A 230,686-nucleotide genomic window follows, 5' to 3' on the forward strand; every position below is an offset into this window, starting at 1 on the left:
TACTTAGTAATCGGCTCACCAAGGTTCTACCCCACAAAACGCAGGTTCACGCCATATAGCAGGTCTGTAGGTAGCCCTCACGATACGCTCGTATCACTGCCGGTTCTCGCCCATCAATGATGCTTGAGAAAGGTGAAGTCCATGGCAAAGAAGCCCTTCACACCCCTCGCCCTTATCGGTATTGCCTGTTGCCTGGGCGTATCGAGTTGCTCCACCACCGTTGAAGTTAAGCAAGACATTCGTAATGTCCTGGCAAGCTACGAGAATCCCTCCCCGGATATTAACGTGGCCCTCGTCAACGAGGTCAAAAAGTGCATGAGCGAGAAGTCCTTCACCTACTCCGGTAACCAGAATATTATTTACGGCGCCTCCGTTCATGAACTTGCGATGAGTGGCGCCCACTTCGCCAACGAAGAAGCGGCCACCCAGGGATACTGGTCCACCCGGCAGGGCAACGCTAGCTCCAGCAATGCACCCGCGATGGAAAACCCGGCATATCAGAAGGCGTTCCTGGGCGACCCTCAAGCCCCAGACAGTAAAACTATCACCATCACCATGAGCAGCGGTGCCCAGGTCGGCATGGCAACAGATTCATGCATCGGACGTGCGGCAGAAGCTGTCTTCGGCTCAGCAGAAAACTACCTCAAATACACCAACTTCGTTAACGAACTCATCACGGGCGGATCCAAAAACAACGCAGTAGAAGAAATGGGGAAATACTACCGTAATGACACCACCTACGGTGCCTGCATGAAAGAAAGCGGATACGCAGATATCCAGCACTTCGGAGATGCTCCCAGCTACGCAGAGAAAACCTGGGGTAAGTACAAGGCAACCAATGCAGCAGCCAACGCGGAAGAGCAGGCCCTAGCTCACGCCGACTACAACTGCCAGAAATCCACTGGGATTCTGACTAAGGCACAGAATATTTACTACGAAAAGGCCGCGACCTGGCTCAATGAGCATGAGCCGCTCATCCTTGAAGTACGCGATATTGAACGTCAGGCACAGGAGCGTGCCGCATCTCTAGTCAACGGCAACTAGCCAAGGGCAACTAGCCAACGGCAAATAGTAAACGCTGATTCCTCGTTGGACATTTTCTAGCGAGATTTTTCTACCGATCCTCTGCTCTCAACCGCTTTCACCCGCGGATGAGAGCAGAGGATACACCCCTTTATTCCGCCCCGTATTTCACCGTAGAAAGGTGAACCCATGAACACGCAGCAGAGTTCAGAAAACCCCCGCCGCACCGCCATGACGGCAACCGTACGCGCCTACCTGGTTCCAGTGCTCGTCATTCTGCTCGTCATCACCGGTGGGTTCTCCATCTACGCACTCAATACGGGGCTACGCACCAATGTTGAATCCAACGCGCAGCCGTCCCGCGCCGCGCAACTAACAACCCGCATCAGCACGCAGACTGTTACCCGCACCTACTCGGGAGAAGTTAGCGTGTCAGCCGCCCGAAGCTACACCGTGGGAACCCCTCAGGGAGTGGTGACCAGGGACGGTGCTAAAGCGAGTACTCGGCTGAGTAACGGCTCAATTATCACTACCGTTAACGAGCGTCCCATCATTGCGTTCAAAGGTAGCATCCCCGCCTACCGCGACCTTGCCGTAGGTGCCCGCGGCGATGACGTTAAACAGCTCCAAGAAGCTCTTGAATCACTCGGCTACAGCATCTGGGATGAGGAAGGAAACTACGGCGAAGCAACCGCCAACGCTGTCTACCGTTTCTACCTGGATCGTGGCTACTACCCTCCCGGGGATACTGACCGAACCGAAGAAGGACGCTACAGCACCGCCCTGCCGCTCTCTGAATACCTCTTCGCCGACGGCAATGAATACACAGTAGACAACAGCTGCGGCACCAAAGGCCAAACCTCAACTCCGGCGCTGTGCACCCTATCCGCGGGTGGATACCGTCTGGTACTCTCCGCGGACGGTAGCGCTCTCAGCAATGAACTCGCTGAGGGTCAGAAAGTCCAGATTCTTACCGACAACGGAAGCCCGCTCGAAGGCACCCTAGGCGCAGCCCTCACACCCGAAGGCTCAACGAATGCTGACGGCGGCGCTAACGCAGGTGCCTCCAACGGCGTGCAGAACAGCGCGCGACCTAACAGTGACACCTCCGCATCGGGAGCTACCGCCCGGAAGCGCTACCCCATCACAGTCGACTTGCCGGAAAACACCACGGCGTCAACGCGTTTTCAGGCAACCGTAACACTCAACCGAGGCGCTGAAAACGCCCTCGCGGTGCTCGAAGCAGCCGTCAAAACCGAAGAAAACGGAACGCACTCCATCACCCTGGATAACGGTCAGAGCGTTCCCGTCACCCTCGGTGTGTGCTCCGCCGGAATCTGCGAGCTCGTCAACCCCGCCGCAGAACTCAAGGCAGGTACCGTCGTGAAGCTGAAGGAGCGCTAAAATGCCTCATCACGAGACAGAACGTGCCCTCCCCGCGAGCGCTACCGCAACAAAACCTAATATCGAGTGCCGCAATATTGCGCGTTTCTTTCCGCCCTCCACCTGGGCGCTAAAAAACGCAACCCTCAGCATTCATGAAGGTGAATCGGTGGCTATTACCGGCGCCTCCGGAAGTGGAAAATCTACGCTCCTCTCCATCATCGGGCTGCTCGATCAGCCCTCTGAAGGTGAGCTGAAAATACTAGGTCAGAACATGGGCACCGCCAGCGACGCCGAGCGAACTGTGGCACGCCGTGAGCATATTGCTTTCGTCTTTCAGGCGTACCACCTTATCGCTCATCTGAACGCTACCGAGAACATTGCTCATACCCTCCGGATGCGCGGCGTACCGGGCCGTCAGGCACATCAGCGTGCGTTGCAGGCACTCGAACAGGTGGGTCTGGGGCACCGCCTGGAGGTTCTTCCACGCAACATGTCCGGTGGTGAACAGCAACGAGTCGCGGTTGCGCGTGCGTTAGCCTGCGCCCCGCGCATCCTGCTGTGCGATGAGCCTACAGGAAACCTCGACACTGAAAACTCTCACAAGGTGTTGGATCTGCTCCTCGCCGGTCGTGAAGAGAAGCAAAGCCTGGTCATTATCACCCATGAGCCCGATATTGCGGCTCGTTGCGACCGACAGCTACACATGGTCGATGGGATGCTCGTGAGCCCCGAACTCGCTAGTCCCGAAGACTCGGCCCACCAAGCGCTCAAAGAACCAGTAGTCAGGGGAGGATAGATGCTAAGGAACAACCTTCACTACGCTCTCCTCGCCGTTGTCCGCCGTTGGCGCCGCAACCTGCTCACGGTACTGGCAATGCTCGCGGGAACAACCACCATCATCATGCTGGTGGGTGTCAGCGAGTCGTCAGCGCTCAATACAAGCTCGCAGCTAGCCAGCTACGATTCCACCCGGCTCGGTGTGCGCCTCCAGCCGCAGACCTGGGATATACCGGAGGAAGAACTGCTCTGGCGCGTAAACCAAGTGCCAGAGGTCAAAGCTGCCGGTACAGTCACCATCGATACGCAAACAACGCGTCCGCAGGTCAACAGACCGGGACATGAGGGCCAACAGACGCCCCTCGCAGTTGTCTCGGAAGCAGGTTTGAAAGCACGAGGCGCGCACATTGTCGAAGGGCAATTTTCGGAGCCTGCCCGCGAACGCCCCGGTGAGCCTACCGTCTATCTGGGGGTTGCCCTCGCGAAAGAGCTGGGGGTCAGTACTGAGCCCGGGCGGAACATGATTGAGGTCAACGGAATGCGAGCCTACGTGCTCGGCATTATCCGGGACGGCGGTAAGAACGCGGCTCTCAGTAGCGCTCTTATCTTGCCGACCACCTCCACTTTCTTGCCGCAAGCCCACACCCTGCAACGCGGTATGGACGTCATCGTGAACCCTGGAAGCGCAGATACGGTTGCGGAACAGCTCAAGCAGGTACTTGATCCGCAACGCTCCCCCGTTGACACAAACATTGAGATTCCACCCTCACCGGTGACTCTTCGTGCTTCCCTGACAAAGGACAGTCGAGCTCTTACGACCATCATCCTGGCGGTTCTTATCGTTTCGACAAGCTTCGGCATTGTGATGACCATGCAGATTTCGGTCTGGGAACGCCGCCGGGAAATCGGCATCAACCGTGCCCTGGGATTGGGACGGCGAGATGTGGCGGTGAGCTTCCTGGCGGAGGCAGCTCTCCTCGGGGCCCTGGGCGCTCTTGGAGGCTTCATCCTCGGTATTCTCGGTTCCTGGGTTGTGTGCCTTCTCAACGGATGGGCGCTATCTCTGCCACCCCTTATCCTGGGGATTCCTTTCCTCGGCTTGGCTGTGGGTATCGTGGCGGGTGCATTGCCCGCCTACGCGGCGACGAAGGTTCAGCCGCTTGAGCTCCTGCAATAAGTGCCTAGCGATTAAAGGGCGGTGCCCCGGAAGACTGATCTTCCGGGGCACCGCCCTTTAGCTATTCAAAGACTTATTGAGCCTCAAAAATTGAGTTTAGAACTTCGTGCCGGTCAGACGCTCATACGCCTCAACGTAACGGGCACGAGTCTTCTCCACAACCTCCTCAGGCAGGTGCGGTACGTTATCCGAACCGTCCCAACCCGACTCCGGAGAACGCAGCCAGTCACGCACATACTGCTTATCGAAGCTCGGCTGCGGACGACCCGGCTCGTACTGCTGAGCATCCCAGAAACGCGACGAATCCGGGGTCAGCACCTCATCACCCAGGGTAATCTCGCCGCGGTACGAATCGGTACCGAACTCCATCTTGGTATCCGCCAGAATAATGCCCTGCTCACGAGCAATCTTCTCCGCAGTGGTGTACAGGCTCAGGCTCAGCTCCTCCAGGCGCTCACCCACCGGCTGACCCACCTCAGCGTACAGCTCCTCACGGGTCACCAACTCATCATGTTCACCCACCTCAGCCTTACCGGTCGGAGTGAAAATCGGGGTGTCCAGGCGGGAACCATCCACCAGGCCCGCAGGCAGCTTCACACCAGCAATCTCACCGGTCTCGTTGTACACAGTCAGACCCGAACCGGTCAGGTAACCGCGCACAATGCACTCCACCGGGAACATGTTCAGCGAACGACAAATCATTGCGCGGCCAGCCACAACATCCGGAACGTCAGTGGACAGCACGTGGTTCGGAACCTGCTTAAGCTGCTCAAACCACCACAGGGACATCTGAGTCAGAATCTTGCCCTTATCCGGGATCTCGGTGGGCAGAATACGGTCAAACGCGCTAATACGGTCCGAGGCAACAACCATGACCGAACCGGCACGCAGCTCAGCGTCATCATTGACGGTCAGGCCGGTAGCGTCAAAACGTTCCTCATTCGGAACGTACAGGTCGCGGACCTTGCCGGAATAAATGTGAGTCCAGCCCGGAATCTCCACGGGGTTAGAACGAGAAGTCATGAGAATTTCTCCTGATGAGGTGGTGTGATGTGGATGCAAAAAGTCTGTGTAATTACAATACCGCGACAGGCACGGCTCCCGATAGTGCCAATTGGGCATCAATACGGCACAATCTTGAGAACCCACCCTGCCCCGGCCGCCGTCAGCACTCCCGAGCCGAGGAAATGAACCAGGGAAAAGCTGAGACGGCGAGGAATAAAGAAGCGAGTGGCAAAGAAGCGACCGGCTCCCCCACCCTCAAGCGGGGAAGCCGGTCACCTTAGGTTTTAGCCGCGCGGGGCGGGAATCTGGATGCGGTTCTCCACGGCCTTCAGCGCGATATCGGTGCGGTACTGCGCTCCAGCCCAAGAGATAGCGCGAACGCCCTCGTAGGCGGCGTTACGGGCGGCAGCCAAATCATCGCCGAGAGCAACAACAGCCAGCACACGACCGCCAGCGGTCAGCACACCCTCCTCGGATGCGACAGTACCCGCGTGAATTACGTGCACACCCTCCAGGGCGTTCGCCTCATCCAGACCGGAGATGACGTCACCCTTGCGGGGAGTGTCCGGGTAGTTCTCGGCAGCCATAACCACGTCCACTGCGGTGCGGGGATCCCAATCCAGCTCGGTACCCTCAGAAATTTCACCGCGAGCAGCCGCGCGCAGCAGCTGACCCAGCGGGGTGCGCAGACGCGCCAGAACCGCCTGGGTTTCCGGGTCGCCAAAGCGGGCGTTGAACTCGATAACGCGCACGCCGCGGCTGGTCACAGCCAGACCGCAGAAGAGCACGCCCACGAACGGGGTGCCGCGCTCAGCCATACGTGCCACGGTCGGGCGGGCAACCTTCTCCACGACCTCCTGTACGAAGCCCTCGGGCAGCCAGGGAAGCGGGGTGTAGGCGCCCATACCGCCGGTGTTCGGGCCCTCGTCGTTGTCGAAAATGCGCTTGAAGTCCTGAGCCGGGGACAGCGGCAGAACGTTCTTACCGTCAGAGATGACGAAGAGGGACACCTCGGGGCCGTCCAGGAACTCTTCGATGACCACGGTGCCGCCAGCGTTGAAGCAAGCCTGAGCGTGCTCCAGCGCCGCAGCACGGTCCTCGGTCACCACAACGCCCTTACCTGCAGCCAGGCCGTCGTCCTTGACCACGTAGGGTGCGCCGAATTCGTCCAGTGCCGCCTGCGCCTCAGCGGCGTTCGTTGCCACGTAGGCGCGGGCAGTCGGCACGGAAGCCTCTTCCATGACCTGCTTAGCGAAAGCCTTAGAACCCTCCAGCTGAGCGGCAGCTGCAGAGGGGCCGAAAACATCAAAACCCGCCTCACGCAGTGCGTCAGAAACACCGGCGACCAGCGGCGCCTCCGGGCCAATAACGACCAGGTCAGCGTTCAGTTCGCGTGCCAGGGCGGTTGCCTGGGCGGGATCATTCGCATCAATTGCGTGGACGGGAACATCCTGAGCAATACCGGCGTTGCCGGGGGCGCTGTGCACCTCGGTTACCTCAGGGTCGCGCAGAAGCGCACGGATAATAGCGTGTTCACGGCCGCCGGGGCCCAGTACCAAAACCTTCATAGTATTTAGGGTACCCGGTACCCTCTCAAAAATGTGAGCTGAGCACACTAAAAATGCGGCTCTTCTCATGTAGCGGCACATTCATACGAATGCGCGCTGGGAGAAGAGCCGCACAGCTTAGCAGCCGAAGCTACCGAATCAAGCTAAAGCCTTAGATGAGGGCGGTAATAGCAGCCAGGCCACCGAAGACAATACCGGGAGCGTTCGCGATGATAATCGGAACGTCCTTCTTGGGGCGCCACAGACCGTACAGAACCCACAGGGTGCAGTTGATAGCCGCGACCAGAGGCTGAATCCAGTCGCCCTTGTGACCGCTCAGGTTACCGATAATCTGCGGGAAGTAGAAGACGTACATGAGCACTGCAGTCACAGAAGCAACACGGGCCAGGATGGGGAAGAACTTAGCGTGGAATTCAGATTCTGCGCTCAAACCGCCCTTGGGGGAAGAGTTCTGTGCGGAGGTAGAGGTGTTGTTCTGCTCTGCCATGGATGTACTCCTTTACGTAATTGTGTGCGCCGTATGAGCCACCTAGAAAAGTGGAGGGAAGTAACGGTGCAAAATCCCTGTAAGCCCCGAGTTCTAAACACTATGGCTTCGTACCGACATATTCACCTTAAGGGTGAGGTTTAGGGTGGGGGTGGCAAGCGAGCGCGTGAGGGCTCAGCGTACCGTTTAGGGGTGGGTAAGTGGAGAAAAAGCTCATATGCCGCTGCCTTGGTCTTCGCCATATATGTTGGGCGGTGACGTCTATACGTCGATCGGTCCTATGCGGTGCGCAGGGTTGATGCGGAGGCTACCTGTAGTGAGGGAATCGTGCGGGCTGTGCCTCGCTCACGATGCTTGCCTCAGAGCCACCTTTGAAGGTGTTCTGCGCGATGAGCACCCTACCATTATAAAAATGAGTGACTCATAAAATCAACCTTTTGAGGACTATACGCTTCCTCACATTGCTTATCAGGTACATATAAAACCCCGTTTTCAGCTACCTTTCACCGCACAAATAGGGCGATGCAATACGCCCCGTTTAAACTAGAAGAATGACCAACAGCACCACCTCACAGGCCACCACTCACACCACTAATCAGGGCAGCGCCTTCGACGTAGAACTGGCACAGCTCACCCGCAACAACTTTGTCGAGGCACGCCACCGCGGCCGCCTCATTCTGCTCGGCCCCGATGGCGAAATTCAGCTTGCCCTCGGCGATATTCACGAACCCTTCTACCTGCGCTCCGCCGCCAAACCCCTGCAGGCAATCGGCTCCATGAAGGCGGGCGCGCCCCTGCGCGGTTCCCAGGTCGCTATCGCCTGTGGCTCGCACTGCGGCACCTTCGAGCAGATGCGCGCCGTACAGGACGTACTCACCCAGGGCAGCACCGAAACCAACCCGCTCACCCCGGCGAACCTGGCGCTCAAGCCCGCGCTCCCCTCCGATAAGCAGGCACACCATGCCATGATTCAGGCGAACCTTGCCGCTACTGCCCTAGCGCACCCCTGCTCCGGCAAGCACGCCGCCTTCCTGTGGGCGTGCACCGCCAAGCTTGAGCGCGGCGACCTGGAAGAAGGCTCGCAGAACTGGACCCTGCACAACTACCTCGACCCCAAACACCCGCTGCAGCGGGTCATTACCGAAGAAATTGAGGCGTTCACCGGCGAACCGGTAGCCGCCATCGGCGTAGACGGTTGCGGCGCACCCGTGCACGCGGTTTCCCTGCTGGGTGCCGCACGCGCCTACTCGGCCCTGGGTTCGGCAATCCGTAATCTCGGGGCGGATGCGCGCGCCTCCACGGTCGCAACCGCCATGGTGGACTACCCCGAACTGATTCAGGCACCCGGCTACCCCGATACCGCGCTCAGCGAAGAACTGGACGCAATCGTCAAGAGCGGCGCGGAGGGCGTGCTCTGCATCGGCCTGCGTTCGGGCGCCTCCGTGGTAGTGAAGATGAGCGACGGCACCCACCGCGCCATGTACGCCGTAGCGCTACGTGCACTGGTTGCTGGCGGCTACCTGAGCGCCGAAGAATGCGAGCGCCTGCTCGCGCTGGTGGTTCGCCCCGTGACCGGCGGATACGTGGACGGTCAGCCGGTCGAGGTTGGCGAGCTGCGCGTACATGAGGAGCTCTTCACCACTGGGGAGCTCAATACCGGCGCCCCGGAAGGAAAGTAGTCGTGGCGATTCGACGCAAAACCAGCGAGGAGGCGGGCATGGCGGCGGTGCGTGAGGTGCGTGCACTCTTCGCTTCCTATGATTCTGAGCCTTCCGAAGCCGTTCCCGTACCCGCTGAACTAGAACGGGCGTTCGCGGCTCTCCCCCGCTCCGTGCGCGCAACCTTTGTGCGTTTCACCCTCGAAGAGCTGGCGACCCTCGCCCCCGGCAATAGCGTGGAGGTGCGTGTGCCCCCGCTGGGCGTGACCCAGTGCGTGGCGGGCCCCCGCCACACGCGAGGCACCCCGCCCTCGGTTGTGGAAACCTCACCGGTTGTTTGGGCGGCACTGGTGCTGGGCGAATGCTCGTGGGAGCAGGCGGTCGCCGCTGGGGTGCTCGACGCCTCCGGCGAGCGTAGCGACCTCTCTACCCTGCTGCCACTTTTTTAGGTGCTGCCGCTCTTCTAGGTACTGCTCCTATAAGTACACAGCAGGCCCCAAGTTTTCGCGGCTTCTGTAGCCTTCTGCGGCCAGAAGCCGCTAATAGCCGTCCATACTGAGGTATTTAGCGTATCCTTCACCACGTCTAGACTGAAACCCGGTACACTTTTAAGGGTCTGGTGTATGCTACCGCACACACAGGCAGGTGCGAGTACAGAAACACACATCCGTCTTGCGCCCGCGCAGACGCATCCGCAGTCCCAACGTCGAAAAGAAGTGAATTGATTCGCCCCGACGGAAAACTCACTCACGACCTCGATCCGATTGACCACGGCCCCAAGGACGCCTGCGGCGTCTTCGGTGTCTGGGCACCCGGCGAGGACGTGGCAAAGCTAACCTACTACGGCCTGTACGCACTCCAGCACCGCGGCCAGGAATCAGCAGGTATCGCAACCAGTAACGGCAAACGTATCCACGTGTACAAAGATATGGGACTCGTCTCCCAGGTCTTTGACGAAGCCACCCTCAGCTCCATGCCCGGCGACCACGCTATCGGCCACGCCCGATACTCCACCACCGGCGCATCCCACTGGGCTAACGCACAGCCCACCCTCGGTACCACCCCGCACGGCACGCTCTGCCTGGCGCACAACGGTAACCTCACCAACTCGGCAGACCTCTACGAGCGTCTGATCGAAAAGAACGGCGGCAAGCCCCCCAAGCACGGCGAGCTCGCCCAGGGCAACACCACCGACACCGCGCTCGTCACCGCCCTGCTGGCGGAGCACGACTTCGATTCCCTCGAAGAGGCAGCACTCGACCTGCTGCCCACCCTGCGCGGTGCTTTCTGCCTCACCTTCATGGATGAGCACACCCTCTACGCCGCACGCGACCCCCAGGGCGTGCGCCCGCTCGTGCTCGGTCGCCTGGAGCGCGGCTGGGTTGTCGCCTCCGAAACCGCGGCACTGGACATTGTCGGCGCGTCCTTCGTACGTGAAGTTGAGCCCGGCGAATTCATCACCATCGACGAGAACGGCCTGCGTTCCCAGCGCTTCGCTGAGGCAAAGCCCGCCGGCTGCGTCTTTGAGTACGTTTACCTCGCTCGCCCGGACACCACCATCTCCGGCCGTAGCGTCTACGAATCCCGCGTAGAAATGGGCCGTCAGCTCGCACGCGAGCACGCCGTCGATGCTGACCTGGTCATGCCTACCCCCGAATCCGGTGTTCCCGCCGCGATTGGTTACGCCGAAGAGTCCGGTATTCCCTACGGTAACGGCCTGGTCAAGAACGCGTACGTGGGTCGAACCTTCATTCAGCCCTCGCAGACCATCCGCCAGCTGGGTATTCGACTCAAGTTGAACCCGCTGAAGTCCGTGGTGGCGGGTAAGCGCCTCGTTGTGATTGACGACTCCATCGTTCGCGGTAACACCCAGCGCGCCCTCGTGCGTATGCTCCGTGAAGCCGGAGCGAAGGAAGTACACGTGCGCATCTCCTCCCCGCCCGTGAAGTGGCCCTGCTTCTACGGTATTGACTTCGCCTCCCGCGCGGAACTGATCGCTAACGGCCTGTCCGTGGATGAGATTGCTTCCTCCCTGGGTGCCGATTCCCTCGGCTTCATCTCCCAGGACGGCATGATGGCAGCCACCGAGCAGCCCACCGAAAACATGTGTACCGCATGCTTCACCGGCGAATACCCGATTGAGCTGCCCAGCGAGGAACGACGCGGCAAGTCCCTCTTCGACTCCGAAGAGAAGGGCAAGGGCGGCCCCCTCGCCGGTAAGGCGGCAGAGGTGACCGTGGAACGCCCCGTCCCCTCCAAGCCCGAGCACGCCGAGGCTGTCTCCATTGAGACCCGCGAAGGCACCGAAACTCTCGAGACGAAGTTCGACGCCTCCGCAGTACAGGTTGCCGCAGACGATGCCGGCATGGGCATGTGCAACCCCGGCCCCGACGCCGACCTCGAAGCACTGCTCACCGAGCAGGACCGCACCCCCGCAAACTCCTCCGCTACCACTACCCCGAAGGAATCCTAAATGAGCGAGAACACCACCACCGTAACCTACGCGAGCGCAGGCGTTGACGTAGAGGCTGGCGATCGCGCCGTTGAGCTGATGAAGGGCGCTATCAAGGCGACCCACAACTCCTCCGTCGTTGGTGGCGTGGGCGGCTTCGCGGGCCTGTACGACGTCTCCGAGCTGGTCAAGTACCGCAAGCCCTACCTGGCTACCTCCACCGACGGTGTGGGCACCAAGGTCGCTATCGCGCAGGCTCTGGATATTCACGACACCATCGGCTACGACCTGGTCGGCATGGTCGTGGACGACATCGTCGTGTGCGGCGCTAAGCCCCTGTTCATGACCGACTACATTGCCACCGGCAAGGTCGTTCCCGAGCGTATCGCTGATATTGTGCGCGGTATTGCTGGCGCATGTGCACAGGCTGGCACCGCCCTGGTTGGCGGTGAGACCGCTGAGCACCCCGGCCTGCTCGCTGAAGACGAGTACGACGTTGCGGGCGCAGCAACCGGCCTGGTTGAGGCTGACGAGTTGCTCGGCCCCGACCGCGTGCGCGAAGGCGACGTGCTGATCGCTATGGCGTCCTCCGGTATTCACTCCAACGGCTACTCCCTGGTCCGCAAGGTCCTGAACGTTGCCGGTTGGGGCCTGGAGCGCCAGGTGGACGAGCTGGGCCGCACCATCGGTGAGGAACTGCTCGAACCCACCCGCGTGTACGCTGCGGACTGCCTGGACCTGGCGGCGGCGTTCCCCGTCAACGGCGAAGACGGCACCACCGGTAGCGGTGTGCGCGGTTTCTCGCACGTGACCGGTGGCGGTCTGGCTGCCAACCTGGCTCGCGTTCTGCCTCAGGGCCTGGAGGGCCGCGTGGACCGCTCCACCTGGCAGATTCCCGCCATCTTCTCCCTGATTGGTTCGCTGGGCAACGTGCCCCTGGCTGACCTGGAGCGCACCCTGAACCTGGGCGTGGGCATGATTGCTATCGTTGACCCCTCCGTGGCTGAGGCTGCTACCAAGCGCCTGAACGACCGCGGTATCCCCTCCTGGATCATGGGCGATGTTGTTGCTGCTGGCGAGCCCGAGGCAAACAGCGCCGACTACATTCAGGGTGCTAAGGGCGTGGACGGCGGCGCGGTTCGCCTGCTGGGCTCCTACGCATCCTAAGGACGCTTCTTCACGCAGTGAGCGAGCGCCAGCCTGACTGGTGCTGATAATTGCTGATGCCGGGGCGGTCACCTATGCGGTGGCCGCCCCGGTTTTTGTGTGCCTACCGGAGGCACGCATTGCCTGAGGCGCACGCTGCCGGGGGTGCGCGCTGCCCGGCGTTTTTGCCACCGGGTTTTTATTTAATTTCGCGCGTATTTCAGGCTATTTTTATTTTTTGCTATCAACTGCATTTTTAATGCATTCCAGTGCTTACACCATAGTGTTAAAACATTTATCTTTCTCCCCGGCTCGCAAGAGGCGCCACGCAGCCCGCATCACACACCCTAACCCTCAAGCTTTACCTACATAAACTCTCAACTATTGGGCACTATTCAGCCTCCACGGGTTGATTTTCTGCACATTAACCCGTGAAAAGTACCTCAAAAATCCCTCAAGCTCACCTTGAAGTGATACCTTAGAAACGTACGTTGCACACCGTCCAAAAAAGAGTTCTTCCGGTACGAAAAAGAGTCCAAGAAACACTATTCCCTCACCCCATTCATTACTTCAGCGCGCCCAAAAACAGGCCTTTTTACCGCCCCGTAAAAACCCTATACGCACCCCGTGCACCTACAGACGGAAACACCAGTACGCATCGCACAGTCCGCATACCACCTACATCAGGAGAACCAGATGAGGCTTCCATACATCGGCGCACGCCGCACCGAAACACCTCCTCACCCCTGCACCCGCCGCAAGCGCCCCGCACGCGCGGCACTGAGCCTGCTCGCCGCCGGCGCCATCCTCTTCGGAGGCGACCTGCCCACCGTCCTCGCGCAGGCACCCAGCGACGAAGCCATCCTGGCAGCAGCTCAGGCAGCGCCCCAGATTGAAGGCCCCGTCAGCCCCCTCACCCTCACACGCAACGGCGTAGCACGCCCCACCACCCCCACCGCGGCAGCCCCCGGCACGCTCCCCCAGCAGAACTTCGACCGATTCATCGTCACCTACACCGACGAAGCCAAGCAGCGTAAGCAGCAGAACGAAGGCAATCGGGATGCAATCCAAGACATTGCTAATGATGTTAAAGACACCGTTGATGTTGCCAGTGAATCTCTGAACGTTGACACTCAAATCCTGCGCAGTACCTCCACCGATGACGCCGTCATCCAGACCTCCAAAACCCTCAACAAAAACGAGGCGAAGGAGTTCATGGCGAAGGTCGCCTCCGACCCGGACGTAGCCTCCGTCGAGCCCGACTACATCAACTACCCCGCCGCAGAGGGCGACATCACTTTCCAGTTCAACGACCCGCAGTACAGCAAGCAGTGGAACCTCACCAACCCCACCACCGGCGTTCAGAACACCGGTAACGCGCGCCTGCGCCGCGGCGCATACGTGAAGGTCGCCGTACTCGACACCGGCTATGTGCCGCACCCCGACCTGGTCACCGGCATGGCGAACGGCTACGACTTCGTCAGCGACCCGCTCAGTGCCCGCGACGGCAACGGCCGCGACCCCAACCCCCTGGATGAAGGCGACTACGCACCCTACAACCTCTGTAAGGACCAGGCGAACGCCCACACCTCCACCTGGCACGGCACCCACGTGGCGGGCATTATCGGCGCACGCGGTAACAACGGCATGGGCATTGTCGGCGTCGCCGACCTCGCCCGCGTGCAGCCCGTGCGCGTGCTGGGCCGCTGCGGTGGCCGCACCTCCGACATTGCCGACGCGATCATCTGGGCTGCAGGCGGACACGTTGACGGCGTGCCGGACAACACCTACCCCGCTAAGATCATCAACATGTCCATCGGCACCGTAACCCAGTGCCCCGCCGCCTACCAGCGCGCCATCAACATCGCCCGTTCCAAGGGCGCACTCGTGGTTGCCGCGGCAGGTAACGGCAATACGGACGCCTCCAAGTACGCGCCCGCCAACTGCATGGGCGTCATCACGGTTGGCGCAACCACCAAGGCCGGTACACGAGCATCGTTCTCCAACTACGGTACGAGGGTCAACATCTCCGCACCGGGTGAGAACATCCTCTCCCTGTCCGTGAACAGCCTCGACCGCCCGGATAATACCAAGTTCACCTACGTCTACGAGAGCGGCACCTCCATGGCGGCACCGCACGTCTCCGCACTCCTGGCGCAGCAGCTGGTCAACGGCACCTCCATGACCACTAAGCAGGTCGAGGAGGCGTTCACCCTCATGAGGCCTATCCGCATCAAGTGCGATAAGTACTTCTGTGGACGAGGTCTTATCAACAGCTTCAACCTGGCGAAAAAGGCTGGAAACCTGGACGCGAACGGCAGGGTGACCTACCTGCGACCGCGCAAGGTCATTTCTAAGGGTCTGAGCGCCGGAGCGTCTAACACCAAGATTGCAGACAGCGCCGCCACCGACGAGGCAGCCGAGGCGACAGCAGAAGCTCTCACGGCAGGAGCCAATGGCGAGAGCCTCACCGGTGACTACGACCGGATTCCCGGCGCGCCCGCCATGGAAATCCCCGAAGATGCCCAGGTCCAAGACCTGAACGGTGACGCCGAGCCCATCACTCAGGACGAACCGCTAGTCACCAACCCCGCCCAGAAGCCCCGCGAGGCAGACGAGCAGCACTAAGCTACCTGTAGCGTAGACAGCCCCGGTTCACGGGCAGGTTTACGGGCATAGAAAAGCCCCCGATGAAAGAACTCATCGGGGGCTTTTCGCATCTAAAAAGAGTTTCGACTAGTAACAGTGGCTAGCGGTGGTTACCGGTCGCGAAGCCCAGGTAACCATTGTTCGGGTAGCCGCTGCTCGGGTAGGTGTTCGCAGAAGAACCGTACCAGGAACGGTAACGCGGAGTGTGACCGTGACGCGGACGCGACGGGTACGAGGGGCGAGTCACCGGGCGGGACGGGCGGGTCACCGGACGGTTAGTCTTCGGAGCCGGCGCCGGGGTCACCTTCGGTGCAGGGGTCTGGTGACGCTTAGCGTCCTCTTCAGCCTTCTTGCGTGCCGCCTCTTCAGCCGCCTTCTTACGTGCGGCCTCCTCCTCAGCCTTCTTGCGTGCCGCCTCAGCCGCGGCGGCATCGGCAGCCTCACGGTCGGAGCGGACCTGCTGAACCGCGCGCGCCGCATTCACAATGCCGGAACCGCACGCGGACTGGTCGCACTCAACACCCTGAGAGGTGGATTGCAGAGCCTTCTTCGCCTGAGCATACGTCAGCTTCGGGTCGACCGACTTCATGAGCGCCACAATACCGGCAACATGCGGTGCCGCCATGGAAGTGCCCTGGTACTCGGCGTAGTCGGCCTTACCGGGAGCAGTCTTACCGGCGTTCAGGGTGGAGAGAATACCGCCACCCCAGTAGCGGCGGTCGCCACCGGGTGCGCTCACGTCCACGCGGGAGCCGTAGTTAGAGAAGTAGGAGCGCTTGCCATTCTTATCGGTTGCGCCCACATTGATGACGTCCTCGCAGTTGCCGGGGCTGGACTTCGAGGCATCAAAGTTGTTGTTACCCGCCGCGACAACCACGATGGAGCCGCGCTTATTCGCCTGAGCAATCGCCTGGCGGTACGGGGTGGTGCAGGTGCCCTCGCTACCGATGGACATGTTAATGACCTGGGCGGGGTTCTGGTTTGCCGGAACGCCGCGCACGCTACCGCCAGCAGCCCAGATAATACCGTCGGTGATGTCCGAGTCGAAGCCGCCGCAGGCGCCCAGAACGCGCACGGGCACAATCTTCGCCTCGGGTGCCACACCGGCAATGCCTTCGTTATTGTTCGCGATAGCGGCAATAGTGCCCGCCACGTGGGTGCCGTGCCAGTCGGAGGCGGTCGCCTTCGAACCGGTGAAGCACTGGTTATCTACGGTCCAGTTGCCAGCATCGGTCGGGTCGGAGTCGCGGCCGTTACCGTCGTTGGAGAACGCCGACTCGGCGATGAAGTCGTAGCCGGGTAGCACGTTAGCGTCCAGGTCCGGGTGGGCGGTAATGCCGGAGTCCAGCACCGCCACGGTCACGCCCTTGCCGCGGGTGGTGCCCCACGCCTCCAGCGCAGAGACGCCCTTCTCGCCGGTGAGGGACCACATGCGGTTCATCTTCGGGTCGTTAATCTTGACGGGCTCCGAGGTGTTATCCACGGTGGCGTAGCGGCGCATATCGGGCGACACGGAGGCAACCTTGGAGTTCGCGCTCAGAGCGTTCATGTACTGCTGCGCCTGGGCGGGGGTGAGCTCTGCGGAGGTGGTGACCACGCTGGCGTCCAGCGCGGTGGAGCGGACGTAGCTGGTCTTAATGTTCAGCAGCTCGTCGATGCTCTGCACGTCGGAGGTGATGCCCGCATAGAGTGCGTCGCTCCAGGTTGCCTGCTGGGTACCGGCGGCTGCGGACCAGTCAATCTGGTCTGCGGTGGCGTCGGTGGAGGCGGCGTTCTTCGCCTCATCGGTGTAGGTGATGATGAAGCGGTTGTACGCTACGGGCGCGGACTGAGTGGCCTGTGCGGTGTTGGAGACCTGCGCGGCGGTAGAAGCCTGCGCGGACTGGGTCGCCTTGGGCTGGTTTGCCTGCGCGGTGGGTACCGCGACGGCGGGAATGACGCTTGCCGAGAGCAGGCAGGTTGCGGTGACGAAGCTCAGCAGGGAACGCTGTGAGGAGCGCACCTGCGAGGGGCGAGCAATGCGAAGCATGGACGTCCTTGAGGTGAGTGGTACCGGGTGCGCACGGTGCGGCGCAGCGTTGCCGACTCGCATTGAGGGCGCGGGTGTGCATTCGGTACGAGTGAATACGGAAGAGTGAGGTGTTGGTGCATAGTGCGGGTTACGTTGTGGCTTCACAATGTGCATGCACGGGTACGCACCGTGAGATACTCTAGCACCATTTTTCGGTTACTTTATGAATAAAATATATGATGTGATGCACCTCATTTTATATAAAGATGAGCAAAACTTAAATCACTGCTTTAAGGCGCGAGAATATCTCGACTAGGCATTTCTTTATCTGCATTTACATGAAAGAAAAATCTCATTATCTACGCCACACTGTCGAGTTTTAGGCGCTAGATACATAGGAAAAGATGCTAGGATAGCGATATCTCACCACATAAACTACTTCCGAAGAACTCCCACGCGGGAGTTTAGAGAAAAATACACATCAATGCAGTGATGTGCATTTTCTTTTTCTATTCGCTCCTCACAAGCAAATATGCAAAAGAATGCAAATATTTTCTCAAAAGTGCATTTATGTGAGTGGATGACCAACCCACTTGCCGCTTCCGGCACTCACATACGCAAAGGACCCCGATGTCTTTTACCACTCACCCCTCAGCGCGCCGCATCGCACGCACCGCGCTGAGCCTGGGCACCGCCGCAGCACTCGTCGCGACCCTGGGCACCCCCGCATCCTTCGCGGCACCCGCCAAGGCTAACGGCGCCGAACGTGCCAAGGCGCACACCACTATCTCCTCCCTCAGCTCCGGTCAGCAGAAGGCAGGCTTCAACCGCTTCGTCATCACCTACACCGACAGCGCACTGAATGCCGGTGGCATCAACTGGGCAAGCCCCGCAGGCACCCAGGTCGCCACCTGGAGCGATGCCCTCTACCAGGGCATCAGCTCCGATGTGAAGAGCGTTGACGAGCTGTTGAAGGTCAAGACCAGCTACGTACGCACCACCGCTCAGAAGGCGACCGTGGTGACCCTCTCCTCCAAGCTCACCGCGGAGCAGGCTGAGAAGTACATGGCGGCGCTGAGCTCCAACCCCTCCGTCGCATCCGTTGAGCCCGACCTGCTGCGCCGCTCGAACGCGCGTGCTCGCGGCGCCGCGACCTCCAAGGTGGCTCAGGTCGCCAAGGCTGCGCAGGCATCGGACCAGGTTGTGGCACCGAACGACACCCTGTACCCGCAGCAGTGGAACCTGCACGGCACCAAGGGCCTGGCAGCCCCCGAGGCGTGGAAGACCACCCAGGGCGCTGGTGTGACCGTTGCCGTGATTGACTCCGGCATCGTCAAGCACCCCGACCTGGACGCTAACGTTCTGCCCGGCTACGACTTCATCACTGAGCCCTCCATCGCACGCGACGGCAACGGCCGCGACTCCGACCCGACCGACCAGGGCAACTGGGAAGAAGCGGGCGTCTGCGACGCGGACTCTGAGGCAAGCGAGTCGAACTGGCACGGCACCCACGTTGCAGGCTCCATCGCCGCAATTATGAACAATAAGCGCGGCATCGTCGGCGTGGCACCGAACTCCAAGATCCTGCCCGTGCGTGCCCTGGGCATGTGCGGCGGCTACGACTCCGACATTGCGGATGCAATGGTCTGGGCAGCCGGCGGCACCGTTGAGGGCGTTCCCGCGAACTCCAACCCCGCCAAGATCATTAACCTCTCCCTCGGCGGCGAGGGCACCTGCCCCGCAACCTACTCCAAGGCTATTGCCGAGGTGAACAAGCGCGGCGCGATCCTCGTGGTCGCAGCTGGTAACGATGGTCAGGACACCTCCAAGGTCGCTCCGGCTAACTGCGGCGGTTCGATCGTGGTGGGCGCTACCGACCAGGAGGGTAAGCGTAGCGACTTCTCGAACTACGGCAAGCTTGTTGATGTGAGCGCCCCCGGCAGCAGCATCATGTCCACCGTGGATCTGGGTACCACCGTTTCCAAGGGTGCGGGCTACACCGAGTACGACGGCACCTCCATGGCAGCACCCCAGGTTGCTGGCGTGATTGCCCTGATGAAGTCCGTTGACCCCTCCCTGACCGCTGAGCGTGCAAAGCAGATTCTGAAGCAGAGCTCCAAGCCGCTCACCTGCGATGTGAACGCTTGCGGTTCCGGCATTGTGAACGCTGCGAGCGCGCTGGCTATGGTGCAGGGCAAGAAGGACCCGAACCCGCAGGTGAAGCCCTGGCCGAAGCGTGCTCCTAAGCACCCGACCCGTGCGGCTCGTGTTGGTTACGTGACTAACCCGGCTGTTAACCACAACCCGCCGTTCCTGATTACTCCCGGCGGTCTGATTCCCGGTCAGTAATCGGTATGTTGCCAGCTCGGAAGCCGGTGAGCCAATAGGCTTCTGAAAGGCCAAATATATACAAAAAGCCCCCGTTGAGTTTTCTCAGCGGGGGCTTTTCGTGAACAGAACGCTGCCGCATCTGATGCGGCAGCTTGCTTCTCCCACCCACCCTCACGACTGACGGGTGGGAGAAATCTTGGGGTACGCCCCTAGCGAGCTGGACGCTAGGTAGAAAGCGCTAGGGACGTACCTGGGAGGCGCGCACACCGGTACGGATACCGGCTGCCTCCATGCGAGCGGACTCGTAGCTGCTCACCGCACGCAGACCCGAAGGCGCGTTGGTTGCCACCGCCTTTTCTCGCGGCTTTTCCTGACTCTGGGCGGGTAGAAAAACCCAGCGGCGCTGGACCGCGAAGCTGACCGGAATGAGGATCAGCTCGGTCAGGATCTTGGCAACCAGCAGGGATACTCCCAGGCCGGTCAGGGTTTCCATCAGAGCCGCATTGGCTGCGAGGATACCCACCGCCAGCACGGCGTACCGCACCAGCGAGGAGGATGCCGAGGGGCGTGCGCCTCCGTCGTGCATGAGCATTCGGTTGACGGTGAAGTTCGTCAGCGCCGAGATGATACGTGCACCGACTACGGCTGCCAGGAGCGGAGCACCCAAGCCCACCAGGATGAAGAGGGCGATAGCATCCACGAGGAAGCCGGTCAGGAAAGACGAGGCCAGGAAGGCGAGCAGCGGTGCGTAGATGAGCGCCGAGTCCTGCAGGGGCCTAAAGTGGCTGGTCGGGTTGCCCGGCTCGTAGACCTTCACGATGGGTACCTGTACCAGGTCCACGTCTGCGCGGGTTGCGCGCAGCAGCATGGAGAACTCGTACTCGTACTTATCGCCAGGGATCTGCAGTAGCCAGTCCAGGATCTGCGGGGTGAAGCCGCGCAGGCCGGTCTGGGTGTCTGCCACGCGGGCGCCGGTCGCCAGGGCGAAGAAGCCTACGGTTGCGCTGTTGCCAATCTTGGAGCGTAGCGGCACCTTGGTGCCTTCTTCGCCGGCGTTGGGGTCGGGCTTGGTACGCACACCGAGCACGATGCTCTTCTGGCCTGCCGACGCCGCGGTTTCGGTGCGCACACCCACGCGGAAGATGTCCTGGGGTAGGTGCTGGCCGTCCGCATCGGCGGTGACGATGACCTCGCCGGGGCGGTTTGCTTTCGCCCAGGCGATGCCGGTGCGCAGTGCCGCACCCTTGCCCTTGTTGGAGGGGTGGGTCTGCACGGTCACGCCGTCGATACGCAGTTCGGTAAAGATCGGTGCGTAGGTGCTGCCGGATCCGTCGTCAATGACGAGGATTTCGGCTCCCGGGTCCTGTTCGCGCAGGGCCCAGGCAAGGCGGACCAATGACTGGTCCGGCTTATAGGCGGGTATCAGGATAATCACGATGCGCTCCCTGCAATGTAGAGGATGTCACTGGTGCCACGCTCCTTGGTGCCACCCTGGGGGCGGTTGACCAGCTCGTTGTTGAAGACCATGGCGGAGGAGCCGCCACCATCCAGGTTGTAGGCGCTGACGCAGCCGAGGTCCTTGAACATCTGCGCGAACTCGGGCATGGTCACGCCGCGCGAATAGTTGGTGGAGCGGCCGTCAACCACGATGAAGACCAGGTGGTTGGTGCCAAGCACACCCACGCCAGTTCGCGGCTGGTTGCCCTGGATGGAGTGGTTACCAAAGTTGGTGTCCACCTCGACGCTGTCGATACCGTCGACAACCGCGGAGTCCTTGACCAGTGCCGGGCCGAAGGAGAGGGTGTTCCACACGCCTTCGTTGACGAGGGTCTGGGCGTTGGTTGCGGTTTCGTCGTAGAGCTTGACGGAGCCGTCGCGGTAGAAGGCCAAACCCTCGCGAGCGCCGGCGTCACGGTAGACAACACCGTTTCGGATCACGATGCCGGTGGTACGGAAGCCGTAGTAGTCACCGTTGATCGCCCAGATGCCGTTGTGTTCGGAGGCGATATTCGAGGGGGTGTCGATAATGTTCTGGCCGAACTTGTTGTTGGCGAAGGCGCTACGCAGCAGGGTTGCGTTGTCGAGCTTGATGTCTGCCACGAAGGAGACAACCGCGTCGGAGCCGCTGCCGGTGGTGTTGGAGGTGATGGTGATCGAGCCTTCGTTAGCGGTGAGGCTCTGACCGTTGACCTTCACGCCGGTCAGTTCGGTGGGGTCTGCCGTGGCGGAGCCGGAGGCACTTGCGTTTGCCTGGGCGGCTGCCGCCTCGTAGGCGGTGGTGTCCTCGATTTCGGTGTGCTCTGCCAGGTAGCGGTTGTACGCCCAGCCTGCGCCGCCGCCGACTACGGCGAGTGCGCCGAGGCCGCCTCCGATAAAGATACGGCGGGTGAGCTTCTTCTTGGCTAGCTTCTGCTCTGCTGCGGTTTGTGCGGCGGTTGCTTGTTCTGCCGCGGTCTGGATGGTCTGGTCAATGTTCTGAGTCATGTTCTGTTCGTTGTTCATGTCTCTAGAATGCCGGGCTATTCTCTGTGCCAGGCATGACTAAGCTGTGCAGAAGCTATGTATGCTTATTCATTTCAAGCTTTTTTATTACCAACTACGCTCTATTACCAGATGGCTCTATGCATATCTATGTATAAACATGTGCATTGGCTTTGTGCTCCACATAGTTAAGACCCCCGCCGGCAGCCCACCCTTGCGCTCACATCCGGGTGCATCCGCACAAACTGCAGGCATGAACAAATTGGGGGGGCACGAAACAAACTGCGGGCACGAAAAAACCGGCTGAGCACCCCGTGCGGGGCCTCAAGCCGGTTCATCATCTATCGAATACACTCGGTCGATATGCACCGAATCAATCCGCGTATTCTTTATGCCTCATCCTCGTAGGACGCGTACTTTTCTGCGTATGCCGAGTAGTCGTCCTCGTCGTCATAGCGACGGCGGGACGAATCGGAGGACTTCGTTTTCTTCGCGCTGCTCAGCTCGCGCTCGAGTGCGCTGTAGTCGGTCTCGGGGCTGAAGTACTTCATCTCCCGAGCCTGCCTTGTTGCTTTAGCCTTCTGACGGCCGCGCCCCATGGCGTGACCCCCTCTTTCATCCTGTCCGAGGCGAACAGCGCGCGCGGCGCATCGCTCTCGGATCGTTCAACAGTCTTTACTACACTATAGAGTACCCTGTTTCAGCCCTGAATGTCTCGCTCAGCGGCACCTATTTTGCGTATCAAAGCACTTCTTCGCACCGGAACAACCGTTTTATTTTGCACCGGTAGCCTTTTATACCCCAGACGCCACATTCCCTAGATAACAACTCCCTAGATAACACGTAGCCCCGCATCGGACGTATCGCTACATCCGATGCGGGGCGAGTGTCTCTCCCACCGGCTCACTCACAAGACCGGGTTCGGAGAGGATACCGTGCGGGTCATGACATCCCGCACGGAGCTTAGGGAGGGCAGCTCCTACCGCTTAGCTTGCGGTGAAGGAGCTGTTAGCTGGCGGTGAAAGAACCAAGCGAGGTGGCGTTCGACGCCAGGGTGGTGCTGGAGGCGTCCACGCTATCGGTGGTGGTGTACACGGTGTAGCTCTCGCCCTTGGTGATCTTGGAGCTGGAGACCAGGATCAGTGCGGTGTTGGAGTTGGTCACCTTGTAGTTCGCCACTACGGTACCGGAGGAGTCGGTCACCTGCACGGTGGTGCCGGCGCTCAGGTTCGATACGTTGCTGATCTTCACGTAGCCGCTAGTGGAGGAGGTTGCGGGCGCCTCGAACATGTCACCGGAGTTCGCCGCCGCCACGGTCGTGCCGTTGAGCAGCAGGTCGCCGTTGGTGTCCAGGGAGGTGTTACCGCCGGTGAAGGGACCGTTCACGACCAGGGTGCCGCCCGAGAGGGTTGCCGTACCGTTGGAGTCGATGCCGTCGCCGTTCGCGTTCACGGTGACGGTACCACCGGTGATGTTGATGGTTGCGTCGACTACCTCGAAGGTGCCGCCGCCACCGCCCATGCCGCCGCCTGCGCCACCGCCTGCCGGGGGCTGACCCATGGTACCGGAGGGTGCCTGGCCGCCTGCCGGAGCCTGACCACCCTGCGGTGCCTGACCGCCCTGTGCAGCGTTACCCTGTGCAGTCTGGGTGGTCTGCGTATTCTGTGCAGTCTGGGTGGTCTGCGTGGTGGAGGTCGAAGTCGACTCGGTGCTGGTAGTGCTGGTCGAGCTAGTGCTGGTGGAGCTGTACGAGGCGTTGATGCCGTCATCCGAGCTGGTCACGTTCACGGTGCCGTCCAGGATGTTGATGTACTGCGCCTCAATACCCTCATTCGACTGGGTAATGTTCAGGGTACCGCCGGAGATTTCAAGCACGCGCTCAGCCTTGAAACCGTCATCACCTGCAGAGATGTTCACGGTACCGCCGCTCAGGCGCACCCAGCCGCGGTTGCCGTCGGTGTCGTTAGTTGCCTTGATGCCGTCCTTGGTTGCGGTCACGGTGATGGTGCCGTCCAGGATATCGACGTAGTCCTTACCCTTGATGCCGGTGTTTGCCGCGTTCACTTCCAGGGTGCCGGAGGCAATGACCAGGCCATCAGAGGTGTGGATACCCTCTTCGTACTTACCTTCAACCTTCAGGGTGCCTTCGCCCGCCAGGGTCAGGTCACTCTTGGAGTAGATAGCTGCGTCGGGGCTACCGCTGGCGGTATCCGAGTAGGAGGAGCCGTCAGAGACGGTGTTGGTGGTACCCGAGGCGGTGTAGATGACGACCTCGTCCGCCTCAACAACGTTGATAGCTGCACCGGTGGAGTTGGTAATGGTCGCGTTGTTCAGGATCAGGCGGACCATGTCGCTGTCGGCTGCCTCAACCTTGATCTGGCCCTCGTAGGTGCCGGTGAGCTTGTAGTTGCCCGCCTTGGTGATGGTGATGACGCCGTCGCTGACGGTCACGCCGTCAGTCGCGGTCGGGTTAGAAAGATCGATAGTAACTTCGCTGGAGGAATCCCAGGTCAGATCCTTTGCGGAGTAGTGGGTGTCCTCGGCGAGCTTCGCGCCGCTCTTCACGTCGGTGGAGAAGGAGTCTGCCACCTTCGACGTGGTGCCCGAAGTGCTCGAAGCGGAGGTGCTGGTTGCGCTCGAAGCGCTAGCGTTCGAGGTCGAGGTTGCCGAGCAGCCGGTCAACGCCAGGGCTGCCAGGAGGGTAATGGAGGTTGCGCTCTTGATCATATTGCTCTTTTTCACGGGTTTTCCTTTGTGTTTTGGTGACTACTCGCGGAGAGCTTTGCGCCACAGGTTTAGGGAGTACAGGTTGTATGTGAAATGTGAATATGTGTGAGAGCGGTTATTGCCTGTGTGGGGCGAATAAAGCCGATGTTGTGCTTGGTTCGGGGGTATAGATGAGGGGCTGGGGGTGCGGGTAAGGTAGGTGCTCTACCCTACCCGCGCATCCCAGATTGCCGTTTTAGGCGGCTGCGAAATGCTCGGTCAGCAGCTTCTGGTAATCCTCTTCGGTCATGTCGTCCACGTTCAGGCGGGTGCCGTCGACCGGTTCCAGGTGCATCCAGTTCTTCAGGGTTTCTTCCCACTTGTTGCTTGCCAGCTGCGGGTTCAACGCCGCCATACCGGTTGCAAACTTGGAAATCTTCGCGGGGGTGATGCCCGCATCCCAGAGGTGCTGGTCTGCCACGGAGGGCTCCACGCCGGACTTGGTTTCGATGATGACCACGTTCGGCAGGCCGTAGGTGGTGCCGACCAGGTTGCCGTGGAAGTTGCGGTAGTTCACGCCCGCCATGAGGATATTCTCGGACAGAGGGGTCCAAGTCAGGTCGGTGTCTACCGTCATACGGGAGGCGACCGGGTTCTTCTCGCTCTGCGGCAGGAAGACCGTGGTACGGCGGTAGCCGGTGGTCAGAACCGCCTCCAGCTTGTGCACGGGGCCAGCGAGGATATCGCCGAGTGCTGCGGTGATGTACTCATGGCCTTCCGCGGTGAGCTGATCGCGGTTCTCGAAGGTGTACGGGATACGCTTCTTGACGGTCATGTCCTGCTCACCGTCGGTCTTGACCTCCAGGAAGGTCAGCTTCGAGTCCAGGTAGCTACGGGTACGGATCTTGAAGGTGTCGTCGCGGCTGTAGGCTGCCGAGTGGTAGCTCTGCATCTGCGGGGTGTCGAAGTAGACCGAGTCGTAGGCGAAGTCGCGCTGGCCCTTGATGTCCATGACTGAGGCGTCTGCGTCGAGCGTAGACAGTACCTTCGCGGCGGTGTCTGCGTCGACGATGTACTTGCGGTCCACGCGGGTCTGCATGGCTGCCTTCTCGTTCATGGCTTCGAGGCTGATGCTCTTCCACTCTGCGGGGATGATGTTTGCGGCTGCGTTAGTCATGGGTCTTGTCCTTCTGGGGTGCCGCCCCTATGCGCTGGGTTGTGCGTTGGGCTGTGCGCCGGGGCGGCGTGTCGTGGGTATCGGGGTTGTTGTGCGGTCGGAGTGAATCGGAGGCTTTTGTACCGGCGTTCTTACTTACCTACAGGGGTGCGCTGGAGGGGAACCAACCGGGTATCCAGCGTGGTGTGCGCCTCGGCGGTGGGTGCTACCGGCTGAGTTGCCGCGGGCTGGCGGGTCATCTGCGGTGCCACCTGCTGAGTTGCTACAGGCTGGCGGGTTGCGGTCATCTGCGGTGCTACCGCCTCCACCGCTGCGGGGGTGCCGCCTTCGGTGGTTTCCTTGGGCTGGTAGGTGACGGTGGCGCGGGTCAGGTTGTTCACCATGTCCAGCTCGGTTACCTTGACCGAGGTGACGGTGTAACCCAGGCGAGCGGTCAGGTAGGCTTTGAGCTCTTCCTCATCGCTGATTGCGCGATCGGCGGTAACGGTCTGAGTCTGCTCGGTAGAAATCGGGGCGCTGCGCGAGTCAAGAATCGCGATTAGGGCGACCAGGGTAGCCATGAGGCCGAAGGCGATGTACGCCGGGCTGATGTTCACACCGGCGATCATGCCGACCGAGAGGGCTACGAAGTAGTAGCCGACCTCGCGCTGGCTCAGGGCGGTGGAACGCAGTCGGATAATCGACAGGACACCGAAGAGGCCCATACCCATAGCGGATGCGTTCGATCCGGCGGATACCAGCGCCACCGAGACGGTGAAGATGCCGGCGTTGATGACCGCGTAGGAGATCATCAGTTCGCGGTTGCGGTGCCGCACCATGTAGAGGGTGCAGAGCGCTGCGATGGCTATAGCATCGGCGAGTGCCATGGTCAGAATGTTCATTGGGTGCTCCAGATGTCGTGTCGTGAGATTCGCTGTGCTCGTCGCTGTCTGTTCTTCAGTTCCGGGCTGTGCGTTCTTGGTAGTATCTAGATTCCCGTGCGAGTCTGTGTTTACCCTGTGTTCGCCTTAACTTAGACATAAGTGTTGTGCGTCTCCGATAAACATCCTTGTCGGTAGCGCTATTTGTCCATAATTTTTTGCTTCTTTCGCGCCGTTCCCAGCACCCCTAACAGCCTCAAAAGGCACAAAAAATGGGCTCCCTCCGATACGGAGGGAGCCCATAAAAGTAGCTAAAAGCTTAGCGACTAGGCGTTATTAAGCCTTCTTGCGCATGCGGGTCGCCACGATGGTTGCACCACCTGCACCCAGAGCAATCAGGCCCAGACCAGCAGCGGTCATCGCGTCGGATGCACCGGTCTTAGCCAGGGAAGAAGAGCTCTTGGAGGATGCGTTGGAGGAACCGGAGCCCAGGTTGTCGCCGGAACCCAGGTTGTCATTCGAGCCGGAGCTCAGCGAAACGCTGTCAGACTTCTTGGAGTTCTCGTAGTCAACGGCCTGCTCGCAACCATAGTCGTCGCCGTCAGCGTTGAACTTCTCGCGGTAATCCGGGTGGCTCTTGTGAATCGGTGCCAGGCCTGCAGCCTCAACGTCAGCGCAGTTCTGGAAACGGAAGTGCTGCTCGCTGTCAGACTTCTGCTCATCGGACTTCTGGTCCTCAGACTTCTGCTCTTCGGCAGGCTTCTGATCCTCAGCGGGCTTGGTTTCCTTAGCGTCCTCAACTGCGGGAGCGGAGGTCTCTTCTGCGGGCTTGGGAGCCTCGGTGGTCGGCTCAGCGGTTGCGTCCTTGGACGGCTCGGGAGTGGGATCCTGGGTGGGTTCCGGAGTCGGGTCCTGAGAAGGAGCGGGGGTCGAGTCCTCGGTGGGAGCCGGTGCAGGCTGCTCTGCGACCTTAATGGTCACGGTAGCTGCCTTACCGCCGCGGGGAACGTCACCATCCTTGAGGGAGCCGGACAGCAGGTAAATATCAACGGAAACGCTACCGTGCAGTTCTGCCTGCCAGGGAATGGTGGCAGAGAAGTTACCGGCCTCGTCAGCGTGGATTTCCAGGTAATCCTGGCCGTTAATCTTAACGGCGCCCTTGTTCAGCTTCAGTGCCAGAACGGAACCGGAGGTGCCGTCAGCGGTCTTGAAGCCCTCACCAGCAATGTTCAGTTCCTGACCCTCAACCCATACGTCGGGGGCGAGGAACTGTGCCGAGTCTGCGTAGGTGTGAACGGTCTGAGGCGCGCCTTCAACAGCGAAGGTCGCGGGGACGGAAGTAGCAACGAGGCCACAGCCAATGAGGGCGGTGGCACCGATGCGTGCAATGTTGTTTCGAATGTTCATGCCCCCCATTCTAACGAGCGAAGCTTGGGATACCGGCTCCCAAGACGCCAATTTGCCATGACCTGACTCACAAACCGGGGTTTTCTTGAAGGTTTATTGAAGGCATGGTTGAACTATAGAGACCTTTTACACCGCAGTGCACCCCTAAAGTCTCAATTGAGACTTGAAGAAACCAGCAAGTACATGCGCCACCCTACCGACACAACACGCCCACAAAAACCGCCCCGTTAAACGCAAGAATCCCCTCCCCCGAACGTTCAAAAGCATTCAGAAGGAGGGGATTCCCAGTACACGCCTGGTGGCGGCAATAGTTTTAGGAGTTCTTGCGGTTACGCACGGCGGTCACGCCAGCAACACCCAGGCCCAGAGCCACCAGGCCCAGACCTGCTACGGTGAACGCGTTGGAAGCACCGGTGTTTGCCAGGGAGGAACGCTGCGCACGGCTCGAGGTGGAGTTGCTCGAAGAGGAGGAGCCGCTACCCAGGTTGTCCAGGCCGCCGGAGTTGCGGGAGGAAGAACCCGAAGAGCTGTTGGAGGAGCCACCGTCGGTGACCTCGCTGTTAATAACCTCGCAGCCCCAGTCGTTCTTGTCGTTGTCGAACTTCTGGCGGAAATCCGGGTGGCTCTTATGAATGGGTGCCAGGCCAGCAGCCGCAACCTCTGCACAGTTCGCAAAGCGAGTGCTCTCAGCCGAAGCGCTCACCTGCTCGGTAGCGGAGGTGGAATCACCCAGCTGATCCTTCGCATCGTTCGCAACGGATGCGCTCTGATCAGCAGCAGCCGAGGCAGAAGCCGACGCGCTCGCAGACTCAGTAGCGGACGCAGAAGCCGCCGGGGTTGCAACGGTCGATGCGGAAGCAGATGCGGTAGCCGAGGGGCTTACCGAAGCGGTAGCAGAAGCCTTCTCATCGGCGCGGTTCTTAATCTCAGCATCCACGGAGGCGACAACCTCGTCAGCGGCGGTAGCCGAAGCCGAGGGAGTGGCGGAGGGCGCAACAGAAGCGGAGGGGGTAGCCACCACGGTAGATGCCGAAGCGCTCGCGGTCGCCGAAGGGCTCACCGAAGCGGAAGCGCTCGCAGACGCGGAGGGGGTTGCTTCCTGGACGGAACGAGCCTCAATCTTCACGGTGGCAGCCTTGCCACCGCGAGCGGTGTCGTTGTCTTTCAGGGAACCGGAGAGCAGGTAGACGTCCACGGAGATGCGCTCATCCAGGTCGTCCTGCCAGGGAATAGAAACGGAGAAGTTGCCCTTCTCGTCAGCCTTAACTTCCAGGTAGTCCTTGCCGTCAATCTTGACGGTGCCCTTGTTCAGCTTAATGGCGATAACGGAGCCGGAGGTGCCGTCCTGAGTCAGGAAGCCCTCGCCGGTAACCTTCAGGGTTTCACCTTTGTACCAGACCTCAGAAATGTGGGAAGTAGCCTTGTCGGAGTAGACGTGAGTGACGGACTCTTCGCCGTTCTGAGCGAACGTTGCGGGGATTGCGGTGACCACCAGACCGCAGCCAATCAGGGCGGTGGCACCGAAGCGAGTGATAGTGTGTCGAATGTCCATCCCATCATTTTATCCTCGCGTAATGGGTGTATCCGCCTGTCCAGGGGCTATTTGCAATGACTTGCAACACAAAATAGCACTTTCGTGCACTTAATGATGGGTCAACTACAGGTCAGTGCACGCGCGGCAAAATTCGCCGGGTGCCAGCGTTACCCAGTCGTGCCGGCGCCACCTAGTTGTGCCAGTGCTACCTAGTCGTCAATCTCGTCAAGCATGAGTTCCAGCGCCTCACCCACGCCGCTGCGCCACAGGTAGGTTGTCTTCGCATCGGCGCGACCCGGGCCACCGTTGATTATGGCGACCGGTTTGCCGGAGCGCAGGGCCTCCAGCACAATCTTGTAGCTGCTCATGACCGCCACCGAGGAGCCGACCACCAGCAGCGCCGAGCACTCGGCGAGCATGGCGTCCTTGCGTGCCTTACGTTCGGCGGGCACGGATTCGCCGAAGTACACCACGTCCGGCTTGAGACGGGTCGAGCCGCAGGCGAGGCAGGGCACCATCTGAAAATCGCGGATGTAGCGCTCGTCCAGTTCCACGTCGCCGTCGGGGTTCACGCGCAAATCTTCGTCTTCAAGGCGCGCCAGGTAGCCGGGGTTCGCCGCGTCCAGGCGCGTATCGAGACTTTCGCGCCCCTCGTCTTGACCGCAGTCCAGGCACACAATACGGGACAAATCGCCGTGTAGCGCCAGCAGATTAGAGCTTCCGGCACGGGCGTGCAGACCGTCCACATTCTGCGTAATCACACCACTCACGGCACCCAGCTGCTCCAGCTCGGCGAGCGCGTAGTGGGCGCGGTTCGGCTGGGCGCGGCGCATGCGGCGCCAGCCCACGTAGGAGCGCGCCCAGTAGCGCTGACGGGCGGCGTCATCGTAGCGGAATTCCTGGTAGGTCATGGGACGGTGATCGTGCAGGGAACCACCCGGGCCGCGGTAGTCGGGGATGCCGGATTCGGTGCTCACGCCCGCGCCGGTGAGCACGAGAACCTTACCCGCCTTAAGCAGCTCGGCAATACCTGCGGCAGCGTACCCCTCGTCGTGCGGGGTGGCGTTTTCGGAGACGACTCGCTGAATGGAGCGGATCGCGGCACGGTGCACGGAGGCGATTTCTTCGCGCTGCTCACCGGCTGCGGCGAAGTTCTGGTGGTCAGTCCAGCGGTCCATTCTTCTCCTATGCTCTGTGCTCAATACGTTAAACGGCTGTGGGGCACCCCCATTTCGAGGGTACCCCACAGCCTATTTCTTATGGTTTCGAACTGGCAAACTCAGCCACGGGCTAAGCCCGCCGAGCCAATCGGCTCCGTCCGGCTAACCGGTTGGGTTTAGTCCTCAGCCTTCTGCTCGCGCTCGGAGGTCACCGACAGGCCGTCGCTGGCAACGTCCGGGTTCACGTCCACGGTCACGGTATCGCCATCGTGGATAGCGCCGGAGAGGATGCCGCGAGCCAAACGGTCGCCGATTTCGCGCTGAACCAGGCGGCGCAACGGGCGGGCACCGAATGCCGGGTCGTAGCCGGTCTTACCCAGCCACTCCAGGGCCGCGTCGGTCACGTTCAGAGTGAGGCGGCGGTCCTCCAGGCGCTTAGCCATGCTCTTGACCTGCAGGCCCACAATCTGGCCCAGGTTCTCAGCCGACAGGGGCTGGAACATAATGATGTCGTCCAGTCGGTTGAGGAACTCGGGGCGGAATGCCTGGTGCACAACCTCCATAGCCTTCTCGGAACGCTCCTCGAAGGGCAGGTCCTGGTTGACCAGGTACTGCGAACCGAGGTTCGAGGTCAGGATCAGGATGACGTTGCGGAAGTCCACGGTGCGGCCCTGGCCGTCGGTCAGGCGGCCGTCATCGAGCACCTGCAGCAGGATGTCGAAGACCTCGGGGTGTGCCTTCTCGACCTCGTCGAGCAGGACCACCGAGTAGGGGCGACGACGTACAGCCTCGGTCAGCTGACCACCCTCTTCGTGGCCGACGTATCCGGGAGGGGCACCGACCAGGCGAGAAACGGTGTGCTTCTCGGAGTACTCGCTCATGTCGATACGCACCAGGGCGCGCTCGTCATCAAACTGGAACTCAGCCAGTGCCTTAGCCAGCTCGGTCTTACCAACACCGGTCGGGCCCAGGAACAGGAAGGAACCAATCGGGCGGTTCGGGTCGGAAATACCGGCGCGGGCACGGCGCACAGCGTCAGCGACAGCCACCACAGCGTCTTCCTGACCGATGAGGCGGGCACCGATACGCTTCTCCATTTCGAGCAGCTTCTCGGACTCACCCTGCATCATGCGGCCTGCGGGAATACCGGTCCAGGAGGAAATCACCTCGGCAATATCGTCAGCGGTGACCTCTTCGGAGACCATGGACTCGCTCTTAGCGGTGTCCTCGGCGCGCTGTGCTTCTTCCAGCTCAGCCTGCTTTGCGGGAATCTCACCGTACAGCAGGCGGGATGCCTCGGCGAGGTTACCCTCGCGCTGTGCAACCTCTGCGCGGGAACGCAGCTCGTCAATCTGGGTCTTGATGTCACCCACGCGGTTCAGGCTAGCCTTCTCAGCTTCCCAACGGGCGTTGAGGGCATCAAGCTCTTCCTTCTTGTCCGCCATATCCTTGCGCAGGGCCTCCAGACGCTCAACCGATGCGGGATCGGTCTCGTCGGCAAGAGCCAGCTCCTCCATGGTGAGGCGGTCCACGGCGCGGCGCAGCTGGTCAATTTCCTCCGGTGCGGAGTCAATTTCCATGCGCAGGCGGGATGCTGCCTCATCAATCAGGTCAATTGCCTTGTCCGGCAGCTGACGGGAGGGGATGTAGCGGTTGGACAGGGTTGCTGCGGCAACCAGTGCGGAGTCAGCAATCTGTACCTTGTGGTGTGCCTCGTAACGCTCCTTCAGGCCACGCAGAATACCGATGGTGTCCTCGACGCTGGGCTCGCCCACGTACACCTGCTGGAAGCGGCGCTCCAGGGCGGGGTCCTTCTCGATGTTCTCGCGGTACTCGTCCAGGGTGGTGGCACCAATCAGGCGCAACTCACCACGGGCAAGCATGGGCTTGAGCATGTTGCCCGCGTCCATGGAACCCTCGGATGCGCCCGCACCGACGACGGTGTGAATCTCGTCGATGAAGGTCACGATCTGACCCTCGGACTTCTTGATTTCCTCGAGGACTGCCTTCAGGCGCTCCTCAAATTCACCGCGGTACTTTGCACCAGCGACCATAGAGCCCAGGTCCAGGCTAATCAGGGTCTTGCCGCGCAGGGATTCGGGCACATCGCCAGAAACCATGCGCTGCGCCAGGCCCTCAACCACGGCGGTCTTACCGACGCCGGGCTCACCAATCAGAACGGGGTTGTTCTTGGTGCGGCGGGAGAGCACCTGCACGACGCGGCGAATCTCAGAGTCACGGCCGATGACCGGGTCGAGCTTGCCGGCGCGAGCAATGGCGGTCAGGTCGGTGCCGTACTTCTCGAGGGCCTGGAAGGTGCCTTCGGGGTCGGGGGTGTCCACGGTGCGGTCTCCTCGGACGTTGGGGATGGTCTGTGCAATGAGTTCTGCGGTAGCACCATGCTTGTGCATTGCTTCAGCGGTGCTATCGGTTCCGCTGGCGATGCCCAGCAGAATCATTTCGGTGGAGACGTAAGTGTCCCCGAAGCCCTGGGCGCGGGTCTGTGCGGCCTGCAGGGCGGAGAGTGCGGAACGGCTAAAGGAGGCGTTCTGCACGGAGGTGCCGGATGCCTTGGGCAGCTTCTTGATTTCTGCGGAAGCCGCCTCGGAGATGGCGTCTACATCCAGGCCTGCGGCCTTGAGCACGGAGACTGCGATGCCTTCGCGCTGGTCCATCAGGGCCTTGAGGATGTGGGAGGTTTCAATAGTGGGGTTACCCGCCGTTTGCGCATTGGTATTAGCGGCGGAGATAACTTCTTGACTCTTGGTCGTGAACTTAATATCCATGGTGTCCTTTCGTATCGTGCATTCAGGGGCCTATCCTACGTCCCCTCGCATTACATAACTTGAGTCTACTCCACTCAACTATGTTTCGCAAGGGGTTTTCAAAAAATTTTGTCCACTTTTTTCGTTTTTCACCCCGCACTGCTCTGAGTCCTAGCCAAAACCCTGCTTGAAAGAGCCTCAGCCGAACGCCCCCAGCCGAAGCCGCATTGCTATACTGACCGGATTGGGCGCTTGCGGGCTCCCACAACAATCACAGTCACGAATGGGGACCCACATGAAAATACTGGTTCTAGGTGCAACCGGCCGCACCGGTCGCCTCTTCACCCGCAAAGCCCTAGAGGGGGGACACGCGGTCACCGCCTACGTGCGCAACCCCGATAAGGCACGCACACTACTGGGGTCCCACCCGAACCTCGCGATTACTCCCGGCGACCTCAACGATGCCGAACGGCTCGCCGCAGCGTCCGCCGGGCAGGACGTCATGGTGAGCACCCTGGGACAGAAGGCCACGGTGCGAGAGTTCCTTCACAGCACGTTCCTGCAGGAGCGCCTGCCGTTCGTCATGCAGACGGTCACGGGCGCAGGCGTGAAGCACTGCGTTCTGCTGAGCGCCTACGGTGTGGGTGATACGGTACGGACAGCGTCCCTGCCCATGCGTCTGGTATGCAAGGTCATCATGCGCGGCATTTTTACCGACAAGGTTAGGGCGGACGCCCTGGTCACCGAATATCAGCCGTATATTTCGCGGGCGCACCCGGGCAGGCTGACCGATAAGCCCGGTAGGGGCGGGGTGAGGGTATTTGACATGGCGAGTGTCAAACGCGTTCCGGGCATTCCGACGATTGCCCGTGAAGACGTCGCCGATGCCCTGCTCACTATTGCCGAGAACCCCCAGAACACGGGCACAGATTTTTTGGTAACAATTGGGGACGCCATCCTGCGGTCACCCCAGAAATAAACCGGTAGGCTTAATGGCATGACGACTACGAACACCTTCCCCGCCGCCATCCTCTTCGACCACGACGGAACCCTGGTCGACACCGAACCCGTATGGGCTGCCGCCAAGGTTGCTCTCACTGCAGATTTCGGTGGCACCTGGAGCGAGCAGGACACCCTCGATTGCCTGGGCCTGTCCATGCAGTTCACCCTGGATCGCCTGCGCGAGCGCGGCGTGGACCTGCCGGACGAAGAGATTAATGAACGTCTTGTGGCGAAGGTGCATGATGCTCTGGCGCACCAGCCGGTAGAGTTCTTGCCCGGTATTGAGCGTTTCCTTGCGGAGGTTCGCGAGGCGCAGATTCCGGCGGCTGTCGTCACCAATGCGACCACTTCCGTGGCTCGCCGCACCGCCGATGCGGCTCCCGAGGGCACGTTCTCGGTCATTATCGGTAATGATGAGACCACTCGCCCCAAGCCGGACCCGCAGCCGTACCTTTTGGCGGCGGAGCGTCTGGGTGTTAACCCGACCCAGTGTGTGGCGATTGAGGATTCCCCTTCGGGTGTGCGTAGCGCGACCGCGGCGGGTATGCGCGTGATTGTTGTGCCGGGCGAGTTGGAGGTTCCGGCGGAGCTGGGCACCGCACGCTTCAAGCATGAGGAACTGACCCTGGAGGCGGTTCGCGCGCTGGCGTAGCCGCGTAGTTCGCGGGCTGAAAGCTCTATAGAAAACTGAATACGCTTCACCAATAAAGGGTGGGATGCACGAGATGAGATACCGCGCATCCCACCCTTTGTGCATGCCTGGATAGGGAGCTATGCGGGCGCTTGGGTATGGCTTTTAGGCAGGGGCTTTGGGTGTTGGCTTTTGGACGCAGCGCGACACTCAGATGACAATTTATTACGAATTACTCAAAATAACCTTGACAGCGGCTCCTTAAAATGATTTACTCATAATAACGATTCGGCGGGGCGCACAAATCCCACCGAACCAAAAACATCACAGCATCAAGAAGGAGACCATCATGGCATTCGCAAACTACACCGCACCCGGCCTGACCCTCGAAGAAGGCAAGGGCATTTCTGAGGTTCTCCAGGCACGTCTGCACGACCTGAACGACCTGCACCTGCTGCTGAAGCACGCACACTGGAACGTGACCGGCCCCGGCTTCATCGCCGTTCACGAAATGATTGACCCCCAGGTCGAAACCGTCCGCGAGTTCGTCGACGCCATCGCAGAGCGTATGGCAACCCTGGGCGCAACCCCCAACGGCCTGGCTGGCGCACTGGTCGCACAGCGCTCCGTCGAGGACTACCCCGTTGGCCGCGCACGCGTTGCCGACCACCTGCGCGCCCTGAACGACGTCTACACCCGCGTGATTGAGGCTCACCGCAAGGCGATTGCTTTCGCAGGCGAGTCCGACCCCGTCACCGAGGACCTGCTGATTGGCCAGACCGCTGAGCTGGAGAAGTTCCAGTGGTTCATCCGCGCGTTCCTGGAGAACGGCGAAGGCAACATCTAAGCCGCAACTCCTCAACGACAGCCTACTCATGGCGGCAAGCCATGTAGACGCTAGTTTTTAGAGTCACGAGACCGGGCGGGTGCGCTCTCCTTTACGGAGGGTGCACCCGCCCGGCTTTTTATGCGCGAATCTGCGCCGCACCTCGCGCTCCATTCCTGCGCGGCTCAACCCTTTGTTCCTCGTCCGCTCGGCATCACAAAGTACGTTGAGGCGAACTTCAACACCGGGTTAGGCCGTCCTAGATTTTCTGTCCGGAGTGCTCTACAGTGGTTCACTGGTCAACACAGAACACACAGATCGAACGCATGATTGAGCGCCCGGGAGCTGCCCGGTGCGCCCCGCACCGGCGGAAAGAGAGATATGAGCACGCACGCACCCTACGAGCACGGCGAAGAGACCGAGATGCTCCAAGGCGAGCACCAGCCGACCCGCCACAGCGCGGTCACCGACCCTACGCCCACGCAGATTAAGCGTTGGCGCCGCTACCTGGCTGATGAAGAGTCGGAGGCGCGCATCTACCGGTACCTGGCTCGCCGTGCCGAGGGCACCGACCGCGAAATCTTGCTGCAGGTGGCAGAGGCTGAGAAGCGTCACCAGCAGCATTGGCGTGACATGCTCGGCGAGCACGCGAATGTGCACGTGCGCCCGTCCCTACAGTCTCTGGTGTTGCAGTTCTTGGCGAAGAACTTCGGTTCGGTGTTTATTCTGGCGATGGCTCAGCGCGCCGAGTCCCGCTCCCCCTACGCTGAGGATCCGGACGCTACCGAGGAAATGGCGGCTGACGAGGCAATTCACGAGGAGATTATTCGCGCCCTGGCAACCAGCGGCCGTGAGAAACTCTCGGGTAATTTCCGTGCAGCGGTCTTCGGCGCTAACGACGGTCTGGTCTCGAACCTGGCGCTGATTATGGGCATTACCGCCTCGGGTGCGTCCAGCTCGATGGTTCTGCTCTCGGGTATTGCGGGCCTGCTGGCGGGCGCGCTGTCGATGGCGGCGGGCGAGTTCGTGTCGGTGCGCTCTCAGCGTGAGCTGCTAGATGCGTCCCAGCCGACCCAGGTGACTCTGCGTGTTGCGCACGATTTGGATTTGGATTCGAACGAGCTGGAGCTCATTTACCGTGCCCGCGGCATGGAGCCGGAGGCGGCGCATCACCGCGCGATGGAGCGTTTCGGCTACCTGGATTGCGATTGTGACCCGTCGCTGTCGCACCGTGATGATGAGGAGCGCGAGGAGAACGTGGCGCTGGGCACCGATATTGGTGCCGCGGCGGCTTCCTTCTCGTTCTTCGCTTCGGGTGCGCTGATTCCGATTCTGCCTTATATCTTCGGCCTGTCGGGTGTGGGTGCGATGATCCTGTCCCTGCTGTTCGTGGGTGCGGCTTTGGGCTTCACCGGCGGTGTGGTGGGTCTGCTCTCGGGTGCGTCCCCGCTCAAGCGCGGTATCCGTCAGATTCTGATTGGCTACGGTGCGGCGTTCGTGACCTACCTGCTGGGTCTGGCGTTCGGCACGACGGTTGGCTAATTCCACTTCATGAATAAGCTTTAGACAAGTCTATATAGCCGCTTAGGTATGCCCCGCACTCCCCCGTGAGTGCCGCAACCTGAGCATAGAAAACCCCCGGCGGGTGAGTTGAACTCATCCGCCGGGGGTTTTCCGTATGCCTTTACCCGAAGCTCTTACGGGTTAGCCCGATTACGGGTTGATCTGCGCGGTGGTTGCCTGACCGGAAACGCTCTCCGAACCGCTTGCGCCGTTGCCGGAGTAGGTCAGGTTAGCGACCTGCACGGTCGAGGTCTGCTTGTACGAGACCCAGCCGTCATTTGCCGGGAAGCGCAGCTGCGCCGGCATGAAGTTAGTCTGGCTGTAGTACTTGGTGCCGGACTGCTTCATGGTGTACGCCTTGCTAGTGGTGTAGACGATACGACCCTTGAAGGTGTAGGTGCCATCAGAGTTCTGAGTGATGGTCGGGACCTCTGCGGTCCAGGTGCCGGCGGTCTGTGCGACGGACAGGTACTTTGCCTGGCCTGCAGATGCGACCAGCTCGGTGGTCTTACCGGTCAGCTGGCGGCTAGAGGGGCTCCAGGACTGGCCGTTGATCTTGCCGAGCTTCAGGAGCGACTGAGCCTTAGCGGAGACGGTGTACTCGACCTCGGTCACGAAGGTTGCGCCGGCCGCGAGGGTAACGCTGCTACCGGGGATGTAGCCGGTACCGGTTGCGGTGTCCTTGGTGGGCACGGACCACCAGAAGCCGCTGGAGGACATGTACGCGCCGTTTGCGCCGGTCTGGGAGTTGGTGACGGGGGTGAACTTACCTTCGCCGTTGACGTAGGTTGCGCTCTTGGGCTTGGAGGTTGCGTCGTCCCAGTTGATGTCGGAGTCGGGGGTGGTGGAGGCGGTGAAGTGCGCCTCGGGGGTTGCCGGGTTGATGGTGCCGGTGTTGTTGGAGGATGCGTAGCCGACGTAGCCGCCGTTGTTCTGCACGCTGACGTACACGCCGTACTGTACGCCGGGGGTTTCCTTGGATGCGGCGTATGCGGGAACGGCTGCGGAGGCTGCGACGACGGGTGCGGACCAGACGCCTGCCTTGGCGATGGCGCGGCGAGAGATGGGCTGGGTCATGAGTGTGGTGATCTCCTGTGAGTGTTTGGTGTTTCTTGGAGCCACTCAGAATGGTTCTGACTAGGCTCAATGCACTCCAGTATACAAAGGTTATGGTCGGACTTACATATTTTTGTGGCACTATGTGCACAATCTTATTTTCTAGTGCAATATTTGCGGGCGGTAGCGGGGCGTTAAAAGCACAGATGCCGGTAGCCTCATGGACTACCGGCATCTGCCGCAATACTATGCTGTTTACTTCGCTGCGAAGATTTCGCGCATCAGGTTTGCAGCCTCGGAGGGGGTCTTACCGACCTTCACGCCTGCTGCTTCCAGAGCTTCCTTCTTCGCCTGAGCGGTACCGGAGGAACCGGAGACGATAGCGCCCGCGTGGCCCATGGTCTTACCCTCGGGAGCGGTGAAGCCCGCAATGTAACCGACGACGGGCTTGGTCACGTTTGCCTTGATGTACTCAGCGGCGCGCTCCTCAGCGTCACCACCAATCTCACCAATCATGACGATTGCTTCGGTCTCGGGGTCAGCCTCGAAAGCTTCCAGAGCGTCGATGTGGGTGGTGCCGATGATGGGGTCGCCACCAATACCGATAGCGGTGGTGAAACCAATGTCGGAGAGCTCGTACATCAGCTGGTAGGTCAGGGTACCGGACTTGGAAACCAGACCGATCTTGCCCTTGCCGGTGATGTTCGCCGGGATAATGCCGACCAGGCACTCCTCGGGGGAGATGATGCCGGGGCAGTTGGGGCCGATGATGCGGGTGATCTGCTTGCCGTTCTCGTCCACGGATGCCTTAGCGGCTGCCCAGAACTCTGCGGAGTCCTGAACCGGAACGCCCTCGGTGATGACAACGACGAGGCCAATCTTAGCCTCGATAGCCTCGAGAACTGCTGCCTTGGTGAAGGCCGGGGGAACGAAGACGATGGAGACGTTCGCGCCGGTCTTCTCCATAGCCTCAGCTACGGAACCGTACACGTTCAGCTCGATGTCCGAGCCGTCCTTCGCCTTGTGGGTGACGGTGGTGCCAGCCTTGCGAGCGTTCACGCCGCCCACAATGTTGGTGCCTGCTGCGAGCATGCGTGCGGTGTGCTTGGTACCCTCGCCACCGGTGATGCCCTGAACGATGACCTTGGAGTCCTTGTTCACAAAGATAGACATATTACTTCCTTGAAATCCTTTGCTGGCGATTACGCCTTGTGAGCGAGCTCTGCTGCCTTGTCAGCGCCGGAGTCCATGGTCTCAGCCAGAACAACCAGCGGGTGGTTCGCCTCGGAGAGGATACGGCGACCCTCAGCAACATTGTTGCCGTCCAGGCGCACAACCAGGGGCTTGGTTGCTGCGTCGCCCAGAATCTCCAGAGCCTTCACAATGCCGTCTGCCACTGCGTCACATGCGGTGATGCCGCCGAAGACGTTCACGAAAACGCTCTTGACCTGCTCGTCGCCCAGAATGATTTCCAGGCCAGCAGCCATAACCTCAGCGGATGCGCCGCCACCAATATCAAGGAAGTTAGCGGGCTTGACGTTGCCGTGGTTCTCACCAGCGTATGCAACGACGTCCAGGGTGGACATAACCAGACCTGCACCGTTACCAACGATGCCGACCTCGCCGTCCAGCTTCACGTAGTTCAGGTCGAACTGCTTTGCCTTAGCTTCCAGCGGGTTCTCAGCGGACTTGTCCACGAGAGCCTCGTGCTCGGGCTGGCGGAATTCTGCGTTGTCGTCCAGGGAGACCTTGCCGTCCAGGGCGAGGATGGTGCCCTCGGGGGTCAGAACGAGGGGGTTAACCTCAACCAGGGTTGCGTCTTCCTTGGTGTAGACTTCGCCCAGCTTGACGAGAACGGGAACAACCTTCTCCTGCAGTTCTGCGGAGAAACCTGCTGCCTTAGCAATTTCCTCAGCCTTAGCCTGGTCCAGGCCAACCAGCGGGTCAACCTCAATCTTTGCCAGTGCCTCGGGACGCTCAGCAGCGAGCTGCTCAATTTCCATACCGCCTTCTACCGAGCACATTGCCAGGTAGGAGCGGTTTGCACGGTCCAGCAGGAGGGAGAAGTAGTACTCTTCGGCGATGTCTGCGCCGTCAGCGACCAGCACGCGGTGAACGGTGTGGCCCTTGATGTCCATGCCGAGAATTGCCTTAGCGTGCTCGTAAGCTTCTTCGGGGGACTTTGCGAGCTTAACGCCGCCAGCCTTACCGCGGCCGCCGGTCTTAACCTGAGCCTTAATGACGGTCAGGCCGCCAATTTCCTCAGCTGCTGCCTTTGCTTCTTCAGGGGTGGTCGCAACAATGCCCTTGAGCACGGGTACGCCGTGCTTTGCGAAGAGATCGCGCGCCTGGTATTCGAAAAGGTCCACAGGTGTCCTTCTTCTTCGAAGTGGTGCCGAGTACTGGTGCACTCGGCCTGGTCATTAGAGGAGGTTCCCCCATGCGGCCGGTACGGTGCGATAGGGGTCTCTCGCACCCGGCGCACACGCATCATTGACGCGGGGAATTTCTCTCGTCTCTACTCTATCGGATTCGGCGTGAGCTCGCACTCACAGAGCCCCAAATCTGAGATTTTAGCGACTCAGCTCACACATATTTTGGGTACGTTTTACCCAAAGGTTGCGTACCGGGTAACTAACCCGAGCACGCGGCGCCCCATCCGCCGCGAAATACCGGCGAAAACGCGACATTACCGCCGCGCGCAGAAGAGCATCCGGGCCTTTCTCACCAGGCGGACAACACGCCCGGTACAGCGCACACAAGAGGGGCGGGCACCCTCAGGTACCCGCCCCTCCATCGGCGTTGCCAGGTTCTCACTCCCGGCGCGCTAGTTCACCTTCTCCAGCGGCGCGTAACGCAACAGCAGACGCTTCTCCTCCGAGCCGAAGCGAACCTTCGCCACGGTCTTATCGCCGCTACCCTCAACGGCGAGCACACGACCCTCACCGAACTTGGTGTGGCGCACGGTATCGCCGACCGCCAGAGTCGGAATTTCCTTGCTCTGGTGCACGCGGGAACGGTTCGTCACCTTCGAGGAGGCGGCAGCCGCCGCCAACCCGTAGCTTGCCGAGCCGTTAATATCCGCGGTGGACGGCTCAGAACGGCGTGCGGGGCGAGACTCGTAGGGGCCGTAAGAGCCGCGCGAGCCACCGGAGCTGTAACCACCCGAGCCATAGGCGCCCGAATAGCCACCGGAACCGTATCCAGAACGAGAACCACCCGAATAGCCGCCACCATACGAGCTACCGTAGGAGCTGCCGCCATAGGAACCGCCGCCGCGAGCGCCATACGCGCCCATACCGGAGGCACCAAAGCCCGAGAAACCGGCGGTACGCTTCCACTCGATGAGCTCCTCCGGAATCTCTTCCAGGAAGGGCGAAGGCGGGTTGAACTGGCTCTTACCCCACATGGTGCGGGTCTCAGAGCGGGTCAGGTACAGGCGCTCCATGGCGCGGGTCAGACCCACGTACGCCAGGCGGCGCTCCTCGCTCATTTCCTTCTCGTCGGTCAGGGCACGCTGATGCGGGAACAGGCCGTGCTCCATGCCGGTCAGGAACACCACGGGGAACTCCAGGCCCTTGGCGGTGTGCAGGGTCATGAGGGTGACCATGCCCTGTGCCTTCGCCTCAGCTGCCTCGGCGGCAATCTGCGCGGCGGAGGCGTTCTCACCCTCCGCGCTGGCGGGACGGTTCGGGATCGAGTCGGCGTCGGCGACCAGAGCCACATGTTCGAGGAACTGCTCCAGGTCGGCACCGGGGTTCTCGGTCTCGAACTCGACCATGGCGTCGAGCAGCTCGGAGAGGTTCTCCACGCGCGATTCGTCCTGAATATCCTTGGAGGCGCGCAAAGCCGCAAGGTACCCGGTCTGCTCCAGGACCGCTTCCAGGCAGGTTGCGGCCGGTTCCGTGCGAGCAATCTGCGCCAGGTCATCCATGAGGCGCACGAACTCGGCGTACTTCTTCACGGCGGCAGCGCCCAGGCCGGGGATATCGGCGGCCTGGCGTGCGGCAGCGTAGAAGGAGATGCGGTTCGCACTCGCGTACTCCGCCACCACGGACTCAGACTTGGCACCGATACCGCGCTTGGGCTCATTGAGGATGCGGCGCACGTTCACGTCGTCGTCGGGGTTGCTCAGGGCGCGCAGGTAGGCGAGCGCGTCCTTGATTTCCTTACGCTCGTAGAAGCGGGTACCACCGACCACCCGGTAGGGCAGGCCGGCACGCATGAGCATGTCCTCAAGGGTTCGGGACTGCGCGTTGGTGCGGTAGAAGATGGCGACGTCACCGGGCTGCACGCCGTGCTCATCGGCAAGGCGATCAATTTCGCGGGTGATGTAGCGTGCCTCGGCGTGCTCGGATTCGGCGACGTAACCGATAATCTTCGCACCCGCACCGGAGGCGGTCCACAGCTTCTTGGGTCGACGGTCGGGGTTGCGTTCAATGACCGCATTCGCCGCCGAGAGGATGTTCTGCGTGGAGCGGTAGTTCTGCTCGAGCAGAATGGTGTGGGCGTTCGGGTAGTCCTTCTCGAAGTCCGTAATATTGCGGATATCCGCGCCGCGGAAGGCGTAGATGGACTGGTCGGAGTCACCCACGACGGTCAGTTCAGCAGGGGGCACGGCGTCCGGGTAGGGGCCGCGGTCAGCCGGCGCCTTCACGTGGGCGCCGACCAGTTCACGCACCAGCTGGTACTGGGCGTGGTTGGTGTCCTGGTACTCATCCACGAGGATGTGGCGGAACTTGCGGCGGTAGTAGTTCGCGATTTCGGGGAACTTCTTCAGCAGGAAGACGGTGCGGCCAATCAGGTCGTCAAAGTCGAGGGAGTTGGCGGCGCGCAGACGCTGCGTGTAGACGGTGTAAATCTGCGCGATGGTCTTCTCGTACGGATTATCGCTTGCCACGCGGGATGCGTACGCCTCAGCGCTGACCAGCTCGTTCTTCAGCGCGGAAATGCGGTTGCCCACTGCCTTGGCGGTGAACTTCTTGGTGTCCAGGTTGAGCTCTTTGATGATCAGGCTCAGCAGACGCTGCGAGTCGGTCGAATCGTAGATGGTGAAGGTGGACTTCAGACCCAGGGCGGCGGCCTCACGGCGCAGCACACGCACGCAGAAGCTGTGGAAGGTCGAAATCCACATGTGCTTGGCGCGCGGGCCGACCAGCGCCTCAATACGTTCACGCATTTCGGCGGCAGCCTTGTTGGTGAAGGTAATGGCGAGAATCTGGCCGGGGGTCGCCCGGTGGGTTGCGAGCAGGTAGGCGATGCGGTGGGTCAGCACGCGGGTCTTGCCCGAGCCCGCACCCGCGACGATGAGCAGGGGCGAACCGGAGTGCAGTACGGCCTCTTCCTGGCGGTCGTTGAGCCCCGCGGTGAGGGAGGTGGGGTCCACAGCGTTGAGGCTGTGGGTACGTTCGTTGTAAGGGTCGGCGGGGTCGAAGTCCTCGCCGTATCCGCCGACGCGGTAGGCGGGCGGCATGAAGTCACCAAGCGGGTCTGCGGCGGTGAAGACTGCGGGCACGCCGGGTTCAGAAACGGGTGCGGGCGCGCTGGTAGCAGGGGCGCTGTAGGCGGGCATGCCGGTGGGCAGGGCGACGGGTACGTCCTGTGCGGGCGCTTCCATCACCGGAGCATCCATCACTGCGGCATCCATGGGAGGCGCGTAGTAGTCGTCCTCGGCTGGGGGTACATCATAGTACGGGTCAAAGGGCGGTTCGTCCACCAGCACAGGGTCAGCCGGCGCTGCGGGGGTGACGAGTTCGGCGGCGAAGAGGCCGTCTTGTTCGGTGAAGGGCTGCTTCTGCTGTTCGGGCTTGTCGCTCATCGTCTACCTCGCTGCCTAGAATACACGTTCGATATTCCATGCTACCGCATTTACTCCCCCGCTCCCACCCGTTCGGTTACCCACCGCTTATCTCCCGCCGGCAGCTACACGCCTGTATCCAAGGTTCCCCGTGCTAGGATGACCGCATGACTCAGACCGCAACCCCCACCCTGTCATGCGCCCTGTGGTGCAACGGCACCGCTGATGAAGCCGCGCAATTCTACACCGAGGTTTTCCGCAACGCCTCCATTACCGAGCAGGTTCCCGGGCTTACGGCGACTATCAGCATTCACGGTTTCAAGCTCACGCTCATCAACGGTGACGACCGGTACACCCCGAACCAGTCCATCAGCTGCATTCTGAACTTTGACCCGCTCCTATTCGGCGGTGAAGAGCAGGCGCGCGCCTACCTTGATGAGCTCTACGAAAAGCTGAGCAGTGGCGGCGTACTCATGGAGTTGGGCGAGTACCCTTTCTCTCCTCGCTACGCCTGGGTCCGCGACCGTTTCGGTATGACCTGGCAGCTGATGCTCACCAACCCCGAGGGCGACCCGCGCCCCTTCATCATCCCCTCATTCATGTTTGGCGGTACGAATCACGGCAATGCAGAAGAAGCCACCAACAGTTGGCTTTCTATCTTTGACGATGCCCGCCGCGGAACCCTGTATCACTATCCAGAGGGCACCCCCTTCGGATCGGATGCGGTCATGTTCACCGACATTAACCTGCAGGGCACATGGCTGGCAGCTGCCGATTCTGGTGCTTTCCACGATTTCACGTTCACGCCAGGGGTTTCGGTCGTTGTTTCCTGCCGCGACCAGGAGGAAATTGACCGCTACTGGGAGTTGCTCTCCGCGGTGCCTGAGGCGGAGCGTTGCGGCTGGTGTGTAGATCGTTGGGGTATTTCTTGGCAGGTTGTCCCGAGCAATATTGCTGAGCTGATGGCGGACGAAGCCACTCGTCGGACAATCCTGCAGATGGGCAAGATTGACCTGTCTCAGCTATAACGTGTTTTCTTGAGTACTCGTTACGTGCAGAAACAGAGAAACCGCCCGCGCCTGCTAACGCAAGCAACGGGCGGTTTTCTCGTACCGGCGTGACTACCGGTTCTGTGTGCCCCCGAGACGATTCGAACGTCCGACACCTTCTTTAGGAGAGAAGTGCTCTATCCCCTGAGCTACGAGGGCGTACCTATCCAGTATAAAGCACCCCGCACGACTGTTCGCCACGGGACCCTAGAAGCCACCAGCAGCCATGCCTATGTTCCCGCCCGCGCCCTGCCCGCCCGGCGTCCCAACCCGTGTTCACCGTCTGTGTTCACCGCTCGAAGACACCCGCACCCGGCGGCAGAACCGCTCCTACAATGTACGAATGAGCATCTACATTGACCCGCCCACCTGGCCCGCACACAGCACCGTCTTCTCGCACCTCATCTCCGATGTGTCCCTGACGGAACTGCACGAGTTCGCCGCGGCGGCGGGCATTAGCGAGCGCGCCTTCGACCGCGACCATTACGATGTGCCGGCACACCTCTACGATGAGCTGGTGCGGGCGGGCGCGGTTGAGCTCAGCGGCGCGGAGCTGACTCGCACGCTCATTGCGAGCGGTCTGCGCATCCCGCTCAAGGAACGCCCCGAGAAGATTCGCCCGCGCCTGCTGCGCGCCTGGAAGGCGGCGTTCGCGCCCCGTCTTGCGCGTCTGGAGGTATCCTCCGAGCTGCGTGCTCAGGTAGCTGATCTGGGTGAGAGCCTGCTGCAGGCGTGGGAGCAGCCGCGCCGCGCCTACCACCACAGCGGGCACCTTTCGCAGATGCTCGCCGACCTGGACTGCCTGTACGCGCACCGCACGCAGGGTGCTACTCCCCTGGCGCCGGTTCTGGCGGCGTGGTTCCACGACGCAGTCTACGAGGGCGCGCCGGGTGAGGATGAGCGCCGCAGCGAGCAGCTCGCAAGTGCCTCCCTGGAGCCACTGGTGACCGCGGGCCTGCTGAGCGGGCACGAGCTGCAGATGGTGCGCCTTCTGGTGCGTGCCACGGCAACCCACGAGCTGCCCAAGTCTGCCGAACTACCGGCAGGCTACGCGGTAACGGATATTGAGTTCTTCCTTGACGCCGACATGGCAATTCTTGCGGCAGAACCGGCGCGCTACCGCCGCTACCTGCGCGGGGTGCGTACCGAGTACTCCCATTTTGACGATGAGGCGTTCCGTACCGGCCGCACGACCTTCCTGCGCTCCATCCTGGAGCGCGAGCGTATCTTCCTCTCCGAGCAGGCGTATAAGCTCTGGGAGGAGCCGGCACGGACTAACCTGCGGCCTGAGCTTACCGAGTGGGAGCAGGACCCTCAGAAGCTTCTGCAGGCTCTCGCGCCGTAGTCTCACACCGTAGAGAAGCACCCCCAACGAATACCGCCGAGAACGCACCCGTCCTAAGGTGCACGCTCGGCGGTATTTTTGCGGGACTTCTTGGGTACGCAAAAAGCGCCTACCCCGTGCGGGGTGGGCGCCTTTTGAGAAGTATGTTGGGCTAGACCCAGCTTCTATGCGCTAAGGCTTAGAGAGCGGTGTAGTAGCCGTCAACGGACATCCAGGAGGTGGGGTGCACCAGGGTACCGTTGGTGGGGTTCAGAGCGGAAATCATCTTGCCGTCGCCCAGGTAGATACCAACGTGGCTGTAGCCGTTCTGGAAGACGATGTCGCCGGGCTGGGGGTTAGAGGTCGGGCGCAGCTCGTTCTTCATTGCGTAGGTGAAAGCGGTCAGCTTGATGCCGTGCTGAGCGAAAACCCAAGAGGTGAAGCCGGAGCAGTCCCATGCACCGAAGGTCTTGCCGCCCCAAACGTATGCGCCACCCAGGCCGCTCATTGCGGTTGCAACGATTGCGTCGCGGGATGCGTTACCGGTGGAAGCGGAGGAAGCTGCGGGAGCAGCGGGTGCAGGAGCTGCAACGGGTGCAACGTAAGCCTGCTGGGTCTCAGCCTGGGGTGCTACGTAGGAGGTCTCAACTGCGGGAGCAGCGGGTGCCTCGGTTGCTGCGGGAGCAACGTAGGCCTGCTGTGCCTGAGCCTGGGGTGCAACGTAGGTGGTTGCGGGGGTGTTGTAGCTGGTGTAGTCGAACTCGTAGTTGGTGTAGTCGTAGGACAGATCAGCAGCAGCGGGGATCTGTGCAAATGCGTTCGCGGGAACGGTCGAGCCGAGCAGGATTGCGCCTGCTGCGAGGGTTGCACCTGCGGTACGTACGATCTTGTTAGCCATTGGTAATTCCTCCATTGCCTGACGAGGTGAGCTGTCGGGCTCGAGCATGGATTCGCTCGGCCACCGAAGTGACTTAGCCCCGAGGCCTCTCGATTGAGAAGCCGTATCCCAGCTTGGGGATTGGGTCCCCCGCTTCTGCCATATTGGGTAGACGTTCATCGAAGCGTTGGCAGAACTCAGCGGAACCGCTTCGACGGTGCCCTCTTACGATTAGGATTTGGGCACAGAAAAGAGAATACACAGAAAACTCCCAGTTGTCACCTCTTTCGGTCTTAAATTCCGGGCTTTCACCCCCGGCGGAACAGAGTGGATTGGACCGACTAGACCCCCGTTTATTTGTGGGAGCTTAAGCGACTTAAGGCGCTTGACTAGGCATTTCACAAGGATGCACATTCGCTTTTAAGGCACCACCACCCCTTAAGGACAGGGTTCAAAACTCTTAAAAATGAGCCTCGTCTCTTAAATGTCCATTCTCAGAGATGGCTCAGATACCGGCGTTTCCCTCAGTTTCAACCTCAGATTTAAGCGAAAAACACGAAAAATGCACTCGAGCGCAGTTGCTAAAACTTTGAGAGAGGAGTATATGCGCCCGCGCACGCGACCAAACTCTGAAACACCCCGCCCGCTAGGCGCCTCAACCCGAATCCCACCGTAAGACCATATAAACCGCCGCAGACACAAAAACGGTGGCACCGCCTCCACCAAGGGAGGCGATACCACCGTTTAAAGCGTGAGCTGGGTTAGCGGACTCTCAGAACTAGAGCTTAGAGGTTGCCGCCGCGCTTGACCACAATCGCGTTTGCCACGTCCATGTCCAGGGAGAGGGTGTCTTCTTCACCGTCGGCGTGAACAATCACGTCATCGTTCTGGCCGGCAACCACGGACACCGAAGCGCCGTAGACAATACCTGCGTCAGCCAGCAGCTTCAGCAGCTCAACATCAGTCTGAATGGACTCGGGGAAGCGAGAAATGGTGAAGCGGTCCTCAGGACCGGAGTCGCGCGCAGCCAGAGACATGGGCACGGTGCGCTCGTCGTTCTTCTCGCTCACGTGGCCCAGATCCTCCAGGCCGGGGATTGCGTTGCCGTAGGGGGAGAACTTGGGGTCCTTGAGCATCTCCAGGATGCGCTTCTCCACCTTGTCGCTCATGACGTGCTCCCAGCGGCATGCCTCTTCGTGCACGTACTCGAGTTCCAGGCCAATAATGTCGGAGAGCAGGCGCTCAGCCAGGCGGTGCTTACGCATCACCTCGACCGCCTTGTGGCGGCCTTCCTCGGTCAGTTCGAGGTGGCGGTCCGGCTCAACGGTGAGCAGGCCGTGCTTCTCCATGCGCGCCACGGTCTGGGAGACGGTCGGGCCGGAGTGCTCGAGTCGTTCAGCGATGCGCGCACGCATGGGGACGATGCCCTCTTCCTCCAGTTCGAGGATGGTGCGCAAATACATCTCTGTGGTATCGATGAGGTCTGTCATGTATCTCTCCCAGCTTTCACCGCAACAGTACTTAGATAGCACTGCCTAAGTCGTTACTTAATTCAATAATCTATTATGTACTTTTTTAGCGGCTTTTGCCACGGCTTAAGTCATTGAGTCGCCCACCGAAAATCGGTGGACGACTCACAACACTTTATATATACGCTTTTGCTAGCCCGCCCCTTATTAAGAGGAGTAGGCGGCAGGCTTACTCTGCAGACTCAGCCTCGGCAGTTTCTTCTGCAGCAGATTCGTTCTCTGCAGATTCGTTCTCAGCGGACTCAACAGACTCAGCAGAGTCTGCGTTTTCCTCCACGGCGTTCTCCTGCAGGTCCTCGGGGCGAACGCGGTCAGCCCACGGCACCCAATCCGGCGCAATCAGCGCGTCGTCGCCGGGCAGCAGACCAACCTCGCAGATCGTTGCCACTCGGGAGCGAGGCGCACGCGAGAGGGTCGCAAACCAGAACCAGCCGCGGTAACCGGGCAGGGTGCACTCGAAGAGGTGAGTGCTCAGGCGTTCCTCCTCGGCGCGCACGTGGTGCACTAGGCCGATAGCGTGTGCCGGGGCGATCTCCTGAACGCCCTGCAGCGCCACGTCCTTGGCGGCGGCAAGAATCTCATCCACCTTGGAGGTGCGGCGCAACTTGTGCGGAACACCCAGGGAGGGGGCACCCACCTCTTCATCCAGCGGGGTGAAGGGGTCGGGGGTGGAGTCTTCGGTCTTCTCCGCGTTCTCTGCCGGCGCTTCTTCAGCGGCTGCTTCTTCAGCGGCCGCAGGTTCTTCGGCGTTCACGGAGGGCTGAGTCTCAGCAGGTACAGCGCTACCCTCGTCGATGCTCTCAGGCGCGGCAGAAGGCGCAACGGACTCTGCGGGCGCGTCAGTAGCGGGCGTAGTTTCGGGGAGCAGTTCAATAACCTGTTCAGACATACCCCTATTAAAGCATCTCGCGTGCACAAACAGTGCGGTCGCTCCCCTAAGCTTCACATACGCTGTGAATTTGGGTCTCAAACCGCTAAATCTGGGGCTTCGCCCACGAACAGCTGTGTGTGAGCTGATACCGTTAAATTCATGAGTAATGAACCCGTACAGGACACGCGCAGCACCGCAGACCAGGCGCCCGCGCCCCTTCCCTACGCCGGAGCCATCCGCTGGCTCGGCGCGGCAGGTGCGCTTCTCGCCCTGATTTGCCTGCTCACCGGAGTCGCCATGCTCGTGATGAAGTGGGTTGGGGCAGCGCCGCCCGCCCTCATGAGCCAGATTCCGCTGGTCCTCCTCCCCGTCGCCTTTATTGCCCTCATGACCGCACTCATTCTGTCGGTTATGCGCCGTAACAAGGCATAGATTTGAGCCGCAAGCTCACACACACATCATTCACTTATCAAGTACAGCCTGCCATTCAGAGAGAAAGATAGAGTATGTCTGCTGAAGCAAAACTCCTAGTCGTCGATGACGAGTTCAACATTCTTGAATTGCTCGCCACCTCCCTGCGTTTCGCCGGTTTTGAAGTAGTCACCGCCGGCAACGGCCGCGAAGCCCTCGAAAAGGCACACGCCGAAAACCCCGACCTCATCGTCCTGGACGTCATGATGCCCGGCATGGACGGCTTCGAGGTGACCCGCCGCCTGCGCGAAAACGGCGCCACCACCCCCGTGCTCTTCCTAACCGCGAAGGACGCCACCGAAGACAAGGTCACCGGTCTGGGTGCTGGCGGCGACGACTACGTCACCAAGCCCTTCTCCCTCGACGAGGTTATTGCCCGTATCCGCGCTATTCTGCGCCGTAGCCGCAGCATCCAGGAAGAGGACGACGCCGTACTGCGCGTCGACGCTCTCACCCTGAACGTGGACACCCACGAAGTGTTCCTCGGTGACGAAGAGATTGACCTCTCCCCCACCGAGTTCAACCTGCTGCACTACCTGATGCTCAACGCGAACCGCGTGCTGTCCAAGGCGCAGATTCTCGACCACGTGTGGGAGTACGACTTCAACGGCGACTCCTCCATCGTCGAGTCCTACATTTCGTACCTGCGCCGCAAGATCGACAACAACCGCGAAAACCACGAGCCGCTCATCCACACCAAGCGCGGTGTGGGCTACATGATTCGCGGTTCTCGAGGCTAACGTGGCGCTCAAACCCCTCGACCGGATCCCCCAGTCTCTCTCCCTTCGCACCCAGCTGGTGCTCATCACCTCCATGCTCATTGCCCTCTCCATTGCGGTGACGAGCCTGGTGGCGATTTCCGCTCTGCGCGCCCAGATGGTGCACCAGCTGGACGAAGAGATGAAGAACAGCGCCCCCTCGCTCGTGCAGCTGGCGACCGTGCGCCCCTCCGGCAATCAGGAACAATCCCTGAGCACCTACCGCCTGTACCTGCTCGATAAGGACGGCAACGTACTGTACTCGCTCAAGTCCGAGGACAGCGAACAGTTCAGCGAGCCGGCGCTACAGGGCTGGACCGAAGAGAAGGTTCGCAAGCAAAACGAGGAGGCGGTCACCGTCAACTCGGTGGGCAGCTCCTCCGATTGGCGTGTGCTCGCCGTGCCCATTGAAGCCAACGACTCTTCAGGTTTGCCGGAGGCGGCCTCCCTCATCATTGCCATGCCGCTGAAACAAACGAACCAGGTGGTCGCCCTCGTGGGCGTGCTGACCTTCGCGTTTGGTTTGGCTACTCTCGCCTCCGCGATTGCGATGACCTGGGTGATCGTGACCCGCACTTTCGAGCCGCTCGCGCGTGTGGAGCAGACCGCCGCTAAGATTGCTGCCGGCGACCTCTCGCAGCGTATTGAGGACTACAACCCCAGCAACGAGATTGGTAACCTTGCGGTTTCGCTGAACACGATGCTCGCCCAAATTGAGGTGCTCTTCAAAGCCCGCGAGAAGAGCGAAGCGAAAATGCGCCGCTTTGTGGGTGACGCTTCGCATGAGCTGCGCACCCCGCTGGTCAGTATTCGAGGCTACTCGGAACTGTACCGTCAGGGCGCTCTACCCACCGATGAGGCGGTCGCAACCGCGATGAGCCGCATCGAGTCAGAGTCCAAGCGTATGGGCCAGCTCGTGGAAGACCTGCTGACCCTGGCACGTATTGATGAGCGCCGCGAATCCAAGCTGGCGCCCTTCGACCTGTTCAACCTCGCGGTGGACGCTAGTAACGACGCCTACGCCACGGCACCCGATCGTGCAGTGTCCCTCGTGGGTCTGAACGAAGAGGTGGCACCAACCTCCGCAACCGTGCTCGGCGACGAATCGCGCCTGCGTCAGGTCGTGGCGAACCTGCTGACCAACGCCATGCGCTACACCCCCGACGGTTCTCCCCTAGAGATTGCGGTGGGCGTGCGCGAAGAGGTTCCCGGCTTCCCGCTCTCCGTGCTGGAGGTGCGCGACCACGGCCCCGGTATTCACGGTGAGGACCGCGAGCGCGTGTTCGAGCGTTTCTACCGCACCGATACTTCACGTTCGCGTGAGACCGGCGGTACGGGTCTGGGCCTGTCCATTGTGGCTGCGATTATTGAGCAGCACGAGGGCAGGATCCACATTGAAGAGACCGACGGTGGCGGCGCTACCTTCGTGATTTCTTTGCCGTTCTACCCGCCGCCCGTCTCGGACGATCAGCTGATGAAGTAACGCTACAACGCTGGATAACGCACAAGCCCCCGGACTGTAGAACTTGAACGTTCTGCGGCTCGGGGGCTTTGCTGTGCGCGTCATGGGCACGTCATTTTCGGGTGGGTTTTCGATTTTTTCGAGATGCCGGAGCGAATCTGGCGGGTTTATCCACAGATTTATCAATTCATCATTTTTTGACTCATTTGATGTATTTTGAAAGATATAGTGATAACAAGCTTCCGGTCAGGAACTCAACCCTTCCAGAGATCCACACCCCAAGCGCCACCACGGGGCAACCGCCCCACCTATCTCACATATCTCAAAGGAGAAAAACCATGGCACAGTTCAATGTCGATTCCGAAGTCATCGCAGCCAAGAGCGCACAGGCACGATCCTACGTCGCATCCATCACCGCAGACGTCAACGGTATGACCGCATCCCTGCACGACCTGCAGAGCTCCTGGACCGGCTCCGCATCCGCCAACTTCCAGGGCGTACTGGACCAGTGGCACGCAACCCAGCGCCAGGTCGAAGCATCCATCACCCAGATCAACGAGGCACTCACCCGCGCAGGCGTGAACTACGCAGACACCGAGCAGGCTAACGCCTCCATGTTCGTCGGCTAAGGGGTCAGGGCGGCAAGCCCAAAACCCCACCCGCAGCCAGGCAGCAGGCCGGGTGGTTTAAAGGTCCCGGACGCACGGCACACCGCCCGCCAGATTTGCCAGAAGGCGGCGAACATCTATTGAGAAAACCCCGCCGCATCCTCGAGAATGAGGATGCGGCGGGGTTTTATTGCACGGAAATCTTTGCGCCCAAGAGCCCATTCCTTAGGAGCTGAGCTTTAGGAGCTGAGCTTTAGGAAGCAGGGGTCTCCTGGCGGAAACGCAGACGCCACAGGCCGCGCTCAGCATCGTAATGCCAAATGCTCGAACGGCTCACGCGACCACGCGCGGTCGCAACCGCCGCCATAACCAGCACGCTGGAAGAATCCAGCACCTGCATACCCTGCTTGAGTGGGGCACCCTGCTGGGTGAAGGCGCGTTCGCGGTACTGCAGCACCGAGGAGCGGGACACCGACTTGCCGGTGGCGGTCACCCACACCAGACGCTCGTGCAGCATGGACTCCAGCTGCGGTGCCTCCATGACGGAGCCGCGGCTTTCGAGTAGCTGTTCTGCGGCGGCGGCTTCCTCGGGGTTCAGAGCGGGTGCCGCGGGTGCCGCAGGGGCAGAAGCGGGTGCGTCCTTCACGGGTGCCTCAACCTGAGCGGGCTCTACGGTCTGTGCGGGCGCCGCGGCGGGCTCTACCGCCTGCTCTTCTGCGTGCGCTTCCGTCTCGCCCAGCAGTTCCGCCGGGTCAACATCGTTCGGGTCCAGACCTGCGAACTCTTCCAGACCGGTCAGGTCATCCTCTTCTTCCGCCTGCGCGGCACTCGATGCCTGCTGAGCGGTCTCCTCCTGCTGGCGTGCCAGTGCCTTTGCGTCACGCTCAGCGGCACGCTCTGCCGCGAGCGCCAGCTGTTCCTTGCGGGTGCGGACCGCCTCCGGGTCGGGGGCGTTCACCGCGGAGGCGGGGCGCAACAGACCGGACAGGCGCAGGCTCTCCACGCCGCGCTGGGCGTTCTCGATCTCGGCTGCGGTGAATTCCTGCATGGGCAGGTGGGCGTCCGCGGAAGACTCGGAGGGCGCCGAATCAGAGAGCGCAACGTCAGAGAGGGCAGGTTCTGCAACCGGAGCGTTCACAATCGGCACTTCAACAGCCGGAGCCTCCACAGGCTCAGCCGCAGTAGTGGGTTCAGCAGCCGCACCGAAGCCGGGGCCGTGCGCGGGTTCACGGCCCTCCTGGTAGGCGCGCGCGGCACCGTTCGCCAGGGAATCCGCCTTCTCATTGAGCGCGTGACCCGCGTGGCCCTTCACCCAAATAAACTCGTAGTCGCGGCCGGTCAGCGCCTGATCCAGCGCCTCCAGAAGGTCGCGGTTGAGCACGGGCTTGCCGTCGGATTTCTTCCAGCCCTTCTTCTTCCAGCCGGGCATCCACTTGGTCAGCGAGTTAATGACGTACTGGCTATCGCAGTACACGCGCAGCTTCGCCTCCGGGCGGGATGCGGTCGCCTCGAACAGGTCCAGGACAGCCTTGAGCTCACCCATATTGTTGGTGCCGTGCGCCCAGCCGCCGCTCGCCCAGTGGTCGTCGTCGATATACCATGCCCAGCCCGCCGGTCCGGGGTTGCCCAGCGCCGAGCCGTCTGCGGCGGCAATGATCTCTTGCGTGCTGTTCACGGTACCTTCTTTCTGCGCCGCCGCTCTATCGTGCGGGCGGCTGTCCGTAATGATGTCTGTGATGACTTTACCGCACCGGCGGCGAGGGTGCGTAGCGCGCGGTCACGGCTGTGGACAACCTATAGGAGCCCACCATAGCCGGGCGGGTACACTAAACCTATGAGCTATTCTGCCACCGAAACACCCAGCGCACAGCACCCGGAGCACCCTACCGCCCGTCCGAGCGAGCGCGTGCAGATTTTCGCTCTTCCCACCCGCACCATGTACGGTTCCCTGCGTTTTAGCTGGTTGAGCTACCTGGGTCTTGCCGAGCAGCAGCATGCGGCGCAGTTGCCGACCTCCACGGCGGCGGTCAGCTACCTGAGCACTCAGGCGCTCATGCGCGCCATGGCGGCGGCTCGTCTGGATGTGCCGTCCAGTGCCGCTTCTGAGATTGAGGTGGATCGTTCCTGCACCCTGTGCACCAGCGACAAGAAGCACGGTAAGCCGCGTATTGCGGGCGTGAATTTCAATATGTCGCAGGTAAACCCGCTGGTGGTGGGTGCGTTTAGTCGTAATTCTTCGGCGGTGCTCGGCGTGGATGTTGAGACCCTGGATGCGCGCCTGTTCTCTGGTTTTGCGCGCCTAGCGCTCTCCAATGAAGAACGCTCGTTCTATGAGCGGGCGGCGCAGGAACGCCCCGCGCCCGTACTGCACCTGCTCTCGGTGGCACTGTGGACCGCTAAGGAGGCGGTGCTCAAGGCGACCGGCCACGGTCTGAGCGTGGTGCCGTCCCTGGTTCGGGTGCAGCTCACCGATGAGCTGCTGGATGCGCTCGAACTTGCCATGAACGACGAGCCGCTCGGCGAGAGTGCAGGCGATGAAACTCTGGGAGGCAATGCTTCCGAGCCGACCGCCCTGCGCGTACTGACTCAGGACAGCTTGACCGCCCAAGCGACCTTTAGCGCGCCCGCGGCTCAGGGCGGCGAGGCTATCGAGCGGAGCTTTAGCCTGCAGTGGGTACCCGTGGCACTGCCCGATGCGGAGAACCCCGAGCACGCCCAGAAGATGCTCATCGCCCTGGCACTGGAGAACCCTGCCGAGGGTGAGCCCGCGCAGGTTGAGGCTCAGCTTCTGCCGGTGGCTACTCCCCTGGAGCTCAAGCGCCTGCTCACCGATTAGTCGCGCTCAATCCCCTAACACCTGATACAACGACGGAACGCGCCCGCCATGCCAGCGAGCGCGTTCCGTCGTTTTATTCAGTCGTTGTATTCTGCCTCGTCAAGGCGTTCGTGGCAGAGCCTAAGGGGTATCCTCACCCAGGGTATCCACGCCCAGGGCGCGGCCAAAGCTACCGAGCTTCGTACCGGTCTCCGTGTGCTCCAGCTCCGGGTCGGACTCAGCCACAATACCCGCACCCGCGTACAGCACCGCCTCATCCGGGCTGACCTGGGCGCAGCGCAGCACCAACGCCCACTCGCCGTTACCCTCGGCGTCCATGTAGCCGACCAGACCGCCAAAGTAGCGGCGCTCGAAAGACTCCAGCTGGCGAATCAGCTCCAGCGCCTTCTCAGTGGGGGCACCGCAAATCGCGGGAGTCGGGTGGATCGCGCGGGCACCGTCCAGGCAAGTCAGCCCCTCCTTCAACACGCCGTCGATGGGGGTCGCCAGGTGCCACAGCTGCGGGGTCTGCAGCAACGAGGGCACCTGCGGCACGTTCAGCTCCTCGGCGATGGGTGCCAGGCGCTCCGCAATATCGTTGATGACGTAGGCGTGCTCGTGGCGGTCCTTCGGCGAGGCGAACAGACGGTCACGAATCGCTTCGTCCTCGGCGCTACCGGGCTCGGCAATGCGCGGGGCGCTACCGGCAAGCGGGTGGGTCTTGAAGGCGCGGCCCTCGGTGCGGAACACCAGCTCCGGGGAGGCACCCATCAGGTAGCTTCCGCTCATGCCGCGCTCGCCCTCGGGCAGGCGCACCGCAAAGTTGAATGCGGAACGCTGCTGGGCGCGCAGGTTGTTGTACAGTGCCTCCAGGTTGAGAGCGCCGGGTGCGTAGCGGGCGGTGAGCACACGCGAAAGCACAATCTTGCTCAGCTCACCCGCCTTCATGCGCTCCACGGCGGTCGCCACGGCGGCACGGAACCGGTCGTTCTGGCGGCCGGTCACCGATACCGGTTCGGCAAGCGCCACGGTCTGCTCGGGGACCGGCACCTGCTGCTCCTCCATGCGTTCAGGCACGAAGAGGTAGGCGGGCATATCCGGGCCAAAAGGAATCAGACCCACGACGGCGCTACCGGCGCGTTTTGCCTCGTCCAGGGCGTTATCAAAGGTGACAGGGGTCATCGCACCGGATGCGCGCAGGACGCGGGTGCCGGTGGCAAAAATAAAATCAGGAAGGTTCGTCATTGTACTTCTATCAGTGGTGTGTGGGTTCGCGCCGGAAGTACATAGAGTACAGTGCGGGCGCGGGTATATTGCGGTCACATCAGCGCCGTTAGAGGGTCGCGCCGCCGTCGGCGACAATCTCCTGCATGGTGATGTGGCGTGCCGCCTCAGAAATGAGGAAAACATTCACCGAGGCAATATCTGCCGGGTCGGCAATACGGCGCAGCGGAATGCCCAGGCGGAACGTTTCCGGGTTACCGGCAACCGGCAGGGCGGAACGGTCCTCACCCTCCCAGGCGGCGGTCACCATGGGGGTTCGGGTGGTGCCGGGGCAGACCGAGTTCACGCGAATACCGTGCGCGGCAAGCTGCAGACCGAAACTGGAGCTCACACGTGCCGCCGAAGCCTTGGACGCACCGTAGGCACCGAACTCCGCGCGGGGCACACGCGCCGCGTTGGAGGCGACCGTCACCAGGGAGCGACTGTTGGTCGGGTCGGTTTCCTGCTGGTCAATCATGATGCGCGCGAATTCACGCAGGCACAGGAACACGCCGTCGGAGTTGACCGCGTGCAGGCGCTTCCAGGTGTCGAAGCTGGTTTCCAGCAGCGGCTGGCTGTGGGCGATGCCCGCGGCGAGCACCGCGCCGGTGATGGGTTCGTCGAGTGCCGCCACGGCGTTAGCGAGGGCGGTGACGGACTCTTCGCTGGTCACGTCCACGGAACGGTAGCGGAAGAGCGCATCGCCGTAGGTGGCGAAGGAGGCAATGGACTGCTCCGCAAGATCCGCCGCAAATACCGAATAACCGTTCTTGATGAGCTGGTGGACGGTTGCCTCACCAATACCGCCGTTCGCGCCGGTCACAATGACCCAGCTCATGCGCGCGCCTCCTCAGCAGTCTCACCCTTCTCAGCACCTTCTGCAGTATGCAGGTCGGCGAGTACATCGGCGGTGTTCAGCACGCGGGCGCAACGACCCGAAGCGTACTCGCACGCCATGCGGTGCTCACCTTCCGAGAAGTCGGCGAGCGCATCGGCAACCATAAACGGCTGAATGTCACGCATGAACGCCTCCAAGGCGGTGGTTAGGCAGCCAATGTGCGCGTACACGCCGCCGATAATGAGCTGGTCGCGACCGGACTCCTTGAGCAGGTCCTCGAAGGGGCTGCGCACGAACGCGGAGTAACGCCACTTGGTCAGCACGGTGTCGCGGTCGGTGGGTGCGAGTTCGTCGAGCACGCGGGCGGACTCGTCATTCTGCAGGCCGTCGCCCCAGAAGTCGATGAGCAGGCGGCGATCCTCGGGGTTCTGGCGCGGCGGCTGCGCGGTGTAGTAGACCGGGATTCCTGCGGCGTGGGCGGCGTCAATGAGGCGGCGCAGGTTCCGAATAGCGACGTTAATCTGGGCGTCCGGGTTGGCGTTGCCCTCACCCAGATCAGCTCCTTCGAAAGCCTGGACGAAGTGTACCTGCATGTCGTGTACAAGCAGTACAGCGCGGCTGGGGTCTACGGGCCAGCTCACGCGGTTGCTGTGTTCACGGTCAATGTAGGTGTAGGGCTTGATTTTGGGCAGTGCCATGATTCTCCCGGTTCGTGCCTATGGGTTGTATGTGTGGCGCAGGTGGCACACTGTGGTGGGCGCAGTGGTGAGTGAGGCTCTCCTCCGAGGCCCTCGCACTAGCCACTCGGTCAGTGAGCTTGCGCTTATCTCATAACCATCTTAGGGCATGCTTAGCTATAGGGTATATCTGCGCCTTAACAAAAATGCTTCCCCACCCGCACCCCCGTTGACAGCACAACGGGTGGAATGGGCAGGGAAGCACTCGGACAAGCAGAAACGCTACACGAACCGCGAATTCAGGCGCGATTCTAGTCCAACTAGTTCACGGGCACCGCGACGGCAAGAACCTCATTCAGACCCTCAGTAATCGAGGGGTGAGTGTAGATTTCATCGCGCAGCTGCGAAGCAGTAATGCCGTGGCGCATCGCCAGAGCCACCAGGTTAATAACCTCCATGGACTCGATTACCAGCAGCTGGGCACCCAGAATCTGGTCGCTCTGCGCGTCAAGCACGAACTTCATGATGCCGCGCGGGTTCTCCTGGGTCTTCGCGCGCGGCATCGCGGCAACCGCGGCAACCGGCTTCGAAGCGACCTTCACCTTGTGGCCAGCCTCAATCGCCTCACGCTCAGTCAGACCCACGGAAGACAGCGGCGGGTTCATGTAGATGGTCGAAGCCACTGCCTTGCGGTCCTTAGTGGAACGGGAACCGTCACCGACCAGCTGAGAGAGCACCACGCGGTAGTCGTCCATGGAGATGTAGGTGAACTGCGGGCCGCCGTTGACGTCACCGAGCGCGAAGATGTTCGGCACGGTGCTGCGCAGGTGCTCATCCACGACAATTGCGCCACGGTCGTTGGTTTCGATGCTGGTGTTCTCCAGGCCCAGACCCTCGGTGGCGGGCTTGCGGCCGGTCGCAACCATCACATAGTCCACCTCCAGCTGCTGAGTAGCGCCCTCGGAGTCGAGGTAGGTCACGGTTACAGAGTCAGCGCCGTCCTTGAAGGACTGCACGCGCACGCCGGTATGAGCGGTAATGTCCTGGTCGGCGATAATCTCGCGGGCGACCTGGGCAACGTCCTCGTCGTAGCGGCCGAAGAGGGCGGGTGCGCCGTCCAGAATGGTAACCTCGGTACCGTAGGAGGAGAAAATACCGGCGAACTCAACGCCGATGGGGCCGCCACCGATAATGCCCAGGCGCTTGGGGCGCGGGGTGAGCTTCTGCAGCTCGGTGGAGGTGAGCACACGCTCGGATTCACGGACGCCCTCAATCGGCGGGATGACCGACACGGCGCCGGTGTTGATGATGAAGTAGTCGGCGGTAACGCGCAGGGTGTCCTCGCCCGCGGTGACCTCAACCTCGGTGTCGGAGATGAAGCGTGCGTGACCGTCAATGAGCTTAGCGGTCTCGTTGGACAGCAGGATCTCGCGGTTCTTGGCGCGCATCATACCGGTCAGCTTGTCACGGAAAACCACGGCGGACTCGTAGGCGGCGTTTGCTTCTTCAAGGCTGCGCTCGCCGCTGGCGCGGAACTCGTCGGCGCGGTGCACCAGCGCCTTGGTGGGCACGCAACCGATGTTGATGCAGGTGCCGCCGTACATGCCGGTGGACTGTTCGATGAGGGCAACGTTCTTGCCGGTCTTGGCGTATGCGCCGGCGAGGGTCTTGCCGCCCTTACCGAAGCCGATGACGACCATGTCAAAGTGCAGCTGAGCGGGGGTGGGCATAGTGTTCTCCTGTGGGATTTAGATGATGATGTCTTCGCAGAGTTCAACGGGAAGAAATGATAATTATTCCCGCGCGCCGCATTTTTCTTGCCCCCCAATTCATGCCCCAACCACCGCCAGGACATGAGCAAAGCCCCTATCCCCTCCTCTGCAGCCACCCCTCAACCCGTGCGGGCGTAGACTGAAACTACCCGGCTCCCAATGAGAAGCCAGCCTACGAGAAGCCAACATTTTCAGGAGGATTCCATGAAAACTCACGACATTCTGCGTGACGCCGCCAGCCGCCCCGGCATCGAGGCCGCCGTAGCCGTCAAAGGGCTATCAGCGGAGGCGCTCAACGCCCACCCGTGCGGGCACCCGAACTCTATCGCCTGGCTGCTCTGGCACGCCGGACGACAGATGGACATGCAGCTTTCTGCTCTGAACGGTCAGCCGCAGGTCTGGGAGGCTCAGGGCTTCAGGGAACGTTTCAACCTGGGCGAGCTTGGCGACACCATAGGTTACGGCCACACCCCCGAGCAGGCACGCTCCATCGTGGTTGCAGATTCTGCCCTGCTGGTGGAGTACCTTGTGGCAACCGGCGAGGCGCTCGCGGCCTACGCGCAGACGCTGAGCGAGGCTGATTTGAGCGAGGTTATTGACCGTTCGTGGACTCCGGCGGTGACTCGCGGTGTGCGCCTGGTCAGCCTGATTGACGACGCAGCCCAGCACGTAGGCCAGGCGGCGTACGCGGCGGGTATTCTCGCGGCACAGGATTTCGCGGCGCAGGGATAGAATTTCACGCCCGCTAGAGGGGAACGAAAAAGCGGTGGCGCCTCGGACACAACCAGCCCGAGACGCCACCGCCCGGTTGCGGGCAACCCCGATAACACCGCGAGCAGATAATATTTCGGCGAGAAGATAACGGACTGTTATCTGCTCGCGCATCTTGTGTCTTGTTTCGCCTCGGTTACAGCGTTCTTACCCGTGATAGAATCCACAGTATTATGAGACGCACCACAGACCCTTCGCCTGAGCACCCTGAATCACCTGCGTCGCGCATTCCAACAAACACACCAGACGCGACCGCAAAACCCACATCAGCAACGCCGCTGAACGCACGCGGGCAGCTCACGCTCCTGACCGCGCAGGTTTCTGATGCTCTTGCGTCCAGTATCCAAGCTATCGCCATGCCCCTGCTGACCTACGGCGCCACCGGCGACCTCGCCCACTCCGCTATCGTCATGGTCGTCGAGGCAGTCCCCGTCATCCTCTTCGCACCATTCGCAGGCGCTATCGCCGACAAATTCAACCGCAAAACCCTCACCGTCAGCTTCAGGCTCGCCAGCGCCGCCCTACTCATCGCATCCCCAGCCCTCTACGCCGCCGCAGGACTACCCGCCTTCCTCACCATCGCATTCCTCGTCTCAACCTTCGGCACCTTCTCATCCCCCGCAGCCTCCGCCGCCATGCCCTCCCTGCTCGGCGACGACTACCAAAAATACATGGCACGCCGCGGCAGCCTCATCTTCCTCGCCCAAACCCTCGGCCCCACCATCGCAGCCGCCGTCGCATCCTTCACCACCCCAGCCCTCGCCGTCGGATTCGCAGGCACCCTCAACCTGCTCGCTGCCCTCACCGTCGCCACCATACGCAACTACGACCTCACCCACGCCGAACGCACCGCCACCGTGCAGGAACACCACACCGGCAGACTCCTGCGCGAAGGCGCCGCCTACACCGCACACAACCCCATCGTGCGCGGTATGCTCACCTTCTGGTTCCTCTCCATCGCCGCCGTACCCATCACCACCCTGCCCATGCTCGAATACCTCACCCGCGGCCTCGGGCACGACTACACCGCCTTCGGAATCGCAACTTCCGTCTACGCCGCCGGATGCGTGATCAGCTCCTGGCTTTCAGCCAAACTCGGCGTCGGTACAGGCGCCGGGCGGGTGCGTATGACCAAACGCGGGTGGATGTGCATCTCCGGACTCGGCTACGGCGCCGTTTGTCTGAGTATGGGACTACACCCGGCGCTGTGGGCGGTACTCGTGCTCTGGTTCATCTGGGGCATGTTCTACGGACCCGAAGAAGTGCTCGGGCAAGTCCTCTTCGCAGACGCTATCGACGAACACATGCGCGGGCGCGTCTACAGCTTCATGGGTGTGGTTTTCTCCCTAGCGGGTATGGTCGGGTACCTCATCACCGGATGGGCGGTACCAGCGTTCGGCGCGATCAACACCATTGTTACCGGAGGGGCACTCTTCATCATCGCCACCGTATTCACGTTCATTCTCGGCCCGACTGCGCGAGCGATACGGGCGCAGGAATCGCGGAATGAGGCAAAGAGCCGTGCGGGTGCATGACTGTGCTCTGTATATCGCCTCGGGGCATCATCGCCTCACCTCCGCCACGTTGCGGGCAACCCTGATAACACCGCGAGCAGGTGATTTTTGGCCGAGCATGCAGGAAAAATACTACCTGCTCGGCCAAAAATCACCTGCTCGCGCCCTAGTGTTATGTATCTGCTCGCGGACTTGGGATAGGAATGAGCGCTTGACCCGAGAAACCTACCCGCGCTTCAGCAACGTCATAACCTCGTAGTGGTCCGTATGCGGGAACATGTCCAGCACACGGCCCTGCACCGGCGCATACGACGGCATACGCTCCAGGTCCTTCGCCAGGGTCACCGCGTTACAGCTCGAATACACCACGCGGTCAATACCCGAACCCTCAATCCACGCGCACAGGCTCTCACCAATACCGCGGCGCGGCGGGTTCACCACCAGCATCTGCGGCACCGTGCCCGAAGATACCGCGAACTCCGGCGCGTCCTGCGCCGAAAAGTCCACGCCCTCCAGCCCGTACTCAGCCACAGTGCGCTGCGCCGAGGCGACCGCCTCCGCGCTAATCTCAATGCCGGTTACCGAGCCGCCCTCCATCACCGAGGCGGCGTGCAGGGCAAAACCGCCCACGCCACAGTACAGGTCCCACAGCGAGCGCGGAGCCACCTCACGCACCCACTCACGGCCCTGCGCGTACATCGCCTCAGCGACTTTCGTGTTCGTCTGGAAGAAGCTCTGCGGACGCAGATGCAGTGTCAGGTCGTTCACCTGCATCGGCAGGGTCTGACGCTCCGAGAGGATAATCTCCTCATCACCCTCAACACGCGCCACCGGCTCACGCAGCAGGTTCACCGAGAGCACCGCCAGATTCGGCAGCTGCTCCTGCAGCCAGTCCATTTGGCGGCGAATCGGCACCAGAAGTTTCTTCGAACGCAGCACGAAACGCACCATCAGCTCACCCGCCGCCGAAGCGGTCACCAGAATATTCTTCAGCTCACCGCGACGATTCGGAATATCATAGGGGGTCAGGTCCGCGCGCTGAATCAGCTCACGCAGCACCGGAATAGCAGCCTGAATCGGCTCCATATAGAGCGGGCATTCGCCAAGATCAGTGGAGGCACCCGTGCGGTAATCCACGATGCCGAGGGTCGGGTTCTTCGCCGAACCGCCCACCACGAGCTTCGCCTTATTGCGGAAACCCGCCTCTGCGCTGGTTACCGGGTCCAGCCACTGCAGCTGCGGGTACGCGGCAAGCAGGGCGCGGGCGTGCTCCTGCTTCGCCTGCACCTGCGCGGTGTAGGCGGTCTCAATGCTGGGGCAGGAGGAGCAGAGGTCTTCACGAAAATAGGCACATTCCATAGGGGCACCATTTTACCGCCTCCACCGGCAGGCACACCGCCGACCCATCAAAGACGCAGGACGCTCAGCTACAAATAAGCACACAAAAGCGGGGGCGGCCACCCATCGTGGGTAGCTGCCCCCGCCTCATACGGATGCGGTGGGATTATGCCGGGTTAGCTTCCAGCGGCATCTCACCACCGAAGGTCACTTCGTGCCCTTTGGATTCCATAACTTTTTGCCCCATCAGGGACAAAAAGTTATGGTTTGAGTACCAGCGTCAGGTCACCACCGTGTCACGCTTCGCGTGCCACGGATTCCGTAGAAATTTACCCCATCAGGGATAAATTTCTACTACATCATGCCGCCCATTGCGTCCGCACCGGGAGCAGCCGCGCCAGCGGGCTCCGGCTTGTTCGCAACAACAGCCTCAGTGGTCAGGAACAGACCAGCAATCGACGCAGCGTTCTGCAGAGCCGAACGGGTCACCTTCACCGGGTCAGCAATACCGGCAGCCATCAGGTCCTCGTACTCGCCGGTTGCGGCGTTCAGGCCGGTACCTGCGGGCAGGGAGCGAACGCGGTCAACCACAACGCCCGGCTCCAGGCCAGCGTTAGAAGCAATCTGCTTCAGCGGTGCGTCAATAGCCACGCGCACAATGTTCGCGCCGGTAGCCTCGTCACCGGTCAGTTCCAGCTTGTCGAAGACCTTCACGCCGGCCTGAATCAGAGCAACGCCACCACCGGGGACGATACCCTCCTCAACAGCAGCCTTAGCGTTACGCACAGCATCCTCAATGCGGTGCTTGCGTTCCTTCAGCTCAACCTCAGTTGCGGCACCAGCCTTCAGCACAGCCACACCACCGGCGAGCTTAGCCAGGCGCTCCTGCAGCTTCTCACGGTCGTAGTCGGAGTCAGAGTTAGCGATCTCTGCGCGGATCTGAGCCACGCGGCCCTCGATAGCTGCTGCGTCGCCTGCACCCTCGATGATGGTGGTCTCGTCCTTGGTCACAACGACCTTGCGAGCGGAACCGAGCATGTCCAGGGTTGCTGCGTCCAGGGACAGGCCAACCTCTTCGGTAATGACCTGGCCACCGGTCAGGATAGCGATATCAGCCATCTGAGCCTTACGGCGGTCACCGAAGCCCGGAGCCTTCACAGCAACAGACTTGATGGAGCCGCGCATCTTGTTCAGCACCAGCAGAGCCAGAGCCTCACCCTCAACGTCCTCAGCAACAATCAGCAGCGGCTTGCCGGACTGCATGACCTTCTCCAGGACGGGAACGAGGTCCTTAACGTTCGAAATCTTCTGGTTCACAACCAGGATGTAGGGGTCCTCCAGGACTGCTTCCTGACGCTCCGGGTCGGTCACAAAGTAACCGGACAGGAAGCCCTTGTCGAAGCGCATACCCTCGGTCAGCTCCAGGTGCAGACCGAAAGTGTTGGAGTCCTCAACGGTGATGACGCCTTCCTTGCCGACCTTCTCCATTGCCTCAGCAATGAGCTTGCCGATCTCAGCGTCGCCAGCGGAAATAGAAGCGGTTGCAGCAATCTCTTCCTCAGTCTCAACTTCCTTCGCGGAGGAGAGCAGAGCCTCGGTCACAGCCTCAACAGCCTTCTCAATGCCGCGCTTGAGGCTCAGCGGGTCAGCGCCAGCAGCCACGTTGCGCAGGCCCTCGCGGACCAGTGCCTGAGCCAGAACGGTAGCGGTGGTGGTACCGTCACCTGCGATGTCGTCAGTCTTCTTAGCAACTTCCTTGACGAGCTCCGCACCAATCTTCTCGTACGGATCCTCCAGCTCGATTTCCTTCGCGATCGAGACACCGTCGTTGGTGATGGTGGGGGCGCCCCACGCCTTCTCCAGCACAACGTTGCGGCCGCGGGGGCCGAGGGTCACCTTCACTGCATCGGCGAGGGTGTTCAAACCGCGCTCAAGGCCGCGGCGTGCCTCTTCGTCAAAAGCAATGAGCTTTGCCATAAGTGTCCTCCTGAACGATAGGATATTCTCCTGCATCCCGCTGGGTTGCAGTACGTCTAAAATCGGGTCGCTACCCCTCCCCCGCGCACCCGTAACGACAACCGTGACAGGGGTGCGGGCAGAGTAGGGCGCAGAACGCCCGAATGCTACATCAATTGTGGCACCCGCACCGGCGTGGAGCAAACGTTTAAGCCCAAGGTTGAAGGGTTAATCGCCCAGTGCTTAATCTGCGCTCATCAAGCCCACCAAAAGGGGCGTTAAAAGCATCAACCCCACCCGGTGCACGATTGGAATTGTACGGGTGGGGTTGAAAGAAAACTTGTAATTACAGAAGCGACGCTGGCTGGGTTTTAGCCGGTGTAATCCGACGCCAGAACCACAATCACCTCGTGGTTACCCATCTCAACGCTAGCGGTCGCCTGGCGTACCTGCGAAATATCCAGCTTCGAGGCGATGCTCTGTGCCTGCGACTGGTAGCCTTCAGCATAGTAGACCACGCTGGTTGCCGGTGCCGCACCGGTGTAGTTCGCGGTCTCGCTGATGGTGTAGCCAGTCAGCAGAGCCGCCGCACTGGAGGCGCTACCCGCCGGAGCAGACGCGTTGTAGACCGCCACAGAGATAGACTCAGCCAGGCCCGTCTTCGTGGGGCTCGCCGAAGCGGAGGCGGTAGCCGGCGCAGAAGACGCCGACGCGCTTGCGGGAGCAGAGCTGCTCTTCGCGGTGGACGCCGAGTACTGCGGGGAGGCGGTTCGCGGCGCGTACACGTACATTGCGCCGCCAATCAGCAAGCCAACCACGCCGGCGGCGACCAGGGGGATAGCACCCTTGGGGCTCTTTGCCGGGTCGACGTCAACCGCGCGGTAGGTTCCGCGGCGGGCGGTGTTCTCGTCTACCTCGTCAAATTCGTCGCGGGGGTAGCTCATTTATCCTCATTTCACGGGTCTCTGTTTACCGGCTGGTACCGCGCCGTCCTGCATGGTGCGCGGGCGCGGCAGATGAAGGTGCGGTCTTGGTGTTCTAGTACCTAGAGTACCGTCTCAATTAGCGGGAACCAACGCGAACGCCCCGCAATCGGCTGTGAAAGAGACGGACGCCGCACAGTGTTCAATCTCTACCTGAACCTGAGATGTGCGGTGCGATAGGAAAGCAACAGGGAGGCTCCAGGGCGGCGTTCAGCACGACCCTCACTCTTGCGCTAGTCAGCGTCTCGTCGGGCGCGCAGAACGTCGATAATCTGCGGTGCGGCGGCGCGTACCCGCTCATCATCCAGCATCACATTCAGGCGCTGGTAGTAGGCAATCGGGGTGAACCCTGCGGCAATAATTGCCTTCTCTTTGGAACCCTGGTGCTTGAAGCGGCGGCGTTCCACCTCAAGGATGCGCCGTTCGACCGGGGTCAGGCCGCCGGGCTGGGGCTCTGCTTCCGGCTGGGTCTCTACCTGAGCCTCCGCCTCCGCTTGGGTTTCAGTGGTTTCAGCGCGTTCTTGTTCTAGCACGTTGCCTCCTGTCTATGGTTCGCCTGCCGCGGTTGGCATCTCCTAGCGTGCGTATTCGTCATCCCCTAGTCTAGAAGAGAACCTCAGTCTAGAAGAGAAGTAACCGTAGCGCGCCCGGCACCGTGACCGCCGGAGCCGCATCAGCCCGAGGAGATTCATGAACCAGCCCCTCAGCAGCATTATGAGCGAGGATTGGGCGGCAGCCCTCGCCCCGGTCGAAGAACAGATTCACGCCATGGGTGATTTCCTGCGTGAGGAGCACGCGGCGGGTTACCGTACGTTCCCGCCTGCCGCCGATATTTTCAATGCGTTCCGCCGCCCCATGAGCCAGGTGAAGGTACTCATTATTGGTCAGGACCCCTACCCCACCCCCGGCAATGCGATGGGCCTGTCGTTCTCGGTGCATCGCGGTATGCCACTGCCTCGTTCGCTGAACAATATTTACAAGGAACTTGAGGACGATTTGGGTATCGCTCCGGCTGATCACGGCGACCTGTCCTGCTGGGCGGATGAGGGCGTTATGCTGCTCAACAGGGTGTTGACCGTGCGCGAGTCGGATGCGGGTTCGCACCGCGGCAAGGGCTGGGAGGAGATTACCGAGTGCGCTATTCGCGCCCTGGTGGCGCGTAACCAGCCGCTGGTTGGTCTGCTGTGGGGTGCGGATGCGCGCAAGTGCGCACCCATGCTGCAACCGTACCCGAGCGTGGAGTCGGCGCATCCTTCGCCGCTGTCTGCTCGTCGTGGTTTCTTTGGTTCCCGCCCGTTCTCGACCGTGAATTCTTTGCTGGTGCAGCAGGGTGCTGAGCCGGTGGATTGGACGGTCCGCTAGGCACAATACGAGAGCCTGCGCAAGACCCAGTACAAGGGCATAGTGAAGGGGCGGTAGCCGCGAGTTGAACTCGTAAGCTACCGCCCCTTTCACACACCCAATATATGCAATATTGGCTATATTCCCTTGAAAATAGGGTTAAGACTCTACAGTCTCTGCCGGTTCCACATTCCGCGGAGTCGTAAAATGCTGCAGCGCATACTGCATCGTGTAATTACCCAACGCAACACCCGAAGCCATCGCCACCACAATCGAAACTGCCGTAATCATGTTCTGCATACCCAGAATCACGTCCGTCTCAACCGTCAGCAGATACATGCCGCGGAAGAACGACAGACCCGGTAGCAAGAACGTAATCGCAGGAATCGAGAAAATCGCCTGAGGCACATGCAGACGGTACGCAAAATACGTGCTCAACGCACCAATCACAACCGCCGCACACGCCGTCGGGCCGCGACCGGTACTCGGGCCAGCCAGCAGCTCATAGCTGTAATACGCCGCCAGGCCGCAGCCCGTAATGACCATCAGCCAGCCGACCTTCACCAGCTTCGTCTGCAGGGTAATCGCAAAGGTCGCAATCGCCACCAGGAAGAAGAACGACGCCACCAGCGGGGTCGTCGGCTCAAAACGCAACTGCTCAATATCCAGGGTCGGGCCGTTGAAAATATTAATCGCGCTCACCGCGGTCGCAATACCAACCACCAGGCCCAAGAAGCTCATACCCGTGGACACGAAACGACCCGCAGCCGTCACCGGGAAGCCGTTAATCGCATCCTGCACAGCACCCACCAGACGCGGAGTCGGCAAGAACATAATCATGCCCGCCGCCACCACCAGGGGCGCAGAAATCGGCTCACCCTGGCGCTGAAGCACCGAAAGAATCGACCCTTCACCACCCAGCCAAATCGCCAAGAAGGTCATCAGACCCGCACTGGCCGCCATGCGGAAGAACGCCGGAATACCAATCGAACTCAACCACTGAATCAGCAGGTACACGGGAATAAAGATAATCGCCGCACTCAACGCCGTCGCAAAGCTCGCACCCAGCGCCGCCGTCAGGGTTCCGGCACACACCAGGTTCGCCAGCCACACCACCAAAGGCGGGAACGGCTTGGGGCGGTGGGTAATCTGGTTCAGCTTCAGGTCAGCCATTTCCAGGGTCATACCGCCGCGAGTGATCTTATAAATTAGGCCGTACACCTCAGAAAGCGCCTCATAGTTCTCCGTGGAGGAACGCACCACACGCACCAGGGTGTGGGTAAAACGCTCGTCTGCGTTCGCATTGCGCTTGGCGATGCGGGACTCCATGTAAATATCGGGGTCCGAGGTGTAGTTGATGGTCACCGACTGGTTCGTGATGTCGACTTCAACCGAGTCCAGCCCGTACGCCGAAGACACCGCAATAATCGCCGAGTCCACGTCCATAGCGTCCGCGCCGTAGTGGAACATCGCCTCCGCCAGACGCAGGGTGAAGTTCAGCGTATCGCGGGCGTACTCCTTCTCACGGCGGAACGCCTCACGTCGCTCATGCTCCTCAGAGCGAATAGTCGGCACGAACTGGCGCTGAGCAATGCGCTGGGCACCGCGCGGGGCGGCGGGTGCCGCCTCCTCAGTGCGCACAAAAGAGCGGAGGCGACGCGAACCCCAGCGGCCGCCGCTACCGCGCCCCGAGAGGCCACGAGAGCCTCCATCGACCAGCGGCACGGAGGTGGTGGGCATCGAGACGGGCCCGGTCTTCGGCATTGCGGCAGGATCCGCACCGAAGCGTCGGGCTGCGTGAGAGTTCGGCACCTGCGGAATCATACCGGTCATGGGCACCGGCTGGGAGGGTCGGGTCAGCGCCTCCTCGGTCACCATATTGCTGGAGGTGGTAGGGTGCGGGTCCTCGCGGTAAGCGTCCAAGCCGTCATCTTCAGGTACGAGGGAGGGGTCAATGACGGTTCGCGTACCGTGGCCGTTAGAGCTCAGCTCGGGGTCGCCGGCGGGGTCTACCTCCTGCGCAGGGATGCCCATGTCCGCGGCTGCTACTTGGAGTACTTCGCTGACAGCTTCCGCTGCGACGGTACCCTCCTGAGCCTTCGCGGCAGGGGCCTGCTGAGCCAACACGCGGCGCAATTTCTCGTCGGTAACCTGGTCTAGTGAAACCAGGGGAAAACCGCGCTTACCGGCAATATAGCCCGCGGTAGTGTTCTGCTCGCTTCCTTCCGTTGCGGCAGTGTTTGCTTCGCCTGCATGCGGAGCTTCCCGCGAGGTGAAGGTCGCGGGGGTGTTCCTCGATTCTGCCAATGTCCCTCCCAGATAGACAGTGCCTTTTTAGTCTAACAAGGGCGCGATTCTGCGGTAGCACCGGGGAGCAAAAATACTGTTTTTCTAGGTGTTGTTTTCTGCACTAAAGGCACCATGAGTGACCTGCGTTGGATAGCTTCATTGATATGAAGAAAAAGCGGGGTCACTACTGTACAGAAGATATTTTGGGAGATATTTTTAGAGCTATTTCCGAGGGAAAATAAAGGTTATATATACATTAAGATTTAGCGGGGAAATATTCCCCCGGGCCACACTTACAACTCAATAAAAAATGAATTATTCATAATAAAAAAATATCCCGCCACCGAAGTGACGGGATATTCACGCTTTAAGGCTGTAGCCTTCACAGCATCTGAAGCGCACCGCTCGCGGTCACCTCAGAGGCGAAAGTCAATTACTCAGCGTCGTGGTCGGTCTCGAGGATCTTAACCAGCGAGTCCAGAGCCTCTTCAGCACCTTCGCCCTCAGCGCGCAGGACAACAACGTCGCCGTGCTTTGCACCCAGGGACATCAGGGACAGAATCGATGCAGCGTCCATAGCCTCATCTGCGGGCTCGCCCTTAGCTGCGATGGTGACCTCGACGGGGAGGTCGCCAGCTGCCTCAGCGAAGATAGCTGCCGGACGTGCGTGCAGGCCAACACGGCTTGCAATAGTGGCTTCGCGCTCTGCCATTATGTTTCTCCTTTGATCAAGGAACCGAAAATATATCAGTACCTATTCTAAATGAACGGGGCGCTTCAGGACCCGCCCTTACTCTATAAATTGTACCGTTCAGCCATACGCTAACAAGTACAAAAAATGCCGGATGCAGAAATAAAACTCTGCACCCGGCATTTTTATGGACCCGGGCACCGCCTAGCACACCCCGCCAAGGGACGGCAGGCAGAACCCGGAATCGTTTTAAGGCTTAGAGGCCCAGCTCGTCCAGAATCGGCAGAGCCTTGCGTGCGCTCTCCTTCGCCTCAGCAGAAGAAATCTGCTGCAGAGCGATAGCCGCAATCTGCTGTGCCTTCTCCTTGGTCACGGACTTCAGAACCGCAGCCACAGCGGGGATAGCGCCAGCGTTCATGGACAGGGTGTCAACGCCCAGACCAATCAGAACAACAGCCAGAGCCGGGTCAGCCGCAGCCTCACCACAGACGCTCACGTACTTCTTCTTACCCGCGGTGACCGATGCACGCTGAGCACCCTCAACGGTCATCTTGATCATCTTCAGCACTGCAGGCTGCCAGGGGTTGTTCAGGTGCGCCAGGTCGCCCAGCAGACGGTCAGCCGCCATGGTGTACTGGGTCAGGTCGTTGGTGCCGATGGACACGAAGTCGACCTCGCCCAGGATAGCCTCAGCGTTCATCACAGCTGCGGGGGTCTCAACCATCACACCGTGAACGGGCAGGCCAATCTCCTTGAGCATGTTCGCGAAGTTGCGAGCCTCGGAGGTGGTCGAAATCATCGGAGCCATAACCCAGATGTCAGCGTCGGAATCCTCAGACGCAAGCTTAATAGCCTCCAGCTGGCGGGTCAGAACGCCCGGAACGGTCCAGTCGGTACGGAAACCACGAACACCCAGTGCGGGGTTCTCTTCGGGGTTCACGTTCAGGAACGGCAGGGGCTTATCAGCGCCAGCGTCCAGGGTACGAACCACGATGTGCTTGCCGGGGAATGCGTCAAACACGGACTTGTAGGTCTTAGCCTGAGTCTCGATGGAGGGCTCAGCGTCGTGGCCCAGGAAGCCGAACTCGGTGCGGAGCAGGCCAACACCCTCAGCCTTCAGGCTTGCAGCCTTCTCAGCGGACTTACCGTCACCAACGTTTGCGTACAGCTCAACGCGGGTGCCATCAGCCAGCACGCCCTTGCCGTCGAAGTCAGCGACGGGCTTGCGGTTTGCGTACTTGATAGCTGCCTCGCGGTCAGCGTCGGTGGGCTCAGTGTCAACGATGCCCTCGTTGGAGTCAATGTACACGATGGTGCCGTCAGCAATATCGGTCACGCCCTTAGCCGCCACAATAGCGGGCAGGCCCAGGCCGCGAGCCAGAATAGCGGTGTGCGCCTGGGGACCACCGTCAGAGGTAATCAGGGCGATAACCTTCTCGGGGTCCAGGGTCGCGGTATCAGCCGGTGCCAGGTCAATAGCAGCCAGGATGAACGGCTCGTCAGAGACGGGGATGCCGGGAGCCTGCTGGCCGGTCAGCTCAGCAACAATGCGGGCACGCACGTCGTGAATGTCGGTCACGCGCTCAGCCATGTAGCCGCCCAGAGCAGCCATCTGGTCAGCGAAGGAGGTTGCAGCCTCCCAGATTGCGCGCTCGGGAGCCATCTCCTGGGTCTCAACCAGCTTGATAGCGCTCTTGATGAGTGCACGGTCGGTAGCCATCTGAGAGGTGGACTTCAGAACAGCCTTGCCGTCGCGGCCTGCGTTCTCTGCGCGAGCGAGCAGGTCTTCCTTCACGCGGACCGAAGCGTCCTTGATGCGCTGTGCGGCTGCCTCGGCGGTCTCGCCGCTCAGACGCAGACCGTCCTTGGGTTCCTCGATGGGCTTAGGCATCTGAAGAACGGGGCCAATAACGCGGCCGGCGTATACGCCGACGCCCTTGTAGGTAGTCATAAATTCATGTCCTATCTGTGGTTTGTCTACAGTGTAACGTGTTTTTTCACGCTCACGCCTGCAAACAGACGATCAAATGAAGGTGAGGTTATACGGCCTTTATGCGGATGCCTTAGAACGGGCACCCACAGACTTCAGCACCACATATACCAGTGCCGAAACAACGGTACCGGCAACAACAGCCACCAGGAACATCAGGGGGTTCTGTGCCAGACCGATAATCCAAATACCACCGTGCGGAGCCGGGGAAGCAACATGAGCGCTCATCGAAATAGCGCCAGCAAGAGCACCACCAACAATGGTCGAAGGAATCACGCGAGCCGGATCAGCCGAAGCGAAGGGAATAGCACCCTCAGAGATGAAGGATGCACCCAGCAGCCACGCAGCCTTACCGTTCTCACGCTCGTTCTCGTTGAACAGCTTGGGGCGCAGGGTGGTCGCCAGAGCCATAGCCAGCGGCGGAACCATACCGGAGATGATGACGGCAGCCATGATTTCCTGGTTCACGGTCGCGCCCGAGGACAGGCCGGCGGTTGCGAAGAGGTAAGCAGCCTTGTTGATGGGGCCACCCAGGTCAGAAGCCATCATTGCGCCCAGGATCAGACCCAGCACCAGGGCAGAACCACCAGACATGGAGGTCAGCCAATCCTGCAGGGTGGTCATCACCCAAGCCAGGGGCGCACCGAGCAGCAGGTACATCGCCAGACCGGCAACCAGCGAAGTCACCAGCGGGGTAACGACCACGGGCATCATCGAGCCGAGCCAGCGGGGCAGCTTCAAGGTGCCCAGAGCGTACGCAATCAGACCGGCGAGAATACCGCCAACGATACCGCCGAGGAAGCCCGCGTTCACCGCAAGAGCCACCGAACCGGCAATGAAGCCCGGAGCGATACCGGGACGCTGAGCCAAACCGTACGCAATGTACGCGGCAAGAGCCGGAACCATCAGGCTCAGACCGAAACCACCAATGGTCTGCAGAACAGCACCCAGGTACAGGGTCCAGTGCACATCACCGAGGTTGAACAGGGTTGCCGATTCGAGAATCGCCTTGGTGTTCACATCGCCGAGGTTCGGCATGGTGATTGCCTCGAACACGAAGCCCAGGGCGACCAGAATACCGCCGGCAGCAACGAACGGAATCATGTAAGAGATACCGGTCATCACGGCCTTGTAGATGCGGGAGCCCCAAGCGCCTTCGGTGGCGCCTGCACTGTCCTCACCGCTGGATGCGGCAGCGGCAACTCGCGCACCGTTGGGGTTCTCAGCCTCAGCCAGAGCCTCCGCAATCATTTCCTTAGGCTCGTCAATACCGCGCTTGACGGGAGACTCAATAAAGGGCTTACCTGCGAAGCGGTTACGCTCACGCACGTTCACGGACACCGCGAAAATCACGGCGTCTGCGGCGTCAATATCAGCCTGAGTCAGCTTCTCATTACCCGAGGAGCCCTGAGTCTCAACCTTCAGGTCGTAGCCGAGCTCTTCAGCAGCGTACTTGAGGGCGTCCGCAGCCATGTAGGTGTGAGCGATACCGGTGGGGCATGCGGTCACAGCAACAATCTTCTTCACCGGAGCCGAAGCAGCGGGGGTTTCCTGAGCGGAGGCGGCAGGTGCGGCGGGTGCAGCCTCGGAGGGCTTGGCCTCTGCCTTCTTCTCGCCCACGCCGAGCGCACCGTTGACCAGCTCAACAATCTCTTCAGCCGAGGAGGCTTCGCGCAGGGACGCAGTGAAGCTCTTCTTCATCAGGGAGCGTGCCAGGGTGGAGAGCAGCTTCAGGTGAGCCTGGTCAGCGCCATCGGGTGCAGCAATGAAGAAAATCAGGTCGGCGGGGCCGTCCTTTGCACCGAAGGAAACTGCCGGGTTGGGGCGTGCCATTGCCAGAGTCGGCTCGGTGACGGCGGCGCTACGGCAGTGCGGAATCGCAATACCGCCGGGGATACCGGTGTCGGTCTTGGATTCGCGTGCCTCGGCAGCCGCGTAGAGCTGATCGAAGTCGGTAGCGCGTCCGGCATTTACGACTGCCTGGGCGAGCTTGGCAATTACGTCGAATCGGGTCTCGCCGAGGTTCTCGTCCAGCAGGACGAGATCTGCGGTGATCAGATCAGACATATTCCCTCCTCGGGTATGTGTTGGGGCGGGGATTCGCTCAGCGGTACCGGGCTTCTCCCCTATATGAGTTCAAAGTGTGCGCAGTGTGTGTTGAGTGTGCAGCGTGCGGATATGTGTGTACATATGCGCACAGCACCCCAGCTTATATTCTCTTCTGAGAATAAAAGCTGGAGGTGCGAAAACAGCCCGAATTAGAGCTGCAGCTGACGAACAGTGACCTTCTCAGGAGTGGTCTGCTCCAGCGAAGGCATACGGGTACCGGGCAGAGCAGCAGCAGCCGAACCGTGAGCTACCGCCTGAACCAGGCAACCGGGGGCATCCTCACCACGAGTATGAGCAATCAAGAAACCGGACAGCGACGAGTCACCGGCACCCACAGTGCTACGAACCTGAATCGGCTCGTGCACAGCATGCCAGATACCCTGCTCAGTGACCAGCACTGCACCGCCGCCGCCGAGGGTGGCAAGCACGTACTCGATGCCGTCGCCGAGCAGCTTCTGGGCGGTGCGGGCGGTCAGCTCGGGGCTAGCCTCCAGCTCCTCCCAGTTATCGCTACCGGTCAGCTGAGCCAGCTCCTCCGAGTTGGGCTTAATCAGGGTGGGCTTGTGCTCACCGGCGACGGTCGCAATCAGCGGTGCCTCAGAGGTATCAATAGCAATCTTGCCCTCGTAGCCGGAGGCGCGCAGTGCCGCAACCAGCTCGGAGTAGTAGGTCGGTTCCAGACCCGGAGGCAGCGAACCAGCCAAAACCACCCAGTCGGCACCCTTGGAACGCTCAACCACCAGCTCGTCCAGCTTCTGACGCAGTTCAGCATCAAAAACGGTGCCGGGGGCGTTCAGCTTGGTGGTGGTGCCATCCGGGTCAACCACGGTGATGTTCGAGCGAATTGGCTCACCGGTGGGCAGGTTAGCGAACTCGACGTCCACAGCCTGCAGTGCGGTCAGCACCGGGTCGGTGGCTTCACCGGGCACAATGGCGAGGGTCGGCACGCCGGAAACCTGCAGGGCGCGGGAAATATTCACGCCCTTGCCACCGGGATCCTGTACGGCACCGACAGCACGCTGCACGGCACCGTGGGCCAGGGGCGCACCGAGTTCAATGGTGCGGTCCAGGCTGGGGTTTGCGGTCAGAGTAATAATCATTAGGCAATCACAATCTCAACGTTTGCGGCCTCAAGTGCCTGACGGAGGGCACCTTCGGGCTCGCGATCGGTAATGAGGGTGTCAATATCCTCAAATCCAGCGAAGCGGACCAGGGATTCCTGACCGAACTTCGCGGAGTCACAGAGCAAGACCACGCGGCGGGCTGCCTTGCAAATTGCGGTCTTGACGATGGCTTCGTTCATGCCGGGGGTGGAGATGCCGAAGTGGGCTTCAATACCGTTGGCACCAATGAAAGCAATATCGGGGCGCATGGTGCCGAAGTGCTCTGCGGCGCGTGCACCAACAGCAGCCCAGGTCATCTTGCGCAGCTGGCCGCCAACCAGCTCAAGGGTCACGCCTTCGGCTTCGGCGAGCTTAACTGCAATGTGCAGTGCGTGGGTGATGACGATGCGGTCATTGCCGGTCTTGAGGCTGAAGTTTTCGGCGCCGATGTGGTCGGCGAGAATTTCGATGGTGGAGCCTGCGTCCAGGACGATGGAGCCCGCCTCGGAGTCGCGCAGCATCTGGTATGCCTTGGTGGCAATACGGCGCTTTTCAGGAGTGTTCATGCCCTGTCGGGAGGAGATGGAGGACTCCAGGGAGGTGGACTGCTCAATGGTGACAGCACCACCGTGGACACGGCGGAGCTTACCTGCTTCTTCCAGTGCGGCGAGGTCACGACGCACGGTCTCCATGGTCACATCGTAACGGCGCGCAAGGTCAGCGCCGTTGACACGACGTGCGGAGGCAACAAGCTTTGCAATTTCGGCACGGCGTTCTTCTGCGAACATAAATCTGGTGTTCCTTTGGGCTAGTGGGAGGAAATCTGTGCGTTCTTTTCTGCGTTCTGCTCGGCTTTCAGGACCGTGAGAGACATGGTTTCAGCGAACCGACAGAACGCTTTAGGGTAATACTTGATTTTATGTGGGTTTTTGTGGGCAAGTCAATATAAAACGCTGTATTTACTGGAATATTACCCGATTGTTCCCTACCGAAACCACACCTATTTGCGAGCTGTTGCCTGTTTATGTCTGTTTGACCTAATGAACTGTTGGGTTTTACCTCTCCCCCACCACCCACGGTGTTGATAGGCCCCGCCAGCACACCCACAGCAGGACAAAAAGTGGAGGCGCCAGCTCCGAAAACCCTCGGAACCGGCGCCTCCACCAGCAGAACATATGCAATTAATGCGCGCTTATTTGGGTACTCGTTTACTTGCCCTTGCGTTCGCGACGCACGCGACGCCAACGATGCACGCCCAAAGCACCCGCCGCACCCAGCAGGGCACCCGAACCGTTCATCAGCACATCCACCGGGTCGCCGGTGCGATCAGGCATGAAACTCTGAATCGTCTCAATGCAGGCGCTGACCAAAAATCCCGAGTACAGCACGTGCGGGCGAGCCTTCGGTTTGAGCAGCAGGGCGAAAAGAAAACCGCCCGGAATGAACATGATGACGTTCGAGAGCTGCTCGATGCTCGAATAGGTGATGAACGCAGGCAACCAACCTTCGGCGTGACCGGTATCCAGCAGCTGCGCCAGGCGGCCGCCCATCTCGTTATCGTCCACGTGCACGGGGGCGAACACGATACTCGCCACCACCGCGCAGTACAGCGCCGTGACGGGCCAGAGAATCAGCCGCCACACGCGAGCGCCAGACCAACCCTTACCAAACAAGGCGACCCACCTCGTCAAACTGCTTGGTCGAATCCCACGCGAACAGGCCGGGTACGTCAATCGTGAGCGGTTCGGCGTTCGGCACGGTCACGGTCCATTCTTCACCGGCTGCTGCGGAGAGGGCGCGGCGAATGAAGCTGCCGTGGCTGACGGCGATAATCTTCTGGTCGCCCGAGGCTTCAGAGAGTTCACGCACGATATTGCGCAGGGTACGCACCGCACGAATGTACACGTCACGCTCGGATTCCACGTTCGGGTAGTAGCGTTCGGGGGCGCGGCGTTCGGGGGAGGGAATGTCCAGGCCCTCGCCGGCACCGTAGGCGCGTTCCACCAGCTCGGGGTAGGTCTTGTGCACCTGCAGGTCGAAGTGCTCACCGACCAGCTGCGCGGTCTCGTGGGCGCGGGAGAGCGGCGAGGACACCAGCACGGTGAACTCCAGGCCCATGTCGGCGAGCTTCTTGCCGGTGGTGCGTGCCTGATCGCGGCCGGTGTCGTTGAGCGGAATGTCGGTGATGCCCTGCATCAGGTTCGCCTTGTTCCAGTCGGTCTGGCCGTGACGGATCAGGGTGAGGGTCGTGTTCTCGGCGCCCGCCGGTACTTCCTCGGGGCTCAGCTCGGGCTCTAGGTGCTGCACAACCAGGCGGTCGATCGCGTCGTCCAGGTACTGCAGGGGCACCTCGGTCAGGGAGGCGTTCACCGGGATCGGGTAGATGCCGTCCTCGTTAAGCAGTTCGGGGTGGCGTTCAGCGACCAGGGCGGTCATGGTCATGGCAATCAGCATGCCGTGCGCGGCGACCACAACGGTCTGACCCTCGTATTCGCGGCGGACGCGGTTCAGTGCCGCGAGGGAGCGGGCGAGGAAGTCCTTCTTCGGTTCCACATTGAAAGCATTGTTGGACTGGCGGGAGGCGAGAATCAGCTCGCGGGTCGCAATCTGACCCTCCAGGTCGCCGAAGGAACGTTCCTGGAAGCCGTCAATGGCACCGCGGTAGGGTACGCCCAGGCCTTCGGCTACGATTTCGGCGCTTTCTACGGCGCGGGAAAGGGGCGAGGAGACGATAGCGTCCACGGTGGTGCCCTCAGCTGCTGCCTGTTGCAGGGCGCCGATAGCGGTGCGGACCTGCTCCCTGCCGGTGTCGTTGAGGGGGATGTCGGTGCCGCCCTGGAAGCGGTGGTCAATGTTCCAGTCGGTCTGACCGTGGCGTAGGAAGATGATGCGGGTTCCTGCTTCGGGGTCGGCTACCGGAGTGATGATGGGGGTGTTCTGTGCGTCGGTCATCCTTCTAGTATGGCATTGCCCCCGCGCAGTTCAAGGGGGCAAGAGGCGTATTCTCTCATGAAGCGCACTCATACCGCGGTATGACCTGCGGAGCGGTTGAGCGCCCGGTGGGGCGAATTTTTTCAGGGTATTCCCATATTTTTCAGCCCTCAGACGGAGGGGTGAGCCGTCGAGAAGCTGAGATGATAGAAGGGTACTTCCGTTAGTTCATACCCAATGAAGGTTGTCATGACGCAGAATCCTCAATCTCAGAACCCGCAGTTCCAGGCTCAGAACCCGTACTCAATGACCCCTCCGCAGGCGGCGCAGCCTGCCGGTCAGTATTCCGCTCAGCCCGGTCAGCCTAACCAGCAGAGCCAGGCAGGTTATTACCAGTCTCAGCCGGGCTACCCCGCTCAGGCGCCCCAGGCTCCTCAGCAGGTGCAGCAGGCGCCCTTCGCACGCGGCGCGATTATTTCTGCCCGTAATCTGCACAAGTCGTATGGCAATAACCCGGTGCTACGTAACGTGAGCCTCGATATTTTCCCCGGCGAGTCCGTGGCGATTATGGGTCCTTCCGGTTCCGGTAAGACCACCCTGTTGCACGCGCTCTCGGGCATTATCAAGCTCGATGCCGGTTCCGTACTCTTCAATGGCCCCACCGGTCAGGTGGCGGTGGAGTCCCTCAGCGAGCGTGAGCGCACCTCTCTGCGCGCTAACTCGTTTGGTTTCGTGTTCCAGCAGGGTCTGCTGGTTCCCGAGCTGACCGCGGAGGAGAATGTTTCCCTCGCCGCGATGATTGCCGGTGTTCCCCGCCAGCAGGCGCGTTCCATTTCGGCTGATTTGCTGAACCGTCTGGGTCTGGGTCAGATGCTGGATCGCCGTATGGGTGAGATGTCCGGTGGTCAGGCTCAGCGTGTGGCGATTGCCCGCTCCCAGGTGAACGGTGCCCCCGTGACCTTTGCGGATGAGCCGACCGGTGCGCTGGATTCGAAGACCGCGCGTGAGGTGATGGCGCTACTGCTGACTATGATTCCGCAGCAGGGTAAGACTCTGCTGGTGGTTACTCACGACCCGAACGTGGCGGCGGCGTGCTCCCGCGTGGTGTACCTGCAGGACGGTCAGATTGTGAGCGATCAGCGCAATAACCAGGGCGGCGTGCCCGCACAGAACCCCGGTGCTCAGAACCTCGGCGTTCAGAATCCGGGCGCTCAGTCTCAGGCAGGTGCATAATGCAAATCTATGCTCTACTCGCCAAGCGAACCCTATGGAGTTCGCAGGCGATCCTTCCCGTGCTGGCTTTTGCCGCCTCCTCGGCACTGTTTTTGACGGTTGCCGGTGGTGTTCAGGCGCTGAGCACCTGGCTTGACCACGCCGCCAACGTTGACCACGAGCTGGTGAACCTGATGGGCATTCAGAAGCTCTACATGGGTTTGGCGTGGGTTGCCGCTCTGGTGCTGGTTGTTCCGCTCTTTACCCTGGGTGCTTCGGCTGCTCGTTTGAGTGCCCGCCGCCGTGACGAGCGCCTTGCGTCCCTGCGTCTAATTGGTGCCTCCACGACCCTGATTGTGGGTCTGTCGGTGGCGGATGCGCTGGTGTACTCCCTCGTGGGCTTCATCATCGGTCTGTTGCTTTACCTGGTGCTGATTTTCCCGTTCGGTGCCATGCACTTCATGAATGTTCCGCTGGGTGCTGAGAATATGCTCCTGCCGGTGAGCATGATTTTCTACTGCTTCCTGGGCTGTATGGTCCTGGCGGCTCTAAGCTCGCTCTTCGGTCTGGCGAAGGTCAGCATCAGCCCGCTGGGTGTGCGTACCCGCGCGAAGGCTGGCTCCGCAGGTTACATTGCCCTCGGTATCGGTGTTGTTCTGGTGATTGCCGTGATGATTCTGGCGTCGACCTCCACGGGCTTCAAGATGTTCTCGCCCTTCCAGGACGGCGGTGCCGATAGCGCCATGAAGAACCTGGCGATTTTCATTGCTCTGCCTGGTTTGTTGATGATGGTTGCTATCGACCTGATTGGCACCTTCCTGGTGTGGGCGTACGCAAAGATTCGTGTGCGCATGACCCAGAAGGCGTCGGTTCTGCTGGGTTACCGTGCGGTGCTGGAATCCCCGCGTGGGGCGTGGCGTCAGGTTTCGGGTGTGGCGCTGTCGACCTTCTTGGTGACCTTCTTCGGCCCCATCCTGATTCTCGCGGGTGAGATGAGCAAAGACGCGAAGCAAGCCGGTCCCGCCGCCGGCCCCTTCATGACCATCATGCAGGACATGTTCCAGGGCATGCTGCTGATGCTGTTCTTCTCGTACCTGCTGGTCACCCTCTCCGCAGTGCTAAACCAGAGCGCCGCCATTTACGAGCGCGGTTCGCTGTATTCTTCGCTGAATATGATGGGTACCCCCACGAGGCTGCTGCAGGCTTCGCGCCTGACCGTGGTCTTCGGCCCGCTGGTGCTCATCAGCGTGATTTCTGCGCTACTGGGTCTGCCGCTGACGGCGTTGATTGCGGCTCAGGGCCTTCCCGGTGAGGTTCTGGCAAAGATGTTCGGTCTGACCTTCGGCGCTATTGCGCTGGGTCTGGTGCTGGTCTACGCGGGCCTGTTGGCGACCATTCCGTTTATGCGTCAGGTGACTCATAAGCCGGTGTCCGCTCTCTAAGCTGTTTTAGCTGCTACCCTCCCGTTGCGTCCGTTCTGGATGCGGCGGGAGGGTTTCTTTATGCCTACTTATGTGCCGCGTGCTTTTGTGCCCTCACCCGGCGTGTGCCCTGCATGTTTTCTCACGCATCGTGCCACCGCTTCCATAGCCTCAAGCCCTGTGAGAGACTGACATTATGTTTGAACACACAGTACCCTCCGATTGGTTCCCTCGCTGCGCAATCTTCGACTGCGACGGCATCCTCCTCGACTCCGAAACCGTCTGGAACGATGTGCAGCGTGAGCTTTTCGCCCGCTGGTCTGTCCGCTTCACCGAGGAGGTGGAGCACCGCCTCACCGGCCTGGCGGCAGCCGACGTCGCCGAGGAGCTTGCCCTGCTCTCCTACGAGGCGCAGAACGGTCAGAAGCCGGACACCGCCTCCGCAGAGTACGCCGAGCACCATGAACGCGTGATGAAGGACCTGCTCACCACCGAGCACGAGGTCATCAGCTCCGGCGTGGACCTGATTGAGGGCGCGCAGGAGTTCCTGAGCTTCCTGAGCGAGCACATGCCCGTTGCGGTGGCGTCGAACTCCACCGCAAAGATTCTGACCCTGAAAATGGAAAGCTACGGTTACGCCCCGCTGGTGCGCACCTGGGTCAGTAGCAACGACGTTCCCAACGGTAAGCCCGCCCCGGACATGTACCTGGAGGCGGCACGCCGCCTCGGCTTCGAAGGCCATGAGGCGCTGGCGTTCGAAGACTCCCCCGCCGGCGCGCAGGCGGCACGTGACGCCGGCACGAAGGTCATGATTTACACTCCCGCCGATACCGACCCGGCAAAGGCACCTGCCGGCTTTGGCCGCTTCGACTCGTTCAAGGACCCGCAGCTCTGGGAGGCGGCACGCACCTGGGTCGCCAAGCTTGAGGCGGCACAGCAGTCCGAAGCAGCGCAGGGCTAAGCGACTAGCGCCCCCTCCCCTGGCGCAAAGGAACCAGGCACAAAGAAACCCGACACAAAGAAAGACCCCCGGCCCGCTCCTGAAGAGCAGACCGGGGTCTTCTATGCCTTATCGGCTTATACCTAAGCGGTACGAGCCTATCGGCGCATAACCTTCTTCGCCAGTGCGTTACCGATGAACTGAACCAGCTGAACCAGGACGATAATAATCGCCACAACAGCCCAGGTGATCTCATCATTGAAGCGCTGGTAGCCGTCCACAATCGCGATCTTACCCAGACCACCGGCACCCACGTAACCGGCCATAGCGGACATATCCACCACGCCAATAACGAGGAAGGTGTAACCCAGAATCAGCGGGCCAAGCGCCTCGGGAATCATCACGGTGAACAGGATGGTCAGCTTCGAAGCGCCCATAGCGCGCGCCGCCTCAATCACGCCCGGATCAATGGAAACCATGTTCTGCTCCACGATACGGGCAATAGCGAACGCAGCACCGAAGCTCATCGCGAAGACCGCCGCGTTCACGCCCAGGCGGGTACCCACCACGGCGCTCGTCAGCGGGCCCAGCGCCGCAATCAGGATAATGAACGGAATCGGGCGAATCACGTTCACCAGAATGTTCAGGACCGTGTACACGAAGCGGTTCTGGAAGATATTACCGGCGCGGGTGGTGTACAGCAGGGCACCCACAATCAGGCCGACCAGACCGGCACACAGCATGGTGATAGACACCATGTAGAACGTATCGCCGATAGCCGGGAGCAGCTTCTCGGGCAGGAACTCAGACCAGTCAGTCTTAGACGCAGCCAGCGGAAGAGTAGTAGCAAACATTTAGCGCACCTCCTGCACGCGGGCAACGGTCTTCAGTTCAGCAACAGCGGCATCAATGCTGGTGATTTCGCCGAGAAGTTCCAGGGTGAGGGTACCGTACGCCTTGCCCTGCAGGGTCTCGATACCGCCGCCCACAATGTTGAAGCGGACGTTACGGGCACCCAGGTAGGACAGCACCTTACCGAGCTCCTGGTTACCCTCCACGATTTCAACGTTGATGAGGTAACCCTTGTGGTTCGCGCGCAGCTCAGCCGCCTCCTTGCCGGTGGGGGCAAGCTTGACGGTGGTTGCCACGAACAGCTTCGCCACGTCGGTCTGCGGGTTGGAGAAGACATCGTACACGTTACCCTGCTCCACCACACGACCGGACTCCATGACTGCCACACGGTCAGCGATGCTGGAAACCACATCCATCTCGTGGGTAATGACCACGACGGTCACACCCAGTTCTCGGTTCACACGCTTAAGGAGCGCAAGCACTTCATGAGTGGTTTCCGGATCCAGCGCGCTAGTGGACTCGTCCGCCAGCAGCAGTGCGGGGTTGGTCGCGAGCGCACGGGCAATACCCACACGCTGCTTCTGACCGCCCGAAAGCTGGTTCGGGTAGTGGCCTGCACGGTCGGCAAGACCCACGAACTCGAGCATTTCCAGGGCGCGGGCGCGGCGGTCCTTCTTAGACCAGCCGGCAATCTTCAGCGGGAACTCAACGTTACCGAGCACGGTGCGGGAGTTCATCAGGTTGAACTGCTGGAAGATCATGCCGATGTTGGTGCGTGCTTCGCGCAGTTCGGAGTCGCGCTTGCCGGAAATTTCGAAGCCGCCAACGGTCAGGGTGCCACTGGTGGTGGTTTCCAGACCGTTAATGAGGCGGACCAGGGTGGACTTACCGGCGCCGGAGTAGCCGATAATTGCAAAGATTTCACCGCGGTTGATGGTGAGGGAGACGTTGTCGACAGCAACTACAGCCTTGGGGCCGTTGCCGAAGACCTTGGAGACTCCGTCCAGAACCACCATGGGCGAGGTGCTGTCGCCGAAGCTCTGTGCCAGTTCACTCATAAATATGTATCCGTAAATGTCGTGGTTGGGGCGCTAAAGGGCCTTAACGCCGTTACGCAAAGGACGGTAAGCCTGTCGTGACCCGCATCGGGTTCTTAGACTTACCGCCTTTGCGTATGCCTAGAGGAGGCGTGTATTTAGAAGATTACTTCTTGGCGCGCAGCTTGGCTTCTTCGTTAGCCAGGGACTGACGCAGCTCGTCGGTGCTTACGTTGACCTCAACGGCGGTGCCGCGGGTCTCTTCCTGAACGACGTCCATGACGGCCTTGGAGTGGAAGAGTTCAACAATCTTCTTGTAGGTCTCGTCGTCAGCCTTGTCCTTCTGAGCAACGAAGAGGTTCACGTACTTAATTGCCGAGGGGTCGGTCTTGGGGTCGTCCTGAGCCAGTGCGTCTGCGGGCTTCAGGCCTGCATCCTTGAGGAAGTCGTTGTTGACGACTGCGCCGTCAGCGGACTCCATGCCAACCACGGTCTGGGTTGCGTCAACGGGGGTGACCTTCACCTTGGAGTTAGCGGTGTCCACGTCGTCGATGGTGGGTGCGTCAACGTCAGCGTTCTTGAAGGTAACCAGACCGTTGGTCTTCAGCAGCTTCAGCGCGCGTGCCTCGTTCACGGTGTCGTTCGGGATAACGATCTCGCCGCCCTGGGGGATGTCAGCCAGCTTGGAGTGCTTCTTGGAGAACAGAGCCATCGGGTAGATGACGGTCGGGCCGACAATCTGCAGGTCCTTTTTAGCGCTCACGTTGTAGTTAGACAGGTACGCGATGTGCTGGAAGCGGTTCATGTCGATGTCACCGGCGTCCAGTGCGGGGTTCGGCTCGGTGTAAGCGCTGAACTCCTTGTACTCAATGTCGATACCCTGCTTCTTAGCTTCTTCCTTCAGGGTCTTGTTGAACTTCTCAGAGCCAACCACACCGATGGTGACCTTCTTGGATGCGGAAGAGGAGGAAGAGGAGGAGTTGGTGGAACCGCAGGCTGCCAGGCCAATGACCATGGGGACAACTGCGAGTGCAGCAGCAAACTTCTTCACGGCTATGAATCTTTCTGTTGAATGATGATGCGTTCCACCGGGTGCTGACGTTGGTATTAGCACGTCCGATGGGAATGATGATGGGACAATTACAGCACGCGCGGGGGCGGGTGTGGAAGTTAAGAGCTATTCATGAGACACAGAACGTCAAGGTCGTCATATTTTGTCATATTTCGTCATGCGGTGATTATTTCCAGGTCACAAAGCGTCATTGACGGTGTATTCAGGCGCACACAAAACGCCGGCAAGGGTACAAAAACCCAAGCCGGCGTTCATAAAACGGGCAATCAGCGAGCCGCTAGCGCCTACTGGTCAAACTCGCCCGAAGCAATCAGCTGCTCACGCACCTTACGGCGCAGAACCTTACCCAGCATCGAACGAGGCAAATCATCCACCACCACGATGCGGCGCGGAACCTTATAGCGGGTCACCTTCGAGTAGCAGTGCTCACGCAGGGTATGCTCCTGCACCACACGTCCCGGGGCGGGCACCACGGCGGCAACGACCATCTCGCCACCGGCGGGCAGCGGAATACCGACGACTGCCGCATCCGCGACCATGTCGTGCTGTTTGAGGGCGACCTCAACCTCCGTCGGGGAGACGTTGAAACCACCGGTAATAATGACCTCCTTGATGCGGTCAACGATCTGGATGAAGTAGTCCTCGTCCAGGCGCACAATATCGCCGGTACGCAGCCACCCCTCGGGGGTGATGGTCTTCGCGGTCTCGTCCTCACGCTTCCAGTAGCCGGCAAAACGCTGAGGACCCTTTACCCACAGTTCGCCCTCTTCGCCCTCGGGCACGTCCTCGCCAGTTTCCGGGTCCACCACACGAATATCGGTGGAGGGGAACGGAACACCAATAAAACCGGCACGACGAGTGTCATTCAGAGGGTTGCAGGACACCAGCGGCGCGCACTCGGTCAGGCCGTAGCCCTCCACCATGAAACCGCCGGAGGCTTCCTCCCACTCGGCGACCAGCTCGGGCGGCAGGTTCATCGCGCCAGACACCGCGTAACGGATACCCTCCAGGGACACGCCGCGCTTCTTCGCCTCATCCATGAGGCGGCGATACACCGGCGGAACCGCAGGCAGAATGGTCGGGCGGGTCTTCTTCATCGCCTTCAAAATCAGGTCCATATCCACGGTCGGGAACAGCACCAGGCGGGCACGGCACAGCGACGCAATCGTCACACCCAGAGTCATACCGTACGCGTGGAACAGCGGCAGAACCGAGTAAATCACCTCGTCATCACCCGGGTTAATCCACGCCTCACCCATGCGGCCATTAGACTCCAGGTTGCGGTGCGTGAGCATCACGCCCTTCGGCAGACCGGTCGTGCCGGAGGTGTACTGTAGCAACGCAATATCGTGCGCGGTCGGGCGGCGATGCGCGGGATCAATACGCTCACTCTTCAGCAGGTGCGACCACGGCACCGTACCCGGAGCGGGACCAGCCAGCTTCTCACGCGAAGCACGCGCACTCTTCAACGGCAGCTTCAGCGCGGTACGCATCAGCGCAGGCATCGCCGAAATCATGTTCACCGAATAAATATGGCTCGGGCGAATATCATCCGGAAGACCCGTAATATGCGAAGCGATCTTATCCCACACAATCGCGACCTTCGCACCGTGGTCCTCAAACATGTGGCGCAACTCCGCACCCGTATACAGCGGGTTATGCTCCACCACAATCGCGCCCAGACGCAGAATCGCGTAAAACGCCGCAATATGCTGAGGGCAGTTCGGCAAAATCAGCGCCACACGGTCACCCGCCTGCACACCCGCCACGCGCAGACCCTCCGCCGCACGCTCAATCTGGTCGCCCAGCTCAGCATAAGTGGTCGTCGCGCCAAAAAACTCCAGCGCAACCTTGTGCGGTACGGTGCGAACCGCCTCGTCAATGAGGTGGCTCAGCGAGGTTTCAGGCAGCTCAATATCGCGAGCAGTCCACGGCGTATAGTTCTTCAACCAGGGGCGATGCGCCAACGGATACGCACCAGCAGCTACACCAGCGGATGCGCCAGCGGGGGATGCAGGAGCCGCCGCATCCTGCAGGTTCGTGTTCTTCTGAGCCTCAGTCATGCAATGATTGTGCCTTCCCGCACCCGCAGGCTTCAACTCAGCACCGTTTCTTTCCACGCTGAAAATCACACGGTACACCCGCCCCAGATACCGCAATAAACACCGAAACACTAAGGCAGAACCCAGCAACTCTGGGATACTTAAAGCATGAGTAAACGACAGCAAGACATCACTGACGAACAGTTCAAGAAGCTCCTCCGCGAAATTTCCAAGCGATTCGCCATCGCCGGAGGAGTCGTCATCCTGTTCGGAATGGCCATCATCGCACTTGCTTACCTTCTGGGAGGAGCCCACTAATGCACACCCCGCAGCGCCCCAACGGCGACATCTTCCACCGCATGGTCTCCGGCGCCGCCTACATGCCCGACGCCGAATGCGGCGCGCAGTACAAGCGCATCCACGCTGCAACCGTCCTCGCCGAAGAACACTACGCACGCGGCGAGCAGGCGCAGGCAATGCACGTCTACCGTGAACACCTCGGCCACCTGGGCGAGCACTCCCACATCCGCCCCGGCGCACGCTTCGACTACGGCGTGAACACCTACATTGGCGACGGCTCCTTCTTCAACTTCGACTGCGTATTCCTGGACGTCTGCCCGATTCGTATCGGCTCCACCGTGCTCGTCGGCAACAACGTACAGTTCCTCACCCCCACCCACCCGCTCAACCCGGTCGACCGCGCCGCATACTGGGAAGGCGGCGAGCCCATCACCGTTGAAGACAACGTCTGGATTGGCGGCGGCGCTATCATCCTGGGCGGCGTGACCATCGGCAAGAACTCCGTGATTGGTGCAGGCACCGTCGTCACCGAGGATGTACCCGAAAACTCCGTCGTGGTAGGCAACCCCGGCCGCGTCATCCGCACTCTGGACGAGAACGAACGCCCGGCATACCCGCACACCTACTCCGCAGAAGCCCTGGAAGAAGCACGCGCCTTCTACGCTGACCGCAACCGCTAAATCAGCACCCAGGACTAGAATCCAAAGGATTTAATGAACGCACAGAACAACACCCCGCAGCAGCGTCCGGCCGCCGCGGCGTCCACCCCCACCGAAAGTGACCTGTGGGAAGCGGCATTCTCCTCCGACGACCCCACCGTGGTCCTGACCGACGAGGACCTAAACGCGGCACGCCGCGCGCACGAAAAGGCGCGCGAGTCGAGCGCCTCGGCGCAGTCCTCTGCGCAGTCCTCGCAGGATGCGACCCAGCCTCTCTCCGTCACTGACGCGGCTACCGCAACCCAGCCGGTCGTCTCTGCAAACGGTGCCGCTCACAGTGCAGAATCCGGTGCTGACTTGGGCGAACCCGCTACCGATAACCTCAGTTGGCTCGACAAGCCCGCAGCCCCCAGCCCGGACAACGTACGCGGTAATGCTTCTGCGGCCCCCGCTACCGCACCGACCGCAGCGGCAAGCTACGAGGTGCCCGCACCCGGTAACGCCCATGCGGCACCCGGCGCCCCGCAGGCTAATCCGGCGGATGATGACCACTTCGTCATCCCCACCCCCGCCGGTACCGCAGGCGCGGCGGGCGCAGAGCCCGTCCTCACCGCAGCAACCGCACTGTCCATGCAGAAGAGCCGATACTCCCGCATGCAGCTGTTGCCCGGTCTGCTCGGTTGGCTGATTACCATCTCCCTCATGGACGGTGGTCTGTGGGCTATCCAGTCGTGGCTGACCCTGACCGGTCAGAGCGAGTCCATCGAGTACGCCTCGGTGGTCTCCCGACTCTTCAGCGGCGCATCAAACGCCGTACCGGTAGCGGTCGCGCTGAGCGTGCTCATCTTCTTTGCCTACCTGGTGGGCGGCTACGCAGCGGGTCGTATGGCACGATTCGCCGGCGCAAAGCAGGGCATTGCCGTGTGGCTCTGGCAGATTATGGCGCTCATCCTCGGATCCCTGGCGACCTTCCTGGCGCCTCAGCTGTTCCAGAACGGTGTTGCGTCCCTGTCCCTGCAGAAGCTCATTGCGGGCGACTTCGCGAACGGTCTGCTGGCGGTTCTGCTGGTTCTGGCGTTGAGCTTCCTCGGCGCTATCCTCGGCGGCCTGTGCGGACGCCTGTACCACCGCCGCGTGGACAAGTACCCGAACGACCAGGTGGCACGCGACGACGCCTAGGCTTCTCAGCGCCCGCGCCTCGTTGCGATAGGCCTAAAACATAGAGAAAACCTCCGGTACATTGAGACAAGGTACCGGAGGTTTTCTGTATCTAAATATCTATATCCTAAACAGCTTCAGCTACCCAGCGGTAAAACGTCGACTAGCCAAAACATGCCGCCTAGTGGTCCAGCAGCAGTGCAGGCTCCTCAAGAATCGCAGCCACATCAGCCATGAAACGAGCAGACAGGTCGCCATCCACCACGCGGTGATCGAAGGAGCCGCCCAGGGTCGTCACCCAGCGAGGAATAACCTCACCATCAACCACCCACGGCTTCTGCTTGATCGTACCGAAGGCAACAATCGCAACCTCACCCGGGTTGATGATCGGGGTACCGGTATCAATACCCAGCGAACCAATGTTCGTAATGGTCAGGGTGCCGTTCGCCATCTCAGCGGGCTGAGTCTTACCCTCACGGGCGCGGGTGGTCAGGTTATTCAGCGCAACAGCCAGCTCGCGCAGGGACAGCTCCTGAGCGTCCTTAATGTTCGGAACCATCAGGCCGCGCGGGGTCGCCGCTGCAATACCCAGGTTCATGAAGTGCTTAATCTGAATCTCGCTATCGGTCCAGGTCGCGTTGACCTGCGGGTTACGCTCAGCAGCCCAAATGACCGCGGCGGCAAGCACCAGCAGCGGGGTGACCTTCACACCCTCAAAGTGGCGGGACTTCTTCAGACGCTTGACGAACTCCATGGTGCGGGAGGCGTCAACATCCACGAAGATGGACACGTGCGGGGCACTAAACGCCGACGAAACCATTGCCTTCGCGGTTGCCTTACGCACACCACGCACCGGGATGCGCTCGATACGGTCACCCGGAGTGGTTGCGGGCTGCCAGAACGGCTGGCGAGCGCCGCTATGCTGCACATCGCTCAGGTGCGCCACATAGTTCATGAGGTCCTGCTTGGTCACCTGGCCGCGCGCACCGGTAGCGGTCACGTTCGCCAGGTCAACGCCGAGTTCCTTGGCGGCAAGACGCACCGGAGGCGGCGCGAGGGTCGGGCGGTGCGGAACCTGCTCGGGAGGCAGGGTCGGAGCCGCAGCCGGTGCCGCAGCTGCAGGTTCGTGCGACAGGCGCTGCACCACCGAGTTCAGCGGGCTGTTCTCCACAAAGCGGGAGGCGCGCTCAGCCAACTCGCTCAGCAGGCCCTGGTTGCGGTTCACCGGGTCGGCAGGAGTATGCGCCACAGGCGCCTGAACGGCAGGCGCTGCCGGTGCCGCGGGAGCCTGCGCGGGCTGAGTTGCGGAGGCGGGGCGCTTGCGGGCGCGACGCTTCACCGCATCCGCCTTGGGGCCGGAGCCGACCAGCGCGGTGCCGGATTCAGTCTCTGCCGCGGCGGGTGCAGCCGGGGCTGCGGGGGCGCTGTCACCGCCGGAGATGCTGATAATCGGGGTGCCCACCTCAACGGTTTCGCCTTCGGCAACGAGCAGCGCCTCGACGGTGCCGGCGAAGGGCGAGGGTAGTTCCACGACGCTCTTCGCGGTTTCAATTTCGACGAGGACGTCGTTGATGGCGACCTCGGTGCCGACTGCCACCTTCCAGCTGAGGATTTCTGCTTCGGTCAGGCCTTCGCCCACGTCAGGGAGCGGGAAAATCTGGGACATTTTTACCTCTCACTAGGGCATATACCCTATATGGAATATTCTGTGCGGGTTTGCAACCCGCCATAGCGCAACACGCTGATACGTCAGATCAGGGAATGCCTAGTAGTCAAAAGCGCGGTCAACCGCCTCAAGAATACGGTCAATATCGGGCACGTACTCTTCCTCAACGCGGGACACCGGGTACGGCATGTAGTAGCCGCCAACGCGAATCACCGGCGCCTGCAGGCTGTAGAAGCAACGCTCCGTAATCGCCGCAGCCAGCTCACCACCCATACCGCCGAAGGTCGGCGCCTCGTGCGCGACAATCAGGCGGCCAGTCTTCGCCACCGAAGCGGCAACGGTTGGCACGTCCAGCGGCGAAATCGAGCGCAGGTCGATGACCTCAATCGAGCGGCCATCTTCCACGGCAGCCTCTGCCGCAGCCAGAGCAACCGGCACCAGCGGACCGTACGCAACGATGGTCGCGTCCGTACCCTCACGCACCACCTGGGCGCTAAACGGATCAAAGGAAGTGTCGCCAAAGTCCACTTCACCCTTGAGCCAGTAGCGGCGCTTCGGCTCAAAAATAATGACCGGGTCGGGGCACTCAATCGCCTTGCGGGTCATCCAGTACGCCTCGTGCGGGGTCGAGGGGGTCACAATACGCAGACCTGCGGTGTGGGCGAACAGCGCCTCCGGGGACTCGGAGTGGTGCTCCACCGAACCAATCACGCCACCGTACGGAATGCGGATAGTCACCGGCACCGTGTACTGCTTATCGGTGCGGTTGTGGATCTTCGCCAGCTGGCTCGTAATTTGGTTGTAGGCGGGGAACACGAAGCCGTCGAACTGAATCTCCGGCACGGGGCGGTAGCCACGCAGGGCCATACCGATGGAGGTGCCGATAATGCCGGACTCACCCAGGGGCGCATCCATGACGCGGCGGTTGCCGAAGCGCGCCTGCAGGCCCTCGGTCACACGGTACACGCCGCCGAGCTTGCCGATATCCTCACCGAGCATGACGACGGTTCGGTCGGCTTCCATGGCGTCTTCCAGGCCGCGGGTAATCGCCTTGGCGAGGGTCAAACGTTCAATTTTCTCGCTCATGCTTACTCCTCTTCAAAGCCTGCAACGTAGTTACGGTAGAACTCGCGGTCGTCTTCCACCTGCTGGTGTTCCTGCACGTAGACGCGGTCGAAGAAATACTCAAAGTCGGCAACCTCAGAGTTCAGCACTGCCTCACGCACGCCGTTCGCGACCTGCTGCGCAGATTCTGCAACCTCTTCAAAGAAGGCATCATCGGCGTAGTCCTGCTCGCGCAGGTACTTCTCGAGGCGCAACATGGGGTCGCGGCGCAGGGGACCTTCCAGGTCGGCATCGGTGCGGTACTTGGTGGGGTCATCAGCGGTGGTGTGCGGGCCGAGGCGGTAGGTCTCAGCTTCAATCAGCACGGGGCCTTCACCAGCGCGGATCTTCTCCATGGCGTAGCGGGTTACGGCGAGCACGGCGAGAACGTCGTTGCCGTCCACGCGAATACCCTCGAAGCCGTAGCCTGCGGCGCGGGTGGACACCGGAACGCGGGACTGCACCTCGAAGGGCACGGAGATAGCCCAGCGGTTGTTCTGCACGAAGAAGAGCACCGGCGCGTTATAGGAGGCGGCGAAGACCATAGATTCGTGTGCGTCACCCTCGGTGGATGAGCCGTCGCCGAAGTAGACCGCCACGGCGGGCTTCTGGGTGTCCTCGGCGGGGTCGGTTGCCTGGCCCTGACCGGTGCGGCGGGTGCCGGTTTCAGCCTCGATGTCGGCGTCGAAGTTCAGACCCATGGCGTAGCCGACGGCGTGCAGGGTCTGGGCGGCAAGCACCTTGGTGTAGGTGTGGAAGTTATGTGCCTTCATGTCCCAGCCGTGGGTGGTGGAGCCGCGGAAGATGGTGATCAGGTCGCGGAAGTCCACGCCACGCGTCAGGGCGACGGCGTGCTCACGGTAGGAGGGGAAGATATAGTCGTTGGGCGCGTAGGCGAGTGCGGAACCGACCTGTGCGGCTTCCTGGCCTCGGCTGGGCACCCAGAGGGCGAGCTGACCCTGGCGCTGCAGGGCGGTTGCCTCGTCGTCGAATCGGCGGGTGGTGTACATGAGGCGGTATGCCTCGCGCAGGGTGTCTGCGTTGACGTCTTCGATGTACCGACTGTAGGTGGGGTGTTCGTGTACGGTGCCGTTTTCATCCATGAGCTGGATGCGTTCGGGCGCTCCGGGGTACTTGTCGTTCTCGTGCATCTAACCTCCACACGTGACGAGGGCTTGGCCCTCAGCGGCTTGGGTTTTAGTCTCAACTTTCACCTGATGGTGCAGGGTTTGAGGTGTTCCGGTAAGCCTGTGAGGGTCTGGGCATATATAGTTACCAGTCTACTCTTTTCGGCTTTATCTCGCGGCAGTTACGCTGATAACGCAGTGTATTATGCCCTGTCATTCACTATTTGAACATCATTAAATTAAACCTCCTATATATTCTTTTTTGGGAATATATGGGAGGTTTAATTTAGCCATTGAAACCATTTTAAGGGCCAGACTTTTCTCTCCGGGGCACAAATATTGAACTCTAAATAATCCTCGACAAGGGAAAATAGTACATTGTTCAATTAGGGTCGAGTGGGTGCCCCACCCCTTCACAAGACGCTCTAGAGCCCCTTCGCGAAGACCTCACAGAGCGAGAGGAAACGGTCATTCGCCTCCACCTCGCCAATGCTCACGCGAACACCCTCGGTGCCGAACGCACGCACCGACAGCGCATGCTCAGACATCAGCTGCACAAACTCACCCGTGCGCTCCCCCAGGGGCAGCCACACAAAGTTCGCGTAAGTGCTCGGGAAATCGTAGCCCAGCTCGCGCAGTCGAGCGGTCACGCGCTCACGCTCAGCGACCAGGTGGCTCACACGCTCCATCACCGCATCCTCATGCTCGATGGAGGCGATAGCCGCCGCCTCAGCCAGCGCCGTCACGGCGAACGGGGTTGCCGCCACCCGCAGGTGCTGCGTAATCTGCGGATGCGAAATTGAGTAGCCCACGCGCAGACCCGCCAGGCCCTGTGCCTTGGAGAAGGTGCGCAGAATGATGACGTTCTCGTAGTCGCGGTAGATGTCCATGCCGTTCAGCGGGGCTTCTTCACTTTCCGGCACGGTGGAGGCGGCGCAGAACTCGAAGTACGCCTCATCAATCACCACGGGGATGTGGGCGGGCACCTTCTCCAGGAACGCACGGATTTGGCTTTCGGTGACGGCGGGGCCGGTCGGGTTGTTGGGGGTGCAGACCAGGATCAGGCGGGTGCGGTCGGTGATGGCTGCCGCCATGGCGTCCAGGTCGTGTGAGCCGTCGGGCAGGTTCGGCACCTGCACGCTGCGAGCGCCCATAATGCCGACGAGGATCGGGTATGCCTCGAAGGAGCGCCAGGCGTAGATGACTTCATCCTGCACGCCGTCGGCGTTTACGCCGGCGAAGGTTTTGAGGATTTGGTTGAGCGCACCGAGGCTTCCGGCACCGGTGACGATGTCGTCAGCGTCCACGCCGAGCCGTGCGGAGAGCTTCTGACGCAGGGCGGTGGAGAGCGGGTCGGGGTAGCGGTGCGCTGTCGCAAATTCTGCGAGGACGCGCGCAACCTCGGGTACGGGGCCCAGCGGGTTCTCGTTCGAGGAGAGCTTGTACTGAGTGAGGCCTTCAACGGGTGTGGGCGGCTTGCCTGCCGCGTAGCTGGGCAGGGTGTTGAAGACGGGGCGGACCGGGATGTTGGCGTGTTCAGCTGACTGGCTCATGGTTCCAGTATGTGCCTGCGGGCGGCTCGGAGGCTAACGCTTCTCACCTGGAGAGCAGGTCGCGAGCAAGCTGTAACTGTGCAGGCAGCAGATACTGGCCGCGAGTGCTGTACGCAAAGATGGAGGGGCGCCGCCGGGGTTGTTCCCGGTGGCGCCCCTCCTTTTCTCTTCTCTACTCTACTCGTCCCCTCCACCCTCCACCGAGTCTTTGAGATACAGAGTCCTTGAGATTGATGCTTTTAGACTCGGTGTTTAGACCATCAGGGGTTCACGCTCCTCGAGGGGAGTCAGATCCTCGGGAGGGCCTGGGGCGCGAAACCCGGGGTCGATGTTCTCGGGCGGAGTTGGTGCGAGGAAGCCGGGGTCAATGCTCTTGGGCGGGAGCATGGGTGCCGGCTTCTGGCCTGGCAGGATGGGAATGAGCGACTCAACGCCGTCGTAGTCTCCGCCTTGCCTGGCTCCGAAGATTGGAGGATTCTTGAGCGCGGAACCCGCGTTAGGGAGCTGCAGCTGATCGATGATTGGCTGAGTAACAGCCTTTTCGATGTGCGTATGCAGATCTGCAGGTTTGGGCAGAATGTCCGGCGGGATTAGACCTGCAGGGGGTAGCTGCCCCTCTGCCTCGATTCGAGTGGGCATCTTGATGGGCGCAGGCTCCGGACGGCTCAGGTCGCTCGGCATCTTGATGTGGGCAGGCTCGGGGCGGCTCAGGTCGCTCGGCATCTTGATGGCGGGCGGCAGATGCTGCGGGTTGTATCCCTGCAGGAGGGGCACCTTGGGCATCTGCGGCACAGGCATTTCGGGCCATGCAGGCTGCGGGTTCTGAGATTCCTGCGGAGTCGGCTCGGGGTGAGGGATGGTCTTTTTGATGCCCTCGATGACGGCGGGGATTTGCTTAGCAGCCGCCTGTACGGTTTCTCCAGCTTCTCGCTGGAGACCCTCGGCCCTCTGCTTGGCAATCTCCATGCCCTGTTGGACATCTGAGACGGTATCTTCGATACCACGCTTTGCTTGCCCCAGGCGCCCGCCTGTCAGCTGATCAATCCCCTCAACTATACCCAAGCCACCAGGGATAGTTCCTGATGCAAGGGCTGCAACAGCGTAGCCCTCGGTACGTTTGATAGTTATACCCACTCGTAGAGCGGGAGGCAGACCGTCCGGCAGGTTTGAGGCGGAGGTAACCTTCTGTTCCCCCAGCACATACTCTTTACCATCCATTGCGGCGCGCATGCCGCCAGGCACCTTGCCGCTATGCCCTTCACGGTGTAGGGCTTCGTGGTAATTTACGGCATGATGCTCATGGTTATTGACGGTGATTACCGTATCGCGTTCATCAGGATGCCACGGTTCTCCAAAAATCTGTGGCAAGGGAATCTTCTTTGCTATATCAGGAACCCCATCGCCGTCACCCTCCACGTAATCCACGGCAAAGTCACGTTGTTTGGCTGACATACCTCGCATCGGGGCAGCTTGGGCATAGACACCCACAATATTGATTTCTTTGGCGACTTCAGCACTATTCGCCATGTTGTGGGCGATCATTGCTCCCTGGCTGAAGCCCTCCATGTATACACGAGCACCCTTGGGAGCACCAGCATCACGCAGAGCCTGCAAAATCATCATGTACGCAGAGTTCATCTGGTCTGGGCCCGCTGCTTCACGGAGAGTCCCCTCGCCATCTATGATGGATCCACCCCAAGATCCAAAGATAGTACCCGGAATGCTCACCACATACAGCGCATGGGCAGGGTCGCCTTCATGTCCTGCTTCGTACATAACGGTGACGAGTACGGCACTACGTTCAGCGGTCAAAGGGTCCTGCCGGGAACGTTCAAGTTCAAGGTCCTGCGCCTGCGCCGCCGCCAGAAGACGTTCCGAGCTGGCGCCCACAGAGAGCTGGTTTTTCTCGCCGCGATGCGTAGCAATACCGTATTCCTCCGCAGAGGCTGTACGGACGTTGTAAACCGCGTTTCCACCGATAGCTGCCTTGATGAGGTTAGATAGACCACCGCCCAGTGCCTTTCGAGCAAGTCCTCGCGGAATGCCAAACATGCTTGCAAGGCGGTCAAATGCTCGCTGACGGGCAATTTCAGGATTCCATTTGGCATCCATGTAGGCGGTGAAGCCGAAAAGAATACCCGCCACGAGAGGCGAATACGGCAGCGTCCGAGATGCCGAGAAGTACCCAAGCTCGGGAATGGTGAGCTTCAAGAGGTAGGTAGCTTCGCCGGGTTCTCCAGCGATGAGGCCGCGGAAGTGACCTCGGGTGCTGCGTCCGTCGGGTAGCTTGCCGTCCTTTGCGATGCCCATGGATTCGAACCAGCCTGCGACGGTGTTTTCAACCTGCAGGTAGGAGCTGTGGGCGGCTCGGACGGTGGCTGCGGTGACGCCGAACTTTGCGGCACTCATACCGAGGTCTGCAGCAAGGACGGCGCAAATAGCGGCAGCCTGCTGGGCACGTCCGTTAATGCCGAGGAAGAGCCGAGTCTCGGTGGCGATGCCAAGAATCGGCATGGTGCGGTCGGCGCAGGTGCGGCTGACGGCGTCGAGGCCGTCGGCAATGGCGGGCATTTCTTCAAGCTCAACGCTGATGGTGCCTGCGGTGGGCCCTGCGGAGTTGCTGAGGTCACCGATGGGCGCAACGGTGGGTCCGGTAATCATGGTGTCTCCTAGGGTGAGGTTAGTGGGTTCGGATGAGCGAGCTCAGCCCGTCGGGCAGGTTCACGTGCATGAGTGAATCCAGCGTTGACTGGGCTTTTTGCACGCCTGAGCGGGCGATGATTTCGCCGGGGTTGAGTTTTTCGAGTGCGTCGGCTGCGCCGTCGGCGAGTTTGCCGAGTAGCCCGTCTACAACGGAGGCGGCAGCTTGGATTGCCTGCGCTTTGGCGGTGAGGTCGTTGGCGAGTTCTTCACCGGCGGCGGCGATCATGGCTGCGGCGCTTTCGGCTTGTTCGGCCTGGTTGCGGATTTTTTCGCGGTGTTCTTCGAGTTGTCGCCGGTAGGCGCGTCCGGCTTCGGATGCCCAGTGGTCGCCGTTGAGTTCGTTGGCGCGTTGGTGTGCGGTGCGGATTTCTTGGGCTTCGGTGCGCATCCGGTGGGAGAGTTCTGCGCCTTTGGCGCGGGCGAGCGCGGCGGCTGCCATGAGTTGCTCGGCGAGGGCGTGGCCGGCGGCGGTGCCGATGCCCATGTGTCCTGCTGCGCGGAGGATATCGGTCGGTTCGATTCGGGGCAGCTGGGGTACGGGTGGTGGTGCGGTGTCAACAATCGTGGTCATGGTGTGTCCTTTCACGGCGGGTTTGTTTTAGGCTAAATCTGTTGCGGTGACCGTGCAGGTGGAGTGCGCCAACCTGTGGATAACTCAGGCTTGTTTCGAAAAATTCGCACGTTTTGCGTCCTCAAAACCCAAAAAATGCCCCCTCCGCATCCCCTCGTTTTGTCATATTTCTGTAACTAACCAAGCCGCCCGTCACGTCCATATGCTCTTCCCGCCTCTTTTTTTCAGCGAATTCATGCAAAAATAGAGCTATGTCTCACACCAATAACACCTTCTTGCCTTCTGGCCGTATTGACCTGGGCACCGGCGAACTTGCGCTGGGCCCCCTCGACGGACGCTACGCTTCCGTGACCGCACCCCTGACCAACTACCTCTCTGAGGCGGCGCTGAACCGCGACCGCATCCACGTTGAGGTTGAGTGGTTCATTTACCTGTGCGAGCACGAGGTGCTGCCGGGTCTGTCCCCGCTGAGCGAGGAGCAGAAGAAGGGCCTGCGCGCCATTGTGACCGATTTCAACGCTGATTCTGTCGCTGAGCTGGCAGAGATTGAGGCAGTCACCGTTCACGATGTGAAGGCGGTCGAGTACTACATTGGCCGCCGTCTGGAGGGTCTGGGCCTGGGTCACCTGGTGCCGCTGGTTCACTTCGGTTGCACCTCCGAGGACATTAACAACCTCGCCTACGCGCTGGGCATCAAGGACGCCGTTGAGAACGTGTGGATTCCTGCCGCTGAGAACCTGATTGAGGTTCTGCTGAAGCTGGCTGAGGAAGGCCGCGACGTGCCGATGCTGTGCCGTACTCACGGTCAGCCTGCAACTCCCTCCACCCTGGGTAAGGAGCTGGGCGTGCTCGCGTACCGCCTGAAGCGCCAGGTGAAGCACGTTGCTGCTGCTGAGTTCTTGGGCAAGATTAATGGTGCAACCGGCACCTACGCTGCTCACTATGCGTCGGTTCCTGACGCTGATTGGCAGGATGTTTCTCGCGGTTTTGTGGAGCACCTGGGCCTGACCTGGAACCCGCTGACCACTCAGATCGAGTCGCACGACTGGCAGGCTGAGCTGTACTCGGATATCGCTCATTTCAACCGCGTGCTGCACAACCTCTGCACCGATGTGTGGAGCTACATTTCGATTGGTTTCTTCCGTCAGATTCCGGTGGCTGGTGCGACCGGTTCGTCCACTATGCCGCACAAGGTGAACCCGATTCGCTTTGAGAATGCGGAGGCTAACCTGGAGCTCTCTAACGCTCTGCTGGATTCGCTGGGTTCGACTCTGGTGACTTCTCGTTGGCAGCGTGACCTGACTGACTCCTCGGCGCAGCGCAATATTGGTGTGGCGTTTGGTCACTCGGTGCTGGCTATCTCCAATGTGGTGAAGGGTCTTGAGCGTCTGGATATTGCGACCGAGGTTATTTCCGCTGACCTGGATGCGAACTGGGAGGTTCTGGCTGAGGCGATCCAGATGGTGATGCGTGCTGAGGCTATTGCGGGTGTTCCCGGCATGGAGAACCCGTACGAGCGTCTGAAGGAGCTGACTCGCGGTCACCGCGTGGATGCAGCTCGTCTGAAGGAGTTTGTGGCTACTCTGGGTCTCTCCCCCGAGGCTGAAGCGCGCCTGTCGGCTCTGACTCCGCACACTTACAACGGTATTGCGGCTCAGCTGCTGGATCACGCGAAGAACGCTTAGTCCGTAGCAAAGGATTAAAAACTAAAGACCCCGGTTCCCTGTGTTTAGGGAGCCGGGGTCTTTAGTGTGTTGGGTCTTTGCTATGTTCTGTTAGCTGGCGAGGATTTTAGCGGCCGAGCATGCGGCGGTGGCCGGTTTCGGTGTCGTTGCCCTTGTCGCGGGTGAAGACCTTGCCTACAGCCTTACCTGCGTCCTTGACGCCCTTGAGCAGGGAGCCAGCCACGCCGGAGGAGCCGTCCGAACCTTCGCCGCCCTGTACGCGCGGTGCACGCGGGGTAATCATGAGCTCTGCGGGGAAGTAGGCGGGCGCGTCGCCGAAGGCTCGGCGGGTGTTGCGCACGACGTCCTTGCCGAGGGTCAGGTTCGCGCCACCGCCAACGACTGCGCCCACGCCGAAGGGCAGGGCACGGCCGAGCAGTGCACCGGTCTGGCGGGTGAGGAAGCGGCGGATGAACATGTTTCGGATGGTACGTTCGACGCTGAACATCTTGCCGCTGGAGGAGTTGCCGAGCAGCATGCCCCACTTGTTGGAGACACCGCCTGCCTTGCCGGTCTGCAGCAGCACGGTGTTCATGAGCTGGGAGCCTTCTTCGCCGAGCATGATTGCCATGACCATGGAGCGGGCGGTTTCGGGGTCGTGTACGTGCACGCCGTGCAGTTCTGCGACTGCCTGGGCGTAGAGTGCGGTGCGTTCGAGGTAGCCGCCGACTGCGAGCGCGGACAGGCTCATGGAGGTGACGGTGCCGACGCCGGGCACGAATGCGGATGCGCCGGTGACGCCGCCGATGGCGGTGATGTCACGCAGGTAGGTGCGGTCGAGGCGCTTGTGGATTTGTTCGGGGGTTTCGTCGGGGTGTGCTTCACGCAGTTTTTTGACGATGGACAGCGCGAGCGGTCGTTGCATGCGCAGTACGTTGTCGAGGGTGGTGGTCAGTGCGGGACGGGGGTTGCCGTCTTCATCGAATAGAGACTTCTTCGGGTCAAGCATGCTCTCAGTAAATCACGGCTTGGTGAATTTTTCCTGAATATGGGGCCTGTGGTGGGGTTTGGGGGGTGAAATTTCACCGAGGGCGTGGAGGTTTTTGATCGCTTGTTAGGGTGTTTTGGTCTTTATTTGCGCCCAATTTTAAAGCGCGTAAAATTGTCGTAGATTACACACTATTCATTGTTTGCATAGTGCGTGACCTGCTTCACGGAGATTCGGGTTGCGCCTGATGACAGATAGCGGCTAATACCTCTTCTGAATCCTAAGGAATACTATGACTTCTTCCACCCATACGCCCAATGCTGCGCGTTCTCCCCTGGCGACTCAGGGGCTGGGTGTTGCGTACGCGACCGGCGCGATTATTTCGGCGCAGTTCGGTGCGGCTCTTGCCAAGCAGCTCATGGGCGATTTGGGCCCCTGGGGCGTGGTCGCTCTGCGCCTGCTGACATCTTCTATCCTGCTGTGGGTGTTCTTCCGCCCGCAGATTCGTTCGTGGACCCGTCAGCAGTGGATGGCGGTCATTGTCCTCGGTGTCGCCCTGACCGGTGCGAATGCCTTCTTCTATGTGGCTATTGAGCAGGTTCCGCTAGCAATTGCGGTGGCTATTGAGTTTATGGGTCCGCTGGTGCTGGCGACGGTTATGTCGCGCCGTAAGCTGGACCTGGTGTGGATTGCTCTGTCATTTACGGGCATGGCGATTCTGACTGCTGAGTCCCAGGCGAAGCCTGAAGATTTCGCGTTGATGGGTGTGGTTTTCGCAATCCTGACCGCTATTTCTCGTGCCGCCTATATTCTGGCGACTGAGAAGGTTGGCGCTCTGATTCCGGGTATGGGCGGCATGGTCGTGGGTAACGTTGTCTCTACCCTGCTGGTTCTGCCGTTCCCGTTCCTGATAAGCGGCAATAACCTGTTGAAGGTCACCCAGGATGTGCACCTGCTGGCTATTGGCTGCCTGATGGGTCTGCTGGCTTCTGCCCTGCCGGCGCTGGGTGAGGTTTCTTCGCTGCGTCTGCTGCCCGCGCACATTTATAGCGTGGTGCTGTCCCTGGAGCCTGCGATTGCGGCGGCTGTGGGTATTGTGATGCTTGGTGAGGCTACCGGCCTGGTTCGTTGGGTTGCTATTGCTCTGCTGGTGGCGGCGAGTATCGGTATTTCGATTTCTCACGCTCGTGCGCAGAAGAAGGCGCAGGAGGACGGCACGCTGGAGGATGCGGACCATTACCTGCCGGGTGCGGTGGATGCGCACGCGGTGGATATTGCGCAGATGGCGACTAACTCTATTACGATTCCGTCGGCTGAACAGATTAAGGCTGACCGTGAGGCGAAGGGCCTCTAATCTACTGAACTGTAGCCGTGTCAACGGCTTCTAGCCCCCCCCGGGTAACGAGTAGGATAGTATCTCGTGTTGCCCGGGGGGGCGCGCTCTTTAAACGGCGCTATTGGAGCGTTCGTTCTGCCCCGTAGCGGCACAGCATGCACACGTGGAGAAGTACCGCCTTGTGAGGCGCAGGAAGGAGAATCATGCCGCATACTTCATCTCAACGCCCCGCACTGGGCATTATGTTTGTGCTGATGTCCTGCTCATCGCTGCAGTTCGGTGCCGCGTTCGCGATTACTCTTTTCCCGCTGTTTGGCGCTCTAGCTATTAGCGTCAGCCGCCTGGCGATTGCTTCCATAGTGGTGGGTAGCGCCGTGTGGTTGGCGGCGCGTTGGCGTACCCGCCGCGGCGGCGAAATGCCGCCGGGTGCGCTGTCTTGGTCGAAGGAGCAGTGGCGTGCCGTCATCATTTTCGGTATGACTTTCGGTCTGATGAACGGCTTCTTCTATTGCGCGATTGACCACATCCCGATTGGTTTGGCGGTTGCGGTGGAGTTCTTGGGCCCGCTGGCGTTGGCGTCCATGCTGACGCGCAGGCTCCGCGACGCGGTGTGGGTGCTCTGCGCCCTGGCGGGCATGCTGGTGCTCGGCTACGAGGCGGCGGTCGGTAAGGATACCGACTACCTGGGTCTGACGTTCGCGCTGATTGCTGGCGTGTTCTGGGCGCTGTATATTCGCTCTAGCGCGAAGGTGGGTGCCCTGGTTCCGGGTGCGAGCGGCCTGGCGGTGGCGATGCTTGTTGGTGCTGCGTTTATTGCCCCGGTGGCGGCGGTTGTTCCGGCGCCTCAGCCGATTTGGAATGCGGCGCAGGATCCGATGCTGCTCCTCATGATTTTTGGTACCGCCATGTTCGCTTCGGTGATTCCCTATAGCGCGGAGCTGATGGCTCTGCGTAACCTGCCGCAGCAGGTGTTTAGTGTGCTGATGAGCATGGAACCGGCGATTGCGGCGATTGCCGGTTGGGCGTTGCTGGATCAGGAGACCGGCCCGATTCGTTGGGTGGCAATCTGTCTGCTGATGACGGCGAGTGTGGGTATTACGCTCACCACCACGAAGGGCGATTCCCCCAAACAGAAGGATGACGGTGAGGACCCCGTTCCCGTGCCGCTACCCGAATAAAACCAAGATTCTGCCGGCGCGCGGCATAGAGAAAACCCATATACAAAACCGTTGAGGCGGGTACCGGCTAGGTACCCTCCTCAACGGTTTTGTATGTCAGGTTTAGCTCTCAGCCAGCTCGTCCAGCAGGTCGCGCAGCTCATCGGTGGTGAGCACCTCCGCCGGATGCGGGCCCAGGGCGTACAGCCAGTCCTGGGTGTCCTCGTCCAGCTCACGGGCGGTACCAACCAGCACGAGGTTGCCCTCATTCTGCCCGCTAAGCATGGAACTTTCGCACAGGCACCACACGTGGTCGAAGACTTCCAGCATGGCGGCTGCCTGCAGCTGGAAGAAGGGCAGACCCGCGTCGTCACCCACGTTGATGGCGACCATACCGCGCTCGTTCAGGGCGTCCTTGAGTCCGCGGTAGAAGTCGCGGTTCGCCAGGTGGGCGGGTGCGTCCATGCCGGTGAAGATGTCGAGAATGATCGCGTCGAAGCCGGGCACGCCCAGCAGTTCGGGCAGGTTCGCCAGCTGCTCGCGGGCGTCACCGACCACCAGCTGGCAGTCGGTTCCGGCGGGGAGCGGCAGGCGGTCCGTTACGAAGCCCATGAGCTCGGGTTCAATATCCACGGCAACCTGGCGGGAGCCGGGGCGGGTCGCCTGAATATAGCGCACGAGCGTGAGCGCACCGGCGCCCAGGTGTGCGGCGGTAATGGGTTCGCCGGCGGGTGCGAGCGCATCCACCGCGTTTGCGATGCGGCGCAGGTACTCGTAGAACACGTAGTCGGGGTTCTGTACGTCCACGTGGGACTGCTCGGCGCCACCGATTTCGAGGACGTGGCCGTGGTCGCTGAACCCGTCGGGGTGAATTTCGGCGCGCTGCCCGCCGGAGAGTTGAATGTGCGCCACTACTTCACGCCAGCTTCACGCTTGAAGGTGCTGACCAGGTCATCCACCGAGGAGGAAGAATCCAGACCCTCAATGACCTTGTCGTTCACGGCGAAGGTGGGGGTGCCCTTCACGCCAATCTTCACGGCGTGCTCGTAGTCGCGCTGGATGGGCTTGACGGTGTCGGAGGCGAGTAGGACCTTGTCGAATTCTTCGACGTTCAGGCCCAGTTCCTTGGCGTAGTCGTTGAAGAGGGTGCGCAGCTTATCGCGTTCTTTGATGTTCTTCCAGTCGTTCTGGGTGGCGAAGAGCTTGTTCGCCATTTCAACGTGCTTACCCTGAGCTGCTGCGGCTTCTACGGCGAGCGCGGCGGGTACGGCGTTGGCGTGCATGTTCAGCGGCATGTGACGCACGGTCACGTTCATGATGCCGTCAAGCTTCTTGGCGGCTTCTTCAAACTTAGGTTCTGCCTTAGCGCAGTAGGGGCACTCGTAGTCGGTGTACAGGGTTGCGGTGCCTGCACCGGGTACTTCGCGGTTGAGGCGGTAACCGACGTAGCCGTCATCGGCGGTTGCCGAAGCAGTACCCGAAGGGTCAGCGGATGCCGAAGCGCTAGCGGATGCACTTGCCGAGGTAGCGGCGGTGCTTGCAGATGCGCTCGCCGAACCGCTCGCAGACGCCGATGCGGAAGGCTGGGAGGAGCTGGAACCGCATGCGCTCAGCCCCAGGGCGGCGGCGGGCACTACGCCCAGTAGCAGGGTGCGGCGGTTGAGGGGTGAAGTCATGGTGGTTCCTCTCTCTACGGGTGGCGGGCTGGCCTGTTTGCTACATCTGTGGTTGATTAATCTGTGGTTGATGTGCACTCTGAGGTGCTGTCAGCCGCCGTGGGTATAGGGTTTATTGTATGCCTCTGCCCTGAACTTTCCCTATCTTCGGGCGGGTTTGCGGGGTGAATGCAGTGCACACCATAGCCGCCCTGTCGCCTGCTCCCAGCTGCGGGGCCGGTGTTGAAAGTAATTAGCCTCTCCCCCGCCTTTTTGGTACTATTGCGGGGTATGCACTGTTCACCGGTTGCTTTCGGGCAGTTGAGAACGGCAGCATATGCGCCTCTATAGCTCAGGGGTAGAGCATTTCCCTCGTAAAGAAAAGGTCGTGGGTTCGAATCCCACTGGGGGCTCCACATCCGCCGTAACGCGTGCCGGTTTCCGGTGTGTTGCGGCGGTTTTTAGCATCTGAGAGTTGTCGTTTTCTCGAAGATGTCACCGTCGAACTTTAGGAGATTCTCATGTCTTCTCGATCCGCATCCGCTAAGCGCCAGAGTGGCCGTGCGCAGGCAGGTCGCGCCGCTGCGGGCTCTGCACGCCCGATGAGCCCCACGATGCGTTTTGCTCTGGTGTACGTGCTGGCGCTGGTGGTTTCCCTGGCGGTGTGGTTCTTCTACCGTTCCGTGTATGAGGATGACACCTCGTTCCTGGTGCCGATTGTGATTTCCTTGGTGACTTCGTACGTGTGCGCTCATGCGCTGACGGGCGGCAAATCGCCCCGCAACTAGACCGCCGACCAGCAGCCCGCCAGGCTGTAGCCTCGTGAGGTTTCAGGCAGACAAAAGCCGCGCATCCGATTCCCCGTTCAGGGGCCGGATGCGCGGCTTTTTACACGTGTACTTTACGCCAGCACCTTACTTGGAGGCACGCTGGAAGTCGCTGTCGGTCTTGCCCCACAGGCCGTAAACCTTGGCGAGTTCCTTGACCTTCTTTGCACGCAGGTAACGCGGCAGGTAGGAGCCGTCGCGGGGGCCGTCGAGGGGCACGTCGAGCATCTGGTGTGCTTCTTCGATTTCGAGCTCGCTCGGGGAGAATGCTGCGTTGATGGTCTCAGCCTGGCGGATGTCCAGGGTGATCTTACCGGTCATGCCGTGGTCGTTTGCGAAGCCGCATGCCTTGGAGAGGTCAGCACCGTATGCGCCGAGGGTCGGGCCGTCGATGGGGCCGGGCAGACCACCCAGGGTGGAGGCGATGACCAGCTGCGAACGCACGTAGGCGAGCGCCATGGGGGTTGCGGAGGAGCCGGTGTCGCGGCGGTAGTCGCCTGCACCGAATGCGAGGCGGAAAGTGCCGATTGCGCGCGCAATTTCGACGGAGTGGTGCACACCGAGTGCAGACTCGATCAGCGCGATGATGGGGGTTCCGGGGGGCAGCTCGGCTGCGGTACGGTCAATGTCGGTAGCGTGCTCTGCGGTGGCGAGCATGACGCCTCGCAGACCCTTCACGTTCTTGAGGGCCTTGACGTCCTTCCACCAGTGTTCGGTGGTGATGGCGTTGATTCGCACCCATGCGACGACGCCGGAGTTGAGCATACGGACGACCTGTTCGCGGGCTGCGTCCTTCTCTTCAGCGGGGCAGCCGTCTTCGAGGTCGATGATGATGGAGTCAGCCTCGGATTCGAAGGCCTCTTCAAAAACTTCTTCGGTGGAGTTGGCGCGCACGAGGAGCCAGGAACGAGAGAGGCTGGGGCGCAGCTGACGTGCGCGCTCGTTGCGGTGGAATTCAAACATGGTGTGTGACTTCTTCCGTGAATTATTGTGCATTGGGTTGTGCCGTAGAGGGGCAGGAAAAAGCCTGCGGTTCTTCCGCGCGTACCATCGCATTGTGTCGTCACCTCCATTGTGACGGAACCGCATAAGAAGTGTCCTACACCCCTTCTTTAAGCGTATCGCCTGTTGAGGTGCACATCAAACTAGCTCGCCTGTTAGTCACCGTTCAGATTGGCCGTGTTCATCTGGCGGACGCGGCACGGTGGGCGGTTTAAATGAGCCTGCCCGCAGCGTCCGGTGTGGGTGCTGCGGGCGGGTCACGCGATTGGTGTTAGGCTTCGACGAGTTCGGTGCGGCCTACGGGGATTCCATCGTCGAAGGTCAGCTCGCCGGTTGCTTCCTTCTGGGCGCGCTGGATGAGGCGTTCGGCTTCCTCAATGTGCTGAAGGACGGTTTCCACGCGGCGGTGCACGCTCACCTGGCGGTCGCATCCGGTGGCACAGTTGCCGAAGCAACGTGCCATGGCGAGCGCTTCGGCGCAGAGTGCCACGGCGTTGCCCGCCTTGGAGAGGGCGCGGTTCAGGTCGGAGTAGGTGCCGAACGGAGAGGCGGGAATATCGCCGTCGCTGGGGGCGAGGCGGTGCGCTTCCATGGCGACTGCACGCACGCGCGGGATGAGGTCGGCGAGCGCGTTTGCGTCCGGCACGATGAGCTCGATCATGGAGTCGGATGAGTCGGTTGCCGCTAGGCGTTCGAGGACCTGGTGGAAGCGGTCGATACCGCGAATGAACCGGTCGTGGGATCGGCGCCAGATGCCTTTGCCGAGCTCGGCGTCGTCGCGGCGCGATTGCAGGTAGCTTTTAAGTCCCATGTGCCCTCCTCTGCGTGGTGTGTGTGCCGTGCTTGTTGATCGGTGGAGGCTGCCGGTGATGGGCTCTGCGGCGACCCGCAAACCTCCCTATACTTAGGTTACCCTAAATCTCTTTTAGTGACGAGATGTCAGCAGTCAACTGTTTATTTCAAACCCAGATTTTCTTCACGCCGCTCACGCGACGATCCCCGCGGTGCCAGCCTAAAATGGCACCGGCCTAAAATAGCACCGCGGGGGCGTAGCGATTTCTAGACCATGCGCAGCACAATCTTGCCTCGATGCTGACCCGAGTCGAAGTATTCGTGGGCGGCAGCCGCCTCCTCCATGTCGAAGATACGATCCAGACCCACGCCAATCCTGCCGGATTCAATGAGAGGCAGCACGTGTTCGCGTACACCGCGCAGAATCTCAGCCTTCTGCCGGTCCGAACGGGTGCGCAGGCTCGTGGCGTGCACTGACAGGCGGCGGGAGAGCATATACCCCAGGTTCACTTCTGCTTTGGCGCCGCCCATCAGACCGATAATGCACAGGTGACCGCCGTCGGCGAGGGTGTGCAGGTTGTCGTCCAGGTACTTTCCGCCCACGACGTCGAGGATGTAGTCAGCGCCGCGTCCGCCAGTTTCAGCCAGCAGAACTTCACGGAACGAATGTTCGGTATAAACAATCGGTTCAGCACCTAGTGAGCGCACATATTCTGCTTTTTCCTCAGTTCTCACGGTTGCAAACACGCGGGTACCTACGGCGAGCGCCAGCTGGATGGCGTGTACACCGATACCGCCGGTACCGCCGTGCACGAGCACTACCGCGGGTTCGCCGTCTTCCTTGAGGTTTTCGGCGGGGTTCATGCTCATACCGCAGGTGAGCACCAGGTTCGAGTAGACGGTTGCCGCGACTTCGGGAATACCGGCGGCTTCGGCGAAGCTCAGCTGTTCGGGTACGGGCAGCACGTGGTCGACCGGTACGGTCACGTAGTCGGCGTAGCCGCCTCCAGCGAGGAGCGCCATGACGGGGGTGCCGCAGTTCTCCACGGAGGCGCCTTCACCGACCGCTTCAATGACGCCGGCTACTTCGAGGCCGTAGATGGCGCTCGCGCCGGCGGGCGGCGGGTAGAATCCGCGGCGCTGCAGGGCGTCGGCGCGGTTGATTCCGGCGGCGTGAACACGGACGAGAACTTCGTGGGATCGGGGTACGGGGGCGGGGACTTCGCTGATTGTCAGAGCCTCAGGTCCGCCGTGACTGTTCTCAATAATTGCTCTCATGAGTCCTCCTCATTGCCGGAAGCACCATCGTTGGTGCGCGATTTACAGAAAGCTTATCGCATGAGATAATCTCGTAGTGCCCTGCGGCACGGTATTGCCATAAAATGCCGGTCTCTGGTGCGTATGGATGGTTGTCCGAGCGGCCGAAGGAGCTGGTCTTGAAAACCAGTAGGCGGTGACCCCGTCTCAAGGGTTCAAATCCCTTACCATCCGCGTTTTAGCTTCTGCTCCACGTGTGGAGCGCAAAGAGCCCCGTTCCTCGTATTGAGGAACGGGGCTCTTTGCATACGCCGTTTTGAGTTACCGGAGGGCGTCGTCAGTTGATTTGTGACAAGGCATTCGCAATATACATGAAGAGGGCGGCGATACCGATGAAAAAGCATAGCCCCAGCCAGTTGAGAATACGACCCGCTAGGGCAGGTACACCGTGCCTCTGCGCTACCCACCCCTGCCAGATACCCAGGATGTTCAGCACCGGCGCGGCGAGAGCTACCTGCAGACCACTTTCTCCAAGACCCTGGACAAGCAACCAAAACCCTAGAACGAAAGACAGCGGGCTGAGGAAGCCGAAAAGCAGGGAGAAGTTCGCAGCCCTTTTACCGTCTTGTGTTCCTTGCACAGCGGGAGGTTGCTCGCTCGCAGGTTGCTCCCAGTCGTCCGTGCCGTCAGTCTCCGGCTGTTGGCTGTCATCCGCTTGGTAGAGCTTGGCGTATTCAGGGTTGTTATCAAAATCTTCGTTATTTTGGGGTAGCTGCGACATCGCATCCACAACCTTTCACATTCCGCACGAGGGGGGTGTTAACTTCACCCTAGACCCTCCCCCGCCGAGAGAACAAGCATGTCGAGCCGATTCCACCAAACATACGGCATACATACAGCAAAGCCTCGTACCTCAACACGAGGAACAGGGCTCTTTGCATACGCCGTTTTGAGTTACCGGGGGCGCCGTTATATGCGGCCGGCTACGGCAATCAAGAACAATGCGACGATGATGGCGAAGGGAAGGGCAAAAATTACACCCGCCCAGCTGAGAATACGACCCGCTAGGGCAGGTACACCGTGCTGTTTCGCTACTCGCCCCTGCCAAATACCCAGGACGTTCAGCAACGGTGCAACAACAACTATCTGCAGACCACCACTGTCAAAATCGTGGACAAACAACCAGCACCCTAGAAAGAAAAATAGGAGGCCGAGGGCGCCGAAAAGCAGGGATACGTTCGCTGCCTTTTTACCGTCTTGTGCCCTTTGCTCGTCGGAAGGTTGCTTGCTCGCATGTTGCGTCCAATCGTCCGTGTTGTCAGCGTCAGACTGCGGGCTGCCATTTCCCTGGTAGAGCTTGGCATATTCGGGATTGTAATCAAAAACTTCATTATTTTGGGGCATCATAACCTTTCATATTCCACACACAATAGATATTAGCTTCACCCTATGCACCTACTATCGAAGGCTCCTACACCTGACAAAAACGCCTAATAACTGCGTATCCACACCCACAGTGTCCAGAGGTTCACGAGCACAAAGCTGACAATAGCCACCCAACTCAGCACGCGGCCCGCGGCAGGAATCGCACCGTAGCGATCTGCTTCCTTAGCCTTCCATAGACCAAGAGCACCCAGAGCTACAGAAGGGGTACCGAAAAGCCACCAGCCCCATACCGAAACACTGACAAGACTGAGCACACCGAAGGCAAGTGAGAGTTGCGAGGCTCGTTCCCCCAGACCCCATTCAGAAGGCTCTCTTCTCTTGTTCAGAACCGATGTCAGCGGAGGCCGACTATCAGGGTCGTAGCGGTCATTCGGGTTGTAGTCGTCATAGTGTTCGCTCGTGTTTTTATTCTGTTTTAGCCCCTTGTAGCCGAAATTCCGGTCGAAGGGGTTGGGCTCTTGCGGGTAGTAGGACGACATTGTATCCACGACCTTTCAATACCGGGTGTTAAGCCCACCCTAGACTTTCCCTGCCGGGGGAACAAGCATGTCGAGCCCAATCCACGAAACATACGGCATATACACAGCAAAGCCCCGATCCTTGCGTTGAGGAACGGGGCTTATGCGTACCCTCCAGTGAGGGCGAAAGTGTTTAGAAAAGTGCCAGCATCTGCGCAACATCCACCAGTCTGGAATTAGCTGCGGAATCAGAAAGAGCCAGCATAATCGCCAGTAGCATACTGCCACCTAAAAGCACCAGGAACATGCCACCAATAACTACGGTAATCCAGTTCAGAATACGACCAGCCGAAGCCGCCACACCGAAACGCTCAGCCTCATTAGCTTTCATAATACCGATAACGCCCAGAATCAGAGAGGGCAGACCCAGCAAGAACCAGCCAAACGTCAGAGCACAAATCAAGCCAATAATACCGAGCACCGTGGAAGTCTGAGCAGCCTTCTCACCGGCAAGCTGCTCGGGGGTCTTCTGAACAATGCCAATAGGAACCATCATGGGCTGACCGTACTGGCCGGGCTGCTGGTACTGCTGACCGTACGGGTCGTACTGATTCTGACCATACGAGTCTTGACCGTACGAATTCTGACCGTACTGGTCATAAGAATACTGATCGTAGGAGCTCTGCCCGTACTGGCCGTAAGAACCCTGACCGTATTGGCCATACTGACCGTACTGAGTGTTCTGCCCGTACTGGCCGTTCTGGTTGTACTGCTCGTTCAGACGGTTGTAGTCCGGGTTGTAGTCGTAGGGGTCTGAACCCCGAGGAGTCTGAGACATGGCATCTCACTTTCGTACGGCTGGTGTGTGTTAAACCTAATTCACCCTAACCCATGAATGGAACGGGTACAACTAAGGCCGTTATGCAACCCCGCACAACAGACTTTGATGCGCTGGATATGCGCCTTATCAGGTACGCAAAAGCCCCGCTCCTCACATCGAGGAACGGGGCTTCCGCTATACCCTGCGAATGAGCTCTTAGAAGAGTGCCAGGGTGCCGACCAGCTCAGTAAAGTGGTTGGAAGAGGAAGAAGCAGCACCTGCCGCGCCGATAAGACCCAGCAGCAGGAAACCACCGATTACAACCAAGAACAGGCCACCAAAAGCTGCGTTAATCCAGCCCATGATGCGACCGCCCGAAGCTGCAGTGCCAAAACGCTCAGCCTCATTAGCCTTCATAATGCCGATAACACCCATGATCAGCGAGGGCAGACCGAACAGCCACCAGCTAACAAAGAAGTTGCAGATCAGACCAATAATGCCGAGCACCATGGAGGTCTGACCAGCCTTCTCGCCAGCAAGCTGCTCGGGGGTCTTCTGAACAATGCCGACAGGCACCATCATAGGCTGACCGTACTGACCAGGCTGCTGGTACTGCTGCTGGTACTGCTGCTGACCGTTCTGAGCGTTCTGCTCGTTCAGGTTGCCGTATTCCGGGTTGTAGTCGTAGGAGTTAGAGTCCTGCGGGTTCTGAGACATGTGGTCCCTCTTTCGTGTGAATGGTGTGTATTGAACCTTACTCACCCTAACCTATCGCTGAGGTGGGCACAAACGGATTCGTCATTCTGGAGCTATCCGCAGCATATATGCACTGACCAGAAAACTGATGAGGCGCACAGAAGCCCGCGAACACACGGGGCGCTCGCGGGCTTCTTCAAATCATGAGGCTACTGCAGGTAGCTTCAATCTTACTGCTTTACAAAAATCTTCAGAGCGACCAGCAAAATAATACCGACGGCGCCCAGAACAGTACCGGCAATAGCCATACCGCGGTTCTTTAGCTCGGGGTTATTCATAGCCAGGCGGCCCGTCACAATAGCTACAGCACCAAGGATGTAACCGAAAGCAAACAGACACACAATACCGCTCACCAGAGAGACAATCGACAGGGTCTTTGCCTTCTTCGCCTGAGCCTGCTGCTCAGGGGTCTGAACGGGCACACCGTAAGGAGCCTGCTGATTGAACTGGGGTGCCTGCTGGCTAAACTGGGGGTCCTGGTTGAACTGGGGCTGGGGGTTGTTGGGGTTTTCAGACATGATTTCTCATTTCGTTGAGTAAATAAGACAACTCTGGCAACACTGTATGGAAAAATCACACGCCAGAGACGCCCTCTATTTATCGGTCGGACGGTAGCAGTTTATCGAAAATGCTTATAAGCCTCAAAGCCTACAATCCATAGTCCGCCCTATAGAGCAACACACGCTCAGAGATATCCCCCAAGCGTGGGTCGAATTGACCAAGCGCAAAACAGCCTATATTCTTATAGGGATGCGCTCACGAGCGCACCGTGGAGACGTGCCAGAGCGGCCGAATGGACTTCACTGCTAATGAAGGGTCGGGGTTAAACTCGACCGGGGGTTCAAATCCCCCCGTCTCCGCCACAAAAAGCCCCGTACCGGCTGGTACGGGGCTTTTGCTTTACCCATTTCATTCAGGTACAAAGCCTAGAAAAACCTGGGCTAGAAACTCCTGGTCTAGAAGCTCTTGAAGTCCACGAGGCGCGCATCCGCACCATCAAGCAGAGCCCACTCCCCCGGCACCTCAAACACCGCAATGGAAGAGGGTGGGAAACCGTAATACACATCCATGGACGCGTTCGGGTCAGAATCCGGGCTCATCAGGCGCTGCGCGGCATCCTGCACGCCGGGCAGATGCGACACCACCATCAAAGAATGAACATTCTCCGAAACACTGTTGATGCGCGCAATAATGCGGGACGCAGACACCTCATACAGCCCCTCATCCAGATGAGCAGTAGGCGCCTTCGCCCCCAAACCATCCGAAACCCAAGTCGTCGTCTGACGAGTACGCAAAGCCGACGACGACATAATCTGCTCCGGAATATAACCGCGAGCCGCCAGCCAGGCGCCAGCAGCGGCAGCCTGCTCATGGCCACGCTTCGTCAGCGGACGATCAAAATCATTCAGACCCCAATCAGCCTCCGCATGGCGCATAATAATCAGACGCTTGACCCCGCTGCGGTGCGAGCCAGATGCAGTGTTGGAAGAATTTTCAGCCATACACCCATTCTATCTAGAGGGCGCCGGAACGTGCCGCACGCCGCCACAGCACGCACACTAACACCCCCCAGGCGGGCACAAGTAAACCCCGGCGCACCGGCATCACGCCAGCACACCGGGGTGCACTCTAAAAACTAGATTGAGTATTCCGGAGCAGCCCAGACGACAACCTCGGGGTGCTCAAAGAAGCGGTAACCCTGACCGCGCACCGTACGCACAGTACCCGACAGGCGGCCCAGCTTCGAACGCAGACGACGAATATGCACGTCAATCGTACGCTCATGCGGATGCTCGTCACCGGAGCTCCACAGCGCCTTCAGCAGCTCCTCACGACCCACGGTGCGGGAAGAGTTCTCCACCAGATGTGCCAGCAGCTCGAATTCCTTGAAGGTCAGCATGAGCGGCTCACCATCCAGGAACACCTCGCGGCGCGCCAAATCAATCAGCACACCCGAAGAGTGGCTATTCGTGGTCTCTGCTTCGCGGGCGACATGCGCCTCCGGGTGCATATACATTGCGGTCGGATCACCGAGCGCATTACGTACCACCTCAAGGTCGCTACCCTCAGCATTCACCGGAGCCAACGCCACAGCGGCGTACGACTCCGACTCGGGAGCCAGGTGGTGTGCGTAAGTGCGCAGATCCTGAACGATACGCACCAGGGAGGTACCGTTCGCTGCAGCAAGTTCCTCATTCAAACCAACATAGAGCACAAAGCCGCGTGCCTCATTTTCCTGAGCCTGCTTATGGGCAGGGTCACCGGCTGAGAAAGTCATCGGACGCAACGTTGCGGCCTGCGCAACGGGACGCTGGGGCTGCACGGCCTGACGCTTAGCGGCACGACCGCGCTGGGAGATGTGGACATATCCAGGTACAGCGCCTGACATGGTTCAACCTTCTCTCAAAGTCTGTGTACGGGATCCCAGTCGTACATGGGGTGGGGTGCGCCGGAAGTGACGCCGAGGCAAACAGTCCCCAATACCTGTTGAGCCTCAATCCTCTTACTTAATATTTCTCCTATTTGGCAGATAAATCAAGCGGATTCAGCATAATGGATACCCCCTTGAGGCCAATAGGAGTACAATACCCCTCCGCTATTTTGGGAGGTTTGAGGCGCAACCTGAAGCTTTCACAATTTTTCGCACATAAATATTCACGGTTTCTTTTATGTATGGGTCATACCCTGTATTTTCATGTGAGACTGTGAATATGCTTGAAGTTTTGAAGCGCCCTCAAATGCTTTAATGTGTTCCTAATCACATATAGGGAGGGTGTTGCAAAAGCCTACACCAACACCCAGCCGCACCATCGCCACCCAAGCCCCGGACACATTAGACACGCACCGCCACACCGCGGCACGCAACCCACCGAATACTCACAAGACGTAGCAAAGCGCCTCCGCACATACATATGCAGAGGCGCCCGCTCACCGTAAGCAAATAAGCTCGCTCAGCCAGGCTATTACTCAGCCAGACCATACAGGCGGTCACCGGCGTCACCCAGACCCGGAATAATATACGCCTTCTCGTTCAGACGCTCATCACGAGCAGCCAAGAACAGGTCAACATTCTCCATGCCCTCAACGCCCTTCTCCAGAGCAGCAATGCCCTCGGGAGCAGCAATCAGGCACACACAAGTCACAGACTCAGCGCCGCGCTTACGCAGGAATTTAATTGCCTCAATCAGAGTGCCACCGGTAGCCAGCATCGGGTCCAGCAGGTACACCTGGCGGCCAGTCAGGTCCTCCGGCAGACGCTCAGCATAAGTCACAATATCCAGGGTCTCCTCATTACGAGCCATGCCCAGGAAGCCAACCTCAGCGGTCGGAACCATACGGGTCATGCCCTCCAGCATGCCCAGACCAGCACGCAGAATCGGAACAACCAGCGGCTTCGGATCAGCAATACGAACACCGGTAGTAGTCGCCACCGGAGTCACAACCTCAACCTCTTCCACGCGGATCTCGCGAGTCGCTTCATAGGCAAGCAGAGTCACCAGCTCATCAACCAGCTGACGGAAAATCGGGGACGGAGTGTTCTTATCACGCAGAACACTAATCTTGTGAGAGACCAGCGGGTGGTCAAGAATCTTAATACGCATAATACGATTTTACCCAGCCCCGAAACCGCAAGCACCGGGAAACCCACGGAAGTGGCACACACCCTATAAAACACAGCAAATACCGCCGCACAAACACCCACCAACGCGCCCACCGACGCCCCTGCCAACGCACCCGCCATCACCACCCCAAAACAATCCGGGCATGCAAAAACCCGCCGAGACGAATCTCGACGGGTTTTCGTTGGTGCGGTGGTGGAGGGATTTGAACCCCCGTTGGCTTTTACACCAAACATCATTTCGAGTGATGCACCTTCGGCCGCTCGGACACACCACCAACAGTGGAAAACTATAGCACACCCCCAACAGGAGGGCAAGAACGAGCCTACATATCGTGCGCGTACGGCAGCCGGGTATCGCCTCTTTCACGGCCCCTTTAACCGTGCCCTTTTCGACACCCGACACCGAAGTCCCGGCTACGTCTGCAGACCCAACAGGTCCGCCTAATGACGGATATACCCATCTACAACCAGCATGACAGCACGCGTTGCATCCTCAGCATTGCGCTCCGCCTGATGCACTTCACGATCCATGGCAAGCATATAAATCGCGCCGAACATAGAGATCGCAATCGCACGAGGATTCTGAGCGGTATCAACCGTATAGCGGCGAGCCACAGCCTCCGTCATCTCCTCCAAAAAATCCAGAAGATTCAGACGGTTATCGCTCATCGCCTCAGTCCAACCATCCGCACCCTTCCATGCCTCCGAAAGCCACATCCGAGTAAAACCCGGACGGTCCTCAAGATACTGGAACGCGGCGCGAACAGCACTCCGCAACGCCTCACGCGGATCAGAATGAACCGACGCCGCGCGACGCGCATCGCTCAGCAGCAACTGCGTGCCGTACTGAACCAGCTGATCCACCATGGTCTTCTTAGAACCGAAGTTGTAATACACGGTTCCCTTAGAAACACCCGCCCGGGCAGCCACCTCTTCAACAGTGGCGTACTCAAGCCCCTTTTCGGTCATGATTTCCATAGCAGCGTTGAACAACTTCAACTGAGTTCTACCTGTACGGCCGGGACGACGACTTGAAGCTTCAGCGACTGGGCGCTGCAACATCAGCAGTCCTCCCTCCCTTTTTGCAGATATATCTCTATTTTATTAGACAGTTTTCCCCCGGTGCGACTAAACAGGGTTTGTTACACCGTAATCTCCGGAGCCAGCTTCTTCAGGGACCACGTACGATCACGACGCGTGCCAATGTAACCCAACACCAGACCAGCCAGACCCCACAGAGTCAAAACCAGCATGATGCCCCACAGGCTCGACTCATTAATGCCATACGCCAAACGACGCGTACCCGCCACCGCATAGCCCATCGGGAAGAAATCATGCATCCAACGAATCGACTCAGGCAAAGTCTCATACGGCATCGTGCCGCCCGCAGTAATCAACTGCAGAATCAGAATGACCAAAGCAACAAGCTTGCCCGGCGCACCCAAAATCACCGTCAAACCATGAATGAAACCGGTAAAGACCAAAGCCACATAGCAGAGGAACAGCCACACCAGCCACGGATGAGCCATCTCAAAGCCCAAACCAAACTTAATCGCGGCAAACATCAGAGTCGCCTGAGCAATACCCACCAGCCCGAACGGCATCCAGCTACCGAGCATCACACGAATCGACGGAGCATGCGACGCCAACGCACGGTTATTCATCACGCGCAGCGTCTGAACCAGCATCAAGCCGCCAATCCACAACGCCAAGCACATGAAGAACGGACCCATGCCCTCACCATAGTTACGAGCCGACGCCAAGGAATCATGCGACAAAGTCACCGGGTTCGACATCGTATCCGCAACCTTCGCCTGATCAGTCGGCGCAAGACTCGGAACCTGCTTAGCACCAGAAGCCAGGCCGCTCTCCAGCGACGAAGTACCATCCTTCAACTCGGAAGCACCATCATTCAGCTGCGAAGAACCGTCAGACAGCTTCGCCGTACCGTCAGAAAGCTTCGACGCACCATCCTTCAGCTCATTCGCGCCATCAGCCAACTTCTGCTGACCCTCAACCGCAGACTGCTCCTTCTCCGCCAAAGTACCGCTACCATCCTTCAGCTCGGCAGTACCGCTCTTCAAAGAATCAGTACCCTCCTTCAGCTCAGAAGCACCACCAGACAAAGTCGCAGAACCACTCGCAAGGCTCGAAGCACCCGAAGCAATCTTGGAATTACCATCAGCCAGGCTCGCCGAACCTGACGCCAACGAGGACGCGCCAGCATCCACACGAGCGGCACCATCAGCCACCGACGAAGCGCCCTTGGCAAGCGAAGATGCACCGGAATCCAGCGAATCCACGCCAGTCACCAAAGTCTGAATCTTCACCGCAGTCGACGACGAACCATCAGAAACACAATGGCTCGACTTCAACGCGCGCAACTTCGACAGAGCATCAGCAGCGGCAGCATCACGAGTAGCCAGATGCGACTGCAGAGCCTTCTGATTCAGCTCAGCAACCTCATTCTTCGTCTCCTCAGAATCAACAGCAGCGACCAGCTGATCAGCCTGCTCCTGAGTCAACGTACCCGCCTCAACCAGCGGAGTCACCCGAGCACGCACCTTCTGCGCACTCGCAGACACCACAGTATTCGACAAGTCACGACCAAAATCGCCGCTACCAGCAGAAGTATCCGTCTCATGCAGACGCATGCACATCGCGTTCAGCTCAGCCGGCAACTCACGAATACCAGCCTGATCCATGCCTTCACGCAACTGATGAATACCCGACGCCAAATCATTAGCACCCTTCGCAACCGCCGCCGAACCGCTCTTCAAGCTCGCAGTACCCTCAGCCAGGGTCGCCGAACCGTCCTTTAGCTTCGACGCACCCTCAGAAGCAGACGCCGCCGCCGAAGCCAAGGTCGACGAACCATCCTTCAAGCTCGAGGCACCATCAGCAAGCTTCGCGGCACCAGAATCCAGCTTCGCCGCACCAGAATCCAAAGTCGACACACCATCAGCAAGCTTCGCGGCCCCCTCAGCCAACTGCTTCTGACCATCCAACAACTGCGACTGACCATCAGCCAGAGAGGAGGTACCATCCTTCAGCTTCACGGCACCATCATTCACCGTGGCGGTACCGTCCTTCAGCTGAGTGATAGCGTCCGCCAGCTTCACCGTACCGTTATTCACCTTCGACGCACCATCAGCAGCCTCATCCATCTTCGAATGAATCGTCGTGAAGCTAGCCAACAGCGAATTAGCCGTCGAATTACCGACCTTCTCAGCCACCGAATCACGCACCGCAGTGCCCGCCTTCGTGACAATATTCGTCAGCACATAGTTATTCGCGTCATTCGTAATGACCTCGATACCCGCCGAACGCGCATCAATAGGGCCCGTCTTACCGTCAGCATCAGGCTTAAACGAACCGGCACTCTGCAAATTACGCGAGAAATCCTTCGGAATCACCATCGCAAAGTCATAGGTGCCGTTCTCCACACCCTCGACAGCCTCAGTACGAGTCTGCACCTGACGCCAATCAAACGTGCCAGCATCCAGAAGATTCTTCTTCACGTCAGCACCGGTATTCACCTGCTTACCTTCGGAATCCGTCGCGCCCTCATCCTCAACCACGAGAGCACCCACAATGCCATTCACATTGCCGTAAGCATCCCAGTTACCGTACAGGTACAGGGCGCCGTACAGCAGCGGGATGCAAGACATAGCAAGAAGCACCAGAACCGGCAAAACACCGCTGGTCAGGCGCTTAAGCTCAACAAGAGCCACACGCAGAACAGTCATTCTTACTCCTTCTCAGCGGTCTTCTGGGCAACAGTCTTCTGGTTGCCGGTCTTCTGGTTATCAGTCTTATGGTCAGTGGTCTGAGCGGCTCCGGAAGTGCCGGATACCGCGGGGGTGAGGGAAATCGAAGAGGTCAAGGGGATTTCCTCCACCTCACGCACCTCAATCACATCAATCACGGGTTCAGTCTCAGTTAGCTCTTCCGTCTCGGGCTGCTCTTCCACGGACTCCTCCGCCAACTCGAACTCACCGTCCTGATCCATGTGAACACTACCCACCACAGCACGAGCACCCCGCCAGGACTCCGAAATATGAGGCACAATTGCCACCACCGTGCGCGGGTGGTCCTCATCGGCGGCAAGCTCCTCCAGGTACGGAAGCCACATGTACGTATGGTTCAGGTGGCGGGAAGGAGTATCAAAAACCAGCAAGTCAGAGGGGCTATGCTGCGCCAAAGCAGCCATCAGCTCAATGTTCATCTCGCCGCTAATCTCGTCCATCCACAAGCCGTCCAGGTCCTCAAGACCGCGCTCGGCCAGCCAGCGGCTCGCGCGGGAACGACCAAAAATCGGCAGGTTATAGGAGAGCATCTCCGACACGTAATCGTGCACGCGCATATGCTGCTCAGGAGCGGTCACATCAGGAGAGTCCACCACGCTGCTGAGAGCACGCAGACGCTTCATCGAAATAGGGCGAGGCTCATCATCGCCTTCGCTCCAGCTAATCGTGCCGCCGGACAGGGGAAGGCGACCAGTCAGCGCCAACGCGAGAGAGGTACGCTCCAACTGGCTATCCGCCTGAACAATAATGACTTCACCCTCACCCACTGAGAAGGTGGTGCGGTCAAAAAGCGGAGTGTGGCGCCCTTTCGCCCAAATATTGTCAACGCTTAACACGGTTAGATCCCCTCAGAGAATGGATGGTTCGGGTGAGTTTCTGGGAGTCATCCGCGGGCACCGCGCGGGGTATTAAACGTCAAGCGCGGGCAGGCGGAGGCTCCAATGCCTATATATGGTAGACCCGGTTATGTGTGATGTGGTGGGCTTTTCTTGAAATTCAGGGGTCATTTTTGAAATTTTTGAAGTATTTTTCAAATAAATCGGGTTTTTCGTACAAATAACGCGAAAAGCCACGTAATCTCTGCACGGCTTTTCGCGTTTTACGAACCATCTTTTAGGGGTGAGGCCTAGGGGCGATCAGGGGCGGCGTTCCTTAAAGAAGTCCACCATCAGCTGCGCACACTCATCAGCACACACACCCGCATACACCTCGGGAGCCGGAGCAACCCTGCCGTCACGCAGCACATCGTAACGACTGCCAGCAGCCCCCGTCTTCTCCTCCCAGGCTCCAAAAACCACCGTCGAAACGCGCGACGCCAGGATCGTGCCGGCGCACATCAGGCACGGCTCAACCGTCACCACGAGCGTGCACCCGTCCAGGCGCCACTGACCACGATGCGCCGCCGCCTGACGAATCGCATTCACCTCCGCATGGGCACTGGGGTCATGCTCCCGCTCGCGGGTATTGCCCGCCGAACCAATAATGACGCCCTGCTCATCCACCACCACAGCACCGATAGGGATCTCGCCACGCTCACCCGCGGCGGCACCCTCGGCGAGGGCGCGGACCATCCACTCGCCGTGTTCGGGGCGAGCGGGAATATCGCTGAGCACAGCGGAAGAACCGTCTGTGACCGTCAATTTTGAATATTCCGAATATGACATACAACCTCGTCAGGGGAATAAATAAACACTAATGGGCGCAACTAGTGGGTGGCAGCCAAAGAGAAAGGATACACCGCAGAAGCACCTGCCAGCCGCAGCTCACGCGCCACAACCGTAAACGCCCACCGCGAATCCACCACATCAGAAACCAGCAGAACAGGGCACCGATGCTCACGCACATAGTCCAGAACCTCTGCAGGCACCCGGTACGAGCGCAGCACATCCGCACAACGGAACGCGCTATTACCGCCAAAGAAACGCGGCTCCCCCACCAGAGACACCCAGCCCAAATCCACCAGACGACCCACCGACGCCAATCCCCTACCCAGGGACTGAGCCAAACGAGGACGCACCGGCGACGGCAGAGTCAACACCGCCACCGGACGACCCGCCTCAGACCACTCCCAAGCGGCAAGCACCTTCACGCAGGCGCGCCCCAGCTCGGCAGGGGCCTCAGAATCAACCGGTTCACCCAGCTCATTCGTCGCCAGAAGCTCACGCAGACGAGTACCGTACCCCATGTCGCTCAGACGCGCCAAAGCGTAACCGGATTCAGCCTGCTCGTCCTTAGACAAACGACCGCGCGGCGCATCCGCACCCATCAGCTGATCCAGCCCGCTCGGCCACATGCGGCGCGGCTGCAGGGGCACGCCCACCGTATTGAAGCTACTCTGTGCCGCCTGTTGCGCCTCAGCGGGAACTTCAACCGGGTACCAGGGGCCCGCACATACATCGCAACGACCGCAAGCAGTCGCGGAAGCATCATCAAGCTGCTGAGCCAGGAAAAGCATACGGCACTGGCTAGTGCGTTCATACTCGAGCATGGCGTTCTGCTCCACCACACGCGCCTGCGCCACCGCCGCGTAACGGGCACTATCGTACTGCCACGGCAAAGAGGTTCGACGCCAATAGTTGCCTTCCTTCACGGCGGCACCCTCAACGTCCAGCACCTTCAGCAGAAGCTCCAGGGTGGAGCGGCGCAGCTGAACGCGCGCCTCCAACGCGGTAATACTCAACCCCTCCGGGGACTGGGCGAGGACATCCAGCACCGCCAGCGCCTGTTCCTCGTTAGGCATGGAGGCGGTCGCAAAATACTCCCAAATGGCGCGGTCTTCACGACCGGGCAGGAGCAGAACATCAGCGTTGACGGCGCCTCGTCCGGCGCGGCCAATCTGCTGGTAGTAGCTCACCGCAGACGACGGCGCACCCAGGTGCACAACAAAACCCAAATCAGGCTTATCAAAACCCATACCGAGGGCACTCGTCGCAACAAGAGCCTTCACCCTGTTTTCCTTGAGCGCCTGCTCTGCAACCAGCCGCTCATCCGGGTCAGTTTTACCGGTGTAAGCAAGCACCTCGTAGCCGCTGGCACGCAGAGCATTTGTGGTATCTTCTGCCGCAGAGACAGTCAACGTGTAGATAATGCCCGAACCGGGCAGGCTGTTCAGGTGCGTGAGCAGCCAACCGATGCGTTGCGCCTCATGGGGCAGGGTCAGAACGCCCAGGCGCAGGGACTCGCGGGACAGCGGACCACGCAGCACATGCACGGGTGCGGTGGTATCGGTGCTGAGCTGTTCGGCGATATCGCGGCTAACGCGGTCATTCGCGGTTGCGGTAGTCGCCAGCACCGGCACACCCACCGGCAGAGATCTAATGAGCGAACCAATACGGCGGTAGTCGGGGCGGAAGTCATGGCCCCAGTCAGAAATACAGTGCGCCTCATCAATGACGAGCAGACCCAGGCGCGGCAGCAGGTACGGCAGCCACTGCTCACGGAACGCCGGGTTATTGAGGCGTTCGGGGCCCACCAGGAGCACATCAAGCTCGTCAGCTTCGAGGCGGGTACGGATTTCATCCCATTCGGTGACGTTCGCGGAGTTCACCATGGCGGCACGCACTCCCGCGCGGGATGCCGCCTCAACCTGATCACGCATGAGGGAAAGCAGCGGGGAGACGATAAGAGCCGGGCCCATACCGCGGGCACGCAACAGCAGGGAAGAAATAAAGTAGACCGCAGACTTACCCCAGCCGGTACGCTGCACGACGAGGGTGCGGGCGCGGTCGGCTACGAGGGCGCGAATCGCCTCATACTGGCCGTCGTGGAACTCGGCATTAGTGACGCCGGTGAGGCAGCGCAACACTTCACGGGCTTCAGCATGCAGGAGATCGGCGGGGCTGGACGCTGGCTGTTCGGGGTTCATGGTTCTCTCCAACGGTGGATGGTTGGGTCAATCGCTACGCCGCGACGCGCCGTGCTCTCTTTCCATCATGTCACACCCCGGTATCGCCCGGCTCTGCGGATAGTCATTTCTTGAGGAAGCGTGCGAGCGCCGCGTCACCTCCGGCTGTTTAGCCGCGATGGTGGGGAGATTTACGCCTCGCTCACCCGTGCGTCCGGCGTAAATGCCGGTAGAATTGTGCCAGTAATACACAGCCTCCGCATAGTTTTGCACAATGTTCACCATAGGTACACTTTCTATGCTGGTGTTATTCCGCCGCCGATCCGTGCGTGCGGTCCACTCACAGTTCAGGATTTTTCATGACTTTTCTTGCCATCGCTTTGGCGCATCTTCCGGTTGCGCTCTTGGGCCTCGACCTTGAGCAGTTCCTGCTCGATACCGGCCCCTGGGTTCTGGTTGTTTCGGCAATTATCGTATTTATTGAGTCCGGTGTTCTTTTCCCGGTTCTTCCGGGTGACTCCCTGATTTTTGCTCTGGGTATGCTTCATGAGCAGATGGGCCTGTCCCTGTGGGTTGCTTTCCCGGTCCTGGTGCTGGTTGCTATTGCTGGCGCTGAGGTTGGCTACCAGATTGGTGCCCGTTACGGCCGTAAGATCTTCAAGGATGACGCGAAGATTCTGAGCACTAAGAACCTGCACACTACTGAGGAATTCTTCCAGAAGCGCGGTAGCTTGGCTCTGGTTCTGGGCCGCTTCGTGCCGATTGTTCGTACTTTTGTGTCTCTTGCGGCTGGTATTTCTTCGTACGACCGTAAGAAGTTCCACCTGTGGAATGTTGTTGGCGCGGTTGCGTGGATTGGTTCGATTGGTCTGGCGGGTGTGCTGCTGGGCGGTATTCCGTTCGTGCACAACAACATTGAGTACATTGCTGTGATTATTGTGGCGGTTTCTGTGGTGCCGGTTATTATCGAGTACCTGCGTGGCCGTTCGAAGGCGAAGCAGGAATCTGCTGAGTAATACGTGAGTCCTTCTCGGCTGCTGAGCCGGGGATGAGAAAGGGTGGGGATACCGTTTGGTATCCCCACCCTTTTCACGCTCTGAGCCTTTTGGTGATAGTGGCGCCGTTTGAGGCAAACATCCTAGTTGAGGCGGTTCCCGCCTTCATTGAAGTTCGTGTTAGGTGCCTGTGGATTCTGATCAACCACCTGACTATGCGACGTTCTGCCGGTAGCCGTGTACGCCCACACAGATGGACGGGTCAGCAACACAATATTCCGGATGTAGAGGACAGTAATGAAGACACCAATCGCAGTATCTATGAGAAGAGTGACCGCAAAATCTGCAGAGTCGCGGGACTGCAACTCGTCCATCAACAAGGCGAGATAGCTGGAGTCTATGAGGAAATCTTCCACATACACAAACATGCGGCTCAAGACCTCGTAGGCGCTGTACATGAGGGTAAGTATGTGCGCCCATCTGTGTCCTTTCCAGGTCATCCAGAAGAGGAAAATCTGGATAAGAACAAAGATGAGAGGGTACCCCAGCATACGCACGATAAGCTCAGGTAGCGTCACCACACCGGCGATTGGTTTACCGTAGAGCAGGAAGAATTGGATAGTACTGAAAAGCGACAGAATAATAATCGCGGCGGTGCACCACTTAGCACTGTGCAGAGCCTTCGGGCGTACCCGCCCCGCATGTTCGGAGGCGGCAACGTAACCGGCGGTCGCGTCCCGGTAGCCGGTAGTGGCATGCTCGGGAGCGCCGTTGCTGGGTGCGTTATCCTCTGCCGCGTTATTGTCTACCGCACCGGTGGGGGCGGCGTTGTTGGTGGCGGTGTTGTTGGATGTGCCGTCACCCTCTACCGTGCTACTTTCAGGCTCATTGGACGGTAGCAAAACACTGTACTCGGGAACCGTGTACTCCGGATTATTCAAGGGCTGCTTCGGGGTACGTTCTGACATCGTCGTTCCTTTCTCCCCTGGCACCCACCCCGCGCTACAGTGCACGGAGCGGGCGTTAAAGAGTCTTACCTTAAGGATATAAAGAGGCGCGCCGCACCCTAGGAAAGCAGTACCCTTTCTCAGCGTATTCAGAGGTATCCGAGTAACCACGTGCACCATTCCGAGGGCTAGCCCCGGAACTCCTGACGTTGATGTTCCTTTCTACGTGCCCCATCCCGCGCTACGGTGCGGGGGTCGAGGGGTGTTCTCCCCTGATGAGGTGCGTTCGCCGTCCTCATCATCAGCGAAAAGCTCTCGAAGTTCCGCCGGGACCTGACCGGCTGCCTGTCTCGTCTCAGACATCATCTGCCGGTGTTCTAGCGCACGTGCCCCGCTAACGATTTGGGTGTACGCCCTAATAGGAGCACGAGTCAGCAGCACAATCATCAGGAGGTAGAGAACGAGCGTAAAAACGCCGCTCAGGATACGCACCAGGCTGGACGCCGCAGCCGCTCTAGAGCTTAACCCCGAGAAATTATCCGCAAGAATAAGCACACCGCTAGCAGCCGCGAGAGCGCAGTAGATGATGGTAAGAATGCGCGCCCACTCGCGGCCATCCCAGATCTTCCAGAGAATAAAAATTGGGATGGCGGAGATGATGAGGGTAACCACCAGGGCAGAGAAGAAAACACTCACCACCATCTCAAAATCGATATACGACCAGCTTAGAATCGGCAGAAAATTACTCAGGGGCCCCAGCACGATAATGGCGGCAGCGCACCACATAACGCTGCGCATAGCCTTCGGGCGCTCCGGAATTATCTGCTCAGAGGCGGGGTACACAGTGTAGCCAGCGGTCGCCTCCCGGTAGCCGGGAGTGGTTTGCTCGGGGATGCTGGCGTGCTCGGAGGCGCTGCCGCCGGGTGCGTTGCCCTCCGCCGCGCTGTTATCTGCGGCGCTACCGGAAGTTACGTTATTGAAGGCGGCATCGCCTCCTGCCGTGCTATTTTCAGCCTCGGAGGAGGGTAGCAGCACGCTGTATTCGGGAACCGTGTACTCCGGATCGTTTAGCGGTTGCTTTGGGGTGCGTTCTGACATCTTTGTTCCTTTCTTCTCTTCGCGCCCCGCCCCGCACGCTATAGCGCAGGGCGGGTGCAGAAGAGTTTCCCCATGGGGAGGGGCATCCCACCCTAGTTGAGGCGGTAGCCTTCCTCGGTGTACACGGAAGTATCCTTGTAGCCGCGCTGTTCGTTGCGGGAGTTCCTCCGTGCATCCGTGCGGCGGGTCGTCTTGTACTGCTGCGCGACCGCTTCTTCAGCCCGTCGGTTAGCTTCCTTCTCTTCCCGACGTGTCTGCTCTTCTTCCAGGTGAGCACGCATTTCTGCGTCCTGATGCCTAACGACCCGACCATCGCCGGCGTTCACCTGTTCGCGTGCGTTCAGGCGCGCCAACCGCGTAGCAGCCATATACGACCTGGTGGAACGGCTCAAGAGCAACACAACAATCAGGGTGGAGAGGAGCGTAATCAAGGTGTCAGCAACATTTCTAGACAGCACGTATGCAGCGTATTGCTGAGAACTCCACATCTGCGTGCCGTCCAGCAACCGGGAAAGATAACCCGTCGTCAGGAAAGTATCCACAAAATCTATCAGACCCTTGATAGCTATAAAAGCGAAGCTAATAAAGATGACGACATATGCCCAGAATCGGCCCCTCCACAGTCGCCAAAGGACAAACATCGGTATGGCATGGACAACGAGAATGAACAACGTCTCAGAGAGAATATATCCAGCCCATACACCAACGTCGTCAAGCGAGCGCTCATAAATCATGGTTTGGAAGATGCCATGAGTTGCTTCCACAACCATCAAGGCGACAAAGCAGCGCATGACGATACGCAGCGACTTCGGGCGGGGCGGGAGCACCACCTGAGGGGCGGCAGGCGCGGTGGAGGCGGCGGTCGCCTCCGCACCCTCGTGCGCTTCCTGTTGGGGCTTAGGCGACCCGCCAGACGTGCCTCCGAAGTTAGGCTTTACACCCGTCTTCTGGGCGCGCTGAATCTGCTGTATCTCAGCCAGCAGGCGGTTCTTCTCCACCGGATCATTCGAGAGCGCATAATCGGCAGAAAGCTCACGCAACAGCTGCTCGGTAGAGTCCTTGACCGGGCCTTCTTCCTTCTCAAGCTGACGAAGAACATCCTCACGGGTCGGCTCTTCCTCATCATCCGCCATGCTGTCCTTGATGATCTGCATCTGCTCCCGAATCGCCGCGGGGCTCGGGACCACGCCCACAGCCGGGCGAGTCAGCAAAAACAGGAGAACGGCGCTACCCGCCGTAATCACCCCGACCAGAGCCTGCGACACCATAGACGAAGCAGCGGCAGGATGCGACACCGGATCCAGTGCGGTAAACGCAGGGAAAAGCACCTGAGCCAGACCAAAGACACCCGCAAAAGAGAGCACACCGCTCAAGGAACACAGCAGAAGGTACAGCATCAGCAGGCGGCGCGGATTAACGTACCCTGACTTGGTATAGTCCAGAACGAACCAGAGGAACGGCACCACCAAGACAGCGTCAGACAGAACCTTCGGCAGGGCATAGCTAAGGAACGAGCCGATGTTCACACTCCGGCCCGCGGTAACGATAATCTGGTACGCATCCAGGAGGAAATACACCAGAATGAGCATCATCGCGATGGAATACGCTTTACCGAGAATCGCCATTCCCCGGTCGAATTGCTGCTCCTTATCGCCGACTATGCCGAGGTTTCTTTTCGCCTCTTCAAACGCCGCCCGCTCATCATATGTGCGCTTAGCAGCGCCGGGGGTAGTCTGCGATGTGGATTCGTGCGCAGGTTCGGAAGTAGGGTGCACGAGTCATCCTAACTGTGGTTGGGTGAATAAAGTTATCGGTGAGCCGCAGGTCCGGGACCCGCAGCCAGAATCTGCAAGGCTAAATCAGGTAGTCCTCGCTGCGGCGCAGGCGCCAATCACGGCGCGCTTCCATGTACGAACGCGACTGACGCGACCACACCAACGCCAACGCGACCACACACACCAGCATGTACGGTGCAGCAATATATACCGGCGTGTACAGCGGGGAGGCGCTACTGAGCAGCAGCTCAACATCCTGGCTCGGCGCACCATTCAACGTACCCAGAAGAGCCGCGACTGCCAGCATAATCAGCAGGGATGCCAACACACCCAGCGCCAACGCCACCGACAGCACCAGCGCCGCCCAACGGTAACCACGCAGGTACGCCACAGTGCAGAAACCGTGCAACGTCACGTTACCGAAGGCGCTGACCAGCAAAAACATCACCGGATAGTACGCCTGCGCCTCCACCAGCGACTGGGCGCGCCAAGTCGAAAAATGCGACAGCTGCGTCGTCGCATACGTGACACCCGTGTACCCAATCAGCACCAGCCAACCCACGGCAATAGCGAGCAGAACCCAACCCGCCACAGACACGAGAGTGGGGGTGGCAGGCTTCGTAGGATGCGTGGTGTTCGGAGCGGATGGCGGAGAGGACTCGACGGCGGACATAGCTGAATCTTTCGAATGTCGGCTGATAGTGTGTGTGGAAGATGTATGAGCGAGTGTGTGGTGTGTGGGTGGCGGCGCGGCGTTCATCTACCGCGCCGCCTCAAAAAACTTTAGGCAGAAGTGGACGGGTCAACCGTCGCAGAAATACTTTCAGGTAGCAACGGAGAATCTGCCCGGTTCGCCATCGCAATTCGCAAGTTGTTGAAGCGGTAAATGGTCAGCAACGATAAACCGACCTCGCTCAACCAGACCAAGCCCAAGACAACAAGTATCAGCAGGGGGTCAAGCCCCATCGAAACCCCAGCCCAGTCGAGCATCAGCAGCAGGAACGTAATCGGTGAAAGCACCAGCCCCACCGCAACAAACCCAATCAGGGAGCAGATAGCCCAAACGCTATACACGGAGGCGTCCGCCGAATCACGCGGAGGGCGCATCAGTGGCCACATCTGAACCACCAGGTAAAGCGCCGCCACAAAACCAAAGCAAATCGCCAACGGCTGCGTGTACTGAGAAATAATGAGACCCTCAACCAGGCTCAAAATACACAGAATAACCGCGCGGACCAGCAGGTTCTTCTTGAGCATCTGCTGGCGTTCCTTCACCTCTTCAGCGGTGTAAGTGCGCAGAAAAGCGGGAACCTGACCCTGCCCCGGGAACGGCGGCAGCGGACCCGTCGGGTGCGTACGCACCACAATCGGCGGGTTCGTACCATCCTGAATGATGACGGTAGAAGTCGCCGAAATAACCGGATGCGAACCAGTCACCACCGGCGGCACGTTCAGCGGAACGGACACCTCCGGCGTAGCAGGAGTCACGTGACGAATAGGCGCCTGAAAGCGAGTCTGCATACCGGTATCCTCATCCGGGCGTTCCTCGGATGAAGCGGCATCTGTATTCAGGTGTGTAGCGCCCATGAGTGGCCTCCTGGCAGGTGCGGGTCGTGTTTCTGTCTCTACCGTATCACGCGTACTTTAGGGGAATCTGAGCAGTAGCTGGGCGTCGCAGGCAACGCCGCCCAGCATCATTACTTGCCCCTGTTGAGGCGCAGGTTAGCCCTGCTCCGCCACCTGCGAAACCTCCGCATTCGGCTCTGCTACCTTCTGCTCTTCTGCATTCTGGTGCTCTTCCTCCGCCTTCTTCCGCTTGCTACGGCGCAGGCTCCTGCGAACCGCCAAGCTATAGAACAGCGAGAACAGGATCTCCAACGCGAAGGAAGCCATCACCGTCAGCAGGCTCACCGTATAGAACATGCCCACACGGTCCAGCAGAGTCTGCGGGCCGTGCAGGGTCACGAGTACATAGGTGAAGAACGCCGTCATGATGGTAGCCGCAACCCCGGATGCCACATTCGCAAGCAACACCAGCTTCACCGAACGGTTCGCCCGGTAAATCATGGCAACCCACATGTGCATCACCAGATAGACCAGCGGCACCTCACCAATCGGGAAAAGCGTGACGCGGATAAAGTAATAAACAGTAATCAGCGAGGGTACGACCAGCAGTAGCACACGCACCAGGTACAGGTTCTTAGCCGGCAGCGGGTAATCACTGGTGACATTCCAGAACTCGTCAGCCTGCTGCTCCAGCTCATCCATAGCCTGCAGCTGCATGAGCTGCGCCTGCGACATATGCTCCTGCGGCACAAGATCCGAGGAACCCGCCACCGGCGCAAGCTCAGCCGCAGAAACCGGTTCACCCCGCCGCATACGAGCGGAATCAGCCATCTTAGCCCTCAAAAATACCGCGAGAACGATCCTTACGCACGCTCTCAGCAGGGAAAATACGACCGCTCATGCTGATGTACACACCCGGCTCCAGCAGGTTCAGGGCGGCAATAGCGGCACCCAGGTTGAAACCGGCATCCGAACGAGCCATCACGGCGGGCTGCATCGCACCGGTCAGCACCACAACCTTATCGCCCAGGTCGGCGTGCTCCACCAGGTAGCGGGCAGTCTCCGGCATGGTGTCAGTACCGTGAGTGATGAGCACCTGGTCGTTAGTGACAGCGTTCAGCGCCTCGGTCAGCTCGGCACGATCCTCATCGGTCATGTCCAGGCTGTCCTTGCCAATCAGCGGGCGAATATCAAAACGGATATCGGTAATCACACGGTCCAGCAGATCCTTAGCGGCAGGCTCACCAATATCCATGGTGCCCGCCACCGAATAGAACTTATCAATCGTGCCGCCAGTGGCAAGAATCGTGATCTCTTCGGGGTTCTTAATGGTGACGCTCACGGGTTTCCTCATCTTTTCGGGTCAACGTACACAAATCAAAACCTGCCAGGTCAACCCGGCAGAATACGCCCCACCACGCGGAATCAACACGGGGTAAAAATCCCACGCATGAGGGTGGAGACACAAAAACCCGCCGACCCCCGCAAAGCGGGAGGCGACGGGTCGGCTAGTGCGCCCTGTGGGGCTCGAACCCACGACCTGCGGATTAAAAGTCCGTAGCTCTACCGACTGAGCTAAAGGCGCTCCATCCACACAAAACTGAAAGTGTGCAGATAGAAATACTATACACTACCGGCTCCCAGCCAATGAACGGTACACTGGGAAATCCTATGTCTACACCCGCAGCATCAACCGGCGCCTCCGGGCGCACCCGACACCGCACCCACCACCGCCCCGTCCTCTACTCCGCCGAGAAATTTGAACGCCACGAAGGCGGCATGGACCCCGCCGCACGCGAAGAGGCGGCACACGCCTCCGCACGAATCCTGCTGATGCGCGGACGCGGCACCGACGAGCAGATGACCGAACGGCTCGTCAGCTTCACCGACGACTACGGTATTGAGATGCTCGCCGAACTCTGGTCGCACGCGAGCGCCCACTCCCTGCCGGGTGCGCTGTGGCGCATGTACTGGCTGCGGGACGTGGTGCATCGTTCGCCGCGCGGGGTGAGCCGCGCTTTTGAGCTGGGCATGGCGGAGGATTACCGTTCGCACGTGGTGGCGGGTGTTCCCGACCCGCCGAGTGCCGACGAGGTGGTCCGCACGATTGATGAGATTCTGGCAGGCCTGTACACCGGCGATATGGACATTGCGATGGAACGTTGCGCGGCGTTTGCGCACGTGGTGGCGTTGGGTATTCGCACCGATTATGCGCGCTCTGCCGGGCAGGATGGTGCGGTTCCGGGCAGCCACGAGGTGAAGCGTGAGGCGGTGGAGCGTCGTGCTCGTCTGCCGCGTCAGGCTCAGCAGATGGAGCAGATCGCGCACGATTTGGAGGCGGTCGCCGCCCAGCTGCGCGCCGTTGAGGCTAGTCAGCAGGCTAACGGGGGTTCCGGGGCTGATTCTGTGCAGGAAAAATCGCAGACCAACCTCGAAGCATTCTAGTCTTCTGCAACGTTTGAGCGCCTAAAAATGCGTGTTCGTGCCGCGAATTGGCACAGGTTCCACATTGGGTCGCAAAGGCGTGAAAAGCCTGTTTCCGATTGACTCTGCGCCGGGTGCGGGTGGATAATAATTACAAGATGTCGGGTTGCTAATAGGTAGCCCCGGGCTCCAAATCTTTAGCCGCTTCGAGCGGCCTTCCGCCGAGAGGCGCTCCCAACCCGACATCCCTAAACGTTCCGGTGGGGGTCGAGAAATCGACCCCCACCGTTTTATGTTTAAAACCCTCGCGGGCAACCGCTAACAGGTCGGCGCTGTAGCGTTTGCAGGTTGGGCGCTCGTGAGATACACGCGGGCTATGCGCACCCGCAGCACCCAATACTGGTTAGACTGGGAACTATGCTGCACCGACTTTTCCCCCACGCCAACGAGTCCCTCGCCTCCCTCGCTGAAATCTCAGCGCAGGTCGGTGAGGCGGCGGCATTGCTCTCTGAAATGGTCGGCTCCCCCGTCGCGGAGTACCCCGAACTCTTCGAACGCATGCTCACCCATGAGGCGGACTCCACCAACCTGCTGTTCCGCACCCTCACCGAAGTGCGCAGCTCCTTCTCCCCGCCGATCCCGCGTGAAGACCTGTACACGCTGGCACGCAAGCTCACCAACGCCGTTGAGAAGCTCACCAGCGCCGCGCACGTGCTGTCCCTGCACAGCATTGACGGCTTCGCCACGCACATCACCTCGATCCTGGACATTATTCAGCGTCAGGCGGTGCTGACCGCCGCCGTCATCCCCAAGCTTGCCGATATTCGCGGCCTCGACAACTACTGGATGGACATGCTGCGCATCTCCCGCCAGGCGCTACGCACCGCCGAAGAGTACGACGCATACATTGCCGAACGCTACACCCCCGAACGGTACCGCCGCTACGCCACCTTCCTGGCACAGCTGACCGCCGCCTCCAACGCTATGCGTGATGTGTCTGCCGAAATCGGCCGCATTATCGTTCAGGAATCCTAATGTTCCTGGGTCTTCTAGCCTGCTGCGCCTTCATTGCCGCGGTCTACGTTACCGGTGTGCACGACGCCTCAAACGCCGTCGCTGTTCCGGTGCGTACCCGCGCCCTCGGCGAGCGCTCCGCCCTCTACCTTGCCGCGCTCTTCAACGTGCTCGGTGTGGTCGGTGCGTTCCTGCTGCTCGGTGAGTATTCTGCCTCGTGGGTGAGCGCCCCGGAGGGTACCACCGGCCTGAACGGCATCGTTGCGGCGTTGCTCGTCTGCGCTATTTGGGGTGTGCTCACCTGGTTCCTGCGGTTGCCGTCCTCTTCGACCCACGCGCTGGTGGGCGCCCTTGCCGGGGTGAGCTGGTGGACCCAAACGAGGATTGACAGCGCCGCTGAAGGCTTTGGGTCCTTCCCCTTCCTGCCGCATATTTTCGGGTCGACCCTGCTGCCGCTCTTCTACCTGCCACCGCTCATTTTTCTGCTGTCCTGGCTGATGGTGGTGCCGTTCTACCGCCTCGTCGTGGGTCATAACCCGCGCCTGGTGAATCAGCACGCCCGCGAGGTGCTGGCGGTCTCCGCCTCCGCGATTTCTTTGCTACACGGCCTGCAGACCGGCTACCTGTACCTGCTGCTGTGGGCGCTGCTGAGCGAACGCATCATGGATCCGGCGCTACTCCATTCCCTCACCCAAGGCGGCATGCTGTTGGGCACCCTCATCATTGCCCTCAGCCTGGGTGCGGGCACGCTGACCGGTGGCCGCCGCATCGGCTACACCTTCGCCTACAAGATGGTGCGTCTGGATCCGTTCCGTGGCGCGGTTGCCCAGGGTACGACCGCCGTTGTGCAGGTGCTCGGTTACTTCCTGCTGCAGGTGCCGTTCTCCTCCTCGCACCTGGCGACCGCCTCGGCGCTCGGCGCGGGCGTGAACCAGCGCTTTAACGCTCTGAAGTCCAGGATTGTTCTGCAGATTCTTCTGGTGTGGCTGGTAACCATTCCGGCGTGCTTTGTGCTCGGAGTGCTCGCAATGGTGGCGCTACAGTCCATCCACTAGATTTTGGGGACGCTGCATGCCCCACCGTGCTCACTGCCGCGGGATAGCCGGGCGGCGGGTTGAGTCTGAACAGTGCACACCTTCATAATGGGTTGAGTTCTTGGGCTGGCACGCGCCCACTCACCCTCGACTGATTGTGGTTATGTCTTCTCCTACCGTAGCTATTCTGGTCCGCACGAAGGACCGCCCCCGCTTCTTGAGCCGCACCTTGGAGAATATTGCGCAGCAAACCTTCACCGACTACACGGTCTGCGTGATTAACGACGGTGGCGACGAGCAGGCAACCCGCGCCGTCATTGAGGCATCCCCGCTGGGTTTGCAGGGCTCTGATGCGCAGGGTTCCGGTCGCGTGCAGCTACTGACCACCGCCGGCGGCAACATGGAGGTGGCATCCAACGCCGGTTTGGCGGCGACCGTCTCCAAGTATGTGGCGATTCACGATGACGACGACCTGTGGGCACCCGAGTTCCTGGAACGCACCGTCGCGGCGCTGGAAGAGAGCGGCGCGCTCATGTGCACCACCCGCATAGTGGAGCGGTACGAACGCGAAAACGCCGATGGCGAGTTCGAGGTGTACGAGGAGCGTATTTTCCACGATGGCCTGCCCGGTGTGGGTTTGCAGTTCCTGTTCCGCACGAACCGTGCCGTGCCGATTGGCATTCTCTACCGCCGTAGCCTGCACGAGCTCGTCGGTTTCTATGACGAGTCCCTGCCGGTGGTCGGCGACTGGGAGTTCAACATGCGTGCCGCCTCTGTTGCAGATATTCTGCTGGTGGATGAGCCGCTGGCGTACTGGTCGCTGCGCCCCGACGCGGAAGGTACCGAGGCGAATAGCGTGAAGCGTCAGGCTGATCACGCCCGCTTCGATTCGATGGTGCGTGCCCGCGCTATCCGCGAGGACCTGCAGGCGGGTGCCCGACCGGGAGCATACCTGTACCAGGCGCATCTGGCAGCTGACCTGGAACGCCGCGTCATTGACGGGCACGATCTGACCCGCGAATCCCTGGATATTCTGCGCTCTATTGAGAGCCGCCTGGAACGTATTGAGGCTCGTCAGCAGGCTATTGAGTCCCGCCAGCAGAGCATCGAGGAGCGCCTGCGGGTTCTGAAGCACCTGCGCGCACCGGGCCGTGCACTGCGTTCCTTCGCGCAGCGTTCCCTCAACCAAGGTTCTCAGGCTCGTCGCGGTACTGAGGCAGGTTCTACCGGCGAGAAGGACGCATAGCCGTGACAGAGAACAATCATTCTTCTACAGCACCGCACTTTAATGAAGCACCGCGCGTACTCGTCATCGGCGATATCGGCCAGCACACCTACCACGTGGGCGACGAAGCCATGACCATTGCGAGCGCCCAGGCGCTTTCCGAAGGCGGCGCGGCGGTCACCCTCATGACCCGCGATGTGGGCCATTCAGCGCGCTATATCGGCGCGGCTGCTCATGAGGCGGGCGCCCCCTACGAGTACCTGCCGTTTTTCCTCTTCCCCTGGGCGCCGGCTGAACGCGAGCTGACCCTCGCGGCGCTCGAATCTGTTCTGATGGAGCTGCACGCTGACCGGGAGCGTCCCTCCACCGCCGAGCTGGTGGCGTTACCACAGGTGCAGGCGCTGCCGGAGGTGCTACATCCGCTGGAGCAGACCGTTGAGCGCATGGTGGAGTTCGCGGACTCCATCGCCGCCATGGATGCGGTCGTGGTCTCCGGCGGCGGCAACCTCAACTCCCGCTACGGCTGGCTGCTCTACGAACGCGCCGCCGCGGTGCGTGCCGCCGAGCATGCGGGCGTACCCGTGTACGTGACCGGTCAGTCCCTGGGCCCGGTGCTCAACCCCGAGGACGCGCAGGTTCTAGAGCGCATGCTGCGCACCGCCCACTCGGTGACGGTGCGTGAACGTTCTTCCCTCGCTTGGTGCCGTGAGCGGGGTATTGACGCGCGCCTGAGCGTGGATGACGCCACCGACTACTCGGTGGCTTCCCCGGAGCGTACCCTGCACTATGCGGAGGGTATTTCTGCAGGTCAGGCACTTGATGAGCTACCGGAGCACTACGTCTGTGTGACCGTCAACGAGTGCACCGAACAGCAGGCGCAGCAGATTGCGCGCCTGCTCGATAGCATGTGGCGCGAGCACGGCTACGCACCAGTGTTCCTGAGCCATTTTGGCGACCCGCAGAACCCGGCAAGCGGCGATATTCAGGCGCACCAGCACATCGCCGAGCAGCTCAGCGCCTCCACCCCGGCGACCCTGCTGCCGATTCTGCACGCCGACCAGAGCATCACGGTACACCGTGCGGCGGCGTTCACCCTGACCAGCCGCTACCATCCGGCGGTGTTCTCCGCCGCGGTGGGTATTCCCGTGCTCGCCCTCGTGCCGGATGCCTTCACGCAGATGCGCGTGGGCGGCGCCCTGAGCCTGTACGGGCTGGGCGAGTTCACCCTGCCGTTGGGCATGCTCGCCGGTGGGGTTCCCGAGCTGATGGTTGCCGCCGCCCTGCGGCACGTGGCGGTGGCATCGGATGCGCGCCGCACCGAACTGCTGGAGGTTCTGCACGCCGAGCGTGCCTACCTGCTCGCGCAGATTCTTGCATCCGGCGCAGAAACTCTCAACGAGGCAGAAACTCGCGGTGAGGCAAAAGCCCCCGCGCCTTTCCCCGCCGTGGAGCAAGTTCCGGCACTCCCCGAGCCGCTGGGCGCGACCGTCCGCGCCGCCCGCGAGCTCTTCACCGAAACCTCCCTCACCGCGGGGTTCGAGTGGGCGATGTCTGACCGGGCGCACTCCTGGGATGCCGAGCACTGCCGGCAGCTCGAACGTGCCCGCGCAATCGGCGGCGGGTACAGCGCGCATGGTATTCATGGGGCGCACGGTGCAGAAGAAAGGCACCCCGTCACCGTTGAGGCTGATTCTGAATCACCCGCCGAGGCGCACCCCGCCCAGCCGGGCCTGCTGGCGAGGGTGGCGCGGCGCCTCCGCGGCTAGATTCGCGGCTAAGCCCCTTGCACTGAGGTTTCGGCACGCAAGCTGAGGTTTCGGCACGCAAAACCGCCCAAGCCGGGGCGCTAAGCGGGGTTCGGGGCGCGGGGTCTCTCACACTTCAACCCAACACTCCCCTACCCCCTTGTGCACCGCATATGCGCCGGTATGATGGTGCCCATGGCACGATTCGCAGACATTCTACGCACTACTGAACAGAACACCCGACAGTTCATCCGTGAGGGTGTTCATCGAGTCCGAGCAGACTTCTTTCAGTCTGTGCAGATTGTTGCGGCGTCTATGGGCGCTTGGCTTTTCGCTGAGCGCGTTCTGGGCCACCACGAACCCATTTTCGCGCCGGTCGCTGCCCTCGTATCCCTCGGCTATGTAAGCGGTGCTAAGCATTCCCGCCGAATCCTTGAGGTCTCCTTCGGCGTGACCCTCGGCATTCTCATTGGCGACCTTCTGCTGATCCTGCTCGGTCACGGTACCTGGCAGGCGGCAGTGGTGCTTTTCTTGACCGTGATTATTGCCCGATTTATTGATAAGGGCATTATTTTTACGATTCAGCTCAGCTTCCAGGCCTGTTTCACGTTGCTACTGCCCGTTCCTGACGATGCGTTCACCCGCAGTTTTGACGGCATTGTCGGTGGCGCGTTCGCGTTCCTCGCCATGTACCTGATGCCGCGCGACCCGCGCAAGAACCCGCGTGCCCGCGCACAGGCCCTCATGGATGCGTTCGCGAAGGTTTTCCAGCTTTCCTCCGAGGCAATCCGCTACTACGACTACAACAAGGCGTACCAGAGCCTGCTCGATGCGCGCGCACTGCAGCCGCTCTACGATGCGTGCCGCGGCGACCTGATTACCGCGCAGGGCATGAGCGAGCTGTCGTGGAATAGCCGCAAGAGCAAGGGCGAGCTGGCGCGTATGTCGAAGACCCTCGCCGCGGTGGATTTGGCGATTCGTAACGACCGCGTGCTCAACCGCCGTATGGCGTCCACGATTCACCACGTGCAGCTACGAACTGCCGCGCAGCTTTCGCTCAGTGACGCACTGAACGAGCTGTCGCTGGCGGCGCAGAGCCTCGGCCTGGGCATGTCTGCACCGACCGAAGGCGAACGTGAGCACTACATGATGGAGGCACGCGAGCGCATGATCAAGCTTGCCGGCACCCTCGAGCCGCGCACGATGGGTGTGGCAACCTTTGAGGGTGAGTCGCTGGTGCTGATGCTCCGCCTGATTGTGGTCGACTTTTTGGAGGCGACCGGCATGTCCCACAAGGACGCCGTGGCGGTTCTCGTGCCCCTCGGCGAGGCGGTCACGAAGCACGCACCGCGCACCTCGGCAATCCCGATTGTTGACGCTGACATGGACGACTCCACGGTGGTTGATGATGTAACCGATAGCGCGGTGAACACCCACCACACGAACAAGCTCAATACCCGCTCGATCAACATTATGTTGCACGAGAATGAGGAGGAGAGCCGCTCCTCCTAACTAGGCTCTAGCGGGCTTCTATCGGGGTCAGCGGCAACCATCAAGGACACAACGGAGGGGCTTCCGGCGGCATTCACGCCAGCCGGGAGCCCCCTCTGCTGTCTTTAGGTGTTTTACTTCTGCGGGAAGAGCAACGCGAGCGCCTCACCCAGGGTGGTTACCTCACGCACGGTCACGCCCTCGGGTACGTCCCCCACTCCGGTCGGGGAGGCGGGCACCAGCACGTGCGTGAAGCCCAGGCGGCCCACCTCCGCAATGCGCTGACGGATGCCCGGAACGGCGCGCACCTCACCCGCCAGACCGACCTCGCCAAAGACCGCGAGCTTACGCGGTAGCGGCTTATTCTGCGCCGCCGAGGCAAGCGCCATGACGCACGCCAGGTCGGCGGCGGGCTCGGCAATTTTCGCGCCGCCCACCGTAGAGACGTAGCAGTCGAGCTTGCCCACGTTCAGCCCGGCGCGGCGCTGCAGCACCGCCAACAGCATCTGGATACGCGCCGAATCCAGACCCGAGACGGTGCGGCGAGGGGCGGGCGCCACCGCCTGGTCCAGCAGCGCCTGCACCTCCGCGAGCAGGGGGCGGCGACCCTCCATCGTGACGGTCACGCAGGTGCCAGCCACCGGGTGCGGGGTGCTCGAAACAAACATGCCGGAGGGGTCCAGCACGGGTGCGATGCCGTCCTCGTGCATGTCAAAGCAGCCCACCTCGTCGGTGGGGCCGAAGCGGTTCTTAATCGCGCGCAGCATGCGGATATTCGAGTGCTTATCGCCCTCAAACTGGCAGACCACATCCACCAGGTGCTCGAGCAGGCGCGGGCCCGCGATGGTGCCTTCCTTGGTCACGTGGCCCACGAGCAGGGTGCACATGTTGCGTTCCTTCGCAGCGGCTATGACGGAGGCGGCGACCTCCCGCACCTGGGTCACACCACCCGCGCTGCCCTCAACTTCCGCGGAGGCGAGGGTCTGCACCGAGTCGATGACCAGCAGGGAGGGGTTGACCTGCTCGATATGCGCCAGGGCGGTGCCGAGGTCGGTTTCGCTGGTCAGGTAGAGGGTGTCCGCGATAGCGCGGATGCGGTCGGCGCGGAGCTTGACCTGCGCGGCGGATTCCTCGCCGGTAATGTACAGCACCGGGCGCGGCGGCTGGGGTGCGGTGTTTTGCGGTTGGGTATTCCGTGCCGGGTTCTGCGCGCCCTTCTGCCCCGCAATCCCGGCGGTGCCGCGCGCGAAGGTGGCGGCGACATCCAGCAGCAGGGTGGACTTACCCACGCCGGGTTCGCCCGCCATAAGGATGACCGCGCCGGGCACGAGCCCGCCGCCGAGCACGCGGTCAAACTCAGGGTTTCCGGTGCTCATGTAGGCGGCTACGCGCGAGTCGACTTCTGCGATGGGCTGGGCGGGCTTCTGCACGCTGGATGCGGCGCGGGTGCGCGCACGGGTGCCCCCGGCAGCTTCTTCGACGGTGCCCCAGGTCTGACACTCGCCGCAGCGGCCTACCCATTTGGCGGTGGTCCAGCCGCATTCGGTGCAGCGGTAGGCGGGTGCGGTTTTGGTGTTTTTTGTGCGCGCGGTCATGGGTCTATTTTAGGGTCTGGAGCGATATGGTGCGCGGTGTTTGGTCACGGCGAAATGGGGTACCGCAGAACGTATTTTTACCCTTAAATGCAGATAATTTCACCTCGTGCACTCCTGTATAAATATCGAGAATATCCGTTCGTTTTTGAGGCACTTTAGCCCGCCGTTCCGCCCCTGACCTGGCTCAATAACCACCCTTACGGGTACAATGGTTTTCGTGCAGATGAATTATAGTGACCTATTGCTTAAAACTATCGCCCGAATCGCCCCCGGCACCGAGCTCCGCGAGGGCCTGGAACGCATCATGCGTGGCCGTACGGGCGCACTCATCGTACTCGGATCCGACCGCACCGTATCCTCCCTGTCCTCGGGCGGTTTCAACATCGACACTGAGTTCTCGGCAACCCGCCTGCGCGAGCTGGCGAAGATGGATGGCGCTATCATCTGCGACCGCGACGCCACCCGCCTGCTGCACGCCGGCGTGCAGCTCATGCCGGACGCCTCCATTGAAACGAACGAGTCCGGCACCCGCCACCGCACCGCCGAGCGCACCGCAATTCAGACCGGTTTCCCGGTGATCTCGGTGAGCGCGTCGATGTCCGTGATTTCGGTATACGTTGACGGTACCCGCTACATGGTTGAGGACAGCCAGTACCTGATGGCTCGCGCAAACCAGGCGATTCAGACCCTTGAAAGCTATAAGAAGCGTCTGCGTTCGGTGCTTTCCAACCTCTCCTCTCAGGAGATTGAGTCGAACGTTTCCCTGAGCGACGTGGCGATGACCCTGCAACGCATGGAGATGGTGAACCGCATTATCCGCGAGGTCAGCCACTACGTGCTCGAGCTCGGCGTGCACGGCCGCCTGATTGCCCTGCAGCTGGAGGAGCTGCGCGCCCCCGAGATGACCGCCAGCGACCTGATTCTGCGCGACTACCTGCCCGAGGTGAACGACGAGCTGATTACCGCCGGCGTTGAGGCACTTCAGAACCTGGACGATATGGACATCGTGGATCTGCGCACGATTGCCCGCACCGTCGGCTTTGGTGAGAACCCCGACCTGGAGCTGCCCCTGCAGCCGCGCGGTTTCCGCCTGCTTGCCGGTATTCCGAGCATTCCGAACGCTATTTCTGAGCGTCTGGTGGAGCGCTTCGGCAGCCTGCAGGCACTCATGGCGGCGTCCCTTGAGGATTTGCGCGCCGTGGACGGTGTGGGTGAGGCTCGTGCCCGCACGGTGCGCGAGCAGCTCTCCCGCATGGCGGAGAGCAGCCTGGAGAAGTACCTCTAACAAAAGCTCATACGAGAAGCCTCCGCGCCGGAGACTATCTGGCACGGCGGCCTTTTCCTGCCTCACAAGAACCTTTTGCATTATGATGTAGTGACAGCGGAGTTCCCTCCGCACCCTGGTGCCTCAAGCATCATGACACCCCTTGGAGGTCACAATGTCGTACTCACGAGCTAAGTATCCGTCGGCTAAGCGCCCTGTCCCGTTCTTCGTGTGGGCGTCCCCCATTCTTTTCCTGATCTACCTGCCGCTACTGTGGTTCAAGGTCATCCCCAATTCTTTTGAGGTGACCGACCTGTCCACCCTGCTGCTGGCGGCACTGCAATGGACCGCATTCGGTAGCCTGCTCGGGTACCTGGGCGAGCGCCGCTTCGCCAAGCCCCGCGCCTCCAAGTAATAGCCAGACAAAAGCTCATACGAGAAGCCCCCGCGCCGGAAGAACATCCAGCACGGGGGCTTCTCACGCCCGCACGGGGGCGAAAACTATAGAAGTGAACTACTGAATCACGAAGTTCACCGGAGCCGAGCTCACACCATTGACGGTCACCGCAGCCCAGTAGGAACCCTTCTGAGCAGTCGACGCGGAGGAGCAGCCCAGAACGTTGATCTTACGATCCCACGCCAGGTCGGTTGCGCCCTCGGCACCTGCGGCTACCTCAGACTTCTGAACAGCAGTCGCCGCGCACAGGCTGCGGGTGTACACCTGAGCCGCACCGGAGGTAATCTTCAGGTCAACGCCGGTGTTCGCGCCCTCACCGCCCACAGCGCAGGGGGTCTTCGAGGAGTTCGTGTAGGTCACGTGGAAGGACACCTGCTCACCGGCCGCGAAGACACGCTTCGCGGGGGTGACGGTCACCTTCAGGTCGTTCGCGGTACACGCCGCAACAGCAGCCGCAGTGGTCACGCTCGGAGTCTGTGCGGGGGTAGTCGGGGTCGCCGCGGGAGTAGTTGCCGCGGCGGTGGTCACGCTTGCAGAGGGAGTAGCAGAAGCGGTCACCGAGGGGGTTGCCGAAGCACTAGCCGACGCGGTTGCAGAGGCAGTCGCGCTAGCGGACGGGGTAGCCGAAGCAGTTTCGGAGGGGCGGGCACTGAAGCTCTGGAAGGGCGCACCGGATGCCGTCGCAGTGGAGGCTACAGTGGCGTCCTTCTTGCCGTTAATCATGCCGACCATGGAGGTCACGCCGGCAACCAGCAGCAAAATAATAGCGAGCAGAGCAATAACCGCCACGATACGACGACGGCGGTACACTTCGGGAGGCAGAACGGGACCATTTTCAGACATACTCTTAAGGATACCGGGTTTAACCCTTAGATTCACAGTGAACTCTGTTCATGCGATTTTGGGAATATATACCCTGTGGCGTAGGCTTTTCGGATGACCTCAGAGCCCAAACGCACCGCACGCACGCGCCCCGAACCGACCCTGCCCGAAGGCACGAATACCGAGGCGCTCCACCTCCGAATCAACGGGTGGTTCCTCGACCAGGCACGCGATTTGCCATGGCGTCGTGACGAGTGCACCCCCTGGGGCGTGATGGTCAGCGAGTTCATGCTGCAGCAGACCCCCGTCAAGCGCGTTCTACCCGTGTGGGAGGAGTGGATGCGCCGCTGGCCCACCCCCGCCGACCTTGCCGCCGAGCCCGCCTCAGAGGCGGTACGCGCCTGGGGCAGGCTGGGCTACCCGCGCCGCGCGCAGCGTCTGCACGGTGCCGCAGTGGCGATTGTGGAGCAGCACGGCGGTGAGGTTCCCGCCGACTATGATGCGCTGCTGGCTCTGCCGGGCGTGGGTTCCTACACGGCGGCGGCGATTAGCGTGTTCGCGTTCGGTCTGCGCGCCACGGTCATTGATACGAATATCCGCCGCGTGCACGCCCGTGCGGTATCCGGTAAGGCGCTACCCTCGCGTTCGTTGACGGCGGCTGAGACTCGCCTGGCGGAGGCGCTCATGCCCGCCGATACCCCCACCTCCTGCCTGTGGAATGCGGCGACCATGGAGCTCGGTGCGCTGGTCTGCACGGCAAAGTCCCCGACCTGCGAACTGTGCCCGGTGGAGGATCTGTGCGCCTGGGTTGCGGCGGGCAAGCCGGAGGCGGACTACACCCCCAAGGGCCAGAGTTGGCACGGCACGGACCGCCAGGTGCGCGGTGCGGTCATGGCGGTGCTGCGTGCGGCACATGAGCCGGTGAATCGCGAGCTCATCCTGGGTGCGGGAGTAGGTGCGGGTGTAGCCTCGGCTGGCGATACGACCTCTTCACCCGTTGCAGCCTCTTCGCCAGACTTTACGTTCCCGGCTGATGCACCCGCCGCGGTGCATCGTCCACTGAAGGCGCTGTACGCCCTCTCCCCCGCCGCTGAACAGCTGCAGCGCTGCTACGCGGGGCTGCTGGCGGACTCTCTCGCCCGCGAAGTCACGCAGGGCGATGCAGTGCTCGTCTCGCTCTAGTACCCGCCGCAGAGGAGCTCCTGGAGCCTCCCAAAAGCATAGAAACGCCTGTGGGGCGGTACCGAAATGATCCGGTACCGCCCCACAGGCGTTTCGTGCGCTAAAACCTAGCTATCTAGGGCTTAGTCCCCACCCTGGCCCTCTCGAGCCTCGGAAGCAGGTGCCTCAGCTGCGGGAGCCTCAGCGGGAGCCTCTGCGGCATCCTCGTTCAGCTCCTGCACCGAGTCCAGAGCCAGCTCCTTCATCGGCTGAGACGAGAAGACGAACTTCGCGGAGTCGCCCTCACCCTCAACGTCCACGGTGATCTTCTCACCGGGCTTGATGTCGCCGAAGAGGATCTTCTCAGACAGGGCGTCCTCAATGTTGCGCTGCATCTCGCGGCGCAGCGGACGAGCACCCATGGACGGGTCGTAACCCTTAGCCGCCATGAGGACCTTCGCAGCGTTGGTCAGCTCAATGGACATATCCTGCTCCGCCAGGCGCTTAGCCAGGCGGCCCACAAACAGGTCCACAATCTGCAGAATCTCAGACTCGGAGAGCTGCGGGAAGACGATAATGTCGTCCACACGGTTCAGGAACTCGGGGCGGAAGTGCTCCTTGAGGTTCTCCATCACGCGTGCCTGCATGCGCTCGTAGTCGGCTGCGGTGTCGTCCATCGCCTGGAAACCAACCGGGATGCGGCGGTTCACGTCACGCGAACCCAGGTTGGTGGTCATGATGATGACGGTGTTCTTGAAGTCCACCACGCGACCCTGCGAGTCGGTCAGGCGACCGTCTTCCAGGATCTGCAGCAACGAGTTGAACAGGTCGGCGTGAGCCTTCTCAACCTCGTCGAACAGGACCACGGAGAAGGGCTTGCGGCGGACCTTCTCGGTCAGCTGGCCGCCCTCATCGTAGCCAACGTAGCCGGGAGGCGCACCGAACAGACGCGAGACGGTGTGCTTCTCCTGGTACTCGGACATATCCAGGGTGATGAGCGAATCCTCATCGCCGAACAGGAACTCGGCAAGTGCCTTGGCAAGCTCGGTCTTACCCACACCGGTCGGGCCGGCGAAGATGAACGAACCACCGGGGCGGCGCGGGTCCTTCAGACCTGCGCGGGTACGGCGAATAGCGCGGGACAGCGCCGCAATAGCGTGATCCTGACCGATGACGCGCTTGTGGAGCTCCTGCTCCATGGTCAGCAGGCGGCTGGACTCTTCCTCGGTGATCTTGTAGACGGGAACACCGGTGGAAGCGGCCAGAACCTCAGAAATAACCTCGGGGGTCACGGTGCCGAATGCGTCGCCGCCTTCGCGCCATGCCTTCTCGGCTTCTTCCTTCTCAGCCAGGACCTTCTGCTCCTGATCACGCAGGCCAGCGGCCTTCTCGTAATCCTGGGAGTTGATGGCGTCTTCCTTCTGCTGGCGTAGCTTGGCTGCCTTCTCGTCGAGTAGCTTGATTTCCGGGGGTGCGGTCATGCGCTTGATGCGCAGGCGTGCGCCCGCCTCGTCAATCAGGTCGACAGCCTTATCCGGCAGGAAGCGGTCAGAGATGTAGCGTGCCGCGAGGTTCACGGCGGTCTCAATTGCCTCGTCGGTAATGGTGACGCGGTGGTGTGCCTCGTACTTATCGCGCACGCCCTTGAGGATCTGCACGGCGAGCTCCTGGGAGGGCTCGTCCACCTGAATCGGCTGGAAGCGGCGCTCCAGGGCGGCATCCTTCTCGATGTGCTTGCGGTACTCATCCAGGGTGGTGGCACCGATGGTCTGCAGTTCGCCTCGAGCCAGCATGGGCTTGAGGATGGAGGCAGCGTCAATCGCGCCCTCTGCGGCACCCGCACCGACAAGGGTGTGAATCTCGTCAATGAACAGGATGATGTCGCCACGGGAGCGAATCTCCTTCAGGACCTTCTTCAGGCGCTCTTCGAAGTCACCGCGGTAGCGCGAACCTGCGACCAGGGAGCCCAGGTCCAGGGTGTACAGGTGCTTGTCCTTGAGGGTCTCGGGGACGTCACCGTGCACGATAGCCTGTGCCAGGCCCTCCACGACGGCGGTCTTACCGACGCCGGGCTCACCAATCAGCACGGGGTTGTTCTTGGTACGGCGGGAGAGGACCTGCATGACGCGTTCCATCTCCTTGTGGCGACCGATGACCGGGTCCAGCTCGCCCTCACGCGCTGCTGCGGTGAGGTTGCGGCCGAACTGATCCAGGATGGTCGAACCCGCGGGAGTGCCTTCGCGGGAGTTACCTGCACCCACGCCGGCGGTTTCCTTCTCACCGGAGTTGTTGCCGGGGTAGCCGGAAATCAGGTCCATGACAGCCTGGCGCACAGCGGCAGGCTCAGCGCCCAGCTTGACCAGCACCTGGTTTGCCACGCCCTCGTTCGCGCGAACCATGCCCAGCAGGATGTGTTCGGTGCCGATGTAGCCGTGGTTCAGCTGAATAGCCTCGCGCATGGACAGTTCGAGAACCTTCTTCGCGCGGGGGGTGAAGGGGATGTGTCCGTTGGGCGCCTGGGGGCCGGGGCCGACGATGTCCTGAACCTGTTCACGTACTGCGTTCAGGGTAACGCCCAATGATTCCAGGGCGCGAGCACCGATGCCTTCGCCCTCGTGAATCAGACCGAGCAGCAGGTGTTCGGTACCGATGTAGTTGTGGTTGAGCATGCGTGCCTCTTCCTGGGCAAGCACCACAACGCGCCGAGCTCGATCGGTAAAGCGTTCAAACATTTACGCACTCCTTGCATTTTCCTATTGATACAAGAGTACGTTGAGCGCGGCTGAAAGGGCGGGCTGATGGGCGTCTGTTCGCCATCAAGAGAACAGATGAGCTGTTCGGGGCGTTGTGAGCGTGTTTTCGGGCGTCTAGGAGGGGGTTCCGCGGGATTTTGGGGAGGTTCCAAGGAGTAGCTCCCACAGGTGAGGGAGAGGCCGGAAAGCAGGTGCGGAGGCTCTGCAAGTGGGCTCTGAGAGGCGGTAGCGCCGAAACGAAGGCACCCGGGAGAGTAGAACGCACAAGAAGCCACACAGACCCACACGGGAACCCCCAGTTTTCTGCACGCGCGTGAATATATTGCAGAAATTTTTAAAAATTTATATGTTTGCGTGAGAAATTTCAATAATTCGCAAAAATATATACAGCTCGATTATTGACAGAATATTTCCACATAATTCCCAGGCAATCCGCAGCAGAATTTCCGCTGATAATCATCGTGGTATCGGGGGAAGTATCAGGGGAAATCTCCACGACAGCACACGGTGGCATGCTTATTATTTTCGGCTCTATTCAGAGTAGACCCCACACCCCACGCAGAGGGAATATCCCAGCGAATAACAGCACCATCAAAGAGATTAATGCGCCAACACCTTTAGTGTTCCTGCCGATGCATGAAATCTAAATGAACGCAGAATCCGAATGCGAACTATACCCCTATGACCAACCAATACCCTTCTCGGTATTGCACCGATTGCCCCATCAACCAGCTCAATATATTTTACATGTAAATAGTTAATTGGAATTGGGCATAAAACATCCCCCATTCAGATATGCAGAACATACAACACGCATAAGAAGGCAAAACAAAAGGCGGACGGTGATAACACCGTCCGCCCTAAGCACCCGGAGGTTTAGAACCTTAAAGAACCAACCCCTCCGGCTACACGCAATGCGTAGGACCCTTAGTCCTGAGCCTTCATTGCTTCGTAGTATGCATCCTGAATATCCTGGTGGATGCGACCGCGGTCAGAGACCTTGTGGCCGTTAGCCTTAGCCCACTCGCGGATTGCTGCGGTCTCGGGGTTACGCTTAACCGGAGCAGCGGTGCCGCGGGGTGCACGGGTGCGCTGGGTAGCGGTACCCTGCACGCGGCGGGACTTTGCCACGAAGGGGCGGATAGCGTCACGCAGGCGAGCTGCGTTAGCGGAGGACAGGTCGATCTCGTAGTGAGCGCCGTCCAGGCCGAAACGGATGGTTTCGTCTGCGGGGCCGCCGTCGAGATCGTCTTCAAGGATGATGCGAACCTTCTGTGCCATTGAGGCACCTCCTCATCTGTTGCATATATCCTGTGGATAAACCCAAAAGCCTCTATCGGAGATTGAGAAAATAGTGTGCCGGATATATTTATGTACTAATTTTCTTTCACATAATAACAGAAATATATTAAAGATTCCGAAAACTTCCTGAATAATGAAACAATGCGCTGATCGCCCTGAGCGATATATCCATTCCGTTCATCTCCGTTAAATCCTCACCCACCCCGCACACATTAATGCACAGTTTAGAGTGCAAATACTTTGGATTCCCTCAACACGCACATGGGGAGAATATCGAACAATGCACAACACGGCACCACCAACAATCCCCAGGAATTACATCACCCGCACGGACACCCACAATACGCCATTCACGCCGTACATTTCCGAACCATTCAAAAGCGAAATTCTGCCCCTATCCCAGCACCTCATTCTTTTCTATACGACACATTCGTGTATAAGAACAGAAACCCCCGCCAGAACGAATAGAGCAGCATAAATCAGCACCAGAATAGAACAAAAAAGCACCGAAAAAAGCCCCTGACCTGTGCAAATACCAATCCAAGCCCACGACACACGCTATACACCGTGCAAAAGAGTGCACGCAAAAACGGCGGGTGCCGCAGATACAACCGTATCCGCGGCACCCGCCGCATTATCGCCTCTCAAGGTGAAGCTAAAGCTTAGGCTTCCGGCTTCATCAAGGGGAAGAGAATAGTCTCACGAATACCGGGCTGACGCACCACAGTACCCGGACGCTCCGGATCCTGATCGCCCGCCAGCAGCATAATCAGACGGTCAATACCCAGACCCAGGCCACCCATCGGGGGTGCACCGTGCTCCAGGGCGCGCAGGAAGTCCTCATCCAGCTCCATCGCCTCATCATCACCGGCAGCAGCCAGCAGCGACTGAGCGGTCAGGCGCTCACGCTGAATGACCGGGTCAATCAGCTCGGAGAACGCGGTACCGCGCTCCATACCGCCAATAATCAGGTCCCACGCCTCAATCAGCGGCTCACCGGAACGGTGCGGACGAGCCAGCGGCTGAGCGCTCGGCGGGTAATCGTACACGAAGGTCGGGTTCACCAGGGTCGGCTCAACGATCTCACCGAAGAGCTCGGTCACCAGCTTCTCAGCGTCCCACTTCGGGTCGATATCAACCTCGTGCTTCTCAGCAATCTCACGCAGAACGGATGCGTCAGTCTCGGGGGTGATCTCAACGCCCACAGCCTCGGACAGGCCCGGGTACACGCCAACCCACTTCCACTCACCGAACAGGTCGATGGTGCCGTTCTCAGTCTCAACGCGCTCGGTACCGACAGCCTTCGCGCAGCTCTGGATAATCTCCTTCATGCGCTCAGCCATCACGAACTGGTCAGCGTAGGTCTCGTAGCACTCCAGGGTGGTGAACTCGGGGCTGTGGGTCGAGTCCACACCTTCGTTACGGAACACGCGGCCAATCTCGTACACACGCTCAATGCCACCAACCACTGCACGCTTGAGCGGCAGCTCGGTCGCAATACGCATGGTCATCGGCTGGTCGAAAGCGTTCAGGTGGGTGCGGAACGGGCGAGCAGTTGCGCCACCGTGCACCAGCTGCAGAACGGGGGTCTCAACCTCAATGTAGCCGTGATCTTCCAGCACGCGGCGGACGGTGCGGGTAATCAGGGCGCGCTTCTTCACCAGCTCGCGAGCCTCCTCGCGAACCATCAGGTCCAGGTAACGCTGGCGAACGCGGGTTTCCTCGTTCAGGTCCTTGTGCAGAACCGGCATGGGGCGCAGCGCCTTCGACGCCATCTTCCAGTCGGTCACCATAATGGACAGCTCGCCACGGCGAGAAACAATCACGCGGCCGGTCACGAACACGTGGTCGCCCAGGTCAACCAGGGACTTCCACTCAGCCAGGGACTCCTCGCCAACCTCAGCCAGCGACAGCATCGCCTGGATGCGCTTACCCTCGGTACCACCCTGCAGGGTCGCGAAGCACAGCTTACCGGTGTTACGGACGAACACCACGCGGCCACCAACATGCACCACACGGTCAGTCTCGTCGCCAGCCTTCAGCTCCTCAGCAGCCAGCTTCGGATCGTACTCGGCGCGCAGATCCTCAATGTGGTTGGGCTCCACGCGGTTACCCTCAGAATCCAGCAGACCCACCGGGTATGCCTCGCGACCCGACTCGATCAGCTTCGCACGCTTCTCCAGGCGAATCTGCATCTGCTCGGACATATCAGCAATCGCCGGTGCGGCAGTGTGCTCAGTGCTCACAGTGATACCTATCTGTGTAGTGTGTTGGGGACTCTTCTAAACGCGCAAACGCTTAGCGCAGGTCCATGTTGTCAATCAGGCGGGTCGGGCCAACGAACGCGGCAACCAGTGCCAGCACTCGCTCCGACTCCTCAGTCGGCTCACCGAAAGTCATCGGGTCGACCAGTTCCAGGTAGTCAAGGCGCACACCCGGAGTGGAGTTGATACGCTCACGCGCACCCTCCAAATCAATCTCATGGAAGCCACGGTTCAGCGAATTCTCACGCAGCATCGCCAGGGTGCGGGACAGCACCAGGGCAGACTCGCGCTCCTCATCCGACAGGTAGCTATTACGCGAAGACAGCGCCAGACCGTTATCGTCGCGAACAATCGCCACAGGGCGCATGGTCACGTCGTGGTTGAAATCGTGCACCATACGCTGGATTAGGATGTACTGCTGAGCGTCCTTCTGACCGAAGTACGCGTTCACCGGGTGGTTACCGGCAGCGGGGCGAATAATGTTGAAGAACTTATTGACCACGGTCAGCACGCCATCAAAGTGGCCGGGACGGGTCGCACCCTCAAACTTGGTGCCCAGCTCGCCGCTCGAAATGCGGATGAGCGGGTCACCGTCGGGGTACATCTCTTCAACCTCGGGGGCAAAAATAATGTCAACACCGGCGGCACCAGCCAGGGCAGCGTCTGCCTCCAGGGTGCGCGGGTATGCTTCGTAATCCTCGCCGGGGCCAAACTGCAGCGGGTTCACGAAAATGGAGGCGACCACTACATCATTCTGTTCAGCGGCGCGACGCAACAGGGTTGCGTGGCCGTCGTGCAGGGCGCCCATGGTGGGCACGTAGCCCAGGGATGCGTTCTGGTACTGAACTGCGGTGCCGTTCTGCTCCGCCTCCTGGCGGGCTGCCCGGTCCAGTTCCTCCTGCGCTGCGGCAAGGGATTCGGTGATTGCCGTGCGGAACTCCGCAATGGTGGTCACGACTCGGGGCTTCGAAGTCTCAGTCATGACGAGAACTCCTTGTTTTCGGGGGTTGAATCATCAATATCGCCGGGGTGGTTGCATTCCGAAGAATCGCCCAGCAGATCCTCAATTCGTCCCAGTTGTTCATCGTTTAACAAACCTCTATTATGCGCTCTTTTTGCGGTTGCGTGTGCCAGAGCGGCATAAGAGTCTGTAATATCACCTGTTTTCTCATGCTCTGAGTACTCATTCAGAGCCTGAAGGTGAGCCTTCACGGTACCTGCGTCTCCGCGTGCCACGGGCCCGGTCAGGGCACCCTCGCCGCTGGCGAGCGCGTTGTCCACGGCGGCTCGAACGAGCGGCCCCATGTAGCGTGCCGGGTCCTCAATACCGATGGAGGCGAGCATCTGCTGGGACTGACCCAGGATGGTCACGAGGTGGTTCGCGGCGTGCGCCAGGGCTGCGTGGTAGAGCGCTCGGTCAGCCTCGGCAACGTGCACGGGTTCGCCGCCCATCTCCACCACGAGTGCCTGAGCAATCGGGATGAAAGGCGCCGGACCGGTCACGGCGAAGCAGGTGCCGTTTAGGCGTTGCAGGTCCACGGACATGCCGGTGAAGGTCATGGCGGGGTGAATCGCCAAACCGATAGCACCCAGCGCGGTCGCCGGTGCGAGCACCTCGGTGCCGTGGCGGCCGGAGGTGTGCACCAGAATCTGACCGGCGGTAATACTTCCCGAGGATGCCAGGTAGGTGACAAGACCCGGCAGCTCATCATCGGGAACCGCAAGAATCAGCAATTCGCTACGTTCGGCAATCTGCTCCACAGGTAGCAGAGGCACATCGGGAAGCAGCATCGCGGCACGCTCCTGAGAAGCCTCAGACACCGCATGAACACCCACAATCGTGTGTTCGCAGGCGCGCAAAGCCGCGCCGAGGACGGCGCCGACCCTCCCGGCGGAAATAATTCCAATGCCCAAACGCGCAGGTTTTGAATGCTGTATCACGGCTTTAAGTATATTCTCCCTTTCACGCAGGCCCTGCCGCCGGTGTCACGAAGACGACCGACGGCAGGATGCGCTCTGCAGTTTTGCTAGTTGTCTCGCTGAGCTAGCGGGCTGGCTTAGGGGCGCCCGCTCAGTACCGGCTCAGGTACGCGGTAGTAGGGTTCGATACCCTCCAGGCGAACCGTCATCAACCACACCAGGTCCTCGCAGACGCGCGGCGGCAGGTGCATCATGAGGGTGCGCACCGGGCCGGGTACCGTACCGAAATGCACGCTCGCGCATCCGAAGGCACGCTGTAGCGGGCCCTGACCCCAGCTCACGCTCAGCACACGGCTGACCGGAACAATCGCCAGAGTGCGGTTGAAACAGCCGCCACGAATCAGCAGCAGGTCGCCCTGCGTATGCTCACCAACGCTCGCCCGTGCCGCATCCGAATCAATGCGGGTGGTCGCCTGAACCGAACCGGCAGTGTAACCGACCGTGGTCACGCCGTTACGCTTCCAGGTGAGCAGGTCCATCCAGCGCGCCGAAGAGGGCGTCACAATCATTGCCGGAACCTGCGGCTGCTGACGCTTCAACGAACCATCGGCGGTATCCAGCAGCACCTGCGCCTGCACCTCATCCAGGGCGGGCAACAGCAGACGCAACACCATCAGCGCCTCCTGCCTGTTACCAACCGGCAGGGCAATATTGCGGGTCACCAGCTTCTGGTTATCGTTCTGCTCAACACCAATACCGGCAATGGTCATCTTGATGCGGTACCAGCCGAACACACGCCACAGAATGGACTGCTCCACCACCAGCGCCTGAATACGCTCAACCATCACGTTCTGGGTGTGCGTACCGGTGAAACCGTAGCGCAGGGTCACACCGCCCTGACCGCTCGGGGTGATTTTGAAGTTCGCGGCACCGTCAAAACGCGCCCACAACGTACCCAGGTAACCGAGCAGCGGTACGAAGGTGCCGGGTAGCAACGCCATGAAAATGAAGAACGGGCTCTCACCGCTCACCACCGCAGCGATGACGGCTGCACCCAGCATGAGGCTCACGACGGGTACCAGCCACACCAGATGCTCCAGCATGATGGAGGCAATCAGACGCATATTCGAGATGCGGAAAATCGGCGGCTGCGAGGGGTCAGCCGGGGTCGGCATCGGCATGCGAGCGCCGCGGCGGGATGCGCCGGGCTGCTGAGTACCGGGCTGCTGGATGCCCTGCTCGGGTGCGGGCTGCGAGTAGCCGCCCTGCTGAGGTGCCATCTGCTGATTAGCGGGCTGGGTGCCGTCCTGCACGGGTGCGCCATAAGAGGCTTCGTAGGACGCCTCGAACGGCTGATGCAGCTGATCCGCATCCGGCATGCGCTCCGCCGAAATCTGCATACTGCCGGGCAGCACGTCGACCGGGCGGCCAGCCGCCTCCGAACGCAGCAGGTTGATACTCGCCATCGCGGTACGGCGCAGAACCTCCGCCTTGCGGGCTGAAACGTACTTGATGTGTAGCGCCTCCGAAGAGCCGTCAGCCACCTCAAAACGAAGCTCCGACAGGCCCAGCAGACGCGCCACCAGAGGACGCGAAATGTCCACGCTCTGCACGCTCTCCAGGCGGATCGTGCGGTTCTTCTTGAACAGAAAACCGCTACGGCGGTGAATCGCCAAATCGTCCAGGCTGTAGCGGGTAAACCACCAATCAATCGAGCCGCCAACCAGAATCAGCATGAGCACACCGAAGCCGATGAGCTGCGAGTACGTTGCGCTGAAATAGCTGCTGTTCTCGTCGAATGCCTGTGTCAGGCGCGCGCCCCACTCGTTCGGCGGGGTCGTCAGAATATTCAGGATGATGCTCTGGAAGAAGCCGAACGCCAGCAGAATAACGAACCAGAGGTTCATGATGAACGTGCGAATATCGGCACGCCACCACTTCTGCTCATGAGAGTTCGGGGCGTTATTATTCGGAACCGGGGTACTCATTAGAGTGCCGCCATTCGCTCATCGGCGCGGCGCACCAGATCCGCACGCAGCTCCTCCGCCACGTTCAGCGGAATACCAAACAGCACCATCGTGCCGGTGGTCGTACCCGCGGTGCGCACCGTCAGGCGGGCAACACCGCACATGCGCTCCAGCGGACCCGAATCCACATCAACATACTGGATGCGACCGTACGGCATGGAGCTCATCGAACGGAACACGATACCGCGACGAGCCATCAGGTGATTCGACTCCAGCGCGTAGCCGAGCGCGCGAGTACGGCGCGGCGTGGTCAGAATCCACCACAGACCCCACAGACCAAACACCGCGACCACCACCAGACCGACGATGCGTAGCGCCTCCGGGCCGCCGAAGAACGCACCCGCACAATACAGGGCAACACCCACAAGAATCGGGAGCGCCAGGGCAGAAAGAGTGTGAACAAAACGAACCGTCAGGTAGCGGGAGGCGGCGGGCACCCACTGCGGCTCCGGTACGGGCTGCGAGGTAACCGGCTGAGAAGGCACCGGCTGGGAGCTTACCGGCTGAGCAGGCTGAGAAGGCGCCGGCTGTGAGGGCACCTGCTGAGGCGCGTTCGGGTACGCGGCAGCGGGCGGAACCTGCTGACCGTACTGGGTTTGCTGACCGTACTGGGCTTGCTGTCCATGCTGGGCACCAGGCTGACCGTAAGCCGCCTGCTGGTACTGCCCGTACTGGTTCTGCTGAGCAGGCTGGCTCTGACCATACTGACCCTGTTGGGCGTCCTGCCCGTACTGGCCATTCGGCGAATAACTATTCTGGTTAGGAGCCGACATAGGTTCCTCCCTCTCGCGGCTTTACAGCACCGGAAGAGGAGGCCGCATCCTCATCATCCTCCGGCGGAATACGACAACAATGCTGAGCCCACAGGCCAGCAATCAGCAGGGCAACACTGCCCACACAATTAACAAGAACCTCCCAAAAGACCACCGAAAAACCGCGCACAGACACCATCGCCAGATGGTAACCAAGAATCGCAGCGCACCAGCCCGTCAAGAGGGCACCGGTCATGATGGAACCCTGCGCATACGCCACCGCACGCGCCGCAAGAATCGGGCCCATATGCGGCACCTTCTCACGCGTCTGAATACGACGATAACGAGCCACCTGCACACCCAGCCACACGGCACCCGCCGCAACCAGCAGGCACACCGTGCCGAGCATCCACGAAAAATTCAGCTCACCAAAACCGGCGCCAATCATCACGGAATTCACCATAAGAGCGACAGCGGCAGCGCACACCACCGCCACAATAATCGCCCGATAGCTCAGGGGCTTCATGGTGTTTCCTTTCGGTAGGTTCCTCTACCTTCCAGAGTGCCACATTTAAGGCTAATCAGGTACCTTCATCTCACGCATATAGCTGATAGCGTCTTCATCCGCCTCAACCAGCGTGCGGGACAGTTCCGCAACGCTCACGACCTCGCGGCTCAGCGGCGCGGGAACCTCATCGGCACGCTCCCCCGAAGGCTCCGCACGATGCGTGACCGTCAGGCGCGCCTGGGGGTCCATCTGCGCCCACGGCACCAGCACAAAAGCACGCTCCTGCGCCCGCGGATGCGGCAGAGTCAGCACCGGATCCTCAGAAATCACGCCGTCATAGTCAATCACGTCAATATCGAGGGTGCGCGGACCCCAACGCACCAGGCGCTCACGGTGATGCGCCGCCTCCACCGCGTTACACAGTGCCAGCAGCTCGTAAGCACCCAGGTCAGTGGTCACCTCAATGACCGCATTCACGAAATCCGGCTGACCCACCGGGCCACCCACCGGGGCGGTACGGTACAGCCCGGAGGCGCGCACCAGCTGCACGCCTCCCGCCACCAGGTCGGCGACGGCACGCTCCAGGGTGTCTTCGCTTTCGCCCAGATTCGAGCCCAACGCCAACACCGCGCGGTGCTCCTGCGTATCGGGCTTCTGAGCAACCGGTTTCTGGGTGCCCGCCACTAGCGGCCGCCCTCAGTAGCACGCTCACGGAACGCGCTCACCGCCACGTTACCGAACGGCAACTCAATCGGCGCCTGCGGCTTCGACACGGTAATCTCCACCGCCTCAACGTGCTCAAACATCGCGAGGATACCCTCGGCAATATTCACGGCAAGAGTCTCAATCAGGTCCAGCGAACCGTTCGTAATGTGGCGGTGAATCAGGTCCACCACCAGCGCGTAGTTCGTGGTCTTCGTCAGGTCATCCGTCGCGGCTGCGGCGGAGAAATCGCTGTACAGGGTCGCGTCCACGACGAAGGGCTGGCCGTCGCGCTTCTCAAAATCGAGCACGCCGTGGTAGCCCTTAGCGGCAATGCCGGTGAGGGTGATGCGGTCGTGGCGGGCGTAATCTGTCTGGGTCATTGGGGTCTCCTAGAGGGTATTCGGGTAGTCGGCGGTTGCGGGTGGTGGTTCTAGCTAACAGAACGCAGTGCAGAGGCGACCGTCACCGCATCCACGCTGGCGGGCACGTCGTGCACGCGCACCGCCCACACGCCGCGCGCCGCCACCAGGGCAGTCACCGCCGCAGAGGCTGCGGCACGGTGCTCCGCCGGGCGCGGCTCCGACAGCGACTGCCACAGTTCGCGTTCCGCCTCACCCGCATCGGTTGCGGTGAAGCCGCTCGCGTTCAGGCGCTCAGCCAGTGCCATATCCGCCGCCGTGAGGGCGTTGGCGATAAAACGCTTGCGGGAACCGGCAATGAGCAGGCGGTGGCCCAGGCCCTGCAGCTCGTCAATGGCGGCGAGCAGCTCCCAGTCCTGCATGCCGCCCTTCGCGAAGCCCAGACCCGGATCAAGAATCAGGTTCTGCGGCAGCACACCGGCTGCAAGGAAACGCTCACGCAGACCGGTCAGCTCCTCCACGACCTCGGTGACCACGCCGCGCGGGTACTCCGCCAGGCTGTCCATGGTCTGGGAGGTGCCGCGCGCGTGCATGAAGATGTACGGCACCTGCAGTTCAGCGGCGGTTTCAATCATTTCATCGCTCACGCTCAGACCGGACACGTCGTTGATGATGTGGGCACCGGCGGCGATGGCGGCGCGGGCGGTCTGCGGGTTCATGGTGTCAACGCTGATGGTCGTGCCCATCTGCGCGACCGCCTCGATAACGGGTAGGATGCGGCGCTGCTCCTCCTCCACGCTGATGCGCACGGCACCGGGGCGGGTGGACTCGCCGCCAATGTCGATAATGGAGGCGCCCTCGGCAATCATGCGGGCGGCGCGGGCGATAGCGTCGGTGGCGGCGTAGTGCTGTCCGCCGTCGCTGAAGGAGTCGGGGGTGACGTTGAGGATGCCCATCACGAGGGTGCGTTCGGCGGCGAGCGCGTCGCAGGGCAGGGATGCTACACGGGTGGTGTGTGTGGATTCGGTCATGGTTTTAATCGTACCGAATCTGCGGTGCGGTGGAGTTTGCCGCTGTGACGGGGTGGGGTTGGGACAGTGATGGGGGTGTTTCTGGGGACACGGCGCGCAATATTTGCATTGCAGATACTTATTTAAGGGTATGCTGGGAGGGCACGCATACCGTGCCGGGTGCGTTCCCGGTCGGCGGCGCGCACCTACACATACATACTCTAGGAAGTGACTCATTGTGAACATGAAGACCGGAGCTTGGATTCTCTCCCTGGTGGCTCTTGCCGCGCTGGTGACTATTGTGCTCGCTGAAGGTGCTCCCGCCGTGCGCTGGATTGCTTTCGGTACCGCAACCGGTTGCGGTTTCATTGCCGTGGGCTTGATCGTGACGCTTGCCCTGGGTTGGGATGATCCGAGCGAGGCGAAGGGTCGCCTGCAGCGTTAGCAGCGGGGCTTTTCTAGCTTCTGCGGTACGGCGTTATCGGCGCCGCCACGGCCGCGGAAGGCACCCGGCTCAAACACACTCTCGGAGCACTTTGGCGATGCTAAAAGGGGCGGAGGTTTTCACCTCCACCCCTTTTAGCGTGTCTATAGGCGGTGAATAATTTAGCTCCACAAACGGGTTTCTTCCCACCCTTGCGGTATACCCATTGCCCGGGAGATATCAACTCCAGGAACGGAAATATTAGGACGCTCCTTCAGGATCCGCGTTAGAGATTCCGTGTCTCCGATTCCACCCTGATCCATCAGATATTTGAGGAGGGTGAGCATGCCGAAGGTTTTACACATCTTATGGTTCTCTTCAGCCTGTGGCACACCAAATAGGTCAACAACCTCACGGATTTCAGGGCTCTCAACTCTTCCGCCTCTCAACACACGCGGCAAGCGAGGCTCTGGGTGCAGCTTATTGTAGAACCTACTTTGATGCGCACAAATATTGCGCATTACCCGTAGCGAGTTAATCCAGGTTTCCAGTTGGGGGTCAGTACACCCCAGAGCTTTCGCGATATCTCGCCGAATATTTGGCGGGGAGACCAAATACAGATTCTGCAGAGCCCCTAGATCTAGAACTTCCACCACCACCCACACAGGCAACTTCCCGCCGTATTGTTCACGGTGATGCTTCACGAATTCCTCTTCGGAAGTACGAATAAGTTGTTCGCTTTTTCTCGTGAATCTATTCCAAGCAGTGCGCCTTTTACTACCTTGAAGGTCACATCGGGCTTCATCCTCGTATATGAGAGGGTCCACTTCCCCCAGTAAATTCCCTAGGCGGGACCGCAAATACACCTCAAACTGCGAGAAGTACGAAAACGCAATAGACCGAAGATTACAGTCATATTCATACAGGGCCACAATATCTTCAAAGACCGTTCCGGGCACGAAAGTATCCAAGCGCTGCCCGCTTCCCGACGACCGCCGAAACGAATAGTAGTAACCACTCAGACGGTAGTAACTAACACGCTCGAGGACATGAACAGCACGTTCTTGCGAACCTACGAGCATACCTCGCTGCCGCAAGATTCCAACCTGCTGTTCATATGTTTTAAATGGTTTTACGATTGAAGGCATGCACTATCCATTACTTAATGTCGTTTCATCATTGGAACTCTTTAATAATATCAATATAAGGATATTAAGGGTGTACCTACACGACATGTAAGCCATCTGTATTGCTAAGGCAATCATTTAAAAACGATGACCGGTCCTGGACCCATGAGGGGAGGAACCGGTCGCGGTTGTTTCGTTTCAGATGAGGCGAGGAACAGCCATGCTTGCGCTAACAACGGTACGTAAAGAACGCGATATGTAGCGTTGTTAAAAAGAAGACCGGTCCTGTACTCCCGAAGGAGTGGTGCCGGTACTAGTGGTACTACTCTACAGCTGATGATGCTCTTCACGCAAGGGCTCTCGTCATACAGCCCAACAGATGCGACCGCACAGCGCAGGGGGCAGGATTCCTTAGAATCCTGCCCCTGTCATATAGCTATGTGCTTAGCGCTGCGAGAAGATCAGGCTCATCGCCTCCGCACGGGTTGCGCTGTTCATCAGCGCACCGCGTACCGCGCTGGTCACGGTCTTCGCGCCCGGCTTACGCACACCGCGCATCGACATGCACATGTGCTCAGCCTCAATCACCACAATCGCGCCGCGCGGGTTCAGGTGCTCCTCCAGAGCCTCCACCACCTGAGTGGTCAGACGCTCCTGCACCTGCGGGCGGCGAGCGTACATATCCACCACGCGGGCGAGCTTGCTCAGGCCGGTCACCTTACCGTCCGGGCCCGGGATGTAACCCACATGCGCCACGCCGTGGAACGGCACCAGGTGGTGCTCACAGGTCGAGTAGAACGGGATGTCCTTCACGAGCACCATCTCAGAGTGCGCAATGTCGAAGGTCGTACCCAGAATCTCGCCGGCGTCCTGGTGCAGGCCCGAGAAGAACTCCGCGTAAGCACGCGCCACGCGAGCCGGGGTCTGCTGCAGGCCGTCACGGTCCGGGTCCTCACCGATCGCGAGCAGAATCTCACGGACGGCAGCCTCAATACGCGGCTGGTCGACGGCGTTCTTAGCCTCGCTCATTCTCTGCTCCATTCTGGTTCGGGGTGCCGTTCTCCGGGCGCTGCGCCGGAGGGGCGGGGTAGTTCGGGTACTGCTGGGTGGGCATTGCGACGGTCGGGTCGGCGTCCGGGTCGCTGAGGGGCGCCTGAGGCGGCAACGGCTGCGTAGGTGCTACCGGTGCCTGCTGGGTCGGAACCTGCTGCGCGGGTGCAGCCGGTGCTACAGGAGCAGTCGGCGCTACGGGGACAGTCGGTGCCTCGGCAGGTGCTTCCTCAGCCTTCTGCGCCTCCTGAGCCAGCTCGCTCGGTGCCTTCACCGGCGGAATGTCGGTGCGTTCACGGGTCGGCTTGGAGTACCAGTACTCACGCTCGGGGCGCTTGCGCACGTCCTTGAAGATTTCGGCAATCTCGTTCTCGAGCAGGGTTTCCTTCTCGAGCAGGGCGAACGCCAGGCGGTCGAGTACGTCGCGGTTTTCCACCAGGATCTCGAATGCCTCGTCGTGTGCCTGCTCCAGCAGGGTGCGAATCTCAGCGTCAACCTTTGCCGCGGTCTCGTCCGAGTAGTTGCGTGCCGAAGCGCCGCCACCACCGAGGAACGGTTCGGTGTCTTCGCCGCCGAGCTTCACGGAACCAATCACGGAGCTCATACCGTAGTCGGTGACCATCTTACGGGCGGTGTCGGTCGCCTTCTGAATGTCGTTAGACGCACCGGTCGACGGGTCGTGGAAGACAATCTCCTCAGCCGCACGGCCACCCATCGCGTACGCCATCTGGTCGAGCAGTTCGTGGCGGGTCGTGGAGTATTTGTCGTCCTGCGGCATAACCATGGTGTAACCCAGGGCGCGGCCACGCGGAAGAATCGTGATCTTGGTGACGGGTGCGGAGTTACGCAGTGCAGCCGCGACCAGGGCGTGACCGCCCTCGTGGTATGCGGTGACCTTACGCTCGTGCTCGTTCATGATGCGCGAAGAACGCTGCGGACCAGCCATGACGCGGTCGATTGCCTCGTCGATAGCGCGGTCGTCAATCACGTTGCCGTTATCGCGGGCGGTCAGCAGAGCCGCCTCGTTCATGACGTTCGCCAGGTCAGCACCGGTGAAGCCGGGGGTGCGCTTAGCAACCTGAGCCAGGTCAACGGTGTTAGCGATTGGCTTGCCTGCGGCGTGAACGCGCAGGATGTGTTCGCGGCCCTGCATGTCGGGGGCGTCCACACCAATCTGGCGGTCAAAACGGCCGGGACGCAGCAGTGCCGGGTCCAGAACATCGGGTCGGTTCGTTGCCGCAATGACGATGACGTTCGAGTTGCCGTCAAAGCCGTCCATCTCAACCAACAGCTGGTTCAGGGTCTGCTCACGCTCATCGTTGCCGCCGCCCATGCCGACGCCGCGGCGGCGGCCAACAGCGTCAATCTCGTCAACAAAGACGATGGCGGCGGGGTCGCTCTTCGCTTCCTTGAACAGGTCGCGCACGCGGGACGCACCCACACCCACGAACATTTCAACGAAGTCAGAGCCAGAAATCGAGTAGAACGGCACGCCAGCCTCGCCCGCCACAGCCTTGGCGAGCAGGGTCTTACCGGTGCCGGGAGGGCCGTACAGCAGAACGCCCTTGGGGATCTTTGCACCCAGGCGGGTGAACTTTTCGGGTTCAGCCAGGAACTCGCGGACTTCTTCCAGTTCGGCGAGCGCCTCGTCCACGCCGGCGACGTCGCTGAAGCGGACTTCCGGCTTGTCCTTGGTGAACTTCTTCGCGCGGGACTTGGAGAAGCTCATGACGGAGGAGCCGCCTCCGACTCGTCCCATCAGGAACCAGAAGAGCGCACCAAAGAGCAGAATCGGCAGAAGCAGGGACATCAGGGAGCCCAGGAAGCTGTGCTCAACCGGCTGGTCCGTGTAGCTTTCCAGTTCGGCGGATTCCATTGCCTTAGCAACTTCTTCGCCGCGGGGCTGCACGTAGTAGAAGCGCACCGACTTACCGTAGTTGTCGTTGCCCTTCTTGTAGTCGTCCTTAAGCTGCAGCTCGACGCGCTGGTCGCCGTCGTAGATCTTTGCGCTCTTGACCTGGTGGTCGTTGAGCAGCTGAAGACCCACGTTGGTGTCCACCTGACGCGAGGGCTGAGTGAAGAGGGAGGTCATGAGGAAAGCCAACATGATGATGACGGCTGCGCCCGGCCAGAACCAGGGGCCGTTAATCAGCTTCTTCAGGAAGCCCTCCGAGCCTTTCTGCGGAGTATTGGGGTTTTGCGCCAATGCTTTGTCCTTACGTTGCGGCTGTAACCCGTCGGGGGTTGCGGCATGCCAGCCGGAACACCCAACGATGCAACCTTAAATGTACCCTACCCCGGCGGGCGGCTAGGTACCGGGCTTCTCTATTTCACCTGCGGGCTAAAGGGTTGTAGCACTCGGCGGGGGTGAAAGTGCATCTTCCGCGGCGGGTACATCCGCCTCCACGTACATCCACCGGCGGGTACAGCAACGCCCCGCTCCCCCACAAGCGTGAGGAGGCGGGGCGTCACCACCTACAGCATGGTTGCTGAGGTGAAGGCTTAGGAGTAAACGTGCGGGTGCAGGGTTGCGACGCAGTCCAGGTTGCGGTACTTCTCAGCGAAGTCCAGGCCGTAACCAACAACGAACTCGGGCTCGATGTCCCAACCGACGTACTTGACCTCAACGTCAGCCTTGACGACCTTGGGCTTGCGCAGCAGAGTGCAAATCTCAACGGAAGCTGCACCGCGAGAAATCAGGTTCTGCTGCAGCCACGCCAGGGTCAGACCGGAGTCAATGATGTCTTCAACGATCAGGACGTTGCGGCCCACCAAGTCGGTGTCCAGGTCCTTGAGGATACGCACAACGCCGGAGGACTTGGTGCCGGAACCGTAAGAAGAAACAGCCATCCAGTCCATGGTGTAGTGGCCCTTGAGAGCGCGGGAAAGGTCAGCCATGATCATGATGGCGCCCTTGAGAACACCCACCAACAGCACGTCCTTACCGGCGTAGTCTTCGTCGATGCGCGCCGCCAGTTCGGCGACCTTCGCATTAATCTCTTCCTTGCTGAAGAGAACGTTCTTGATATCGTCCTGCACGTCGATAGCCTGCACGATGTATTCCTTCGTATTCTTTTAGACGCTCTGCGCCTCCGCCGGGGCCCCGGGGGCGGGGTTTCATGCCTTCCCACAGCGGATAATGTGGATGGTGTTCGCCTTAAGTATGGCTTAAAACGGCGCCGCGGCGCACCTCACCACGCAGATAGTGTGTGCTGAGGATGCTTCCACGGGCACCTAGCTGGGCACCTAGTTAAGGTCGAGTTGGCACTAATACAAGCACGTCCAGGCGTTCACCGGTTGCCGGGTGCACAATTTTGCGGCGGCGGTACGCGCTCACGTGACCGGGCATCTGAACGGGCCCGGCTACCGCGTATTCGGCGGCGAACGAGTCCAGCGCCTGCAGGCGTTCGAAGCCGGGGTTCTCTCCCCCGGCAGCCTTGCAGGCGGCCGCAAGCACACGTAGGCGAAGCGCCGGATGCAGCTCGGCGGTGCGCACGCGGTCAAGCAGCACGGCGTCTTCACGTTCAATACCGCGCACTGCGATTCCGGCGGGCAGCAGCAGCCGTTCGAAGGCTTCGCGAGCCTGCTCGTCGAGGTATTCGGCGTCCGGGCCAGCTACGGAGGCGGTGCGCGCCAGGGAGCGGGCAACGTCCCCGCCGAGGTGCTCCTCCAGGTAGGGCAGCACGCTGTGGCGGATGCGGGCACGCATGAGGGACTGGTCGGCGTTGGTCGGGTCAATCCAGGGGGTGAGGGTTTCGGCGTCGCAGATGTCGAGCATGTCGGCGCGGCGCAGGCCGAGGAAGGGGCGCAGGTAGGTGACGCCCTCTTCGACGCGCACGGGCGGCATGCCCGCCAGGGAGCGCGTACCGGAGCCGCGGCTTAGGCCGAGTAGGACGGTTTCTGCTTGGTCGTCGAGGGTGTGGCCGAGCAGTACGGCGCGGGCGCCGGTCGCTTCGACGGCTTTCGTGAAGGCGGTGTAGCGGGCGGTACGTGCCGCCATTTCGGGGCCCATGTTGCCGACGGGAACCTGCACTTTTTCGGTGATGACGGGGTGAATCCCCAGGTCGGTGAGGGTCTGTGCGGTGCGCTCAGCAACCTCGGCGGAGTCTTCTTGCAGGTCGTGGTCGACGATGATGGCACCTACGCGCACGTCGCCGCGGCGGGCGAAGTGCGCGGCAATTGCCGCCAGGGCGAGGGAGTCGGGGCCGCCGCTACAGGCGACCAGGAGCAGGGGCAGGTCGGCGGCGTCCGGGGTGGAGGCGGTGCGGGAGCGTCCGGTGGCTTTGATGCTTCCGGCGCCGAGGAGCTTTTCGAGGGCGGCGGCAAGGTGGCGGCGGGCAGTGCCGACGGCGGGGTGCAGGCGTCCTGCGCGTCCATTCTGCATGGTGGTTCCTTTATATAGGCGTGCGGGAGGGGTTAGGTGAGGGGGTTGGTGATGGCCAGCTCGATGCCGAGCTCTTGGGCGACCTTGAGGACCGCACCAATTGACGGCCCGGGTAGCCCACGCTCAATATCGCGGATTGTTTTATCGCTGAGCCCGACCATCCACGCCAACTCCATTTGGGTGATTTTTTCGTACTTGCGGACGGCGCGAACCTGGGCGCCAAATTCCTGTGCGAACCCCATTGCGTCGAATGCCATAGGGGTTTCCTCCTCACCGCTGCAGAACCTCATGTTATACGAACTATTCTTCGTAATATGCCCATAATAGCACTCCCAGGGGTGCTCTGAGGCTATTTTCCGAAGAATAGTTCGGTTACACATGTCCTTCCACGGAACCCCCGAACACAATCAAGGAGCACAGCAAAAGGGGGCGTGCCCACCGCCTCCAGCACGCACGAAAACTCGCACGAACCAGATGCAGGGAACACGTCCCCAGCAAGCCCTCCGCTCACCTGCCGCTAGGACAGCGACTGCAGACGAGCCACAATGGGCGCCAACTCCTCGTGACTATCCAGAATCATAAGAGGAATAAAAATAGTGCGGTGCGAAGCGAAGTAGAAATCCGGCACCCTGTAGGCGTCCCATGTCACGTAATCGGCGCTGGGGTAGTTGAAGTTCATAGGCAGGTCATAATCCTCCCGCTTCGCCATTGCATGCTGGTACGCCCAGCTCATTGCTCGGTGCAACTCACTACCCCGCTTAATGGGGGCAAAACGCTTCTTATATCGTGCAGCATTCGCCTTACCCAGGGGCTCCAGAGTTACCTTGGGGCTACCCGCAGCACGATAAAGGAAGGTGAAGTAGGCGCCGCGGCTCGCCGGAGTGTCGTAGTGGAAGGAACCATCAGACCAACCGGTAGTCAAGCCCACTCGGGTCGCCCAAATAGCAACCTTATAGCGTGCATCGCCCGGAGTTAGGTCGGTGTACGGGGACTTCTCCGGCAGGTTCTTCACCTCGGGTGAGCCAGCCAGCTGATACAGGTACTCCAGTAAGCGGCCGCGCGAAATGGTCATAACCTCATTCGGCAGGGACCACTCATCGATGTTGCCCAGCTCAGCAACCTGCTCCTTCGTAATCAGGCCGGCGCACTCCGCCCACTGCCAACTGTTCATAGCGTTCCTGCCGTATTCGCCGTACATTTCGAAACAGTTGACATTAGCCTTGGGTTCTTCAGTAGGCTGTGCAGGTTTCGGATCAATATGCGCAGCCTGGGCCACGCCCTGACCCATGAAGCCCATAGCCAGTGCCAACAGTGCCGCCGCGCCGCGGGTTGAAAGGGGTTTCTTCATTTTCTATCCTCGGTGAAAGGTGTGAGAACGGAAGAAGAGTGAATTTCTTTGAACGTACTCGGAATCTGCACCCTGCGCAATCAACTACGCCGGCGTGCAGGCAGATGCGGCGAAAGACACAACAAAGGCGAAAGATGCAGCAAAAGGGGGCGTGCCCACCGCCTCCAGCACGCACGAAAAATCGCACGAACCAGATGCAGGGAACACGCCCCCTACAAAACCGGGTGCACCTAACGGTGCGGCAGCTTAGTGACCCTCAGCTGCGAAACGGTCGATAGCCTCCTGGACCATCTTCTCAGCAGCAGCCAGGTCTTCCCAGCCCTCGCCCTTAACCCACTTGCCGGGCTCCAGGTCCTTGTAACGCTCGAAGAAGTGCTGAATCTCAGCCTTCAGCTGCTCGGGAACATCAGCCAGGGACTTGATGTGGTCGTAGCGCTTGTCGGTGGGAACGCACAGAACCTTAGCGTCGCCGCCAGCCTCGTCGGTCATGTTGAACACTGCGACCGGGCGGGACTCAACCAGCACGCCGGGAACAACGTCAACATCCAGGATCAGCATTGCGTCCAGCGGGTCGCCGTCCTCACCGAGGGTGTTCTCGAAGTAACCGTAAGCGGTGGGGTACTGCATGGAGGTGAACAGCACACGGTCCAGGCGCAGGCGGCCGGTCTCGTGGTCCACTTCGTACTTCACGCGGGAGCCGCGGGGAATTTCAATAGTGACGTCGAGTTCCATCGGAACCTTCTTTCTCGTGAGTTAGAGTCACTTTCGCGGCGACTTCGGCGCGCAAGGTGCGAAAGTTAGGTGTTGAACTCACCCATTGTAACCCGTTCACGCACACCGAAACCGCGTATTCGGCGCCAAAACCAGCGTAATTTACCACGCTCACACCACAGTTAACATTCCGCCTAGTCCCGCGCCCGCCAGCACACCCTGTCAGCACACCCCGCCGCCGTACTGGGCAGCCTAGATAGGGTTTGTGAGGGACAGCAGAAGCGCGGCATGAGCATCCCAGCACCGGCGCGTAAATTCGATAGGCACCCCATCCGCCCGCTATGCTCAAAAGATGCCTTCCAACAAGCACAACACCCAGACCACCACCCTCACCCGCCGCGCCGCCCTCACCCTCGGCGGCATGTTCCTCCTCACCGCCTGCGGATCCGCCGCAACCGAACAGAAACGCCCCGCAGGTTCCGCAAGCCCCACCGGCAGCGCAACCGGCAGCCCCACCGGCACCGCCGAGGCGACCGCCTCCGCAACCCCGAGCGCCACCCCGACCCTCGCACCCGCACTGCCCGAAGCAGAGCAGGAACAGCTACGTGCCGCTCTTACCGCGCTCTTCGCGGACGGCACCTACCCGCAGTACAGCCTGCTCGTCACCGGCATGGACGGCAACCTGCCCAGCATTAAGGCAACCACCGCACCCGCCGACCTGTACGCCGCCAACGCCGACACCGCACGCGTGCCCGCCTCCACTTTTAAGGTGCTGACCCTGTTCGCACTCAACCGCTACGCGAACCTGCAGGCGCGCCTGCGCACCCGCGTCACCCGCGACGCCGCCGGACTATACCTCATGGCAGGCGGCGACACCCTGCTCGGTGCGGGCGCCTCCAACCCGAAGCAGATCGTCGGACGCGCAGGCCTGACCACCCTCGCCGAGCTGACCGTGAAGGCGCTGAACGAGGGCGAGAAGCCGACCGCGGCGCTGCCCGTCTACCTTGACGGCACCTTCTTCACCGGCCCCGGCGTGAACCCCGGCTGGGATGACGCGGACGTGGCGTCCGGCCAGATCACGCCCATTCACCCCATTGCGCTCGAATCGCACACGGTGCCGGGCAAGTCCACCGCTAGCAACCCGGTACGCCCGGACGATGCGGCGGTTGCCGCCCAGCAGGCGTTCGTGGATGCACTCAACACCGTCGGCAAGGAATCCGGCATGAGCTTCACCCTCGCGGAGCGCCGCACCGCCTCCGCGGAAGCAGTTGAAATCGCCGCGGTCGAATCGGCAACCCTGCTGGAGCAGGCACAGCACATGATGCTCGAATCCGACAACGCTCTCGCCGAGGTGCTCGGTCGTTGCGCCGCCATTGCCGCAGGTAAGGAAGGCAGCGGCGAGGCGGCACAGCAGACCGTGCGCCAGGCACTCGTGGATGCCGGCGTGAACATTGAAAACCTGGTGCAGGCAGACGTGTGCGGCATGTCGTTGACGGACCGCGTGACCGCCCGAACCCTCGTGCAGGTTGTGGCTCTGCTGAATGCTGATGAGCATGCGGAGCAGCTGATGAGCACGTTCCCGGTCGCGGGCGTGAGCGGCACTCTGTCCGGTCGTTTTGGTGCGGCGAACGCCGTGCACGCGCGCACTTTTGTGCAGGCGAAGACCGGCACCCTGTACACGGTGTCTTCGCTGTGCGGTGTGGCGACCCGGCCCAACGGCACCCGCCTGATTTTCGCGATTATTCTGAACGACCTGGGCGGCTCGGATGCACTACCCGCCGCGAAGGAACGCGTGGACGCCGCGGCGGCGGCGATTGCGAACCGTTCGACCGCGCCGAGTGCTTCTGTTGCTCCCTCTGCGGTAGCGGCGAGTGCTTCGGCACCCGCTTCGGAAGGGGCAAGCGCCCCGGCTTCTGGGGCGGCTTTGGCACCCGCTTCTGAGGCTCCCGCGGCGGCAGTTTCTACCGCGGCTGTGGCGGGTTCAGCCTCCTAGTGTGTGTGCCCGGATAGCCCCGAAAGCCCTCTAAATCATCCCGCGCAGGTTGATTTTCTGTAATGTTTCACGTGAAACCTGAAAATCAACCTCTCGGGGCGAGAGGTGGCGCGGGGCACCGATAGACTCCTCAATCGGGGCTCTCACCCGCTCACCCGACAGGGTTTTACGCCCGCCTTGTTTCCCTCTCCTCCAGCAGAAAAGTCACCATGGACCTTACCTTCACCCTCACTGATCTGACCGCCACCTCCGCCTGCGAGCTGCGGCTCTACACCGAGCTTCGGGAGCGTGCGCAGAAGCAGTCTGCACGCCCAGCCCCCGAGAAGTCCGAGCACGCCCGCGAAGCGTACCGCGAGTGCCTGCGAGCACTGACCGCCGGTGGAATGGTCGGCAGTGCAGTAGTCGGCAGTGGAGTAGTCAGCGGTGAGCATGCGGGCGGCACAGCACACCCGGTGCCGCTGGTGGCGACCTCCGCGGCGGGGCTGACCTACACGGTGGAGCTCGACCGCCTCGACTGCCCGGCTGCGGACAGCACCGCCGAGAGCAATACCGCCCGAATCGTCTGCACCCCGCACCTGGGTGAAGCGGCGCATCGAGCGCTATTGCGCGGTGCCCTGGCGGCGCACCTGCTGAACGCCGGTGCTGACAAGAATGCAGTCCGTATCAACCTCCATCTGGAGCACGGCGCGGAGGAGTACAGCACTGAGGAATACGGCGCAGAGTCCGAATCGGAGCCCACCGAGCATCACTCCCCCGTTCCTCAACCTCACCGGGTTGATTCGGCACGTGTTCTGCCACTAATTCGCATGCAGGAGCAGCGGCTCCTCATGCTCGTCCGGGCACTGAACGAGGGCGTGGAACCGGCGGAACTTGCCGAGCGCATCCCGCATTTTCTGACCTGCAACGAGTGCCCGGCGTGCCTGAACGCAGCGGCTTCCCTTGCCCATGCGTCCGAAGCCCCGGAACTCGTCACCGAAGAGGCCGCTGACGACGCTGCCGAAGACCCCAAAACCGAAGAGCACCCGATCATGTACCGTGTGCCCGCCGCGGTGGAGAACGACAGCGAACAGTACCGCCTGCAGTGCCTGCTGGACGCCCAGCTCGCCTCCCTGGAGGAGCACGCGGCGGAGCGCGGCTGGGGTGCCGGTGAACTGGAGGCGGCGATGCTGCTGTCCATGACGAACTACCACCGCCGCGAGCGTGCCCCGTTCTGGCGTGAGCATATTCGCCGTCTGGAGGACGGCCCGACGGCGTGGGTGGCGAACCGCGATTATGCGTACCTTGATCGGGTGCAGGTGCTCTCGGTGGAGCATGCGCATGCTCTTCTAAACACCCCCGCAGACCTGGAGGCGTTTGCCGCCGCCATGAAGGAACCCGCCGAAGTGGAGGAGGCCCCCGGCTGGTACCGCGTGCGCGGGGCGCAGGTGCGTCTGTTGCGTGCGCGAATTGAGGCTGATCCGAGCCTGGTGATTGCGCCGTCGGATCATGCGGTTTTTTGTGCGTATGAGGCGGGGTTGAGCCCGCAGATTGCGTTGGACCGCATGGAGTCGCAGCTGAATTATTTCCGTGCGTCGAACCCGGGTGAGCGTGTGCCTGCCGAGTTGGCGGCGACGGGTTTCTTTGGCATGCGTGTGCTGGCGGTGGCGCATGGCGGTTTCGGTGCCAAGCATGAGGATTCTGCAGGTTCCGAAGAGCCGGCTGAGTCGACCGGCGAGTTCCTGGAGGTGCTTCTGCAGGAGCGCATCCGCGTGAAGGATGAGCCGCACCGTGCCCTGCCTTCGGGTATTGGTCCGGGCGATCCGGTGTCGACGGCGACGATTGAGGCGGCTCTGCAGTCTGATGTGCACGGTCTGCTTTTCAACGGCGCCCTCATGCCTGACCTCCCCGTATCCGATGAGTCCTCCGATATTCCCTCCTCGCCCCGCACCCTGCCGAGCGTACTCGATGCGGCGGCTTCGCTGACGGGTGTGGAGAGCGCATCCGCGGACCTGTTGTTCCGCCGCGCGCCGCGCCTCACGAAGAGCGCCGCAAACGCCAAGAATGCAGAAAATCTACCCCGTGAGGTTGATTTTCCCGGCTCTGACCTGCCCACCGTGGATGCCGTGCACACGGCGGTTCGTGCCCTCGACCACTCCTATGTAGCGGTTCAGGGACCTCCCGGTGCGGGTAAGACCTTCCTCGCTTCGCACGTGATTGCGCGCCTGGTGGCTGAGGGCGCGAAGGTAGGCGTGGTCGCTCAGTCGCATGCGGTGATTGAAAATCTCATGCTGGCGTGCTGCGCCCGTGATGGTTTTGATGTTTCGCGTGCGGTGCGTCTGCGCGGCAAGTCGGTGACCCCGGACGCCCCGTGGTCTGAGGTGTCTGACTCCGAGCTGGTGGAGCTGATTTCCGGTGAGGGTGGCCTGCTGTTTGGCGGCACGGTGTGGGATTACGTGAGTGAGCGCCGCGTGCCTGCCGGGTCGCTGGATGTGCTGGTGGTTGACGAGGCGGGCCAGTTCTCGTTGACGAATACGGTGGCGGCGGCTCGTGCGGCGCGTTCGGTGCTGTTGCTGGGTGATCCGCAGCAGTTGCCGCAGGTGTCGACGGGTGTGCATCCGTACCCGGTGGATGTTTCGGCGCTGGGTTGGTTGTCTGATGGTGCGGCGGCGCTGGATCCTCGTTTTGGCTATTTCTTGGGTGAGTCGTGGCGCATGGATTCGGCGTTGTGCGAGCGGGTTTCGTGGCTGTCTTATGATGGCGCGTTGGCGAGCGCTGCGGCAATGGCTGGTCGTTCTCTGCAGGGTGTTGAGCCGGGTGTGGTGTCGTATCCGGTGGAGCATGCGGGCTGTTCGGTGCGGTCTGGGCAGGAGGCGCAGGCGGTGGTGGATTGCGTGCGCGAGTTACTGGGCCGCGAGTGGGTTCCGGCACCCGGTGCTGAGCCGCGCCCGCTAGCGGCTGAGGATTGCATTGTGGTGGCGGCGTATAACGCGCAGGTTGATTGTGTGCGTGAGGCGCTGATTGCCGCTGGTTTGGCGGATTCTTCGGGTACTGGCGTGCGCGTGGGTACGGTGGATAAGTTCCAGGGTCAGGAGGCCGCGGTGGTTCTGGTGTCGTTGGCATCGTCGCGGGTTGATTCTGGGCGCGGTGCGGGGTTTGTGCTGTCGCCGAATCGCCTGAATGTGGCGGTGTCGCGCGGGCAGTGGCGGGCAGTGCTGGTGCATTCGCCGCTGGTGGCGCGGGCAGTGCCGCAGGATGTTGAGGAGGTGCTGGCTCTATCGGGTTTCGCGGGCCTGGTGGAGTAGCGCCTAGTGCAGCCCTTATTTCTGCGCTCTTCTACACTCCCCCGCCCCCGCCCGCTGCGTTGCGGGTGTCTGGCGGAGCCCGGTAGCGGGCGTCTTTGGTGCGCCCTGATTCGGACTTAGCCCAAATTGGGTTTAGCCGGGTTCAGCCAAGGCTTAGTCGGGCGGAAGCACCAAGACTGAATTATAGTCACCCTAACCCTAATGTCAATACTCAAAATAAGGAAAGTTTTTCGACGTGCCCTCATGTATATGATTCACATCTCTCATAGAATCTAAAGTATCGCGCGACACACTATTTGTGGGGTGGCTCCCAATGAGCCGCCCCCGTGCATCCTCAACCACCCCATCGTTACCGACGGGCGCAGTAGCCCGTCGAGGTATTCACTCTCACGGATTACGCGCAACAAATTACGCACAGCGGATTGCACATCGCGCGACACTATAAACCCCATCGCGGAGGCCCCCCCATGAGTGTCAACACCGAGCTACTCAAGAATAGAGATTTTCGAAATACTCTTTTCGCCATTGGAGCCAACCAGCTCTCAGACTCGATGAGCTATATCACCACGCCCATCATTATTTTGGCGCTGACCGGCTCCCCCGAAGCCGCGAGCATTACCCTCTTCGTTGCGGGTGTTCTTGCCACCTGCGCCGGGGCGATATCCGGAACGTGGGTTGATAGAATCGGCCCCTCAAAGTGCCTGGCGCTGTCCTGTATTGGTCAGGCGCTGTCCTGGGTGGCGATTCTTCTCTACCTCGTTTTCAACGTCACCAATATTTACGTTTTGGTGATTACGATTTCTCTCGCCGCCATCATTTCCACCTTCGACTACCCGAGTGAACAGTCCATCATCACCCGCGTAGTACCCAAGGAACACCTGGGGTACGCCTCCGGTATGGGCGAGACGCGCGAGTCCACCGCTAACCTGCTGGGCGGCCCGGTCGCCGGCATCATTATCGGCTTCTCGACCGTGCTCATGACCGCCGTTCACGCGGTCGTTAACCTACTGGCGTTCATCGTCGCTCCCAAGAGCTACGGTGCTAGTCGGCAGCCCGCAGAAGAGGAGGAAGGCGAGAAAACCAGCTTCTGGCAGGACTCAAAAGCCGGTTTCGAGTACATCCTGAAGAACAAGGTGCTGGTGTCCATTGCGTTTGTTTCAACGCTTGCAAACTTTGGAACGGTCGGTATTCCGCTCACCTTCATCTACTACTACACTCTGGAGGGCGCACACCCGCTCTTCATCGGCATCTTCGCGAGCGCCTTCGGCGTGGGCGTGCTGCTCGGTTCGTTCCTGGTCGGCCCGCTGACCGAGAAGTTTGCGCTCGGCCCGCTCGGTATCACCTCCCTGGCCATCATGTCGGCCTGCTACCTGTTGTTGCCGGTGGTTCATTCGATGCTGTGGGCGGTCTGCCTGCTGATTGTGCTGGCGGGTATTGTGCTCCCCTCGTTCAATTCGAGCATCATTGCGTACATCAACGCCTCCACCCCGGAGCACATGATTGGTCGCGTGCATTCGGTGCAGGGCATCCCGAACATGGCACTGACCCCGCTGGCTGTTCTGCTGGCTGGTTTCCTCATTGTTGATTGGGGTATTACGTACACGGCGCTGTTCTACGCGGTGTTTATTCTTCTGTCGCTGGTGGTGATGGTGTTCCAGAAGCCGCTGCGTCAGTTGCCCCATATCTCGCAGGTACCGAACGCGCAGTAGTTCCGCGGTAGCGCCGTCTATCAACTCATCTCAACGCCCCCGAAAGCGAATAATTCAACGTGCACTTGCATGAAAATTATTTTCCTTTCGGGGGTGTTCTACGTCCTTTCAAGGATTTCTGCACACAGTGCACGCTCACGATAATTCCCCTTATCAATGCGCATTTTTAGGGGTTTAAATGTTGCCGGTATTACGGCGAACCTTACGCCGCTTGTTGAAGGTTTTACGGCATAATAGGAAGGTGTTCGTTCTAACCTTTATTCAACGTTCCGCACAGCACTCACTCACTGCACTGTCGGACGAACTCGCAAAGCTCAACCCGCGTGTTGCCTTCGCCCAGACATACCCTGATGAAATTCAGGGCGCCTTCGACCGCGCCAGCGACGCACTCCACGCGGCGCTCATTGCCGCGCGCGATAACGGCTTCTGGGTCGGCATCGGAATCGGCGAGCTCAACATCCCCCGATTCGCAGGCGCACTCGGCGCCGTCAGCACCACCGACTGCACCGGCGACGCCCTCGAATTCTCACGCCTCGCCGTCGAAGAAGCACAAGGAGGCGCACCCGTACGCTGCATCAGCGTCAGCGCCGACAACCGCCACCTCGCCGACCTCGCCGCAGGCTCCGCACGCCTGCTCTACCGCGTATGCGCCGACCGCACCGACGCCGAATGGCGCGTAGTAAACCTGCTCGTACCCGGCGTACGCGGCCAGCAGAAGGCCGCCGCAACCGCGCTCGGCATCACCACCCAGGCAGTCAGCCGCACCCTCGTCCGTTCCCTCTGGCATGAGGAGCAGGCAGCACGCGGTGCGCTCATTGAGCTGCTGACCCGTATTGACCGTTCGCGCCGCCGCGCCACCTAACGCCGCCGCGCATCCCTCATTCTTTCGCGCCTGCCAGCGCGGAACCGAACACCTGATCCCGCCCGTGACGGTTGCACCCCCTGCCAGGGGTGAACCACCGGGCGGGATGCTTTTTAAACCCGCACTGAATGTCCGGCGGCTTGTTCCTCCCGTAGCGCGCACTCCCGCAACCACTCCCCCGGCAGGCAAAACCAGAGAAAAGGTAAACTTATCTTTATGCCTCTTTCAGAACTTTCCGTCAGCACCCAGAACTACCTCAAGGAAATCTGGAGCCTCGAAGAATGGACCAAAACCCCTGCCACCGCATCCGCCCTGGCAGAGCGCATGGGCCTGCGCATTTCTTCGGTATCTGACGGCCTCAAGCGCCTCGCCGCCGCCGACCTGATCGAGCATCAGCCCTACGGCGCTATTGAGCTCACTGAAACCGGCCGCTCCTACGCGCTGGCGATGATTCGCCGCCACCGCCTCATTGAGACGTTCCTCGTGGAGACTCTCGGCTACACGTGGGACCGTGTGCACGACGAGGCGGAGGTTCTGGAGCATGCGGTATCCGACTTCATGGTGGACCGCATCGACACCCTGCTGGGGCACCCGACCCGCGACCCGCACGGCGACCCGATCCCGGATTCTTCGGGGCATATTAGTTTTCCGCAGACCGTGCCGCTGAGCCAGTGCGAACCCGGCGAAACGGTCGTGCTCGAACGCATTAACGATGACGACCCGCGCCTGCTGCGCTACCTGCAGGGCCACGGTTTTGTGCCCGGCGTGCGCCTGCACATTGAGGAGGGTGCGCCCTTCTCGGAGGCGGTGAACGTGAGCGTGGTCGGTGCCGGTTCCGGTAACCTGCACGATACGGACGCAGCCGGTGCGGTGAAGCCCGGCGGCACCATCATTCCGTTGGGTGCGGAGGCGACCGCCTCCCTGTTCGTGTCCCGCACGGTGCGCTAGATACAGGGCGCTAGCGGCGGGTTTCTAGCCCGGCAATCCGGGCGGGCACGCGCCCCCAAGAACTTCAGAAGACAGCAATAGGCGGAAAGCCCCACAGTGGGACTTTCCGCCTATTGCTGTATGTGGTGAGCTTTCTTAGGAAGCTGACGGCTCAGTTTTCGCTGCACCAGTGTTGAGCCGGCGGGCGCGCATCCTGCCCAGCAGACCGTAGCGCGGGGCAAACACGTACGCCAGGGCGAACAGTATGCCCTGCGTGACGACTACGGCACCACCGGGGGATACATCCGCGTGGTAGCTGGCGTACAGGCCGGTCAGCGTGCCCACCAGGGACACACCCACGCTCACCGCGAGCATGGGCACGAACCGGTCAGTGATCAGGCGCGCGGTGGAGCCGGGGATAACCAGCATCGCCACGACCAGTACCACACCCACAATCTGCAGCGCCACCACGGAGGTTAGCGCCAACATAATGAGCAGCAGTGCGCCGAGCAGACGCGGACGCAACCCCACCGCCTGCGCAAAGCCCGGGTCGAAGGCGTACAGCACGAAGTCGCGGCGCTTGACCAGCAGCACGGCGGCAACCACCACCGCGAGGACAGCGACCTGCCAGACATCCGACCAGGACACACCCAGCACGTTACCGAAGAGAATATGGTTCAGGTCGGTATTCGACGGCGTGACCGAAATCAGCACCAGACCGAACGCGAACATGGTCGTGAACACGATGCCGATCGCGGCGTCTTCGCGCACGCGTCCGCTACGCCGCACCCCGCCGATGAGCGCCACTGCCACGAGCGCGGCAATGACCGCACCCACCGCGAAGGGGGCACCGAAAATGTAGGCGAGCACCACGCCGGGCAGCACCGCGTGCGAGATTGCGTCACCCATGAGCGACCAGCCGAGCAGCACGAGCCAGCAGGAGAGCAGGGCGCAGACGGCGGCGGCAATGACGGTGACCACGAACGCGCGGAGCATGAAGGGCAGGGTCAGCGGCTCCACCAGAAAGTTGAGGATGTCCATTTAGTTCTTCCCTTCCGCAGAGCTGTTCGTAGTAGTGCCTGAGGCGGCAGTCGGCGTGCCGGCGTCCACCTCCATGCCGAAGGCACGCACCAGGTTCTCGGGGGCGAGTACCTTCTCGGGGGTGTCGTGCATCAGAATCTCGCCGCGCAGCAGTAGCGCCTCGTCGGCGAACTGGCGCAGGGTCGCCAAGTCGTGCGTGGAAACCAGCACGGTCGCGCCCTCGTCGCGCAGCTGTTTGATGACCTGCATGAGCATCGCCTCGCTGCGCTTGTCCACACCGGCGAAGGGCTCGTCCAGCAGTAGCAGCTGGGCGCCCTGTGCGATAGCGCGTGCCACGAAAGCGCGCTTACGCTGGCCACCCGAGAGCGCCCCAATCTGGCGGTCGGCAAGGTCGGTCAGTTCCACGCGGGCGAGCGCCTCATCCACGGCGGCACGGTCTGCGGCACGCAGGCGGCGGGTGATGCCGAGGTTGCGGTAGCGGCCCATGCTGACGACTTCGCGCACGGAGATGGGGAAGGTCCAGTCGATTTCTTCGCTCTGCGGCACGTAGCTAACGAGCCCGGCGCGGTGGTCGGCATTCTTGCCGCGACCGCCACGGTTACCGCCGACGGGCTGCCCGTCGAGGGTGATGCTGCCGGCGTGCATGGGCACGACCCCCATAATGGCTTTGAAGAGGGTGGATTTGCCGGAGCCGTTCATGCCGATCAGGCCGCAGATACGCCCGGCGCCCAGGGTGAAGGATGCGCCGGTGAGGGCGCGGACCGGCCCATAGTTCACGTGCACGTTATCGCAGGTGAGAAGTGACATTCGGTGGCTCTTTCGGGGTTTCTTCGGTGTGTTGATGAGTTGCTTGTGTAAGTGGGTGTTAACGGCGTGGGAGGAGCGGAGCCAAGAAGGCGACCGCCCCTCCTATCCTATCGGGGGTTTGGGGTTTACCCGGGGTTATTCAGGGTTTAGGAGTTGCCCTTGAGGCCCGCCACGATGGTGCGTGCGTCGTAGCGGATCATGTCCAGGTAGGTGGGCACGGGGCCGTTCGCCTCGGAGAGCGAGTCCACGTAGAGCACACCGCCGAATCGCGCGCCGGTAGCATCAGCAACCTGGCGCATCGGGTTGTCAGAGACGGTGGATTCGCAGAACACGGCGGGCACCTGGTTCTCGCGCACGTAATCAATCGCGGAGGAAATCTGCGAGGGGGTCGCCTGCTGTTCAGAGTTAACCGCCCAAATGTACTTTTCCTTCAGTCCCGCGTCTGCCGCCAGGTAGGAGAAGGCGCCTTCGCAGGTGACCAGTGCGCGCTGGTTCTCGGGCAGGGTGGAAATTTCCTTGACGAGCTCGTCACGCACGCCCTGCAGCTGCTTCTTGTAGGCTTCGCCGCGGGACTTGTAGTCGGCGGCGTGGGCCGGGTCGAGGGCGCTAAATTCGCGAATCATCACGTCCACGTACTTTTGCACGTTGCTGGGGCTCATCCAGGCGTGGGGGTTGGGCTTGCCCGCGTAGGCGTCCTCAGTAATGGAGATGGGCGTAACCCCCTCGGAGACGGTCACGTGCTTGGCGTGGGACTCTTCCACGAACTTAGCGAACCAGGATTCGAGGTTCAGGCCGTTGTCGAGGACCAGGTCGGCGGCGTGCGCCTTCTTCAGGTCGGAGGGGGTGGGCTCGTACTCGTGAATCTCTGCACCGGGCTTGGTGAGGGATTCGACGTTCAGGTCGTCGCCTGCCACGTTGCGGGCGATGTCTGCGAGCACGGTGAAGGTGGTGAGCACGGTCTTCTTGCCGCTGCTGCTCTTAGCGCCGTCGGTGGTGCTGGCGGTGTTGCCGCAACCGGTGAGCACGAGTAGCAGGGTGAGCGCGAGGGCGGCGCAGAGCGCCTGGACGAGGCGGCGTGCGTTGCTGCCTGCGGGGGTGAGAGCGTTCATGAGGCATCCTTCGTTGGAAGTCACGGGTTTGAGTATGTGGTTGATGTGTGGGATGTGCCGCGCCGGGACGCTAGGGACACCGTGGTGTCTGCGCAGGCATCATAATGCGCTTTTGCCTGTCGTCCCGGGCGGAATTTAACAATAGTTCGGCTAGACGAACTTTTCAACTAAGCCACACAGAAAACCCCGAAATACCGACAGAAACACACGCGAACACGTAGCCGGGGCACAGCAAAACCGGCAGATACGGCAAGGAGGCGAGGGACCCCTCCCCCGCCTCCTCGCTATACGCGGTTTTACGGCAAGCTATGCGCTCGGTTTAGTCGGCAATCTCAACCACGACCGGCGTGTGGTCGCTCGCGCCTTCACCGGCGCGTTCCACCTTATCGATCCAGGCGCGTTCCACACGTGCGGCAAGCGCGGGCGAGAACAACTGGAAGTCGATGCGCATGCCCTCGTCCTTGGCGAAGCGGCCCGCCTGGTAGTCCCAGTAGGTGTACTCACCCGGGGTGTGCGGGCGCACTACGTCCACCATGCCCTCTTCGAGCAGGGCGGCGAAGGCGCGGCGTTCGGGCTCGGAAACGTGGGTCAGCTCGTTATTGCGGAAGTAGTCAATATCCCACACGTCGGTGTCTTCGGGGGCGACGTTCCAGTCACCGACGAGGGCGAGCTGCGACTGCGGGTTAGCCGCCAGTTCATTGTGCACGTTCTGGCGCAGTGCCTCCATCCAGCGGAGCTTGTAGTCCATATGCGGGTCGGTCAGGCCGCGGCCGTTGGGCACGTAGAGGCTCCAGACGCGCACGCCGCCGCAGGTCGCACCGATAGCGCGCGCCTCCAGCACCTCGGGTTCGCCGGGCTTGCCGAAGTGCGGCTGGTTATCGAAGCCGCGCTGCACGTCTTCGAGGCCAACTCGGGAGGCGATTGCCACGCCATTCCACTGATTCAGGCCAAAGTGCGCAACCTCGTAGCCCATGAATTCGAAAAGGTCGAAGGGGAAGGTTTCGTCCTTGGTTTTGGTTTCTTGCAGGGCGAGCACGTCAACGTCGTGTTCGTCGAGCCAGTCTTCGACGCGGTTCTCGCGGGCGCGGATTGAGTTGATGTTCCAGGTGGCAATCTTCATGCCTTCTAGCTTAGCGGGTGCAGCGCAGGCACCTTTCATTGCACGGAGGCGATTACGCGGCGAGCACGGACGCTCGCAACCTGCCAGAACAGCACAGCACCCGGAACAGAGCACCGCCCGCCTGCGCAACCCATTGGGTCGCACCGGCGGGCGGTGAATATATGCGCTAGTCAGCACTGCATCTAGTCGGTATTACCCCTAGTCAACGGCTTCCTAGTCAACGGCGGGAGTGCCCACAACCTTCAGGCCCTTATCACCGTACGCCTTGAGCATGTACAGGGCATCGGAGAAGTACAGGGGGCTGGCAGGGTTCACCACGTCTGCCACGCCGTCACCGTCGCGGTCCACTTCGGGGTAGGCGCCGAGCGTGCGGGCTGCCCAACGGTTTTCAGCCTTGAACTGCTCAACCTTCTTAGCTTCGGCACGTAGCGGACGGCGGATCTGGCGCAGGTGTGCGGCACCGTCGGGGCTACCGGCGGCGCGGTAGAGGAACGCGGCGAGGGTGTGGCGGGTGGCGTACTCGTCCGGGTGGAAGAGCCCGTCATCCCAGCCGGAGGTGATACCCGCGTCCGCTGCCCAAATGTACGCAGCATAGTTGGGGTCGGTGGTGGGCACGTCCTTGTAGGGCGAGGTTTTCGGGAGGTCCTTGACGGTCGGCGATCCCGCCATGCGGTAAAGCATGCGTACGAGCTGGCCGCGGGTGACGGTTGCGGTGCTGTGGCGGCGGGTGACGGTGTATTCTTCGTTGTCGAGGTAGCCGTGGCAGACTGCCCACACGCCGGGAGTAGCGCTCATTGTGCCTAGGAACGTGGCGACGCATTCGGCGTAGCTGGGGTCGTCCTTGGGCTGGTGAAGTTTGATGAGGCCGTTGGCTGCAGCAGGTTCGGCGGCGTGAGCTACAGCCTGGTGGGAGGCGATGGCGGAGGTGCCTACGGGCAGGGCACCGAGGGCGAGGGCGAGAGCGAAGGTGCGGCGTGCGCGAGTGGTGGGTGTGAGTGCTCGGGAGATAACCGGAAGCATGGGCTGTCCTTATGTAATTGTGGTTGGGAACCGGCCGGAAGGAACCGATTTTTGGGTCGACCGCGGGGTCGCCAATGGAGCGAATAAGAAAAGGGGAAGGATAGTGGTCGTTGAGGAATAGTGAGAAGCGGCAATGAATAGGGGCTGACGTGCGGCGATACGCGGTTTTGGTGTGCACCAATGATGTGCGTGTTCCACATACTGTCGCACGGCTATGGTGGTACACAGTGAATGGACTGTTTTACACCGCCATAGAAAGTTTAAAGTACATATTGATATTTTATTCAATATTCAATTGAGACTTTTATCAATTAAAAATTAAACATTGTTCTAAACGACAAAGCAGCTGCGAATGGTACATATTCCATTCGCAGCTGCCCTGATTCTTAGCCGACATGTGGCGGTATAACGCGCCCACTAGGGCACACGCGCCTCCCTCACGATTCACAGGAAAGTCCCGAACCGGTTCGGGCGTGTCTACTAGCCTCTGCTAGCCGCGCATCACGTTATAGGCTTCCTTGGTGAGCTGACCGGCGGGCGAGGTGGAGTGGCGCAACTCCTCAATTTCGATAACCACGTTCGCGCCAATTGCGCCGGTAATGTACACGCGGCGGCCGAGCATATTGCCCTCACCAATGCGGTCGTCCTTGGCGGTTCCTTCGGTGATGCGCAGGTCGTAAATCTTGTTCTCAATGTAGAAGCCGTACAGGGAGGCGGGCTTCTCCGGCGGATTATAGGAGACAGGCGCGACCATGCGGGTGCCGCGGGCGTTGCGGCTGATGTACCAGTTAGCGGCCTCGTCAGCACCGGCGGCACCGCTGACGGTGCCAGCCCAGCTGGAGCCTTCCGCTTCGCATCCGATGAAGACGTTGTGCGCCCACTCAACGAGCCAGCCATGACCCGCGTTGGAACGGGCGGTGCAGCCGATGAACATGTTGCGTTCACCCTGCACGATCCAGCCTGCGCCGGCGTGGCGGGTGGCGGGCTCGTAGAGGGCGTTCTTGTTGCTGGTGCGGTGGTTGCTGTTGCTGGAGCAGTTCTCGAACTTAGCCTGCGCCGCGTACACCTCGATACCGGCGTAGGAGCCGCCGCTGAGGTTCGCTTCGGCAACGTCTACGCCGCGCAGCTTGTTGTCTGCCGCGCCGGAGTTCTGGCCTTCGTTGGGGCGGCGGGGGTGACCGGCGGGCTTGCCGAGCAGCAGGCCCTGGTTGAGGGTGCGGCGGATGGTCACGTCGTCAATTTTCATGCCCTGGTCGTCCAGGCCGAGCACGGCAACGCCGATGGCGGTGTCCCAGACTTCCACTCCGGCGATAACGGGCACGATGTCCGGTTCGTTGAGCATGTCGCCGGTCAGGTGGGTGTGGAAGATGACGCCGGCGACGTTATTCAGCGGGGCGGTGTGCGCATCGAGCGGGTAGCTGCTGATGGGGGTGTTTGCGGCGTTGGTGCGGATGTGCAGGTTGCGCACGCCCATGCGCATGGGCTTGTTGGCGTTGTAGCTGCCGTAGACGGGGGTGGTGTAGCTGCCGACGTGGAACACGCCGGTGTATTCGGTGTGGCCGTTGGAGGTGGTGGGGATGGCACGGTCGGAGTGCGCGATGACGACGGTTGAGGAGCCGTAGCCGAAGATTTCGACACGGTGCTTGATATCGATGAAGGGGTAGGAGACGCGGTAGATGCCGCGGGGTAGTTCTACGGATCCGCCGCCGCGTGCGGCGACAGCGTCGACTGCTCGCTGGATGGCTGCGGTGGAGTCTTTGGCACCGGTGGGGTCTGCGCCGTAGTTGATGGCGTTGATGCTCATGGGCGTATCGGGCATGAGGGGCTCAATTCTTTCGATGGGTACCGCGTTCGGTGCTGAAGGCGGCGTGGCGAGTGAATTGAGTGAATACGGCTGTATGCGGTGAATACGGTGCTACGTGGGTGCAGTGTTGAGTTTGCGTGGTGCGGTGTGTTGGGCGCATTTCTGCGGATGTTTTGGCGTGTGCGGGTCTGGGCACCGGCAGACCTGCCTTCTGCTCAAGGGTACCGCATTGCGCGTGTGGAGGCGACGACCGGGCACTGTGATGCCCGCTCCCCTACCCCGTTTTTCTACGGTTTTTCGGCTGTTTTGGGTGCGGGTTAAACGCCGAGGGGCGGGGATTGCTCCCCGCCCCTCAGACGTTTAAATATTTTGTAAATTAGTAGACCCAGGTACCACCAGGGAGTTCTTTAAGGGTTTCAGTAGTAAATTTTTGGTACTGTAGCGCATCAATCTGCAAGATGACTTGGTTGCCAAGGGGTCCAGCCGCACAGACCCTACGATTCTTCAGGTTGCTCTCGCTCATTCGCTCGTCAATGACTGAGCCACCAATAATTTGCAGGTCCTTCGTTCCACCCTCAATATAAAACCCATACAGTGAAGCATTGCGATCGTCTTTAGGGTTATGTGAGCGTGGAGCCACAAGCCGTAAACCCGTTGCTCCGTTCATAATGTACCAATTCGCGGCCTCCATCGGTTGTGCTTGACCTCCTACCGAAGCTCCCTGAAAGCTGGAGGACTCACCTAGACAGCCGATGAACTGGCTTTTACCGAGACGCAGAACCCAGCCGTGGCCCCCATTTTCCTGGGCGGTGCAACCAATGTACATGTTTCGTTCACCACGGTTGAGCCACCCGGCACCGGCATGAGCATTCTCAGGAGAGTATATGGTGCTTTTAGGGAGGGTGCGGTGGTTATACCAGCTGCTGGAGAGTTCAAATTTCGTTTGGGAAGCGTACACCTCAATGCCAGCGTATACACCACCGGACTGATTTGTCCCAGAGACGTCAATCATGGAGAACTTATTGTCCGCACCATCAGCGTTCTGGTCTTTAGACTTTCGCAACGGATGACCAACAGGCTTGCCGACTAGTAAACCTTGACGGAGGGCCTTTCGGATACGGAGATTGTGCACCTTCATACCTTGGTCGTCTTTTCCGAGAATAGCTACTCCAATATCAGTACCCCAGATTTCAACGTTAGAAAGTAAAGGAACAGCATCAGGTTCATTTGAGGATTTATCTGGCATCTCAGTGTGAAACAGGACTCCCACGACCTTGGGCATAAGAGGAGTCGTATGAAGCTCCTTCCAAAATGATCCATTAGGGTCTGAGAGAGACAGATTAGACGGGTTTGTACGGATAAATAAGTCTCGAACGCCCATACGCATAGGTTTGTTTTCACCCTTATTTGGGTTTGTCATAGGTACGCTATATGTTCCCGTGTGGAAAACCCCAGTTGTAAATTCAACGGTTTTCTCACCCGTGGCAATAATGCGGGTTGCCTGACCGTGCCCAAACACCTCTACACGATGCTTCAACTCAATGAAGGGGTAGGTGACACGATAAATACCACCAGGAATCTCCACTGAGCCACCGCCTCGTGCCGCTACATCATTAATAGCTTTTTGAATAGCGGCGGTGGAATCTTTAGCCCCCGTAGGGTCAGCGTCATAGTTAAGAACATTGACCGCCATAGGGCTTGTTTTCTCAGAGGCCATGAATCCTCAATTCAAGAAGTAGTGAGTGAATATATCTGCTAGTCAGCAGCTTATATGGGTAGTTTACTGCAATATCCGAGAAATCAATGGGGTATTTATGCACTTAGATATAAATTCATATCATCTTCCACATGAGGGTTATTTTTTATAAATCCTAAAGGTGAGGATTATACTTTCACCTTTTAATCTCTGACAGGCAAAGATACAAGTGACACATTGCCTACGTGCAACGGGGTTCAGATTCCTTAATGTGGTGCTAGTATTTAGCTGATTCACTCAACATGTCGTTCTCACATCACCGATTTCTGGAGAGTAACATGACCCCCCTCCCTCGCCCCCTCAAAGCATTGGGGGTAGCAGGTATTGCCGCATCCTTGATGCTGGCACCCCTCCCCGCACATGCGGAAGGGAACAACCTCTACCGCAACCCCAGTAAATTTTATACTGGCGCAGTTAGTGACTGTCTCCTGGATAAGCAATACGGACGCGGCCAGATAGCAGATATCTGGGCATATTGTAATGGCTTGATTTCTACAAACGTTTACGAAATTCCCAATAGTTCTGCCAGCAGAATGGACGTTATCGCTGCTTTATACCGTCTAGCAGGATACCCTGAAGTCAAAAACCTACCTGAAGTATCCCCATACGCAGACGTGGAGACCTATGACCCAACCTACCCTCTTGCTATCTGGGCATCACGTGAGGGAATTACAAGTGGCTGGTCTGATGGCAAGTTCCATCCCAATGATTATGCAACTACCAGCACCGTCATCGCTTTCCTCTACCGTGCTGCCGGTAGCCCACAAAAGCTGTGGTACCGCACATGGGAACATTACAATTACGCAGCTAAAGATATTACCCCCATCGGAAAACCTTTCTGGAAAGAAACTTCCTGGTACACCGTAGCTATCGCTCCGTACCCCAAGGTACCCGTTAACGAAAACGAACCGGATAATCTCAAGACCGCTAAACCCACCACCATCCTTGACAGGAGGACGGTATATTCAATGATTCGAGATTTTCATACTTCCGGGTACCAGGTCGTCGGAACCCACAAATAAAATATGATGCATACGTCTGAGGGGCGGGGATTACTCCCCGCCCCTCAGGCGTATGCATTTTAAGATTTTGTGATCACGAGCCTCAGCTCGCAGAGCCTAACCCGTGAGGGTTAGCCCATGAACACACCGTTGCCGCGCTTCTCCAGCTGCTTCGGCGCGAAAGTCGCGTGGCGAATATGATCCACCTCAATGAGCACGTTATCGCCCATAGCACCGGTCACGTGAACACGGCGGCCAATCATGTTGTTCTCACCAATACGGTCATCCTTCGCAGATGCAGTCGTAATGTGCATATCGCGAATGTTGTTCTCAATGTAGAAACCGTACAGGGAAGCCTTCGCCCAGCTGTAAGGGTTGTGCGAACGAGGAGCCACAAAACGGCTACCGCGTGCGTTACGGCCAATGTACCAGTTCGCCGCCTCGTCGCCTCGAGCAGCGCCGGTAACAGCGTCCTGGAAGCTCGAAGACTCACCCAGGCAACCAATGAACTGGTTGTTGCCCCACTCCACGAGCCAGCCGTGACCGGCGTTCTCCTGGGCGGTGCAGCCAATGAACATGTTACGGGTGCCCTGAATAAACCAGCCTGCACCCACGTGGCGGGTCTTCACCTCGTACAGGGCGTTCTTACCCTGGTTGCGCTTGTTGAACCAGCTGGTGGACGCCTCGAACTTGGACTGAGAAGTGTAAATCTCGATACCCGCGTAGGTGCCGAAGCTCATGTTTGCGTCAGAGACGTCAATCATGGAGAACTTGTTATCTGCCGCGCCGGGGGTGTCACCCTCGCGGGGGCGCAGCGGGTGGCCGACAGGCTTGCCGACCAGCAGGCCCTGGCGCAGGGTCTGGCGGATGCGCAGCTTGTCAATCTTCATGCCCTGGTCGTCCAGGCCCAGGATCGCAACGCCAATGGCGGTGTCCCAGATTTCGATGTTGGACAGGGTGGGAACTGCGTCCGGCTCACCGGGGTTAGCGTCCGCAATGCGGGTGTGGAAGATGACGCCTGCAACATTGTCGACGGGCTGGGTGTGTTTCTCCAGGAAAATCTGGTTGCTCTTAGAATCCAGCGGCAGGTTGTACTTGTTGGTGCGGATGAACAGGTCACGCACGCCCATACGCATGGGCTTGTTCTGGTTGGTGCCACCGCTCATGGGGGTGGTGTAGCTACCGGTGTGGAAAACGCCGGTGCATTCGTAGCTACCGTTCTTAGACGACGGGATGCTCTTGTCGGTGAAAGCGACGATTCGGGTTGCCTGACCGTGGCCGAAGATCTCGACGCGGTGCTTCATTTCGATGAAGGGGTAGGAGACGCGGTACATGCCGCCGGGAATCTCCACGGAGCCGCCGCCCTGCGCAGCAACATCATCGATAGCCTTCTGGATAGCACTAGTGGAATCTCGTACGCCGGTGGGGTCAGCGTTGTACTTGGAATCGCATACGTTCACGCTCATGATGGTAGCCATGGAGTGTCCTCTTTCTTGGCGGATACAAACAGCGATTAGCGCATAGATGGAATCTAAGCGCGTCATTAAGCTGAGTGTATCCAGTTGTGTTTGAGTGAATAAGTGGTTTTGAGCTTCCTTCCGGTTGAGTGAGTGAATCTCTTCCGATGTGGGATGCGGGCGGGGAGTGAATCCGCTACATCAACGCTCGTGGGCGGTGTGAGGGAGTGAATCTCAACCGTTCCCATGTGAGTCATAAATTCTTGCATACAGGATGCGAATCTGTCTAACCCACGACAAAACATTCTAGGGCAAATTTGGGGCTTTTTCGCCGCTCAACGCCCGATAGTGTTGATTGTCTCCTCGGTCACTTTTATGCAATAGAGTGCACATACCCCACAAAAACCCAACTGACCAGTACAAATACCACATTTTGCACATAAATGCACTAGTCAGGGAATTTTTGGCAGTGCGCGCCAAATCACTTCATAAACCGATTGATACGACCCAAAGTCCCCCATTAAAACCCCTCATCAGAGGCTTATCTCACAGACTCAGAGGCCCCCAATAGCACCCGCCAGAGAGCCCACTAGGCACCCTGGCGAGCACCCCGGCAGACACTTCTAACAGACACCCGGCAAGCAACCCCAGCAGATAGGATTCAAGCCCCTACTGAACTTCCTTCGCGGAGGCGGCACCCACCACATCCAGGCGCGCATAGCGGCCCGCGAGCCAGGTACAAATCATCAACTGAACCTGATGGAAAATCATGATCGGCAGCATCATCAGACCCAGCGAGCCCGCACCAAAAATAATGATCGCCATCGGCAGGCCAGCCGCCAGCGACTTCTTCGAACCGCAGAACTGAATCGTAATGCGGTCGGCACGGTTGAAGCCCAGACGCTTAGCCAACTGGTCAGTCAGCCACAGCATGAACACCACAATAATCGCCATGAGCACGACCAGCAGCACAATCTGCCACCACGCCACGCGCGTCCACACACCCTGCACCACCGAAGCGGAAAACGCCGAATACACAATCATCATGACCGAGAACTTATCCAGCCACTTGGTCGTCGGCTTCTTAGCGAACTCCCCCACCCAGCGGCGCGTCAGCTGACCGAGCACGAACGGCAGGAACAGCTGAACGGCGATGTCCAGGAAGACCGTTCCGGAGAACTCAATATGGCCCGTGTTCATCAGCAGCATGGCAAGCAGCGGGGTCGCCACCACACCCACAATCGAAGAGAGCGAAGCACTCACAATCGCCGCAGCCACGTTACCGCCCGCAATGGACGTAAACGCGATCGATGCCTGCACGGTCGAGGGCACAAAGGTCAAGAACAGAATGCCCATGTACAGCCCATCACCGAGCACAAAACGCAGCGGAGAAAGCGCCAAACCAACCAGGGGGAACAGCACGAACGTGCAGCTCAGAATCATCAGGTGCAGACGCCAGTGGGTCAGGCCGCGAATCGCCTCCGCGGTGGAGAGGCGAGCGCCGTACAGGTAGAACAGCAGGGCGACCGCGAACTTCGTGCCGGTACTGAACCATTCGGCGAAGTCGCCGCGCGCCGGCACAATAATTGCGAGGATGACCGCGCTAATGAGCATGGTCAGCAGCGGGTCGAGTTTGATGGAGCGAAGTGATGAAAGCATGGTTTCCATTCTAGAACTGCACCCCGCGGCGGATGCTGGGGCGGGCACATCTTCTCACCTGGGGGTCACGCGGGGAGAGCTTAGGAATGTGCAGGAGGCGGGACCGGGCTTATCGGGTAACTGGGCTTAACGACCGAACCCGCCGGGGCGCATTAGGCACCCCGACGGGTTCTCAAAGGTTCTTGGGCCTGTAGCTCAGGAACTGCTTCTCAGGAACTACTTCTTATCGCTATCGAAGCCGTAACCCTGACCGTACGAGCCACCCTCAGAGGAGCCGCTACCGTACTGGCCGTAACCGTACTGCTCGGGAGCAGACTGGCCATTAGAGGGCTGCTCAGGTGCAGGCTGGCCTGCACCATTCTGGGCTGCACCGTTCTGACCTGCGGCAGGCTGACCGAAGCCGGGCTGCTGACCGTAAGACGGCTGACCCGGTGCGGGCGCCTGCGGGCCACCGGGCGCACCCGGTGCCGGCATGCCACCAGCGGCAGCGTACGCATCCCAACGCTGACCGTGGAAGGCACGAGCCTGCTCGGTGAGCCAGCCAGCGAACAGGGTCGAGTTCGCATCGAACTCGGGGGCATTCTCAGGCTTGGGGTACACGTCCACGGTCTCCAGGGTGTGGTCAGCCCACGCGTCCTGGTGCTCACGCATGAACTCGGTGGACTGAATCGGGTCAGGCCACATGTGCACCGGCTCAGATGCCGGAATCAGGACCGGAACGCGCGGTGCGGAGTCCTTGACCGGGTTCTCAGTTGGGCGCCAGAACAGGCGGCCGGGCTGGGTGCGGTCACGCAGCGCGTGCGCACGCCAGGTGAGAATGGGGTGGCTTGCCAGCAGGTTCACGTACCAGACGGCAAGGCCGCGGTCGGTCACCGCACGGTCGGCAAGCTCATCGAAGTTGACCTGCTTGTTCAGGTACTTACCAGCCGCAAGCACCTTGACAGCACCCTCAGCGCCCTCGGGGCAGAAGCGGTAGCCGAAGTTGTCGGCGGTGTACTCCTGCGAGCGGGACAGCGCACTCGACAGCACCGGAATCTGGTTGAACAGCGTAGTGAAAATCAGACGGAAATAACCGACGTGACCTGCGGCGATGTGGCCAACCTCGTGACCGATAATGAAGCGCAGCGCCTGCGGGTCGCGGGACTTACCACCGATTTCGAACAGGTCGGAGTACAGGCAGATGTAGCGGCGGAAGCCGTGACCTGCCGCGAAAGCGTTCATGGTGCCGTTACCGAGGATGACGTACGCATCCGGCACGCGGCGCAGGCCCGCAGCCTCAGCTGCTTCGGCAAGCATCTGGTACGCCTCGGGGAACTGGGTCGGGGTGATGCGCACACCGTGAACACGCTGCTGCGCGTAGTAGATTGCACGAACGATAAAGACGGCAATCGGACCCAGGATGAGCAAGCCAACCGTCTGGAAAATCAGGTCTTCCAGGCTCGCGGAGGTGCTACCGGAAGAAGGTACTCGAACCGAACCTTCACCGGTTGAGCTGAAGAGGTAACGCATCATCGAGCTGAACAGGTCGGCAAGCGCCATGAACAGCACAATGTAGCCGACCGCGGTAACCGCGTAGGCGGCGACCAGCCACGGAATTTCGGAGGGGTGACGCAGCGCGTGCAGCACCTTCGGCGGCAGCATCGACTGGTAGGCGAAGAGCTTCGGCTGGGGCAGGGGGCTGACCGGCTTCTGGCGCTCGTCTTCGGGGAGCCAGCCGGCGGAGAGGTCCTGCGGGAGGGGCTCACCGGGGGCACGGAATGCCTGCTGGCCGGGCTGGGCGTTGAACTGACCGCCGGGCTGCTGGTGGTTTTCAGGAGGTTGAGTCATGTCTCGTCCGCTTCGTATCGAGTGTTATCTGATTCCACTCTATCGTTTTTGGGCACTTACTAGTGAATGTGAATACGCTTTTTCTCATAGAATGCCCATTCGCGACGCTACAGTGCGCCACAGTGTAAGGAGCGCGCCGCCTCGCGGGCATAAGACGAGCATAAAGAAATCCGCCGCGGCACCCATACAGAATGGGCACCACGGCGGATCACGTTACGCTGTACCGCCTACACGGCGGGGTGCGTGGGGCTTAGAGGCTCTTGACGAGTTCCTCGGTAGCCTCAGCGATAGCCTTCTCCTCGTTGGTGGGGATGACCAGCACCTTGATAGCGGAATCCTCGGTGGAAATCACGCGGGGCTCGGGGGAACGCTTAGCGTTCTCTTCCTCGTTGTACTTGATGCCCAGTGCGCCGAGGCGGTCGAGGACCAGCTTGCGGAAGTCGCCGGAGTTCTCACCGATACCAGCGGTGAAGATCAGTGCCTGCGCGCCACCAACAACCAGGTTGTAGCCGCCGATGTACTTCATCAGGCGGTAGGAGGTCATGTCCAGTGCGAGCTGTGCGCGCTCGTCGCCGGACTGTGCAGCCTCAACGACCTTACGCATGTCGTTGGAGCCAGCCAGTGCGAGCAGGCCGGACTCCTTGTTCAGGATGGTGTCCAGGCGTTCACCGTCAATGCCCTCACGGGACAGGATGGTGGTCAGCGCCGAGGGGTCAATGTCGCCGGAGCGGGTACCCATGATCAGGCCAGCCAGCGGGGTGTAGCCCATGGAGGTGTCGACGGACTTGCCGCCCTTCACAGCGGTCACGGACGCGCCGTTACCGAGGTGAGCGACAATGCCGTTGAACTCGTCGCGTGCAATGCCGAGCATGTCAGCTGCAACGTGGGAGACGTACTCGTGGCTGGTGCCGTGGAAGCCGTAGCGGCGGATGCTGTACTTGTCAGCCAGGTCGTAGGGGATTGCGTAGCGCCATGCTTCTTCAGGCATGGTGGAGTGGAACGCGGTGTCGAAGATAGCAACCTGCGGCAGGGAGGGCCACTTGTGCATTGCTGCGCGCATACCCTGAGCGTGTGCGGGGTTGTGCAGCGGTGCCAGCGGGGAGAGGTCGTCGATCTGCTGGACAACTTCCTCGGTCAGCAGAGTGGGGTGGGTGAACTTCTCTGCACCCTGCACCACGCGGTGGCCGACTGCCTGCAGCTCGCGGCCGTGCAGGACGGGCTCGAGCTTCTCGGACATGATGTCGAATGCGACTTCGTGGTTGGGGACGTCGGTGCCGATGTTTTCGACGAGGCCGGAGGTCAGCATCTGCTCTGCCTCGGGCAGGGAGGTGTCACGCACCTGGTACTTCAGGGAGGAAGAACCAGCGTTCACAACGAGAATAAGCATGAAAGTATCTCTTTCGTAGTTTTCTTTTCGTTCCATTCTCGCACTTTTCGAGCCTGCGTGCGAGACGGTCCCGACTGTGTTTTTAACGGGGGTTTTATCGCGGGCGGTATCAGAGCATTAACGGGGGCAGGAGGCGCGCGTTGGGTGGGGTGGAGAGAACGCCTGGAGGATAGGTTTAAGGTATGACCTAATTACTGGTGGTGTTTTCAGAGCTTAGGTATAGTTGGAACTAGCAAGGTAACACAAGAACCCTGACGTATTCGCCGCAAGGCGAGGAGGTATACTGGGTGAGCCGTAGCGGGGTGTACCGGTGGATCCTGGTCGAAGCTACGGACCTTGCGCATAAGGCACCCGCTGAGGGTGCCTTTTTTGTGCGCCGAAACTAGGCCCCCGACCGTGCGTGACTGAAACGCTTGCGGGGGTAGGTATAACCTCCGTATAGTGGGGGTTGTCAGGATAAAACGATAGTTACCGCCCTCCGGGCCCAGGGATGAAGGCGTCAAGGTATGAAAGCTGGAGGATTCTGGCCGTTCTTGACGATCCTGACACATAAAGGCACCTTACGGGGTGCCTTTTCTGTTTAACTACAGCTCAGGGGAGGGGACGCATTCCGGTGCGGCCCCTCCCCTGTTTCTTATGCTCGTAGTCCTTATGCTCGTGGGCTAGTCTTCGTCGTCTTCCACGGCAGGCAGGCCCAGCAGGGCGGTTCCCGCCTCGGTGAGGGACCAGCGCATCGTGCGGCCCGCCTTCACACCCTCAACAAAACCAAGCCCCTGCAGCAGCTTGAGCCTATCGCGCAGAGTCGGCGCCGTAACACCCAGCGCCTCCTGTAGCTCGCTTGAGGTAGGCGCGACCGGCGCACGGAAAATATGCACCTGCCCCAGCAGGTACAGCAGCCGCAGGACATCATCACGCTTCTTCGAAGTCAGCCCGGAGGTTCCGCCCGCCCAGGCGTGGCTACCCTCCAGCTCAGCGATACGCCTGCCAAGGGCACGCCACGCACGGTCACGCGCCTCCAGCTCGTCTTCCAGATGCCCCTGAGCCTGCTCAATCAGCCCCAAAAAAACATGCAGAAAACCTGTCACCTCACCGTAGTTGAGGGGTTCTTCCGCCGCGCTAAACGCCTTGTAGTAGCGGCTCTTCTGAATGTTGAGCGTGCTCGGCAGGGTGAGGGTCGTCAGCCGGGTGAGCGTCTGCCCCAGGTGAGACACCAGCAGGTACCTGCCCAGGCGACCGTTGCCGTCGTAGAAAGGGTGTGTGTATTCCACCATGAAATGCGCGGCGATCGCGGAGAATAGCGCCGGCACGTTCGGGTCGAGGGCGTGGTCGAGCGCCGCCTGCACGTTGGCGGTGATGGTTGTTTCGCTGTCGGGGGCGCGGTGAATTTCGCGGGTGTTGTCGTGAATAACCACGGGTTTGGTGCGGAATAGCGCCCCGTCTGGGCGGTCTTCTTCGGCGAGGTGCCCTTCGAGGAGCGTGTCGTAGAGGCTGCGCACCTGCTCAACCGTGGAGGGCGGGCTACCCGCCCCCAGGTCTTTGAGGAGGTTCACGAATTCGACGGCTCGCTTGGCGCGGGGGTCCTCACTATCGCCGGAGGTGAGCGCCTCAGAGATGAGCTGGCGTGTGGTGTGTACGCCCTCGATGCGGTCGGACGCCACGATGCTGCGCACCGCCAGGTCGAGTAGGTAGCTTCGCATGGCGATGCTGGGCAGTTGGGAGCTCAGCTGTTCGATACGCCGTTCACGGCGCATGATGCGTTCGAAGGATGCGAGCGCGGTGCGGTCTGCCATGTAGAACAGGGGGTGCTTCCCTACCGTGAATTCGTTGAGGAGGTAGGTGGAGTGGCCGTTGCGGCGTGCCTGCAGTTCGGTTTGTGCGGCGGCTTTGCCGCGTTCGTGGAAGATGCTTTTGAGGGTGCGGTACCTTGTGCCGGTGGTGCTCACGTGTGCCCTCCTTGATAGTGTAAAAAATCGCGGTTTTTTTCATTATCCTCCTGATTTTCAGGAAATAGTGAAAAAATCCGCGATTTCTTTCATAATCCAGGTCACATATAGGTGTTCGGGGTGCTGGGAGGCCTCCCAATACCTTCGCCACGCCAGCTAAAGCACGTCCGGATGAACCGCCACCTCCACGGCGGCAGGCAGCACACGTGCGCTAATGCGGTACGCCGACGGTGCCGGGTCGCCATCCACCTCAACAGGCTGCGCACCGTCCGGGAACTCCAACACCACCTCAGAGCCCACCAGGTGACGAATCACCGGCAACTCAATACGCGGCGAACCCAAAATCGTGCGGCGCGTAACCTTCGCCATCAACAGGCCCCACTCCACCAGGTCACGCGGGGACGCCACAATCACCTCAAGGTTGCCATCATTCACATCCGTCATATCCGCCAGACGAATACCGCCCTGCAGGCGGCCACAATTCGCAATCAGCACCGAACGCATCGGCAGGATGCGGGGCTCCCCACCATCCACGCTGATACTCACCGGATGCGACCTGCCCAGCATATGTTTCATGCCGGACTGCACGTACGCCACCCAACCGAACTTCGCCTTAATCTCCTCGTTCGTGTCGTTCATGACGAGCGCATCAAAGCCGGCACCACTCATCACAAAGAACGTGTGTTCGGTTTCTTCGCCGGGGGCGCTCGTCGTCGTCATTTCAATCGCGTCAACGGCCTGACCCGCGCCGTTGAGCGCAATATCAATGCACGCCGCCACGTCACTGACCGGAATGTACAGGTTGCGCGCCAGCAGGTTGCCGGTACCCATCGGCAGAATACCCAGGCGCGGCTTACGCCCCTCATGATGCGCCAGCGCCGCCGCCACGGCACGCACCGTACCGTCACCACCGGCAGCAATCAGCAGGTCAACGCCCTCGGCAATCAGCTCGCGGGCGGCCTCTGAGCCGGGCTCGTCCACGCGGGTGGTGCGCACCAGCGGCTGCGGGTGGCCGTTCGCCGCGAGGGTACGTTCCAGAATCTCGATAGCCGGCGCAGCGCCGGGCTTGCTCGGGTTGTACACCACGCCCACGCGCTGCGCCTCACCGGCGGGCAGGCTCGGCAGAACGCCGAAGGGCGCACCCAGTTCAATAGCGCGTCGGCGCGCGTTTTTACGGGCGCGAGTGACGGAGGCGGTCAACGCCGCCGCCGCGGAAACACCAAGGAGCTTACGGTAAAGAGGCATAACTCTTAGACTACCCGCCTACACAAAAACCCGCCCACCGTTTAAGCGGTGGGCGGGTTTTTTAGCTGGTTTTGATACGCCTTAGCGGGCGGACAACCCCTTACTCAGCAGCTACTGCGGGGATAACCTCGGCACCACCCATGTACAGATGAGGGAGCCGGGTGCGAGCGCGCGAGCACTCAAGAGGCTTCCGAATCAGGCGAGGTAACGAGCCTGGAGCCTCAGGTAAGTCCAGCGGTGTCGCCTCGCGGTCAGGTGTGCACAGTATGGCGCCGTACTCGTTTAGAAGTGCCACCGACGAATCGGTCCAGGCTATAAGGTTTGGCCCTATAGATTCACATTTCGTCCTCGATAGTTCATGGAGAAAAACGTAGTACTTGGGTCAGCTCACGCATCTAAATTCACCACTTCTTTGAACCAAGCAAGGTTAGAGCGCGAGTGAAGGACAATCACAACCTGCTTGTCACTGCCCTCGATAGCGCACGCCATCGATTCGAGCTCAGCGCGTTCCTCTGACGGAGTGAGACCCTTCAAGGTCTCATCAAGCAGCACAAGCCGGGCAGCGCCTTCACGTAGCACGGAACGCGCAAGCATGAGCCCGCTCGAATTCGATGCTTCAGATGCGAACGGATCGATATCTGGTACGATTACCACTTCGCCTTGGGGATACCGGCGGTATAGAGCATCAAGCATGACGGACTTCCCCGCGCCAGTTGGTCCAATCAAGGCAACCATAGAACACCCAGAGTCAAGAACGCTCTCAAGCAGAGCCAGGTCAGCAGACCGCACGGGCGGATAAGAACGGTCGGCCCGGTACTCTTCAAGCATCCGAACACGCTCCGCAGTCAAGCTGACTACACCAACCTGTTGCAGCGTCTCCACCGTAGATTGGATGCCAGATGACAGAGTTACTGCAAAATATATTACGACCGCGGGAGCAACCACTGAGTTCGATCCTTCGACCATCAGTGCCAATCCCACTGCAGAAACATTCAGTGACAACACAAGCAACTGGATCAGTCCCGTACGCAGTGCGTAGGCGTTCGCCAACTGAATCGAGCTGCTGACGTATGCAGCCTCCGAATGAGCGTAGGCTTCTTCTCCAGCCCGACGCAGCCCTGCACTGACGGGCGCAGCGTGTAAGCCAGCCTGGGCACCAGCCACCCCGATGAAGTCACCTCGGCGATTGGCAGCCGTCGTCGAGGCAGGGAGAATCCACTTTGAACCCTGACGCATAGCAAGCATCGCTAGGGGTGCTACCGCCAACACAACGATTATGAACAGCGGGGCGCCGGCCACTGCGCCTCCGATGAGCATAAAGGTCTGTAGAATGACCATAAATACCGAACCCAGGGCGCTAGGCACCGACATCTGAAGGTCGGAGAAGTCTTCACCCATCCGCCCCATGACCGCACCGCTTGTTCTAGGACTAGCGAATCGATCGAGCCTGCGTATAACCCGGTCGTGCAAATCGCTCAGCCTAGCGATGGGAGCCCAGTAGAGCGGGCCAAAGAACATGACGGACCCAACAATTGCTGCCAGTGCGCAAGCAGCTGACACTCCAGCAACCTGAGCAGACAGCCCATCACTGTGAGCAATCGTCAATGCAAAAGCAACTTCGGATCCGCTCAAGAGTAGGGCGCCACACGTAATCCACACCAAATGCGGTCCAAACAACAACAGGGCCGATCGTCGGAATGTGGCACGCTTCGGCTCAGGGTCAGGAAGGTCCTGTCCCTCGCTCACATCCGTCGAACCAGCATCTGCCTCCTTAGCTGCCCCGGGGCTATGAGCCTGCAACTCAAGAAGGTCTACCCTCGCATCATTGCCGGAGGTGAAGGCACTCGGTACGTACTCCTCCGAGCTTGCCAGAAGTGTGCACGTTGGCACGCACTCTAAGATTCTCTCGGCAACCACTTCTCGTGTTACAGGATCAAGCGCCGCGAACGTATCGTCCAAAATTAGCCAGTCCGGTTTGTCTGCCAAAACGAGAGCGACAGCAGCACGGTGTCTCTCTCCTGACGACAAGGTTGTTGCGTCTTGCCAGAACCGCCCGATCACATCCTCAGTGAGCCCCATATCTAAAGCGAGGCTAGTGAACCGGGATACCTGATGTGGCGAAGCAGAAGCTCGCCACGCTGACAACACCGAATGGGACACTTCCGGGTTGCGTGGTACGAAAGCAGAATCGGGGGTGGTCACGGATGTGCGCAATGCTTCAGCGCGCTCAGACGTAGCTGCAAGCACCTCTCTAGATTTTGAAGGCTGCCCCACCCAGTCCTGCTGTTTAACCGTGCAATTTGGAGACGACTCGAGCTTGTCGAGCTCACGCATCATTGGCACAGCGAGCCGAATAACCCGATAGTTTACGATGTTGTTCTGCACCGCTGCGTACAGGTAGCGGGCTGCCAAAATAATTCCAATACCGAAATGAGCGGATGGCCAGAGCCACGCGCCGAGAACCGCAACCACAGCGAGCACCGCAGTTAGTGCTCCCCGTTCAAGGAATCCATTCAGGATCTGCAACGGGACTCGTCTGTGCAGAAGCTGCTCTTCGGTGTTTCGGATGCTAGCGACCTTGTCCAGGGCGGTACCCCAGCTGGGGATGCTATGCCCTCGAGGCAGCGCGTTTGCTACACGCTGGATCCACTGCCTACGCTCTCCCTCTAGAGCGACGTACTGTTCCCATAGTCGGCCCACCAAGTTGATGAGACGGACGCTGACGAATACCAATCCAGTGATGAGCAACGCAGCGATGGCGCCGCTTGCACCATATAGCGCGAGCGAAACCGCGAGAAAGGCAATAATCTGAACGGTTGAAACGGCGAAATCAACAACGAAGGCAAACTGGCTGATCTGTCCTGGGTATGTGAGAACATGCCCGTGAGCTTCCGGCGGATGGGATGACCTACTAAAGATGTCCCGGAAACGGCGGTATGTAAGCTGTCGAACCGCGATCGTGAGAATAAGCTCTTGGCGTTCCTTCACCCAGTACCCTAGGCTTTCAGCCAGGAAAGCGAAGATGAGTAACCAAATAGCACTGCCTGGGGTCCTCTCACCTGACGTTACCTGACCGATACCTGCCGTAATCATCAGAGCCCCTGCAACATTCAGTAGGCCAGCGGTGAAGACGGTGAAACTCGTGCTCGTTGGCGCGAATATCAAAGCAAGCCAGCGGATCCGTCTCGGCAGGTTCCGCGCTATCTTTTGATAGCGCGCATACAAGTGCTCGATGGGCATGTCTCTCAGATGCAGGCTAGGAGCGCTCTGTGCTTCGCCCCGTCGCTTGTGATTGATCACCATTACGTTTCCATTCATTCGGTATTCGAGTTCAGGTGTACGGCCTCGTTAATAAGTTCGTCGTTCGGAAAACGGGCTTGGAGGTCGGGCCCATCCCCGCATGCGCGGAGAAAACTCGAGAAGGCAGGTAGCGAGGCCGCCGCGGAAACACCAAGGAGCTTACGGTAAAGAGGCATAACTCTTAGACTACCCGCCCACGCAAAAACCCGCCCACCGTTTACGCGGTGAGCGGGTTTTTCAGCTGGTTGTGAGATTACTCAGCAGCTACTGCGGGGATAACCTCGGCGCCACCCATGTACGGGCGAAGAGCCTCGGGAATACGCACAGAACCGTCTGCCTGCTGATGAGTCTCCAGGATGGCAACCACCCAGCGAGTCGTCGCCAGGGTACCGTTCAGGGTCGCCACGGAGCGGGTGCGGCCCTTACGCACGTTGCCTGCCTCGTCCACGGTGTCCGGGGTGCGCTCGCGAATGTTCAGGCGGCGCGCCTGGTAGGTGGTGCAGTTCGAGGTGGAGGTCAGCTCGCGGTAGGTGCCCTGGGTGGGGACCCACGCCTCGCAGTCGAACTTGCGGGCGGCGGAGGTGCCCAGGTCGCCTGCAGCGGTGTCAATCACGCGGTATGCGAGGCCGCAGCGCTGCAGCATTTCCTCTTCGAGGGCGAGCAGCTTCTCGTGCATCTCTTCTGCCTGCTCAACGGGGCAGTACACGAACATTTCAGCCTTGTTGAACTGGTGCACACGAATAATGCCGCGGGTGTCCTTACCTGCGGAGCCAGCCTCGCGGCGGTAGCAGGAGGACCAGCCCAGGTACTTCTTCGCGCCCTTCTCAAAGTCGAGGATCTCGTCGGTGTGGTAGCCGGCGAGCGCCACCTCGGAGGTGCCGACCAGGTACAGGTCGTCGCGTTCGAGGCGGTAGATTTCGTCGTCGTGCTTGACGTTGAAGCCGGTGCCGTTCATGATTTCGGGGCGTACCAGGGTGGGGGTGGTCATCATGGTGAAGCCGTGCTCGGTTGCGAGGTCGAGCGCCATCCACATGAGTGCCTGTTCGAGGCGTGCTACCTGGCCCTTGAGGAAGTAGAAGCGTGCGCCGGAGACCTTCGCGCCGCGTGCCATGTCGATACCGTCGACGAGTTCACCGATTTCGAGGTGGTCGCGCGGTTCGAAGCCTTCGGTGGTGAAGTCGCGGGGGGTGCCGACCTTCTTGACGACTACGTAGTCGTCTTCGCCGCCGACGGGTACGCCGTCGATGATGAGGTTTTCGATGCTGCTGATCAGTTCCTCGTATTCGGCGGTCTTCGCCTCGGAGGCTGCCTTTGCTTCGTTGACGCGGGCGGCAAGTTCCTTCGCCTGTGCGACGAGGGCGGGCTTTTCTTCCTTGGGTGCCTTGGCGACCTTCTTGCCGAATGCGTTCTGTTCGGCGCGCAGGTTCTCGTATTCGCCGATGAGTGCGCGGCGCGCGGTGTCGGCTTCGAGGATGCGGTCGACGTGGGTTTCGTCCTTGCCGCGTGCTCGCTGGGAGGCGCGGAAGACGTCGGGGTTTTCGCGGAGGAGGTTAATATCAATCACTGTTTTATCCTACCTAATCTTGCGGTGGGTTGTGGGCGGGGTTTGCGCTAGTGGCGCTGCAGCTGTGCGGGGCGGCCGTTCGGGAAGAGCGACTCGACCCACTCGTGCGCGGCGTCGAAGGAGCCGTCGGAGTGGATGCTGTCGACCTCGGTATTTTCGTGGTCGGCGCGCGGGTAGGAGCCGAGGAACTTCAGCGTCGGGGAGACGCGGTGCAGGCCGCGCAGTGCATCGCGCATGCGTGCCTCGTAGATGTGGCCGTCGGCGTCGATGCTGAACGAGTAGGAGCCCATGCCCTCACCGGTGGGGCGAGATTCGATGCGGGAGAGGTTCACGCCGCGCACGGAGAACTGTTCGAGCAGTTCGAGCAGGGCGCCGGCGCGGTTGGTGGGCAGCGGCACGGTCAGGGTGGTCTTGTCGGAGCCGGTCGGTTCGGGGATGTCGGCGGTGCGGGAGAGTAGCACGAAGCGGGTCACGGCGTTCTTGTTGTCGCCGATGTTGTCCTGCAACACGTGCAGTTCGGGGTGGTAGGCGAGCAGCGCCGGGGAGCAGATTGCCGCATCGTAGGTGCAGCCCTCTTCGAGCAGGCCGACAGCCGCCGCTGCGGTGGAGGAACCGGGCAGGTACGCTGCAGTGGGTACGTTATCCTGCGCCCAGCCACGCACCTGCGCCCAGGCGTGTGAGTGGGTGGAGATGGTCTTGACGTCTTCAATGCTGATGGGCTTTGCGGCGACCAGCACGAAGCGGATCGGCACGAGCACCTCACGAATAATGCGTACACCCTCGCTGGCTGCAATCGCGTCCAGGGTGGCGCTCACGCCGCCCTCCACAGAGTTCTCGATGGGCACCATGGCGGCGTCCGCCTCGCCCGCGTTCAGGCGTGCGAGCGCGTCGGGCACGCTGGTGGCGGGGATGCGTTCGGCGTCGGCTGCGCCGGGGACGCTCAGCAGGGCGGATTCGGTGAAGGTGCCGGAGGGGCCAAGGTAGGTGTATCGCATGCCACTATAGTAGCGTCTGCCGTGGAGAGGGCGCCGAATTGGGCCATAGGTTACGGTCTTTGGCGGTAGTTAAAAGCCCCTACCAAAGTCGCTAACCTATGGTCGAAAAATTTAAGTCATTACTGAAGAACGTAAGCTACCGCCAAAACCGCTACCTCACGAACTGGCGTACCCGCGCGGTGTCCCAGTACTGGGCGGGCACGCCTCCACCCATGAGCTCGCGGGCGATTGCGGCAGCCTGCACGGAGCCCGCCTCCGGCAGGGGCGCGTGCGAACCGGCGATAATGACGTTGCCGCGGCGGCGGCCCTTCAACATTGCCGAATCCGCCACGATGCACACGTACTCGAACACCTCGAGCAGTGCGGCGGCCTCGGCGCGGGCACCGGTCAGTGCCGGCCCGTCGCCGCAGTTTAGGATGTACAGGCCGCCGGGTGCCAGGGACTCGGCGACGGTGCGGGTGAACTCGACGGTGGTGAGCGCCTCGGGGGTGGTGTCCCCGGCGAACACGTCACGAATCAGCACGTCGCGGGATGCAGGCGCGAAGGTCGCGGTGACGGCCCCCGCCTCGCCTACGCGAATCTTCACGCGCGGCGCCTTGGGGATGTCGAACCAGGTGCGCACGTACTCGGCGAGCTTGGCGTCCAGCTCAACGACCGTGTTGCGGCTGGTCGGGTACAGGTCGGCGAAATAGCGCGCCATGGAGCACGCACCGCCGCCCAGGTGGGTGATGCGCAGCTTCGCGGCATCCAGGTGCTCCTCCACGTGGGAGGAGACGACCGCCGCAATCCAGCGCATGTACTCAAAATCCAGCTGGCGGGGTTCGCCCACAATCACGTGGGAAGACTGCACACCATTAATGAGCAACAGCCAGCCGTCGGCGTGGTAGCCGTCGGGGACGAGCTCCGCCTCACCCGTAGAAATCGGGTACACGCCTGCCGCCGCGCCCTGCACGGGGGTGTTCTCGGTATCGTCGATGCGGTTCTTCTGGTTCTTCTGCGCCTTCTGGGTCTTCTGGGATTTCTTGGGTGCCCTGCTCTTTTTCGCCATACCCACTAGCCTAGCTGACTAGACTAGCCGACAGCCCGCACGCCCCTAGCGTACGCACCCGCCCGCACCCGCCTCCGCAGAAACCGGCTGAGTAGACTAGAACCCATGGGATTTGTATGTCAGGGCCGCTACGCGCTCGCACCGATTGAACCGACCGACGCCGAAAAATACGTGAACCTGCAGCTGGACTGCATGGAGCAAACCTACGACCCGCTGTACTTCGACACGCTCGGGGAGAGCTTCACCGCCCGCCACCGCGCCGAACGTGGCGAATACCTTGAAGACTTCCGCCGCCACATTTCCTCCCCCACCGTGCGCGGCTTCTTCGCCTACGAGGTGCCCGGCTGGACCCCCGAGAGCGGGCTCTCCTGCTCCATCGGCGCACAGATCGACTGGGATAAGCCGGTCGGCCTGGCGCTCTCCCTGTGCGAGCCTTCCGATTGGGAGCTCGAACGCGCCGATTCCATGCCCGAGCTACCCGCGGGCACCCGCAAGCTCGCGCACCTGTACACGCTCAACCACACGCACGGCACCGGGCTCGGCCGGGCGCTCTACGAGTCCGTGATTTACCCGGATGAGAACTCCTACCTGTGGGTCCTAAACGAAAACGAACGAGCACTCTCTTTCTACGAGCACCTCGGCTACCAGCGCGACAGCATCGAATTTGAGGCACGCGGCATCTGGGCGCCCGGCCGCAGCGTACGATACACGCGCATCCTCAACCCCTAAACCGCACACCCAAACAGGGGAACAGCCCGCCCACATGACGCAGCGCACCGCACACCCTGTTAGGCGCCACCCCCACAACGCCTTAAGATAGAAGATGACCTATAAGCTCGACGCACCCGCGCACAGGAGCACATACACCCCTGCGCAGCCGCGGGACCCAGCGCCGAACATCCGCATAGAAGGAAAGTAAAACTATGACCACCGGTCTTTACCTCTCCGCTATGTCCCAGAACTCGGGCAAGTCCCTCGTCGCCCTGGGCCTAGCAGACTCCCTCATCAAGCGCGCAGACCGCGTCGGCTTCTTCCGCCCCGTCTTCGACGGCGCAACCATCTCTGACGACCCCGTAGCACGCCTCATCCGTGAGCACTTCGGCCTCGCTGAGGAGCAGGTCGGCGGCGCAGTCTCCATGACCGACGCCCTCGCACTCATCGCAGATGGCGACACCGAAGAGATCTCCGCACGCGCAGTCTCCGCCTACGAAAAGGTCGCAGCCAACAGCGACGTCGTAATCGTCGACGGCGTCTACCTGCCCGCTAACGCGCTCTCCGTCGAGTTCGACCTGAACGTCCAGATTGCACGCGACCTGGGCCTGCCCGTCGTCGCTATCGTCGGTGCGCAGGAAGCAACCGTCGAAGAAGCAGTCACCGCCGTTGACGTGGCACGCACCGAGCTGCTCGCATCCAAGGCAGACCTGCTCGCAATCATCGTCGGCCGCGCAGAACCCGAACTGCGCGACGAAATCGAGAAGTCCGTCAAGCGCGGCGACGCAAACCTGCCCGTCTACGTACTGCCCGAAATCCCCGAGCTGAACGCACCCACCGTCGGTGAAGTTGCCGAGGCCCTCAAGCTCGACACCGAAGGCATCAAGGCAGAAGACCTCAGCCGCGACATCCACGGCATCAAGGTCGCAGCAATGAACGTCTCCAACTTCCTGAACCAGTTCGTCGACGGCGACTTCGTCATCGTCCCCGGCGACCGTGCAGACATCGTGGCCGCAACCCTCGCATCCGCACTGGCACCGACCTTCCCGGCACCCTCCGGCGTGCTGCTCACCGGCGGCCTGGACGCACTGCCCGGCAAGAACACCGCAGTCGGCTCCCTCATCGACAACGCACCGTTCCCCGTGCTGTCCACCACCAAGGACACCTTCAAGTCTGCACGCGCAGTCTCCCGCGTCCGTGGCGCCCTCGAAAGCGGCCACCAGCGCAAGCTCGCAGCAGCAATGGGCGGTTGGGACGAGCACGTCAACAAGGACGAACTGCTCGCACGCCTCGAAATTGAGCGCCCCGCATCCATGACCCCGCTGCGCTTCCTGCACAACCTCATCGAGACCGCACGCGCAAACCGCCGCTCCGTGGTCCTGCCCGAGGGTTACGACGTGCGAATCCTGCGTGCATCCGAGATCATTGCACGCCGCGACTTCTGCGACCTGATCCTGCTCGGTAACCCCGCCAAGATCGCAGAAATCTGCCAGGCTGAGGGTATCGAACTGCCCAGCTCGATCCGCATTATCGACATCGAGAACAACGAGTACACCGAGGACTTCGCAGCAACCTACGCTGAGCTGCGTGCGCACAAGGGCGTCACCATTGAGGCTGCTCGCGAGCGCATGACCGACCCCTCGTACTTCGGCACCATGCTCGTCTACAAGGGCATTGCCGACGGTATGGTTTCCGGTGCTGTGAACACCACCGCGAACACCATCCGCCCCTCGCTCGAGTTCATCAAGACCCGCCCCGGCACCAAGATCGTGTCCTCCGTCTTCCTCATGCTGATGGAAGACCGCGTTCTGGTCTACGGCGACTGCGCAGTGAACCCGAACCCCAACGCAGAGCAGCTGGCCGACATCGCGAAGGCATCCGCAGAGACTGCACGTCAGTTCGGCGTCACCCCCAAGGTTGCTATGCTGTCCTACTCGACCGGCACCTCCGGCGCTGGCGCAGACGTGGACGTTGTGCGTGAGGCAACCGAGCTCGTGCGCGCATCGAACCCCGACTTCGCGGTTGAGGGCCCGATCCAGTACGACGCTGCATCGAACATGTCCATTGCGTCGACCAAGCTGCCCGGCAGCGAGGTCGCTGGTCAGGCTACCGTGTTCATCTTCCCCGACCTGAACACCGGTAACAACACCTACAAGGCTGTTCAGCAGTCTTCGGGTGCTGCCGCTGTGGGCCCGGTTCTGCAGGGTCTGCGTAAGCCCGTGAACGACCTGTCGCGCGGTACCACCGTTGAGGACATCATCAACACCGTTGCGATCACCGCAATTCAGGCACAGAGCCTGTAAACCGGTTTTAGCGTAGCGACTCTGAGGCTGGCGTAAGCCGGTTTTTGACCGCTGAATGAGGCCGCCCCGGCCGCTGCACCCCCGTGTGGGTGCGGTGGACGGGGCGGTTTTTATGTGCTGTTTTTTATACGCCGAGAAGCCACATGTGTTTCGAAAAGCAACAAGTTAAGTGGCTTCTCGAAACACATGTGGCTTTTCGAGGAAGAATTCATGGAGGAGGCGGGGTAGAGAATTTTTGTAATTACAGACTTTCACCGCCTCCACCCCGTGCCAGTGACCATCCGGGCAGCACCAAACCGCCCGGGCTGCTAGGCTGCTTCTATGACCACGACTGACGAAACTCTCCCCCTGGGGCTCTACGAACACCTCAAGAGCGCCTCGCTTATGGGCCGTGCCATCCCCGAAGGCGCGCAATGGCAGGAAGAAATCCTCAAAAAGGACGACTACAACATCCCTGAACTGCTCACCCAGTTCTTTGCCACCCAACTGGCCCCCGCCCTCGAAAGCCTCAAAAACCCCGCTGACCAGGTGAAACTCATCAACCGCATGATGGAGCTCCTACCGCAGGAGGCCGACGAGCAGAACGATTCGTTGCTGACCGATGATGACAGCAACGTAATTCAGATGCGCGAGCTCACCCTCACTGACGCAAAAACTACGCGCCCCGATATTCCTCTGAGCGATGTTGCTCTGATGACGAATACTTCTAAAGACCTGAATCTCAATACTGAAATTCAGAAAGAATTAGAAAGCGCAGACCGTGTAGATTTGCTCTGCTCTTTTCTTAAAATGTCTGGCGTTAATAGTTTGAGTGAGCAGCTTAAAGCTATTAAAAATCGCGGTATTCCTTTCCGCATTATTACCACCACCTATATGGGCGCGACCGACCGCAAGGCTATTGACCGCCTCGTCGAAGAGTACGGTGCGGAGGTGAAAATCAGCTACCAGGGCGACAGCACTCGCCTGCACGCGAAGGCCTGGCTGTTCCACCGCAATACCGGCATGTCCACCGGCTATGTGGGTAGCTCGAACCTGTCCAGTGCCGCGCTTACTGACGGCCTGGAGTGGAATGTGCGTATCTCCACCCCGATTACGCCCGGCCTGATCCGCCAGTTTGAAGGCCTGTTTGAAAGCTACTGGAAGAGCGGCGATTTCACTCTTTACACCGCTACTGACCAGGAGAAACAGGAACTCGACACCGCCCTGGCCAAGGCGGATATTACTGGCCGCAAGAGCAAGGGCCTGGAGTACGATATCGACTCGTCCCTGCTGGATGTGCACCCGTTCCCGCATCAGGCGCGTATGCTCGAAGAAATGCAGAACGCTCGTTCTAAGGGACGTCACCGCAACCTCGCCGTGGCCGCAACTGGCACCGGCAAGACCGTATTCTCTGCCCTGGATTACAGGCGCCTCTGCGAGCAGTCCGGCAAAAAGCTGAAGCTGCTTTTCATTGCGCACCGAAAAGAAATCCTTGACCAGGCGCGCCGCACTTTCGGCGACGTCATGCTTAAAGGTAATTTCGGTGAGCTCCTGACCGGCGGCAAAAAGCCCGAATATAATGAGGCCGTTTTTGCGACTATTCAAACTTTGTCGGGTGCTGCCCTTGAGAATTATGCACCGGACTATTTCGACGTCATCATCATGGACGAATGTCACCACATTAAGGCCGCCAGCTGGGACAAAGTTTTCAACTATTTTGAGCCCCGCGAATTTATTGGCCTGACCGCAACCCCCGAACGAGAAGACGGGGTGAACATCGCCGACAAGTACTTCGGCGGCTACGTGGCGACCTCAATTCGTCTGTGGGATGCACTCGAAGACCACCTCCTCGTGCCCTTCCAGTACTTCGGTATTGCCGACGGCACCGACCTGCGCCGCATCGACGTTCGAAGCGGCAAATACGACGAAAACGCCCTGGAAAACCTGTACACCAAGGGCGAGGCTGAACGCCGCCTGCGCATCATCGTGGAGGAGCTACGCGAGAAGGTCGACAACCCCCTGCGCATGAAGGCGCTCGGCTTCTGCGTGAGCGTGAAGCACGCCGAATACATGGCGCAGAAGTTCAACGAGGTGGGTATTCCCGCCGACTTCTTGGTCGGTACGGACTCCGCTGAGCGTCGCACCGAGGTCATGAAAAACCTTGCAGACGAAGCCCACGAGCTGACCACGATCTTCACCGTGGACCTGTTCAACGAGGGCGTCGATATTCCGAGCGTCGACACCCTCCTGATGCTGCGCCCCACCCAGTCGCTCACACTCTTCCTGCAGCAGCTGGGCCGCGGTCTGCGCCGTGCACCGTTGAAGTCTGTTCTGACGGTCCTCGACTTTGTGGGGCATCAGAATAAGAACTTCATGGTTCACAGTAAGTACCGCGCCTTTGTGCGGCAGGGCGCCCTGACCGAGCAGGACATTAAGAGCCCCGAACTGCCGGCCGGTTGCCACTTCCACCTGGATGAGCTGACCCAGAAGCAGGTCATCCAGAAGATTCGTGAGTCCCTACGCATGAACCAGAGTGCCCTTATCGACACCGCGAAGAGCTACCTGGAAGATATGCGCAGAAACTCCGCGGGCACCGATATTGACCCCACCGTCATGGACTTCATCAACCGCTACAGCATGGGTCTGCCCCAGATTTACGGCCGTAGCAGCAAGGTGCCCCTGCCCGGTATTACTAAGCCTGTCGCAACGACCTGGACCAGCCTCAAGGCCGCGAGTGGACTGTACCCTGACCTGGTGGTTCCCTTCCACGACAACGTATCCGTCGAGACGAATAAGCGCGTCAAGGCGCTCACGCACGTGCACGATACGTTCCGCATTAACGCCTACCTGGAGCTGCTGAACACGGACATCCTGGAACAGGACATGACCGACGAACAGCGCCGCCACGCATGGATGCTCCTGTTCTCCATCTGGCCGAAGGCCAAGTGGGACGGTTCCACCGAGAAGTTCAGCCTCGACGAGGGCCTGACGACTCTGCGTAAGAACCGCGGCATGCTGCAAGAGATAGAGAGCGTCTGGAACTTCAACACCTCCACGGATACCGTCTCCACCCTACCGCTCTTTGAGGGCGAAGGCATTCCCCTGCGCACTCATGCCCTTTACTCCCGCGAGGAACTATTCGCCGGACTGGGTGGTCAGGAGGAAAACTTCAAGGTCCCCGGCGTCTCAGTTAACGGTGTCGTACCCTTCAACCCGACGAATACCACCGCACTACTAGTGAATTTGGAGAAGTCCGAGAAGCACTTCTCACCGACCACCATGTACAAGGACTACGCCATCAGCGCCTCGGAGTTCGCGTGGGATTCACAGAACGCAACGACTCCCGAAAGTCAGCTGGGTCAGCTCTTCCAGCATCATGAAGAGTTGGGGCGCCGCATCGTTCTTTTCGTTCGCCGCAACAAGAAAGATGCTATAGGCACCAGCCCATACATGTGCCTGGGCACCGTGAAATACATTTCTCACGAGGGGTCTAAGCCGATGCATATCCGCTGGTCGCTGGACCGCCCGATGCCGGCGTCCATGTTCCAGATCGCGAAGATTGCCTCGTAGGGTCTGAATAACCGCAGCAGGCGGCCCCGGATGCGTGCGCGTTCGGGGCCGCCTGCTTTTTAGACAGAGGTTTTCGATAGGTTAGTGTCTTCGCCGTGGGTCTTTAACCCGCAGTGAAGACACTAACCTATCGACGAAAAAGCTAAGTCATAACCCATAACCAGCTCTCACCTACCTGGCGCAGCCGGAGATTCGGTCACGAGTTCCAAATTTCTGCCATAGGTTAGCGTCTTTGGTCGTAGTTAAAAACCATGGCAGAAGACGCTAAACCATGGCACAAATTCTGCAGAGGCAGCGCCTCCACAAGTGCAGATTATTTGATGCATAAAGCATTGAGAAGCCCAAATAATGGCCAACCACCGCCACCACCCTCAAAAGAATGCAAACGACGGCAAACATGCGGTAGGGTGGTAACTGTAGCGTTCCACAGCGCATTGATGCGCTTGATGGGCGCGCTACGGGGCTGTTTTCTTCCGGCGGTCAGTTTGACCTGTGAAAAGCGGCCCGACTAGTAACTAAACAACACACCATCACCGACGATAGGAGCGTATCTTCTATGGATTCGACCATTTTCAATCGCCGTACCCTGCTGGGTAGCGGCGCTCTTGTGGGCCTTGGCGCCCTGCTTGCGGCGTGCGGCCAGCAGGCAAATAATGAGGCGGCAGCCACCGCAACCGCGGCGCCGAGCGAGACCGCTTCGGCTTCTGCGGCGACTTCTAACTCGCCTTCGGCGAGTGCGACCCCGTCTACTGTCCGCGGCTACTCGGGCGGCTCCAAGGCACCTGACGGCGAGTACCGCCCTGCGGATAAGTACGGTCCGGCACAGAATGTACCGAAGCCTAACGTTCCGGAGGACGGCTACAACGAAAAGTCGTTGGAAGGCATGCGCAAGACGATGGATGCCTGGATCTTGTGGGGTAATTACGGTACTCAAACTGGCGATTACTCGATGGCTTTCAAGTTCATGTCCCCTACTTTTGAAGACGAACGTAAGGCCTATACAGGCGTCGAGGACCTTTACAAGAGAGGCGGATGGGTCATTGGCGGTATAAACCACTATCTAGCTGACGGTAACCCTTGGTCCGAAGATGGTGAAACCTACTTCTGGAAAGCCTATCGCGAGTGGGACTACGAGACTTATGTTGAATCCGACGGTAGCTGGCGCAAATGGAGCAATGACGATAAAACCGATGACACCTTCAAATTTGAGCTGAAACACAACGGGCAGAAATGGGAAATTATGAATTATGAGCCTGTTGAGGACTAAGAGCATGAAAAATTATAAAATATTTAAATCACAGACTTTTGCTCTGTTATTTCTTGTTTCTTTTCCTATTTCTGCCACAGCAGCTGTAAATACCAGCGAGTGTTCCTCGGATAATAGCGCAAAAATTTGCCAGATACAGGTGCCCCAAAAGAGTAATAACAAATCTGGCGGTAATCAATCTACCGGAGGGAATGTTGCTGGGGAAGACTATTCATCTCAGTCATCAAATTCAGAACCTAGCACCTACACCACCAAAGGCGCCAACGGCATGACCGTAATTCGTTCCAAAAGTGACTCTAATATTCTTGGTTGCGTAGGTAAGGGCGGAAAAATTGGGCACGTAAAACTCAACAATCTCATCGCTCGTGACGATGGGACCTACATCGATGGCGGCTTTGGCAAATATAGCCGCACCTCAGAAACCTGTGTCCCCGACGATACTCGCACCCTGACCAGTGCCGACAGCCCAGGTCCCACCGGTCCGACCTTTGAAGAAATGATGGAGGAAATCCTTCACGCTGCCCAATCGCTAGAACCCGGTAAGCCCACCCTCCACCAGTCCTACAACAACCCCGCAGGAACCGGCAGGGCAGAAGGCGACCCCAACATCTACAAGGGCGACCAAGTCAACTTCTACGTCGACGACGGAGGCCCCTACCGCCTCGAAGCAGACATGCTCGCCGGACACGTCGAAATTGAACTCATGCCCTCCTCGTACGTTATCGAATACGGCAACGGCGACCAGGCAACCCACTACACCGCGGGTAAACCGGTCACCACCTACCCTCGTGAGCGTCCGCGTCAAACGGAAACCAGTTACGCCTACCAGCGTTCGGGTAACTTCCATGCGTATGCGACCGTGCACTACACTGCTCGTTTCCGCGTGGACGGGGGCCCGTGGCAGATGATGGAGGTGACTCCGCAGGCGACCAGTGATCCGCTGCTGATTCGTGTGTGGTGGGTTGATGTGGGCCGCGTGGCAGGTGACTGCAGCTATGACGACACTCGTTGGGGTTGCAAGAACGATCCCACGATGGGTAAGAAGGACAACCCGAACCCGCGTCTGCGCAAGGCCGATATTCGTACCGGTCAGCGTTGGCACCTGAATGATAACGGTGACGGGGATATGGAGTATTCGCTACACCGCGACTGGCCCGATATGTAAACCAGATCTATCCCAACATATAAATAACCGCAGCAGGCGGCCCGGAATGTATGAACATTCAGGGCCGCCTGTTTTTGTGTGCCGAAAATTGTGCCATAGGTTAGCGTCTTTGGTCGTAGTTAAAAACCATGGCAGAAGACGCTAAACCATGGCACAAAATCTGCAGAGGCTGCTCCTCCACACGGGCGGAAATTTGGTAATGACTTAGCAATTTCGGTCATGACTTAGCGTCTTTGGCAATGGTTAAAATCCCAGCCCGAAGTCACTAACTCATTACCGAAAAAACTAAACCACAACCGGTTCCCGCCTACCTGGTGCATCCGGGGCCGCCTGCTTTTTAGACAGAGGTTTTCGATAGGTTAGTGTCTTTGCCGTGGGTCTTTAACCCGCGTTAAAGTCACTAACCTATCGAAAGGGCCGTAACCTATCGAAGAATCCCCCTATCGACAAACCCCCGCCCCCATACCGCGTAACAACTCGTAACACCCCCTTGCGGTATACCCCCATAGGGTATACACTTAAGCCATGGAAACCACTAGCAACCAGTGCTGCCACAGCACATCCGACCAGGTCAGCACCGCATCCGGCGCCCCCACTGAGGAACCCACCAAGGCACACACCGGCGCATGCTGCGGCGGCGAGGCGCCCGAAACCCAGCACGGTTACGCCTCCAACAAAGAGGCGCACCTCAAGCGCCTGCGCCGCATCGAAGGGCAGGTCCGCGGCATCGCCCGCATGGTCGACGAAGATAAATACTGCATCGACATCCTCACCCAGGTTGCCGCGGTCTCCAAGGCGCTCCACGCCGTCTCCCTGAACCTGCTCGAAGAGCACATCGGCCACTGCGTGACCGGCGCCGCCGTCGAATCCGAACGCACCGGCGACCCGACCATCGCAGAGGCCAAGGTCAAAGAGGCAACCGCCGCGATCTCCCGCCTCATGCGCAGCTAAACGCGCCGCAAACCCCTCGGCGGCCCCAAGTTTTCAACCCATTACCGAAAGGAAATCATCATGAGCACCACCACCGTTAAGGCAACCGGCCTGACCTGCAACCACTGCGCTATGAGCGTCAGCGAAGAGGTCAGCGAAGTTCCCGGCGTGACCGGCGTGACCGTGGACGTCGTCAAGGACGGCGTCTCCACCGTGACCATTGAGCACGAGGGCACCCTCAACACCCAGGCTGTTGCAGACGCTATCGTAGAGGCTGGCTTCACCCCCGCCGTCTAGCGCGGCAGCCGGCTCGATTAGGAGTCATCATGGCTTACCCTCCGCAGTACATTGCGATGGTTGTTGGCGCGGTCCGCACCCTTGTCGGCGCCGAAAACATGCACCTGCGCGACGCGATCACCCGCGTGGCCAGGCAGATGAATCTGGATGCGGCGCTGGTCGATTCGTGGGTGAAGCAGAGCCCCGAATACACGGCGCGTGAGGATGCGCCCGGTGCGGCGCGACGTAGCGGCACGAGCGCGAATAAGCGTTCCGCCGAGCACGAGCAGGGCGTGAAGGCGCGTGAGAAGGCGAACGCTTCGCCGTTCCCGCGGGCTGCCGTGAAGCGTGCCTACGGTGTGTCCGATCGTGGCGCGAAGGTGACAGGTATTCGCCCGCGCACGAGCAGGCCGGATGGGCTGCCCGGCGACCACTAAGCCGCCGCTTTCACAGCCGCAGCATTACTCCCGCCGCCGCGTTTACAGCCTCGCGGTTTTACCCGCGGCTTTCACTCCCGCGACACCCTCAGTACTGCACCCTAAACACTGCACCATACACCGTCCGGGGCGGGGTCCTTCGGGGCCCCTCCCCCGGCTTGGTGTACCTTTTTCTACCCTCCCGTTTTTGAGTTTTGAGGAAGTATTGTGTCTTCTACACAGCCTTCAACAAGCACCCGCGAGACCTCATCACAGAGTGAGCGTTCTCTTTTTAATCCTGCCGGAACGACCGTAAAATCAACGGAATCCACCCGAATCATCCACGTGGATATTCAGGGTATGACCTGCGCATCCTGCGTGGGTCGTGTGGAGCGTAAGCTCCGCAAAATCCCCGGCGTTGACCCGGCGGTGAACCTGCCGCTGGAGTCGGCACGCGTCATCGTACCCGCGGGTGTGAGCGACGAGCAGATTGTTGAGACCATCAACAATGCCGGCTACACGGCGCACCTTAAGAACGGGCCGCGTGCGGGCGCTGGAACGAACACGAACGCATCCGGCGGCGGCAACCATCACAGCACTCCGAGCATGAATGGCGGCTTCACTGACCGCATTATTTATGCGGCGATTTTGGGTGTGCCGATTTTCTTGATTTCGATGTTCCCGTCGTTCCAGTTCCCGAATTGGGGTTGGGTTGTGGCGGTTCTGACGGCGCCGGTTGCGTTTTGGTGTGCTGCGCCGTTCCACCGGGCCGCGCTCATCAATGCCCGTCACGGCTCCTCCACGATGGATACGCTCGTGTCCCTCGGCGTGGTCGTGGCGTACTTCTACTCGTTGGCGCAGCTGCTCATGAACCCGGCACTGACGGCGCACGTACACCATGCGGGCGGCAGTTTCTGGTCGATGTTTACCGGCCACCACGCGCCGCTATACTTCGATTCGGCGTCCATGGTGACGCTGTTCCTGCTGATTGGCCGCGCAATTGAGCACCGCACCCGTCACCGCTCCTCGGAGGCGCTGCGCACCCTGCTGAGCATGGGCGCGAAAGAGGCGACTCTGCTGCGCACCGACAAGCAGGGCGTGACCAAGCAGGTGCAGGTTCCGGTGGAGGATCTCATGCCGGACGACCTGTTCCTGGTGCGCCCGGGCGAGAAGATTGCCACGGATGGTGTAGTGGTTGAGGGGTCGTCGGCGGTGGATGCGTCCCTGCTGACGGGTGAGTCTGTGCCGGTGGAGGTGCATCCGGGTGATGCGGTCACGGGTGCGACGGTGAATACGTCTGGTTCGTTGACGGTGCGCGCCACTCGCGTGGGCACCGAGACGACCCTGGCGAAGATGGGTGAGCTGGTGGCCAGCGCCCAGGAGACGAAGGCTCCGATTGCTCGTCTGGCGGACCGTGTTTCTGCGGTGTTTGTGCCGGTGATTTTGACGATTTCGGCGCTGACTCTGATCGGCTGGTGGCTGATTTCCGGTGACGGTGCGGCGGCGTTCAACGCGGCGGTGTCGGTGCTGGTGGTGGCGTGCCCGTGCGCCCTGGGCTTGGCGACTCCGACGGCTCTGCTGGCGGGTACGGGTCGCGGCTGGCAGTTGGGCATTTTGATTCGTAATGCGCAGGTGCTGGAGGCGACGAGCACGGTTGATCGTGTGGTTCTGGATAAGACCGGTACCGTGACGACTGGTGAGATGTCTGTGGCGTTCTACGGCACTTTTGACGACTATGAGTCGGCGGGTGACTTTGCCGGTATTTCGCCGGAATCCGCAGATTCCAAGAGTGAGCGTTCCCTGTCTGTTCTGCGTGATGCCGCCGCCGTGGAGGCGCTGAGTGAGCACCCGATTGCCCGCGCGATTGCCGGTTTTGCCCGTGAGCAGGGTGTGCTGGCTGAGGGTGCTTCGGCGCCGAGTGTGAGCGGCTTTGAGGGTGTTCCCGGAGGCGTGCGCGGCGTGCTGAGCGGCGCGGGTGACGGTGCCGAGAACGGCGCCTCCCGACTGGTTGTTGTGGGTACTCCCGAGTACCTGCAGGCGGCAGGTGCGCAGCTGAGTGAGGGCCAGTTGGCTCTGCTGGATCAGGCTCGCCGGGCGGGTCTGACGACCGTGGTGGTTGCCCGCGGCGAGGCCCCGAATGGTGAAGCCGCAGAAGACGCTCCCGCCCCGCAGCCGGTCGGCATGATTTCGGTTGCCGACACCCCCAAGCCGGAGGCGGCAGAAACCATGGCGCAGTTGCGTGAGCTCGGCCTGGAACCCATCCTGCTGACCGGTGACGCCCCGCAGGTTGCGCAGGCGGTCGCCTCGCAGGTCGGCATTTCGGCGGAGAACGTGTACGCCGGCGTGACCCCCGAGGGTAAGTCGCAGGTGGTGCGCCAGCTGCAGGAGGACGGTCACCGCGTGGCGATGGTCGGCGACGGCGTGAATGACGCCCCGGCGCTGGCTCTTGCCGAGCTGGGCATTGCGATGGGCTCGGGCACGGACGTTGCCGCGGAGGCCGCCGATATCGTGCTGACCCGCTCGGATGTCGCCTCGGTGGTGACGGCGCTACGCCTCTCCCGCGCTACGCTGCGCACCATCAAGTCGAACCTGTTCTGGGCGTTCGCCTACAATTCGGTGGCTGTTCCGGTCGCTGTGGCGGGCCTGCTGAACCCGATGATTGCGGGTGCGGCAATGGCGTTCAGCTCGGTGTTTGTGGTGCTGAATTCTATGCGTCTGACGGCGTTTAGGAAGTAGCGCTCCGCCGCTATACGGGCCGGTCACACAGGCCGGCGCCGTTATACGGGTCGAATCGCCCCGCGCAATTTCAAACGAAAATTTCAAAAGCATATCTCACCGTGCTTTTTGCACGGTAAAAGATATAAAGAAATGCACCGCCCGTGTAAAGGCGGTGCATTTCTTTATATTTAGTTTTCACGGGCGTCGGCTTGAACACCTAGCTCAAACGCCCCTCCCGAAAACCCGAGCTCAACAGTCCGAGCTCCAAAACCCGGCAAGAAAACCTCACCGAGAACCCGGCAGAACCTAGGCCCAGGTGACCAGGTCCTCGATGGAGCGGCGGCTCTTCGGTGCGATTTCGTGGGCACGGTAACCGAAGGTCACAGCCACGGACACACCGAACTCTTCCGGGTCGAACAGGCCAGCGGAGGCGAGCAACTCGTTCACTGCTTCGTAGTTCCATACCCTCAATGGGGCAGGAGTCGATGCCGAGCATTGCGGCGCCGGTCATCATGTTGCCCAGGGCAATGTAGGTCTGCTTGGACGCCCAGTCGAAGAGCGCGCGGTCGCTTTCCAGGATCTTCATGTCGTTCTTCTGGAAGCTGCCGTAGCGCTCGAGTGCGGCCTCCATCTGCTCCTCGGTGAGGTTGCGGCCTTCGAGGGTGCGGCGCATCCACGGGGTGTCGTAGCGCAGGCCCTTCTTCGCCAGCAGTACGACCAGGTGGCTTGCGTCGTCGAGGGCGCCCGCCATGCCCCAGGCGATCGGCTTGAGCTTTTCGCGCAGTTCGGGGTCCTGGATGACCAGGAACTTCCACGGCTCGGTGCCGACGGAGCTGGGCGACAGGCGCGCAAATTCGAGGATTGCGGCGAAGTCTTCGTCGCTGACGCGGCGGTCGGGGTCGTAGGCGCGGGTTGCGCGGCGGCGGGCGAAAATTTCGAGGGCTTCTTCGCGGGTTACGGTCACGGTTTCATCCTTTGCATGAGGGTTTCAATATCCTGTCATGCTACACCTGCGGAGGGTGCGGGTGGCGGAAAATGTGGTCAGTTACGCCCGCAGGAAATACGCCCGCGAGCGCCGGGGTCGTATTGCCGGTGTCATGTTACCGGGTGTAAGAATCCGATGGGCTGGTACCCCGAGCACCCCCTATGATGCCCCTACTCGGCACCCGCCTTCATCCACACATCCGAGGAGGCGCGGCGACCGAAAATGACCGCGCGGATTCCTTGGAAGTACAGAATATACGCCGCCCACAAGCCGCAATACCCGGTCAGCGCATCCATGGTGCCGTTGCCGACCGCCCAGTGCAGGCCGAGCATGACGGGCACGTACATGACGAGCATGATGAAGCAGCCGATTGCCAGGTATTTCACGTCCTGTGCGCCCATGAGGATGCCGTCCAGGGTGAACACGTACGCGGCGATGGGCTGACCGAGGGCAATGATGACGGTGGCGATGGTGAAGAGGAACGCCACCTGCGCGTCCTGCGTGAAAATCCAGGAGCCGAAGAAGCCGATGAGCGGGCAAATCAGGCCGGTGATCACGCCGTAGATGAGGCTCATGCGGAGCAGTCGGTTTTTCAGCTGGCGCACCTTCACGCGTTCGGATTCTACGTTGAGGTCGCGTTCGCCGAGTTCCTTGCCGAGTAGCGCCTGCGCGGCGATGGCGAGGGAGTCCAGGGCGTAGAGGAAGAGGTTAAATACGCCCATGCCGAGCTGGTAGGCGGCGGTGTGTTCGGTGCCGAATCGCGCCACGACGAACACGGTCAGCAGGGAGGCAATGCGCATGGACAGGGTGCGCAGCATGAGCCAGGAGCCGAGCGAGAGCACCGAACGCATGCCGGTCGCATCGGGTGCCCAGCGTACGGCGTGTTCGCGGGTGCCGCGCATCATGACCACGCCGAGTGCGGCGGCCATGCCCCACTGGGTGAGGGAGGTGCCGGTCGCCGAACCGGCGACGCCCCAGCCGACCGGGTAGATGAGCAGCCAGTTCAGCGCGATGTTCACGACGGTGCCGACCGTGGCGACCTTGAGCGGGGTGACGGTGTCTTGGAGCCCTCGGAGCGTGCCGACCTGTGCGAGGATAATCATCATCGGCGGAATACCCCACAGCGAATGGTGCAGGTAGTCGAGGGCGCAGCTGATGGTTTCGTCGGTCGCGCCGAGGCCGCGCAGCAGCGGGTCTGCGAAGGCGTATCCGGCTATCATGAGGAGCATGCCGAGGCCGAAGGCGACCCACACGCCGTCCACGCCGATCTGCCAGGCGCGGCGCAGGTTCTTCTCACCGAAGGCGCGCGCCACGGCGGGCGTGACGGAGTAGGCAAGGAAGTTCATGAGGCCCACGACCGTGGTGACGAGCGTGGCGGCGATGCTCATGCCCGCGAGTTCTGCCTTGCCGAGCTGGCCGATGAGGGCGGAGTCGGTGAGCACGAAGATGGGTTCGGCGATGAGCGCACCGAAGGCGGGTACGGCGAGGGCGAGGATGCGCCGGTTCAGCGAAGGCTCGGCGGCGTTGGCGCTGGGGCTCGCGGCGGTATTCTTCGCGGCGTTCTTCGCGGGCGCGCCGGACGCAGTGCTACCGGATTCAGTATTCGGGTGCTTCTGTGTGCTCATCCTTCTAGGCTACTCCCCGCCGCCGCCGCGGGTGCCTGCGCGCGGGGCGGGGTGCACTCTGCGAGATGGGCGCGCGAGATGGGCGCGCGAGATGGGCGCGGCTATGCGCCTCGGCCGCGCAGTTCGTCGAGGGCGCGGCGTTCCTTCTTGGTGGGGCGGCCGCTGCCTCGTTCGCGTTTGGCGACCGGCGGCATGGAGAGGTAGGCGGGGCGCGGGCCGGAGAGGTCTTCGTAGCAGGTGACGGCGATGGGTGCGCCTACGCGTTTGACGAGGAGTTTTTCGACTTTGAAGACGCGTTCCCAGCCGGGGTAGCGGACCTTCACGATGTCGCCTTTTTTGAGTTTTTGGGAGGGTTTGGCGGGGGCGTCGTTGACGCGCACGTGGCCGCCTTTGCATTCGTCGGCGGCGAGGGAACGGGTTTTAAAGATGCGCACTGACCAGAGCCAGAGGTCGAGCCTGGCGCTGGTTAGTGTGGTGGTGTCTTCTGCGGTCATGTGTTCATTGTGGCGCGAGGCGGGCGGGGCACCAAATCAGGTGCGCCCGCCTATCCTGCGCAATCTCACCGTAATCTCACCGGGCAAATCCGCAGCCGGCACCAAACCCGCCACGCGGCAGAAAATTTTCTGTTGCACGCACCGGCTCATTGAGCGCAAAACCGCATCTACTAGGGGTATTGTTAAGTCACCTTCTCAAGAAGTGTTCTCAAGGCCACATCGTTCGCGTGGTCTACGGGGGGGGGGGTTGTGGCCGCGACGCCACGGGCTCCCCGTAACAGATTGGATATACACCATGTCAGCTTTGAAAAAGCTCCTGGCGACTGCCCTCATCAGCACTGTGCTGTCTTCTTGCTCCTTCGGTCCTACGTTGGAGAAAGATGAAAGCGCCCGCGCGATCTTCGACGCAGAAAATGACCAGGTGATCCTACCCCTGGACGCGTACGACACCACCGGCAAGGACGAATACTACACCAAAGCCCTTGAGCTCGCCCGCAAAAAGTGCTTTGCCGAACACGGGCAGCACTACAAGATGTTTGTCCGCACCGAGGGATCCGGCAGGAACCTCGGCAGGACCTACGGAATCTGGAACGTTGAGCACGCCCAAAAATACGGCCTCCACGAGCGCGACGAATCGAATACGCTGGATCTGCCCTCCCCTGCACCCTCATCCGACCCTGGGAAAGATGTCAGCACCGAATGCTATCAGCGCGCCAGCGAAGAGATGAAGCAAATTGGAGAGATACCATTCGGCTCCGCCACGTATAGGCGTGTGGAGACTGACGTCCGAAACGCCGCTGGGGATAGGCAGCTCAAAAAATCTCTCGACGACGAGTGGAAGCGATGCGTCAAAGACAAGGGCCTCACCCCCGACAGTGAGGTGACCGTCAAGGAAGAAAAGAATATTCCTCAGAGCACCACCCCCTCAGAAGAGGAAATTCGAATCGCCGTCATCCAAGCGCAGTGCAATCAGGATGTAGGCCGTTCACAGAAGCTCTACGACCTGGAGGCGCAGTACCAGAAGCCGCTCGTCGCCAAGAACCAGGCTGCCCTGGAGAATGAGCTCAAAGAATTCAAGCGCCGGGACGAGCAGTTCAAGCAGTACGTCCTCGACAACCAGTAACAAGCGAATAACAGTCGGTTGGCCGACAGAAAAGGGTGTGTGCCGTGTTCAGTAAACACGGTACACACCCTTCTTAAGTTTTGCCGACTATGTTTTACCGGCTAAGTTCGCGCCGATACGTTCGCGCCGGCGGCCTCACGCGAGGCAGGAGGCTTATGCCTCCACCTTTGCGGTGCGGCGCTCCTTGAGAGCCCAGCCAGTCACACCGGCGAGCAGACCGAACGCAATCCAGGAACCGAGCACCAGCCACTGGCCGCTCGTTGCAGCCTCCGGGAAGTACGCAATCGAACGCAGCAGAGTCGAGGAAGCACCCGGAACCATCATCTGGCCAATCTGACCCCACGCACCGGGCAGGAACGCGCTCGGCATGGACGCACCCGAAATGGGGTTACCGATGAACATGGTGATCACGGCGCCCACAGCCAGGCCAATAATCGGCGAGGCCAGTGCGCTCACACCCACGATGAAGGACGCAGTAGCCAGGTAGGTTGCGCTGAATGCGACCCACAGGGTTGCGAAGTCACCGGGGATAAGGCCGAACCAAACGTTCAGGATCAGGGCGGTCAGCGCGCCACCGATGACAGCGTACAGGGTTGCGGTAGCGAAGCGGCGCCAGGTGCCGTTCACACGCAGGGCGGAGAAGGAACCGCCGAGAATACCGCCAATGACCAGCGGGAACGCCGCGATAGCCAAACCCGTACCGGAGGTATCGCTATCGCTCAGGGGCACCACTGCGGTGGTCTTCACCGCCATGGCGGATGCCTGCTCGGCCTGCGCCTTCATCTGCTCCAGCTGCGCGGCAGCCTGCGCGCCCTGCTCACCGCCTGCCTGCACCGCCTGGGTGAGTGCTTCGGTCTTAGCTTCGAGTGCCTTCTGCTGAATCTGCGCGTTCAGCTGGGTGGCTACGCCGTTGAGCATCTGGGTTGCTGCGGCGTTGGCGGCGGGGGCGGTCAGCACCTCGGGGGCGGCGCCTTCGGTAAAGATGATTGCGCCGTAGGTTTCGCGCTGCTTAATCTGCTGCTCGGCCTCTTCGCGGGAGGATGCCTGCTTCAGCTCAAAGGTCTCAATGCCTTTGTCTTTGAGGGACTGTTCGAACTGGCTGACGGTCACGTCGGGGCCCGCGATGGAGACGGGCAGGTTCTTTGCCTCCATGGTCTTGGTGGGCCAGGTGAAGGCGAGGATAACAGCCGCGATGAGTAGCGATGCCAGCAGGGAGGTGGCGATGACCTTGATCCAGGAGGAACGCTCGGGGGTTTCTGCGGTCTTCTTGGCGGCTACGTTCTGGGATGCGGCAGCTTGGGGTGCTGCGGCGGTCACCGATTCTGCGGTGACTGCGGTGGTGGTTTCGTTGTTCACGATAATCTCCAAACAAAATGCTTATTTCGTTTACGGGTTAGAACTCTACGCCTGGTTTTGGCTACACGCAAACGAAATAGCTATTTTGTTTGCAAAGTCACAAAAAGAATCAGCATTGCGTTTACACATTCCAGGACCCCACCACCTAGACTGGAACCATGCCCCGACTAACAGACGCCACCAAAGCCGCACGCCGAGCCCAAATCATCGAAGCCGCCATCTCCTGCTTCCTCGAACACGGCTACACCAACACCTCCATGAGCGACATCATCAAGGCATCCGGCCTGTCCTCCGGGTCCATCTACTCGCACTTCTCCGGCAAAGAAGACATCCTCATCAGCGCCATCGACGAACGCCTCGATTACCTCAAGGAGCTCTACAGTGCACTCCCCGAAGGCGCCGGCCCCCAGGACATCCTCGAGGCCATCTACACCAACCAGCAGGTGAACGAGAACTTCTCCGCCATGCTGCGCATTCGCCTCGAATCGCTCCACGCACCCGAAATCGCCAAGGCAACCGCGGACGTCATTCCCCTGCTGCACGGGGTCATCACCAAGACCCTCACCCCCTGGGCGGCCGAACAGCTGAGCGTTCTGCACGAAATCGACCCCGACCCGGCGCAGCGCGCCCCCGAGCAGGAGGCGCTCATCGCCGACTACGCCCGCGACAATGCGGACGCCTTCATGATGGTTTTCCAGGGCTTCATGCTCCGCGCCTTCCTCGGCGCCCCCGAGGAGAAGGACCGCCTCTACCGCGTGGCAATGAGCCTGCTGCCCGAGTAGGAATCTTGACCCGGGCAAAAATCCTGACCCGTAGAAATCTTGAGGTTTTAGAGGCTCCCAGAATCCGCTATTAGGCTTAAAACCCCTGAAATTCACCCTCTCACGGTTGTTTTTCTGCATTTGAGCCCCGTAGGCTGGTGAAGCACCACAGCGCCTTCGTGGTACGTTGAACCCACCCACAGTTCACCCGAAATCGAGAAACCGATGACTGAATCCTGCACCCCCGCAACCCCCGAGCCGCGCGCTACTAACCCCGCCGAGCTGAAGAACCTGCGTGCCGCGCACGCCGACGAACTCTCCTCCCGCACCCGCGCCACCAAGATTCCCGAGGACTCCTGCTCCCTCTACGACGACGAGGCGCTCGGCGGCACCGCCGGACGCACCGCCGCCTGGCTGGCGCTCGAACACGTGGGTCAGTGGGGTCGTGACGTACTGGATGGCTCCGCCTTCGATGAGGCGCTCTCTACAGCGCTGGGTGAGGCAACCTCGCAGGCTGGCCTGAAGTTCCTGCTGATTCGTCAGGCGGGCAGGGAGGGGCGCGTACTGCACGGTGCACCGGATGCATCCGGCACCCCGACCCACCGGGTGCTCTACGCGCTCTGCACTCCGGGTGAGGAGAAGCTCTACTCGTTCAGTGTGAGCGCCCCCGAGCAGCTGCTTGAACTGCCCCTGGACAACCCGCAGGAGTTGATTCAGGTGACCGGCGCGGAGCTCATGGACTCCCCCGCGATTCTCGTGTGCACCCACTCCAAGCGTGACCGTTGCTGTGCCCTGCGCGGTCGCCCCATTGCGGCGCACCTGGCGGACATCCTTCCCCCGAACGTGGTTTGGGAGTGCTCGCATACGGGCGGTCACCGCTTCGCCCCGGTCGGCATTATGCTGCCCACCGGCTACACTTACGGTCGTCTCTCGGAACCTTCGGCGCTGGCGGCGTACCTGTCGCTGGCGGGTCGTTCTATTCCGTCCCTGCACGGTCTGCGAGGCCGCAGCACGGATACCCCGGTGGAGCAGGCGGCGGAGGTCGCCGTGCGCCTCGAATTGGAGAAAAAGGGTGAAGAAGTAACCTCTGACGGTTTGGTTTCACGTGAAACATCGGCGCAGGAGGCGCTAGAGGCACTTCACGCGGCGGGCGCTGAGTCCGCGGTAGATGCCGCCAAGCTCTCTGCCGAGAACCTCGTTCTGGAGGCGGCACTCACCTCCCACACCGACGGACGCACCTGGGTCACCTTCTTTGAGCGGGTCGCCCTTGAGCCGCGCCCCAACTCGTGCGGCAAGAGTCCCGCAGATGCTTTCAGTCGCGAGCTGCTCGCACTGCTCCAGATATAACCACTGCGCCAACTCTAAGCACTGGGCCAACTCTAGGCAGAGTCAGTTCTAGCACCCGCGCATGATGTAGACAGCACGAAGCCCCGGCAGGCACCTTCTCGGGTACCCGCAGGGGCTTCGCTATATCCAGGATTCGCCGTATCCAGGGTTCGCCGTAATTGGTATCTCAGCCTTATCCGGCGAACGGGTTCGGCGCACCAATGTACTGCAGCTCGGTGTACTCCTCCAGACCCTCGGGGCCGCCCTCGCGACCCAAGCCGGACTGCTTCACGCCACCGAAGGGTGCCGCCGCATTCGAGATCACGCCGGAGTTGTAGCCAATCAGACCGAACTCCAGACCAGCCGCCATGCGCGTAAAGCGCGGGTGGCTGCTCGTGTACACGTACGCCGCCAGGCCGTACTCGGTGTCGTTGGCGAGCTTCAGGGCGGTGCGTTCGCCCTCCTCGCCGTAGCCGCCGAAGGTGGTAATCGGGGCGACGGGGCCGAAGATTTCTTCATGCCACACGCGCATCGAATCGGTCACGCCGGTCACCACGGTGGGGCGAATGAAGTTGCCCTTGTTGAGGTTCTTGGGCATGCCGCCGGTATCGCTCGGAACGTTCTCCTCAAGCTCGGGAATGTACCCGCCGCAGGCGAGGAGCGCGCCCTTGCCCAGGGCGTCTTCCACCATAAAAAGCATGGATTCAACCGCTGAAGGTTGAATTAGCGGTCCGCAATCGGTTCCGTCGACGGTTCCGTCACCCACGACGGTCGCTTCCATGCGTTCCACGAAGGCGCGCGTGAACTCTTCGGCAACGTCCTCGTGCACGATAAATCGGTTGGCGGCGGTACACGCCTCACCCATGTTCCTCATCTTCGCCGCGTAGGCGCCCTCCACGGCGGCGGGAATGTCCGCGTCCTCAAAGACGATGAACGGGGCGTTGCCGCCCAGCTCCATGGAGGTGCGCAGAACGTTCTGCGAGGCCTGCGCGAGCAGGGTACGGCCCACGGCGGTGGAGCCGGTGAACGAGACCTTCCGCAGGCGCTCATCGGCCATCAGAGCGGAGACAACCTCGCCGGTGCGGGAGGTGGTGACCACGTTCAGCACGCCGTCCGGCAGGCCCGCCTCACGCATCAGATACGCGAAGTACAGGGAGCTGAGCGGGGTCAGGGAGGCGGGCTTGAGAACCACGGTGCAGCCCGCAGCGAGCGCCGGGGCGACCTTGCGTGCCGCCATGGCGAGCGGGAAGTTCCAGGGGGTGATGAGCAGGCAGGGGCCCACGGGGCGGCGCACGGTGGCGATTTGCAGGCCGGATTCGGGGGCGACGGCGGTGCGGCCGAAGCTGCGGGCGGCTTCTTCGGCGTACCAGCGCAGGTAGTTCGCGGCGTAGGCGACTTCGCCGCGGGACTGGTCGAGGGGTTTGCCCATTTCGAGGGTCATGAGCCGGGCGATGACTTCGGTGCGCTGCGTCATGAGCGTGTAGGCGCGGTTGAGGATATCGGCGCGTTCGCGGGGGCTGGTTGCCGCCCAGGAGGCGCGGGCGTCGCAGGCGGCGTCGAGTGCTTCGATGCCCTGTTCGACGCTGGCGTCAGCGACGTGCGCGAGAATCTGGCCGCAGGAGGGGTTGTGTACGGGGAAGGAGCCGTTGTCGCCGGTGACCCAGCTGCCGCCGAGGAGCAGGTCGGTGGGCACGTAGAAGAAGGGGTAGGAGGGCCGTTCGTAGGGGTCGATGGGTTCGCGTTGCGGCATGTTGATGCTTTGCATGTGCGGTTCGGTGCGGCCTCGCAGCTGGGCGGACTTCGCGGCAGGCTTTTCGGAAGTAGCGCTCTCGGAGGCGGAGCTTTCGGGTGAGGTGGTCATGGCGTGCCTTTCGGGTTGGGGCGGCCGGTGCGGTCGACTCTGACGCTTTTAATTCTAGTCCCCGTCCTCTCCCCTACCCCGCGAACCTACCTCGCACACCCCACGCGCCTACACGCCCTCGCTCCCCCTCCCGCCCTGAATAAACCGCAGGCATGCCAAAGGGGGCCGCATCCATTACAGATGCGACCCCCTTCGGGTAGATTCTCGCTCGGTGCGTCGCTCAGCGCGCGAGCATCCTAGCTGGGGATTATGGAAGGCGTTGCCCGGAAGGGATGCTCGGTGCTACATCCGCTCTGCCCGGTACCCGTGCCCTCACCGCTGAGCGGCGGTGGGGGCGGGCACCCGGTGGGTTAGGCCCACCGGTTCTCTCAAATCCAGGACTGACGTGCCTCGATTCGGGTCAGCTCCAGGGGACCGCCATCGTTGGTGCCGTGGAAGCGGCCGAAGTGTACGTACGGGCCGCGGTAGGCGCTGTGGTTGATGGGGCTGGAGTACTGGCCGTTGACGGTGTAGTAGAAGCTGTTCTTGTTCACCACAATCTTGCAGTTCAGCGCCTGGCCGGTGGTGACCTTCTGACGCAGCTTCATGGTGTGCAGTACGCGCGGGCTGGTCTGCTTGGGATCGAAGCAGAGGATCTGCGCCACGGAGCTGCCGCGGTAGTTGGGGCGGATGGCGAGCACGTAGGTGCCGTCTTCCTGCTTTGCGGAGAACTTCTTACCGATGCCGAAGGCGCCGTCGTGTTCGCGGCCGAACGCAATGTAGCCGTAGTGGCCGTCCTGCTGCGGCAGTGCACCGGTCCACTTCATGGAGAAGTCGAGGGTGTACTTTTCGCGGGTGGTGTAGTTCGCCAGGGGGCCGAGCAGCACGGATTCGTCGTAGCGCTGGTTGTGCACGATGGCGGTACCGGTCAGGTCGGGCATGTCCGCTGCGACGGAGGGGTCGGCGGGCAGCATGCCGTGGGGGCGCTTGCCGGTCTTAATCTTGACGCTGGCGTCGAAGGGGTCACCGATCACCCAGTAGGGGTCGGGGCACATGAAGCCCTTCACGCCCAGTGCCTTGTACTTTTCGTAGGCGGAGCGGCGGTGGATTTCCCAGACGATGACTGCCTTGCCGAGGCCGGTGAGGGCGCGTACGTTCTCCTCGCTCATGGAGCCCTGGGAAGCGCCGGTCGGCTTCTCGTAGTAGGGTACGCCGATGGCGTCCACGTTTTCGTGGCGTGCCATGGCGGAAATCTTGTCGATGGGGTCGCCGCCGTCGAAGTAGCACCAGGTGGCGCAGCCTGCGGAGTTGGCAAGCTTCAGGTAGCGGGAGGTGGGTTTGAAGCCGCCGCTGCCGTCGCGGTACATCTTGATGACGGTGCGGCGCTGCAGGCCGCGTTCGGTGATGAACTTGACGAGTCCTGCCTGTGCGGGGCCGTCCTTCGCTTCGAGGAACAGTACGACCTTCTTGCCGCCGACGGAGGCGTATTCGCCGCCTGCGGGTACGGCGTCAACCGCTGCGATGGCTTCTTCGAGGGTGGGGATGTCGTACAGGTCGGTCTTCTCACCCAGGTTCTTGCGCATGTTGACCTTGTGCTGGCGCAGTTCGGCGAGGGTGTGGCCGCGCACGTCCATGGCTGCACCGGTGGTGCGCTTGATGTTGGTGTCGTGCATGCAGACGAAGTGGCCGTCGCTGGTGGTGCGTACGGAAATTTCGACGGCGAGGGCGCCTCGGCGTACGGACTCTGCGTAGGCGTAGGCGGTGTGCTCGGGGCTGATGTTGCCGGCGCCGCGGTGGGCGATGAAGAATTCATCGGTCTTGTAGAGCAGCTGGTGTGCGGGGGAGCCGCTGTGTACTGCCGCGAGCTGTGCGCGGGTGTTGGCTGCGGCGTGGGCTTCGCCTGCCTGGAGCATGAGCGCGGCGGGTGCCAGTGCGGAGGCACCGATGAAGCCGCGGCGGCTCAGATTCTTAGAGATCTTCGGGAATGCAGTCACCGTAGTGGTCCTTTTTTTCGTTTATGAGTTGAGCGTAATGTGTGTGGTTGGTCATTGAAGTTTTGGTTTATAGCTGAGGGTCCGGATTCTCTCAACTCAAACTGCAACTCTAAGTAGAATAACGATTTTTTATCGGTTCTTCATAGCGTTCACAGAAATATAGGGTATCATTTGCGCCTCATTCTTGCCCGCGGTGCAAGCTGCGCTGGGTGTTCCTCCTTTTCCGCCGCTTTTAGTGGCGGCTTTTGATACGGTGTTAAAAAATTTCTCGTGTAACGAAAAAGGCCGCGCCTACAGCCCGATTGAGCCTACAGGACGCGACCTTTTGCGTTAAAACATTTTTCGCGGGTTTTTCACCGCTGTTGAAGCTGAGCTATTTTCGCTGGTTCAGCTTACTTCTTGGATGCCTGAGCGACGCGGTCACCGGCTGCGACAGGGCGGCGTGCCTCGGAGTCCTTGGAGATGTTGAACTTTGCGGTGTTGGTGATCATCACCATGGTTTCCTTGGAGGGGATACGACCCTCGATAGCTGCCCAGTCCACCTCGATGATGGGTGCGCCTGCCTCAACCTTGTCGCCTACGTTAGCGATCTTGGTGAAGCCTTCGCCGCCGAGCTCAACGGTGTCGATGCCGATGTGGACCAGCACCTCGCCACCGTTTTCGGTGCGGAGCATGAATGCGTGCAGGGTGTCCTGAATCAGTGCAATGGTGCCTGCAACGGGTGCGACGATGGTGCCTGCGGTGGGGTTCACTGCGTAGCCGTCACCCATAACGCCCTGAGAGAAAACGGGGTCGGAGACTTCGCTCAGCGGCAGGTACTCGCCGGTAACAGGTGCGACGTAGACGTCTGCGGACGATGCTTCCTGTGCGGCAGCTTCCTTCTTCTTCTTGCCGAAACCGAACATATATGCTCCTTCTGGTCGTGTGGCGCTATGAATAGCGTGTATTTGTAGCGCTGATGCGTCCGCGTCGGATGCGGGCGTCGTTGCCTTCTTGGTTTCACACCGTGCGGATGCGCCTCCCACCTAAACGCGGGGTTCGCACACTCCGGTGCATATGCACTCAGAATACAACACCTGAACCCGCAGCTCACGAGCTGAGGGTCATTCGACTCGAATTCTGCAAATATTCCGCAATTCTGGAACTTCACATCACACTTCTGCACTCTTGAGGTCCCGAGTACACTTAGTGAAGGACTGGCACCCCTCCCCCGAGCCGGTGCCGATAAGAGAGAAAAGGCTGAAACTGATGACTGAAGCGGCTGAGACCGTTCTTGAAGTATTTATTCCGGGCCCCGGCGAGAACCCGGAGGATCCGCAGGATATGGAGCGCTCCATCTTCCTGGGTGCCGCGCAGGAGGCGCTGGATTCGGGCGTGGACATTGAGGTGTACTCCACCGACTCCTACCCGTCCGCGTTTGAGGAGTGCGCACCGGTTGCCGAGCAGATTGAGATGAACGGCCGCGAGGTTCTGCCCCTCATGCTGGTCAACGGTGAGGTGAAGGTGTCCTTCGCGTACCCGACCGCCGAGCAGATTAAGCGTTTTGCGCGCGCTCACCTGGTCGCGCAGCCGAAGGCTAACGCGGCAGCGGCAGCGTGCGGCCCCTCCGGTTCCCCGGCGGCGTCGATGATCCCGAACCTGAGCCCCCTGGCGGAGCCCGCCGGTTTCGCGGCGACCCTGGCGGGTAAGGCACCTCAGCCGGTCGGCGGCCCCGAGATTGGTAACCGCGTGAACCTCATGGGTGGCGACACCGGCGACGGTATCCCCACCTCCGGTTCGGTGGCTGTGAAGTCCGGCGGCTGCGGATGCGGTGGTTGCGGCTGCGGCGGCAAGTAAACCCACCCCTGCCGGCAACGAGCGCCTGGCTCACCCGGTTCTAAACTACATAGCAAAGAGCGGTGCCCGTCTCCTCGTGATGAGGAAGCGGGCACCGCTTTCGCTTAACGAAGCTTAGGTTCACACCCGGCAGCACCTACGGGAGCTACGGCGGGCGAACAGCACCTTACTTGATGGAGGTACCGACGGAACCGAGCTGCTGGCAAGCCTCGACCACGCGTGCGGCCATGCCTGCCTCTGCAGCTGCACCCCAAACGCGGGGGTCATAGGTCTTCTTGTTGCCGACCTCGCCGTCAACCTTCAGCACACCGTCGTAGTTGCTGAACATGTGGCCAGCAACGGGGCGGGTGAATGCGTACTGGGTGTCGGTGTCGATGTTCATCTTGATAACACCGTAGGACACTGCGTCTGCAATCTCCTGCTCGGTGGAGCCGGAGCCACCGTGGAAGACCAGGTAGAAGGGCTTGTCGCCCTTGCCGTACTTAGCGCCGACCTCGGTCTGGATTTCCTTGAGCAGCTCGGGGCGCAGGTGAACGTTACCGGGCTTGTACACGCCGTGAACGTTACCGAAGGTCAGAGCAGCCATGTAGGTGCCCTTCTCGCCCAGGCCGATTGCCTCAACGGTCTTGATTGCGTCTGCAACGGTGGTGTACAGGGAGTCGTCGATAGCGCCTTCAACGCCGTCTTCCTCGCCACCAACGGCACCGATCTCAACCTCAAGCACGATGTTTGCCTTGGAGGTACGCTCGATCAGCTCAGCAGCGATCTTCAGGTTCTCGTCCAGGTCGATTGCGGAGCCGTCCCACATGTGGGAGTTGAAGATGGGGTCTTCACCGCGAGCAACAGCCTTCTCGGACTCTGCCAGCAGAGGCAGGACGAAGCCGTCCAGCTTGTCCTTGGGGCAGTGGTCGGTGTGCAGTGCAATGTTCACGTCGTACTGCTTAGCAACTTCGCGTGCGTATGCTGCGAAGGCCAAGGAGCCAACGACCATGTCCTTCTTGGAAGCGCCGGACCAGTATGCTGCACCACCGGTGGATGCCTGGATGATGCCGTCCGAGCCAGCCTCTGCGAAGCCGCGGATTGC

At 60.6% G+C, this 230,686-nt stretch carries 185 protein-coding genes, 6 tRNA genes and 1 riboswitch (1 of these 192 cut by a window edge); of the genes, 67 read left to right on the forward strand and 124 right to left on the reverse strand.

All coding sequences use genetic code 11. The features are described 5' to 3' along the window. Positions 1 to 141 precede the first annotated feature (141 nt). The 4 genes from AB8C10_RS00005 (at position 142) to AB8C10_RS00020 (ending at position 4,363) form a co-directional block, all read left to right on the forward strand. Positions 142 to 1,044: an adenylate cyclase gene (locus tag AB8C10_RS00005; RefSeq protein ID WP_368866428.1), complete on the forward strand. Its 903-nt coding sequence runs from the start codon at positions 142 to 144 to the stop codon at positions 1,042 to 1,044. Positions 1,045 to 1,212: 168 nt separating this feature from the next. Beyond that, the gene (locus AB8C10_RS00010; RefSeq protein ID WP_368866429.1) at positions 1,213 to 2,427 is read left to right on the forward strand and encodes a peptidoglycan-binding protein; all 1,215 of its coding nucleotides are present in this window, start codon (positions 1,213 to 1,215) and stop codon (positions 2,425 to 2,427) included. A gap of 1 nt (position 2,428) precedes the next feature. Beyond that, the gene (locus AB8C10_RS00015; protein ID WP_368866430.1) at positions 2,429 to 3,205 is read left to right on the forward strand and encodes an ABC transporter ATP-binding protein; all 777 of its coding nucleotides are present in this window, start codon (positions 2,429 to 2,431) and stop codon (positions 3,203 to 3,205) included. Next, the gene (locus AB8C10_RS00020; protein WP_368866431.1) at positions 3,206 to 4,363 is read left to right on the forward strand and encodes an ABC transporter permease; all 1,158 of its coding nucleotides are present in this window, start codon (positions 3,206 to 3,208) and stop codon (positions 4,361 to 4,363) included. It abuts the gene before it with no gap. A 96-nt stretch (positions 4,364 to 4,459) separates the two neighbouring features. On the opposite strand, the gene AB8C10_RS00025 is transcribed toward AB8C10_RS00020, so the two are convergent. The 3 genes from AB8C10_RS00025 to AB8C10_RS00035 all read right to left on the reverse strand — a co-directional run bounded on the left by AB8C10_RS00025 (position 4,460) and on the right by AB8C10_RS00035 (position 7,423). Then, positions 4,460 to 5,386 carry a phosphoribosylaminoimidazolesuccinocarboxamide synthase gene (locus AB8C10_RS00025; RefSeq protein ID WP_368866432.1) on the reverse strand — a complete coding sequence of 309 codons (927 nt, stop codon included), beginning with the start codon at positions 5,384 to 5,386 and terminating at the stop codon, positions 4,460 to 4,462. Between the two features lie 266 nt (positions 5,387 to 5,652). Further along, positions 5,653 to 6,936, reverse strand: a complete 1,284-nt coding sequence (gene purD / locus AB8C10_RS00030; RefSeq protein ID WP_294630178.1) for a phosphoribosylamine--glycine ligase — start codon at positions 6,934 to 6,936, stop codon at positions 5,653 to 5,655. Between the two features lie 151 nt (positions 6,937 to 7,087). Then, positions 7,088 to 7,423 carry a hypothetical protein gene (locus tag AB8C10_RS00035; RefSeq protein WP_314360490.1) on the reverse strand — a complete coding sequence of 112 codons (336 nt, stop codon included), beginning with the start codon at positions 7,421 to 7,423 and terminating at the stop codon, positions 7,088 to 7,090. A gap of 551 nt (positions 7,424 to 7,974) precedes the next feature. Between AB8C10_RS00035 and AB8C10_RS00040 the strand changes: the two genes are divergently transcribed. The 5 genes from AB8C10_RS00040 to AB8C10_RS00060 all read left to right on the forward strand — a co-directional run bounded on the left by AB8C10_RS00040 (position 7,975) and on the right by AB8C10_RS00060 (position 15,307). Next, on the forward strand, positions 7,975 to 9,102 hold the full coding sequence (locus tag AB8C10_RS00040) for an asparaginase (RefSeq protein WP_368866433.1): 1,128 nt from the start codon (positions 7,975 to 7,977) through the stop codon (positions 9,100 to 9,102). Between the two features lie 2 nt (positions 9,103 to 9,104). Continuing rightward, complete coding sequence (locus tag AB8C10_RS00045; RefSeq protein WP_368866434.1) at positions 9,105 to 9,530, forward strand: sterol carrier family protein; 426 nt, start codon at positions 9,105 to 9,107, stop codon at positions 9,528 to 9,530. Positions 9,531 to 9,802: 272 nt separating this feature from the next. Next, the gene (gene purF / locus AB8C10_RS00050) at positions 9,803 to 11,554 is read left to right on the forward strand and encodes an amidophosphoribosyltransferase (RefSeq protein ID WP_368866435.1); all 1,752 of its coding nucleotides are present in this window, start codon (positions 9,803 to 9,805) and stop codon (positions 11,552 to 11,554) included. Further along, positions 11,555 to 12,700, forward strand: a complete 1,146-nt coding sequence (gene purM, locus AB8C10_RS00055; RefSeq protein WP_044150117.1) for a phosphoribosylformylglycinamidine cyclo-ligase — start codon at positions 11,555 to 11,557, stop codon at positions 12,698 to 12,700. 675 nt (positions 12,701 to 13,375) lie between these two features. Beyond that, complete coding sequence (locus AB8C10_RS00060) at positions 13,376 to 15,307, forward strand: S8 family peptidase (protein ID WP_368866436.1); 1,932 nt, start codon at positions 13,376 to 13,378, stop codon at positions 15,305 to 15,307. A gap of 121 nt (positions 15,308 to 15,428) precedes the next feature. On the opposite strand, the gene AB8C10_RS00065 is transcribed toward AB8C10_RS00060, so the two are convergent. After that, positions 15,429 to 17,357 carry a S8 family peptidase gene (locus AB8C10_RS00065; RefSeq protein ID WP_368866437.1) on the reverse strand — a complete coding sequence of 643 codons (1,929 nt, stop codon included), beginning with the start codon at positions 17,355 to 17,357 and terminating at the stop codon, positions 15,429 to 15,431. Positions 17,358 to 17,969: 612 nt separating this feature from the next. On the opposite strand from AB8C10_RS00065, the gene AB8C10_RS00070 reads away from it, so the two are divergent. Next, positions 17,970 to 19,688: a S8 family peptidase gene (locus tag AB8C10_RS00070; RefSeq protein WP_368866438.1), complete on the forward strand. Its 1,719-nt coding sequence runs from the start codon at positions 17,970 to 17,972 to the stop codon at positions 19,686 to 19,688. A 220-nt stretch (positions 19,689 to 19,908) separates the two neighbouring features. Here the strand turns inward: AB8C10_RS00070 and AB8C10_RS00075 are convergent, their stop codons facing one another. The 10 genes from AB8C10_RS00075 to clpB form a co-directional block, all read right to left on the reverse strand. After that, positions 19,909 to 21,105: a bifunctional glycosyltransferase family 2/GtrA family protein gene (locus AB8C10_RS00075; RefSeq protein WP_070832013.1), complete on the reverse strand. Its 1,197-nt coding sequence runs from the start codon at positions 21,103 to 21,105 to the stop codon at positions 19,909 to 19,911. Continuing rightward, positions 21,102 to 22,172 carry a phosphodiester glycosidase family protein gene (locus AB8C10_RS00080; RefSeq protein WP_298699267.1) on the reverse strand — a complete coding sequence of 357 codons (1,071 nt, stop codon included), beginning with the start codon at positions 22,170 to 22,172 and terminating at the stop codon, positions 21,102 to 21,104. Before AB8C10_RS00080 ends, AB8C10_RS00075 begins: the two co-directional genes overlap by 4 nt. Positions 22,173 to 22,540: 368 nt before the next feature. Then, positions 22,541 to 22,750: a DUF3073 domain-containing protein gene (locus AB8C10_RS00085; RefSeq protein WP_005504588.1), complete on the reverse strand. Its 210-nt coding sequence runs from the start codon at positions 22,748 to 22,750 to the stop codon at positions 22,541 to 22,543. A gap of 409 nt (positions 22,751 to 23,159) precedes the next feature. Continuing rightward, positions 23,160 to 24,893 carry a carbohydrate-binding domain-containing protein gene (locus AB8C10_RS00090; protein WP_368866439.1) on the reverse strand — a complete coding sequence of 578 codons (1,734 nt, stop codon included), beginning with the start codon at positions 24,891 to 24,893 and terminating at the stop codon, positions 23,160 to 23,162. Between the two features lie 220 nt (positions 24,894 to 25,113). Further along, entirely contained in the window at positions 25,114 to 26,034 is a 921-nt protein-coding gene (locus AB8C10_RS00095; RefSeq protein ID WP_368866440.1) for a polyphosphate polymerase domain-containing protein, read from the reverse strand. Between the two features lie 131 nt (positions 26,035 to 26,165). Further along, positions 26,166 to 26,915, reverse strand: a complete 750-nt coding sequence (locus tag AB8C10_RS00100) for a DUF4956 domain-containing protein (RefSeq protein ID WP_368866441.1) — start codon at positions 26,913 to 26,915, stop codon at positions 26,166 to 26,168. A gap of 315 nt (positions 26,916 to 27,230) precedes the next feature. Further along, a complete protein-coding gene (locus AB8C10_RS00105; protein WP_368866442.1) occupies positions 27,231 to 28,301 on the reverse strand; it encodes an excalibur calcium-binding domain-containing protein in 1,071 nt (356 codons plus the stop codon). 313 nt (positions 28,302 to 28,614) lie between these two features. Next, the gene (locus AB8C10_RS00110; protein WP_368866443.1) at positions 28,615 to 29,853 is read right to left on the reverse strand and encodes an excalibur calcium-binding domain-containing protein; all 1,239 of its coding nucleotides are present in this window, start codon (positions 29,851 to 29,853) and stop codon (positions 28,615 to 28,617) included. 191 nt (positions 29,854 to 30,044) lie between these two features. Then, positions 30,045 to 31,013, reverse strand: a complete 969-nt coding sequence (locus AB8C10_RS00115) for a Sir2 family NAD-dependent protein deacetylase (RefSeq protein WP_368866444.1) — start codon at positions 31,011 to 31,013, stop codon at positions 30,045 to 30,047. Between the two features lie 158 nt (positions 31,014 to 31,171). Beyond that, positions 31,172 to 33,781 (reverse strand): ATP-dependent chaperone ClpB, encoded by a 2,610-nt coding sequence (gene clpB, locus AB8C10_RS00120; RefSeq protein WP_368866445.1) that lies wholly within the window; start codon positions 33,779 to 33,781, stop codon positions 31,172 to 31,174. Between the two features lie 274 nt (positions 33,782 to 34,055). On the opposite strand from clpB, the gene AB8C10_RS00125 reads away from it, so the two are divergent. From AB8C10_RS00125 to AB8C10_RS00140, 4 genes are all read left to right on the forward strand, one after another. After that, a complete protein-coding gene (locus tag AB8C10_RS00125) occupies positions 34,056 to 34,739 on the forward strand; it encodes an NAD(P)-dependent oxidoreductase (protein WP_368866446.1) in 684 nt (227 codons plus the stop codon). An 18-nt stretch (positions 34,740 to 34,757) separates the two neighbouring features. After that, positions 34,758 to 35,414, forward strand: coding sequence for an HAD family hydrolase (locus AB8C10_RS00130; RefSeq protein WP_368866447.1), 657 nt, complete (start codon positions 34,758 to 34,760; stop codon positions 35,412 to 35,414). 328 nt (positions 35,415 to 35,742) lie between these two features. After that, entirely contained in the window at positions 35,743 to 36,240 is a 498-nt protein-coding gene (dps, locus tag AB8C10_RS00135; RefSeq protein ID WP_368866448.1) for a DNA starvation/stationary phase protection protein Dps, read from the forward strand. 360 nt (positions 36,241 to 36,600) lie between these two features. Then, complete coding sequence (locus AB8C10_RS00140) at positions 36,601 to 37,761, forward strand: VIT1/CCC1 transporter family protein (protein WP_439958512.1); 1,161 nt, start codon at positions 36,601 to 36,603, stop codon at positions 37,759 to 37,761. A gap of 171 nt (positions 37,762 to 37,932) precedes the next feature. Here the strand turns inward: AB8C10_RS00140 and AB8C10_RS00145 are convergent, their stop codons facing one another. The 4 genes from AB8C10_RS00145 to AB8C10_RS00160 all read right to left on the reverse strand — a co-directional run bounded on the left by AB8C10_RS00145 (position 37,933) and on the right by AB8C10_RS00160 (position 44,656). After that, complete coding sequence (locus tag AB8C10_RS00145) at positions 37,933 to 38,859, reverse strand: amino acid oxidase (protein ID WP_368866449.1); 927 nt, start codon at positions 38,857 to 38,859, stop codon at positions 37,933 to 37,935. A 234-nt stretch (positions 38,860 to 39,093) separates the two neighbouring features. Beyond that, positions 39,094 to 40,011 carry a succinate--CoA ligase subunit alpha gene (sucD, locus tag AB8C10_RS00150; RefSeq protein WP_005508195.1) on the reverse strand — a complete coding sequence of 306 codons (918 nt, stop codon included), beginning with the start codon at positions 40,009 to 40,011 and terminating at the stop codon, positions 39,094 to 39,096. Between the two features lie 29 nt (positions 40,012 to 40,040). Continuing rightward, positions 40,041 to 41,207, reverse strand: coding sequence for an ADP-forming succinate--CoA ligase subunit beta (sucC, locus tag AB8C10_RS00155; RefSeq protein ID WP_105360621.1), 1,167 nt, complete (start codon positions 41,205 to 41,207; stop codon positions 40,041 to 40,043). Between the two features lie 458 nt (positions 41,208 to 41,665). Further along, the gene (locus AB8C10_RS00160) at positions 41,666 to 44,656 is read right to left on the reverse strand and encodes a UvrD-helicase domain-containing protein (protein WP_368866450.1); all 2,991 of its coding nucleotides are present in this window, start codon (positions 44,654 to 44,656) and stop codon (positions 41,666 to 41,668) included. A gap of 146 nt (positions 44,657 to 44,802) precedes the next feature. Here AB8C10_RS00160 and AB8C10_RS00165 point away from each other — a divergent pair, with 146 nt between their 5' ends. Beyond that, positions 44,803 to 45,663, forward strand: a complete 861-nt coding sequence (locus tag AB8C10_RS00165; protein ID WP_368866451.1) for a VOC family protein — start codon at positions 44,803 to 44,805, stop codon at positions 45,661 to 45,663. Between the two features lie 107 nt (positions 45,664 to 45,770). Here AB8C10_RS00165 and AB8C10_RS00170 read toward each other — a convergent pair. Further along, positions 45,771 to 45,843: transfer RNA gene (locus AB8C10_RS00170), tRNA-Arg, on the reverse strand. A 184-nt stretch (positions 45,844 to 46,027) separates the two neighbouring features. On the opposite strand from AB8C10_RS00170, the gene AB8C10_RS00175 reads away from it, so the two are divergent. Then, a complete protein-coding gene (locus AB8C10_RS00175; RefSeq protein ID WP_368866452.1) occupies positions 46,028 to 47,029 on the forward strand; it encodes a DUF4031 domain-containing protein in 1,002 nt (333 codons plus the stop codon). Positions 47,030 to 47,207: 178 nt separating this feature from the next. Here the strand turns inward: AB8C10_RS00175 and AB8C10_RS00180 are convergent, their stop codons facing one another. From AB8C10_RS00180 to AB8C10_RS00190, 3 genes are all read right to left on the reverse strand, one after another. Then, entirely contained in the window at positions 47,208 to 47,906 is a 699-nt protein-coding gene (locus tag AB8C10_RS00180; RefSeq protein ID WP_368866453.1) for a C40 family peptidase, read from the reverse strand. Further along, positions 47,907 to 48,066, reverse strand: a riboswitch (cyclic di-AMP (ydaO/yuaA leader). 604 nt (positions 48,067 to 48,670) lie between these two features. Beyond that, positions 48,671 to 49,375, reverse strand: a complete 705-nt coding sequence (locus tag AB8C10_RS00185; protein WP_294640533.1) for a metal-dependent transcriptional regulator — start codon at positions 49,373 to 49,375, stop codon at positions 48,671 to 48,673. Positions 49,376 to 49,583: 208 nt separating this feature from the next. Beyond that, positions 49,584 to 50,303, reverse strand: a complete 720-nt coding sequence (locus tag AB8C10_RS00190; protein ID WP_368866454.1) for a DUF3027 domain-containing protein — start codon at positions 50,301 to 50,303, stop codon at positions 49,584 to 49,586. 141 nt (positions 50,304 to 50,444) lie between these two features. On the opposite strand from AB8C10_RS00190, the gene AB8C10_RS00195 reads away from it, so the two are divergent. The 4 genes from AB8C10_RS00195 (at position 50,445) to AB8C10_RS00210 (ending at position 53,605) form a co-directional block, all read left to right on the forward strand. Beyond that, on the forward strand, positions 50,445 to 50,717 hold the full coding sequence (locus AB8C10_RS00195; RefSeq protein WP_368866455.1) for a hypothetical protein: 273 nt from the start codon (positions 50,445 to 50,447) through the stop codon (positions 50,715 to 50,717). Between the two features lie 74 nt (positions 50,718 to 50,791). After that, positions 50,792 to 51,496, forward strand: coding sequence for a response regulator transcription factor (locus tag AB8C10_RS00200; RefSeq protein WP_368866456.1), 705 nt, complete (start codon positions 50,792 to 50,794; stop codon positions 51,494 to 51,496). A 1-nt stretch (position 51,497) separates the two neighbouring features. Next, complete coding sequence (locus AB8C10_RS00205) at positions 51,498 to 52,997, forward strand: sensor histidine kinase (protein ID WP_297605987.1); 1,500 nt, start codon at positions 51,498 to 51,500, stop codon at positions 52,995 to 52,997. A gap of 317 nt (positions 52,998 to 53,314) precedes the next feature. Further along, the gene (locus tag AB8C10_RS00210) at positions 53,315 to 53,605 is read left to right on the forward strand and encodes a WXG100 family type VII secretion target (RefSeq protein WP_005504526.1); all 291 of its coding nucleotides are present in this window, start codon (positions 53,315 to 53,317) and stop codon (positions 53,603 to 53,605) included. Between the two features lie 232 nt (positions 53,606 to 53,837). On the opposite strand, the gene AB8C10_RS00215 is transcribed toward AB8C10_RS00210, so the two are convergent. Then, positions 53,838 to 55,259: an RNase H family protein gene (locus AB8C10_RS00215; RefSeq protein ID WP_005504525.1), complete on the reverse strand. Its 1,422-nt coding sequence runs from the start codon at positions 55,257 to 55,259 to the stop codon at positions 53,838 to 53,840. Positions 55,260 to 55,418: 159 nt separating this feature from the next. Here AB8C10_RS00215 and AB8C10_RS00220 point away from each other — a divergent pair, with 159 nt between their 5' ends. Next, the gene (locus tag AB8C10_RS00220) at positions 55,419 to 56,420 is read left to right on the forward strand and encodes a 4'-phosphopantetheinyl transferase superfamily protein (protein ID WP_368866457.1); all 1,002 of its coding nucleotides are present in this window, start codon (positions 55,419 to 55,421) and stop codon (positions 56,418 to 56,420) included. Between the two features lie 120 nt (positions 56,421 to 56,540). On the opposite strand, the gene AB8C10_RS00225 is transcribed toward AB8C10_RS00220, so the two are convergent. The 4 genes from AB8C10_RS00225 to AB8C10_RS00240 form a co-directional block, all read right to left on the reverse strand. Continuing rightward, a complete protein-coding gene (locus AB8C10_RS00225; RefSeq protein WP_368866458.1) occupies positions 56,541 to 57,644 on the reverse strand; it encodes an isochorismate synthase MenF in 1,104 nt (367 codons plus the stop codon). 88 nt (positions 57,645 to 57,732) lie between these two features. After that, positions 57,733 to 58,500 (reverse strand): SDR family oxidoreductase, encoded by a 768-nt coding sequence (locus AB8C10_RS00230; protein WP_368866459.1) that lies wholly within the window; start codon positions 58,498 to 58,500, stop codon positions 57,733 to 57,735. Beyond that, positions 58,497 to 59,198, reverse strand: coding sequence for an isochorismatase family protein (locus tag AB8C10_RS00235; RefSeq protein ID WP_368866460.1), 702 nt, complete (start codon positions 59,196 to 59,198; stop codon positions 58,497 to 58,499). Before AB8C10_RS00235 ends, AB8C10_RS00230 begins: the two co-directional genes overlap by 4 nt. Before the next feature lie 299 nt (positions 59,199 to 59,497). Beyond that, a complete protein-coding gene (locus tag AB8C10_RS00240; RefSeq protein WP_368866461.1) occupies positions 59,498 to 60,907 on the reverse strand; it encodes an FAD-dependent oxidoreductase in 1,410 nt (469 codons plus the stop codon). A 246-nt stretch (positions 60,908 to 61,153) separates the two neighbouring features. Here AB8C10_RS00240 and AB8C10_RS00245 point away from each other — a divergent pair, with 246 nt between their 5' ends. Beyond that, complete coding sequence (locus AB8C10_RS00245) at positions 61,154 to 61,681, forward strand: mycothiol transferase (RefSeq protein ID WP_012902854.1); 528 nt, start codon at positions 61,154 to 61,156, stop codon at positions 61,679 to 61,681. A gap of 212 nt (positions 61,682 to 61,893) precedes the next feature. Next, positions 61,894 to 63,255, forward strand: coding sequence for an MFS transporter (locus tag AB8C10_RS00250; RefSeq protein ID WP_246824527.1), 1,362 nt, complete (start codon positions 61,894 to 61,896; stop codon positions 63,253 to 63,255). A 204-nt stretch (positions 63,256 to 63,459) separates the two neighbouring features. On the opposite strand, the gene rlmC is transcribed toward AB8C10_RS00250, so the two are convergent. The 4 genes from rlmC to AB8C10_RS00270 all read right to left on the reverse strand — a co-directional run bounded on the left by rlmC (position 63,460) and on the right by AB8C10_RS00270 (position 68,044). Next, positions 63,460 to 64,593 (reverse strand): 23S rRNA (uracil(747)-C(5))-methyltransferase RlmC, encoded by a 1,134-nt coding sequence (rlmC, locus tag AB8C10_RS00255; RefSeq protein ID WP_368866462.1) that lies wholly within the window; start codon positions 64,591 to 64,593, stop codon positions 63,460 to 63,462. Between the two features lie 333 nt (positions 64,594 to 64,926). Continuing rightward, on the reverse strand, positions 64,927 to 66,549 hold the full coding sequence (gene groL / locus AB8C10_RS00260; RefSeq protein ID WP_070633686.1) for a chaperonin GroEL: 1,623 nt from the start codon (positions 66,547 to 66,549) through the stop codon (positions 64,927 to 64,929). 350 nt (positions 66,550 to 66,899) lie between these two features. Next, positions 66,900 to 67,472, reverse strand: a complete 573-nt coding sequence (locus tag AB8C10_RS00265) for a LytR C-terminal domain-containing protein (RefSeq protein ID WP_368866463.1) — start codon at positions 67,470 to 67,472, stop codon at positions 66,900 to 66,902. A 272-nt stretch (positions 67,473 to 67,744) separates the two neighbouring features. After that, a complete protein-coding gene (locus AB8C10_RS00270; RefSeq protein ID WP_368866464.1) occupies positions 67,745 to 68,044 on the reverse strand; it encodes a DUF3263 domain-containing protein in 300 nt (99 codons plus the stop codon). 157 nt (positions 68,045 to 68,201) lie between these two features. Here AB8C10_RS00270 and AB8C10_RS00275 point away from each other — a divergent pair, with 157 nt between their 5' ends. Next, positions 68,202 to 68,873 (forward strand): uracil-DNA glycosylase, encoded by a 672-nt coding sequence (locus AB8C10_RS00275; protein WP_368866465.1) that lies wholly within the window; start codon positions 68,202 to 68,204, stop codon positions 68,871 to 68,873. Between the two features lie 138 nt (positions 68,874 to 69,011). Here the strand turns inward: AB8C10_RS00275 and AB8C10_RS00280 are convergent, their stop codons facing one another. The 8 genes from AB8C10_RS00280 to AB8C10_RS00315 form a co-directional block, all read right to left on the reverse strand. Beyond that, complete coding sequence (locus AB8C10_RS00280; protein ID WP_368866466.1) at positions 69,012 to 71,159, reverse strand: threonine/serine exporter ThrE family protein; 2,148 nt, start codon at positions 71,157 to 71,159, stop codon at positions 69,012 to 69,014. A 415-nt stretch (positions 71,160 to 71,574) separates the two neighbouring features. Then, the gene (locus tag AB8C10_RS00285; protein ID WP_005504506.1) at positions 71,575 to 71,853 is read right to left on the reverse strand and encodes an HPr family phosphocarrier protein; all 279 of its coding nucleotides are present in this window, start codon (positions 71,851 to 71,853) and stop codon (positions 71,575 to 71,577) included. A gap of 235 nt (positions 71,854 to 72,088) precedes the next feature. After that, a complete protein-coding gene (gene ptsP / locus AB8C10_RS00290) occupies positions 72,089 to 73,783 on the reverse strand; it encodes a phosphoenolpyruvate--protein phosphotransferase (RefSeq protein WP_368866467.1) in 1,695 nt (564 codons plus the stop codon). Between the two features lie 99 nt (positions 73,784 to 73,882). Further along, positions 73,883 to 75,889 carry a fructose-specific PTS transporter subunit EIIC gene (locus AB8C10_RS00295; RefSeq protein ID WP_368866468.1) on the reverse strand — a complete coding sequence of 669 codons (2,007 nt, stop codon included), beginning with the start codon at positions 75,887 to 75,889 and terminating at the stop codon, positions 73,883 to 73,885. A 191-nt stretch (positions 75,890 to 76,080) separates the two neighbouring features. Then, positions 76,081 to 77,031: a 1-phosphofructokinase family hexose kinase gene (locus tag AB8C10_RS00300; protein ID WP_005508167.1), complete on the reverse strand. Its 951-nt coding sequence runs from the start codon at positions 77,029 to 77,031 to the stop codon at positions 76,081 to 76,083. Continuing rightward, a complete protein-coding gene (locus tag AB8C10_RS00305) occupies positions 77,031 to 77,822 on the reverse strand; it encodes a DeoR/GlpR family DNA-binding transcription regulator (protein ID WP_005504500.1) in 792 nt (263 codons plus the stop codon). Before AB8C10_RS00305 ends, AB8C10_RS00300 begins: the two co-directional genes overlap by 1 nt. A 420-nt stretch (positions 77,823 to 78,242) precedes the next feature. Then, positions 78,243 to 78,707 carry a VanZ family protein gene (locus AB8C10_RS00310; RefSeq protein WP_005504497.1) on the reverse strand — a complete coding sequence of 155 codons (465 nt, stop codon included), beginning with the start codon at positions 78,705 to 78,707 and terminating at the stop codon, positions 78,243 to 78,245. Beyond that, on the reverse strand, positions 78,697 to 79,986 hold the full coding sequence (locus tag AB8C10_RS00315; RefSeq protein WP_368866469.1) for a histidine phosphatase family protein: 1,290 nt from the start codon (positions 79,984 to 79,986) through the stop codon (positions 78,697 to 78,699). The genes AB8C10_RS00310 and AB8C10_RS00315 overlap by 11 nt, the downstream gene beginning before the upstream one ends. 228 nt (positions 79,987 to 80,214) lie before the next feature. Here AB8C10_RS00315 and AB8C10_RS00320 point away from each other — a divergent pair, with 228 nt between their 5' ends. The 3 genes from AB8C10_RS00320 (at position 80,215) to AB8C10_RS00330 (ending at position 83,559) form a co-directional block, all read left to right on the forward strand. Next, the gene (locus tag AB8C10_RS00320) at positions 80,215 to 81,198 is read left to right on the forward strand and encodes an ABC transporter ATP-binding protein (RefSeq protein ID WP_368866470.1); all 984 of its coding nucleotides are present in this window, start codon (positions 80,215 to 80,217) and stop codon (positions 81,196 to 81,198) included. Next, positions 81,198 to 82,619 (forward strand): ABC transporter permease, encoded by a 1,422-nt coding sequence (locus tag AB8C10_RS00325; protein ID WP_368866471.1) that lies wholly within the window; start codon positions 81,198 to 81,200, stop codon positions 82,617 to 82,619. Before AB8C10_RS00320 ends, AB8C10_RS00325 begins: the two co-directional genes overlap by 1 nt. Before the next feature lie 175 nt (positions 82,620 to 82,794). Continuing rightward, on the forward strand, positions 82,795 to 83,559 hold the full coding sequence (locus AB8C10_RS00330) for an HAD family hydrolase (protein WP_368866472.1): 765 nt from the start codon (positions 82,795 to 82,797) through the stop codon (positions 83,557 to 83,559). A gap of 137 nt (positions 83,560 to 83,696) precedes the next feature. Here the strand turns inward: AB8C10_RS00330 and AB8C10_RS00335 are convergent, their stop codons facing one another. From AB8C10_RS00335 to AB8C10_RS00350, 4 genes are all read right to left on the reverse strand, one after another. Further along, a complete protein-coding gene (locus AB8C10_RS00335) occupies positions 83,697 to 84,392 on the reverse strand; it encodes a methionine ABC transporter permease (protein ID WP_368866473.1) in 696 nt (231 codons plus the stop codon). Continuing rightward, positions 84,393 to 85,448, reverse strand: a complete 1,056-nt coding sequence (locus AB8C10_RS00340) for a methionine ABC transporter ATP-binding protein (RefSeq protein ID WP_070846715.1) — start codon at positions 85,446 to 85,448, stop codon at positions 84,393 to 84,395. A 145-nt stretch (positions 85,449 to 85,593) separates the two neighbouring features. Continuing rightward, positions 85,594 to 86,478 carry a MetQ/NlpA family ABC transporter substrate-binding protein gene (locus AB8C10_RS00345; protein ID WP_314658038.1) on the reverse strand — a complete coding sequence of 295 codons (885 nt, stop codon included), beginning with the start codon at positions 86,476 to 86,478 and terminating at the stop codon, positions 85,594 to 85,596. Between the two features lie 305 nt (positions 86,479 to 86,783). Then, positions 86,784 to 88,562, reverse strand: coding sequence for a long-chain-fatty-acid--CoA ligase (locus tag AB8C10_RS00350; RefSeq protein WP_368866474.1), 1,779 nt, complete (start codon positions 88,560 to 88,562; stop codon positions 86,784 to 86,786). 147 nt (positions 88,563 to 88,709) lie between these two features. Between AB8C10_RS00350 and AB8C10_RS00355 the strand changes: the two genes are divergently transcribed. The 3 genes from AB8C10_RS00355 to AB8C10_RS00365 are packed head-to-tail and all read left to right on the forward strand — an operon-like array spanning position 88,710 to position 90,679. Further along, a complete protein-coding gene (locus tag AB8C10_RS00355) occupies positions 88,710 to 88,859 on the forward strand; it encodes a hypothetical protein (RefSeq protein ID WP_005504480.1) in 150 nt (49 codons plus the stop codon). Continuing rightward, positions 88,859 to 89,521 carry a sugar O-acetyltransferase gene (locus tag AB8C10_RS00360; RefSeq protein WP_070846713.1) on the forward strand — a complete coding sequence of 221 codons (663 nt, stop codon included), beginning with the start codon at positions 88,859 to 88,861 and terminating at the stop codon, positions 89,519 to 89,521. The genes AB8C10_RS00355 and AB8C10_RS00360 overlap by 1 nt, the downstream gene beginning before the upstream one ends. A gap of 33 nt (positions 89,522 to 89,554) precedes the next feature. Next, positions 89,555 to 90,679: a hypothetical protein gene (locus AB8C10_RS00365; protein ID WP_368866475.1), complete on the forward strand. Its 1,125-nt coding sequence runs from the start codon at positions 89,555 to 89,557 to the stop codon at positions 90,677 to 90,679. Between the two features lie 160 nt (positions 90,680 to 90,839). Here AB8C10_RS00365 and AB8C10_RS00370 read toward each other — a convergent pair whose 3' ends face one another. From AB8C10_RS00370 to AB8C10_RS00395, 6 genes are all read right to left on the reverse strand, one after another. After that, positions 90,840 to 92,324 carry a dihydrolipoamide acetyltransferase family protein gene (locus AB8C10_RS00370; protein ID WP_368866476.1) on the reverse strand — a complete coding sequence of 495 codons (1,485 nt, stop codon included), beginning with the start codon at positions 92,322 to 92,324 and terminating at the stop codon, positions 90,840 to 90,842. Positions 92,325 to 92,423: 99 nt separating this feature from the next. Next, on the reverse strand, positions 92,424 to 93,410 hold the full coding sequence (locus AB8C10_RS00375; protein WP_368866477.1) for an alpha-ketoacid dehydrogenase subunit beta: 987 nt from the start codon (positions 93,408 to 93,410) through the stop codon (positions 92,424 to 92,426). Positions 93,411 to 93,412: 2 nt separating this feature from the next. Beyond that, positions 93,413 to 94,579, reverse strand: coding sequence for a thiamine pyrophosphate-dependent enzyme (locus AB8C10_RS00380; protein WP_368866478.1), 1,167 nt, complete (start codon positions 94,577 to 94,579; stop codon positions 93,413 to 93,415). 401 nt (positions 94,580 to 94,980) lie between these two features. Then, positions 94,981 to 96,108 carry a histidinol-phosphate transaminase gene (locus AB8C10_RS00385; protein WP_368866479.1) on the reverse strand — a complete coding sequence of 376 codons (1,128 nt, stop codon included), beginning with the start codon at positions 96,106 to 96,108 and terminating at the stop codon, positions 94,981 to 94,983. Positions 96,109 to 96,360: 252 nt separating this feature from the next. After that, positions 96,361 to 98,769 (reverse strand): hypothetical protein, encoded by a 2,409-nt coding sequence (locus AB8C10_RS00390; protein WP_049359934.1) that lies wholly within the window; start codon positions 98,767 to 98,769, stop codon positions 96,361 to 96,363. A 19-nt stretch (positions 98,770 to 98,788) separates the two neighbouring features. Beyond that, positions 98,789 to 99,382: an ABC transporter substrate-binding protein gene (locus AB8C10_RS00395; protein WP_096740959.1), complete on the reverse strand. Its 594-nt coding sequence runs from the start codon at positions 99,380 to 99,382 to the stop codon at positions 98,789 to 98,791. Positions 99,383 to 99,633: 251 nt separating this feature from the next. Here AB8C10_RS00395 and purB point away from each other — a divergent pair, with 251 nt between their 5' ends. Next, positions 99,634 to 101,067: an adenylosuccinate lyase gene (purB, locus tag AB8C10_RS00400; RefSeq protein ID WP_070677694.1), complete on the forward strand. Its 1,434-nt coding sequence runs from the start codon at positions 99,634 to 99,636 to the stop codon at positions 101,065 to 101,067. 106 nt (positions 101,068 to 101,173) lie between these two features. On the opposite strand, the gene AB8C10_RS00405 is transcribed toward purB, so the two are convergent. Next, on the reverse strand, positions 101,174 to 102,055 hold the full coding sequence (locus AB8C10_RS00405; protein ID WP_012902818.1) for a hypothetical protein: 882 nt from the start codon (positions 102,053 to 102,055) through the stop codon (positions 101,174 to 101,176). Between the two features lie 271 nt (positions 102,056 to 102,326). Here AB8C10_RS00405 and AB8C10_RS00410 point away from each other — a divergent pair, with 271 nt between their 5' ends. Further along, the gene (locus AB8C10_RS00410) at positions 102,327 to 103,388 is read left to right on the forward strand and encodes an EamA family transporter (RefSeq protein ID WP_012902817.1); all 1,062 of its coding nucleotides are present in this window, start codon (positions 102,327 to 102,329) and stop codon (positions 103,386 to 103,388) included. 185 nt (positions 103,389 to 103,573) lie between these two features. Further along, positions 103,574 to 104,548: an EamA family transporter gene (locus tag AB8C10_RS00415; protein WP_049358274.1), complete on the forward strand. Its 975-nt coding sequence runs from the start codon at positions 103,574 to 103,576 to the stop codon at positions 104,546 to 104,548. A 102-nt stretch (positions 104,549 to 104,650) separates the two neighbouring features. Here the strand turns inward: AB8C10_RS00415 and AB8C10_RS00420 are convergent, their stop codons facing one another. Together AB8C10_RS00420 and AB8C10_RS00425 are read right to left on the reverse strand one after the other, a co-directional pair. Further along, positions 104,651 to 105,439, reverse strand: a complete 789-nt coding sequence (locus tag AB8C10_RS00420; protein WP_049338409.1) for a spermidine synthase — start codon at positions 105,437 to 105,439, stop codon at positions 104,651 to 104,653. After that, on the reverse strand, positions 105,439 to 106,203 hold the full coding sequence (locus AB8C10_RS00425) for a DsbA family protein (RefSeq protein ID WP_368866480.1): 765 nt from the start codon (positions 106,201 to 106,203) through the stop codon (positions 105,439 to 105,441). Before AB8C10_RS00425 ends, AB8C10_RS00420 begins: the two co-directional genes overlap by 1 nt. Before the next feature lie 320 nt (positions 106,204 to 106,523). Between AB8C10_RS00425 and AB8C10_RS00430 the strand changes: the two genes are divergently transcribed. Together AB8C10_RS00430 and AB8C10_RS00435 are read left to right on the forward strand one after the other, a co-directional pair. After that, a tRNA-Thr gene (locus AB8C10_RS00430) sits at positions 106,524 to 106,598 on the forward strand. A 105-nt stretch (positions 106,599 to 106,703) separates the two neighbouring features. After that, a complete protein-coding gene (locus AB8C10_RS00435) occupies positions 106,704 to 106,970 on the forward strand; it encodes a hypothetical protein (protein ID WP_005504446.1) in 267 nt (88 codons plus the stop codon). 126 nt (positions 106,971 to 107,096) lie between these two features. On the opposite strand, the gene AB8C10_RS00440 is transcribed toward AB8C10_RS00435, so the two are convergent. From AB8C10_RS00440 to AB8C10_RS00450, 3 genes are all read right to left on the reverse strand, one after another. Beyond that, complete coding sequence (locus AB8C10_RS00440) at positions 107,097 to 107,972, reverse strand: HpcH/HpaI aldolase/citrate lyase family protein (protein WP_070738164.1); 876 nt, start codon at positions 107,970 to 107,972, stop codon at positions 107,097 to 107,099. 310 nt (positions 107,973 to 108,282) lie between these two features. Beyond that, positions 108,283 to 108,822 (reverse strand): dehydrogenase, encoded by a 540-nt coding sequence (locus AB8C10_RS00445; protein WP_070738161.1) that lies wholly within the window; start codon positions 108,820 to 108,822, stop codon positions 108,283 to 108,285. A gap of 248 nt (positions 108,823 to 109,070) precedes the next feature. Continuing rightward, positions 109,071 to 110,081, reverse strand: a complete 1,011-nt coding sequence (locus AB8C10_RS00450; protein ID WP_368866481.1) for an NAD(P)H-quinone oxidoreductase — start codon at positions 110,079 to 110,081, stop codon at positions 109,071 to 109,073. 125 nt (positions 110,082 to 110,206) lie between these two features. On the opposite strand from AB8C10_RS00450, the gene AB8C10_RS00455 reads away from it, so the two are divergent. Next, positions 110,207 to 110,294, forward strand: a tRNA-Ser gene (locus AB8C10_RS00455). 103 nt (positions 110,295 to 110,397) lie between these two features. On the opposite strand, the gene AB8C10_RS00460 is transcribed toward AB8C10_RS00455, so the two are convergent. From AB8C10_RS00460 to AB8C10_RS00485, 6 genes are all read right to left on the reverse strand, one after another. Beyond that, positions 110,398 to 110,841, reverse strand: a complete 444-nt coding sequence (locus AB8C10_RS00460) for a hypothetical protein (protein ID WP_049353995.1) — start codon at positions 110,839 to 110,841, stop codon at positions 110,398 to 110,400. Between the two features lie 188 nt (positions 110,842 to 111,029). Beyond that, on the reverse strand, positions 111,030 to 111,467 hold the full coding sequence (locus tag AB8C10_RS00465; RefSeq protein ID WP_049340393.1) for a hypothetical protein: 438 nt from the start codon (positions 111,465 to 111,467) through the stop codon (positions 111,030 to 111,032). An 83-nt stretch (positions 111,468 to 111,550) separates the two neighbouring features. Further along, on the reverse strand, positions 111,551 to 111,985 hold the full coding sequence (locus AB8C10_RS00470; protein WP_005504423.1) for a DUF4190 domain-containing protein: 435 nt from the start codon (positions 111,983 to 111,985) through the stop codon (positions 111,551 to 111,553). Between the two features lie 172 nt (positions 111,986 to 112,157). After that, a complete protein-coding gene (locus AB8C10_RS00475; protein WP_368866482.1) occupies positions 112,158 to 112,802 on the reverse strand; it encodes a DUF4190 domain-containing protein in 645 nt (214 codons plus the stop codon). A 198-nt stretch (positions 112,803 to 113,000) separates the two neighbouring features. Continuing rightward, positions 113,001 to 113,501, reverse strand: a complete 501-nt coding sequence (locus AB8C10_RS00480) for a DUF4190 domain-containing protein (protein WP_368866483.1) — start codon at positions 113,499 to 113,501, stop codon at positions 113,001 to 113,003. 209 nt (positions 113,502 to 113,710) lie between these two features. After that, positions 113,711 to 114,058: a DUF4190 domain-containing protein gene (locus AB8C10_RS00485; protein ID WP_070819268.1), complete on the reverse strand. Its 348-nt coding sequence runs from the start codon at positions 114,056 to 114,058 to the stop codon at positions 113,711 to 113,713. 253 nt (positions 114,059 to 114,311) lie between these two features. Between AB8C10_RS00485 and AB8C10_RS00490 the strand changes: the two genes are divergently transcribed. Then, positions 114,312 to 114,403 (forward strand) — tRNA-Ser (locus AB8C10_RS00490). Positions 114,404 to 114,496: 93 nt separating this feature from the next. Here AB8C10_RS00490 and AB8C10_RS00495 read toward each other — a convergent pair. The 9 genes from AB8C10_RS00495 to AB8C10_RS00535 all read right to left on the reverse strand — a co-directional run bounded on the left by AB8C10_RS00495 (position 114,497) and on the right by AB8C10_RS00535 (position 124,836). After that, positions 114,497 to 115,042 carry a SixA phosphatase family protein gene (locus tag AB8C10_RS00495; protein WP_005504419.1) on the reverse strand — a complete coding sequence of 182 codons (546 nt, stop codon included), beginning with the start codon at positions 115,040 to 115,042 and terminating at the stop codon, positions 114,497 to 114,499. Between the two features lie 134 nt (positions 115,043 to 115,176). Next, on the reverse strand, positions 115,177 to 115,929 hold the full coding sequence (locus AB8C10_RS00500) for a winged helix-turn-helix domain-containing protein (protein WP_368866484.1): 753 nt from the start codon (positions 115,927 to 115,929) through the stop codon (positions 115,177 to 115,179). Between the two features lie 574 nt (positions 115,930 to 116,503). Next, on the reverse strand, positions 116,504 to 117,142 hold the full coding sequence (gene upp, locus AB8C10_RS00505; protein WP_070832204.1) for a uracil phosphoribosyltransferase: 639 nt from the start codon (positions 117,140 to 117,142) through the stop codon (positions 116,504 to 116,506). A 208-nt stretch (positions 117,143 to 117,350) separates the two neighbouring features. After that, positions 117,351 to 117,437, reverse strand: a tRNA-Ser gene (locus AB8C10_RS00510). 166 nt (positions 117,438 to 117,603) lie between these two features. After that, positions 117,604 to 118,224 carry a TetR/AcrR family transcriptional regulator gene (locus AB8C10_RS00515; protein WP_102033562.1) on the reverse strand — a complete coding sequence of 207 codons (621 nt, stop codon included), beginning with the start codon at positions 118,222 to 118,224 and terminating at the stop codon, positions 117,604 to 117,606. 80 nt (positions 118,225 to 118,304) lie between these two features. After that, the gene (locus AB8C10_RS00520) at positions 118,305 to 120,911 is read right to left on the reverse strand and encodes a YhgE/Pip family protein (protein ID WP_368866485.1); all 2,607 of its coding nucleotides are present in this window, start codon (positions 120,909 to 120,911) and stop codon (positions 118,305 to 118,307) included. Positions 120,912 to 120,913: 2 nt separating this feature from the next. Further along, entirely contained in the window at positions 120,914 to 121,807 is an 894-nt protein-coding gene (locus AB8C10_RS00525; protein WP_368866486.1) for a multidrug ABC transporter ATPase, read from the reverse strand. 300 nt (positions 121,808 to 122,107) lie between these two features. Next, positions 122,108 to 122,635, reverse strand: a complete 528-nt coding sequence (locus AB8C10_RS00530) for a nucleoside deaminase (RefSeq protein ID WP_049352318.1) — start codon at positions 122,633 to 122,635, stop codon at positions 122,108 to 122,110. Between the two features lie 41 nt (positions 122,636 to 122,676). Next, on the reverse strand, positions 122,677 to 124,836 hold the full coding sequence (locus AB8C10_RS00535) for a RecQ family ATP-dependent DNA helicase (RefSeq protein WP_368866487.1): 2,160 nt from the start codon (positions 124,834 to 124,836) through the stop codon (positions 122,677 to 122,679). A 338-nt stretch (positions 124,837 to 125,174) separates the two neighbouring features. Here AB8C10_RS00535 and AB8C10_RS00540 point away from each other — a divergent pair, with 338 nt between their 5' ends. Then, positions 125,175 to 125,831, forward strand: coding sequence for a DedA family protein (locus AB8C10_RS00540; RefSeq protein ID WP_049352327.1), 657 nt, complete (start codon positions 125,175 to 125,177; stop codon positions 125,829 to 125,831). Between the two features lie 122 nt (positions 125,832 to 125,953). Here AB8C10_RS00540 and AB8C10_RS00545 read toward each other — a convergent pair whose 3' ends face one another. The 8 genes from AB8C10_RS00545 to AB8C10_RS00580 form a co-directional block, all read right to left on the reverse strand. Then, positions 125,954 to 126,778, reverse strand: a complete 825-nt coding sequence (locus AB8C10_RS00545) for a hypothetical protein (RefSeq protein WP_044150056.1) — start codon at positions 126,776 to 126,778, stop codon at positions 125,954 to 125,956. A gap of 201 nt (positions 126,779 to 126,979) precedes the next feature. Beyond that, on the reverse strand, positions 126,980 to 127,855 hold the full coding sequence (locus tag AB8C10_RS00550; RefSeq protein ID WP_368866488.1) for a multidrug ABC transporter permease: 876 nt from the start codon (positions 127,853 to 127,855) through the stop codon (positions 126,980 to 126,982). A 92-nt stretch (positions 127,856 to 127,947) separates the two neighbouring features. Next, positions 127,948 to 129,630: an ABC transporter permease gene (locus AB8C10_RS00555; protein ID WP_368866489.1), complete on the reverse strand. Its 1,683-nt coding sequence runs from the start codon at positions 129,628 to 129,630 to the stop codon at positions 127,948 to 127,950. Between the two features lie 79 nt (positions 129,631 to 129,709). Beyond that, positions 129,710 to 130,303 (reverse strand): multidrug DMT transporter permease, encoded by a 594-nt coding sequence (locus AB8C10_RS00560; protein WP_049349909.1) that lies wholly within the window; start codon positions 130,301 to 130,303, stop codon positions 129,710 to 129,712. A 110-nt stretch (positions 130,304 to 130,413) separates the two neighbouring features. Then, entirely contained in the window at positions 130,414 to 131,217 is an 804-nt protein-coding gene (locus AB8C10_RS00565) for an organic solvent tolerance protein OstA (protein WP_368866490.1), read from the reverse strand. Positions 131,218 to 131,352: 135 nt separating this feature from the next. Further along, entirely contained in the window at positions 131,353 to 132,027 is a 675-nt protein-coding gene (locus AB8C10_RS00570; protein ID WP_368866491.1) for an amino acid transporter, read from the reverse strand. A 1-nt stretch (position 132,028) separates the two neighbouring features. Then, a complete protein-coding gene (locus tag AB8C10_RS00575) occupies positions 132,029 to 132,538 on the reverse strand; it encodes an asparaginase domain-containing protein (RefSeq protein WP_070832225.1) in 510 nt (169 codons plus the stop codon). A 170-nt stretch (positions 132,539 to 132,708) separates the two neighbouring features. Continuing rightward, positions 132,709 to 132,781 (reverse strand) — tRNA-Lys (locus AB8C10_RS00580). Positions 132,782 to 132,867: 86 nt separating this feature from the next. On the opposite strand from AB8C10_RS00580, the gene AB8C10_RS00585 reads away from it, so the two are divergent. The 6 genes from AB8C10_RS00585 (at position 132,868) to AB8C10_RS00610 (ending at position 140,150) form a co-directional block, all read left to right on the forward strand. Next, the gene (locus AB8C10_RS00585; RefSeq protein ID WP_368866492.1) at positions 132,868 to 133,641 is read left to right on the forward strand and encodes a histone acetyltransferase; all 774 of its coding nucleotides are present in this window, start codon (positions 132,868 to 132,870) and stop codon (positions 133,639 to 133,641) included. 396 nt (positions 133,642 to 134,037) lie between these two features. Next, positions 134,038 to 134,655, forward strand: coding sequence for a hypothetical protein (locus AB8C10_RS00590; RefSeq protein WP_005504391.1), 618 nt, complete (start codon positions 134,038 to 134,040; stop codon positions 134,653 to 134,655). Then, entirely contained in the window at positions 134,655 to 135,689 is a 1,035-nt protein-coding gene (locus tag AB8C10_RS00595) for an anion permease (RefSeq protein WP_368866493.1), read from the forward strand. The genes AB8C10_RS00590 and AB8C10_RS00595 overlap by 1 nt, the downstream gene beginning before the upstream one ends. Before the next feature lie 142 nt (positions 135,690 to 135,831). After that, positions 135,832 to 136,914, forward strand: coding sequence for a glycosyltransferase family 2 protein (locus AB8C10_RS00600; RefSeq protein ID WP_368866494.1), 1,083 nt, complete (start codon positions 135,832 to 135,834; stop codon positions 136,912 to 136,914). A 2-nt stretch (positions 136,915 to 136,916) separates the two neighbouring features. Next, the gene (locus tag AB8C10_RS00605; protein WP_368866495.1) at positions 136,917 to 138,659 is read left to right on the forward strand and encodes a polysaccharide pyruvyl transferase family protein; all 1,743 of its coding nucleotides are present in this window, start codon (positions 136,917 to 136,919) and stop codon (positions 138,657 to 138,659) included. 162 nt (positions 138,660 to 138,821) lie between these two features. Then, positions 138,822 to 140,150 carry an aromatic acid exporter family protein gene (locus AB8C10_RS00610; protein ID WP_368866496.1) on the forward strand — a complete coding sequence of 443 codons (1,329 nt, stop codon included), beginning with the start codon at positions 138,822 to 138,824 and terminating at the stop codon, positions 140,148 to 140,150. Between the two features lie 113 nt (positions 140,151 to 140,263). On the opposite strand, the gene AB8C10_RS00615 is transcribed toward AB8C10_RS00610, so the two are convergent. Continuing rightward, the gene (locus tag AB8C10_RS00615; RefSeq protein WP_368866497.1) at positions 140,264 to 141,724 is read right to left on the reverse strand and encodes a DNA repair protein RadA; all 1,461 of its coding nucleotides are present in this window, start codon (positions 141,722 to 141,724) and stop codon (positions 140,264 to 140,266) included. A gap of 208 nt (positions 141,725 to 141,932) precedes the next feature. On the opposite strand from AB8C10_RS00615, the gene disA reads away from it, so the two are divergent. Both disA and AB8C10_RS00625 read left to right on the forward strand, forming a co-directional pair. After that, entirely contained in the window at positions 141,933 to 143,009 is a 1,077-nt protein-coding gene (gene disA / locus AB8C10_RS00620) for a DNA integrity scanning diadenylate cyclase DisA (protein ID WP_303980984.1), read from the forward strand. Positions 143,010 to 143,163: 154 nt separating this feature from the next. Next, positions 143,164 to 143,403 carry a hypothetical protein gene (locus tag AB8C10_RS00625; protein ID WP_005507607.1) on the forward strand — a complete coding sequence of 80 codons (240 nt, stop codon included), beginning with the start codon at positions 143,164 to 143,166 and terminating at the stop codon, positions 143,401 to 143,403. 99 nt (positions 143,404 to 143,502) lie between these two features. Here AB8C10_RS00625 and AB8C10_RS00630 read toward each other — a convergent pair whose 3' ends face one another. Then, positions 143,503 to 144,288, reverse strand: a complete 786-nt coding sequence (locus AB8C10_RS00630; RefSeq protein ID WP_368866498.1) for a hypothetical protein — start codon at positions 144,286 to 144,288, stop codon at positions 143,503 to 143,505. 93 nt (positions 144,289 to 144,381) lie between these two features. Between AB8C10_RS00630 and AB8C10_RS00635 the strand changes: the two genes are divergently transcribed. Beyond that, positions 144,382 to 145,449 carry an A/G-specific adenine glycosylase gene (locus AB8C10_RS00635; protein ID WP_368866499.1) on the forward strand — a complete coding sequence of 356 codons (1,068 nt, stop codon included), beginning with the start codon at positions 144,382 to 144,384 and terminating at the stop codon, positions 145,447 to 145,449. A gap of 122 nt (positions 145,450 to 145,571) precedes the next feature. Here the strand turns inward: AB8C10_RS00635 and AB8C10_RS00640 are convergent, their stop codons facing one another. The 11 genes from AB8C10_RS00640 to folP form a co-directional block, all read right to left on the reverse strand. Continuing rightward, positions 145,572 to 148,160 carry an ATP-dependent Clp protease ATP-binding subunit gene (locus tag AB8C10_RS00640; RefSeq protein ID WP_368866500.1) on the reverse strand — a complete coding sequence of 863 codons (2,589 nt, stop codon included), beginning with the start codon at positions 148,158 to 148,160 and terminating at the stop codon, positions 145,572 to 145,574. Between the two features lie 948 nt (positions 148,161 to 149,108). Next, a complete protein-coding gene (locus AB8C10_RS00645) occupies positions 149,109 to 149,462 on the reverse strand; it encodes a histone-like nucleoid-structuring protein Lsr2 (RefSeq protein WP_005504366.1) in 354 nt (117 codons plus the stop codon). Positions 149,463 to 150,145: 683 nt separating this feature from the next. Beyond that, a complete protein-coding gene (gene lysS / locus AB8C10_RS00650; protein ID WP_439958513.1) occupies positions 150,146 to 151,729 on the reverse strand; it encodes a lysine--tRNA ligase in 1,584 nt (527 codons plus the stop codon). Positions 151,730 to 151,781: 52 nt separating this feature from the next. After that, positions 151,782 to 152,729, reverse strand: a complete 948-nt coding sequence (gene panC / locus AB8C10_RS00655) for a pantoate--beta-alanine ligase (protein WP_005504364.1) — start codon at positions 152,727 to 152,729, stop codon at positions 151,782 to 151,784. After that, entirely contained in the window at positions 152,726 to 153,688 is a 963-nt protein-coding gene (locus AB8C10_RS00660; RefSeq protein WP_368866501.1) for a Rossmann-like and DUF2520 domain-containing protein, read from the reverse strand. The genes panC and AB8C10_RS00660 overlap by 4 nt, the downstream gene beginning before the upstream one ends. Positions 153,689 to 153,804: 116 nt before the next feature. Next, on the reverse strand, positions 153,805 to 155,655 hold the full coding sequence (locus tag AB8C10_RS00665) for a PH domain-containing protein (protein WP_368866502.1): 1,851 nt from the start codon (positions 155,653 to 155,655) through the stop codon (positions 153,805 to 153,807). Then, positions 155,655 to 156,467, reverse strand: a complete 813-nt coding sequence (locus AB8C10_RS00670; RefSeq protein WP_368866503.1) for a PH domain-containing protein — start codon at positions 156,465 to 156,467, stop codon at positions 155,655 to 155,657. Before AB8C10_RS00670 ends, AB8C10_RS00665 begins: the two co-directional genes overlap by 1 nt. Beyond that, the gene (locus tag AB8C10_RS00675) at positions 156,454 to 156,972 is read right to left on the reverse strand and encodes a DUF3180 domain-containing protein (RefSeq protein WP_368866504.1); all 519 of its coding nucleotides are present in this window, start codon (positions 156,970 to 156,972) and stop codon (positions 156,454 to 156,456) included. Before AB8C10_RS00675 ends, AB8C10_RS00670 begins: the two co-directional genes overlap by 14 nt. A gap of 51 nt (positions 156,973 to 157,023) precedes the next feature. After that, positions 157,024 to 157,638 carry a 2-amino-4-hydroxy-6-hydroxymethyldihydropteridine diphosphokinase gene (gene folK, locus AB8C10_RS00680; RefSeq protein WP_368866505.1) on the reverse strand — a complete coding sequence of 205 codons (615 nt, stop codon included), beginning with the start codon at positions 157,636 to 157,638 and terminating at the stop codon, positions 157,024 to 157,026. After that, on the reverse strand, positions 157,638 to 158,039 hold the full coding sequence (gene folB, locus AB8C10_RS00685; RefSeq protein ID WP_368866506.1) for a dihydroneopterin aldolase: 402 nt from the start codon (positions 158,037 to 158,039) through the stop codon (positions 157,638 to 157,640). The genes folK and folB overlap by 1 nt, the downstream gene beginning before the upstream one ends. 50 nt (positions 158,040 to 158,089) lie before the next feature. After that, positions 158,090 to 159,049 (reverse strand): dihydropteroate synthase, encoded by a 960-nt coding sequence (folP, locus tag AB8C10_RS00690; RefSeq protein ID WP_368866507.1) that lies wholly within the window; start codon positions 159,047 to 159,049, stop codon positions 158,090 to 158,092. 217 nt (positions 159,050 to 159,266) lie between these two features. Here folP and AB8C10_RS00695 point away from each other — a divergent pair, with 217 nt between their 5' ends. Then, on the forward strand, positions 159,267 to 159,473 hold the full coding sequence (locus AB8C10_RS00695; protein WP_294627161.1) for a hypothetical protein: 207 nt from the start codon (positions 159,267 to 159,269) through the stop codon (positions 159,471 to 159,473). 161 nt (positions 159,474 to 159,634) lie between these two features. Here the strand turns inward: AB8C10_RS00695 and AB8C10_RS00700 are convergent, their stop codons facing one another. From AB8C10_RS00700 to ppa, 8 genes are all read right to left on the reverse strand, one after another. After that, on the reverse strand, positions 159,635 to 160,600 hold the full coding sequence (locus tag AB8C10_RS00700; protein ID WP_368866508.1) for an Abi family protein: 966 nt from the start codon (positions 160,598 to 160,600) through the stop codon (positions 159,635 to 159,637). A 423-nt stretch (positions 160,601 to 161,023) separates the two neighbouring features. Next, positions 161,024 to 161,608, reverse strand: coding sequence for a GTP cyclohydrolase I FolE (folE, locus tag AB8C10_RS00705; protein WP_368866509.1), 585 nt, complete (start codon positions 161,606 to 161,608; stop codon positions 161,024 to 161,026). Then, positions 161,595 to 163,835: an ATP-dependent zinc metalloprotease FtsH gene (gene ftsH / locus AB8C10_RS00710; protein ID WP_368866510.1), complete on the reverse strand. Its 2,241-nt coding sequence runs from the start codon at positions 163,833 to 163,835 to the stop codon at positions 161,595 to 161,597. The genes folE and ftsH overlap by 14 nt, the downstream gene beginning before the upstream one ends. A gap of 296 nt (positions 163,836 to 164,131) precedes the next feature. Next, the gene (gene hpt / locus AB8C10_RS00715; protein ID WP_005504342.1) at positions 164,132 to 164,683 is read right to left on the reverse strand and encodes a hypoxanthine phosphoribosyltransferase; all 552 of its coding nucleotides are present in this window, start codon (positions 164,681 to 164,683) and stop codon (positions 164,132 to 164,134) included. Positions 164,684 to 164,879: 196 nt separating this feature from the next. Then, positions 164,880 to 166,013, reverse strand: a complete 1,134-nt coding sequence (gene tilS, locus AB8C10_RS00720; protein ID WP_368866511.1) for a tRNA lysidine(34) synthetase TilS — start codon at positions 166,011 to 166,013, stop codon at positions 164,880 to 164,882. 32 nt (positions 166,014 to 166,045) lie between these two features. After that, complete coding sequence (locus AB8C10_RS00725; protein ID WP_049326751.1) at positions 166,046 to 166,270, reverse strand: helix-turn-helix domain-containing protein; 225 nt, start codon at positions 166,268 to 166,270, stop codon at positions 166,046 to 166,048. Positions 166,271 to 166,530: 260 nt separating this feature from the next. Next, positions 166,531 to 167,361: a hypothetical protein gene (locus AB8C10_RS00730; protein ID WP_368866512.1), complete on the reverse strand. Its 831-nt coding sequence runs from the start codon at positions 167,359 to 167,361 to the stop codon at positions 166,531 to 166,533. A 246-nt stretch (positions 167,362 to 167,607) separates the two neighbouring features. Next, positions 167,608 to 168,093 carry an inorganic diphosphatase gene (gene ppa / locus AB8C10_RS00735; protein ID WP_005504328.1) on the reverse strand — a complete coding sequence of 162 codons (486 nt, stop codon included), beginning with the start codon at positions 168,091 to 168,093 and terminating at the stop codon, positions 167,608 to 167,610. A gap of 331 nt (positions 168,094 to 168,424) precedes the next feature. Between ppa and dacB the strand changes: the two genes are divergently transcribed. From dacB to AB8C10_RS00760, 5 genes are all read left to right on the forward strand, one after another. After that, complete coding sequence (gene dacB, locus AB8C10_RS00740) at positions 168,425 to 170,065, forward strand: D-alanyl-D-alanine carboxypeptidase/D-alanyl-D-alanine endopeptidase (RefSeq protein ID WP_368866513.1); 1,641 nt, start codon at positions 168,425 to 168,427, stop codon at positions 170,063 to 170,065. 209 nt (positions 170,066 to 170,274) lie between these two features. Then, on the forward strand, positions 170,275 to 173,346 hold the full coding sequence (locus AB8C10_RS00745) for a DEAD/DEAH box helicase (RefSeq protein ID WP_368866514.1): 3,072 nt from the start codon (positions 170,275 to 170,277) through the stop codon (positions 173,344 to 173,346). 467 nt (positions 173,347 to 173,813) lie between these two features. After that, complete coding sequence (locus tag AB8C10_RS00750) at positions 173,814 to 175,055, forward strand: MFS transporter (RefSeq protein ID WP_368866515.1); 1,242 nt, start codon at positions 173,814 to 173,816, stop codon at positions 175,053 to 175,055. Positions 175,056 to 175,296: 241 nt separating this feature from the next. Continuing rightward, on the forward strand, positions 175,297 to 175,917 hold the full coding sequence (locus AB8C10_RS00755) for a hypothetical protein (protein ID WP_005507641.1): 621 nt from the start codon (positions 175,297 to 175,299) through the stop codon (positions 175,915 to 175,917). Between the two features lie 216 nt (positions 175,918 to 176,133). Further along, positions 176,134 to 176,865 (forward strand): metal-dependent transcriptional regulator, encoded by a 732-nt coding sequence (locus AB8C10_RS00760; protein ID WP_368866516.1) that lies wholly within the window; start codon positions 176,134 to 176,136, stop codon positions 176,863 to 176,865. A 135-nt stretch (positions 176,866 to 177,000) separates the two neighbouring features. Here the strand turns inward: AB8C10_RS00760 and AB8C10_RS00765 are convergent, their stop codons facing one another. From AB8C10_RS00765 to AB8C10_RS00795, 7 genes are all read right to left on the reverse strand, one after another. Next, the gene (locus AB8C10_RS00765; protein ID WP_368866517.1) at positions 177,001 to 177,885 is read right to left on the reverse strand and encodes a metal ABC transporter permease; all 885 of its coding nucleotides are present in this window, start codon (positions 177,883 to 177,885) and stop codon (positions 177,001 to 177,003) included. Then, positions 177,886 to 178,692, reverse strand: a complete 807-nt coding sequence (locus AB8C10_RS00770; protein WP_368866518.1) for a metal ABC transporter ATP-binding protein — start codon at positions 178,690 to 178,692, stop codon at positions 177,886 to 177,888. 146 nt (positions 178,693 to 178,838) lie between these two features. Next, positions 178,839 to 179,801, reverse strand: a complete 963-nt coding sequence (locus AB8C10_RS00775) for a metal ABC transporter substrate-binding protein (protein ID WP_368866519.1) — start codon at positions 179,799 to 179,801, stop codon at positions 178,839 to 178,841. 319 nt (positions 179,802 to 180,120) lie between these two features. After that, entirely contained in the window at positions 180,121 to 180,921 is an 801-nt protein-coding gene (locus tag AB8C10_RS00780; RefSeq protein WP_368866520.1) for an exodeoxyribonuclease III, read from the reverse strand. A 213-nt stretch (positions 180,922 to 181,134) separates the two neighbouring features. Beyond that, positions 181,135 to 181,941: an S-layer homology domain-containing protein gene (locus AB8C10_RS00785; protein ID WP_368866521.1), complete on the reverse strand. Its 807-nt coding sequence runs from the start codon at positions 181,939 to 181,941 to the stop codon at positions 181,135 to 181,137. A gap of 490 nt (positions 181,942 to 182,431) precedes the next feature. Further along, entirely contained in the window at positions 182,432 to 183,760 is a 1,329-nt protein-coding gene (locus AB8C10_RS00790) for a glycosyl hydrolase family 28-related protein (protein WP_368866522.1), read from the reverse strand. A 361-nt stretch (positions 183,761 to 184,121) separates the two neighbouring features. Next, complete coding sequence (locus AB8C10_RS00795; protein WP_012902748.1) at positions 184,122 to 185,462, reverse strand: glycosyl hydrolase family 28-related protein; 1,341 nt, start codon at positions 185,460 to 185,462, stop codon at positions 184,122 to 184,124. A 317-nt stretch (positions 185,463 to 185,779) separates the two neighbouring features. On the opposite strand from AB8C10_RS00795, the gene AB8C10_RS00800 reads away from it, so the two are divergent. After that, positions 185,780 to 186,523 carry an S-layer homology domain-containing protein gene (locus AB8C10_RS00800; RefSeq protein WP_052265068.1) on the forward strand — a complete coding sequence of 248 codons (744 nt, stop codon included), beginning with the start codon at positions 185,780 to 185,782 and terminating at the stop codon, positions 186,521 to 186,523. 110 nt (positions 186,524 to 186,633) lie between these two features. Here AB8C10_RS00800 and AB8C10_RS00805 read toward each other — a convergent pair whose 3' ends face one another. The 10 genes from AB8C10_RS00805 to AB8C10_RS00850 all read right to left on the reverse strand — a co-directional run bounded on the left by AB8C10_RS00805 (position 186,634) and on the right by AB8C10_RS00850 (position 202,927). Further along, positions 186,634 to 187,980, reverse strand: coding sequence for a glycosyl hydrolase family 28-related protein (locus tag AB8C10_RS00805; protein WP_044150026.1), 1,347 nt, complete (start codon positions 187,978 to 187,980; stop codon positions 186,634 to 186,636). Between the two features lie 648 nt (positions 187,981 to 188,628). After that, positions 188,629 to 189,627 (reverse strand): bile acid:sodium symporter family protein, encoded by a 999-nt coding sequence (locus AB8C10_RS00810; RefSeq protein WP_439958514.1) that lies wholly within the window; start codon positions 189,625 to 189,627, stop codon positions 188,629 to 188,631. Between the two features lie 207 nt (positions 189,628 to 189,834). After that, on the reverse strand, positions 189,835 to 191,445 hold the full coding sequence (locus AB8C10_RS00815; RefSeq protein WP_368866524.1) for a M48 family metallopeptidase: 1,611 nt from the start codon (positions 191,443 to 191,445) through the stop codon (positions 189,835 to 189,837). A 250-nt stretch (positions 191,446 to 191,695) separates the two neighbouring features. Further along, a complete protein-coding gene (locus AB8C10_RS00820; protein WP_314938142.1) occupies positions 191,696 to 192,832 on the reverse strand; it encodes an acetate/propionate family kinase in 1,137 nt (378 codons plus the stop codon). 662 nt (positions 192,833 to 193,494) lie between these two features. Next, complete coding sequence (locus AB8C10_RS00825) at positions 193,495 to 194,775, reverse strand: Fic family protein (protein WP_368866525.1); 1,281 nt, start codon at positions 194,773 to 194,775, stop codon at positions 193,495 to 193,497. Positions 194,776 to 194,931: 156 nt separating this feature from the next. Next, entirely contained in the window at positions 194,932 to 196,020 is a 1,089-nt protein-coding gene (locus AB8C10_RS00830) for a diacylglycerol kinase family protein (protein ID WP_368866526.1), read from the reverse strand. Positions 196,021 to 196,407: 387 nt separating this feature from the next. Next, a complete protein-coding gene (locus AB8C10_RS00835; protein ID WP_368866527.1) occupies positions 196,408 to 199,323 on the reverse strand; it encodes a hypothetical protein in 2,916 nt (971 codons plus the stop codon). Positions 199,324 to 199,573: 250 nt separating this feature from the next. Next, positions 199,574 to 200,884 (reverse strand): serine--tRNA ligase, encoded by a 1,311-nt coding sequence (gene serS, locus AB8C10_RS00840; RefSeq protein ID WP_368866528.1) that lies wholly within the window; start codon positions 200,882 to 200,884, stop codon positions 199,574 to 199,576. A gap of 47 nt (positions 200,885 to 200,931) precedes the next feature. Then, positions 200,932 to 201,879: a prephenate dehydratase gene (gene pheA / locus AB8C10_RS00845; protein ID WP_368866529.1), complete on the reverse strand. Its 948-nt coding sequence runs from the start codon at positions 201,877 to 201,879 to the stop codon at positions 200,932 to 200,934. Between the two features lie 151 nt (positions 201,880 to 202,030). Then, on the reverse strand, positions 202,031 to 202,927 hold the full coding sequence (locus AB8C10_RS00850; RefSeq protein ID WP_368866530.1) for a spermidine synthase: 897 nt from the start codon (positions 202,925 to 202,927) through the stop codon (positions 202,031 to 202,033). Positions 202,928 to 203,032: 105 nt separating this feature from the next. On the opposite strand from AB8C10_RS00850, the gene AB8C10_RS00855 reads away from it, so the two are divergent. The 9 genes from AB8C10_RS00855 to AB8C10_RS00895 all read left to right on the forward strand — a co-directional run bounded on the left by AB8C10_RS00855 (position 203,033) and on the right by AB8C10_RS00895 (position 216,280). Further along, positions 203,033 to 203,656 (forward strand): GNAT family N-acetyltransferase, encoded by a 624-nt coding sequence (locus AB8C10_RS00855; protein ID WP_368866531.1) that lies wholly within the window; start codon positions 203,033 to 203,035, stop codon positions 203,654 to 203,656. A gap of 194 nt (positions 203,657 to 203,850) precedes the next feature. Continuing rightward, positions 203,851 to 205,941: a phosphate acetyltransferase gene (gene pta, locus AB8C10_RS00860; RefSeq protein WP_368866532.1), complete on the forward strand. Its 2,091-nt coding sequence runs from the start codon at positions 203,851 to 203,853 to the stop codon at positions 205,939 to 205,941. Between the two features lie 321 nt (positions 205,942 to 206,262). Beyond that, positions 206,263 to 209,490, forward strand: coding sequence for a DUF3427 domain-containing protein (locus tag AB8C10_RS00865; protein WP_368866533.1), 3,228 nt, complete (start codon positions 206,263 to 206,265; stop codon positions 209,488 to 209,490). 556 nt (positions 209,491 to 210,046) lie between these two features. Then, entirely contained in the window at positions 210,047 to 210,757 is a 711-nt protein-coding gene (locus AB8C10_RS00870) for a DUF6318 family protein (RefSeq protein WP_368866534.1), read from the forward strand. A gap of 268 nt (positions 210,758 to 211,025) precedes the next feature. Next, positions 211,026 to 211,922 (forward strand): peptide ABC transporter ATPase, encoded by an 897-nt coding sequence (locus AB8C10_RS00875; protein WP_368866535.1) that lies wholly within the window; start codon positions 211,026 to 211,028, stop codon positions 211,920 to 211,922. A gap of 525 nt (positions 211,923 to 212,447) precedes the next feature. Beyond that, positions 212,448 to 212,873 (forward strand): metal-sensitive transcriptional regulator, encoded by a 426-nt coding sequence (locus AB8C10_RS00880; protein ID WP_368866536.1) that lies wholly within the window; start codon positions 212,448 to 212,450, stop codon positions 212,871 to 212,873. A 60-nt stretch (positions 212,874 to 212,933) separates the two neighbouring features. After that, positions 212,934 to 213,149, forward strand: a complete 216-nt coding sequence (locus AB8C10_RS00885) for a heavy-metal-associated domain-containing protein (protein ID WP_044150011.1) — start codon at positions 212,934 to 212,936, stop codon at positions 213,147 to 213,149. A 29-nt stretch (positions 213,150 to 213,178) separates the two neighbouring features. After that, on the forward strand, positions 213,179 to 213,565 hold the full coding sequence (locus AB8C10_RS00890; RefSeq protein WP_049346209.1) for a hypothetical protein: 387 nt from the start codon (positions 213,179 to 213,181) through the stop codon (positions 213,563 to 213,565). Between the two features lie 207 nt (positions 213,566 to 213,772). Beyond that, entirely contained in the window at positions 213,773 to 216,280 is a 2,508-nt protein-coding gene (locus tag AB8C10_RS00895; RefSeq protein WP_368866537.1) for a heavy metal translocating P-type ATPase, read from the forward strand. 199 nt (positions 216,281 to 216,479) lie between these two features. Here AB8C10_RS00895 and AB8C10_RS00900 read toward each other — a convergent pair whose 3' ends face one another. The 3 genes from AB8C10_RS00900 to AB8C10_RS00910 form a co-directional block, all read right to left on the reverse strand. Continuing rightward, a complete protein-coding gene (locus AB8C10_RS00900; protein ID WP_368866538.1) occupies positions 216,480 to 217,226 on the reverse strand; it encodes an NAD(P)H-dependent oxidoreductase in 747 nt (248 codons plus the stop codon). 191 nt (positions 217,227 to 217,417) lie between these two features. Then, positions 217,418 to 218,872 (reverse strand): MATE family efflux transporter, encoded by a 1,455-nt coding sequence (locus AB8C10_RS00905; protein WP_368866539.1) that lies wholly within the window; start codon positions 218,870 to 218,872, stop codon positions 217,418 to 217,420. A gap of 101 nt (positions 218,873 to 218,973) precedes the next feature. Then, a complete protein-coding gene (locus AB8C10_RS00910; protein WP_060824177.1) occupies positions 218,974 to 219,366 on the reverse strand; it encodes an RNA-binding S4 domain-containing protein in 393 nt (130 codons plus the stop codon). A gap of 295 nt (positions 219,367 to 219,661) precedes the next feature. Between AB8C10_RS00910 and AB8C10_RS00915 the strand changes: the two genes are divergently transcribed. Next, positions 219,662 to 220,489, forward strand: a complete 828-nt coding sequence (locus AB8C10_RS00915; RefSeq protein ID WP_368866540.1) for a UDP pyrophosphate synthase — start codon at positions 219,662 to 219,664, stop codon at positions 220,487 to 220,489. Positions 220,490 to 220,642: 153 nt separating this feature from the next. Here AB8C10_RS00915 and AB8C10_RS00920 read toward each other — a convergent pair whose 3' ends face one another. Beyond that, on the reverse strand, positions 220,643 to 221,845 hold the full coding sequence (locus tag AB8C10_RS00920; RefSeq protein ID WP_368866541.1) for an ABC transporter permease: 1,203 nt from the start codon (positions 221,843 to 221,845) through the stop codon (positions 220,643 to 220,645). 158 nt (positions 221,846 to 222,003) lie between these two features. Here AB8C10_RS00920 and AB8C10_RS00925 point away from each other — a divergent pair, with 158 nt between their 5' ends. After that, positions 222,004 to 222,627, forward strand: coding sequence for a TetR/AcrR family transcriptional regulator (locus AB8C10_RS00925; RefSeq protein ID WP_368866542.1), 624 nt, complete (start codon positions 222,004 to 222,006; stop codon positions 222,625 to 222,627). Positions 222,628 to 222,831: 204 nt separating this feature from the next. Then, positions 222,832 to 223,953, forward strand: a complete 1,122-nt coding sequence (locus AB8C10_RS00930) for a sucrase ferredoxin (RefSeq protein WP_368866543.1) — start codon at positions 222,832 to 222,834, stop codon at positions 223,951 to 223,953. A 172-nt stretch (positions 223,954 to 224,125) separates the two neighbouring features. On the opposite strand, the gene AB8C10_RS00935 is transcribed toward AB8C10_RS00930, so the two are convergent. From AB8C10_RS00935 to AB8C10_RS00945, 3 genes are all read right to left on the reverse strand, one after another. Continuing rightward, positions 224,126 to 225,793: an NAD-dependent succinate-semialdehyde dehydrogenase gene (locus AB8C10_RS00935; RefSeq protein WP_368866544.1), complete on the reverse strand. Its 1,668-nt coding sequence runs from the start codon at positions 225,791 to 225,793 to the stop codon at positions 224,126 to 224,128. Between the two features lie 368 nt (positions 225,794 to 226,161). Continuing rightward, entirely contained in the window at positions 226,162 to 227,766 is a 1,605-nt protein-coding gene (locus AB8C10_RS00940; protein WP_368866545.1) for a glycerophosphodiester phosphodiesterase, read from the reverse strand. A gap of 392 nt (positions 227,767 to 228,158) precedes the next feature. Beyond that, on the reverse strand, positions 228,159 to 228,671 hold the full coding sequence (locus AB8C10_RS00945) for a PTS sugar transporter subunit IIA (protein ID WP_049357482.1): 513 nt from the start codon (positions 228,669 to 228,671) through the stop codon (positions 228,159 to 228,161). A 343-nt stretch (positions 228,672 to 229,014) separates the two neighbouring features. On the opposite strand from AB8C10_RS00945, the gene AB8C10_RS00950 reads away from it, so the two are divergent. Beyond that, positions 229,015 to 229,602 (forward strand): arsenic metallochaperone ArsD family protein, encoded by a 588-nt coding sequence (locus AB8C10_RS00950; protein ID WP_070665925.1) that lies wholly within the window; start codon positions 229,015 to 229,017, stop codon positions 229,600 to 229,602. Positions 229,603 to 229,768: 166 nt separating this feature from the next. Here the strand turns inward: AB8C10_RS00950 and fbaA are convergent, their stop codons facing one another. After that, a protein-coding gene (fbaA, locus tag AB8C10_RS00955; protein WP_005507927.1) for a class II fructose-bisphosphate aldolase crosses the window boundary here: on the reverse strand, positions 229,769 to 230,686 show its 3' portion. 108 nt of this gene lie beyond the right edge of the window; 918 of the gene's 1,026 nt are visible here — the last part of the coding sequence; its start codon lies beyond the right edge, outside the window — the gene reads right to left on this strand; it ends in the stop codon at positions 229,769 to 229,771.

Source organism: Rothia mucilaginosa (assembly GCF_964210535.1).
Lineage (GTDB): Bacteria > Actinomycetota > Actinomycetes > Actinomycetales > Micrococcaceae > Rothia > Rothia mucilaginosa_F.

Coding starts and splice junctions, on each gene's coding strand:
- AB8C10_RS00005 (WP_368866428.1), top strand. CDS start 142: ATGGCAAAGAAGCCCTTCACACCCCTCGCCCTTATCGGTATTGCCTGT.
- AB8C10_RS00010 (WP_368866429.1), top strand. CDS start 1,213: ATGAACACGCAGCAGAGTTCAGAAAACCCCCGCCGCACCGCCATGACG.
- AB8C10_RS00015 (WP_368866430.1), top strand. CDS start 2,429: ATGCCTCATCACGAGACAGAACGTGCCCTCCCCGCGAGCGCTACCGCA.
- AB8C10_RS00020 (WP_368866431.1), top strand. CDS start 3,206: ATGCTAAGGAACAACCTTCACTACGCTCTCCTCGCCGTTGTCCGCCGT.
- AB8C10_RS00025 (WP_368866432.1), bottom strand. CDS start 5,386: ATGACTTCTCGTTCTAACCCCGTGGAGATTCCGGGCTGGACTCACATT.
- purD (WP_294630178.1), bottom strand. CDS start 6,936: ATGAAGGTTTTGGTACTGGGCCCCGGCGGCCGTGAACACGCTATTATC.
- AB8C10_RS00035 (WP_314360490.1), bottom strand. CDS start 7,423: ATGGCAGAGCAGAACAACACCTCTACCTCCGCACAGAACTCTTCCCCC.
- AB8C10_RS00040 (WP_368866433.1), top strand. CDS start 7,975: ATGACCAACAGCACCACCTCACAGGCCACCACTCACACCACTAATCAG.
- purM (WP_044150117.1), top strand. CDS start 11,555: ATGAGCGAGAACACCACCACCGTAACCTACGCGAGCGCAGGCGTTGAC.
- AB8C10_RS00060 (WP_368866436.1), top strand. CDS start 13,376: ATGAGGCTTCCATACATCGGCGCACGCCGCACCGAAACACCTCCTCAC.
- AB8C10_RS00065 (WP_368866437.1), bottom strand. CDS start 17,357: ATGCTTCGCATTGCTCGCCCCTCGCAGGTGCGCTCCTCACAGCGTTCC.
- AB8C10_RS00070 (WP_368866438.1), top strand. CDS start 17,970: ATGTCTTTTACCACTCACCCCTCAGCGCGCCGCATCGCACGCACCGCG.
- AB8C10_RS00080 (WP_298699267.1), bottom strand. CDS start 22,172: ATGAACAACGAACAGAACATGACTCAGAACATTGACCAGACCATCCAG.
- AB8C10_RS00085 (WP_005504588.1), bottom strand. CDS start 22,750: ATGGGGCGCGGCCGTCAGAAGGCTAAAGCAACAAGGCAGGCTCGGGAG.
- AB8C10_RS00095 (WP_368866440.1), bottom strand. CDS start 26,034: ATGACTAACGCAGCCGCAAACATCATCCCCGCAGAGTGGAAGAGCATC.
- AB8C10_RS00100 (WP_368866441.1), bottom strand. CDS start 26,915: ATGAACATTCTGACCATGGCACTCGCCGATGCTATAGCCATCGCAGCG.
- AB8C10_RS00105 (WP_368866442.1), bottom strand. CDS start 28,301: ATGAACATTCGAAACAACATTGCACGCATCGGTGCCACCGCCCTCATT.
- AB8C10_RS00110 (WP_368866443.1), bottom strand. CDS start 29,853: ATGGACATTCGACACACTATCACTCGCTTCGGTGCCACCGCCCTGATT.
- AB8C10_RS00115 (WP_368866444.1), bottom strand. CDS start 31,013: ATGGACCGCTGGACTGACCACCAGAACTTCGCCGCAGCCGGTGAGCAG.
- clpB (WP_368866445.1), bottom strand. CDS start 33,781: ATGGATATTAAGTTCACGACCAAGAGTCAAGAAGTTATCTCCGCCGCT.
- AB8C10_RS00125 (WP_368866446.1), top strand. CDS start 34,056: ATGAAAATACTGGTTCTAGGTGCAACCGGCCGCACCGGTCGCCTCTTC.
- AB8C10_RS00130 (WP_368866447.1), top strand. CDS start 34,758: ATGACGACTACGAACACCTTCCCCGCCGCCATCCTCTTCGACCACGAC.
- dps (WP_368866448.1), top strand. CDS start 35,743: ATGGCATTCGCAAACTACACCGCACCCGGCCTGACCCTCGAAGAAGGC.
- AB8C10_RS00140 (WP_439958512.1), top strand. CDS start 36,601: ATGAGCACGCACGCACCCTACGAGCACGGCGAAGAGACCGAGATGCTC.
- AB8C10_RS00145 (WP_368866449.1), bottom strand. CDS start 38,859: ATGACCCAGCCCATCTCTCGCCGCGCCATCGCCAAGGCAGGCGTCTGG.
- sucD (WP_005508195.1), bottom strand. CDS start 40,011: ATGTCTATCTTTGTGAACAAGGACTCCAAGGTCATCGTTCAGGGCATC.
- AB8C10_RS00160 (WP_368866450.1), bottom strand. CDS start 44,656: ATGAGCGACAAGCCCGAACAGCAGAAGCAGCCCTTCACCGAACAAGAC.
- AB8C10_RS00165 (WP_368866451.1), top strand. CDS start 44,803: ATGACTCAGACCGCAACCCCCACCCTGTCATGCGCCCTGTGGTGCAAC.
- AB8C10_RS00175 (WP_368866452.1), top strand. CDS start 46,028: ATGAGCATCTACATTGACCCGCCCACCTGGCCCGCACACAGCACCGTC.
- AB8C10_RS00180 (WP_368866453.1), bottom strand. CDS start 47,906: ATGGCTAACAAGATCGTACGTACCGCAGGTGCAACCCTCGCAGCAGGC.
- AB8C10_RS00185 (WP_294640533.1), bottom strand. CDS start 49,375: ATGACAGACCTCATCGATACCACAGAGATGTATTTGCGCACCATCCTC.
- AB8C10_RS00190 (WP_368866454.1), bottom strand. CDS start 50,303: ATGTCTGAACAGGTTATTGAACTGCTCCCCGAAACTACGCCCGCTACT.
- AB8C10_RS00195 (WP_368866455.1), top strand. CDS start 50,445: ATGAGTAATGAACCCGTACAGGACACGCGCAGCACCGCAGACCAGGCG.
- AB8C10_RS00200 (WP_368866456.1), top strand. CDS start 50,792: ATGTCTGCTGAAGCAAAACTCCTAGTCGTCGATGACGAGTTCAACATT.
- AB8C10_RS00210 (WP_005504526.1), top strand. CDS start 53,315: ATGGCACAGTTCAATGTCGATTCCGAAGTCATCGCAGCCAAGAGCGCA.
- AB8C10_RS00220 (WP_368866457.1), top strand. CDS start 55,419: ATGAGCTATTCTGCCACCGAAACACCCAGCGCACAGCACCCGGAGCAC.
- AB8C10_RS00225 (WP_368866458.1), bottom strand. CDS start 57,644: ATGACGAACCTTCCTGATTTTATTTTTGCCACCGGCACCCGCGTCCTG.
- AB8C10_RS00230 (WP_368866459.1), bottom strand. CDS start 58,500: ATGAGCTGGGTCATTGTGACCGGCGCGAACGGCGGTATTGGTGAGGCA.
- AB8C10_RS00235 (WP_368866460.1), bottom strand. CDS start 59,198: ATGGCACTGCCCAAAATCAAGCCCTACACCTACATTGACCGTGAACAC.
- AB8C10_RS00240 (WP_368866461.1), bottom strand. CDS start 60,907: ATGCCCACCCCCGCTCAGCTGCACTTTGACATGGTCGTCATCGGCTTC.
- AB8C10_RS00245 (WP_012902854.1), top strand. CDS start 61,154: ATGAAAACTCACGACATTCTGCGTGACGCCGCCAGCCGCCCCGGCATC.
- AB8C10_RS00250 (WP_246824527.1), top strand. CDS start 61,894: ATGAGACGCACCACAGACCCTTCGCCTGAGCACCCTGAATCACCTGCG.
- rlmC (WP_368866462.1), bottom strand. CDS start 64,593: ATGGAATGTGCCTATTTTCGTGAAGACCTCTGCTCCTCCTGCCCCAGC.
- groL (WP_070633686.1), bottom strand. CDS start 66,549: ATGGCAAAGCTCATTGCTTTTGACGAAGAGGCACGCCGCGGCCTTGAG.
- AB8C10_RS00265 (WP_368866463.1), bottom strand. CDS start 67,472: ATGAGCTACCCCCGCGACGAATTTGACGAGGTAGACGAGAACACCGCC.
- AB8C10_RS00275 (WP_368866465.1), top strand. CDS start 68,202: ATGAACCAGCCCCTCAGCAGCATTATGAGCGAGGATTGGGCGGCAGCC.
- AB8C10_RS00285 (WP_005504506.1), bottom strand. CDS start 71,853: ATGGCAGAGCGCGAAGCCACTATTGCAAGCCGTGTTGGCCTGCACGCA.
- ptsP (WP_368866467.1), bottom strand. CDS start 73,783: ATGACTACCTACAAGGGCGTCGGCGTATACGCCGGCCGCGTTATTGGC.
- AB8C10_RS00295 (WP_368866468.1), bottom strand. CDS start 75,889: ATGTCTGATCTGATCACCGCAGATCTCGTCCTGCTGGACGAGAACCTC.
- AB8C10_RS00300 (WP_005508167.1), bottom strand. CDS start 77,031: ATGATTATTACTCTGACCGCAAACCCCAGCCTGGACCGCACCATTGAA.
- AB8C10_RS00305 (WP_005504500.1), bottom strand. CDS start 77,822: ATGTTCGCAGAAGAACGCCGTGCCGAAATTGCAAAGCTTGTTGCCTCC.
- AB8C10_RS00315 (WP_368866469.1), bottom strand. CDS start 79,986: ATGACCGACGCACAGAACACCCCCATCATCACTCCGGTAGCCGACCCC.
- AB8C10_RS00320 (WP_368866470.1), top strand. CDS start 80,215: ATGACGCAGAATCCTCAATCTCAGAACCCGCAGTTCCAGGCTCAGAAC.
- AB8C10_RS00325 (WP_368866471.1), top strand. CDS start 81,198: ATGCAAATCTATGCTCTACTCGCCAAGCGAACCCTATGGAGTTCGCAG.
- AB8C10_RS00330 (WP_368866472.1), top strand. CDS start 82,795: ATGTTTGAACACACAGTACCCTCCGATTGGTTCCCTCGCTGCGCAATC.
- AB8C10_RS00335 (WP_368866473.1), bottom strand. CDS start 84,392: ATGTTTGCTACTACTCTTCCGCTGGCTGCGTCTAAGACTGACTGGTCT.
- AB8C10_RS00340 (WP_070846715.1), bottom strand. CDS start 85,448: ATGAGTGAACTGGCACAGAGCTTCGGCGACAGCACCTCGCCCATGGTG.
- AB8C10_RS00350 (WP_368866474.1), bottom strand. CDS start 88,562: ATGACTGAGGCTCAGAAGAACACGAACCTGCAGGATGCGGCGGCTCCT.
- AB8C10_RS00355 (WP_005504480.1), top strand. CDS start 88,710: ATGAGTAAACGACAGCAAGACATCACTGACGAACAGTTCAAGAAGCTC.
- AB8C10_RS00360 (WP_070846713.1), top strand. CDS start 88,859: ATGCACACCCCGCAGCGCCCCAACGGCGACATCTTCCACCGCATGGTC.
- AB8C10_RS00365 (WP_368866475.1), top strand. CDS start 89,555: ATGAACGCACAGAACAACACCCCGCAGCAGCGTCCGGCCGCCGCGGCG.
- AB8C10_RS00370 (WP_368866476.1), bottom strand. CDS start 92,324: ATGTCCCAGATTTTCCCGCTCCCTGACGTGGGCGAAGGCCTGACCGAA.
- AB8C10_RS00375 (WP_368866477.1), bottom strand. CDS start 93,410: ATGAGCGAGAAAATTGAACGTTTGACCCTCGCCAAGGCGATTACCCGC.
- AB8C10_RS00380 (WP_368866478.1), bottom strand. CDS start 94,579: ATGCACGAGAACGACAAGTACCCCGGAGCGCCCGAACGCATCCAGCTC.
- AB8C10_RS00385 (WP_368866479.1), bottom strand. CDS start 96,108: ATGAGCCAGTCAGCTGAACACGCCAACATCCCGGTCCGCCCCGTCTTC.
- AB8C10_RS00390 (WP_049359934.1), bottom strand. CDS start 98,769: ATGATTACCGGACCCACCGTTGCGCCCATCGGTGACCTCAGCAACTCC.
- AB8C10_RS00395 (WP_096740959.1), bottom strand. CDS start 99,382: ATGACCACGATTGTTGACACCGCACCACCACCCGTACCCCAGCTGCCC.
- purB (WP_070677694.1), top strand. CDS start 99,634: ATGTCTCACACCAATAACACCTTCTTGCCTTCTGGCCGTATTGACCTG.
- AB8C10_RS00405 (WP_012902818.1), bottom strand. CDS start 102,055: ATGCTTGACCCGAAGAAGTCTCTATTCGATGAAGACGGCAACCCCCGT.
- AB8C10_RS00410 (WP_012902817.1), top strand. CDS start 102,327: ATGACTTCTTCCACCCATACGCCCAATGCTGCGCGTTCTCCCCTGGCG.
- AB8C10_RS00415 (WP_049358274.1), top strand. CDS start 103,574: ATGCCGCATACTTCATCTCAACGCCCCGCACTGGGCATTATGTTTGTG.
- AB8C10_RS00425 (WP_368866480.1), bottom strand. CDS start 106,203: ATGACTTCACCCCTCAACCGCCGCACCCTGCTACTGGGCGTAGTGCCC.
- AB8C10_RS00435 (WP_005504446.1), top strand. CDS start 106,704: ATGTCTTCTCGATCCGCATCCGCTAAGCGCCAGAGTGGCCGTGCGCAG.
- AB8C10_RS00440 (WP_070738164.1), bottom strand. CDS start 107,972: ATGTTTGAATTCCACCGCAACGAGCGCGCACGTCAGCTGCGCCCCAGC.
- AB8C10_RS00445 (WP_070738161.1), bottom strand. CDS start 108,822: ATGGGACTTAAAAGCTACCTGCAATCGCGCCGCGACGACGCCGAGCTC.
- AB8C10_RS00450 (WP_368866481.1), bottom strand. CDS start 110,081: ATGAGAGCAATTATTGAGAACAGTCACGGCGGACCTGAGGCTCTGACA.
- AB8C10_RS00460 (WP_049353995.1), bottom strand. CDS start 110,841: ATGTCGCAGCTACCCCAAAATAACGAAGATTTTGATAACAACCCTGAA.
- AB8C10_RS00465 (WP_049340393.1), bottom strand. CDS start 111,467: ATGATGCCCCAAAATAATGAAGTTTTTGATTACAATCCCGAATATGCC.
- AB8C10_RS00470 (WP_005504423.1), bottom strand. CDS start 111,985: ATGTCGTCCTACTACCCGCAAGAGCCCAACCCCTTCGACCGGAATTTC.
- AB8C10_RS00475 (WP_368866482.1), bottom strand. CDS start 112,802: ATGTCTCAGACTCCTCGGGGTTCAGACCCCTACGACTACAACCCGGAC.
- AB8C10_RS00480 (WP_368866483.1), bottom strand. CDS start 113,501: ATGTCTCAGAACCCGCAGGACTCTAACTCCTACGACTACAACCCGGAA.
- AB8C10_RS00485 (WP_070819268.1), bottom strand. CDS start 114,058: ATGTCTGAAAACCCCAACAACCCCCAGCCCCAGTTCAACCAGGACCCC.
- AB8C10_RS00495 (WP_005504419.1), bottom strand. CDS start 115,042: ATGGCTGAAAATTCTTCCAACACTGCATCTGGCTCGCACCGCAGCGGG.
- AB8C10_RS00500 (WP_368866484.1), bottom strand. CDS start 115,929: ATGTCAGGCGCTGTACCTGGATATGTCCACATCTCCCAGCGCGGTCGT.
- upp (WP_070832204.1), bottom strand. CDS start 117,142: ATGCGTATTAAGATTCTTGACCACCCGCTGGTCTCTCACAAGATTAGT.
- AB8C10_RS00515 (WP_102033562.1), bottom strand. CDS start 118,224: ATGTTGCAGCGCCCAGTCGCTGAAGCTTCAAGTCGTCGTCCCGGCCGT.
- AB8C10_RS00520 (WP_368866485.1), bottom strand. CDS start 120,911: ATGACTGTTCTGCGTGTGGCTCTTGTTGAGCTTAAGCGCCTGACCAGC.
- AB8C10_RS00530 (WP_049352318.1), bottom strand. CDS start 122,635: ATGTCATATTCGGAATATTCAAAATTGACGGTCACAGACGGTTCTTCC.
- AB8C10_RS00535 (WP_368866487.1), bottom strand. CDS start 124,836: ATGAACCCCGAACAGCCAGCGTCCAGCCCCGCCGATCTCCTGCATGCT.
- AB8C10_RS00540 (WP_049352327.1), top strand. CDS start 125,175: ATGACTTTTCTTGCCATCGCTTTGGCGCATCTTCCGGTTGCGCTCTTG.
- AB8C10_RS00545 (WP_044150056.1), bottom strand. CDS start 126,778: ATGTCAGAACGTACCCCGAAGCAGCCCTTGAATAATCCGGAGTACACG.
- AB8C10_RS00550 (WP_368866488.1), bottom strand. CDS start 127,855: ATGTCAGAACGCACCCCAAAGCAACCGCTAAACGATCCGGAGTACACG.
- AB8C10_RS00560 (WP_049349909.1), bottom strand. CDS start 130,303: ATGTCCGCCGTCGAGTCCTCTCCGCCATCCGCTCCGAACACCACGCAT.
- AB8C10_RS00565 (WP_368866490.1), bottom strand. CDS start 131,217: ATGGGCGCTACACACCTGAATACAGATGCCGCTTCATCCGAGGAACGC.
- AB8C10_RS00570 (WP_368866491.1), bottom strand. CDS start 132,027: ATGGCTGATTCCGCTCGTATGCGGCGGGGTGAACCGGTTTCTGCGGCT.
- AB8C10_RS00585 (WP_368866492.1), top strand. CDS start 132,868: ATGTCTACACCCGCAGCATCAACCGGCGCCTCCGGGCGCACCCGACAC.
- AB8C10_RS00590 (WP_005504391.1), top strand. CDS start 134,038: ATGCTGCACCGACTTTTCCCCCACGCCAACGAGTCCCTCGCCTCCCTC.
- AB8C10_RS00595 (WP_368866493.1), top strand. CDS start 134,655: ATGTTCCTGGGTCTTCTAGCCTGCTGCGCCTTCATTGCCGCGGTCTAC.
- AB8C10_RS00600 (WP_368866494.1), top strand. CDS start 135,832: ATGTCTTCTCCTACCGTAGCTATTCTGGTCCGCACGAAGGACCGCCCC.
- AB8C10_RS00610 (WP_368866496.1), top strand. CDS start 138,822: ATGATGGTGCCCATGGCACGATTCGCAGACATTCTACGCACTACTGAA.
- AB8C10_RS00615 (WP_368866497.1), bottom strand. CDS start 141,724: ATGACCGCGCGCACAAAAAACACCAAAACCGCACCCGCCTACCGCTGC.
- disA (WP_303980984.1), top strand. CDS start 141,933: ATGGTTTTCGTGCAGATGAATTATAGTGACCTATTGCTTAAAACTATC.
- AB8C10_RS00625 (WP_005507607.1), top strand. CDS start 143,164: ATGTCGTACTCACGAGCTAAGTATCCGTCGGCTAAGCGCCCTGTCCCG.
- AB8C10_RS00630 (WP_368866498.1), bottom strand. CDS start 144,288: ATGTCTGAAAATGGTCCCGTTCTGCCTCCCGAAGTGTACCGCCGTCGT.
- AB8C10_RS00635 (WP_368866499.1), top strand. CDS start 144,382: ATGACCTCAGAGCCCAAACGCACCGCACGCACGCGCCCCGAACCGACC.
- AB8C10_RS00640 (WP_368866500.1), bottom strand. CDS start 148,160: ATGTTTGAACGCTTTACCGATCGAGCTCGGCGCGTTGTGGTGCTTGCC.
- AB8C10_RS00645 (WP_005504366.1), bottom strand. CDS start 149,462: ATGGCACAGAAGGTTCGCATCATCCTTGAAGACGATCTCGACGGCGGC.
- panC (WP_005504364.1), bottom strand. CDS start 152,729: ATGACTGAGACTTCGAAGCCCCGAGTCGTGACCACCATTGCGGAGTTC.
- AB8C10_RS00665 (WP_368866502.1), bottom strand. CDS start 155,655: ATGAGTACCCCGGTTCCGAATAATAACGCCCCGAACTCTCATGAGCAG.
- AB8C10_RS00670 (WP_368866503.1), bottom strand. CDS start 156,467: ATGTCGGCTCCTAACCAGAATAGTTATTCGCCGAATGGCCAGTACGGG.
- AB8C10_RS00675 (WP_368866504.1), bottom strand. CDS start 156,972: ATGAAGCCCCTGAGCTATCGGGCGATTATTGTGGCGGTGGTGTGCGCT.
- folB (WP_368866506.1), bottom strand. CDS start 158,039: ATGACCCAGACAGATTACGCCCGCCACGACCGCATCACCCTCACCGGC.
- folP (WP_368866507.1), bottom strand. CDS start 159,049: ATGACCGAATCCACACACACCACCCGTGTAGCATCCCTGCCCTGCGAC.
- AB8C10_RS00700 (WP_368866508.1), bottom strand. CDS start 160,600: ATGCCTTCAATCGTAAAACCATTTAAAACATATGAACAGCAGGTTGGA.
- folE (WP_368866509.1), bottom strand. CDS start 161,608: ATGAGCGAGGCTAAGAACGCCGTCGACCAGCCGCGTATTGAGGCTGCC.
- tilS (WP_368866511.1), bottom strand. CDS start 166,013: ATGCAGAATGGACGCGCAGGACGCCTGCACCCCGCCGTCGGCACTGCC.
- AB8C10_RS00725 (WP_049326751.1), bottom strand. CDS start 166,270: ATGGCATTCGACGCAATGGGGTTCGCACAGGAATTTGGCGCCCAGGTT.
- AB8C10_RS00730 (WP_368866512.1), bottom strand. CDS start 167,361: ATGAAGAAACCCCTTTCAACCCGCGGCGCGGCGGCACTGTTGGCACTG.
- ppa (WP_005504328.1), bottom strand. CDS start 168,093: ATGGAACTCGACGTCACTATTGAAATTCCCCGCGGCTCCCGCGTGAAG.
- dacB (WP_368866513.1), top strand. CDS start 168,425: ATGCCTTCCAACAAGCACAACACCCAGACCACCACCCTCACCCGCCGC.
- AB8C10_RS00745 (WP_368866514.1), top strand. CDS start 170,275: ATGGACCTTACCTTCACCCTCACTGATCTGACCGCCACCTCCGCCTGC.
- AB8C10_RS00750 (WP_368866515.1), top strand. CDS start 173,814: ATGAGTGTCAACACCGAGCTACTCAAGAATAGAGATTTTCGAAATACT.
- AB8C10_RS00760 (WP_368866516.1), top strand. CDS start 176,134: ATGCCTCTTTCAGAACTTTCCGTCAGCACCCAGAACTACCTCAAGGAA.
- AB8C10_RS00765 (WP_368866517.1), bottom strand. CDS start 177,885: ATGGACATCCTCAACTTTCTGGTGGAGCCGCTGACCCTGCCCTTCATG.
- AB8C10_RS00770 (WP_368866518.1), bottom strand. CDS start 178,692: ATGTCACTTCTCACCTGCGATAACGTGCACGTGAACTATGGGCCGGTC.
- AB8C10_RS00775 (WP_368866519.1), bottom strand. CDS start 179,801: ATGAACGCTCTCACCCCCGCAGGCAGCAACGCACGCCGCCTCGTCCAG.
- AB8C10_RS00780 (WP_368866520.1), bottom strand. CDS start 180,921: ATGAAGATTGCCACCTGGAACATCAACTCAATCCGCGCCCGCGAGAAC.
- AB8C10_RS00785 (WP_368866521.1), bottom strand. CDS start 181,941: ATGCTTCCGGTTATCTCCCGAGCACTCACACCCACCACTCGCGCACGC.
- AB8C10_RS00790 (WP_368866522.1), bottom strand. CDS start 183,760: ATGCCCGATACGCCCATGAGCATCAACGCCATCAACTACGGCGCAGAC.
- AB8C10_RS00795 (WP_012902748.1), bottom strand. CDS start 185,462: ATGGCCTCTGAGAAAACAAGCCCTATGGCGGTCAATGTTCTTAACTAT.
- AB8C10_RS00800 (WP_052265068.1), top strand. CDS start 185,780: ATGACCCCCCTCCCTCGCCCCCTCAAAGCATTGGGGGTAGCAGGTATT.
- AB8C10_RS00805 (WP_044150026.1), bottom strand. CDS start 187,980: ATGGCTACCATCATGAGCGTGAACGTATGCGATTCCAAGTACAACGCT.
- AB8C10_RS00810 (WP_439958514.1), bottom strand. CDS start 189,627: ATGGAAACCATGCTTTCATCACTTCGCTCCATCAAACTCGACCCGCTG.
- AB8C10_RS00815 (WP_368866524.1), bottom strand. CDS start 191,445: ATGACTCAACCTCCTGAAAACCACCAGCAGCCCGGCGGTCAGTTCAAC.
- AB8C10_RS00820 (WP_314938142.1), bottom strand. CDS start 192,832: ATGCTTATTCTCGTTGTGAACGCTGGTTCTTCCTCCCTGAAGTACCAG.
- AB8C10_RS00830 (WP_368866526.1), bottom strand. CDS start 196,020: ATGCCTCTTTACCGTAAGCTCCTTGGTGTTTCCGCGGCGGCGGCGTTG.
- AB8C10_RS00835 (WP_368866527.1), bottom strand. CDS start 199,323: ATGGTGATCAATCACAAGCGACGGGGCGAAGCACAGAGCGCTCCTAGC.
- pheA (WP_368866529.1), bottom strand. CDS start 201,879: ATGCGATACACCTACCTTGGCCCCTCCGGCACCTTCACCGAATCCGCC.
- AB8C10_RS00850 (WP_368866530.1), bottom strand. CDS start 202,927: ATGGCGAAAAAGAGCAGGGCACCCAAGAAATCCCAGAAGACCCAGAAG.
- AB8C10_RS00855 (WP_368866531.1), top strand. CDS start 203,033: ATGGGATTTGTATGTCAGGGCCGCTACGCGCTCGCACCGATTGAACCG.
- pta (WP_368866532.1), top strand. CDS start 203,851: ATGACCACCGGTCTTTACCTCTCCGCTATGTCCCAGAACTCGGGCAAG.
- AB8C10_RS00865 (WP_368866533.1), top strand. CDS start 206,263: ATGACCACGACTGACGAAACTCTCCCCCTGGGGCTCTACGAACACCTC.
- AB8C10_RS00870 (WP_368866534.1), top strand. CDS start 210,047: ATGGATTCGACCATTTTCAATCGCCGTACCCTGCTGGGTAGCGGCGCT.
- AB8C10_RS00875 (WP_368866535.1), top strand. CDS start 211,026: ATGACCGTAATTCGTTCCAAAAGTGACTCTAATATTCTTGGTTGCGTA.
- AB8C10_RS00880 (WP_368866536.1), top strand. CDS start 212,448: ATGGAAACCACTAGCAACCAGTGCTGCCACAGCACATCCGACCAGGTC.
- AB8C10_RS00885 (WP_044150011.1), top strand. CDS start 212,934: ATGAGCACCACCACCGTTAAGGCAACCGGCCTGACCTGCAACCACTGC.
- AB8C10_RS00890 (WP_049346209.1), top strand. CDS start 213,179: ATGGCTTACCCTCCGCAGTACATTGCGATGGTTGTTGGCGCGGTCCGC.
- AB8C10_RS00905 (WP_368866539.1), bottom strand. CDS start 218,872: ATGAGCACACAGAAGCACCCGAATACTGAATCCGGTAGCACTGCGTCC.
- AB8C10_RS00910 (WP_060824177.1), bottom strand. CDS start 219,366: ATGACCGCAGAAGACACCACCACACTAACCAGCGCCAGGCTCGACCTC.
- AB8C10_RS00915 (WP_368866540.1), top strand. CDS start 219,662: ATGTCAGCTTTGAAAAAGCTCCTGGCGACTGCCCTCATCAGCACTGTG.
- AB8C10_RS00925 (WP_368866542.1), top strand. CDS start 222,004: ATGCCCCGACTAACAGACGCCACCAAAGCCGCACGCCGAGCCCAAATC.
- AB8C10_RS00930 (WP_368866543.1), top strand. CDS start 222,832: ATGACTGAATCCTGCACCCCCGCAACCCCCGAGCCGCGCGCTACTAAC.
- AB8C10_RS00935 (WP_368866544.1), bottom strand. CDS start 225,793: ATGACCACCTCACCCGAAAGCTCCGCCTCCGAGAGCGCTACTTCCGAA.
- AB8C10_RS00945 (WP_049357482.1), bottom strand. CDS start 228,671: ATGTTCGGTTTCGGCAAGAAGAAGAAGGAAGCTGCCGCACAGGAAGCA.
- AB8C10_RS00950 (WP_070665925.1), top strand. CDS start 229,015: ATGACTGAAGCGGCTGAGACCGTTCTTGAAGTATTTATTCCGGGCCCC.